This window comes from Ruegeria sp. D4 (genome assembly GCF_056534475.1).
Genome location: NZ_JBQFPJ010000001.1, coordinates 55,966 through 281,712 on the forward strand (window position 1 = coordinate 55,966; position 225,747 = coordinate 281,712).

Sequence of the window (225,747 nt, forward strand, 5' to 3'; positions counted from 1 at the left end):
CGACAGGGGCCGCAACGATGGCTGTTGCCGTGTTGTTCAGAACATCCGAAAGGGTCATTGTGACGATCATCAGCACGGTCAGAATGGCCCAGGCCGGCAAGCCGTTTGTCAGTTGTATAAGCGCGTTTGCGATCAATTCGGTGCCGCCTGAAGATTCCAACGCACTGCCCAACGGGATCATGGAACCCAGCAGGACAACGACCGGCCATTCAATATGGTTGTAGATATCGGCAATCGGCATGATTTTGGTCAATACATAGGCGACGACGACCAGTCCCAGGGCAATCGGCAGGTAGATCAGACCGACGCTGGCAGCCAGTACGGCGGCGGCGAAAAGTCCGATGGCAAGCCACGCTTTGTCGTTTGCCGTGACATTCAGCCCGCGCGTGGCCAGCGGAAGACAGCCGAGCCATTCAGTAACGTCCGCCCCCCGATCCCGTGGGCAAAGCAGAAGCAGGATGTCACCCGCTTCAACCTGGGTCTTCCGGACCTGTTCGGTGATCTTGCGGCCTTGACGCGAAATGCCCATCAGTACGGTACTCTGCCGCCAGGCAAGGCCCAGCCCTTGCGCTGTACGGCCCGTGATGCGGGCGCTTTCGGGGGCGACGACTTCGATCACTTCCAACCCGTCGCCTTCGGCGGTCAGCAACTCCTGTCGCCGCGTGTCCGAGAAATCCAGGTTGAGCGCCGTGCGGAACTCATCCAACGCCTCAGGTCGCGCCTCAAGTACCAGCGCGTCGCCCTCGTGCAGCGTGGCATGGGTGGATCGGCCATAACGGCGTTTGCCATCCCGGATCAGCCCGATGATGGCGACGTCCGATTTTTCCGCCACCTCGTAAAGCTCACTGACCCGTTTGCCGATTTGAGGGGACTCGGGCGGAACAGTGAGTTCGGCGATGTACTCGGCCAACGCTTCGGAGGTATCCGTCTGCGGCCCCCGGTCCGGGATCAGTCGCCATCCGATCAGCGCAACAAAGGCCAGCCCGGCAATCGCGGCCAACCCGCCAACGGGGGCGAAATCGAACATGTGGAACGGCTCGCCAAGTGTTTCAGCCCGGATCGATGCAATGATGATGTTGGGCGGGGTGCCGATCAGCGTGGCCATGCCGCCCAGAATCGTGGCAAAACTTAGCGGCATCAGGCTTAGCCCGACCGATCGGCCCGCCTTGCGGGCGGTCTGAATATCCACCGGCATCAGCAGCGCCAGCGCCGCGACGTTGTTCATAAAGGCAGACAGCACGGCCCCGATCCCGCCCATCAGCGCGATATGGGCGCCAAGTCCGCGCGAAGCATCGACCAGGGTGCGGGTGATCAGGAACACCGCGCCAGACCGCACCAACCCGGCTGAGACCACAAGGACCAGCGCAACGATGATCGTGGCCGGATGGCCGAAGCCTGAAAAGGCATTGTCAACGGGCACAACGCCCAGCACAACACCGATCAGAAGCGCCGAGAACGCGACCAGATCGTATCGGAACCTGCCCCACAGAAGCAGTGCAAATACGGTTATGAAAAGTGCGAATAGAATGATCTGGTCAGTCGTCATGAGGCCACCATACCCACGCTTACGGGTTGGACAAGCCGCTCTCTTGATCCTAGGCCCTGCAACCGTCTATATGAGCGCCGAATACGCAATCACTATCACGAGGACGCAACATGGCAGGCCATTCCAAATGGGCCAACATCCAGCACCGCAAGGGGCGTCAGGACGCCGCGCGGTCCAAACTGTTTTCCAAGCTGTCGAAAGAAATCACCGTTGCCGCCAAGATGGGCGATCCCGACCCTGACAAGAACCCGCGCCTGCGTCTGGCGGTGAAAGAGGCCAAGTCGAACTCGGTTCCCAAGGATGTGATCGACCGCGCCATCAAGAAATCGCAGGCGGGCGAGGGCGACGATTACGAAGAAATCCGGTATGAAGGTTATGGCCCCAACGGCGTGGCCGTCATCGTTGAAACGATGACCGACAACCGCAACCGGACCGCATCGACCGTCCGCTCGACCTTTTCGAAGAACGGTGGAAACCTGGGCGAGACCGGGTCGGTCGGCTTCATGTTCGACCGCAAGGGCGAAGTGGTCTACCCGGCCTCGGCAGGTGACGCGGACACCATCTTTGAAGCGGCCATCGAGGCGGGTGCCGAAGACGTCGAAAGCTCGGACGACGGGCACATCATCTGGTGCGCGGATACCGATCTGAACGACGTGTCCAACGCGCTTGAGGCCGCGCTGGGCGAGACCGAGTCGACCAAGCTGGTCTGGAAGCCCACAACAACGACCGAGTTGGGCCTTGAGGACATGCAAAAGCTGATGAAACTGGTTGATGCGCTGGAAGATGACGATGACGTGCAACGCGTCACCACCAATTTCGAGGCCTCGGACGAGGTCATGGCGCAGCTGTAAGGCGTCGTATGACTGATTGAAAAACCCGGCCCGTCAGGCCGGGTTTTTTTGTGCCCTCGGTCTGACGGGTTGTCAGAAGAATGACGAGATGTCTTCCAGCGGTTTCTTTAGTTTTGCAACGGACGGGACGGTCGCGTCTGCAGCGGGATGGCCCACTGCGATGATCATTGTCGGTTTTTCGGAAGCAGGTCGGTTCAGTGCATCATTGAGAAAACGCATGGGGTTAGGGGTGTGTGTTAAAGTGCTGAGCCCGGCGTGGTGCAGCGCCGCCAGCAGAAACCCGGTGGCGATGTTGACGCTTTCTGGGACGTAGTAATTCTTGTACCGGGTACCGTCATCGAACTGCCCCCAACGCTGGGCGAAGACGACAATCAGCCAGGGGGCGACGGTGAGGTGTTCCTTGACATCGTTTGTCCCGATCGGCTCCAGCGCCTTGATCCACTCATCACCAGCACCGCCTGCATAGAACCGGCGTTCCTCCTCCTCGGCCTCCTCCCGGATGCGCTGTTTGAGCCCCGGGTCAGATACGGCCACGAAATGCCATGGCTGATGGTTGGCGCCGGACGGGGCCGTTCCCGCAGTGCGGATGCAACTTTCAATCACCGCGCGCGGAACCGTTCGATCGCAATAGTCGCGGACCGTGTGGCGCTTGCGCATGACGTCATAAAAGCTTTCGGCTGCCGTTGCCATTTCAGCGTCTGTCATATCGCTGCGGTCCGGCAGCGGTAGTGGGGTGTAGTTGAGTCTATCACGTGAAAACATAGTATTCCTCGGGGTATTTAATCTTTGTTTGACGTGGTTATTCCGGGATCAACCACTGGGCGGCGGCTTGTCTGACCGCTTTGGTTAAGGGTTTCAAGGCTGGCGCCAGTACACGGCCCACCTGCCAGCTGAGCGGGATGTCCAAAGGCGTGTCTGGAATGACTTCCTGCAACCGCCCTGCGGCAATCGCCGGACGGACCAGCGTCTCAGGGTTCATGCCCCAACCCAACCCGGCCAAGGCTGCATCGACAAACCCGTGCGAGGACGGCAGATAGTGCGACGGCGGTGAAATCCGACCGCTGAATTGGCGGGCAATCCAAATCTTCTGCAAATTGTCCTTTCTGTTGAACGTCAGACACGTGGCCCGCGCCAGTGACGTCGCGTCGACACCATTCGGAAACCACTTCGCCATGAAAGCGGGACTGGCTGTCGGCAGATAGCGCAAGACGCCTAGCGGTGTGGTATCGCATCCGGTCACGGGCTGTCCGCCCACGGTGATCGCCGCACTGACCTCGCCGCGCCTGAGCCATTCTGCCGAATGGTCCTGATCATCCACGACCAGATCAAACAAAATACCCCGCGTCTGCGCCATCGCATCAATGAACCATGTCGCAAGAGTGTCCGCCGGAATGGCGATGCGTACTCTTGCTGGTTCCGGACCCTGCTTAAGGGTCAGTTCGCGGGACAACTGCGCCTCAAGAAGGCTGATGTCCTCAGCGTGCCGGGCGATGCGAATACCTGCAGGCGTACCCGAGCAGGGCGTGCCGCGGTTGATCAAAGCGGCACCGACGCGGTCTTCCAGCGCTTTGATCCGTTGTGAAATGGCCGAGGGCGTAACGGCCAGCTCGGAAGCAGCCGCTTCGAAACTGCCGTGACGCAGAATTGCCGACAGGGCGGACAGGTGGTTGGGGTCCAGCAGCATTAGCTGCGCTTAATCTGGATCAACATCTTTAATTTGATAGATCGCCTTGTTGGTTTTAGTCAACGGTCGGAACGCAGGAGGTTTCATGTCCACATCTCTGATCGCCGGTTTTGCCTTGGGCTTTAGCCTGATCCTGGCCATTGGCGCCCAAAACGCCTTTGTCCTGCGGCAGGGTTTGCGTCGCGAACATGTCTTCACCCTTTGTCTGACCTGCGCCGTCTCGGACGCCGTACTGATCGCCGCCGGTGTCGCCGGGTTTGGCTCGCTGGCGCAGGCCGCGCCCTGGTTCGAGCCGGTAATGCGGTATGGTGGAGCCACCTTCCTGACATGGTACGGCCTGCGCAGCCTGCTGTCGGCCTGGCGTGGCGGCGCAGTGATGGAGGTGGGAAATGGGCACCGTACCAGCCTGCGGGCGGCTTTGCTGGCCGTTCTGGCCTTCACATGGCTCAACCCGCATGTATATCTGGATACGGTTGTTCTGATCGGGTCGATATCGGCGCAGTATGACGACCGACTGGGATTTGCGGTCGGAGCCATGCTTTCCAGCTTTGTTTTCTTCTTTTCACTGGGATATGGCGCGCGGATCTTGTCGCCCATTTTCACCCGCCCCCGGGCATGGCAAATTCTTGATGTGGTGATCGGGATCATCATGTTGGCCATTGCACTGAAACTTGTTGCGATGTGAAGGGTTGTCCCGCCGCCGGTTTCGGTGTTCAACCACTGACATGACAACAGCAGCAGTATCCATCCGCCCGATCGCAGGTATGTTCTGGATGTTCTCCGCCGGGCTGTCCTTTGTCATGATGACGGCCCTGGTGAAGACCCTTGGCTCGTCCATGGATCCGATACAGGCGGCCTTTCTGAGGTATGCGCTTGGTTTGGTGTTTCTGCTGCCTGCCTTGCGAACGATCATGGCAACGCATCTGACCAAAAGAGACCTGACTTTGTTCGGGCTGCGGGGGATTATCCACGCCGTGGCGGTCATGCTTTGGTTCTTTGCCATGACCCAGATCCCTTTAGCCGAAGTGACGGCGATGAACTACATGACACCGATTTACGTCACGCTGGGCGCCGCGCTGTTTCTGGGGGAAAAGCTGGCCTTTCGCAGGATTGCCGCAATTTTGGTTGCCCTGATGGGGGTTCTGATCATTCTGCGCCCCGGGTTTCGAGAGGTTTCGCCAGGCCATGTCGCTATGTTGGGAACGGCGCTGACTCTTGGCGGGTCTTACCTGTTGGCCAAGCTTCTGGTCCGGGATATCCCGCCTTCGGTCGTGGTCGCGCACTTGTCAATCTGGGTTACAATCGCCCTGATCCCGTTTGCCTATGCCGTCTGGACCCCGCCCAGCCTGCACGATTTGGGTGTATTGTTTCTGATCGCCTGTTTTGCGACAGCCGGTCATTACTTCATGACGCTGGCCCTGCAGGCGGCACCTGTTGCGGTAACCCAGCCGGTCACGTTCCTGCAACTGATCTGGGCAACTTTGATGGGCGCACTGGTATTTCATGAACGGGTTGATGTTTGGGTGGTTGCTGGCGGAACGCTGATCCTCGCTGCCGTCAGTTTCATCTCATGGCGCGAAGCGGTCCTGAACCGCAGTGCCGTAACGCCACCGGGTGTCGGCCCGAAATACTGACGCCGCTCGCTCGGCCTGAACGTTATTGATTGACGAGTCAATAAAACCCCCTTAGCGTTTGGTAAACCCAGCTGCTGAGAGGTAGGCATGCCAAAACTCGGAATGGAACCGATCCGTCGGGATGCAATCGTCCGCGCGACGATTGCCGAGCTTGGTCTGAAAAAGTCCCTCGACGTGACCGTCAGCCAGATCGCCAAACGGGCGGGCATGTCCAGCGCGTTGGCGCATCACTATTTCGGCGGCAAGGATCAGATATTTCTGGCCGCCATGCGCCGCATTCTATCCGATTTCGGTGCCGAAGCCCGCGAGCAACTGAAAGGCGCGGAAGCAGGGGAAAGACCGCAGGCCATTATCCGGGCATGCTTTGCACCCTCGTGTTTCACACCTGATGTGATCGCTGCCTGGATGACCTTTTATGTTCTGGCGCAAACCAATGACGATGCGTTGCGTCTCTGGCAAATCTACCAGTCGCGGATCAGATCCAATCTGATCGACAGCCTGCGACCGCTGATGAGTGACCCGGTTGAAGCTGCCGAGAACATGATTGCCCTGATCGACGGGCTGTATATCCGCGCGGCGCTGAGCGCACCGGAAGAGCCGCAACTGGCCGTTAACCACGCAATGCGTGTCCTCAACACTTTGCTCGAGGCTGAAAAATGACAAAGCCGAACATTCTGATCCTGATGGTGGATCAGCTGAACGGAACCCTCTTTCCCGATGGTCCCGCGGACTGGCTGCATGCGCCCAACCTCAAGAAACTGGCCGCGCGTTCGACCCGTTTTGCAAATGCCTATACCGCGTCGCCCCTTTGTGCGCCCGGTCGGGCCAGTTTCATGTCCGGCCAGTTGCCTTCGCGCACCGGTGTTTACGATAACGCGGCCGAGTTCCGTAGCGATATTCCCACCTACGCGCATCACCTTCGTCGCGCAGGTTACTACACCTGCCTGTCCGGCAAGATGCACTTCGTCGGTCCCGACCAAATGCATGGGTTTGAGGATCGCCTGACCACTGACATCTACCCGGCCGATTTCGGCTGGACACCGGACTATCGCAAACCCGGCGAGCGAATAGACTGGTGGTATCACAACATGGGTTCGGTGACTGGCGCAGGCGTGGCCGAAATATCGAACCAGATGGAGTATGATGACGAGGTTGCCTACAACGCCAAAGCCAAGCTTTACGATCTGGCGCGCGGCAAAGACGACCGCCCCTGGTGCGTGACCGTCAGCTTCACCCACCCGCACGACCCCTATGTTGCCCGGCGCAAGTACTGGGATCTCTACGAGGATTGCGAGCATCTTCTGCCAGAGATCGCCGATATCGGCTACGACAATCAGGATCCGCACGCAAAACGGATCTTCGATGCCAATGACTGGCGCAGTTTCGACATTACCGAAGAAGACATCCGCAAATCCCGACGCGCCTATTTCGCCAACATCACCTATCTTGACGACAAGATCGGCGAGATCATCGAGGTGCTGGAAACGACGCGGCAAGAGGCGATCATCATGTTCGTCTCAGACCACGGCGACATGCTGGGCGAGCGGGGCCTGTGGTTCAAAATGAACTTCTACGAAGGCTCGGCACGGGTGCCGCTGATGATCTCGGCCCCTGATCTTCCAACAGGGCGTATCGACGCCCCGGTATCGACCATCGACGTGACACCGACGCTGGGCGCTCTGGCTGGCGTCGACATGGATGAGATCGCGCCCTGGACCGACGGCGAGAACCTTGTTCCCTTGGCTCAGGGCGGCGAGCGCACCGCGCCCGTGGCCATGGAATACGCGGCCGAAGCATCATATGCGCCGCTTGTCTCATTGCGCTACGGCAAGTGGAAATACAACCGCTGCACACTAGACCCGGATCAACTGTTCGACCTTGAGGCCGATCCGCACGAACTGACCAACCTTGCCTTGAACCCCGAACACGCTGGCACACTGCAAACCCTGCGCGCGAAATCCGAGGCGCGCTGGGATCTGGATCGTTTCGACGCAGACGTGCGAGCCAGTCAGGCGCGCCGCTGGGTCGTGTACGAGGCGTTGCGGCAGGGGGGATATTATCCGTGGGATTACCAGCCGCTGCAAAAAGCATCGGAGCGTTACATGCGCAATCACATGGATCTGAATATCGTCGAGGAAAACGCCCGCTTCCCGCGCGGCGAATAACCTCTTCATCTTTTTGAAAATACTCCCGCCGGAGGCAATTGGGTTTTTCAACGAAAAACCTTGGCCCGGCGGGAACAGGAGACCTGAAAATGGAAACAGATTTTGTCATTGTGGGTGCAGGATCCGCAGGGTGCGCGATGGCCTATCGCCTCAGCGAGGCCGGGGCTTCGGTCCTGGTGATCGAGCATGGTGGCACCGATGCGGGACCGTTCATCCAGATGCCCGCCGCACTCAGCTATCCGATGAACATGTCGCGCTATGACTGGGGCTACAGTTCCGAACCCGAGCCGCATCTGAACAACCGCCGGCTGGCCTGTCCGCGCGGCAAGGTGATTGGCGGATCGTCGTCGATCAACGGTATGGTCTATGTACGCGGTCATGCCCATGACTACGACACCTGGTCGGAAATGGGCGCTGATGGGTGGTCCTATGCGGATGTCCTGCCGTATTTCAAACGAATGGAATCCTGGCACGATGGCGGGCATGGGGGCGATCCGACGTGGCGCGGCACTGACGGGCCGCTGCACGTGTCGCGTGGCCCGCGCGAAAATCCACTGTTCCAGGCCTTTGTCGATGCCGGGCAACAGGCGGGATACCAGGTTACCGGCGACTATAACGGTGAAAAACAGGAAGGGTTCGGCCCGATGGAGCAGACCGTCTGGAAAGGACGGCGCTGGTCTGCTGCGAATGCCTATCTGAAGCCAGCTCTCAAACGGGATAACTGCGACATCCTGCGTGGCCTTGCGACACGTGTCGTAATGGAAAACGGCCGCGCCATGGGCGTCGAATTGGTCCGACGCGGCAAAAAGGAGATCATTCGTGCCCGGCGTGAGGTGGTTCTGGCCGCATCTTCGATAAACTCGCCCAAGCTGCTGATGTTGTCCGGTATCGGACCCGCGGCACATCTGGCTGAACATGGGATCGGCGTAGTCGCGGATCGCCCCGGGGTTGGGGCTAACCTGCAGGATCATCTGGAACTGTATATCCAGCAGGCATCGCTGCAGCCGATCACGCTGTACAAGCACTGGAACCTGTTCAGCAAAGGGCTGATCGGTGCCCAGTGGCTGTTTACTAAAACGGGTCTGGGTGCCTCGAACCAGTTTGAAAGTGCTGCGTTCATTCGCTCGAAACCCGGTGTGCGGTATCCGGATATCCAGTATCATTTCCTGCCGATCGCCGTGCGCTACGACGGGCAGACCGCGGCCGAGGGGCATGGTTTCCAAGCGCATGTCGGTCCCATGCGCTCACCTTCGCGCGGGGCGATAACGCTGCGCTCGGCCCGTGCCGAGGACGCGCCGGTCATTCGCTTCAATTACATGAGCCACGAAGAGGATTGGGCGGACTTCCGCACCTGCATCCGCCTGACCCGCGAGATCTTCGGTCAGGACGCTTTCAAACCCTATGCGGGCAAAGAGATCCAGCCCGGAGCCAGCGTTCAGTCCGACGAGGAATTGAACGAATTCATCGCCGAACATGCCGAAAGTGCGTATCACCCTTGCGGGACATGCCGTATGGGGCGGGCAGACGACAAGAACGCTGTCGTCGACCCGCAGGGGCGTGTGATTGGTGTAGATGGTCTGCGGGTCGCGGACAGTTCGATTTTCCCGCAAATCACCAACGGAAACCTGAATGCGCCATCGATCATGGTGGGCGAGAAAATGTCGGATCACCTGCTGGGCAAGGATGCGTTGCCTAGTTCGAATGACCGGCCATGGGTCCATCCCGAGTGGGAGACCGCTCAGCGTTAACGTTTCTTAACATACCCCGTTGAATGCGTCGCTGGTCAGGGGCATATCGGGGGTATGTTAAGACTTTGTTTGTGTTTTGTTCTGATGCTGCCGCAGATGGTTCTGGCCGCTGACCGGCCAACCGGGACTGTGCGGGTCGTGGACGCGGATACGTGGGATGTCGGTGGGGTCAGGATTCGTCTGTCTGGAATTGACGCCCCCGAATTGGATCAGACATGTCGTGACGCGCAAGGTGTCGAATGGCGCTGTGGCGCGTGGGCAACGCAGGTTGCACGACAAAGGTTCGATGGGCGACCGGCCTTCTGTGAACCGGTGGATCGGGACAGGTATGGCCGTGTGGTTGCTCGTTGTTATGTAGCGGGGAGCGATGCAGCGCTTACGCTGGTCGAGGATGGGCTGGCCTTTGCGTATCGCAAATACTCCCGCGAATATGTGCCGATTGAACAGAGGGCCGCGAAGGAAAAGAAGGGTCTGCACGCAACAGTGATTCCGGTGCCCTGGGTGCACCGCGCCGGGACCGCAGGTTTGCCCCGGCAGGAAACGTGCCAGATCAAGGGAAATATCTCGCCTAGTGGAGAAAAGATTTACCACGTGTCCGGGCAGGCTTTCTATACGGCGACAAAGATCAACAAGGCAAAGGGCGAGCGTTGGTTCTGTGACGCCAGGGCGGCGCGTTTGGCGAGTTGGCGACCTGCAAAGCGGTGAATCCAGCCTTTTGATGTCGCCAATTTGATCCGGGTCAAAGCGGTATCGCCGGAACATGTTTATCCGTGGGGACAACAACATTTCGAGGAGCTTACACGAATGTCTCACACACCACATGAACTGGCCGAAGAGTTTCCGGAAAAGGTCGAAGTGATGAGCCAACTCAAGCAGTCCGACGCGCATTTTGCCCGGCTGTCGGACGAATATCATGAGATCAACCGGACCGTGCATCGGGCCGAGACCAATGTCGAGCCGATGGAGGAACTGGCTGAAGTTGAGTTGCGCAAGAAGCGCGCGGCCTTGAAGGATGAAATCTGGGCGATCCTTTCGAAAAACTGACCCAATCGGGGGCTCTGCCCCCGTCGCGGCAGGCCGCGACTCCCCCGGGATATTTTTTGCCAGATGAAGATCCCGGGGAAAGTTTCAGGTGACTTCGTAGGGCAGCGTTCCTCGGGTATGGGCGTCGATTGTCAGCCTGCGTTCCAGCGGGGGAACGGACCTTTGGTGACAGGTTTGACGTTCGCAAATCCGGCAGGAAATCCCGATCGGTTCATAGGCGCTGGCATTGCTGATATCCAGGTTGTCGGCATAGACCAGAGCCTGCGCGTGACGCACTTCGCACCCCAGTGCAATGGCGTAGCGGCGCACCGGGGCCCCGAATGAACCGCCGGATTTCGATACGTCGCGTGCCAGGGAGATATAACGCACTCCGTCCGGCGTTTCGGCAAGTTGAAGAAGGAAATGACCTGGCGTTTCGAATGCGCGGTGGACATTCCACAGCGGGCAGGCGCCGCCGAAGCGCGCAAATTGCAGTCGTGTGGCTGAATGGCGTTTGGTGATCGTTCCGGCCTGATCCACGCGAACAAAAAAGAAGGGGATGCCTTTGGCTCCGGGCCGTTGCAAAGTGGACAGGCGGTGGGCAACCTGTTCGATCGATGCGCCGAATCTGATGCTGAGCAATTCCAGATCGTGGCGATCCTCTTGCGCGGCGGCCAAGAAGGCACCGTAGGGCATCAGGGAAGCCCCGGCAAAGTAGTTCGCAAGCCCGATTTTGGCGATGGCGCGGGCTTCGTCACTTTGGAAGCGGGCGAAATCCAGGGTTGCTTCAAGTAGTTTGTCCTGAGAAATCAGCGCAACCTGCAGCAGCAACTGAAAGACCTGCGTTTGCGGCGCGGCGCGTGAAGACAGAGAAAGCGTTTTGCTTGCTATGTCATATTTGCGCGTTTCCGAGATGTCCGTGAACTCGACACGGATGCCCCGCTCGGACAGGCTGTTGAGGGCTGCGGCGCGTATGCCTCCGGCTTCTTCCGCGCGTGTTGAAAACCGTTCGGCGGCCCGGTCAACAGCGTCGATATAGTTGTCGCAATAGTGGAAGAAATCGCGCACCTCTTCCCAGGGGCTGGCCTGAATTCGGGAATCCTCGCGCCCCAGGGCCTCGTCCAGCGAGGCCAGCCGTTCGTGCGTCTGGCGATACGTGCGGTGCAATGCAATGAAGGCACGTGCCAGCGCCGGCGCGTTCGATGCAGTCAGTCGCAAGTCGGCAAGAGGGGGCATTGCGTCGTCGAAGACCGGGTCGGCGAGCGCTTCGCGCATATCCGACACCAGCCGTTCGCTGTCACCGGTGCTGAGCTCGGTGACATCCATCCCGAATTCTTGCGCCAGAGCCAGAACAACCGTTGTCGAGATCGGTCGGTTGTTGTTCTCCATCTGGTTTAGATAGGGCAGGGAAACGCCAAGCTTGGTTGCGAATTCCTTTTGCGTCAGGGTCAGGCGCGTGCGCATTTCGCGCAGCTTTGCGCCGGCATAGAGCTTTTGAGTGGCCATGGCGTGTCTTTGCAACTTTTCTTTCAGCGCAGGCTAACTTTGCAAACCGCTGCGTGCAAGAAAGTTCAAAGACCCAGCTGTCGTTCCCGCCAAATGACAAGGCTGATGGCTGCGATGGCCAGAACCGCGGTTGTGAGCATTAGCCAAAGCAACGGCATTGCGCCGGTTTCCTGTGTCAGAAGCGCGCCCGCAAGTGCGCTCAGCGCTGCGCCGCCGCCAAGCATGATCGCTCCGCTCAGACCGGATGCTGTTGCGGCCAGATGGGGGCGAACGGACAGCGAGCCGGATGTTGCATTGGGGATCGCCATGCCGTTGCCGACGCCAACAAATGTCATAAACCCGAAGAAACTGATGGCGGTTCCCAAGCCGGCCAGGAACAGTAGAGCAGACAGGAATACACCAAGCGCGTTCAGCCAGCTTCCCCACAAAACCATCTTGTTGATGCCAAAGCGAACCGAGTAGCGCCCGCTCAGGAAGTTGCCGAAGAAATAGCCAAGTGCTGGCGCGCCGAAATAGATGCCGATTTCTGCCGCGGTCATGCCAAAGACCTCGGTTCCGATGAAGGGGGCGCCGCCGAGATAAGCAAAGAACGCGCCAGACGAAAACGCGGAGGACAGAGAGTATCCCCAGAACCGCGGAGACGTGAGAAGTTCCGGGTATTCCCGAAACTGCTGCAACAGTGTCTTGCCGCTTTTGATGCTGGTTTCACCGAAATCCGAATAGGTCAGCCAGATCGCAAGAGCGCCCACCAGAAAAGGAAACCAGAAGTTGGCTTTCCAGCCAAAGACCTCTTCCAGGATGCCGCCAATTGCTGGACCGATCATCGGAACGACCGCCATGCCCATGGTGACATATCCAATCATCGAGGCGGCTTTGTCCTGTTCGTAAAGGTCGCGAACGGCGGCTCGGCTGAGGACCATCCCGACCACGACAACGGCCTGAGACATTCGAAACGCCAGGAAAACCTCGACATTCGGGGCATAGATGCAGCCTAAAGTCGCCAGCAAAAAAAGCCCGAGCCCCCACAGCATAACGGGCCTGCGCCCGGCCTTGTCCGCTATTGGGCCAATCAGTATCTGCAGCACCGCATTTATCAGCAGATACAGGGCAATCGACAACTGCATCACCCGGTATTCCGTCTCAAAATACTCTGCCATGTTGGGCAGGCTGGGCAGAAACAGATTCATGCTCAGGGCCGAAAGCCCCGATAGGATGACCAGTGTTGTGATTGAAGGCGGCGATCTGCGCACCGAGGTCGAGCTGAATTGCATGATGTGCATGTATAGGGGGCGCAGATGAGATTACCATCGGCCTCGCAGCGCCAATCGAAAAATTAGCAAATTTACACTATTCAATGACTTGATTGCCAATAGTTTGCAAATTTGCCGAAAGTTGCTTTGGTCCTTGCATGACTCCGTATAAGGTCCGGCCAAATTTTACAGGGGTTATCGTCATGAAAGACATCCTTTCCGAGCTTGAAGATCGCCGTAACGATGCGCGGCTGGGCGGTGGGCAAAAGCGGATCGATGCGCAGCATGCGCGGGGCAAACTGACGGCACGCGAGCGGATCGAGTTGCTACTGGACGAAGACAGCTTTGAAGAATTCGATATGTTCGTCAGCCATCGTTGCACTGATTTCGGGATGGAAAATCAGAAACCTGCGGGTGACGGTGTTGTGACCGGATGGGGCACGATCAACGGTCGCATGGTCTATGTGTTCAGTCAGGACTTCACGGTTTTTGGCGGCTCGCTGTCTGAAACCCACGCACAGAAGATCTGCAAGATCATGGATATGGCAGTGCAGAACGGAGCCCCGGTGATCGGTATCAACGACTCGGGTGGAGCGCGTATTCAAGAAGGTGTTGCGTCACTGGCGGGTTACGCCGAAGTGTTCCAGCGTAACATTATGGCCTCAGGTGTCGTGCCGCAGATCAGCGTAATCATGGGGCCCTGTGCGGGCGGCGCGGTCTATAGCCCGGCGATGACCGACTTTATCTTCATGGTCAAAGACACTTCCTACATGTTCGTAACCGGTCCCGACGTAGTAAAAACCGTAACGAACGAGGTCGTGACGGCGGAAGAGTTGGGTGGTGCGTCTACTCATACAAAGAAGTCTTCGGTTGCCGACGGTGCATTTGAAAACGATGTCGAGGCGCTGGCCGAAGTGCGCCGTCTGGTTGATTTCCTGCCGCTCAACAACCGCGAAAAGCCGCCCGTGCGTCCGTTCTTTGACGAACCCGATCGCATTGAATCTTCGCTGGATACGTTGGTTCCGGACAACCCGAACACGCCCTACGACATGAAGGAACTGATCGCGAAGGTCGCGGATGAGGGTGATTTCTACGAAATCCAGGAGGATTTCGCGAAGAATATCATCACCGGTTTCATCCGGCTTGAGGGGCAGACCGTTGGCGTCGTGGCCAACCAGCCGATGGTTCTGGCCGGATGTCTGGACATTGACAGCTCGCGCAAGGCCGCACGGTTCGTGCGCTTCTGTGATTGTTTTGAAATTCCGATCCTGACACTTGTCGACGTTCCCGGTTTCCTGCCCGGCACCAGCCAGGAATATGGCGGCGTGATCAAACACGGCGCAAAGCTTCTGTTCGCCTATGGCGAGGCAACGGTTCCGAAAGTAACCGTCATCACGCGCAAGGCTTACGGCGGAGCCTATGACGTGATGGCGTCGAAGCACTTGCGTGGCGATTTCAATTACGCCTGGCCGACAGCCGAGATCGCAGTGATGGGCGCCAAGGGCGCGACCGAAATCATTCACCGCGCTGATCTGGGCGACGCGGACAAGATCGCGCAGCATACGCAGGATTACGAGGATCGCTTTGCCAATCCGTTCGTCGCGGCCGAGCGCGGATTTATTGACGAAGTGATCATGCCACACTCTACGCGTCGCCGTGTCTCGCGGGCATTTGCGAGTTTGCGGAACAAGAAGCTGAAGAACCCGTGGAAAAAGCACGACAATATCCCGCTTTGATGGCCGGGGTGGGGCGGCCCACCTCGAATTGGCGCCGGTCTGCCGAATTTGATGGCGGAACGATTGCGAAGCTGAAAATCCGACTTTGAGGCCGAAACAGGTTTATGGAACAACCAGCCAAAAACAGATTAGCGCGGCGTGTCAACGCTGCGCCCGCGACCCCGGAGAGAGGAGCCTGCCACTGGCAGGGCTGGGGTCGCGCATTTGTTTTAGCTGGCGCATTGCTTGCATCCCCTGCGGAAGTTTTGGCCCAAAGCCTTCTGCCTGTCCCGTCAGGTCAGCCGGTCGAGCTGAGCGATGTTCTGCTGGACAATAACCCAGGTGAATTGTGGCTGAGGTTTCGCTTCATCGCGCCCAAGATCGGTTCGACAGTTGGGCGGATCGGTTATGATGTGGCGTCGGCCGATATGGCGCATCTTTGTGAAATCCTTGCGGTTCCCTATGTGGCGAAGCATGAACTTGAGCCGGCCCTCGTCGTGATTTCCTTTTCCGACCGCGCCACCGAATTCGGTAATGCCGCGCCCGACGCAACGCAGTTTTTCGAGGCCTACCGGTTGGAGGATTCCCGGTGTATCTGGGAAGGGCTCTGATCGTGATCGGTGATTTTCATGACATCAGTGCGTTTCAGAAAAAACCGGCGACCGTGGAGGTGCGCGCAATGAAACCAGCTCTGGTTGGATGTAAGTCCTGTGTCTTTTTCAACATGTTGATGGCCGAGGTTCAGGTATGCTGAAACATCGTGGTTTCCCCGGCCGTCTGTCCGGCACCGATTTCCAGTTCGTCATCCGGCGCGCCAACCCCAAAGGTGTAACGCCTCTGACCCGGCGCGAGCGTTTCCGGGATCGCAAACCAGCGGACCGGCGCGCGGACGCGGCGTTCATGGAAGCGTTGTGGGAACATTTCGGTGACCAGCCGTTTGAGCGTGGCAATTTGGACGCAGGGCGGCTGAGCTGGCTGTTCGGGCGCGAAGTAATTGCGGCAGAAGACCCGTTCGACCCTGCCAGCTACGACGCGTTGCTGGTGATTGATCTGGACGTCGCGCGCCATTCCTTTCCTGAAATCTTCGACGGGGTGCGCTGATCGTGTTTGCCGCCATGTCCCATATCCGCCAAGGGAAAACCCTGCCCGAAGCCGGGCAGGGCCGGTATGGGATGTCAGAAGTTCAACTGCGCCGCCAGTTGGACCCGGTCGCCGTCAAACGTCCGGCCAGTGGGGGCATCGTTCCGTTCGCCAAAGAAGTATTCGGCGCTGAATGTCAGGTTGTCGGTTGCCTGGTAAAAGGCGTTCACATGGATCGTCTCAAGCTCGGTGAAGGACAACGTGCCGGTCGAGGTGGGCAGATCGTAATCTTCGCGACCGTAGGCGATACCGACATTCCATTTCGTACCAATGTCCTGGCGGAACTCGATGGTATAGCCGTCGACGTCATTTGCCCGGCCGTTGACGATGGCATCACCCAGGCCGATCAGGTAGGGGCCAAGCGCCTCACCGTCTACGTAGTTGACCTGAAACAGCCCCCCCTGCCACGGCCGGACCGAGCCCGAGAGGGTAAAGCCTGTCTGATCGACTTCGACCGTGCCGGATTCGGCCTTGCCATAGAGGGCGGATGCGCGGGCAATATATGTGCCGTCGTCGTACTCGATGGCACCGGTGAAAACAGGATTTCTCGAATTGGACGCGCTGACGTTCTCTTCTATCGAAGCCGAGAATGTGGTGTTGGACCCAAGGGTACTGGAGTAGCGCACCTGTGGCACACGAGCGAATGGGATACCGACAGGACCGTTGAATTCAACCGAGGTCGGATAGGTGTCCAGCGGCTGGAAATTGGTCCAGTACTGACCGATCAGCCAGCTATCTCCGATCGTGATATTGGCATGGCGCAGGCGCAGTTCAGCCGCTCCGCCCGAGGCGAACAGATCCAGTTCCAGCTGACCTCCGATTTCGCCGATACCGGAAGGCGTGCTGGTACGCAGCCCGATTCGGGACTGACGAACAGTCGCGCCGAATGTGCCACTGGTCTCGTTTGCAGGCTCACCGATGTTGTTTACGAAGGCGGTGTCACCCTGGTCGTAGTCGAAGTCGTAGAAGAAATCGGCCTTGATATATCCGTAGACGTCCAGAGTGGTGTTGCCGATCCTCAGATCGCCGGTCCCGGCACCGGATTTGGCGGCCTCCAGCGCTTCGACACGGGCGCGCAGGGCATCCAGTTCGGCCTGGGTCTGAGCATCCTGGGCGTTGGCCTTCAATCCGCTGAGTCCGAGCGCCGAGACGGCGAGCAGAAGGGCCGTTTTTCTCTTTATTATCATTTGGGTATTTCCTTGTATGCGAGTGTGCACAAGCACAGTTCCACGTCCCAAAATCCGATGGAAATCACGACAACGGGACAAAATGGGCCCGATTTCTCAAGCAATCGTGCGGGAAATCCCAAGCACCTTCACGTGTGGGTGAAAGAGGGTCGTAACGCACGGAAATCGAGAGAAAATTTGGCTTTCGAATTCCAAGGCGTTCGTGATTTGCCTTTTGCCCAAATCGCACTTGGAAGCCAGGTCTGTCACAGGAATGTGACACCTTCTGGTGTGCTGGAATATGGATACGGCAAAGGTCTTGTCGGCGCGAAATTGCGCGGCATTACGCAGGATGGGCAAAATCCAGCCGGTATTCGGGGTGGAAACAATACTTTGTTTGCCGCCGGGATTGTGCCGTGCATGGTGGAAGGGCCGTGCGGCTCTACTTTGCCTGCGTCGCACAAGCACCTACTATTCCGTACCCCTTCCTATCGCGGGCAGGCTTGTGTTCCCCACAATATCCTGCCCGCGTTTTTCTTTTCTCAGACAGTAGGCAACAAGCGGCAAAAAACTCCGCAAAAAGTTTGGTTGCCGCCGTTGTTATTGCATAACAATGCGGGCTTCCGGCATCTGGCCGCAAGGAAACCAAGAAATCTGAAGGGGCAGAAACCATGCAAACCTCACGCATCTTCCTTGTGGTCGCGGCCTGCGCAGGCCTTGCGGCCTGTGGCGAAACCACCGGCGAACAAGCGGTCATCGGCGGCGGAGCGGGCGCCCTGGGCGCGGTCGTTCTGGACGCAAACCCGGTCGTCGGCGCTGCGGTCGGTGCCGCGGGCAACGTACTGTATTGCAAGTCGCAGGGTACCTGCGACTAACTCAAAGCTTTTCGGGGCGCGTTCCGCCCCGTCCGCCATCATGCAGAACGCCGTCGCGGGGGGAGTCCCCTGCGGCGGCGTTTTGCATTTTCAGAACACCAAGCCAAAGGACGTCTCATGTTCAACAAGATCCTGATCGCCAACCGGGGCGAGATCGCCTGCCGGGTCATCAAGACCGCTCGCAAGATGGGTATCGGTACGGTCGCCATTTATTCTGACGCCGACAAGAACGCGTTGCACGTTTCGATGGCTGATGAGGCGGTGCATATCGGACCGCCACCGGCGAACCAGTCCTACATCGTGATCGACAAGGTGATGGATGCCATCCGTCAAAGCGGTGCACAGGCGGTCCATCCCGGCTATGGCTTCTTGTCCGAGAACTCGAAATTCGCCGAAGCGCTTGAGGCCGAAGGCGTCGCTTTTGTCGGCCCCCCGGTGGGTGCCATCGAAAGCATGGGTGACAAGATCACCTCGAAGAAGATCGCGCAGGACGCCGGTGTTTCGACGGTTCCCGGTTACATGGGGCTGATCGAAGATGCCGACGAGGCGGTCAAGATCTCGAACGACATCGGCTATCCCGTCATGATCAAAGCCAGTGCCGGTGGTGGCGGCAAAGGGATGCGGATTGCATGGAATGACGAAGAAGCGCGCGAGGGTTTCCAGTCGTCCAAGAACGAAGCGGCCAATTCCTTCGGCGACGACCGAATTTTCATCGAGAAATTCGTGACCCAGCCGCGGCACATCGAAATTCAGGTTCTTTGCGACAGCCATGGTAACGGCATCTATCTGGGCGAACGCGAATGTTCGATCCAGCGCCGGAACCAGAAAGTGGTGGAAGAGGCACCGTCGCCGTTCCTTGATCCCGAAACACGCAAGGCGATGGGGGAACAGGCGGTCGCGCTGGCAAAGGCCGTGAACTACGCCAGTGCGGGCACTGTGGAATTCATCGTCGATGGGGAAAAGAATTTCTACTTCCTCGAAATGAACACCCGTTTGCAGGTGGAACACCCGGTGACGGAACTGATTACCGGCGTCGATCTGGTGGAACAGATGATCCGCGTGGCCGCAGGTGAGACGCTATCGATTACGCAGGATGACGTGACCCTGACAGGCTGGGCGATCGAAAACCGTCTTTATGCCGAGGATCCGTATCGCAACTTCCTGCCGTCGATTGGCCGTCTGACTCGCTATCGTCCGCCGCAGGAAGTCGCAGCCGGTCCGTTGCTGGTCAATGACAAATGGCAGGGTGAGGCCCCCTCGGGCGAGGCTGCAGTGCGCAATGATACCGGCGTCTATGAGGGCGGCGAGATCAGCATGTATTACGACCCGATGATCGCAAAGCTCTGCACCTGGGCACCAACCCGTGAGCAGGCGATTGAGGCGATGCGCGTGGCGCTGGACAGTTTCGAGGTTGAAGGCATCGGCCACAACCTGCCGTTCCTGTCTGCTGTCATGGATCACCCGAAATTCGTCAGCGGCGACATGACCACAGCGTTTATTGCTGAAGAATATCCAGACGGCTTCGATGGGGTTCAACTGCCCGAGGTCGAGTTGCGGCGGATCGCGGCCTCGTGTTCTGCCATGCACCGGGTTGCCGAAATTCGCCGTACCCGCGTATCGGGCCGGATGGACAACCACGAACGCAAGGTTGGCACCGAATGGACGGTGACGTTGCAGGGGCAGGAGTTTGACACAACGATTGCCGCCGACCCCGGAGGTTCAACGGTGAGCTTCGCGGATGGCACCGTGCACCGTGTGTCCTCAGACTGGACGCCAGGTGATCAACTGGCAGTACTGGATGTGGATGGCAATCCATTGGTGCTGAAGGTGGGCAAGGTTTCGGGCGGGTTCCGCATCCGAAACCGGGGCGCGGATATCAAGGTGCACGTGCGCACGCCGCGTCAGGCCAAACTGGCCAGGCTGATGCCGGAAAAACTGCCGCCGGATACTTCGAAAATGCTGCTGTGCCCGATGCCCGGCCTGATCGTGAAGATCGACGTCGAAGTGGGGCAGGAAGTTCAGGAAGGTCAGGCGCTGTGCACCGTCGAGGCGATGAAGATGGAGAACATCCTTCGCGCCGAGAAAAAAGGCGTGGTCTCGAAGATCAACGCAGGTCCCGGCGACAGTCTCGCCGTGGACGACGTGATCATGGAATTCGAGTGACCATGGCTGCGCTTTTGTCATATCTCCAAGGGCCACCGGCGATCATCGCCGGGGCCAATGGGCTTGGCGAAAGTTCTCAGCCGCCCTCGCGCCGCTCGCGAATCTCGCGTTCGCGCAAGGGGGTCTTGTCGATGGACCGGCCAATCTCGCGCACGCTCCACGGGCTGGGTTTGCGCAGTTTCACGACCCCATCCTTGTCGACAAACACCATCTGGAATCCACGCGGGCGCAGTTGTGACCGAATGGGCGACCGCGCCTTGGGATCGGTATCCGTCAGCACGATAACGTCGCGGTCGCGCATGGCGTCTTCACCTTCCAGCAGCATGTCGATCTGTTGCTGGAACCGTGGATCGGCAGGTGTATCGGCAAAGACAACGATGGGTCGGCTGACCCATAGGAATTCGTCCAGTTCGCTGTCGCCAGCGGGTCGGACAAAACTGTCATCTGCTGGTGCTGTGCCATCGGCGGCCAGCGCGGCCAGCGGGAATAGTGCCGAGAAAACAAGGGCAAGCGTGCGTGTCATATGGCCTCCTGTTCCAATGAATATAGCCACTGTGCAGGCGATTGCGACCAGCGATTTGCACTCAACGCTCAATTTTCCGCGCCCGGGCCGGATTGAAGGGCGGGATTGAACATACGCGTGCTGTCGCAAACCGGCCGCGCACCGAATTGATAAGAGGAAATCGAAATGACCGACACGAAGGACTGGAAAGCGCTTGCCGAGAAAGAGCTGCGCGGTCGTCCGTTGGATGATCTGACCAAAGAAACGCTGGAAGGCATCGACGTCAAACCGCTGTATACGCCTGCGGACACGGCGGAACTGCCGCATATGGGGTCTTTGCCGGGTTTCGGGCCGTTTACACGCGGTGTGAAGGCGACGATGTACGCAGGCCGTCCGTGGACCATCCGCCAATATGCGGGCTTTTCCACCGCCGAGGAATCGAACGCTTTCTATCGTCGCAACCTGGCGGCCGGTCAGCAGGGCGTGTCGGTGGCCTTCGATCTGGCGACACACCGGGGCTATGACAGTGACCACCCGCGCGTTGTCGGAGACGTGGGTAAAGCCGGTGTGGCCATTGATAGCGTTGAGGACATGAAGATTCTGTTCGACGGCATCCCGCTGGACAAGGTCTCGGTCTCGATGACGATGAACGGCGCGGTGATTCCGATTCTGGCGAGCTTCATCGTTGCGGGCGAAGAACAGGGCCACGACAAGTCCGTCCTGTCCGGCACCATTCAGAACGACATTCTGAAAGAGTTCATGGTGCGCAACACCTATATTTATCCGCCTGAACCGTCGATGAAGATCATCTCGGACATTATCGATTACACGTCGAACGAGATGCCCAAGTTCAACTCGATCTCAATTTCGGGCTATCACATGCAAGAGGCCGGAGCGAACCTGGTGCAGGAACTGGCCTATACGCTGGCTGACGGGCGCGAATATGTTCGTGCCGCGACGCAAGCCGGGATGGACGTGGACAAGTTCGCAGGTCGCCTGTCGTTCTTCTTTGCGATCGGCATGAATTTCTTTATGGAGGCTGCCAAACTGCGTGCCGCGCGGACCCTGTGGCACCGCGTGATGACCGAGTTCGGGGCAAAGTCCGAACGGTCCAAGATGTTGCGCACCCATTGCCAGACTTCCGGCGTGTCGCTGCAGGAACAGGACCCCTATAACAATGTGATCCGTACCGCCTATGAGGCGATGAGCGCGGTTTTGGGCGGCACCCAGTCGCTGCACACAAATGCTTTGGACGAAGCGATTGCGTTGCCGACCGATTTCTCGGCCCGTATCGCGCGGAACACGCAATTGATCCTGCAGGAGGAAACCGGCGTGACGGATGTGGTCGATCCGCTGGCGGGTTCCTACTACGTCGAAAGCCTGACCAACGAGCTGATCGACAAAGCCTGGGCCCTGATGGAAGAGGTCGAGGAGATGGGCGGCATGACCAAGGCCGTGGCCAGCGGCATGCCCAAGCTTCGGATCGAAGAAAGTGCCGCGCGTCGTCAGGCCATGATCGACCGGGGTGACGAGGTGATCGTCGGCGTCAACAAGTACCGCAAGGAACAGGAAGACCCGATCGACATTCTCGACGTCGACAACGTCGCCGTGCGCGAGGCTCAGGTCGCGCGGCTGGAACGTATCCGCGCAACGCGGGACGAGGCAGCCTGCCAGCAGGCGCTGGACGCATTGACCACCACAGCCCGCGAGGGTGGAAACCTGCTGGCCGCTGCCGTTGAGGCCGCCCGTGCCCGCGCATCCGTAGGAGAGATCAGCATGGCAATGGAGAAGGAATTCGGCCGCCACCGCGCCGAAGTGAAAACGCTGGCCGGTGTCTATGGAGCGGCCTATGAGGGTGACGAAGGTTTTGCCGCGATCCAGAAATCCATCGAAGATTTCGCCGAGGCTGAAGGCCGCCGCCCCCGCTTGCTGGTCGTCAAGATGGGGCAGGATGGCCATGACCGGGGTGCCAAGGTGATTGCGACGGCCTTTGCGGATATCGGGTTTGACGTCGACGTTGGCCCTCTGTTCCAGACACCGGCCGAGGCGGCTCAGGATGCCGTCGACAATGACGTCCACGTGGTCGGCATTTCTTCACAGGCGGCAGGCCACAAGACACTGGCCCCGCAACTGGTCGAGGAACTCAAGAAAGCCGGTGCCGAGGATATCATCGTGATCTGCGGCGGGGTGATCCCACAGCAGGATTATCAGTTTCTCTATGATCACGGCGTTAAGGCGATCTTTGGTCCGGGCACCAATATCCCCGAAGCGGCACAGGATATTCTGCGCCTGATCGGCGAAGCCAAGGGGTAAGGCCCAGACAAGATTTTTCAACGAAGAATCTTGTGGCGCAGATGTCCGAGGACAGCTTTATTGGGAAAGGTAGCGCGTTTTCTGCGCTGCCTTTTTTGATGGGGTGGAAATGGAACTGGATCATCTGGCCGTCGCAGGGGAAACGCTGGAGGCTGCTGCCGCGCATGTCGAGGACGCCTTGGGGGTCAGGCTTGAGACAGGCGGCAAGCATGAGAAATTCGGTACTTATAACAAGCTGCTCGGACTTGAAGATGGCTTGTATCTGGAAGCGATTGCAGTTGACCCGAATGCGGCGCAACCCGAGCGCACCCGGTGGTTCGATCTGGACCGGTTCCAGGGTGCACCGCGCCTGACCAACTGGATCTGCCGTGTGAAGGATATCGAGGCGGCCATCATGCCAGGTGGCCCGTTCGACCCGACAGATCTGGAGCGCGGCGCACTGTGCTGGCGTATGATCGTGCCGTCGTCCGGGCGCCTGCCTTATGACAACCTCTATCCCGCACTCATACAGTGGCAGGGCGATCTGCACCCCGCCGGAATGTTGCAGGCCAGTGGTTGCCGGTTGCTGAGATTGCTGGTGTCCCATCCCGAAGCCGCGAAACTTGCCCAAAGCACCGGGCCGGTTGAGGGTGTTGAGTTTCACCAGGGCCCGCCGGGTCTGCGCGCTGAATTCGAGACACCAAACGGACGTCGCGTTCTGGAATGAGGGTTCGGCAGGCACAGATTGCGGATGCACCAGCGATTGCGAATATTGCCAACGCGATCATCAGGGATACCCTGGTTACGTTCACATCCGAGGAGCGGTCTGCCGCGGGAATTGCAGCCGACATAGAAGCCCGCGGTGCGGGGTTTTTGGTGGCTGAACTGGATAGCGAGGTTGTCGGTTTCGCTTCGTATACTCGGTTCCGATCCGGGCCGGGGTATGCCGAATGCCGCGAGCACTCGATTCAACTCGCTCCATCAGCACGTGGCAAGGGGATCGGCCGCGCGTTGATGAGCCGGTTGGAAGAGGTGGCCCGGTCCGACAGCGTCCACGTGCTTGTGGCGGGAATATCTTCTGAAAATCCGGCGGCCATCGCCTTTCACGGTCGCATCGGTTTCACCGAAGTCGGACGAATGCCCCAAGTGGGCTGCAAATGGGGCCGCAGGTTGGATCTGGTACTGATGCAGAAAATTATTGGTCAGGACTGATCTGTCGCACCTGACACGCGCGATTTGTGGCGCTAGGGTGCGGCCATGTCGATCTGGACCCGTATATCCGATGCGCTGAGCGCACTGGCACAAGGTGAAAGCCTGACGGCCGTTTTTGAAAAACTGCGCTCACCGCCTGAAAGGTCGGTGGCCTTTACAATCGCTGTGATCGCGCTGGGCGCCAAGATGGCCAAGGCAGACGGGCAGGTGACGCGGGACGAGGTTACGGCCTTTCGCGATGTGTTCCAGATTGCCCGCGAAGACGAAGAAGGCGCGGCGCGGGTGTTCAACATGGCCCGAACCGACGTGGCCGGCTATCAGGACTATGCCCGCAAGATCGCCAGGATGTTCGACGAAGACAGCACGACGTTGTGCGACCTGATGGAAGGCCTGTTTCACATCGCAATGGCCGACGGGTTTTATCACCCGAACGAAAACGAGTTTCTGGAAGAAGTCAGCCGGATATTCGGGCAAACCGACGCTCAGTTTCTGGCGCTGCGCGCCCGGTTCGTGCCGGATGCCCCAAACGATCCGTATACCGTTCTGGGCGTGACAAGGGACATGCCGTTGACCGAAATTCGCAACATCTGGCGCAAGCTAGTGCGCGAAACCCATCCTGACGCCATGATGGCGCGCGGCGTGCCCGAGGAGGCAATCCGGCTGGCCGAGAAAAAGATGATCGACATCAACCGCGCCTGGGACGAAATAAACGGTGCAAAGGTCTGAACGGATGCGTTTGGCGACCTACAATATCGAATGGTTCGCCAACTTGTTTGATCGCCAGGATCGTCTGATCGTCGATGACGGCTGGTCCGGCCGCTATGATGTCACCCGGGCCCAGCAGGTCGAGGCGATTGCCAAGGTTCTGACGGCCATCGACGCAGATGCCATTCTGATCGTTGAGGCCCCAAACACCGGCAAAACCCAGAACACCGTCCGCGCGTTGCAGGGTTTTGCGGAAGCCTTCGATTTGCGCACCACTCATGCGGTCATGGGCTTTGCCAATGAAACCCATCAGGAACTGGCACTTTTGTTTGATCCTCAGTTGATGATGGTGCGCCATGATCCAAAGACGCGGTCTGCGCAGCCATTCGACCATCAGACAGCACCCCGGTTTGACACCGAATTTCGGATTGATCTGGATATCGACGCAACCGAGGATGTTGTGCTTTTTTCAAAGCCACCGATGGAATTGGCGGTGGAAACAAAGTCGGGTGCGAAATTTCGCCTGATTGGGGCACATCTGAAATCCAAAGCGCCGCACGGCGCGGAAAGCCGGGACGAGGCGATCCGGATTTCAATTTCCAACCGGCGCAAACAACTGGCTCAGGCGATCTGGCTGGCCCGGCGCGTCGAACAGCACATTGCCGAGGACGAACCGGTGATTTTGCTGGGTGATCTGAATGACGGCCCGGGCCTGGACGAGTTCGAGAACCTGTTCGGGCGCTCATCCGTCGAGATTTTGTTGCAGTCCGGTTTGTTTGATCCCAATGCCGCAACCGCCTACGGCTCTGTCGGCGGGGAAACACCTTCGACGGCCCGGTTTGTGCGCCGGGACAAGGGAGATTTTCTTGAGGCATTGCTGGATTACATCATGATCAGCGATCCGCTGCGCCAGCGAAATCCGGTCTGGCGAATCTGGCATCCGTTGCGGGACGACGCGATCCGTTCGAACGCGGAATTGCGGGACGCACTGCTGACGGCCTCGGACCATTTTCCCGTAACTCTGGATATTGACCTGTGATCTTTCAACGCCTTCCCGCAGTGCTTATGTTTGGCCGCATGAAACGAGTTCTTTTGATAAGTCTGATCGTGACGTCCACTGCGTTCCCAGCCAGCGCGCAGGAAGATACCGGCAAGTCCCTGATGGAGCGCGGCGCCGAGCTTTTCTTCGAAGGCCTGCGCAAGGAGATGGAACCCACGCTGGATGATTTACGCGACCTGGCTGAACAGTTTGGTCCTGCCATGCTGTCCTTTTTTGAGGAAATGGGACCGGCACTGGCAGAAATGACCAAGGAGATACAGGACTGGAGCGTTTATGAGGCACCGGAGATCCTGCCCAATGGCGATATCATCATCCGCCGGAAACCGCAGGACGACACCCCGCAAACTCTTGAGGAAAAACCAGAACCGGACGAAGGTGTAACGGATATCTGAGCGTTTACAGGGGATTACCCCTTGATGATAACCTTGGTCTCGGACTTCAACGCCTGAGCCAGAGAGCCGAAACGTGCTTCGGCGGTTTCGTTGAACAGCGGTTCGGCGGCTTTCGGCAAAATCAGATCCAACTGGCGTTTCTTTGGGAAATAACGAAGTTTGCCCATCGTGGCGTCATTCTTCATCCACAGCATTGCGCCAAAACGCATTGCCTTGCCCAGAATCTCGGCCTGCTTCTGACCCTCTTCATCCAGCAGTTCATATTGTGGCGCGAACCGGTTGCCTTCGCGTTTGTTGCGGTAGCGGTGCTGCAACGCCAGACCAATGAACACCCGTTCCGAATGCTTCAGCCCACCCAGGTTGGCGCGGGTCACGTAGTCGAAACAGACCTCTGCCCGATAATCGGGATGAGCGCGCCAACTGACATCGTGCAGAAGGCAAGCGGCCTTGACCAGCCGGACGCGGGTTGACGGGGCCGATTTGAACAGCGGCATGACGAAATCGAACAGATGTTTTCCAAAACCGGGCAGACGGGCGTCCTTGGCTTCCGAAAAGCGGCTGGCCTCGATCAGCGGGTCGCAATCGCGCAGGCTTTGCGGCATCTGTTCGTACAGAAGCCCTTCGCGGATTCCATAGCTTGAAATGGCGATGTCCTTGGGTTTGAAAGTGCGGATCAGTCGGGACAGCACATCCATCGCATAAGGGATAAGCGCCATGCGCGAGCTGGACACACCAGCCCGGCTGCGCAGTTTCTCGGGGTCGCCCTTTTCGATGAACCGGATGGTTTCGTGCACCTGCTTGTGGGTCATCCTGTATTCATGCAGAACGTTCAGCGGATAACCCCGCCGCAGCATGTCCAGCCGTGCAAAGGCGCGCCAGCTGCCGCCCACCAGGAACAGGCGATCCCGCTGGGGGCCCAACTGATCGCGCAGTTCTTCCATGGTGGATTTGATGTGCGCCTTGCGGGCACGACGCCCGCCTTTAATGTCCCGCAATTTCAACGGACCCAGCGCGGATGTCACGCGGCGACCGGTCTGGCCTTCGCCGATCTCGGCCAGTTCCATGGATGAACCGCCAATATCGCAGATCAGACCGTATGCACCCGGCCATCCCAGAAGCACGCCTTGAGCGGAGAAACGGGCCTCTTCCAGACCATCAATGATCGAAACGTGTAGGCCGGTTTCGGCTTTGACCTCGTCGCAAAACTCCTGCCCGTCCTTGGCTTCGCGTACTGCGGCGGTTGCGACAACGTGCAGACCGGGCAGATCAAGGTTGTCGGCCAGATGCTGGAACCGGCGCAGGGCATCCAAGGCGCGAACACGCCCTCTGGGGTTCAGGTGCCCGGTCTCCGACAGACCCGCGCCCAGTTCGCACATCACCTTTTCGTTGTAGAAATACGCGGGTGAGCGGGCCGCCCCGTCAAATATGACCATACGCACCGAGTTCGACCCGACATCGACAACACCGACCCGGGACAAGTCCCTGACGCGGGGATCAGAAAATAGCGGTCTTCCGAAAGGTCCCCAGTCGGGGATGGTGGTATCGATAGTCTGATCCATGTCTTTCCCAGATATTCCTGTCTCAGGATGCGAAATCACCGGATTCGGGTCAATCTCTTCAATGGCCGTCGCCGGCATGGTGTTTCAGAACCCGGATCGCCAGCGCCCGAGTGATGTCGCGTCTTTCCGACAGTGCGAGCTTGTCCAGTTGGGCCACGACCTCTGCCGCCGTTTCGAAACGCCGGTCCATGTGCTTGACCAGATAGGAAATCACCTCGGGTCCGGGGTTGAGCTGCCGGTCCACGAACAGCTTGGCCAGCACGGCCCCCAGAAGGGCGTCATCGGGCGGGTCCAGGGCGACCTGATGGGCGCCTTCGATACGGCTTTGCAAATCGGCCAGAGGCAGCTGCCATAGCTTCGGCGCCAGCCGTCCGGTCATCAACAGCGCGTGGCCTTCGGCCAGAACAAGATTGTGCAGATGAAACAGCGTTTTCTGTTTTTCAGCGTCGGCTGCGATCATGGGTACATCTTCGACCGCGACCGAAGTCTGGGCCAACTCGGGCACCTCGCCGTGCTTCAGATCGGTGGCCGAAATGATCCGTCCGCCGGTTTCCGCCGCCCATACATGCGACAGATGTGTTTTCCCCGAACCTGCCGGTCCGCTGAGCACCAGTTTGTTGCCTGGCCAGGACGAGGCGGAAATCATTGCCACCGCCAGAGCGTTGGCGGGGGAAACAAAAAAATCCTCGCGTCCCAGCGCGGTTTTCGCCGGAAGGTCAAAGCTGAGCTGGCGTGCCATTCACTTGTCTTCCTGATCCAGCCCTTCCAGCCCGGTATACAGGCGGCTTTCCAGATATTTCGAAGTGGCAAACCGGGCCAGTACGCCGAGTGCTGCGGCGACCGGAACAGCCACCAACATGCCCACAAAACCGAACAGTGCCCCAAACACGGACAGCGCCAGCAGCAGCCAGACCGGATGCAGGCCGACCGAATTGCCGACAAGTTTGGGTGTCAGGAAATTGCCTTCGGTCACTTGCCCAAGTGCGAATACACCAGCGACCAGCCCGATATGGGCCCAGTCACCCCAGAACTGAAACAGCGCCAGCCCGATCGCCAGCGTGCCGCCGATCAGCGCCCCCAGATACGGGATGAAGGTGACGAGTCCGGCAATGAACCCGACAATCAGCCCGAACTGCAGGCCGACAAGCATCAGCGCGATGGCATAGTACGTGCCCAGGATCAGACAGACCGTTCCCATGCCCCGTACGAACGAGGCCAGGACATCATCGATTTCCCCGGCCAGTTTCTTGATTGTCGGCGCATGGTCACGCGGCAAAAGCTCGGCTATTCGAGCAATCATGCGGTCCCAGTCCAGCAGCAGGTAAACGGTAACCACCGGCACGATGACCAGCAAAACGACCACGTTTATTGCCGACCCCAACGAGGCGACGACCGTTTGCAGGACATCGCCGGTCTTCGACTTCAGGGTCTCGCCAAGAGAAACCAGAAACTGATGCGAGTTGGACTGACGGTCCAGCAGGGACGGGAATTGTCGTTCGATAAACCCGCGCAGTTCCTTGAACAGGCTGGGCATGATCTCGACCAGATCGATCAGCTGAGTGATCAATGCGGGAACTACCATCAGGATGGCCAGGACGAAACCCAGCACACCAACGACGGTTATGATGCCCGTCGCCGCCATGCGCGAGAGACCCAAATTTTCAAGCCGATCCGCGACCGGATCCAGAAAATATGCAATCGCACCACCGATGACGAAGGGCAGAAGCACGTCTCCAAGAGCCCACAAAAGAAGGGCAATCACCACTGCGGCGATGCCCCAGTATCTGAGCTGATCCTTAACGGGCAAGGCCATATCGGTCCCCTGAGTTTGGCTCTTGCACGTGTTCTTGGCCCATGCGCGCCCGCGATGCAAGTGGTTCATGCCCGCTGAGATTTTGGGGTGTCAGCTGTGCAATGTTCCCAGTTCGGGGGTTTCCTCATCCGCCGTTTCATCTGACCAGTTTGTGCGCCATATCTCTGCCGACCAGTGCCCGCAATGGACTGCGGGCCGGTCAAAGCCGGGTAGGGGTGGCAATTGGGGTTGGATGACAACATCATGACGCGGCACGGCGAAATACGGAAAGGAATACCGTTCCCGCCCCGAGCGGTTGACGACCCGGTGCGGAGTTGATTTCAACCGTCCCCCCGACCAAAGCTCCAGCATGTCGCCGATATTGACGACAAAGCCTCCGGGCGGGCAATCCGGAGTAATCCAGTCTCCGGCCCGCGTCTGAACCTCAAGCCCGCCGACGGGATCGGGCGCGATGATGGTCAGTGCGTCGGTATCTTTGTGCGGATGAATGCCATAGCCCGCTTCCTCGGCGGCCTGAGGTGGGTAATGCAGCAAAGTCATATTGGTCATCGGATCGCGGAAAGCGTCGCGCAGACTATCCGGCTCAAGCTTCAACCCGACTTCCAGCGCCCCAAGCAAATGGTCTGTTACGCGATCCAGTTCAGCCCAGTAATTCAGGATGACGTCCCGAGCGCCCGAGACTTCGCGTGGCCAGAGATTTGGCCCATAAAGCGCGCAGTCCTGACGGATAGGCGCATCCGATGAGGTTTCGAAGTGCAACTTGTAGCCTTCGTATTTGTCGGCGGTCCCCGATCCGTCGTTCGGGGTAAAAAATCCCATGGGAATATAGCCGCGATAATTGTCACGGGTGATGGCCTGATCCCATTTGCTGCTGTCATCGACGCCGAAGATCTCACGAACGCAGTCCCGAACCTGCTCGACCATATCCGGGGGAACGCCGGTGCCTGTAATCGATAGGAAGCCGATGCTGGTGCAAGCGTTCAGGATTTGCTGAACGGTGGTGTCAAAGCCCGGATGAGCCTTGTCGTTCAGGGGGGCAATGTCGATTGTAGGTATATGGTCCATCAGTTGATCCTCACCCCTTGGCGTTCAAGTTCGGCGTGAACCGGGCTCAGGTTCAATTCGTGCACGTCCTGATTGCTTTTGAGGGACAACGCCGCTGCAATTCCGGCGCCCTGACCCATGACAGCACAACAGGCCATGTTTCGGGTCGCGGCATGGGCGACGCGGTCTGCGCCGTGCGAACGCCCCGCCACCAGCAGGCCCTGCACACCTTTTGGCAGCATGGATCGGTAAGGGACCTGCATGTATCGGCCTGTGGTCGGCAAGATCAGGATGCCATAGCCGTCGATGAACTCGGGGTAGATGCCGATCGTGTCTTCGAACCGACCCTGATGGCGGGCGTCATCCTCGGTCATGTTATAGATCGCGTCGATCTTACGGGTGTCGCGGATGCCGATAGTCATTCCAAAGTTCCGCAGACGGGCGTTTTCACAACCGGGCATGAACCTGCGCAGCGCCTCGATGGCCAGCATCGACTGACGTCGGCCTTCGATCTCGCCCCGCGTCAGGCTGTCGGGGTCGGTGCCGTCTATCTCGGCCAGATGGATGAGGTTCATGTAGGTCAGCTCACCCGTGTCATGCATTGCACCCCATGTACCGGCGATGGTGTTCAGATGCGGCGGGATCAGCCCCTCATCAATGGCTTGTTGGAACGGTTTGTGCACGAAGGGTGAGAACATGTCGTCTTCTTTGCCGCTCGTCTCGATATTCCACTCACCGCCGCCGCCCCAGTCCTTATAGGTTTGCGGGTCGGACTTGACACCTTCCATGAATGCGCGTTTGTCGACGCCGGCCAGATGGAACATGACCGAGGCCGCCATCATGTCTTCGCGTGGGGTCTTGTGGGTCGGTGCGCCTGCACGGTGAGCCACATCAGCGTCCCCGGTGGCATCAATCACCACCTTGGCCAGTATCGCCTCGCGCCCTGCCTTGGATTCGGTTATGATCCCGGTGATCCTGTTGCCTTCCATGATCGGCGCAACAAACTGACGGTGCAGCATCGGATGCACGCCAGCTTCTTCGACCAGCTTGTCTGCCACCAGTTTGAAGCCCTCGCTGTCGAGCTCATAGCTAAGCGACTGGCTTTCCGGCACCGCAGCGCCCATCTCCTTGGCACGGGTTTCGAACTCCATGCCGATGCCGCCAGCTTCGACCGTCTGTTCGTGGCGATACCAGGCGAAACCTTCGACCCCGACAGCGGTGATGTTCCCCCCCATGCAACCGAAGCGGTCGACCAAGGACACTTCCGCCCCCGCCCGTGCCGCTGCCAGTGCGGCGGCAAGGCCGGCGGGGCCGGAACCTACAACTAGAACGTCGGTCTGATGAACTACGGGGATCTGGCGGGCGGGTTCCTGAATGGTTTGCACGGGGACCTCCTGAGAAAATGTTCCCGCTACCATCTTGAATGCTGACTGGCGGGTCAATCAAAAAACCGACTGCTCCGAGGTCGCAAAATCGCCAATGGCCGATTGCCCCCGGCGGGGCTTTGCAATAAGCAGCTTTGAAGTCGAATTCTCACCTTTGAAGGTCATACAATGCGCCTCAGCCGTTACTTTCTGCCCGTTCTCAAGGAAACCCCCTCGGAGGCCCAGATCGTCAGCCACCGGCTGATGCTGCGCGCCGGGATGATCAAACAGGCCGCGGCCGGGATTTATTCGTGGCTGCCGTTGGGTTTCAAAGTTCTGCGCAAGTTGGAAAACATCGTGCACGAGGAACAGGCGCGGGCGGGTCACATCGCCATCCAGATGCCTATTTTGCAATCCGCGGACCTGTGGCGCGAATCCGGACGTTACGACGATTACGGTCAGGAAATGCTGCGAATGCAGGACCGTCACGGGCGCGACATGTTGTATACGCCGACGGCTGAGGAACTGGTGACCGACATCTTCCGTGGCCATGTCAGCAGCTACAAGGATCTGCCGCTGACCCTCTATCAGATTCAGTGGAAATTCCGCGATGAAATCCGCCCCCGTTTCGGCGTGATGCGTGGTCGTGAATTCTACATGAAGGACGGCTACAATTTCGACCTGAACAAGGAAGACGCGCTGCACGCATATAACCGCCATCTGGTCAGCTACCTGCGCACTTACGAGCGTATGGGGCTGCAAGCCATCCCAATGCGTGCCGATTCCGGCCCCATCGGTGGTGACGACACGCATGAGTTCCTTGTTCTGGCCGATACCGGCGAATCCGAGGTCTTCTATGACAGCGCCGTCACCGATCTGACCTTTGGCGACCGCGTGATCGATTATGACAACCGCGAGCAGTGTCAGGCGATCCTCGAGGAGTTCACCTCGAAATACGCGCGCACCGACGAAACCCATGACGAGGCGCTGTTCAACCAGATCCCGGAAGAGCGCCGCCGCGTCGCGCGCGGAATCGAGGTCGGCCAGATCTTCTATTTCGGCACCAAGTATTCCGAACCGCTGGGTGCAACCGTGCAAGGCCCCGACGGCAAGCCGGTTCCGGTCCACATGGGCAGCCACGGCATCGGTGTCAGCCGCCTGATCGGCGCGATCATCGAAGCCAGCCATGACGACAAGGGCATCATCTGGCCGGAGGGCGTGACCCCGTTCCATTGCGGTATCGTCAACCTGAAACAGGGTGATGAAGAAGCGGATACGGCTTGCGAAAGGATCTACAAGGCACTGACCGCGCTGGGGCTTGAGCCGCTTTATGATGACCGCAACGAGCGGGCAGGGGGCAAATTCGCAACCATGGACCTGATCGGCCTGCCGTGGCGCATCACTGTCGGTCCGCGCGGCCTGAAGAACGGTGTGGTCGAACTGACCAGCCGTCGCACCGGCGAAAGTGAGGAACTGAGCCCCGAGGCCGCGGTCACCAAGATCGCCGGGATTTATGAGCAGATCGCCTGAGCAGACCGACACGCCGCTGATCTCGGTGATCACGGCGACTTACAACCTGCTGTCCCAAGGGCGGCAGGACAGTTTTCTGGGCGTCATCGAATGCATGGCGCGGCAGAACTGCGTTCGGGCCGAGCACGTCATTCAGGATGGCGCTTCGTCGGATGGAACCACTGCGTTTTTGAATGAGGCGACGGCAGACGCCCTGCGTACACGCGTGATCAGTGCACCGGATGCCGGTCTGTACGATGCGATGAACAAGGGGGCACAGGCCGCGCGCGGAACGTATCTGCTGTTCCTGAACTCGGACGACGCCCTGGCGTCAGATGATGTGCTTAACATGGCGGCGGATCGGCTTGAGGCAACCGCGCCCGATTTCCTGTTCGGGTCGACACTGCGCAAACACGCGGACGGATCGGAAAGCCGGGAGAAACGGATGTCACTTACGGCGGTCCTGCAGCGGATGCCGTTCTGCCATAACTCGGTTTTCATAAAACGGGATGTCTTTCTTGCACTGGGCGGACATGACACGCAGTTTCGCGTTGCCGCCGATTACGACCTGATGCTGCGCCTGGTCGGTGGCGGCTATCAGGGTGAGCGGATGGATGATCCGGTCTCGTTGTTCTGGGAAAGAGGTGTGACCAGCGACGATGAGGCAACAGGGCAGGACTATACCCGTGTCTGGATGCAATACTACGCGGATTTCAAGACGGCCCATGGGCTGACGCAGCAGGATTTCTTTGGATACTATCGGCGCGGACACATGCCGGCCAACCTGATGCTTGAAGTTCTGCGTCGACCTGATACGCCCGAGGCGATCAAACTGGCCGCGCGCCATTGCCTGTTTAAGACCCTGCGCCGTTCGGTGCAGTTTTGGCGAAAGTTCTAGTTTCTTAATTCAAGTGCCGTTCCGGGATGGGCGTGCCGCAAGAACTTCTCCATCTGCCTGCCCGCCATGGGCGACGACAATCGGACGCCCAAGCTTACGCACCAGATCCTTGAATTCGAACCCAAGAAAACGCAGTCCACAGACCCGCTCGCCGGATGTTCTGTCGGTGATGCACAGGCGGCCCTTTCGGAATGCCAGCCTGTATCCCTTGTCTTTCAGGATGTCAGCCAGGCTACCCCAGCTTGCCGCGCTGGCGAATAACGGGCGGATTGCTGCGCGCAGCAGAGCCGCTGTTTCGCAATCGAGTTCTGTGGATGCCGTTCGGGCCACAATAGAACCCGACACCTCAGTCTTCCGCTTAATTAACATGAGCGACCCCCGCTCTGAAATGTGTTCCCCCATTACAGGGTGTCAAAATTTCTCAGAATAATCAAAATTTGAAATAAAATTACTCTGAAAATGTTGCATTTTGAGTTCAATAATTCACGCAATGCCCGCATTGATATCATAGGTGAAACAATTCAGCGCTGTCTGTGAAGGATGTCACAACTATTGGTATAGCCCGCTTGTTACTCTGTCGCCTTAAGCCCGAGCCCTTCCAGACGGACCGACCGCGTTTGATTCGTTCCGGCATTGCAATTGCCGGGCTGGACACAAGATATCAGAGTGGTAAATCAGTCTGGTTCAGACGGGGGATACGGACGTGCTGAGTTTTGCAACGGTTGTGTATTCCAAGGACTATCCCTTGCTGGAATTGCAGGCGCTGTCATTTGCCCGGTTCGTTGACCCCCGAAGTGTCGCATCGATCCATGTTATCATGAACGACATTGACGAGGCGTCGCTCAGACAGAAGATCGATCCAATCCTGCCGTCTTATGGTCCGTTGCTGCCCAAGGTTAAGGTGCTAAGCGGCGACGACGTATTGCTGGGCACCGGGCATTGTTCAGAACGGCCCTGGCGTGACCGGGTCCTGATCGAGAACCGTTTCCGGATTCCGTTCGCCCGAAAAGGCGGGTGGCGGGGCAACAACGGGTATCGCGCTCAGCAGGTGCTGAAACTGGGTGCCGCACGCGTGGTAGATGCCGAGAATATCGTTATCCTGGATACCAAGAACCTGTTTTTGCGCGCTTTCGAGCAATCTGAGTTCTTTTCACAGGATGGCGCCGCCCAAATCCCGTTCATTCCGGTTCAAAGCGATTTTCACCGCAATTGGTTGTCTGAGAGTTTGGAGGCGCTTGGGGTTAACAAACCCGGTACTACCGATCTTGAAACAACGAACTTTGCGACACCGTTCCCGGTCCGAAGATCGCTTGTTTTGGCGCTGCTGGACGAAATCAATGCGCGTTACGGTTCGGTGCAGGCTCTCTTTGCGTCGCGGCGGCGGCCTTCCGAGTTCATGCTACTTAACGCGTTTTGTATGGGCTCACCTGAAGGTTACGTACCTTGGTTTCAGCCGATTGAAAACAACAGCGTCGGTATGTGGCCCACCTATTCGCAGGACGTTCTGAGCGCGCAGGTGTCACGACTGGACTATCCGCAGTCACTCAGCCTTGGATTGCACAATCGGGCGGTTTCGAAACTGCCCGAAGATCTGCGCGAACGGGTATTCAAGGCATTGGAAAGCCGCGGCATCAGCGACCCGGCCAGAACAAAGGCTGTATTGGATCAAACTTCGGCCCTTTCCGGCTAGCAAAGACACTGGCGGTGACAAGTCGCTTGACCATCCGGGCAAATGCCGAAAGGGTCGCCGCAAACAGAAAAACCGGAGCAGGCATGGCCACCACACCCCCGCCCTTTGCCCCTTTTGAATGGAAAATCGCCTGGCGTTATCTGCGCGCTCGTCGCGCCGAAGGCGGCGTCAGCGTGATGACCTGGATTTCCCTGATCGGGATCACCCTGGCCGTGTTTGCCCTGATCGCGACCCTGGCGGTGCGGTCCGGGTTCCGGTCCGAGTTTGTCGGTACCATTTTGGGAGCCAACGCGCATGTCACCGTCTATTCGGCTGGCCAGGTGGGTCAGCAGGGCAGCGTGGACAGGACGATTGCGGACTTTGACCGCATGGCCGCGCGTATCGCGCAGGTTGACGGGGTCGAGCGGGCCGCGCCGTTGGTCAAGGGACAAGTGCTGATCACCAACCGCGACCGCAGCAGCGGGGTCGAGGTCTTTGGCATTCGCCCCGACGACCTGCGGGATTTGCCGGGTATTGCTGAAAGTGAACAAGCCATTGGTGATCTGTCCGGGTTTCAGGACGGTGAAGAAGTAGTTGCCCTGGGTTCGGGTGTTGCCCGCAGCATCGGGGCGACAGTCGGCGATACGATCAAGCTGACCTCGCCCAACGGGGTCAAAACCGCCTTTGGCACGTCGCCGCGGGTGAATGCTTACCGCGTGGTCTATGTCTTTTCGGCCGGCCGCTACGATATTGACCGGACCAGGGTCTACATGCCGTTTGACAGGGCGCAGAGCTTTTTCAACCGCGAAGGTGTCGCGGACGAGATCGAGGTAATGGTAACGCAGCCCGAGACTCTCAACCCGATCCTGATACCGATACTCGAAGCCGCAGGCGAACGCAGCCAGATCTGGACATGGCAGGACGCTTCGGGCGGGTTCTTGCGCGCGCTCGAGGTAGAGGACAACGTGATGTTCATCATCCTGTCGATCCTGGTGCTGATCGCGGCGATGAATATCGTCTCCGGCCTGATCATGCTGGTCAAGAACAAGGGGCGGGACATCGGCATCCTGCGCACCATCGGTCTGAGTGAAGGGTCCGTTCTGCGGGTGTTTTTCATTTGCGGCGCATTTACCGGCATCATCGGAACGGTGATGGGCGTGGTCCTTGGGTGCCTGTTCGCCATCTATATCGATCCGATCTTTTCCTTCGTGAACTACGTCATGGGAGGCGGTGTCTGGGATCCGTCCATTCGCGGCATCTACGCTTTGCCCGCCGAATTGCACCTGACCGATGTGCTCAAGGCAGTCGCGCTTTCGTTGGGTCTGTCCTTTCTTGTCACCTATTTCCCTGCTCGTCGTGCGGCGCGGCTGAACCCGGTTGAGGCGCTGCGCTATGAATGATGTGACGATGCGGCTGAACGGTCTGACCAAGACCTATCTGAGGGGCACTCCGGGCGAGGTTCAGGTTCTGCGCGGTGCAGATCTGGAACTTCGCGCGGGTGAGGCTGTGGCGCTGGTGGCACCGTCGGGTGCCGGAAAGTCGACGCTTCTGCACATTGCCGGGCTTCTTGATGCCCCCGATGCCGGATCGGTTGAAATTGCGGGTCAGGATGCCTCGGGCAAAGGCGACCGTACCCGCACAGCATTGCGGCGGCGCGATGTGGGATTTGTCTATCAGTTCCACCATCTGCTGCCGGAATTCACGGCGCTTGAGAATATAACCCTTCCGCAACTGGCCAATGGCGTATCCGAAAAAGCTGCCCGTGAACGGGCTATGTCACTGCTGGGGCGGGTTGGGGTTGCGTCCCGCGCCGATCATCGCCCGGCGGCCCTGTCAGGAGGAGAGCAACAGCGCGTTGCATTCTGCCGGGCGCTGGCCAATGCGCCGCGCGTTTTGCTGGCGGATGAACCGACCGGCAATCTGGACCCTGAGACCTCGGATCAGGTTTTCGATGCGCTGATGTCACTTGTGCGGGGTGAGGGGCTTTCGGCGTTGATCGCCACTCACAACCCGGATCTGGCCGCGCGGATGGACCGGATCGTGCGGTTGGACGGCGGTGTTCTCAAGCCAGTTGAGTGATGGCGACGCCAACTGCCATAACAGCAATCCCGCCCGCCCGCATCCAGGTTAGGGGTGTGATCTGGGCGCCAAACAGACCAAAATGGTCAATGGCGGCTGCACTGATCAACTGGCCCAGCAGGACAAAGAACACTGCGTTACCGACGCCAAAATGCGGGGCCACGTGGGTGATGGACAACACATAAAAGGCGACCAGAACGCCGCCGAGGAACAGGTGTTTCGGGGCTTCTGAAATTTTTGAAAGCGCGTCGAAGCCGGGAAACACCAACATGACCAGCGCCGAAGCGGTCAGGGCAACGGCGAACAGAACCACTGCCGCCGTGGTCGGCGACCCGATCAGTTTACCCAAGGCCGCATTCAGACCCGCCAGCAGAGGCACGCCGACTCCGGCTGCCAGCATGATGGCTGCGTATTGTGTCATTGCCCGATCCTTTGCCCTTGTTGCGTTGATCTGGATCATTGCCCCTAGCCGCAGAACGGGCAAGCCTGCAATTGCCAATCCTGACAGGAGATTACGATGAAAATGTCCGCCGCCCGGGTCACATTTCTGACAGCCGTCTTTCTGGCATCACAAGCGCCAGCACAGGATGCCGAAAATGGTGGCCATTTGTACCTGCGCCACTGCGCCACCTGTCACGGGATCGAAGCAACGGGTCAGGGTCCGATGGCCGGTGTCTTGGTTATTCAGCCCACTGACCTGACCAAATTGGCGGATGCAAATGGGGTGTTTCCACGGGCAAGAGTTGTGGCACGGATCGACGGACGCGATCCTCTGGTCTCGCACGGCAGCCCGATGCCTGTGTATGGGCCGTTCTTCGAAGGGCAGGACACGGCGATCAAAACGCATGATGGCCAGCCGATTCTGACGAGCCAGCCAATTGTCGATCTGGTCGCCTATCTGGAAACGCTGCAAAAGTGATGGTGATCAGCTGCAAATGCCGTTGATTTCCGCGCCCCGCCACGGCAGGGCGACGTCGCGCTCGCGCCCCTTCTCGGGCAGCGGTGACAGGTCGAAGTGCACACCCAGCATGTCGTGCAGACGCTGCGTGCGGGCCGCCTGGGGATCCAGCGCCCGGCAGCACACATATTCCTCGACGATCGCGCCCTGTTGTTCGAACCCGTAAGAAAGGAAGTCAGGCGAAGTTTCGAGGTCGAACAAATAGGGATCCTTGCGTCCGCCATGTTCTGCCGCTGCGCGTAATGGATGATACCCGGTGGTTTCGCGGTTCTGCCACTGCCAGACATGGGTCAGTTCATGCGCCAGCAGCATTGCGGCTATCAGGTTCATTTCGTCCGGAAATCCGGACATGTAATTCTCAAGATACCAGTCACGCGAGAAATAGACCCGGTTGAACAGGGCCACTGCGGCAGGGGTGCTGGTGACAAGCCCCTCTTCGGCTGGTGGCAGAATGCGATCCCGGCAGGCCAGACGCGGTCGCGCCTCGCGGTAGTATGTAATGGGCAGCACGGGCGCGCCATCGACAAGTCTGACGCGATCAATGTTCAGGCTTTTGCCCTGAATGGTGTCGGTGAACGCGCGTTCGGTCTCTGTCAGCGGGCGGCTGCAGGACGCAAGCAGAAACAGGGCGACTAGCATAACGCGAGTGATCATGCCTTGCAGCCTAGTACGACGCATTCCGCCTGCAAGGTGATTTTAGAGGCTCATCGCCAGAACACGGCTGATTTCTGTCAACGATCGGCCGGATTGCTCCATCCATGTGTTGAAAGCCTGCTGTACTGCGGCCATTGCCTTTTTCGACGTAGCGGGCCTATCAATGATGCCCTCGGCGATCAGCCGCGCGGTGACGTCCTGTGACAATATAAAACTGTCACGCCCGGCAAACCGCATTGCATATTGAGCCGAAGCCCCTCCAAGGCGCGCCCCGCGTTTGGCCAGCATGGCCAGCAGGCCAATGTAGTCGTGCGAAGGCCAGCCGCCCAGAACCTGACCCGCTCCGCCTTCTTCACGCAGTCCCAGCAGAAACGCGGCGTTGTCCCGAACGGCGGCGATCTTTGTTCCGTTGCGCACGATACGCGTGTCCTGCAGCAGGCTGTCGAACTTTTCGTCGTCCATGAAGGCGCACCGCCCGACATCAAATCCGTCAAATGCCGTTTCGAACCCATCCCACTTGGATTCGATGACTTTCCAGCTGAATCCCGCCTGAAAAATGGTTTTTGTTATTGTCGACAACCAGCGGTCGTCCGGCATGGCGGCCAGCTCAGCGGTGCTTTTGGGTTTGCTCAGCTTTTCCTCCAGCCTGTCAGGGCCGCCATGCCGGCCGGCGGCAATGCTGTAGATTTCGTCAAAATGGCGCATCATTCGGTTCCTCCGGCGCTAGTGTTTCCTTTTTGTTCCTTTCTGGCAAGGGGGCAAGTTGCGCCCGGTTGGCCGGATTCAATAGATCGCGACTATTGCGAAATGCAGAAATTTAGACGGTTTTGCAAAGAAATGCTCGACAAAACAGGGGATTCGGGTTTGTGATTGACTCGTCAATCAATGTCCGGTGCCCTGGCAAACCTCAGCAACAAGCCAGGACGGTGCAGTTGCGTTGCAAAGCGGGTGGGGGAAATCGCGCCAAAAAAGTGAAATTAGCTTAGCTCTGGTGTCAGTGTTCACTTTCCTTTTCCGGCTAAATTTGTGCATGTTGCGACATGGTATTGTCACCAGACAAGTCAGCCGGCGTAAAAACGCGTCGGGTGGGCAAAACAAAGAAGACAGGGAGAAAAATCATGAAAAAACTGAGTGTAAGCCTTTTGGCCCTTGCGGTCGCGGGATCGGCAAAGGCGGCGGATATGGGCGCCGTGGACGAGCCGATCAAGCTGGCAATCAACGAATGGACCGGTCAGCACGTTACAACGCATGTCGCGGGCGAGATGCTGAAGGCCGCAGGATATAACGTTGAATACGTCACAGCGGGCATGATGAACCAGTTCCAGGCGCTGGCCGATGGCGACATCGACGCAACGCTGGAAATCTGGTCGTCTAACGTGTCGGACGAATATGCCAAGAAAATCGACGAAGGCACCGTGGTCGAAATCGGCGATCTTGGGCTGGATGCCAAAGAAGGTATCGCATACCCGGCCCATGTGGCCGATCTGTGCCCCGGCCTGCCTGCTTGGGAAGCGCTGAAAGACTGCGCGCAGGTCTTTGCCACGGCCGAGACACTGCCCGGCGGGCGTCTGGTCGACTATCCTGCAGACTGGGGTACACCCGGCGCCGATCGTATGACGGGTCTTGAGCTGCCTTTCAAAGCGGTTCCTGCGGGCTCGGAAGGTGCTCTGATCGCGGAACTGCGCGCTTCGACTGAACGCAAGTCGCCGCTGCTGATCACATTTTGGCAGCCGCACTGGGCGATGTCGGCCTATGACGTGCAATTCGTTGACCTGCCTGCGGGAGAAGAGGCTTGCTTCAACGATCCGGCCTGGGGTCCGAACCCGAACGCGGTGAATGACTGCGACTTCTCGCCTTCGCGCATCTTCAAAGCCGGTTGGAGCGGCATGGAGGAGAAATGGCCGGCCGCATACGAGATCCTGACCAACTACCAACTGGCGGTCGAAGACCAGCAGCCGATGATGGGTGCAATCGACGTTGATGGCGGCTCGGTCGAAGAAGTTGTCGCTGCTTGGATGGCCGAGAACGAAGGCAAATGGCGTCCGGTCGTCGACGCGGCAACCAAGTGAGCCGCATAAGTGACTGACGCAAACACGCCAGCCATCGCCTGCCGGAATCTCTGGCAGGTCTTTGGCCCTGGTGCTGAAAAAGCCCTGACCGACGCGCTGTCTCGGTCAGGGAACGACTCTGAAAAAGCCGCCGCCGATCTGCGCGAAAACGGGTTAATTCCGGCCGTTCAGGACGCGAATTTCGAAGTCCAGGAGGGCGAGCTTTTCGTTATCATGGGGCTCTCGGGGTCGGGCAAGTCCACGTTGATCCGGTGTATCTCGCAGTTGCTGCCCGGAACGGGCGGAGAAATCCATGTGGACGGCGAAAATGTCATTGGCGCATCAAAGAAGACGCTGACCGAGTTGCGCCGCAAGAAGCTGGGCATGGTGTTCCAGCATTTTGGTCTGTTCCCGCACATGACTGTTGCCGAAAATGTGGCCTACCCGCTGCGTGTTCAGGGCGTTGGCAAAAAGGAACGTCTGGCCCGCGCGCAGGAAGTAATATCGCTGGTCGGATTGGAAGGCCGCGAAGACAGTTTCCCACGCCAGCTTTCGGGCGGTCAGCGCCAGCGTGTTGGCATCGCACGGTCATTGGCCGTGAATCCCGATATCTGGTTTCTGGACGAGCCGTTTTCGGCCCTCGACCCCCTTATCCGCCGCCAGTTGCAGGATGAGTTCCTGCGCATTCAGGCGACGCTGAAGAAATCCATCGTCTTCATCACGCACGACATTCAAGAGGCGCTGAAGCTGGCCGACCGGATAGCGATCATGCGCGATGGCAAGATCGTTCAGATCGGAACGCCCACGGATATCGTGCTGCGCCCGGTCGACGACTACGTGCGCGAATTCTCGAAAGATGTGGCCAAGGGCCAGCACGCCAAGGTCGCCTCGGTCATGCGCGGAGGCGAAAGTGAGTGTGGGCCGGATGATCCGGGACTGACCACGGCGATGACGCTGGACGCCGCCCTTGCACATTGCATGGAACTGTACGAACCGGTGCCTGTGCGTGACGAGGCAGGCAACATCGTCGGTAGTGTCCACCCGTCGGATCTGGCTGCCGCGCTTCAGGTGGATGACACATGACTGCAGCTACGGATATTTCTGCGCATCGGGCGCGGCTGACTGCAGGCGCGCAGGCGGCCCTGATCACCGTGATCGTCGGTGCCGTGTGTCTTGCACTGGAAGGCGTCGCCCCGTGGCTGGTGAAATGGCCCACCGCGTGGGAACTGCCTGCGACCCAATGGGTGGGCGCGTTCCTGGACTGGTTCCTGAACGGTATCAAACCCGCCATGCGGTTGTTTTCCGATCTGATGACCTATCCTATGAATGCGGCCAACTATGTGCTTGCCAATACCCCGTGGCCGATCCTCATCGGTCTTGTCACGGCATTGGGCTGGTATCTCGGCGGCTTGCCGATGGCGGCGTTGGGGTTCTTCGGCCTCACCTTCGTGCTGGCCTCAGGCTACTGGGCCGAGAGCATGAACACCCTGGCGCTGGTCGCTGTCTCGGTGCCGGTCGCGCTGATCGTTGGCGGAGCGATCGGTATCCTCGCGAATGAGGTGCCAAAGGTAAAATCCTTTGTGCAGGCGGTGCTGGACGTGATGCAGACTGTGCCGACTTTTGCCTATCTGACGCCGCTGCTGCTGCTCTTTGGTTTCGGCCCCGTTGTTGGTCTGATCGCCTCGGCAATCTACGCCGCGCCGCCGATGGCGCGAAACGTGATGCTGGGCCTCGAAAGGGTCGAGCCCGAAATCAAAGAGGCTGCCATCATGTCCGGCGGCACCCGGTCTCAGCAACTGTTTCAGGTGGAAATCCCCGCCGCCGCGACGCAGATCATGGTTGGTGTCAACCAATGTCTGATGGCGGCGCTGTCGATGGTGATCATCGCCGCAGTCATCGGCGGATTCAACGATATCGGCTGGGAGGTTCTGCTGACCATGCGCAAGGCGCAGTTCGGTGAATCCCTGCTGGCCGGTCTGGTGATTGTGGTTTTCGCCGTGGTGATCGACCGGATGAGCGGCACTCTGGCGACCGAGCGCAAGCGTTATGACCAACGCGTCGTTTGGGCTGTCCTGGGCTTTACCGTGCTGTTCACGGCCGCCTTTTGGGCATGGCTGCCGAACCCGTCCGAACTGACGCTTCTGGACCCCATGGCCGAAGCGGTCGACAGTGGTCTGACGGCGTTCACGCAGGCGAACGGACCGTGGCTGGATGCGCTCAAGAACAACTCGCTGTTCTATGTTCTGTTGCCGTTGCGGATCGGTCTTGATCAGGCGGTTCTGCCGTTTACCTGGGGGTTCCAGTGGACACCCGGGATGAGTTACGGCCTGTTCGCCGCCGGTGCTGGTATCACCCTGCTGATGGCGTGGCGCGGGCACCTGACCGGTGGACTGGTCGTGTTGATCCTGATTGGCATGCTGGAAACCGGAATTGCCAACCTGCCTTGGCCGTTTGTCCTGACCGGAACCGCCGCCCTTGGCTGGGTTGCGGGCGGCTGGCGTCTGGCAGCGCTGTCGGTGGGGCTGCTCTGCACCATCCTCGTCTCGGGCCTGTGGGAAAGGGCGCTGCTGTCGCTCTACCTCAGCGGTGCTGCGGTGTTTTCCTGCGCCGTAGTTGGCGGGCTGATCGGTCTGGCCAGCGCGGTATGGGAGCCGGTGTGGAAAATCGTCCGCCCGATCTGTGACATGCTGCAGACGATTCCGCTGTTCGTGTTCCTGATCCCGGTGCTGATGGTGTTTCAGATTGGCGAGTTCTCTGCCTTTCTGGCGATCTGCGCCTATGCCATCGTCCCGATGATCCGTTACACGCGGCACGGACTGGTCAATACACCGGAAGAGATGATGGAGGCCGCCATTTCAAGCGGCGCGACCGAGTGGCAGATCATGCGTGACGTGCGTGCGCCTTACGCGGCGCCGACCATCCTGCTGGGGTTGAACCAGACCATCCTTTATGCATTTGCCATGCTGGTGATTGCGGCGCTGATCGGGACAACCGGTCTGGGCCAGTCGATCTATCTGGCGCTGGGGCAGGCCGATGTGGGGCTTGGTATCTCGGCTGGTGCCGCGATGGCCATCCTGGCGCTGATTGCCGACCGCATGGTGCAGGGCTTTGCCGAAGAACGGCGCAAGGCACTGGGCTTGTGAACAAGGGCAGGGGCAGCGTATCTGCCCCTGCGCCCGACTTGATTTCGGACAAGGACCACCCCCGCGCCGCAGCCTAAAACCGGGCGCAATATGTTCGGAGTTTATCATGACCGGTTGGGCCCTCTTCCTTGCAGCGCTGATCACCTTCCTTCTGACTCACGTTGTCCCGGCTCGTCCCGCCGTGCGTGGCAGGTTGATCGAAACGATGGGGCGCAGGCGGTATTTCGCGACCTATTCCGCCTTGTCCCTGCTGGTGCTGGGCTGGCTTGTCGTCGCGGCCGCGCGGGCGCCGTATGTTGAAGTCATACCGCCTTTTGCGCTTTTTCGCTGGATACCTTTGCTGATCATGCCGATAGCCTGCTGGCTGGCCATAGTGGGGCTGTCGATCCAGAACCCGTTTTCGTTCGGAGGGATGGGACACCGCGCCTTTGACCCCGAGAACCCGGGCATCCTGCGCACAACGCGCCATCCGGTTTTGGCAGCGTTGATGTTGTGGGCCGGCGCGCACCTACTGGCCAATGGCAGCCTGTCCCATGTCATCCTTTTCGGGCTATTCGCGGGTTTCGCTGTAATGGGTATGGCGCTGATCGACCGCCGCAAGGCGCGGGCGATGGGTATCGAATGGACGCGTCTGTCGCGCAATACCGCGCGCTTCTCGCTACGCGCACCGCGCCCATGGCCGGGCAAATGGTCCGGTCTTGTCGCGCTTGCCGTATTTGCGGTTCTGCTTCACCTGCACACACCTGTGATTGGCCTTTCCCCTCTGCCTTGACGCGAGGTGTGGCCGAGCACAGACATGCGTGCTATCTGGAATGTCATGTATTTGTACGAAGAGGGTCTCTGAATGTACCTGGCCTATGTCACCACCACCGATCGCGGCGCAACCGACCGCCTGCTGAGCGCTGTGGCCGAGCATCTTCTGAACGCTGACGCGCGGCTGGCTGGTGTGGTTCAGACCAACACCGAATGCGCGGACAGCAGCAAATGCGACATGGACGTCCGGGTGTTGCCCGAGGGTGAGACCATTCGGATTTCCCAGTCTCTGGGCACCCAGGCGCGCGGTTGCCGTCTTGACCCGGCCGCGCTGGAGCAGGCCGTCGGATATGTAACTGCTTCTTTGGACGACAATCCGCAGCTTCTGATTATCAATAAGTTCGGCAAACACGAGGCGGACGGCCGCGGCTTCCGCCCTGTCATCGCTGAAGCCCTGGCGCGGGATATTCCCGTTCTGGTCGGTGTCAACGGCCTGAACAACGAGAAATTTCAGGAGTTCACAGGAGGCGCCGCTGAGGAAATCACACCTGACCTGCAAGAGATCGTCAGCTGGTTCAATCGGGTAACGGCGCAACGCGCGACGGCGGCCTGAGCCAGCCATTCTCGCTGCAACGGCATTGAACCTTCGTGACAACGCGCTCAGTCAGAATTATCGGTTGTTGGCAGGGAGATATGGAGGCGAGTACCGGAATCGAACCGGTGTACACGGATTTGCAATCCGCTGCGTCACCACTCCGCCAACTCGCCTTTTTAAGTAAAATCAATTACTTGCTGTGGTGTGAGAGGCGTTTTAACAGCTTTCGTCTGGGGCGTCCAGAGGATTGATTGCAATTTTGGCATCAGGCTTTGGAAATGCAGTCCCGCATTGTGTGCAAACCGGGCATCATCGGCAAGATTCAGTGCATGAGCCGTTGCTGGCTGGCAAGGGATGTGGCACAAGCCAAACAATCAAGAGAGCAAGTGAGCGATCCAATGACAGACTTCGCAAAACGTCGCCAAACGATGGTCGATACTCAGGTCCGGCCTTCCGATGTCACCAAGTTCCCCATCATCGATGCGATGCTCAGCGTCAAACGCGAGAATTTTGTGCCGCACGCACAGCGCGAAGCCGCATATGTCGAAGATCTGATCGATCTGGGCGACGGGCGGTACATGACCGAACCGCGGACGCTGGCCAAGATGCTGGATGTGCTCAACATTTCCAACAACGAGGTGGTGATGGACATCGCTCCGGCGCTTGGGTACTCGACTGCGGTTGCCGCGCGCATGGCGCAACTGGTCGTCGCTGTCGAGGAAGAGGAAAGCCTGGCCGGCGAAGCGCAGACGCTTTTGATGGAAGCTGACGCCGACAATGCCATCGTGCATGTCGGCCCTCTGGAACAGGGGGCTGTTGAACATGGGCCGTATGACGTGATCATGGTGCAGGGTGGTGTCGAACAGGTTCCGCAGGACTTGCTGGCGCAACTCAAGGATCACGGTCGGATTGCCTGCCTGTTCATGGAGGGTGAACTGGGGGCGGTGCGCATCGGTTATAAATCCGGCGGACGTGTCACCTGGCGCCATGCGTTCAATGCCAGCGCGCCGGTTCTGAAGGCATTTTCGGCCGAAAGTGCATTTTCGCTATAGTCCGAAAGCAGATTATTTCGCTGCCTTGATTAGTTGAAAACAAAGGCGCAAACTGCCCAACGAGCAGTGTTATTTTGATTTGAGAGGACTTGGTTATGCGTGGTACGCCAACTGGTAGACTGGTCAGGGCAGCGGCCTTGACCACCGCCATTGCCTTGAGCGCAATACCCGGCCGCGCGGTCTGGGCCGATAATCTGACCGATGCGTTCATCGGCGCGTACAATACAAGCGGTTTGCTTGAGCAGAACAGGGCGTTGTTGCGTGCGGCGGACGAAGATGTCGCCATTGCGCTGTCAGCGCTGCGGCCGATCATCAACTGGGCCGTCCAGGTAAGCCAGGACTACACCCGTGCACGGACCAATAATGTGGTCACGACCAACGAACCTTCTCGGTTTTTCACGGGGCTGACGCTTAACCAACTCGTGTATGATGGCGGTGCATCGATCTTAGGGAAACAATCGGCTCAAGAAACTGTGCTGGCGACCCGACAGAGCCTGATTGATATCGAGCAGGGGGTTCTGAGCCGGGCGGCAAGTGCCTATCTGGATGTGTTGCTGCAGGAAGAAACTGTGGCCATTCGCCAGAACAACGTCGAGGTTTCGGCAGAGGAACTTCGCGCATCAAATGATCGCTTCGAGGTTGGTGAAGTCACCCGGACTGACGTGGCACTGTCCGAGGCTCAATTGGCTGGCTCACAGGCCGATCTGGCCGTTGCACGTGGCGATCTGGATATCGCGCAAGCTGAATATGTAAATGCGGTCGGTAATGCTCCCGGACGAACAGCCGGTCAGCCAAGTTTGCCCAGTCTGCCTCGCTCCGAAGCGGAAGCGATCAGCCTGGCGCAACGTAACCATCCAGCGATTCTGTCGGCGCAGCATCAGGTGCGAGCGCTGGATCTCATCGTGCAGCAACAACGGGCAAACTTGGGCCCAAACGTTTCCCTAGATGCTGACGCCGGTGTTACAGAACGCTATGACAACAGCGATTACATCAACGATGCCAGTGTCTCGCTAACTTTCAGGCAGCCGATCTATGCCGGTGGCCGACTGGCAGCTAACGTCCGTCGGGCCATGGCGCAACGCGATGGGTCGCGCGCCAATCTGCTGAATGTTCAAAAGAACATTACGCAAGGCGTAACGAACCAGTACGCGGCTTTTCAGGCGGCCAGCGCAAGCTTGAGAGCATCAACCGAACGGGTTCGTGCGTCGCAGGTTGCTTTCGATGGTATCCGTGAGGAAGCGACCTTGGGGGCCCGGACAACGTTGGATGTTCTGAACGCTCAGCAGGATCTACTGGATGCGCAACTCGCCGAAGTCAGATCGCGCACAGAGCGAACCCGCGCAGCCTATGATTTGTTGCAGGCCCAGGGCCTTCTGACCGCAGAACGCCTTGGTCTGGCCGTGCAGATTTATGATCCGACGCTGTACTATAACCTCGTCAAAAAGGCTCCGGCACGGGTCAGCAAGCAAAGCCGTGACCTGGATCGCGTCCTCAAAGCGTTGCGTCGTGACTGACGGGCAATACTATCGGTTGTGAGGTTCGAATTGTTTGGCTACACTTATCCGTAAGGATAGAGCGGTAGAGAACAATGACGGATAATGTCGTAAAAGCAGGGATCGAGGACGTCCTGTCCTCGGTCAAACGTCTGGTCAGCGAAGAAAGCCGCAAGGTTCCCGATCTGGCGTCCAAACGCAAGCCAAGCCGGCTGGTTCTGACCGATTCCCTACGGGTCGATGATCCCGTCAGGGTTGAAAGAAAGCAGGAAGCGCCGGAAGGTGTTCCCGGGTGCGAAGCAGAACGCACCGCAAAACCTCTGGTGCTGAGCGCCAGCGACATCATCAAAAACGGTGAGCGTGAGCCTGCCAATACATCAGTGTTGGAAGGCGGGCCCAAAGCAGAGGCCGCGGACGATCTGGCGGGCAGTCTGAGCGCAAAGATCGAGGCGCTTGAGGCCGCCATAGCCCGGACCGAGGACCAGTGGGAGCCTGACGGGAACAGCGATGACGCTTATTCGGGGACGCAGGTCAACCCACTGAGCTGGGATGGGGCAGGCGGGTTCGTGGCTGGATCCGAGCAACTTGACGACCAGATTGGCGAAACTGAAGACGAAAGCTTCTCGGCGACATTTGTACGATCTTCGCAGGCGTCATATTCTGAACGGGCAGAGCCTGAAGCCGATGATCTAGACGATTTGGATGTTCCCACATTGGACGAGGATGCATTGCGGGAACTGGTGGCCGATGTGGTCCGGCAGGAATTGCAGGGTGTTCTTGGGGAACGTATCACGCGAAATCTGCGCAAACTGGTGCGGCGGGAGATCCACCGCGCATTGTCTGCTCAGAACCTCGAATAAACTGTTACTGGCGGGTCGGCGGTGCGGCCAGTGACAGCAACAGGTCCAAATCCATGTGCTGTTCCAGATGATCCGCCAGATCATCCAGCGTCTGTTCCACACCGTCATCGTAGCTGAGGTCTGAAGCCACACCGAACTGCGCCAGATAACTGGCGCGGAAAGTGTCTGACGAAAAGATGCCGTGCAGATAGCTGCCACGGATACGGCCATTTCGACTGGCAGCGCCTTCCGGGCGGCCGTCAATCTCCAGCCAGGCATGGTCACAATCGGCTCCGTCGGTGCGTCCCATATGTATCTCATAGCCGGTGACGGTTTCTCCGCCTGTCAGTGCCTTTGCAGTGCGCAGTCTGACGTGCTTGTCCCCGGCCATGACAGTTTCGACGTCCAGCAGGCCCAACCCGTCGACTTTGCCCGGACGTCCATCGACGCCGTCCGGGTCAGAAATGGTTTTGCCCAGCATCTGATAGCCGCCGCACAGGCCCAGAACGTGGCCGCCGCGGCGGACATGCGCCATAAGGTCCACATCCCAACCCTGTGCCCGGAAATAAGCCAGGTCGCCGATGGTGGACTTGCTGCCGGGCAGCAACACAAGATCGGCATCACCGGGCAGGGCCCGCCCGGCGGGTACGATCTCGACCGTCACGCCGGGTTCGGCCGACAAAGGATCCAGATCGTCAAAATTCGCCATGCGCTCCAGCTGCGGGACAACTACCTTGCACGCCCCGCCACCATGAGAGCGGATGTCCATCATGTCTTCAGCAGGCAGTTTCCAGGCGTCGTGAAACCACGGAACCACGCCCAGACAGGGCCAGCCGGTCCGGGCGGCAATGTCATCGCGCCCTTCATCGAACAGTGAAACATCGCCCTTGAACCGGTTGACGGCGAACCCTTTGATCATTGCAAGATCGCGATCTTCCAGAACGGCCTGCGTTCCGACGATCTGCGCGATCACGCCACCGCGATGGATGTCGCCGACCAGCACCACCGGCACCCCCGTTGCGCAGGCAAACCCCATGTTGGCAATTTCGCCCTTTCTCAGATTGGTTTCGGCCGGGCTGCCCGCACCTTCGATAAGCACCAGATCGGCGTCGCTGCATAACCGGTCAAAGCTTTGCAGCGCGGCGCCCAGTAGTTTGGATTTATCCTTGCGATAGTCGCCAGCCTTCATCGTTCCCGCGCGTTTGCCCTGCACGATAATTTGCGCCCCGGTATCCGTTTCCGGCTTCAGCAGGATCGGGTTCATATCCGTATGCGTCGGTCGTTTCGCAGCCATGGCCTGCAACGCTTGAGCGCGCCCGATCTCGCCACCGTTCTCGGTCACGGCCGCATTGTTTGACATGTTCTGCGGCTTGAACGGAGCAACCTTCAGCCCGCGCTTTGTGAAGGCCCGCGCCAGACCGGCGACCAGAACCGACTTGCCAACATTGCTGCCGGTTCCCTGAATCATGATGGCGCGAACCATGGGCGTCTCCTATACGTTGAGGCGCAGATGACCTGATTTGAGGCCAAAGGGAAAGCCCGGATGAACACGCCCGCGCATCTTTTGATCGGTGTGGCCGCATTTGCGCGACCAGCCCGGGGCCGAACCTTGTCGGCGGCGTTGCTGGGGTCTCTGCTGCCGGATTTGTCGCTCTATCTTATGGCTGGCGTGTCGCTGTTAGTTCTGGGCATTCCTGAACAGGTGGTTTTCGGCCAGCTCTACTATTCGAAATCATGGCAAACGGTCTTTGCCATCGACAATTCCTTCTTTCTGTGGGGGGCGATGTTGCTGATCGGTATCTGGCGCGGCTGGCCCTTACTGATCGTCGCCACCCTGGCCGCGCTATTGCATGTGACAATGGATTTCCTGCTGCACGCAGGGGATGGTCGCCCGCACCTCTGGCCCCTGACGGACTGGGTGTTTGATAGCCCGGTCAGCTATTGGGACAGCACACATCACGCCCTATGGGTCGCGCCTGTGTCCGTCGCGGTCTGTGCAGGTTCATACCTGCTGTTGTGGCAAAGAGGGTTGTCGGTTTCAGCCAAGCTGTTCTTTGCGGCAATGCTGGCAGCCGAGATCTGGGTCGCGCGCCAGTGGCTTTTGTTCTTCTGAAGCGTTCAAAAGAAAAACGCGCCCGTAGTTGGGGGCGCGTTTTTTCACCGGAAGACGCCGTTGATCAGGCGGCTTCAGCTTGCTGTGCGGCGTTGCGACGCTCGCTTTCTTCACGCGACAGCGCGACCGAAGTGCGCACGCCACGGCCAACGAACTCCATCAGTCCGCTGACGACCCGCTCGTTGGGGTCGATACCCGCGCAGGACAGCACCTCGCGACCATCGCGCGAACGGGCCCAGCGGGCGATTTGTTCCGGGCCGTTGCCGTATTTCTTGTCATCGGCAATGGCATCGTCCAAAGCAGCCAAAACAACGGCTGCAAAAAGTTTGCGAGCACGATTGCCTTGCTCGTTGTTAAAGGCAGTGCCGTCAACGAAATCTCTCATCTCGTCAATCCTTGTTGTTCTTGCTCTTGCATTTTCGGCGTGGCGGCTCTTATGACCTATTAGGTGCGATTCGGATACACTTAAAATGCATAGTTGCGTTGCGTCATGTGCATGGCTTGCTGCAAGTGCAGCACTAGGTGTCGTTGTCTTGTCAGGTGTGGTCACGCCAGATATAGGGACGGGAACTGACGCATCAACCGTTTGTGAAGGATTTATGTAATGCCCAAGATAAATGGGAACGAAATTCGCCCCGGCAATGTGCTTGAGCATAACGACGGGCTTTGGGCCGCGGTCAAAGTTGACCACGTAAAGCCCGGTAAAGGTGGTGCTTTTGCCCAAGTCGAACTGCGTAACCTGCGCAACGGCTCGAAGTTGAACGAGCGATTCCGCTCGGCGGACAAGGTCGAACGCGTCCGCCTTGAGCAGAAAGATCAGCAGTTCCTGTACGAATCCGATGGCATGCTGGTGTTCATGGATTCCGAAACCTATGAGCAGATCGAACTGCCTGCCGATCTGCTGGGCGAGCGCCGCCCGTTTCTGCAGGACGGCATGACAATTGTTGTCGAATTTTATGAAAGCGAAGCATTGAACGCCACGCTGCCGCAAAAAGTGACCTGCAAAATTGTCGAGACCGAGCCGGTCGTCAAAGGCCAGACCGCCGCGAATTCGTTCAAGCCGGCCATTCTGGACAACGGTGTCAAGGTCATGGTGCCGCCCTTCATCGGGCAGGACGAAATGATCGTCGTGAACACCGAAACCATGGAATATTCCGAGCGCGCATAACGCGCCCCTTGTTTGAAAAGTGAAAAACCGCGCGGTTCCGTGCCGCGCGGTTTTTCTTACCTACTTCTTTCGATCTGCCGATAGCGCTCGGGGTGGGGGCCGAAAAGCTCGAGCATGAGTTCGTATTTGATGCGGTTTGCGCTGACCTGCCGGTAGAACGCGATCAGGAACGCGGTGGGGCCCTGAATTCGGCCAAGCCCGCTCGTGGCTGCGACGACCGTCCCGACATCCGTTTTGCCGTTCAGCACCAGATAGCCGCCCAGCATCAGCACGCCGACAGTTCCGGCCCCATTGATTACGCTAAGCAGAAACTTGGCGGACAGCTTCCAGAGGAACATTTTTCGCCGGGTCTCATAAATATCATCGAACAAGGCGTCGACCTCTTTCGAGACTGCGTCGATCTCCTCGATGGTCAGCTTGTCGGTTGCGCCCCGCAGGATATGAACACGCTCGGCGACAAAGACGTTCACCTTACGCTGCGAGATCAGCACGATGACGATTTGCGGGACGATCATCGAAAAGGCGATCATGCCCAGACCCGGTTGGGTCGAAGAGATATAGCCGATCACGCTGATCAGAGTTCCGATCTGAACCACGGGGTCTGAAAATGCGCCGCCCGCAAACTTACCCAATTCTTCGGCTTCGGCCGAAATGGCGGTGGTCATGGTTCCCTTGCGAACAGCCTCGCCTGACGCCTTTACATCCGAGGCCCGCACCAGCAATCGCTGGCGGATCATGCGGATCATGTCCTCGCCCAGTGTTCCGGCGCGAAACCCCAAAAGCCATTTCAGCGCGAGGCTGAGCAGAATGACGGACATCATTCCCGTGCCCAGATAAATCAGCTTTTCCGTCGTGACATCGTCCGAGGTGAGGTGGTTGATGATATCGCGCTGAAATTCCAGCGGAACGGCCGCCAGACCTGCGATTGCAATGGACAAAACGATTAGGAAGATCTGCCGCCCGGCGCTGGCACGCCAGATCGCTCTGTATAGCTGAAACATTGAAGCATCCGGTTTGCTGAACTCAAACCAGTGTGACAGCGCGGGTGGCCATGTTCAAAGGGCAGGGCAGAGTTCCTGGGCGCAGTCGTGCCGCTTTGGCAACATGTTAAGGGGCCAATGTAACCTTCGCGTCTTCGGCTGTCATGTCGTCCCCGACGCGGTCCAGGCGCAGGTAGGCGATCCCTAGGCCATTGGACTGGGTGAAAAGGGTCCCGGCAGGTTTTCCGCCTGAGGTAATCGGGGTTCCGACCGCCGCAATGCCATCAACGCTCACCCCGCGCAGACCCTTGCGCAGTTCGGTCTTGTGCTTCATGCGGGCCGTGACTTCCTGCCCAACATAGCAGCCTTTCTTGAAATCCACGCCGTTCAGCGCTTCGAACCCGGCTTCAAGGATAAAGGTGTCGGGTGTCAGTTCGACCCCGGTTTCCGGAATGCAGCGCCGTACCCTTATCGCGTCCCAGTCGGTGCCATCATCGCCGTCCGCCGCCGATGTATAGGCACGCCAGCCCAGTTCGGGATGGCGCGGGTCGGGCAGGGCGCCTTCGGGTGCAGGCCCGGTTCCGCGTTGTACGTTCAAATCACTGTTTTCGATGGTCACATCGGCGCGCAGTTTGTACATGCCCAGCCGTTTGGCCACCCCGTCCGCCAATTCTTCGGCAACGTCCAGCAAAATGGCATCACCGTCCCGTTTCAGAAAGAAATCGGCCAGATATTTGCCCTGCGGCGTCAGCAATGCAGCGTAGACGAGGCCATGGGCCAGCTTGTTGACGTCATTCGTGACCAGCCCCTGCAAAAAGCTGTCAGTGTCCTTACCGGAAAGGCGCAAAATGCGGCGATTGGGCATGGGGTGGTCCTCGTCATTTCCTTGGGCTCCGTGATATAGGAGTTTCCGTGACCATGACCAGAGGTTAACGGACGTGCCCGCGCCAATCAGCATCGTGATCCCGACCCTGAACGCTGCTGGCTCGCTGCCCGGAACCTTGCAGTCGCTGATGGAGGGGGTGCAGGCGGGTCTTATCCGCGAGTTAGTGATTACCGATGGAGGGTCAACGGATGAGACGTTGGCCATGGCGGACGAGGCCGGAGCCAGGATCGTTGAAGGCGCGCCTTCGCGCGGTGGACAATTGCGGCGCGGATGCCAAACGGCTTCGGCTGAGTGGTTGATGATTTTGCACGCGGATACGGTCCTGCAAAATGGGTGGAGCGACGCGGTGGCCTCACATCTGGAAACCGGTGCACCGGCTGCGTTTCTGTTGCAGTTTCAGGCCCGGGGATTTGCGCCCCGATGGGTCGCCGGCTGGGCCAATCTGCGCAGCCGCCTGTTTGGCTTACCCTATGGCGATCAGGGGTTGCTGGTGCCGCGCAAAACCTATCTTGCTGCTGGCGGCTATAAGGAGCAGCCTTTGATGGAGGATGTCGCGTTGGTCCGGGCGCTGCCGCGCGTGCGCATCCTGCCCGTGCGTGCCGTTACGAGCGCGGAGCGCTATGAGCGTTTGGGCTGGCTGCGTCGGGGAGGGCGGAACCTGTGGCTGGTGTTTCGCTATTTTCTGGGGGCCGATCCGGAACAACTGGCACAGCAGTATCGGCGTTGAATGCGGTGCGCAGTTCGACCAGCGATTTGCCCAGCCGGAACGGAGCGGCGAAACTGACCAGGCACAAAGCGACGATCTGCAGACCCAGAATATGCGCGTTGGCCTGCAGGTATTCCCATTCATCCTTCAGCTTGCCGACCTGTTCGATCAGGTCATCATAGCTTTGCGCCAGAATTAGATAGTCCCCGGCGATTGCAGGCACTTTGCGACGCATGTTGTCGATTGCGGTCTGGGTTTTTTCATCCAACGAGGTGAAGACAAGAAACTGGTCGATGTTGAAAGCGTCGGCCGTGGCGGCCATGTCGCGCATTTCGTCCATGTCGTCCTTGGCCCCGGTTCCGAACAGAAAATGCAGACCTTGTAGCGGCGCTACCTCGTTCGTGACGGCAATGAACAGGGGTAGATCGGCATTGCTGGCGGTTGAGGCCGACAGGAACTCGACCTTGTCGCACAAAACTGCTGTATCCGGGTCATAGGCCGGGTCGCAGAACCGCAGCCGGAACCGCGCGGCGTCGCGGTCAAAGGCCAGCGTTGCTGCATAGGCCACGTCGATCTGCCGGTCCAGCCGCGAACTGTCCGAGGTATAAAGGCCCGCCAGCACCGCCACCAGCGCGCCGATGCCGCCCAGCACGACCCAGACCAAGTCGGCAAGTTTCCAGGCTCGGTGCCCGGCCGGCTTGCGAAACAAGAATGCCGTTCCGACCGAACCCACGAGAAAGAACAGGATCAGCAGTGGCAGCTGGTTTTCCGTAATGAACGTCATGGGTTCAAAGTGTACGGACTGCCGTCCGGCTGGCAACAGTGTTCACGGGCAGTTGTACCGATTGGGATGGGTCGCCATTCGGCAGATGTTAAGACCCTGAACTCTGCCCGAATTTCCGAAAGAGTTTCGTGCGGTCGAAGGCCTGTTCCAGCTCGTCGGTCCGCGCTTTCACCGAATCCCACAGACGTTCCTGTACTTCGGCAATGGCGCACTCCATCAAAACCAGAATGGCGGCCATCGAGTCCCACGCTGACGGTACCGAGATGCGTGCGCTGAACGTGTGCTTGGCCAGCCTGTGAATAGGTGAGCGCCATTGGTCAGTGAACAGCACAATTTCCGCCTCACGCTCATGGCAGAGCTGCCCGATCAGCAAGGTCGAGTTTTCATACCGCCGGACATCCAGCGCGATCAGGACATCCCCTTTTCGCACGTCCAGCAAGTCATGTGTCCACGAGGCGGCTACAGGCAACAATCTGACATCCGGCCGGATCATTTGCAGGTGCAGGTAGAGATACTGCGCCAGAGTGCCGGTTATTCTTCCTCCGGTTAGGAAAATGCGCCGGTCCGGGTCGCACAGCAACCGGCAGAAACTGTCAAATTCCGCCGGATCCACTTCATCGATCGTGCGTTTCTGGTTTTCCAGCGTTCGCCCGGAGTAGCGATTCAGGATGTGTTCCTCGGGCAGATCGTTCTGCCAGAGATCGCGCTTGGCCTCGGGCCCCGAGATCATCTCTTTAACCTCGTGGCGCAGCGCTGCCTGAAACTGCGGGTAACCGTCAAACCCGGTTTTCTGCAACATGCGCGCGACTGTCGTGGTGGAAACCCCCGCTGTGCTGGCCAGTTCTGTTATGCTGCCCAAACCGGCCATCGGATAGTCATCCAGCAACACGCTGACCAGTTGCCTTTCAGATGGGGTCAGCTTGTCCCGGTGTGTCAGCAGCCTGTCCGTTACCCGCACGGTTGGACCCTCCTGTTTGATGACGTCGACTGTGATGTGAATATTTTTTCACTGCAATCAAGGTTGGGGAAATTTGTACAGGAAAAATATTGACAGGTGAATGTCCGATGTGGAATTTTTTCCACACGCCCAATCTGGGGCGCTTTCTGGAATCACGGGATTGCACATTGGACTACGGACCGGTCGTTCATATCGAAGCGAAAAACGATGCTCCCGCCGTGGTTGTGGTGTGCGAGCATGCGTCGAACCGTGTTCCCGAAGCGCTTGGCGATCTGGGGTTGCCCGCTGCGGCGCTGGAAAGCCACATCGCGTGGGATCCTGGTGCGTTGGCGGTAGCCCGGCTGATCGCGGCGGACATGTCTGCGGTATTGGTTCATGGCGGAGTGTCTCGGCTTGTCTATGATTGCAACCGCCCACCCGAAGCGATCGGGGCAATGGTGGTGAAAAGCGAAGATATCCGAATCCCTGCTAACGCCGATCTGACCCCGCAGCAGCGGCAGGACAGAATAGACAGTGTTTACAGGCCCTTTTGCGCCGGCTTATCCAATCAGATTCAATCGCATCGCAAGACATTGCGGCTGATGGTGACAGTCCACAGTTTCACGCCGGTCTATCACGGCAAGCCCCGATCGGTAGAGCTGGGGTTACTGCATGGCGAAGATGATCGGTTTGCGCAGGCCATGATGGCGTCTGCACCTGTTGATCTGAAGTTTGAAACCCGCCTGAACGAGCCGTACTCGGCCGCGGACGGCGTAGCGCATACGCTGGATGCGCAGGCGAAGCCCAATGGGCTTTTGAATGTGATGATCGAGATCCGGAATGATCTGATCCGAACGGAGGATCAGCAAAAGGCGATGGCGGCGTGTCTTGTGCCATGGATCAGCCGCACGTTGAACGATTTCGGGGAAAGGACAGAAATGTGATCCGGGCGATGGAGATATATGTGCGGGTCATCGACGCGGTCAATCACAAGGTTGGCCGCGTGATGATGTGGGGGCTGTTCGCCATGATGGCGATCCTGCTGTGGTCTTCAATCTCGAAAACCTTTTTTGTTCCGTCGCTCTGGACCCTGGAAATGGCGCAGTTCGCGATGGTTGCCTACTACATGCTTGGCGGGCCGTACTCGATCCAGATGGGGTCGAATGTGCGGATGGATCTGCTGTACGGAGAATGGTCCCATCGGCGTAAAGCGTGGACTGACGCATTTACCGTCATGTTCCTTATTGTCTATCTGATCATCCTGTTGTGGGGCGGCTGGGACAGCCTGATGTACTCGTTCCAATACGGAGGAGAGCGCAGCGCAACCATCTGGCGGCCGTATCTGTGGCCGGTCAAACTGATCATGGTTGTCGGCATCTTCCTGATGCTTTTGCAGGCCATTTCCGAGTTCTTCAAAGACATCCTGCGCCTTTGCGGCCACGACATCCCCCGAGAGGTAATCTGATGTCCTACGAGATGATTGCCTTGCTGATGTTCGCATCAATGATGTTGATGCTGCTGACAGGTCAGCGGGTGTTTGGTGCGATCGGCTTTGTCGCGGTGGTGTCGGCCTTGTTCCTGTGGGGGGATCGCGGCGGCTATGATCTTGGATTCGCGGCTGCGATCAAGGTTATGAAGTGGTATCCGCTGCTGACACTGCCGATGTTCATTTTTATGGGATACATCCTGTCCGAAAGCCGGATCGCGGATGATCTGTACAAGATGTTCCATGTCTGGATGGGCGGACTGTCGGGCGGGCTGGCGGTCGGAACCATCGGGCTGATGGTGCTGATTTCGGCGATGAACGGGCTGTCCGTAGCGGGCATGGCCATCGGGGCCACGATTGCTCTGCCGGAACTGCTGCGGCGGAACTACGACAAACGCATGGTCACCGGGGTGATCCAGGCAGGGTCATCATTAGGAATTCTGGTGCCGCCATCTGTGGTTCTGGTTCTCTATGCCATGATCGCCCGTCAGCCGGTTGGTCAGCTTTGGCTGGCCGGGGTTCTTCCCGGCCTGATGATGGCCGCCATGTTCATCATCTATATCATCATCCGGTGCCGGATCACCCCGTCGCTGGGCCCGGTTCTGCCAGCCGAAGAACGCGATATTCCGCTGAGAGAGAAGCTGCGCCTTCTGCAGGCCGGATTACTGCCGGTCGGGATTTTCATGGTGATGATGGTCCCCTTCGTGAACGGCTGGACTTCGCTGGTTGAATCTTCGGCCATTGGTGCGATCACGGCGCTGCTGGCGGCAGCGCTGAAAGGGCGCCTGACCCGCGAAGTGTTTGAAAACTCGATGCGGCATACGCTGGGAATATCCTGCATGTTCATGTGGATCATTCTGGCGGCATTGGCATTTGGTGCCGTGTTCGACGGGCTGGGCGCGGTCAAGGCCATCGAAAGCCTGTTCACTGAAAAGCTGGGGCTTTCCCCTTGGATGATCCTTGTCCTGATGCAGCTCAGCTTTATCCTGATGGGCACGTTCCTGGACGACACCGCGATGCTGGTGATTGTGGCCCCGCTATATGTGCCGCTGGTCGGAGAACTGGGCTTTGATCTGATCTGGTACGGCGTTCTCTACACCATCACCACGCAGATCGCCTATATGACGCCGCCGTTTGGCTATAACCTATTCCTGATGCGGGCGATGGCCCCGCCGGAAATTACGCTGCGCGACATCTATGGCTCGATCATTCCTTTTGTTCTGGTGATGGCCTGCGCTTTGGCCACGATCATCATCTTCCCCGAAATCGCGCTTTGGCTGCCGAATTATGTCTATGGAAAATAAGTCAGAAGACCCCGCAAAGGGGCGAAACTCAGTTCGACTAAACAGAGGAGAAGGATAATGACAACAAGACGCAGATTTCTAAGGTCGGCGGGGCTGGCCGGGGCGGCCACTCTGGCAAGCCCTGCAATCGTCAAAGCACAGTCGGCCATCAAGTGGCGGTTCCAGACCTACGCCGGCAGCGCATTGGGCGAGCACGTGACCAAGCCTGCCATCGACTACATCAACGCCAACGCAAACGGCGAACTTGAGATCGAGCTGTATTTTGCCGATCAGATCGTTCCCACCGGCGAACTGTTCCAGGCGCTGCAGCGCGGTACCATCGACGGGGTGCATTCAGACGACGACTCGATGGCGTCGCCGACGCCGCTGCGCCAGTTCGGCGGCTACTTCCCCTTTGCGACCAAACATATCCTTGATGTGCCCGTGCTGTTCAATCAGTACGGTCTGGCCGATATCTGGCGGTCAGAATACGAAAAGGTCGGTGTGGCGTGGTTGTCTGCTGCGGGTCAGGACCCGTGCAACTTCAACACCAAGAAGGAAATCAAGACGCTCGGCGATCTGGACGGGCTGAAGCTGTACACCTTCCCGACGGCGGGTCGCTTCCTGGCCAAGTTTGGCGTCGTGCCGGTGAACATTCCTTACGAGGATGCCGAAGTGGCGGTTCAGACCGGAGAGCTGGACGGTATGGCATGGTCGGGCATCACCGAAGATTACACCGTGGGCTGGGCCGATGTGACCGACTACTTCCTGACCAACAACATCTCGGGTGCCTGGATCGGTTCGTGGTTCGCAAATCAGGAACGCTGGGCCGAACTGCCCGATCACCTGAAATCGGTTGTCATGGCCGGGATCGAGGCGGGCCACACCTATCGCAACCAGTGGTACTGGGGTGGCGAAGCGGCGTTGCGTGCCAACGGCGACAAGCTGGAACTGCGGCAAGTTCCGGCCTCGGAATGGAAAGAGGTTGAAAACGCAGCTATCGAATTCTGGGATGAGGTCGCGCAGGAAGGCGAGATTCACCAGAAGATTGTTGGCATCTTCCGCGAGTACAACTCGGTCATCAACCAGGCCGGTGCTCCCTATACCTTCGATTGATACCAAACTCGGGGGCACCGCGTTTGGTGCCCCCGTCAGCAGCTAGAGGTTTGTTTCATGACCGCAACTTTGACATTCGAAACCCTGAAATCCCAGGTCGCATCCGGTGACATTGATACAGTCTTGGTTTGTTTTGTTGACATGCAGGGCCGTTTGATGGGGAAGCGGTTTCATGGGGGTCATTTTGTTGCGGGTGCGTGGGAAGAGACGCATTGCTGCAACTATCTGCTGGCGACGGACCTCGAGATGGGGACGCCGGATGGGTATGCCTCGACCAGCTGGGAGCGGGGGTATGGCGACTATGTGATGAAGCCGGATCTGGGCACGTTGCGCCCGGTGCCGTGGCTGGAGGGCACGGTGATGGTGATGTGCGATGTGCTGGATCATCACACGCATGAAGAGGTGCCGCATGCGCCGCGTTCGATCCTGAAGAAGCAGGTGAACCGCCTGAAGGCGATGGGCTATGAGGCGATGTGCGCCACCGAGCTGGAGTTTTTCCTGTTCGAAAAGAGCTTTGATGCGATCCGCAAGGAGGGGTTCCGCGATCTGCAACCGATCTCGGGCTATAACGAGGATTATCACATCCTGCAGACCACCAAGGAAGAGCATGTGATGCGACCGATCCGCAACCATCTGTGGAATGCGGGCATTCCGGTCGAAAACTCGAAGGGTGAGGCCGAGACCGGGCAGGAAGAGCTGAACATCAAATACGCTCCGGCGATGGATACGGCGGAATATCACTCGATTGCCAAAAACGCGGTGAAAGAGATCGCCTGGCAGCATGGCCATGCGGCGACGTTCCTGCCGAAATGGCATCACGACAAGGTGGGCAGTTCGTCCCACGTGCACCAGTCGCTTTGGGCCGATGGCAAGCCCGCGTTTTATGACGCGGAAGATGAGCTGGGCATGTCGGCGCTGATGAAAAGCTACATGGCGGGCCTGCTGAAATACGCCGCCGATTACACGTACTTCATGGCGCCTTACATCAACAGCTACAAGCGGTTCATGAAGGGCACCTTTGCGCCGACGCGGATCATCTGGTCGGTTGACAACCGCACCGCCGGGTTCCGCCTGTGCGGGGATGGCACCAAGGCGGTTCGGGTGGAGTGCCGGATCCCTGGGTCGGACATGAACCCCTATCTGGCGATGGCCGGAATGTTGGCGGCCGGGATTGCGGGTATCGAAGAGGGGCTGGAGCTGCAACCGCCTGCAAGGGGCGATGTCTATCAGGGCGACACGGGCATGATCCCCGGCACTTTGAAGGATGCGCGCAACGCGCTGCATGGCTCGGCGATGTTGCGCGGGGCTATGGGGGATGATGTGGTGGATCACTATACCCGCGCGGCCGAGGTCGAGATTGAGGAATTCGAGCGCGTGGTGACGGATTGGGAAGTGGCCCGGGGCTTCGAGCGGGCGTAGGCTAGGGGAGAGCGGGCGCTGCGCGCCCGGGTGCCTTCGGCGAGAGTATTTGGAAAAAGATGAAGCAGGGCGCGCCCTGCGAACAGTCAAGAGGTTGGGATGGCCCAGACACTGAAGTGTATCTCTCCGGTCGATGGATCGGTTTTTGCCGAGCGGGAAGTGCTGTCGCGCGAAGCTGCGTTTGAGCTGGCCGCAAAGGCCCGCGCGGCGCAGGCGGGCTGGGCGGCGCGGCCGTTGCAGGAGCGGATTGATCTTGTAATGGCGGGCGTAGCCGCCGTTGGCGCGATGAATGACGAGATCGTGCCGGAATTGGCTCATATGATGGGTCGCCCGGTGCGCTATGGCGGTGAGTTCGGCGGCTTCAATGAGCGCGCCAGTTACATGGCCGAGATTGCCGCAACCTCTCTGGCCGATATCGCGGTGGGCGAGGATGAGACGTTCAGGCGCTATATCAAGCGCATCCCGCACGGGGTCGTGTTTGTGGTGGCGCCGTGGAACTACCCCTACATGACCGCAATCAACACGGTGGCACCGGCGCTGATCGCGGGCAACACTGTGATCCTGAAACATGCCACGCAGACCCTGCTGGTGGGGGAGCGTATGGCGCAGGCCTTCTATTCGGCAGGTGTGCCCGAGGATGTGTTCCAGAATGTTTTTCTGAGCCATGACGTGACCAATGATCTGATCGCTGGCAATGCGTTCGACTTCGTGAACTTCACCGGCTCGGTCGGGGGCGGTCGGGCGATGGAACGCGCGGCGGCAGGGACATTCACCGGTGTCGGCACGGAACTGGGCGGCAAGGATCCGGGCTATGTCATGGAGGATGCCGATCTGGACGCGGCAGTTGATACGCTGATCGACGGGGCGATGTTCAATTCGGGCCAGTGCTGCTGCGGGATTGAGCGGATTTACGTCCATGATAGCCTGTATGATGACTTCGTTGCCAAGGCGGTTGAGGCTGTGAAAGGTTATAAGCTGGGCAACCCGCTGGATACCGGGACGACAATTGGTCCGATGGCGAATGTGCGCTTTGCCGACGAGGTGCGGGCGCAGATTGCCGAGGCGGTTGCGGCTGGCGCGGTGGCGCATATCGACACTTTCCCCGAGGATGATGGCGGCGCCTATCTGACACCCCAGATTCTTACAGGCGTCACCCATGACATGCGGGTGATGCGGGACGAGAGCTTTGGCCCCGTCGTTGGCATCATGAAAGTGTCCTCGGACGAAGAAGCCATCGCGCTGATGAATGACAGCGAATTTGGCCTGACCGCCAGCCTCTGGACCCGCGATGTGGACCGTGCGGCGCGGGTTGGCGACCAGATCGAGACCGGGACGGTCTTCATGAACCGGGCCGATTATCTGGATCCGGGCCTGTGCTGGACCGGCTGCAAGAATACCGGGCGGGGCGGGGGGTTGTCCGTCATCGGCTATCACAACCTGACCCGTCCGAAATCCTACCACCTGAAAAAGGTGACCGGCTGAAAATGACTTGCCTGCCCCGATTATTCCCTCTCCGGGGTGGGCCCCTGCTTTGAAGGAAACTCTGAAATGAGTCTTGTTGGAAACTGGTCCTATCCGACCGCAATCAAGTTTGGCGCCGGCCGCATCAGGGAACTACCCGATGCCTGTGTGGCGGCGGGGATGAAACGCCCGCTGCTGGTCACCGACAAGGGGTTGGCCGATCTGCCGATCACCAAGGCAACGCTGGATATCATGGAGGCCGCCGGTCTGGGGCGCGGCCTGTTCAGCGACGTGGACCCGAACCCGAATGAGAAGAACCTTGAGGCCGGTGTCGCGGCTTACAACGCGGGTGGCCATGACGGGGTGATAGCGTTTGGCGGCGGCTCGGGTCTGGATCTGGGCAAGATGGTGGCCTTCATGGCAGGTCAGACGCGGCCAGTCTGGGATTTTGAAGACATTGGCGACTGGTGGACCCGCGCCGATGCCGATGCCATCGCCCCGATCATCGCGGTGCCAACAACGGCAGGCACCGGGTCGGAGGTAGGTCGCGCCAGCGTCATCACCAATTCCGAGACGCACGCCAAGAAGATCATCTTCCACCCGAAAGTGCTGCCCACGGTGGTGATCTGCGATCCGGAACTGACCGTGGGCATGCCCAGGTTCATCACCGCAGGTACCGGGCTGGATGCCTTTGCCCATTGTGTCGAGGCCTATTCCAGCCCGCACTACCATCCGATGAGCCAGGGCATCGCTTTGGAAGGGATGCGCCTGGTCAAGGATTACCTGCCGCGCGCCTATGCCGACGGCACCGATATCGAGGCCCGCGCCCAGATGATGAGCGCCGCCGCCATGGGCGCCACCGCCTTCCAGAAGGGCCTGGGCGCGATCCACGCCATGAGCCACCCGGTCGGCGCGCACTTCAACACCCATCACGGCACCACCAACGCGGTCTGTATGCCCGCCGTGCTGGACTTCAACGCCCCCGCCATCGCCGACCGGTTCGCGCAGGCCGCGGCCTATCTGGGCATCGATGGCGGATTTGACGGCTTCCGCGCCTTTGTGCAGGACTTCAACGACAGCCTCTGCATCCCGCGCAAGCTCTCCGAACTGGGCGTCACCGAATCCGCAATCCCGGACCTCGTCCAGGGCGCACTCATCGACCCCTCCTGTGGCGGAAACCCGGTCGAACTTACCCAAGAGAACCTCACAAACCTCTTTAACACCGCGTTGTGATCCACCTCTCTTTGTGACAATAGGACACCGGCCCGTTTTGCGGGCCGGTTTTGTTTCACGAAAGGTTCGGACGTGACCCCGTTTGTCATCGCCATCACTTTGGCGGCTGCAATGCTGCATGCAGTTTGGAACGCAATAGTCAAATCTGCGGCCGACCGAACCACGACGATGGGCTTGGTGGCTCTTGGGCAGGCTATTCCCGGTGCGATCATGGTTGTCATGCTGCCCATGCCCAGCGCCGAGAGCTTCCCCTACATCCTGATCTCGACCTTCGTGCATTTTGGGTACTATTTCATGCTGGGCAAGGCGTATCAGCACGGTGACCTGAGCGTCGTCTATCCCATCGCCCGCGGGATCGTACCGGCGCTGGTGTCCCTCTGGGCGATGCTGTTGGTGGGCGAAATGCTGCCCCTGCAGGCTTGGGCCGGGATTGCTCTGATCGCGGTTGGTATCCAGCTCAGCAACTGGAGGGCATTGCGTTCGGGGCTCGGGCGCTCGACGCTGTTGTTCGCGATAGGCACAGGGGTGTGTATCTCGATCTATTCGGTGTTCGACGGGATCGGGGTGCGCTTGTCGGGAAACACGCTCAGCTACTGGGCCTGGGGGGCTTTTCTGCACCTGTTTATTGCCGGATTCGTCGGCATCCGCAGGCGAAAGAAACTGGCGGATTATCCTATTAACGTGTGGGTTGTTGGCCTGTTGGGCGGCCTGGTGTCGATGGCGGCCTATGGGTTGGTGCTTTACGCCAAGAACTTTGCCCCACTGGGCGCGGTTTCGGCGCTGCGCGAAACCTCGGTCATCTTCGCGGCGCTGATCGGGTTCATTTTCCTGAAAGAAGGCAACTGGATGCGGCGGCTGGGGGCCGCGGTTCTGATGGCCGTTGGCGTGGCGCTGATCGGGCTGGCCGTTTAATCCCCCCAAGACCATCTTGCTGAGTGCGCCCCCGATCTCTCATATTGAGTCGGAGTGATGAGGGAGCGTTTTCATGACCAAAGAGATTGTTCTGATCCACGGGGCCTTTGCCGGGCCTTGGTGCATGCAGGATTACGCGGGTTTCTTCCGCGACAGGGGTTGGACCGTGCACACCCCCGCATTGCGACATCATGGCGGAGATCCGAAGGCCGAGCCTGATCCGGGCCTGACCGATACCAGTGTGACGGATTATGCGGACGACATCGCGGAACTTGTGAAGGGACTGGACAGAAAGCCGGTTCTCCTTGGCCATGCGATTGCGGGCGTGGTGGCCCAGCAGGTGGCGGCGCGCGGGTTGGCCAGCGCCATCGTGCTGATCAACCCGAATGCAGCGTGGGGCACCTTGCCCGAAACCGACGACGAACGGGCCATCCCCCGCGCGCTGATGGAGGGCGGGGCGTTCTGGAAGCAACCCATGCGAGTCGAGTTCGACCTGATGGCGCCCTTTGCGCTGAACAAGATGCCCGAGGCGCAACAACACGCGGTGTTTGACCAGTTGGGCGCCGAAAGCGGCCGGGTGATGTTCGAGATGTTCTTCTGGATGTTCGACGACCACCACGCAATGAAGGTCGACATCGACAAGGTCGACTGCCCCGTGCTGATCGTTTCAGGCACCGAGGATCGGGCGGTGAACCCTGACACCTGCCGCGCTTTGGCGGAATTGTACGGAGACCGCGCGACCTTTATGCCCGTAAAGGATCACGCGCATTTTCTGTTCATGGAACCCGGCTGGGAAAAACCCGCCGGGCAGATTGCCGATTGGTTGGATGGAAAGGTGGGCTAGCAGGCCCGCCATTGCATCACCGGCTGGTCTGAAAGCTGCTTTGTGGCCGCCAGCTCATCGTGCCATCATCCCGTTTGACACAGCGGAGCAGATGTTCCTCTCGCGATGTTGAGGTAGTGGTGACGGTGTTGTCGCCCGAGATCACTACGAAGGAATCCAGTGAATAGGCCATGCCCTGATAGTAGCAGAACCGTAACTCTGCCCCGACCGGAATTGGTGACGCGGTGAGCAGAGCCTGCTGCGCGTTTGCCTGGCTGGCCAGCACGGCAAAGGCCAGCCCGAGGGTTAATGATTTCATGTCGTCCTCCCGTTCGAAATCTCGTGTTCGTTGAAATTGGGTCTTGGACGCTCGGAACCTCAAATGTCGTTCTTCTATGACGGATTGTGCGCAAGTGTGAACGGGGTCAACGGGTTAGGCAAGGGGGTTGCGGTGTGCCGGGCTGAAGTCCGGCCTACCGGCGCGTTGAGGTGTTGCACATTCGCGCTCGCGTCTTGCACGAGAACTGTGGTGAATTAGGATGGGTGTTTCATCCATCTAGATGTGGAAAAATTGATGGGTTAGAAACCCATCCTACGCTTGCTAATCATCTCCGATCGCTGGAAACCCATTCTTCTCAAGCAAGTCGCGTATGTCTAGGTCAGGATGCTCTTCCTGTACCAGACCAGCAACTCTTGAACCAACATTTGGAAGAGTTGAAGTATCGATTTTTTCGAAAAATTTCTTCGGGTCTGAAAAAATCATTGGAATTCGAACAATCTGAATCGGATTGAATTTGTTATTGCTATTAATAAAGCTAAGATAGTTTCTTTGTGGAATGGAATTCATGAGCTCATCGAGGTCAGCGAGAGTTTCGATTCCAAATTTCTCTAACTCAACAATGGCGGTTTCACTCCAGTTCTTATATTTGGGGTTATCATCAATGTTTGGAATACTGTTTTTTTCCACGTAGCTCTTAACAAACGCTTCAATTCCAACGCTCGTTAAAGGGTCTGAACCGTGGCCAGTAGCGCCGCTGGCTACTAGCTCAAAATATTCGTTTGCTTCTTTCGTTACAGTTGCGAGGGTCGCGTCTACGGTTTCTAATACGGCAGAAGCGCCAAACAACTTACGCTCTAAAGCAGCAGGAAGAGCGGCTTTGGATTTGTAATTGAAAGCGTGCTCAATCTCAGCCCAGGTGTCTTGTAGGGCTGTACGAATTTGAACTTCAAACTCTAATGCGTGCAAGTCGGAGTACTCAGGTAAACTACTTCTCGCATCCCCAAGCTTACAAATTAGGTGTAAGGATCTGTAGCCAAATTCGCGAGTGCTTTCTGGTCTTCTCTTGTCTATCGAATCTTTTTCGTTAACGCTAAAGAGATCGCAAACTATAGACTCTATCTTTTCGATATCGCTTTCAAGATAGGAAATAACTCGAATTCCAAGGATGTCTGTGCATTCATCTAGGCGTTGTTCATATTCCTTTTTCTGGCATTTTTCGAGAAAGCTATCAATGCATTTTACGCGGCTTTTAACTCCTGAGTACTTCAGTTTATTCTCGTCTAACTTGTGGAGTATTAGGTCTTCGACAATGTCGTTAAGGCGATGATAACGATCTATGACACGCTCATAGGCGACTTCGAGGTCGTTTCTATTATTTGACTTCAAACATCCAACTCCTCCACAAACCGTGCGTTCTCTTGAATGTATTGGAACCGCAGTTCGGGTTTTTTGCCCATCAGGCGCTCGACCAGGTCGCCGGTCTCGCCGGGTTCGTCCTCATCAATCGTGACGCGGATCAGTTTGCGGGATGCCGGGTCCATCGTGGTCTCTTTCAGATCCTTGGCGTCCATCTCACCCAGACCCTTGAAGCGGGACACGTCGATCTTGCCTTTGCCGCCCAGACCTTTCTCAAGCCACTCGTCGCGCTCAGCCTCGTCCAGGCAATAGACGCGCTTGGCGCCCTGGGTCAGGCGATAAAGGGGCGGGCAGGCCAGATACAGGTGGCCCGCGTCGATCATCGGGCGCATCTGGGTGAAGAAGAACGTCATCAGCAGCGATGCGATATGCGCCCCGTCCACATCCGCGTCGGTCATGATGATGACCTTGTCATAGCGCAGGTCGTCGACGTTGAACCTGGTGCCAAGGCCGACACCCAGCGCCTGCGTCAGATCGTTGATTTCGGCATTGGTACCCAGTTTCGAACTGGCGGCGCCCAGCACGTTCAGGATCTTGCCGCGCAGGGGCAGCAGGGCCTGTGTTTTGCGGTCGCGGCCCATTTTGGCGGACCCGCCCGCCGAGTCGCCCTCGACGATGAATAATTCCGTACCGTCGCGTGTTGAACTGGAACAGTCCACCAACTTGCCGGGAAGACGAAGTTTCTTAGTGGCGGACTTGCGTTGTGTTTCCTTCTCGGCCCGTCGGCGCAGGCGTTCTTCGGCCCTCAGGATGAGGAAGTCGAGGATCGCCCCGGCGGATTTCGTGTCTGCGGCCAGCCAGTTATCGAAATGGTCGCGGACCGAGTTTTCGACCAACCGTTGTGCCTCGACCGTGGCCAGACGGTCCTTGGTCTGGCCGACGAATTCCGGCTCACTGATGAAACACGACACCAGGGCGCAGCCGCCTGTGATCAGGTCGTCGCGGGTGATCTGACCGGCCTTTTTGTTGTTGATCAGTTCCCCGTAGGCCTTGATCCCTTTGAGAACTGCGGCCCAGAACCCGGCCACATGAGTGCCGCCTTCGGGCGTGGGAACGGTGTTACAGTAGGATTGGATGAAACCGTCGCGCGAGGGCGTCCAGTTGATCGCCCATTCGACCTTGCCGGGGGCGCCGAATTTCTCGTTAAAGTCAACGGTGCCGGCAAAGGGCTGCTCGGCATAGGTGGACGAGCCGTTCATGGTCTCTTTCAGATAGTCCGACAGACCGCCGGGAAAGTGAAAACTCGCCTCGGTCGGGGTTTCACCATCATCGATGGCGGATTTCCAGCGGATTTCGACGCCCGAGAAAAGGTAGGCTTTGGATCGGATCGACTTGAACAGGCGGGCGGGCTTGAACCGGTGATGGCCGAATATTTCCTCATCCGCGTGGAAGGTGACGGTGGTGCCGCGCCGGTTGGGGGCCGCACCGATTTTCTCAACTGGGCCCAGCGGGATACCGCGCGAGAACCGCTGTTCGAACAGTTGTTTGTCGCGCGCCACCTGCACGACCATCGAATCCGACAAAGCGTTGACAACGGACGCACCCACGCCGTGCAAACCGCCCGAGGTCTGGTAGGCCTTGCCCGAGAATTTACCGCCCGCGTGCAGGGTGCAAAGAATGACCTCCAGCGCCGATTTGTCCGGGAACTTTGGGTGCGGATCGATCGGTATACCGCGCCCATTGTCGCGCACCGTCAAAGCGTAATCCGAGTGCAGTTCGACCTCGATCCGGTTCGCATGTCCGGCCACGGCCTCGTCCATCGAGTTGTCGAGGATTTCGGCAACCATGTGGTGCAAAGCGCGTTCGTCCGTGCCGCCGATATACATGCCGGGGCGTTTGCGGACCGGTTCCAGCCCTTCAAGCACCTCAATCGAGGAGGCGTCATAGGCGGCGGTGGCGCTGGGCGTCAACAGATCGTCGGGCATGGGTGCTGCTCTTGTTTTTGGGTTTACTCCATTATGGCAGGTGATGTGTGCGGGGGGAAGAGGGGCGCGAGGTGTTGTGGATAGATGTGCTGGCGGCTGAGTTTTCGCCTGATCGACGGTAATTTGCTAGTCTGGGTTCGAGCAACGGCCTTATTGCAAAGGAGTGGGTTGATGAACACGAGCGCGTCCGGTTTTGTTGGAGAGATTCCTGAGCATTACGACAAGGGGCTAGGGCCCAATATTTTTGTCGACTATGCAGACCGGCTTGTCGACGAATGCTGTGCAGAGGCCGTGGCAAATGTAATCGAACTGGCGGCTGGCACCGGAATTGTCAGTGGCAAGCTGCGCGACAGATTACCGAAGGACGCCAGTTTGCTGGTGACGGATCTGAACGGGCCGATGCTGGAGGTGGCAAAAAAGAAACTCGAAGAGGGCGATAATCTCCGGTTCTCAGTCGCGGATGCAATGGATCTACCATTTGAGGAAGCCCGTTTCGATCTTATGGTTTGCCAGTTTGGAGTGATGTTCTTTCCCGACAAAGTTGCCTCATTCCGCGAGGCAGCCCGAGTTATCAAGCCCGGCGGCCGTTACGTTTTCAACGTGTGGAGCGCAATGTCCGAGAACCCGTTTTCGCAGATGGCTCACGAAGTGGCCCGACAGTTTTTTCCGGATGATCCGCCCGGGTTTTATAAGGTTCCCTTTCACTACGGTGATCCACAGTTGGTCAAGGCGGACCTTGCCGAGGCAGGATGGGGTGACATCAAGTACGAGACCATTCGACTGAACAAACGCATTGAGGCACCCGAGACATTTGCGAAAGCTCTGGTTTTCGGGAATCCATTGATTGATGAAATCAGATCCCGAGGCGGAGTTTCTTCGGATGACGTTGCCAGGGAAATGGCGTCTGCTCTGCACCGCACTTTTGGCCCAAGCGAAATGACGATGCCGTTGTCGGCTACGACTTTTGTTTGCCGCAAGACCCAAGCGTGACAGATCCGGGCTTTTCTTAGTCTGCTGTTTTCAGGACTTTTGTTCCGCCTATTCCTTTGGCATCAATATCCCGACAGAGCGCTGAGGGTTCACGGCCAAGGGCGTTTGGCCCATAGAGAGGATTGCGAATGAGCTGGATCAAAACCATTCCGTTTGACGAGGCGAAAGGTAAGTTGCGAAAGCTGTATGAGCGAGTGACCGGCCCGGACAACAACGTGGACAATATCATGATGGCGCACAGCCTGCGCCCGCATTCGATGGAAGGCCACATGGCGATCTACAAGAACGTGCTGCACCATTCAGGCAACCAGATTCCCAAATGGTTTCTCGAAGTCCTGGGTGTCTGGGTCAGCTCGCTGAATCGGTGCGGCTATTGTGTGGAACATCACTTCAACGGGTTGCAGCGGTTGCTGGGTGACACTGAGCGAGGTGATGCCATACGCGCAGCGATTGAGGCGCGACAGCCGGAAACGGCGCCACTGGATGCGGCACAGGTGGCAGCGATGGGATATGCCCGCAAGCTGACCGAAGCGCCGGCCGAACTGACCGAGGCCGATGTGATCGCTTTGCGAGATGCGGGGTGGGACGACGGAGAGATCCTCGAGATCAATCAGGTCTGTTCCTATTTTTCCTATGCCAACCGGACAGTTTTGGGATTGGGGTGTTCGACCAAGGGGGATGTTTTGGGATTGTCGCCAAACAACTCCGACAATCCCGACGATTGGGGCCATCGGTAAGGGCGCAAGCGAGCGTGGGCAGGCTGTTGCGCCTGTCAGAGTTTGATGCCGATCAAAGCGAATTTTATGAGTTTCTGCTAGGCGTTCCGGGAAACATTGAAACCCAGGAGCATATGCATGGCGGCAATCGTCCAGACCGACTTGAAACCCACTCAGATCAATACTGTACAGGCTGAAGTTCAGGATGCCGCGCAGCCATGCGCCGAGAAAATCCGGCACGCTTTCGAGAGCGGCAAGTACCCTTACGGCCACAAGATGGCGCGCAAAACCTACGAGGCGGAAAAGGCGAAGCTTCAGGCTGAATTGCTCAAGGTGCAGCTTTGGGCGCAGGAGACGGGCCAGCGGTTTGTTCTGCTGTTTGAAGGGCGCGACGCGGCCGGCAAAGGCGGCACGATCAAGCGGTTCATGGAGCATCTGAACCCCCGTCAGGCCCGCGTGGTGGCCTTGAACAAGCCGACGTGGGAAGAGAAGGGGCAGTGGTACTATCAGCGCTATGTGCAGGAGCTGCCGACGGTCGGTGAAATGGTGTTCTACGACCGGTCCTGGTACAACAGGGCAGGTGTCGAACGCGTGATGGGGTTCTGTTCGCCAAACGAATACCTTGAGTTCATGCGGCAGACGCCCGAACTGGAACGGATGCTGGTGCGATCAGGTATCCAGTTATACAAGTACTGGTTCTCGGTTACGCAGCCCGAACAGCAGCGGCGGTTCAAGAGCCGCGAAACCGATCCGCTGAAGCAGTGGAAGCTGTCGCCGATCGACAAGGCCAGTCTGGACAAATGGGATGATTATACCGAGGCGAAGGAGGCGATGTTCTTTTACACCGACACTGCCGATGCGCCCTGGACCATCGTCAAATCGAATGACAAGAAACGCGCGCGGCTGAACTGTATGCGGCATTTCTTGTCGACGCTGGATTACCCGGACAAGGATCACGAATTGGTTGACGAGCCTGATCCCCTGATCGTCGGGCAGGCGCATCACGTCATACATCGTTCGGATCACGTGCTGGGTACGTCGCTACATCCCGAAGCGCGTTCATGAACAATCTGGCCTTTGGGGAATTCGGAGTCTCAGTTTGAAAATTCGCTGATCGGCTCTTGTCCCTGACGATGGCCGGGCCTATGGCTGTTGCGATGAGCAAAGTCATGTCATATCCCGGCCATTTTCGCGCGATTGCCGTTCTGGGCCTGCCCCTGATCGGCGGGCATCTTGCGCAGTATGCGATCGGCCTGACCGATACCATCATGCTGGGATGGTACGGGGTCGAAGCGCTGGCGGCGGTGACGTTGGCCAGCAGCTACTACTTTGTTCTGTTCCTGTTCGGCGCAGGGTTCGGCTTGGCGGTCATGCCCATGGTCGCAACGGCCGCGGCGGAGGAGAACGAAACCAGCATCCGAAGATCAACCCGCATGGGGTTGTGGCTGTCGCTGATTTACTCGGCCCTGATCATGCCGCTGCTTTGGTGGTCCTATCCCATACTGATCGCCCTGAAGCAGGAGCCGGAGGTTGCTCAAACAGCCTCGGAGTACTTGCGTGTCGCAGGGTGGGGGATCATCCCGGCGCTATTGGTCATGGTGCTGAAGTCTTATCTGGCTGCGTTGGAGCGTACACAGATCGTCTTGTGGATTACCGTTGCCGCTGCCCTGGTGAACGCGGTGACGAACTACGCGCTGATCTTTGGCAATTGGGGGGCTCCGGAACTTGGTGTCATGGGGGCCGCCATCGCATCGGTTGTGACGCAGATCGTTTCGTTGATTTGCGTCATCTACTATGCGGTACGCGTTTTGCCTGAACACAGCCTGTTTCAGCGTTTCTGGCGGCCGGATTGGGAAATGTTCCACAGTGTTCTGCGGTTGGGCGTTCCTATCGGCCTGACCATGCTGGCCGAGGTTTCCCTGTTTGCCACTTCGGCCCTGATGATGGGATGGATCGGGCAGGTTCCGCTGGCCGCGCACGGTATTGCGCTGAACCTCGCCTCGGCAACGTTCATGGTTCATTTGGGCCTTTCAAACGCCGCCACCATAAGGGCAGGCAACGCGCTGGGCCGGAAGGATCGAGCGCACCTGGAAAAAGGCGCGATTGCCGTAACCGGGATGTCGCTGGTTGTGTCAGTGCTGACGATCATCCTGTTTCTGACCTGCGCCGAACCGTTGATTTCGCTGTTCATGGAAGCGGACAACCCCGAGCGTCCGCAGATTCTGGCGATCGGCACCGGGCTTCTGGCCATGGCGGCCCTGTTCCAGCTGGTTGATGGCGCTCAGGTCATCGCGCTGGGCCTGTTGCGCGGTGTGCAGGACGCCAAGATCCCCATGGTGATGGCCGCGCTCAGCTATTGGGTGATCGGCATTCCAGCCTCTTACTACTTTGGCTTCATGCGGGGTATGGAGGGTATCGGAGTTTGGCTTGGCCTTGTCATTGGGCTGGCCTGCGCTGCGGTGATGCTGATGGCCCGTTTCTGGCTCAGGTCCGTGCGTGAGGTCGGGTTGCCTGTCGAAAGACCGGCGGCCTGATCAGTTTTTGTTCAGGCGATCGGCCTTCTTCCTTACAAGCACAGTCCGCAGGTCGTGCATCGCCATCAGCAACCGATCGCTGACATCTTCAAGCTGTTCTTCCGTGGCCTTGGACTGGGCCCACTGTGTCGTCAAGTTCAGGTAGTCGACCGCGCGGTGAATGTCGTCAATGTCACGTTCCGCCAACAGGGCTTTACGTTCTGTCATCCAGCGTTGGATTTCGGCCTTGTCAGCATCGGAAAGCGTGTGCTGTCCATGCGGTCTGACGTCGTCATTGCGGATGTTGATAACGGCGATCTGATCCATTTCGATCCGGCGATGTCGATTTGCCGTATCAATTTTGAACACAACCGCTCCGTTTTCGCGGACGCGGAAATAGTATTCCGGCAGGTCTGTCGACAAGATTTTTCTCCGATCAGGTCAGTGCGGCGCAAAACCGTTGAATGCGGGTACACGCCTCTTTCAGGGCCGCGTCCGAAGTCGCGTAGCTGATCCGGAAATTCGGCGAAAGCCCAAAGGCCGCACCAAAGACAACAGCGACGTCCGCTTCCTCCAGCAATGCGGTGGCAAAGGTTTCGTCACTGTCAATCAGGGTACCTGCAGGGCTGGTCTTTCCGATCAGACCTGCGATGGACGGGTACACATAGAACGCGCCTTCGGGCGTGGGGCAGGAAATGCCGTCGATTTCATTCAGCATCTCGACGACCAGATCGCGGCGTCGTTTGAAGGTCTCATTGTTGGGGGCCAGAAACGCCTGGGTGCCGTTCAGTGCCTCAACCGCGGCCCATTGGCTGACCGAACACGGGTTCGAGGTGGATTGCGACTGGATTTTGCGCATGGCCGCAATGATCTCGACCGGGCCCGCGGCGTAACCGATCCGCCAGCCGGTCATGGCATAGGCTTTGGATACGCCGTTGCAGGTGAGCGTACGGTCATACAGTCCCGGCTCAACCTCAGCAGGGGTGCAGAACTCGAACCCGTCATAAGCCAGGTGCTCATACATATCGTCCGACATGATCCAGACATGCGGGTGGCGCATCAGCACATCGGTCAACGCCTTCAGTTCTTCCCGGCTATATCCGGCCCCAGTTGGGTTCGATGGAGAGTTGAAGATGAACCACTTTGTCTTCGGCGTGATCGCGGCCTCAAGCTGTTCGGCGGTCAGCTTGAAATTGTTTTCGAGTTTGGCTTCGACCACAACCGGCGTGCCCCCGGCCAAAAGCACCATGTCCGGGTAGCTGACCCAGTACGGCGCGGGGATGACAACTTCGTCGCCCGGATTCATCGTCGCCATCAGCGCGTTGTACAGCGTCTGCTTGCCGCCCGTTCCGACCGAGATCTGCGCCGGTGTGTAATCAAGCCCGTGATCGCGCTTCATCTTGGCGCAGGCCGCCTGCTTGAGTTCGGGGATACCGTCGGGCGCGGTATACTTGGTCTTGCCGGCGGCAATGGCAGCGACCGCCGCGTCCTTGATGTTCTGCGGGGTGTCGAAATCCGGTTCGCCCGCGCTGAGGCCAATGACGTCGCGTCCGGCGGCCTTCATTTCAGCCGCCTTTGCCGTCATCGCGATTGTGGGCGAAGGTTTTACGCGTGACAGTGTCGCAGACAGGAAACTCATGAGTGGCCTCGGTTTGTATGTTTTGTCTGTCTGTCATAGGGTGCGCCCGAATGACGATCAAGCGCTATGAAGAATAGATTTGGAGCCCCAGATGACTGAAGAATACGACTGGTTCGGACCGGATGCAGCAACGTTTGGGGATCGTCTGGCAGGCGCGCGCGAAGCGGCCGGGATGTCACAGTCTGAGATGGCCCGCAGGCTGGGTGTCAAAAAGGCGACCATTGTTGCGTGGGAGAACGATCTGTCCGAACCGCGCGCGAACCGTCTGTCGATTATGGCGGGCATGGTGAATGTCTCGATCATGTGGTTGCTGACCGGAGAAGGTGAGGGGATGGGCGCCCCCTTGGAGGAGGATGCCGAAAGTCTGGAGTTGGCAGGCGTCGCCGCCGAGTTGCGCGCAATTCGCGGCGAAATGCGCGCCAGCGCCGAACGCGCGGCGCGTCTTGAGAAAAAGATCCGCCTGATGTTGGAGCCTCAACAGTGACGGAAACACGCGATGTTCGGATCAAGCGTATGAAAATGCGCTCGATGCGGCGGGGGATCAAAGAGATGGATCTGATCCTGTCGGCCTATGCCGACCGCAACCTTGCGGGCATGGATACGGTCGGTCTGGATGCCTACGATGCGCTGCTGCACGAAAACGATCAGGACCTTTATCAATGGGTGACTGGGCAGGCCAGGCCTCCTGACAACTTTGCAGACCTGATCGCGGATATCGCGCAGACCTTTCAAAAGTAACGGAAAATCCCGCTTAACCGATTTTTCGGGAATTCGGTTCATCGTGTCAGAAACTGCGCGACTGAATCGGAGGGTCGGATGAGTATGGAATTGCAGGTTTCCGCGCCGGGAACCAAAGGGTTCATGACCAGCTATCTTGAGGCGCTGGCCCTTGTCGAACGGCTGCATCGGTTGCTGCTGGATGTCATCAAGGATGAATTCGAACGTGTCGGTGTGCTGGAAATCAATGCGGTGCAGGCGCTTCTTCTGTTCAATATCGGCGATCACGAGGTGACGGCGGGCGAACTAAAAAGCCGGGGTTATTATCAGGGCAGCAATGTCAGCTACAACCTCACGAAACTGGTCGAAATGGGTTACATGCATCACCAGAGATGCGAGATTGACCGGCGGTCCGTCCGGGTGCGCCTGACCCCACGCGGCCGAGAGGTTCGCGACATCGTGGCCGAGCTGTTCTCGCGCCATGCCGAAGGCTTGCAGAGCCGTGGTGTTCTGGAATTTGACGGGATCGAACATATCACCACCTCACTGCGCCGGGTCGAGCGATACTGGACCGATCAGATCCGCTATATTTACTAAGCTTTCGGACACGTCGCTCGGCAAAAGGTGAACGCCAGGTATCGGAGTGCAATCCAAGCTCTAAGGGTGCTGACCGGAACGTCGTATTCGCGGCAAATAGCGACTGAAGGTCGAGGGCCGGACAACTTCGAGCCCTCTCAACAAAAAGCCCAGTACGCTAACTGGGCATCTTCCTTCCGTGGTTTGATCGCCGGCCTTCGGGCAAATTTGAGTAAAACCTTGAGCGTGATGGGTACCGGATCACATCGCGTTCAAGTCGCTGTTCGCTCTCACCGAATATGCTACACCGTGGCACGCTCGAATCAGAAACCCCAGTGCTCCGGAACCGGCAAGACAGGCTGGCCAAATCTCGGGGCGCTTTGCTTGCACGAACACGGAGCCAGCGCATTGACGAAAAACGCACAGAAAGCAGCGCGTCTGAGCGTGGCCCCCATGATGGACTGGACAGACCGGCATTGTCGGTTTTTTCATCGGTTGCTCAGTCGTCAAACCCTGCTTTATACGGAAATGGTGACCGCCCCGGCATTGGTCCGGGGTGGGGCACTTCATTTGCTGGACTACAGCCCGCAGGAGCACCCAGTTGCCCTGCAACTGGGCGGGTCGGGTCCTGAAGAATTGGCACAAGCAGCGCGCTTGGGCGCGGAAGCCGGGTATGATGAGGTTAACCTGAATTGCGGCTGCCCTTCCGATCGGGTTCAGTCGGGCACGTTTGGGGCGGTGTTGATGAAGGACCCCTCTCGCGTCGCCGAATGCGTGGCGGCGATGATTGATGCTGTCGATATCGAAGTTACCGTCAAATGCCGCCTTGGTGTCGATGATCAGGAAGCCGAAGAAGTGCTGCCTGCGTTTCTGGAGGCAATCCGCGCGGCAGGCTGCGGTCGTGTTACGATCCACGCGCGCAAGGCCTGGCTTCAAGGGCTCAGCCCAAAGGAAAACCGCGATATTCCGCCGCTGGACTGCGGTCTGGTGCATCGGATGAAAGCGGCTTTTCCTGATCTGCATGTCTCGATCAACGGCGGTATCACCTCGCTGAAACAAGCGAGGGAGCATCTGGACGCCGGGCTGGATGGTGTGATGATCGGACGTTCGGCCTATCATCAGCCCGCCGACATTCTTTGCGATGCTGACCCGCTGATCTTTCAAACAGGACTTGCCACTGACCCGTTTGAAGTTGTCCATGAAATGGTGCCTTATGTCGAAAAACACCTTGCCGACGGTGGGCGACTGCACCAGATCACGCGTCACATGCTGGGCCTATTCGCCGGACGACCCGGTGCGCGGGCATGGCGACGCGCACTGTCCGAGGGGGCAGTACATTCCGGGGCCGGGCCCGAGGTGATGCTGCAGGCGCTGGAACAGGTTGCGCCACTGGCTGAGGTTTAAACGAAATCCGGTTTGACACCGGTTTGGGGGGACAATGCCCGAGACGATGTTGCTGGCCCAAATGCTGGGCCTTTTGCTTGTGATCGGGGCCCTGGCCGGAGTGCTGGCCGGGTTGCTGGGAGTCGGGGGCGGAATTGTTCTGGTACCTGCGTTTTTCTATGCGTTTCAGACGCTTGGATATGGCGGGCCGCAACTGATGCAGCTGTGTCTGGCGACGTCTCTGGCCACGATCATCGTCACGTCTGTCCGGTCCGTGCTTGCGCACAACAAGAAAGGCGCGGTGGACTGGGATATCCTGCGCGGATGGGGCGTTGGTATTGCTATTGGTGCCGTTCTGGGTGTGCTGGTGGCTTCGGCCTTGCGAACAGAGGCGCTGCAGGCCCTGTTTGGGATACTCGGCATGGTCATCGGGGCTTATCTGGGGCTGGGCCGGTCAGAATGGCGGCTGGGTGACGCCATGCCGATAGGGATGCGCCGTGCGGTTCTTTCGCCATCGGTCGGCTTTTTGTCCGTGCTGATGGGGATTGGCGGTGGCAGTTTCGGTGTGCCTTTGATGAGCCTTTTCAACACCCCCATTCACCGCGCCGTGGCCACTGCCGCCGGGTTCGGCGTGATTATCGCCGTGCCATCGGTCCTGGGCTTTCTGTTTGTGGAAATCCCGGTCGAGCATCGTCCGCCTCTGACAATCGGGGCGGTTAATCTGGTTGCATTTGGCGTGGTGGTCGCAATGACGATGATAACGGCGCCCTGGGGGGTGAAACTGGCCCACGCGATGGATCCCAAACCCCTAAAACGGGTTTTTGCCGTGTTTCTGACACTGGTCGCCCTCAACATGCTTCGCAAGGCGGTGGGATGGTAGACCATTTTCAAGATAAGGGCTGGATCTCGTTTCCTTATGATCCGGTTCTGGCCGAATGGGTTGAAGAGGCTTTGCCTGCTGCCCGAAGCTCGGTCTCGGACCCGGCGCACGCTCCGTGGCTCGATTGCGAGGGGACGTGGTTCATCGGCGTCGATGCTCTGACCAATGATCGCCAGGGCAGGGTGGGGCGTTCATTGCCGCTGGCCGGGCATGCGATGGACTTCATCACTGGGCAGTACGGTGTTCTGCCGCTGCACAAAGGGCAGGTCTCGGTCATCTACCCCGGCTACCCGCGCCCCCGACGTGGCGAAAGCGAGGCGGCCGCACGGTACAGGCGAAACAAGGATGCCGCCCATGTGGACGGACTGCGCCCCTCTGGCACTGGCCGACGCCGCCATGTGGATGAGCCGCACGCATGGATTCTAGGAATACCGCTGAACAAAGCCAGCGCCGATGCTTCGCCGATGGTTCTGTGGGAGGGGAGCCACAAGATCATGGGGGCGGCCTTTCGGAACGCCATGGCCGGACACCCGGATGAGGCACTGCATCAGATCGACGTGACGGAAATCTACCAGACGGCACGACGAGAAGTCTTCGACACATGTCCGCGAATCGAACTGCCGGCGGCACCGGGCGAGGCTTATCTTTTGCATCGACACTGTCTGCATGGGGTCGCCCCGTGGGCTGAAACCGCAAGTTGTGGACCCGACGGACGGATGATCGCCTATTTCCGCCCTGAATGTGCCGGGGGTGTAGCCGAGTGGCTCGAAACTCCGTAACGTCCTGCCATTGTTTAGCTTTGGAGGATTTTCGGTATGATGACCGTCCACACGAATTCTGATGGCGTACAGATTGAAGTTGAACTGTCTGGCCAGATCACTGCCGACGACTATGCTTCGACCCTTGTTCCGGCCATCGAAGCTGCTTTGACCGAGCATGACGCGGTTCGCCTTCTGGCGATCGTGCATCCGGAGTTCAAAGGTTACGACCTTGGAGCCGCGTGGTCTGACACCAAACTTGGTCTGAGCCATTGGCGCGGCTTCGACCGGATCGCAGTGGTGGCGGATCAGGGCTGGGTTCAGACAAGCATCCGGCTGGCAGCTCCGATCCTGCCGTGCCCGGTGCAGGTGTTCGAGATGACCGAGTTGGAAGCCGCGCGGCGCTGGATGCGCGAATCCCTCGGGGCCATTCATGTCACAGATCTGGGCGGCCCGTGTATTCAGATTTCCTTGATGGGCAAGTTGGACCCCGATGAATACAAGCAGGCCGAGACCGATCTGGACAGCCTGCTTCGCGAGCGTGACGGGTTCAGGTTACTGATCGATCTGCGGGAATTTGATGGCTGGCAAGGGCTGACGGCACTGGCTGCACATTTCCGTCTGGCGCAGGGGCATATCGGGATGCTTGATCGCGCAGCAATTGTTGGCGACAAGGGCTGGCAGAGGATTGCGCAAAAAGTGGCAAGCCACGTGTTGGGAGCGCGAACGCAGTATTTCCCATCGGACGAAATCGAAAACGCAAAATCCTGGCTTACGGCTGGCTGATCCCTTCGCGGAGAGACAACTGAACTGATCGCGCCGCTGTGCTGGCCACTCACTCACGATCCGCGAACTCAACCCCCTCGGAGTTCACCCGGCCCGAAGCGGCGCAGCTTTAGATCGGTCTATTCTGGAATTGAAGTGTCAGCCTTTGTTCAGACGGGCAGCGCGGCCACCACGCCGTTTCGCGAGACGCGGTTTACGAGCCGGCAGGTCTGTCATGATTTCCGCCCGCTCGCTGCTTTCCATCTTGGACCAGCGCGAAATCTCGTCAAGGGTGCGGTAGCATCCTGTGCAGATACGTTCCGTCGGGTGCACAACACAGATCTGGACGCAGGGGCTTTCCACCTCATTCCTTTTCCAAACCATGTTTGTCATCGCGCCAACCAGCCTTTTTAAAGAAAGCGCAACCTGTCGAGCGCTCCTTGCAAAATATAACCAGCAGCGACGTGATCAATAACCTGTCCGCGACGTTTTCGTGTCGTATCCGCCTCAAGCAGTGCCTTTTCTGCCGCAACTGTGCTTAATCTCTCGTCCCAAAAACCGATGGGAAGGTCCGTCAGGCGCGACAGATTCCGGGCAAAAGCGCGGGTTGACTGGCATCGGGGGCCTTCAGTTCCGTCCATGTTTTTGGGCAGGCCCAGAAGTATTCCTCCGATTTCGCGGTCAGCAACAATTTCCAGAAGCCGCGCGGAATCGAGCGTGAATTTCTTGCGCCGGACCGTTTCGAGCGGGCTGGCCACGCCGCGCATCCGGTCCGAAACCGCCACGCCGATCGTCTTCTCGCCAAGGTCCAACCCCATGAGCGCCGTCATCGGGGCCAGCGCGGCGGCGAAATCTTCGAACTGATCGTGGATCATGGTTCCAGACCTGCCCTTCGGGCGGCCGTGGCCAGCATGTCCAGCGCATCGGCATTGCCGGCGAAAACAGATTGCGCTTCGTCGTATATTCCGCTTGCCCGTTCCGCTTCGCCAAGAACGCCCAGTGCTGCAATCAGGCGGGCCCATTCTTCGGGCGATCCGCCTTCGGTTGCCAGCCGGTCCGACAACTGGTTGACCATTCCGCGGATCATGTCCTGACGTTCTTCCGGCGTCAGTTCCGCTGCTGCGTCGACAGCGGCCTGATCAGGGCCTGGCGCGGTGGAAGGTGCCGGGATTTCCGGAGCATTGAAAACGCCCGCCCTGAAGGCCAGTTCGTCAATTTGGGCGCGGATCGCATCTGCCCAGGGTGCGCCGGCGGGCGCTTGGGCCAGTGCATCGGCCCAAAGCCGGTAGGCCAGGTCGGGTCGTCCGGTCTGCACAAGCATCTGCCCCCAATAGTACCGAGCAGGTCCATGAAGCGGGTCGCGATCCAGCGCCTGTTTCAGCGCGTCCTCAGCCTCGGGCGAAACATATCCGCCTGCGGCCAGAATCATCATCTCGGCCAGGTGGGAATAGGCATCCGCTGGCGCTGCATCACCCGACAGTTCGATCACGCGTTGCTGCGCCTTGTAAGCAGCCTGAAAATTGCCTGCGTTGGCCTCATGTTGGGCCAGCAGTATGTGACCCTGCAAGTCGTCGGGCCGGCTAGCAACGGTTTCGCGCAACTGGCCCAGCAGTTCGACATAGCTTTCTTCCAGCTGAGGCGCCGGCGCGTGTGGTGTCGACGCTTCAAATTCGGCCTGAGCCGGACGATCGGCGCGCAGGCTCTTGGCCATTTCCAGTCGCATTTCCAGTGGTTGATCCGGCAACCCGTTGGCACCGAGTTGACGATAAAGCCCCATTGCACCACCCACCAGAACAAGCGCCACGACAACAAGTGATCCGACCGTAACGGCACGCGACGGGCCGTTGCCCGCTGCAGACTGCTGCATCTGCGCATCCGCAGCCAGAATGCGACGAGAGATTTCGGTGCGTACCCTGTCGGCATCCGCTGCTGGGATTACACCCCGGGCCAGGTCCCGGTCCACGCCCGCCAACTGTTCACGGTAGACGCGCAGGTCGTAGGCCGCGGCAGGTTCGCGGTTTTTCCTGTTGCGCAGCATGGAATATCCCAAAAACACGGCAATCAGCAGTGCAGTCAGTAAGATCAGGACCCAGAACGTCATAGTATCTCCGAAACGCTTGCCCTGACTTAGACCCGCTGGCCGCCCGACAAAAGGGACAAATGGCCGCGAATGGCGTACATGTCGCAATAGTGCGATATTGCGGCGTTGTGCGGCAGGGGTAAACTGTCGCCACAGGTCATATCTGCGCCCAATCACCGAACCGGATGGATTCGCTTATGAAACACTATTCAGCCTTTGCCGTTGCGCGCGAAGCGCTTCGTTACCACACAGGATGGGAACGCGCCTGGCGGTCGCCCGAACCCAAGAAACGCTACGACGTAATCATCGTTGGTGCGGGGGGACATGGCCTGGCCACTGCATACTACCTGGGTAAGAATTACGGCATCCAGAACGTGGCCGTGATTGAAAAAGGCTGGCTGGGCGGTGGTAACACCGGCCGGAACACGACGATCATCCGCTCGAACTATCTGCAGGACCCGTCGGCGGCGATCTACGAAAAGGCGCGCAGCCTCTATGAGGATTTGAGCCAGGACCTTAACTATAACATCATGTTCAGCCCGCGCGGCGTGATGATGCTGGCGCAGACACAGCACGAGATCCGCGGCTATCAGCGCACAGCACACGCCAACGCCTTGCAGGGCGTCAAGACCGAGTGGATTACGCCTGAACGTGTCAAGGAATTGGTGCCGATCATCAATCTGGACGGCCCGCGCTATCCGGTTCTGGGCGCGCTTTGGCAGGAACGCGGCGGTACCGCACGCCATGACGCGGTGGCGTGGGGCTATGCCCGCGCCTGTTCCGCGATGGGCATGGACATCATTCAGCAGTGCGAAGTCACGGGCGTCCGTTCGGACAATGGCCGCGTGGTTGGTGTCGATACCACCAAGGGCGCCATTGACTGTGACAAGCTGGGCATCGTTGTTGCCGGGCACTCGGGGCAACTGGCCGAGATGGCAGGCTTCCGCCTGCCGCTGGAAGCCATCGCGCTGCAGGCGCTGGTGTCAGAGCCGATCAAACCCTGCATGGACGTTGTCGTAATGGCCAACACCGTGCACGGCTACATGTCTCAGTCCGACAAGGGCGAGATGGTGATCGGCGGCGGAACCGACGGGTTCAACAACTTCACCCAGCGTGGATCGTTCCACCATATCGAGGAAACGGTGCGCGCGCTGGTCGAGACCTTCCCGATGATCTCGCGTCTCAAGATGCTGCGCCAATGGGGCGGGATCGTGGATATGACCGGCGACCGCTCGCCCATTCTGTCGAAAACACCGCTGCAGGGCTGCTTTATCAACGGCGGCTGGGGCACGGGCGGCTTCAAGGCGATCCCGGGTTCGGGCTGGGGCATGGCACAGCTGATGGCCACCGGTCATTCGCCGCTGACCGAAGCCTTCTCGCTGGACCGCTTCAAAGAGGGCCGCTTCATCGACGAAAGCGTCGCCGCCGGGGTGGCGCATTGATGGAGATTTTTCGCCGAAAAATCGTCTCTGCCCCTGACTACGAATTGCGCGGACGTCAAACGACGGCTTGCTGCTGAAAGGATGACAAAATGCTGATCCTGAATTGCCCCTATTGCGGCGTTGACGCCGAAGAAACCGAACTGGCCGCTGGTGGCGAGGCTCATCTGAAGCGCTTTGGCCCCGGCTCGTCGGATGACGAGTTCCACGACTATCTGTTCATGCGTGAAAACCCCAAAGGCGTGCATTTCGAACGCTGGCGGCACGCCAATGGCTGCGGCAAGTGGTTCCACGCCGCGCGTTGTACGCAAACGCTCGAAGTGTTCGGCACCTACACCGCTCAGACCTCCGAGCCGCCGCAAGACATCAAGGACGCCATCACCGCAAAACGGCCCGGCTGGACGTGGAGAGAGTTCTCCTGATGCTTCGCCTTTTTAAAAATACTCCCGCCGGAGGCTCCGAAACCTCCACCTGCGAAAGGTCCGCAAAATGAGCACCCGTCTCGCAAAACTAGGCCGACTGATTAACCGGTCGAAACAGGTCACCTTTACTTTCAACGGCACCGCGATGCAGGGCTACGAAGGCGATACGCTTGCCTCGGCCCTTCTGGCTAATGATCAGATGATGATGGGCCGGTCGTTCAAATATCACCGTCCGCGTGGCGTCGTCGCCAGCGGGGCCGAGGAACCGAACGCTCTGGTCGGTCTCGGGCAGGGCGGCCGCTTCGAGCCGAACCAGCGTGCCACCACGACCGAGCTGTTCAACGGCCTGACCGCGATCTCGCAAAACCACTGGCCGAACCTGGAATTCGACATCGGTGCCGTCAACACTCACCTGTCGCGGTTCCTGCCGGCCGGCTTCTACTACAAGATGTTCATCCATCCCAAGCCGTTCTGGAAGCATGTCTACGAACCGTTCATCCGCCAGTCCGCCGGTCTGGGCAAAGCGCCGGACAAGGAAACCAAGGACGCGGACACCTATGAACACTTCCACGCCTTCAACGATGTTCTGGTGATCGGCGGCGGCGTGGCCGGTCTTCAGGCGGCCAAAGCAGCGGCGCAATCCGGTGCCAAGGTTCTGCTGATCGAGCAGACTGCACATTGGGGCGGTCGCGCTCCGGTTGACGGCGGAACCGTCAATGGTGAGCCTGTGGATAAGTTCGTGGAACAATTGGTTTCCGAACTCGAAACAATGAGCAACGTTACCATGCGGTCCCGTTGCATGGGCGCAGGGGTTTATGACCATGGTTACGCATTGGGTTACGAGCGTCTGAACGATCACAAACCGGGCACGCAAGGCCCGCGCCATCGCTTGTGGCGGATCCGGGCCAAACAGATCGTGACTGCAACAGGCGCGATCGAGCGTCCGCTGTCCTTTGCCGGTAATGACGTGCCGGGTGTGATGTTGGCTTCGGCCATGCGCGACTATGTGATCAATTGGGGTGTGACCCCCGGCGAGCGTGTCATCGTCGCCACCAACAATGACGATGCTTATCGCACGGCGATCCTGATGAAACAGGCGGGTGTCGACGTCCTGCGCGTTGTCGATGCACGTACATCTGCCGGGCCGTTGGCCGAAGAGGCGCGTCAGCTTGGCATCCGTGTCGATCCGGGCAAGGCCATCGCCAAAGTCAAAGGCGGCAAACGTGTCAAGAAAGTTGCGATCTGCAATCAGGAAGGCATCGGCGGCGCTCGCGAAGAAGTTGAGTGCGATGCGGTTGCCATGTCGGGGGGCTGGTCTCCGGTGGTTCACATGTGGTCGCATTGTGGGGGCAAGCTGATCTGGGATGAGGCGCAAGCCCATTTCCGTCCCGATCCGGCGCGCCCGCCTCTGGGTGCAAACGGTGAAGGTTTCGTTCTTGCCGCGGGTTCCTCGAACGGTCCTCTGGCGCTGGGCGAGGTGCTGTCCGATGCCCATGCCGCTGGCAAAGCGGCGGCCAAGGCGGCCGGGTTCAAACCGAAGAACACCAAGGCCCCTGCTGGGGAAGCTACCGGCGAAGCGGCGATGGAAGCTGTCTGGCTGATGCCTGCCAATGCCGAAATCCAGCTGCGTATGAAATCCTGGCTCGACTTCCAGAATGACGTCAAAGTTTCCGACGTCCAGCTGGCTGCGCGTGAAGGGTACGAAAGCGTTGAACACACCAAGCGTTACACCACGCTGGGCATGGCGACCGATCAAGGAAAGCTGAGCAATATCAACGGTTTGGCAATCCTGGCTGATGCGCTGGAATCCGAAATTCCGAAGGTCGGCACCACAACCTTCCGCCCGCCCTATACCCCCATTTCGATGGGCGCGATCGGCGGCGAAGCGCGTGGTGAAGTGTTCCAGCCGATCCGCCAAACACCGATGCACAACTGGCATGACAAGAACGGCGCCGACTGGGAGCCGGTCGGCCACTGGCGCCGGACCTACGCCTACGTGCGTCCCGGAGAGTCCGTGCATGACGCGGTCAATCGCGAGGTCAAGAACACCCGCGAAAACCTTGGCCTGCTTGATGCATCGACGCTGGGCAAACTGATTGTCAAAGGCCCGGATGCCGGCAAGTTCCTCGACATGATGTACACCAACATGATGTCCACGCTGAAGGTCGGCAAATGCCGCTATGGCCTGATGTGCTCGGAAAACGGTTTCCTGATCGACGACGGCGTTGTTGCCCGCGTCGACGAGGACACATGGCTGTGCCACACCACCACCGGCGGGGCCGAGCGTATCCATGGGCACATGGAAGAGTGGCTGCAGACCGAATGGTGGGACTGGAAAGTCTTCGTGGCCAACGTGACCGAGCAATACGCGCAGGTCGCCGTGGTCGGCCCCAACGCCCGCAAGGTGCTTGAGAAGCTGGGCGGCATGGACGTCAGCAAAGAAGCGCTGCCGTTCATGGAATGGCGTGATGGCAAGATCGGTGACTTCAACTGCCGCGCCTACCGCATTTCGTTCTCGGGTGAGCTGTCCTATGAAATCGCGGTACGGGCCTCTCAGGGGCAGGCTTTCTGGGACGCGCTGATGGAGGCAGGTAAAGAGTTCGGCGTGATGCCTTACGGCACCGAATGTCTGCACATCCTGCGGGCCGAGAAAGGCTTTATCATGATCGGCGACGAGACCGACGGCACCGTGATCCCGCAGGATCTGGGGCTGCACTGGGCGCTGTCGAAAAAGAAAGAGGACTATCTGGGCAAACGCGCCCATTCGCGAAGCCACATGGCCGATCCTGAACGTTGGAAACTGGTCGGGCTTGAGACTGTGGATGGATCGGTTCTGCCGGATGGTGCCTACGCAGTGGGTGAGGGCGTCAACGCCAACGGTCAGCGCAATATGATCGGACGCGTGACCTCGACCTATTACTCGGCCAACCTGGACAAGGGCATCGCCATGGGTCTGATCAAACACGGGCCTGACCGGATGGGTGAGATTGTCGAGTTCCCGGGAACGGATGACAAAGTCTACAAAGCCAAGATCGTGGATCCGATCTTCTACGACAAGGACGGGGAGAAGCAGAATGTCTGAACCCATCAGCGCACTGAATCACGCAAGCTTCGACGGCATTGCCAAGGTCGAGGAATGCGGTCTGCAGGGTATGATCACTCTGCGCGGCGACCTGTCCGACAAGGTGCTTGCCAAGGCGGTCAAAGACGCCACGGGCCAAAAGGTTCCTGGCCAGCGCGAGGCTTTGGTGAACGGCGATACCGGCGTTTGCTGGATGTCGACCGACGAATTGCTGGTGCTGGTGCCCTACGCCGAGGTCGAAGCCAAGCTGGCCGCGATGACCAATGCCCTGAGCGGCACACACGCCCTGGCCGTCAACGTCTCGGATGCCCGCGCAGTGTTCCGCATCTCGGGCGGCAGCGCTCGCGAGGTACTGGGCAAGCTGGCTCCGGTCGAGTTCTCGGAAGAGGCATTCCAGCCCGGCCAAATTCGGCGCTCGCGTCTGGCACAGGTGGCAGGTGCGTTCTGGATGGATGACACCGAAACCTTCCGGGTGGTTTGTTTCCGGTCCGCCGCAGATTATGTGTTCAAACTGCTGAAAGTCGCGGCGCAGCCGGGCAGTGAAGTTGGGGTTTACTGACCTCTGCCTAAGTGCAGTTGAAATAGAAGCCCCGGGTCATCCGGGGCTTTTTTATTTGACCAACGCGCAGTTTCCGGTCCCGTAAGGTTTGTTTGATGCACTTACGTTGCCAAAGCTGCCGCGGACTTTGATCTTGTTTTTGGCTTGATCGAGGTTTGCCTGATACCGCATGCGCACCGCCTGACCGTCCGAACTCGGCAATGTGACCTTCCAGCTCATCTGGTAAATGTCGTTTCTGCGGGTATTCAGGTTTGCGTCCATCCAGTCGTGGTAGTTACTGACGACCTTCGCTTTGTTGGCTTCTTGATCAATGCGAAAGTAGTATTCCGGTGCGATCCAGCCTTCCCGACCCTTGACCTTGCAATGATATGTCAAATCTTCAGCCGCTGCCGTCTGAGCGGCAAAAGCCGCAACGATAAATCCAAATAGTCGTTTCATTTCTTATCTTATTCATCAATAAGTTAATGGCGGAAGGAAACGGGTTTGGCTCGGGGAAACGAGCAGAACCGCACGTAAAATGAGAAGGTGGATTGTCGCATTCTACCCGTGCAGAACAATCGCGCGATAGCGTGTCAATTCTTCGGGTTTGAGCATTGTCTGAACGTCTGCCGGTTGCCCGCTTTCGTCACAAGCATTGGAGTAAAAGGAAAGGCTTTCCAGCAGCTCGGATGTGCGGGTCAGGCGATCTTCGTCGGCCAACAGGGGGGAGTGGAGAGAGAGATACAGTGCAGGCCGCACCTTTTCCAACCATGACAACAGGGTTGGCAGTACGAAGAACTCGGCCCCTTCGATATCCATTTTGACCAGTGACACGCCAGACAGATCATTAACCGCCTCGAACTGATCCCAGGCAATGGTCAGCGCATCGCTGCCATGTGCGCCGTCATGAAGCAATGAACTGGTGGAATCGCCGGGCTCTCCGCGCAGGGATGCCATGCGGGCCACACCGAACTGGTCTGACAGCGCCACACCAAAGGCCGACACGTTGTGGATGTCGTTCAGGTCCAGATTCCACGCCAGATGTCGGTAGGCCGTCGGGTCCGGCTCGAAACACCAGACATGCCGCGCCTTGCGTGCGCCATAAAGGACGGTGGGGCCAATCCACGCACCGATGTCAAGGTAATCGCTGCCCGGCGTCAGGTACTCATCAAGGACGGCGAAGGTCTCGGGTTCCCAGTCACCCGCAGACGCCTCGCGCCAGAATTTCGAATGATAGGGGTCCAGACGGAACGGCTCGCCGTTCAGGTTGCCCGCATAGTATCCGCGGGCGCGGTAGAACATCTTGCGGGCCTGTGTCAGCATCGTCTGCCTCCGGGTTTTCTTGTCTCGGCTCTTGACCTGCGGCGGCTGCCAAAGCATTTAACCTTGGGAACCGCAACTTACATTTTAAACAGGGGGCCGATATGGCTTTTGAACTTCCTGATCTTCCTTATGCACATGACGCGCTGGCAGCCAAGGGTATGTCCGCGGAAACACTGGAATATCACCACGACCTGCACCACAAGGCCTATGTCGACAACGGCAACAAGCTGATCGCCGGGACAGAGTGGGACGGAAAGTCGCTGGAAGAGATCATCGTTGGCACCTACGACGCAAACGCAGTCGCACAGAACGGTATCTTCAATAACATCAGCCAACTGTGGAACCACAACCAGTTCTGGGAAATGATGGGCCCCGGCGGCAACGCTATGCCCGGTGAACTGGAGAAGGCGCTGACCGAAAGCTTCGGCTCGGTTGACGAATTCAAGTCGCAGTTCAGCGCCGCTGGAGCAGGTCAGTTCGGCTCGGGCTGGGCGTGGCTGGTCAAGAACGCGGACGGTTCGCTGGCCGTGACCAAGACCGAAAACGGCGTGAACCCGCTGTGCTTTAACCAAACCGCACTGCTGGGTTGCGATGTGTGGGAGCACTCCTACTACATCGACTTCCGCAACAAGCGTCCGGCTTACCTTTCGAACTTCCTCGACAATCTGGTGAACTGGGAAAACGTTGCATCGCGGATGTAATCATTGACCCGACGAGGGTTCATACGGGGTCTGCTGGCGGTTACGCTGGCAGGCCTTTTTACTGCGGCTTATGGCTTTTTCATCGAGCCGGCCTTGCGGCTGCGCGTACGTAAATGGCGCCTAAAACGAACCGACTGGACTGCGCCCCCGGTTCGTATTGCGGTTCTGGCTGATCTGCATGTCGGAGAGCCGATGATCGGGCTTGACCGCATTCGCCAGATCGTGCGGCGCACCAACGCATTGGCGCCGGATCTCATATTGCTGCTTGGGGATTACTCGGCAGACCTGAAAACCTTCATGCAGCCGGTCAGGCCGGACGATCTGGCCGACGTTCTTTCTGATCTTGATGCGCCGCACGGGGTGTTTTCGGTGTTGGGCAACCACGACTGGTGGGATGACCGGCAGGCTCAGTTAAGGGGTGGTGGGCCGAATATCTACGCCGAGGCGCTGGGACGCAAAGGCATCACGGTTCTGTCGAACACTGCGATCAAGCTTGAGGCGTTAGGATTCTGGCTGGCCGGGCTTGAGGATCAGTGGGCTATCCGGCGCAAAGGCGGCGGGTATCAGGGGCTGGATGATCTGCCGGGCACCTTGAGTCAGGTAACGGACGATGCGCCGGTCGTGATGATGGCGCACGAACCGGATATTTTTCCAAAAGTACCAAAGGAAGTTGCGCTTACCCTGTCCGGGCATACTCATGGCGGACAGGTGCGCCTGTTTGGCTGGTCGCCCGTGGTACCATCCCGCTATGGCAATCGGTACGCCTATGGGCACGTGCAGGAAAACGGGCGGGATCTGGTGGTTTCAGGCGGTATTGGCTGTTCAATCCTGCCCGTGCGGCTGGGGGTCACGCCTGAGATTACAGTGATCGAAATGTCGGCCTGATCCTTTTCTTAGCGCTGGTGAAAACCTGCCGATACGTCGACTTTTGCCTTCGCCGGGATTGTATCGCGCCCCGCAGACCCTACGTAAAGTAGGCGGCAGGAGAGAGCTGCAAATCAAATAGACAAGCGACAGTAAGCGCGCCAATCCACTGTTGGCACGCTACAAAAGACTTGTGCCCAAAGGGCGGGGGGCGACCTCAACGGCCGATACAGGAGATCACTATGGTCGCAATTGAACAGGGAACATGGGTTATCATCGCAGACGGGGAAAAGGCGCTGGTGATGGAAAACATCACAGACGCCGAAGATCCCAATCTTGTCGTCGTCTCGGTTGAAGAGCAGGACACAGCGGACAACAAACCCAAGGACAGGGCAGGACGCCGGTTCGATTCCGGGCCGAACCAGAAGTCGGCCATGGAAGAGACGAACTGGAAAGCCCACGCCAAATCCTTGTTCGTTCAGGATGTGGCGGATTTGCTGAATCGAAAGGGGTTGAAAGGTGCGTTCAAGCGGCTTGTTCTTGTCGCCAGCCCTCATGTTCTGGGCCTGTTGCGCCGCCGCCTGCACAGCGAAGTGCTGGCCAAAGTGGTCGCCGAGGTCGACAAGACCCTGACAAACCACCCGTTGCACAAGGTCGAACAGGTTTTGCGTCAGCGATTGGCAAAGCCTGCGGTTTCCTGACTATTTTTTTCCCCGGGAGGCCAAACGGTCCCCCGGGGTTCCGAACATCCTAAGTTAAGTCAGAAGCGAACGCAGGCCCTCAATGGCCCCTGTTGGGGAGTCCACCCAGGTCAGGAACTCGCCTAGCGATGGATCGGCAAATTCCTGATCCATGACCTGCGCGACCAGTTCGCGCAGCTTGTCCCAGTATCCATCAACATTCAGGATCAGGATGGGTTTGTCGTGCAGGCCTAGCTGCCGCCATGTCAGGGCTTCGAACAGTTCGTCCAGCGACCCGGGGCCACCCGGCAGAACGACAACCGCGTCTGCATTCATGATCATGACCTTCTTGCGCTCGTGCATGGTCTCGGTGATCACGAAATGGGTCAGGTCGGTCTTGCCGACCTCGCGCCGGACCAGATGCACCGGGATGACACCGAAAGTTTCCCCTCCGGCGGACTGCGCCGCGCGCGCGACCTCGCCCATCAGCCCGACATCTCCGGCACCATAAACCAGACGCCAGCCTTCATTTGCCAGCAATGTGCCGAACGCTTCGGCGGCTGCGGCATAGGTGGGATTTGTGCCATTGCGTGACCCGCAATACACACAGACTGATTTCTGAGACATCAGATGGGTTCTCCGGGCTTGTGTCTGAGGTTTTGACCCCTGATAGCGGGATTGATAGGTTGCCTCAACCGTCAGGCAGAATGTGTGAAAGTCAAAGCATTTGCGCTGCGGAGTGAAAGGAAAAGAATGGACGCCAAGTCGGGAAGCGGAAGCTCTGGAAACTTCCTCTGGGGATTGATCGCTGGAATTGCAGCTCTGATCGGAGCGGGAGGTTTGTATCTGTCCGGCATTTTTGGCGATGAACAGGACACTCCGGTGCCTCAGCAGACCGAACTCGCTGCCGAAGCGCCACAGGAAGATGTCACCACCGAAGCAGAAGAAACCGCTGAAAAGTCTGTGCAGCCTGCGGAAACGGCGGAGCCTGAGCAGTCTGTAGATCAGGCCGGGCAAGGCGATAGCCAACCGGAACCAGCGGGCGAGGAAAAGGCTGAGACCGGGGAGGCAGTTGAACCTGCGCCCACGCCGGTCATCGCGCCTGCTCTGGATCAGGTTTTCATAGAAACGGACGGGAACGCCCTGTTGTCCGGCACCGCCGAACCGGGTTCCGAAATCCGCGTGTTGCTGGATGGAGAGCCTGTGCACAGCTTCACGGTCGATGCCAGCGGGCAATTTGCCGAGTTTCTGGTGATCCCGTTCTCCGATATCGCAAGGGGCTTGGTGCTTGAGACATCCGACGGAGCCACGGCGTCGCGTTCGGATGATTACCTGATAGCGGCGCTGCCCGCGCCCGAGCCGCAACAGACCGAGGTGGCTTCGGCCGAGCCGTCAGAGGAAGCCGGAGCGCAAACGGTTGAGCCCGGTGCATCCGAAGTGGAAGTCACGGAACCCGAACCGACCGAGACCGCAGCAGCGGAAGACACGGGAACAGACCAACAGCCTGTGATTTCGCAAGAGGAGCAGACGGCTGAGGCATCTTCTGAGGATCAGCCCCAGCCCGAATCCGAAACGGCAGATACTGAAACCGCCGAAACCGACACCGCAGAAACTGAACAGGCAGAAACTAAACCTATCGTATCTGAACCGGCAGCCGAGGCTTCTCAGGATCAGCAGGTCGCCGTATTGCGGTCTGGTGAAGAAGGTGTCGAACTGGTGCAGCCTCCGGCGACGCAAACTCAGCAGCCGGATCAGATTGCTTTGGATACAATCGGCTATTCGGAAACCGGCGAAGTCGAGCTGACGGGGCGTGCGCAGGGCGGATCGGCTGTGCGCCTTTATCTGGACAACCGCCTTGTCGGCGATCTTCCGTCTGCGGAAGACGGAAAATGGCGGGGCGAGATCGAGGGTATCGACCCAGGTATCTATACATTGCGGGTGGATGAGGTAGCCCCCGACGGAACTGTCGTCAGTCGACTGGAAACCCCATTCAAGCGAGAGCCAATCGAGACGCTGCAAGCCGCTGATCAGTTGGATGAAGCGGATGCCGAGAGCCAAACCGCCGCAATCCGGTCGGTCACGGTTCAGAAAGGCGACACACTCTGGGCGATTTCGCGGGAACGTTTTGGTGACGGTATTCTCTACGTCAAACTTTTCGAGGCCAACCGCGACTCGATCCGTGATCCGGACCTGATTTATCCGGGTCAGATCTTTACCATTCCCGAATGACCACCCGGCTCTGGCCCTTTTGGGGGCGGGGGACTATTTCTGATCTCAGGACAGACACGTGAAGCGACGGACAGCCCAAATGCAATCTGATAACGGGTCAGAACCTGACGAACGGCGCTCTGGCTGGCGCACGATCCGAAAGGTTTCACCTTACCTGTGGCCCGATGACGAGCCGTGGGTAAAGCGCCGCGTTGTTCTGGCGCTGACGATGCTGGTCGTGGCCAAGCTGATCGCGGTATATACGCCGATTCTGTACAAGGGCGCGGTCGATGCGTTGGCGGGCGAAGGTGTGCCGCCCATAGCGCTTGGTGCTGTCGGGCTGACGGTGGCCTATGGCGTCGCGCGGATGATGACCGTTGGGTTCCAGCAATTGCGCGATGCGGCTTTTGCACCGGTTGGACAGCGTGCTTTGCGTGCGCTTGCGCTGGAAACCTTCCAGCATATCCACCAATTGTCCATGCGCTATCACGTGACACGCCGAACAGGCGGCCTGAGCCGGATTATCGAGCGGGGCGTCAAAGGGGTAGAGTTCCTGCTGCGGTTCCTGTTGTTTTCGATTGGGCCGCTGATCCTGGAACTGCTGCTGGTTGCGATCATCCTGATGTGGCTGTTCGACGTGTGGTACCTGGTTGTCGTCGCCGTCACCATCACACTTTACATTTGGTTCACGTTCGCGGTGACGGAATGGCGGGTCAAGCTGCGCCGCGAGATGAATGATCAGGACACCGAAGCCAATCAGCGCGCTATCGACAGCCTGCTGAACTTCGAAACCGTCAAGTATTTCAATGCGGAGATGCGCGAATCCGAACGGTATGACGTTTCGATGAAGGCTTATGCAAAGGCCGCGCTCAAGACCGCTTATTCGCTGGCCTTTCTGAATTTTGGACAGTCCTTCCTGATCACCTGCGGGCTGATCGGTGTCATGGTTCTTGCGGCCATCGGCGTGCAGAACGGAGGCCTGACGGTGGGCGATTTCGTGATGGTGAACGCCTACATGATCCAGATCACCGTGCCGCTGAATTTCCTGGGCACGGTCTATCGCGAAATCCGCCAGTCTCTGGTGGATATGGGGCAGATGTTCGATCTGCTCGAACAGCCCGCCGAGGTAACCGACAAGCCTTGTGCACCCAATTTGAAGGTGAATGGCGGCGAGGTGACGTTGGAAGATGTGCGGTTCGGGTATGAGGCCGACCGGGAAATCCTCAAAGGGGTATCCCTGACCGTACCGGCAGGGCAAACCGTTGCAATCGTCGGGGCGACTGGGTCCGGCAAGTCGACCATCGGGCGGCTTTTGTTCCGGTTCTACGATGTCACCGGTGGCGCGCTGAAAATCGACGGACAGGATGTCCGCGATGTCAGTCAGACCAGTCTGCACGCGGCCATCGGTGTCGTGCCGCAAGACACCGTGCTGTTCAATGACACGATCCGCTACAATATTGCTTATGGCCGCGAAGGGGCCAGCCAGTCCGACGTGGAAGAGGCCGCGAAAGCTGCTCAGATACACGACTTCATCGCCAGCCTGCCTGACGGCTATGACACAAAGGTTGGCGAGCGGGGGCTGAAACTGTCAGGCGGTGAGAAGCAGCGCGTTGGTATAGCGCGCACCTTGCTGAAGAATCCGCCGATTTTGTTGTTGGATGAGGCGACCTCGGCGCTGGATACCGACACCGAACAGGACATCAAGGACGCCCTAGCGCGGGCGGGAGAGGGGCGGACTGTGCTGACCATCGCTCACCGCCTGAGCACGATTGCCGAAGCGGATCGCATCGTTGTGCTGGAACGGGGCGAGATCCTGGAACAGGGCACGCATGACGAGTTGCTCTCTCGAGCCGGGCGCTATGCGCAGCTATGGAACCGGCAGCAATCGGACACGCAGGCTGCCTGACGCGCGTTGTGTCCGGCAGGATGATTTTGTGATAAAATAAGCCTGTTCTTACAGGAGATTTCCGATGCGTCGATTTGTTCGAAAAGGCACAATTGCGGGCATACTTGCCGTGGCAATCAACCTTCCCACACTGGCCGCAGCTGATCCGATCGAAGGCGTCTGGAAGACCGAGCCGGATCGAAAGGACTTGATCTCGCACATCAAGATTACGGCGTGTGGCGGCAAGTTTTGCGGTCAGATTTTGTCGGCCTATGACAAATCCGGAAAAGAGGTGCAGACGCCCAATATCGGGAAGAAACTGTTCTGGGATGTGTCCAGCGAAGGTTCGGGCACATATGGCGGCGGAGAGTTCTGGGTGCCACTACTGGATGTCGAGGCGGTGCCTCAGATGACGTTGCAGGGCGACACGCTCAAGGTCAAAGGATGTGAACATCACCTTTGTGGCCATCAGACCTGGACACGATTGCAGAATTGAAAAGGGCCGGTGTTGGCCGGCCCATGATCTTTATTCTGCTGCTTTCAGAGGCGGATTGGGTGGTTGATCCGACGCCTGGTCCGGTTTGGCCACGGACAGAGCGTCTGTGACCTCATCGTCCTCCCAGATAACCTCGGTCGCCTGCGCTTTTCGCGCCGCCCGTCCAATGGCCATATCCTGTGCCAGCCGGCTGGCGCGGCCTGCCGAGGCGCGGGCCAGTGCCTTGCCCAGCCAGATTGTGTAGGTCGCCACCCAGACTCGCAGCGCCAACAGCGATGGTGTCACGATCAGTGTCAGTACGGTCGCGATACCCAGGCCAAAGACAACCGCAGTGGCAAGCTGTTTCCACCACAGGGCGGTGGGGCTATCGATGGAATAACCGCCGTTGATGAAGTCCAGCGACAGACCGAACATCATCGGTGTCAGACCCGCCATCGTGGTCAAAGTGGTCAGCAGAACCGGACGAATGCGCGCCTCGGCCGTTCGGACGATGGCCTCGATCCGGGGCATGTAGCGGCTGTATTCCTGATAAGTGTCGATCAGAACGATGTTGTTGTTCACCACGATCCCGGCCAGCGCCACGATGCCCGTCCCGGTCATGATGATCGAGAACGGCTGTTGCATGATCATCATTCCGATCAGCACCCCGGTTGTGGATAGAACAACCGCCAGCAGCACCAGCACCGAGTTGTAGAACGAATTGAACTGCGCCAGCAGGATCACGAACATCAATCCCAGCGCACCCATGAATGCATTCACAAGGAAGGCGCCGGATTCTTCCTGTTCCTCCTGGTCGCCGGTCCATTCCCAGCTGACCGCTTTCGAGAAAGGTCCAGTATCCAACCACTCCGTCAGGACGGCAATCCGTTCATTGGGGTTGATCAGTGAGAGCTGCGCGTCGCCATCCTCGATCGCCGACCGGATATCCTCGGCGCTCTGGCTGCCGGTCAGCTCGACAATCTCATACGCCTCACCATCGGGGCTGGTCAGGGTCGCGCCCTTAGGCTCCGCGCCTTCCGCAACCGCTCGGACAACGGCCAGCCTTTGTTCTGTGCCGTCCGCGTCGGTGATAACGACTTTGCTCAGCCCCGGTTCTACGTCCGCTTTGATGTCGTAATACCGCTCCTGATTGATGCGGTTGATCTCGGCCAGTTTTTCAACCGGCTTGCGGGTTACGAAATTCGATAGTGGCACCAGACCATCCGAAGTGCGGACCTTCAGCGAATCCAGCGTGGAAAGAACGCGGTCTTCTTCGGGCAAGCGCACACGAATCTCGACCTCTTCATCGGTATTGTCCGGGCGCATCTCACCCAGCAGGATACCGCGTGTCACCAGTTGCACCATCGCTCCCACAGTCGCCACATCGGCCCCGAAGCGGCCCGCCTTGGCCACGTCTACGTCGATCTGCCAGTCAATGCCGGGCAGGGGCAGGGTGTCTTCGATCCTGACCAGACCGGGGGTGGTGTCGAACGCCTCGCGCGCGGACAGGGTTGCTGAGGTCAACTCCTCCCAATTGTTGCCCTTGATGCGCAGATGCACCGGTTTGGCCGAGGCCGGACCCTGATCCAGCGGCTGAAGCTCGACGATGATGCCGGGCAGTTTGGCCAGATTTGCGGTCAGTTCCTCAAGCACCCTATCGCCGTCGTATTTGGGGTCGATGAAATGACGGTCAAACAGCCCGCCAAGGATCGGCTCTGACACGTTCGGGCGGTCTTCCCACGGGATGATTTCGAATTGCACACGGCCAACGGTGTCGCCGGGGGCCTGCGCGCCACCGGTGTTCTGGTTCAGCCCACCTTCACCGGCAAAGGCGAAGACGTTGATAACAGCCGGGTGCGCGCTGATGGTCTGTTCAGCGGCCAGAACAATTGCGTCTTTTTCCGCCAGAGACAGGTTGCCACGGGCGCGGACATAGGCGGTGGCCTGTTCGGGCTCAGTCTCAACAAAAAACTCGACGCCGCGGTTGTTGTTCGAAAAGGCCGTCATCACAGATACAACGGCAAAGCCGATCACCGCGATCGAGACGATCGGCATGATCGGATTTCCAACGAGGAATTTCACCATATAGCCAAAGACCGTGTGTTCCTTGGCCGTGTGCACATGGTCGTCTTCGCGGCGTTCGATCTTTGCCGCGCTCAGCGTGACCGACCCTGCAAAGGCGCCCGTCAGAAACAGAAACGCGCCGAACAAACTGCCTGCTGTACCACCGATTGGAAACAGATAGGTCGGGTTCAGAACCTGCATCGCACCCAGGAAAATCAGGTAAAGCGATGGCGGAACCAATAGGGCGCGTACCCACCAGCGGGTTCGCGCGCGCAGCCAGTTCGACGTGCGGTCAAAAGTCCGGCTCAAACGGCCCGAAACACCGCCCATCACGGGCAGATAGATCAGCGCTACAATCAGCGAGGATGACAGAACGAAGATCAGCGTGATCGGCAGCATCTTCATGAACTCGCCCGGAACGCCAGGCCAGAACAGCATGGGCAGAAACGCACAAAGCGTGGTCGCCGTCGATGATACGATGGGCCAGAACATCCGCTGTGCCGCCTCGACATAGGCGTGCATCGGGCCGACGCCTTCCTTGATGCGCTTGTCAGCGTATTCGACCACCACGATGGCCCCGTCGACCAGCATCCCGACCGCAAGGATCAGGCCGAACATCACCATGTTCGAAATGCTGACGCCCATCATGGCCAGGAAGGCAAAGCACAACAGGAACGAGGTCGGAATCGCAAAACCCACCAACAGCGCGGCACGTGTACCCAGCGACGCCAGCACAACGATCATCACCAGCGCAACGGCCGTCAGGACGGAACCTTCAAGCTGGCTTACCATCGAGCCGACGATACGGCTCTGGTCATTCGACGTGCCGACATCGACTGCTGCCGCCAGTTCCGGTGGCCAGATCTTCTGAGCCTCGGCAACGACCTTTTTGACCTCGTTGACCGTGTCGATGACGTTAAAGCCTTTGCGCTTTACCACTTGCAGGGCAACGGTGGCCTCACCATCGAACCGGGCAGTGCCTTCACGGTCTTCAAAGGTGTAATTGATCTGCGCCAGTTCGCCCAACGTGACAACGCGGTCGCCATTGACCTTGACCGGCAGCCCGTAAACATCCTGCGCCGTCTTGAAGGACGAAGGGATTTTGACCGAGAATGTGCCTTGCGCCGTCTCGACCTCACCAGCAGCGATCAGCTGGTTGTTGTTCTGCACAACGTTGATCAGTTCTGCGGCGGTGACGTTGTATGCCTCAAGCCGCAATGGGTCGATCACCACTTCAAGCAGTTCGTCCCGATTGCCGGCAATCCCGGCTTCCAGAACGGAATCCAGTGCTTCAAGATCGTCCTGCAGGTCTTTGGCAACACGGGCCATTGTGCGTTCGGGAACCGCGCCGGTCAGGTTGACGATGACGATTGGAAATTCGGAGAAGTTGATCTCGTTCAGCGAATACTGCTCGGCACCTTCAGGGAAATCTGCCTGCGCGCTGTTCATCGCGTCGCGGACATCGGCAGTGATCGCGGTCTTGTCCCAGCCGAAGTCGAATTCAAGTGCAATCCCGGCATAGCCTTCTGCGGCGGTGGCGGTCATTTCCTTCAGACCGTCCAGATCCGCCAGTTCGGTTTCCATGGGCTTGATCAGCAGGTTTTCGGAATCTTCGGCCGAAATGCCGGGAAACGAAACCGAGACGAACAGGGCCGGGATTTCGATATCCGGCTCGCCTTCTTTTGGCAGGCTGACATAAGCAAACCCGCCAACCATCAACGAGATCGCGATGAAGGCCAGGACCATTCGGGCCCTGTCGGCGGCCCAACTGACAATACCCGTCATTGCGACAATTCCCGGTAGGTCGGCGCAACACTGACGCCTTGGGTCACGAATTCCTGCCCGACGACAATGATATCCACCGTTTCAGGCAATCCGTCGATCCAGACACCGCTTGAGGTGTCACGCAGCAGATGAACAGGCATGAAGTCGACTACATTGCCCGCTGCAATTGTGCGAACCCCCAATTGGCCTTCATTGTTCAGCGTCAATGCGGATTGCGGCAGCAGGTGCGCCTTGGCGCCTTCGGCTGCGATGCGAATGTCAGCGGTCTGGCCGTCGCGGATGGCCAGTTCCGAGTTCGGAACGGTGATCTCAACCTCGAAGGTCCGGGTGGTTTCATCGGCGGAACGGCTGAGGAACGTCACACGGCCCGTAACCTCAAGACCGGTCACCAGTTTGGCCGAAGCCTCGGACCCCACAATGATCCGGTTCACTTCGGTCTCGGGAACAAAACCCACCAGCTTGATCGGATCCAGCTGAATGACGGTTGCACAAAGCGATCCTGGCTGCATCAGGCTGCCCAATTCCGCCGTGTCGCTTTCCAGCACGCCACGGAACGGCGCTTCGATGGTGAGGCGGTCAATCTCGCGCTGGGCCGCTTTCACCTCGGCCGCGGCAGCTTCGATACCGGCGCGAGTGGCCTCCAGACCCGCTTCGGCCGATTTCACACCTGCTTCAGCGGTGCTCATGGCGGCCTCGCTGGAGATCCGACGTGTTTCCGACCCAAAACCCGTTTCAGACAGCTTACGCGCCGCTTTCAGGTTGATCTCGGCCTCGGCCACGCGCGCATGTGCTTCGGCAAGCCGGGCCTCGGCTTCAGGGATACGGCTTTCGGCCTCAAGCTTGCCCGCCATCGCTTCGGCCAGGCTGGCCGGGCGGGTGCCAGGGTCGAGTTCGCACAAAAGATCTCCGGCCTCGACAAAAGTGCCCTTGCGCTTGGGTTCCGACACTACGGTCGATATCGTTTCGGCCAGCACTTCGACCTGACGGTTCGCCTTGGTCTGGCCACGCAACAACACTGCGCTGTCGATCTCGCGCGCCGATGACCGCAAGGCGACGACCTTGATTGCATCCGGATTTTGGGCAGCTTCCGCGCCCTCACCACCTTCAGCGGCTTGTGCTTCCGTTACGTCATCTTTTCCAGCAAAGGCGAACAGGGCGTCCCTTTCGAACACCAAAAAGTATAATGCAACAATTACCAAAAGTGCGTTTGCGAATGAAATCAATCGCATGCAGAAATTCTCCTAGGATTCATTGCCAGATTTTCACTGGCGCTTATGCCTCAAAATGGGGTCCGGCATAGGCCATTTCCATACTGAACTGAATAGTTCGGTTTAGTTTTTTTCGCAAGGGCGCACTAAGCTGGTGAAAATGTGCGAAATCGGACCCTTGGCTTGGACGTGGTGCCGGGGTATGACATGGCGCTAATATGACAGGACACTAAGCCTGGGGGCAGGGATGAGCGACGTCGACAGTTTCATTGATGAGGTGACAGAAGAGGTGCGCCGCGACCGGCTGTATCTGCTTTTGCGCCGCTGGGGCTGGGTGGGCATTGCGGCGGTTGTACTTATTGTAGGCGGGGCCGCTTTCAACGAATATCGTAAAGCCAGCATCACAAGTCAGGCTCAGGCGCTGGGCGATGAAATTCTTGCGGCGCTGTCGCAAGATGATTCCGCCGAACGTGCCGCCGGTCTAAGCGGGATACAAACGCAATCTCCGGGTGGGGACGCAGTTCTGAAAATGCTGCTGTCCGCATCGCAGAACGAGGCCGGTTCGGCGCAGGATGCCGTGACCAGCCTGAACGCGGTTGCGACGCAAGCTGATCTGCCCGAAATCTATCGCGCCATCGCGAGCTTCAAGGCGTTGTTGTTGCAAAGCGAGACCCTTTCGGCGGACGAGCGTCGCCTGCAATTCGAGGCACTGGCCACGCCCGGTGCGCCGCTGCGCCTGTTGGCAGAAGAACAGCTTGCGCTGATTGATGTCGCCGAGGGCAACACCGCCGCCGCGATCGATCGTCTGCAAGCGCTGCGGCAGGATGCCGAAGTTGGTGTCGATCTGCAACAGCGTGCGACCCAGCTGATCGTGGCACTTGGGGGCGAACCGGAACAACTGGTCGCCCAGCAAGGCTGATTGAGACAGCGAAACAAGAATGACGACAGGCGAGTTCGGAACATCATGGTAACGAGACTATTCCCCCGCATTGGACTGCCATTGGCGGCGATTGCCCTGACGACGCTTGCGGCCTGTCAGGAACCCGAAGTCATTCTGCCCGGTGAGCGCGAAGACATCCGTCCTGCGTCCGATACCGAAACTGTTGAAACCCGTGGGTCCAAACCAATCAGCCTGCCGGGGCAGACATCGAACGCCAATTGGGCGCAAAGTCCGGGCACAGCCGCTTTCCGAACCACAAACGCTGCGCTCAGCTCAGCACCGCAGCGCATCTGGTCCACTTCGATTGGCGAAGGCGATTCCCGTAAGAAACGGATTACAGCGGAACCGGTTGTTGCAGGCGGGCTGATTTATACCCTTGATTCCGGAGCCACAGTATCGGCCGTTACACCTCAGGGGCAGGTCGCCTGGAGCACCAACCTTATCCCTCCAAGCGACGGCGATTCCGACGCGACAGGTGGCGGAATGGCCTATGCCGACGGGGTTTTGTACGTCTCATCCGGGTTTGGTCGCCTCACGGCGCTGGATGCCAAGACCGGCGCGCAACGCTGGCAAAAACGGCTGAACGCAACCGGCAGCGGTGCGCCGCTGGTGAAAGACGGGTTGCTTTACGTCGTCGCCGGGGATGAGACCGGCTGGGCTGTGAATACCAAGGATGGTCGTATTGCTTGGCAGGTCGAAGGAACACCCAGCGTTGGGAACGTGCTTGGGGCGCCGTCGCCCGCGCTGACTTCGGACCTCGCGGTTTTTGCCTTCGGGTCCGGCGATATTGCCGCGACGTTCCGCAGGGGCGGCATCCGCCGCTGGAACGCTTCCGTCGCGGGCGGACGTCGTGGTCGCGCGGCGGCCAGGATCGTTGATGTCACCGGGGGGCCAATGGTAACCGGGGACACGATCTACATTGGCAACCACTCGGGCCGGACCGTGGCACTGGAAGGTGGGTCCGGAGAACGTAAATGGACCGCCAACGAAGGTGCGGTTGATACGGTCTGGCCGGTCGGAAACAGCGTCTTCCTGATCAGCGACCGCAGCCAGTTGGTGCGACTGAACGCAACAGACGGATCGGTGATCTGGGCGCAGGACCTGCCCGGCTTTGTCAAGGACAAGCCCGGACGGCGCGGGGCGATCTTTGCGCACTATGGTCCGATCCTTGCAGGCGGGCGCATCGTTGTGGCCTCAAATGACGGGTATGTGCGCTTTTACAGCCCGGTTGACGGAACCCTGGTTCACCGGATCGAAGTCCCCGGCGGGGCGACCGCGTCGCCCGTTGTTGCGGGGCGCACGTTGTATATCGTGTCCACCAAAGGTGCACTGCACGCTTTCCGTTGACGGCAAGATGCGCTAAAGGGCGCATCTTGAGTCTTGAAAGTTGAGTATCATGTCGCTGACCCTCGCTATCGTGGGGCGCCCGAATGTGGGCAAATCCACACTGTTCAACCGCCTTGTGGGCAAGCGCCTGGCCCTGGTCGACGATCAGCCCGGCGTGACACGTGACCTGCGCGAAGGCGAAGGGCGGCTTGGCGATCTGCGATTCACCGTGATCGATACGGCGGGTCTTGAGGATGCAACGGATGACAGTCTGCAGGGGCGGATGCGCCGCTTGACCGAGCGCGCGGTGGACATGGCCGATGTCTGCCTGTTCATGATCGATGCGCGTGTGGGGCTGACCCCCACGGACGAGATGTTCGCGGAAATCCTGCGCAAACGATCCAAACATGTGATCCTTGCGGCCAACAAGGCCGAAGGGAACGCGGCGGATGCCGGCGTGCTTGAGGCTTATAATCTGGGTTTGGGAGAGCCCGTGCGCCTGTCGGGCGAGCATGGCGAAGGAATGACCGACCTTTACGCCCACCTCATGCCTCTGGCGGACGCGATGGCAGAACAACAGGCCGATGAGACGCCTGTGACAGATGTGGAACTGGACGAAGAGGGCGAAGGCGAAGCGCGCCTGATCACCGATGCGAAACCGCTTCAGGTCGCTGTTGTCGGTCGTCCAAACGCCGGAAAATCCACCCTGATCAACAAGATTATGGGCGAAGATCGTCTGTTGACAGGTCCCGAAGCCGGGATTACCCGCGATGCCATCAGCTTGCGGATCGACTGGGCCGATCCCGATGGCAACAGCACGCCGATGCGGATTTTCGACACCGCCGGCATGCGCAAGAAGGCCAAGGTGCAGGAGAAGCTGGAAAAGCTGTCCGTTTCGGACGGGCTGCGCGCGGTCAAGTTTGCCGAGGTCGTGGTGGTTCTGCTGGACGCGGCCATACCGTTTGAACAACAAGACCTGCGCATCGCCGATCTGGCCGAACGCGAAGGCCGTGCCGTGGTCGTCGCGGTCAATAAATGGGACATCGAAGAGGAAAAGCAAGAAAAACTGCGCGATCTGAAAGAATCCTTTGAACGGCTGTTACCCCAGTTGCGCGGTGCCCCGCTGATCACCGTTTCAGCGAAAACGGGCAGGGGGCTTGAGCGTCTTCGTGCCGCCATCCTGCGCGCTCATGACGTCTGGAATCGCCGTGTGCCGACCGCAGCCCTGAACCGCTGGCTGGCAGCCATGCTGGAACAGCACCCGCCGCCGGCACCGCAGGGACGTCGGATCAAGCTGCGCTATATGACCCAGGCCAAGACCCGCCCGCCTGGGTTCGTGGTCATGTGCTCGCACCCGGACAAGATGCCGGACAGTTATTCGCGGTATCTGGTGAACGGGTTGCGTGAGGATTTCGACATGCCCGGCACACCGATCCGGCTGACCCTGCGAGGGCAAGGGGACAAGAACCCGTACAAGGGGCGGCGCAAGAAAAACGCCGGGGCCCTGGCAAAGCACCTGAAGGGGCGGGGCTGATCTTTGGGTCAGGTCCGGCTGACGCAGCCGGACCCGATCATGGATTTTGATATGTGCTCGATTCCAAAGACTCGGTACGCTTCGGCCGGTTCATGAAAATTGCGAAGCACGCGGCCCCGATTTTCGGTCAATCGCGAACATGAGTCAAAAAAGATAAGAATATCGCGATATTTGTACGTACTGGCGCCGTCAGTTTTGATCTTGAGAATGCGAGACAAAGGTGCCGTGGGGTCAATCTCGGCGCCGGTGACGGAACAGCTTGGCAAAGACTTGAGCGGATTTCCCCGATCACTTGGACAATGTCTGAAAGAAAATGCTATCTATGCCATTGTTGGAGCATAACAATTACCCGCGCCGGTCTTGCTTTGAGACTATTCGTGTATAATCTGACGATGAACGTTCACACCGGCCAACAGAGGAAAGTGGGGCGGTTATGGATCTCAGGGAATATACCCGCCGATATGCGGTTCAGGACAATCGGCTTGCCAGCCTGAGCTATTTTGGGACTTTTGCGGTGTATTTCACATCGCTGGCTTTGGCGATCATCTTCGTGGACCGGTGGTATGTCATGGTCCCGGCCGGCATTGTTTTCGCATTTTCGGCAGTGCGCCTTTACGTGTTGCAGCACGATTGCGGCCATCATTCCCTGTTTGAGACGCGTCAACAGAACGAATGGGCGGGGCATGGCTTGTCACCCTTCACCTTTGCACCTTTCGAGGTGATGAAGCAGAACCACAATCTGCACCACGCCGGTATCGGCAATCTGGAACATCGTGAGACCGGTGAAATTCACACCATGACGCTGCGCGAATGGCAGCGCGCAGACTGGAAATCCCGTCTGTTCTACAGGCTTTATCGCAATCCGTTCATCCTCGTGCCGGTTGGTGCGCTGTTCACCTACTTCATTCGCTATCGCTGGCCCAAGAACACCGTGCGATTTGGGGCAGGTGGGGTGCTGTTGCACAATCTGTCGATCATCGTGTTTCTGGGTTTGCTTTATTATGTGGCCGGGACAACGGGGATTCTGGTCTGGTTGGTTTTTTCGTTGTTGGGCGGAATGCTGGGGGTGTTTCTTGTGTATCTTCAGCATAACTTTGAAGACACATACTGGGATCGCCGCCCGGATCTGGACCCACAGGTTGCCGCTTTGCAGGGTTCTTCAGCGCTGGACTTCGGCTGGTGGTTCGACAATGCGGTCGCCTGCATCACGCTGCATGATATCCACCATTTCAACGCGCGCATCCCGTCCTATCGACTGCGCGCCTGCCACTATAACCTGCCGCCTGAATTCACCCCGCGGCGGATCAAGTTTCGCGAGGCGGTGGCAGCACTGAACCTGAAGCTCTGGGATGAGGATGCTAAACGCCTTGTTCCGTTCCCCAGGAAGTCCACGACAGGCGATCTGGCTCATAGCGGCTAACATCATGCGGTGAGCCAAGCTATCAGGGGGTTGGGGGGATGTACATCCGACGTATATATGTATTCGAGCGACGAATTGGAAAGGACCAGTAATGACCGCAGTGACCAACATAAAAGGTGCGGGCCAAGCGCTTGCAAAATCGTTGAGCGACAATGGATTCAAAACTGCGGAAGCCATCGCCAAGGCAAACGCCGCTGATCTGGTCAAAATCCCGCGCATTGGTGCATCACGTGCGCAAACACTGATCGCAGCCGCCAAGGAAGCTGTTGCCAAGCCAACTGGGACCAAGCCGACGTCCCGGCGCGCACCGGCCCGAAAACCTGCGGCCCGCAAAACCGTAGCTGCGGCTGCCGCTGAAAAGCGGGCAAAAGAAGAGGCGCGCAAGGCGGCCGAAGAAAAAGCTGCGAAGGAACAGGCAGCAGCCAAAGCCCAGAAAAAGGCCAAAGCCAAGGCCAAAGCCGAAAAAGCCGCCAAGAAGCGGCGCGAGATGGAGGCGGCCTTTTCCGAGGCGAAAGATAAAGTGAAGGCCAAGTCCAAAAAGGCCAAACAGAAGGCCAAGTCCAAAAAGGACAAGGCGAAGAAAGACGTTGCCAAGAAGTCAGGCAAAGACGCCGCCAAGAAGTCCGGCAAAAAAGAGGGAAAAAAGAAGAAGGACAAAAAAAAGGCGAAGAAGTAGTCCCTCTCCGCCTCGACTTGTTTCGAAAACCGGCACCGTTTCAGACGGTTGCCGGTTCTTTGTTTCAGGCCAGCGTGCCGTCCGTCTGCAAAGTCAGCTTGCCGCCCAGATAGGGGGCCAGGACATCCGGAATGGTGACGGTTCCGTCTTCATTCTGACCGTTTTCCAGGACGGCAATCAGGCAGCGCCCAACCGCAAGACCCGAGCCGTTCAGGGTGTGAACATATTCCGGCTTGCCGCCGCCTTCGGGGCGGAAACGCGCGTTCATGCGGCGGGCCTGAAAGGCCCCTGTTGTCGAAACCGAACTGATCTCGCGGTATGCATCCTGCCCGGGCAGCCATGCCTCGATGTCGTAGGTCCGGCGCGCGCCGAAGCCCATGTCACCCGTGCACAGAACCACAGTGCGATAGGGGATGCCCAATTGCTCCAGCAAATCCTCGGCGCAGCGCAGCATGCGCTTTTGCTCGTCATCCGAGTTGTCGGGATGGGTGATCGAGACCATCTCGACTTTTTCGAACTGGTGCTGCCGCAGCATGCCTGCCGTGTCCTTTCCCGCGCTTCCGGCTTCGGACCGGAAACAGGCGGTGTGCGCGGTCATGCGGATGGGCAGGGCGCTTTCTTCCAGAATGTCACCGGCGACGGAATAGGTCAGCGTAACCTCGGATGTCGGAATAAGCCACCAGCCATTGGTGGTCTGATAGCTGTCCTCGCCGAACTTGGGCAGCTTGTCGGTGCCATACATCGCCTCGTCCCGCACCAGAACCGGCGTCTGCATTTCCGTCAGGCCATTCTTGTCGATATGCGTGTCCAGCATGAACTGCGCCAGTGCGCGATGAATGCGGGCGACGCCTTTCGACAGGTTCACGAACCGGCTGCCGCTGGTTTTGGCGGCGGTTTCAAAGTCCATCGCCGCGGCAACGGAAGGGATTTCGTAGTGCTCTTTGGGTTCGAATGCGAAATTACGCGGAGCACCCCAGCGATTGACCTCGACATTTTCGTTTTCATCCGCGCCTTGCGGCACGTCGTCGGCAGGGACGTTGGCAATGCGCGCCAACTGGTCGGTCAGCATGGCGTCCAGATCCTTGGCTTCGGTCTGCATCCGGGCGATCTCGGCTTTTTTCTCGGCCACCAGTGCGCGCAGACGCTCGAACTCGGTTTCGTCGCCGCGCGCCTTGGCGGCGCCGACTTCTTTGCTGGCCTTGTTCTGCTCGGCCTGAGCGGTCTCGGCGGCAAGTATCTTGGCGCGGCGGCTTTCATCCAGCCTGAGCAGGTCCGACGACACCGGCGCGTCCCCACGGCGCGCAAGGGCGGCGTCGAAGGCGGCTGGGTTTTCGCGAATGGCGCGGATGTCGTGCATTGTTCAGATCCTTGAATACGTGAATCACTGGAACCGCTTATGCACTATCTCGCGGGGAGGGTGTAGCCGGGACAAGACGCCCGGACTATTTCTCTTCCTCTTCGGTGACTTCATGCGCCAGATGGCCGTCCCAAGCCTCGGCAGGGATCTTGGGTTCGGGTGGATCGGCCATATAAGAGGGCGTCATGATCTGAACACTGTTTTCGTTGAAAACGGCCACGATATTGCGATGCAGATCCGAGCGGATTTTCGGGATTATGCTGCCGCGTGTGGTGTACCCGTTGATCTGGTAGTTGATCGCGTAATCGGCCAGCGCGGTCCACAGTACAAAGGGGACGGGCTTGGACTTGATCCCTTTGGTACGGTTGGCCGCCTCGATCAGCATCGCCTCGACCTTTTCGGGCGGCTCTTCATAGCCGATGCCGACAGTGGTGTGCAACAACAGGCCGGTGCCATCTGTTTGCTTGGAAAAGTTCACCACATCCGAGTTCATCAACTGCGCGTTCGGGATCGAGATCAGCTCATTCTTGATGGATTTCAGATGCGTCTCCATCAACTTGATCTGCACCACGTCACCGATATGGTCACCAATCTGAATGCGATCCCCGATCGAAGTTGAACGGCGATAAATCACAAACAGGCCAGCAAGCATGTTCGACACGACCGAGTTCGCACCCAGCGACAGCATGGCGCCGACCAGAATGGTCAGCCCCTGAAACGCGGCCGAATCCGAGCCCGGAATGTAGGGCACTGCAAAGACCAGCGCGATCAGGATCACGATGACACGGGCAATGTTGAATGTCGGATTCACCCAGTGCTTTTCGAAATCGCCCATTTCGAAGGACCCGGCCTCGACCGCATCAAAGAACACCCTCATGCCGCGGATGATGTAGACGGTGATCCAGGCGATCAGGCCCAGCATGATCAGATTCGGGATATAGCTGAGGATGCCCTTGAAGATCAGCAGGACGGGTTCCGTCAGATAGGTCAGAAGCAGTTGCGCGAAATACCGGGTTTCGGCAAAGGCCAGAAGGACAAAGGACAGGTAGTAGTAAAAGCCCAGAAAGAAGATGACCAGCAGGATGAAATTCAGGCCGTATCGGATCAGGGCGGCAATCGCTTCGGCCTGAACGCTTTTGGCGGTCGCTGTTTCGACGTCCTTGAGATAGCGCTTGACCAGCTTCAGGGTGCGTCGCCGGATGCGCCGGTGAAGCCACATGATAATGATGACAAACAATGCAAAGCCGACAGTCCAGGCTAATGCCTCGATCGCGCCTGACACGCGCGCCTGGTCCGTCCGGTTCGCACGGTAGTCGACAATCGCCTCTTCTATCGCGTCGCCATGCAGAAGGCTGAGAACGTCCAGTTCCATCTGGTCCAGTTCCGCATCGGCGACGGTAACGATCGAAACTCTGACGCCATCAGCGAAAATGCGTGTACCGAGATCGGTTTTTTCGAAAGTAATGTCGACTTCGGGGTCTTCCGAAGATTCGGCGACTTCGACAATAATCTTCTGAACCTGCTCGGCCCGTTCCGATGCCGGCAATGCGCTTGAGCCGCGCAGAAAGAACAGTGTTTCGCCGTCGACAACCACCGGGGCCTTGAAAACATCCGTGTCATCGGTCTCGGGGGCCAGAATTTCAGGGGGTGCTTCCTGTGTCTGTCCGGCAGTGCACATGGCAAAAGCCAGCAGGGCTGCGATCAGCAAAACTTTTAATGCTTGCAGGTATTTATATAGCTGATTCATTGCGACCCTCACGGCCTGACTATACCCCGCCTGACCGTCGTTCCTAGGGTATATCTGCAACGCTTGGAAACATCTTTCGACACGGTGACACAATCAGGACGGGTTACACCGCCGCCTTTGCTTGCAAACGGACACCTCAAAGCATAGGTTCCCGCCAAATTTGCGGAGCTTGTCCGCGATCCAAAGTAAAAGGAATGTCCCATGGAAGGTGGCGCAATCGCCCAGTTTCTCCCGCTGATCCTGATTTTCGCGATCATGTATTTCCTGCTGATCCGTCCGCAGCAGAAGAAGATGAAGGAACATCAGGCGATGGTCGACGCCGTGCGCCGGGGCGATCAGGTCGTCACCCAGGGCGGGATGATCGGCAAAGTGTCCAAGGTCAAGGAAGGCGAAAACGAGATCGAGGTTGAAATCGCTGAAGGCGTCAAGGTGCGTGTGGTCAAATCGACCATTGCACAGGTTCTGAACAAGACCGAGCCTGCGAAATAACTTCGCGCGACAATCCCTTGAAAAGGCAGGGTAATGCTGCACATTGATACCTGGAAGCGGGTTCTGATCTGGTCGGTCTGTGTGATCGGTCTGCTCATGGCCCTGCCGAATGCGTTCTATACGCGTGTCGAGCAATCGAACGACGCCAAAACCGCCATTGAACTTGGCATTGATACTCCGGAAATGCAGGCCGAGGCCGCCCAGTGGCCAAACTGGCTGCCGTCTTCTCTGGTCAACCTGGGCCTCGATTTGCGCGGTGGCGCGCATCTCTTGGCCGAAGTCCAGACCAGCGATGTCTACGAAGCCCGAATGGAGGCGATGTGGCCGGAAATTCGCGACGCCCTGCGCGATGAACGCGGGACGGTAGGCACCATCCGCAAGCAGCCATCTGCACCGGATGAGATTCGCGTAAGGATCAGCCAGCCCGAGGGCATGTCGCGCGGGCTGGAAGTTGTGCGTGGTCTTGCGCGTCAGGTGCAGACGCTGACCGGTGTTGGGGCGACCGACATCGAAGCGCGCGCCGACGGTGACATGATCGTCGTGCAATTGTCCGAAGCCGAGAAACTGGCATCGGATGACCGGACCGTGCGTCAGGCGCTGGAAATCATCCGTCGCCGTATCGATGAGGTCGGAACACGCGAACCCACCATTCAGCGTCAGGGTGCGGACCGTATTCTGATTCAGGTCCCGGGCGTCGGCAGCGCAGGTGAGTTGAAAGAGATCATCGGAACGACCGCGCAACTGACCTTTAATCCGGTTGTGGGCCGTGGGACCGACCCGGATGCCGTACCGGGTATCGGTGAAAAAGTCGTGCCCTCGCTGGACGAAAGCGAAGTATTCTACACCATCGAATCCGCTCCGGTCGTGACCGGCGAAGAACTGGTGGATGCGCAACCGTCCTTCGACCAGAACGGTCGCCCCGCAGTCAGCTTCCGGTTCAACACCTCGGGTGCGCGCAAGTTCGGCGACTATACCCTCGATAACATCGGCGCACCGTTCGCGATTGTGCTGGATGATGAGGTGATTTCGGCCCCAGTGATCCAATCCCACATTCCGGGCGGGTCCGGTATCATCACCGGCAATTTCACAGTGGAAGAAAGCACCAACCTGGCTGTGCTGCTGCGCGCCGGTGCCCTGCCTGCCGGGCTGGAGTTCCTCGAAGAACGTACCATCGGCCCCGAACTGGGGCAGGACAGCATCGATGCGGGGAAGGTGGCCACCACCGTGGCCTTTGCCGCGGTGCTGGTCTTCATGGCGCTCAGCTATGGCCTTTTCGGAGTGTTCGCTAATATCGCGCTGATCATCAACGTTGGTCTGCTGTTCGGCCTTCTTTCGGTGATCGGTGCAACGCTGACCCTGCCGGGTATTGCGGGCATCGTTCTGACGGTTGGTATGGCAGTCGACGCCAACGTGCTGATTTTTGAGCGCATACGCGAGGAACTGAAATCCGCCAGAGGGCCCTCACGTGCCATTGAACTGGGCTACGAAAAGGCGCTGTCGGCCATTCTGGACGCCAACGTCACTACATTTATCACTGCGACGATCCTGTTCGCCATGGGCAGCGGTCCGGTGCGCGGCTTTGCCATCACTCTGGGTCTGGGCATTCTGACCTCGGTCTTCACCGCGATCTTCGTGACGCGCCTGATGATCGTCATGTGGTTCGAACGCCGCCGCCCCAAAACGATCGAGGTTTGATATGCGACTGAGACTTGTTTCCAAGGAAACCTCGTTCGATTTCTTCAACCGCTGGAAAGTCTGGCTGGGCATTTCGGCTTTGCTGATGATCGTGGGCTTCGCCTCGTTCCTGATCCAGGGCCTGAACTTTGGCATCGACTTTCGCGGCGGCACCACGATCCGGACGCAAAGCGCGCAGGAAATTGATGTGGGCACCTATCGCGATGCCATCGCGCCGCTCGAACTGGGTGACGTGACCATCACCGAGATTTTCGATCCGACTTTCGGCGAAGACGAAAACGTCGCAATGATCCGCATTCAGGCGCAAGCCGATGCCGAAGCCGTTTCCGCTGCAACCGTGACAGCAGTGGAAGGGGCGTTGCAAGCTGCGGTGCCGGATATTCAGTTCGTCTCGGTCGAATCCGTTGGTCCAAAAGTGTCCGGCGAGCTGATCCAGACTGCGGTTATCGCTGTGGCTTTGGCCATCGCTGCGGTGCTTGTCTACATCTGGCTGCGGTTCGAATGGCAGTTTGCCCTAGGCGCAGTGGCCGCGCTGGTACATGACGTGATCCTGACCATCGGTATCTTTTCAGAGCTGCAGATCCGCTTCGACCTGGCCATCATCGCGGCGCTGCTGACCATTGTCGGCTACTCTCTGAACGACACAGTGGTTGTGTTCGACCGGGTGCGCGAGAACCTGCGCAAGTACAAGAAAAAGGACCTCAAAGAGGTTCTGAACCTTTCGATCAACGAAACACTCAGCCGGACGGTGATGACCTCGGTCACCACTCTGCTGGCGCTGATCTCGTTGTATGTACTGGGCGGGGACGTGATCCGCGGCTTTGTCTTTGCGATGATCTGGGGCGTGATCGTGGGCACCTATTCCTCGGTCTTCGTGGCATCGACCATCTTGCTGTGGCTGGGGGTCAAGCGCGACTGGTCCAAGCCGTCAAACACGGCGGGAAACCAGTTCGCGAACATCGATGCCTGAGCTTTCGGGCCAGTCCCCGGCGGGGCTGGCCATTGTTTTGTTCGCGGCTTTTCTGGGCGGTGTCGTACGCGGCTTTTCCGGGTTTGGCACCGCTTTGATCTTTTTGCCCCTGTCTGCGCCATTTCTGGGCCCGTTCGGTGCGCTGATTGCCTTGACAGTCATGGATATTTTCGGTCCGGTCCCGAATCTGCGCCGGGCCTGGGCCTCCGTCGATCGGTCGGATCTTCTGCGGCTGGTCCTTGGTTGTGCGGTGACCTTGCCGATCGGGTTGTGGCTGCTGACGCAGGTGGAACCCGTGGTGTTCCGGTACGCGGTCAGTCTGATCTCACTGTTCATGCTCGCCGTACTTGCCTCTGGCCTGCGCTATCGGGGGCGCGTGCGCCGCGCCATGGTTGCGGGGATCGGAGCCGCCGCTGGTTTCCTTGGTGGTGTCGCAGGGTTGCCGGGTCCTGCTGTCATTCTGTTCTACATGTCGCGCCCGCTGCCGATTGAAGTTGTTCGGGCCACCATTCTGTTGTTCCTCTTTGCCTTTGATTTCCTGTTGCTTGGGATATTGACAGGAATGGGCCGGGTCACCCTGGCGTCGATCGGGCTGGGTCTGGCGCTGGCCGTTCCGAATCTGGCTGGAAACTGGCTGGGAGGTTGGCTTTTCCGGCCCGAGCGCGAGAGGATCTACCGGGCAAGCGCCTATCTGGCGATTGCCGTTGCGGCCTTGTCGGGCTTGCCGCTTTGGGGATAAACACGGGCGATGCGCTTGAACGAGATAACATATAACAGCTCTGCGCCGGTTGACGGCTACGGTCCTGGCTTCTTCCGCATCGGAGGGCAGGTCTACGAAGGGGCTGTTCTAACCGGTCCGACCGGCACCGCCGGTTGGGGCGGCTACGATGATCAGGAGGCTTTGCTGGAGTTGTCCGACGATGTCGATGTGGTCTTCATCGGCACCGGCGCTGAACTGTCTCACATCCCGGCTGGCTTGCGTGTCGCATTGGAGGACGCAGGCCTTGGGGTCGAGATCATGAACTCCCCGGCTGCCTGCCGTACCTATAACGTGCTGCTGTCCGAAGGCCGGCGCGTGGCGCTGGCCCTGATCCCCGTTTGACCGGATCCGCTCTTCATTTGGCCAAAAGTATTCCGGGGAGCGCGAGGGGCTGGCCCCTCGCTCCGCTTCCTTCCTTAAACGCAAAGGCTGTTCTCCTGCGGCAAATCCCGCCTTTTGCGTCTGGCAGCAATAAGATAAGCGGAACTCATGACACTGACCGTTAGCGATCTTGCCGTCACCCGGGGCGGTATCCCTGTTCTCGAAGGACTGAGCTTTGTGCTGGAACCCGGCCGCGCACTGATCCTGCGCGGCCCCAACGGGATTGGAAAAACAACCCTGCTGCGAACGCTGGCCGGGTTGCAACCGCCCTTGGCTGGCCGGATCGAAGGGGCTGAAGACCGGATCGCCTATGCCGCGCATTCGGATGGGTTGAAACCCACCCTGTCAGTGACAGAAAACCTGACTTTCTGGGCTTCGGTTTTTGGCACACCGGACATTCAGCCCGCGCTGGACGCCTTTGACCTGAATGATCTGGCAGACCGCCACGCAGGCAACCTGTCCGCAGGTCAGAAACGTCGTCTGGGTCTGGCCCGAATGCTGGTCACCGGACGCCCGATCTGGATGTTGGACGAACCCACCGTGTCTCTGGATCGCAATGCCGTGCAGATGTTCGCCGATGCGGTGCGGGCACATCTGGGGCAGGGTGGTTCGGCCCTGATCGCCACCCATATCGACCTAGGGCTTGACGGAGAGGTTCTGGATGTCGGTCCCAACAAGGCCAAACCAAAACCCATCGACGATTTTGACGGAGGTTTCCTGTGATCGCCCTTCTTTTGCGCGACTTGAAGCTGGCCTTCCGTGCGGGCGGGGGCTTTGGTCTGGGTTTGGCCTTTTTTCTGATCGTGACCGTTCTGGTACCGTTTTCCGTGGGCCCGCAATCCTCGCTGCTTTCGACGATCGCGCCAGGCGTCCTGTGGCTGGGGGCGCTGTTGGCGTGCCTCTTGTCGCTGGATCGTCTTCTGGCACTGGATTGGGAGGACGGATCACTGGACCTTCTGGCCACCGCGCCACTGCCGCTCGAGGCTGTCGTGACGATCAAGGCGCTGGCCCATTGGCTGACCACCGGCTTGCCGTTGGTCCTGGCCGCGCCGTTTCTGGGCGTGTTGCTGAACCTGCCTGCGCCGGGGTTTTTCTGGTTGGTCATCTCGCTTCTGATCGGCACCCCGGCGATGAGCGTCATCGGCACGTTTGGCGCGGCGCTGACCGTGGGGCTCAAACGTGGCGGACTGCTGCTGTCACTGCTGGTTCTTCCGCTTTATGTGCCGACGCTGATTTTCGGTGCCGAAGTCGCCCGACGCGGCGCGACGGGGATGGAAACACAAACGCCCCTGTTGATGCTGGCCGGGATCACGGCGGCAACCATAGCCCTGCTGCCCTTTGCCAGTGCTGCCGTGCTGCGGATCAATCTGCGGTGAACCGCCACAACTTTGACTGATGTCAATTGAGAACAGACCCGAGTCGGACTAGATAGAGCCCATGTCGATTGCAGCCAAAGCCAACGCCCTCTGGGAATATGCCAACCCGCGCAAGTTTCTTGCCACCAGTGAACGTGTGCTGCCGTTCTTCTGGTTCACCTCGACGGTTTGCATTGTCGTCGGCCTGATCTGGGGGTTTTTCTTTACCCCTGACGACTACAAACAGGGCTCGACCGTCAAGATCATCTATCTGCATGTGCCCGCCGCTTTGATGGCGATCAATTGCTGGCTGATGATGCTGGCGACATCGCTGGTCTGGCTGGTGCGGCGCCATCATGTCAGCGCGCTGGCTGCGCGGGCTGCGGCACCGGTCGGAATAGTCATGACACTGATCGCACTGGCAACCGGCGCGATCTGGGGGCAGCCGATGTGGGGAACATGGTGGGCCTGGGATCCGCGCCTGACCTCGTTCCTGATCCTGTTCCTGTTCTATCTGGGCTATGTCGCGCTGTGGGAGGCGATTGAGGACCCTGATACAGCGGCCGACCTGACATCGGTGTTGTGTCTGGTGGGGTCGGTCTTTGCGATCCTCAGCCGCTATGCGGTGAATTTCTGGAATCAGGGTCTGCATCAGGGTGCATCGGTGATGCGCGCTGCAGCTGTGACCGGGGCGGATACCGAAGAGAAGGTCAGCAACATCTATTTCTACCCGCTGCTTTTGTGCATCGTTGGCTTTGTCCTTCTGTTCATCGCGCTGGTGCTGTATCGCGCCGGCACGGAAATCCGGGCGCGCCGGATCAAGGCGCTGCTGGCACGGGAAAGGGTGGGCGGATGATCCCCGATCTTGGTAAATATGCGGATACGGTTTTGTCGGCCTATGCGGCCTCGATTGTCCTTTTGGTTGCGCTGGTCGTGTTCAGCGTGCTGCGCGGACGCAAGGTGCGCGCCGAAATGGAAAAAATCGAACAGAGGATGACGCGCAATGGCTAAGATCTCGCCACTTATGATCGCGCCGCCGCTGATCTTTGGCGCGTTTGCCGTTTTGGCGGGAATCGGGATGTTCCGCGACGACCCCAATGCATTGCCCTCGGCCCGGGAAGGCCAGACCGCGCCGCCCGTCGTCATGACCGAGTTCCCCGGCAAATCCGGCTTCGACGATGCAACCCTGCGCGACGGAGAGGTCAAGCTGGTCAACTACTGGGCCAGCTGGTGCGCCCCGTGCCGGGCCGAACACCCGAATCTGGAGGCTCTGGCGCAGGAAGGCATTCCGATCTACGGCATCAATTACAAAGACCCGTTGGGTAATGCCGAAGCTTTTCTGACCGAACTGGGCGATCCCTACGCTGGGATCGGACGGGATGAGCAGGGGCGTATGGGGTTGGACTGGGGCGTCTACGGCGTACCTGAGACCTATGTGATTGACGGCGAGGGCACCATCATTCTGCGCCATGCCGGGCCAATCACCCAGCGTGTCATCGCAAGCACGATCCGCCCTGCACTGGAGAAGGCGGCAGTGCAATAGGCTGGTAAGCTTGGGCCGACTGCATTCAAAGGCGATACCCGCCTGAGACCGTCAGAACCTCTCCGGTTATGAAGGATGCCGCGTCGGAACACAGAAATCGCACGGCCCCGGCAATATCGCTTGGGGTTCCGGCGCGTCCCAGCGCGGTGTCCTTGACGAATAACTCGGTCAGGTCATCCGGACGTGGTGCCTCGGGGATGTTGATCGCACCCGGCGCGACCGCATTGACGCGAACTCCGGCCGGCCCAAGCTCTTTCGCCATGGCGCGGGTCCAGAGGTTCAGCGCCGCTTTGCTGGCCCCATAGGTGACCGCGTCACGTGGTGGTAGTACCGAATTGACCGAAGATATGCTGACGAGGGCCGCCCCCGGATGAAGGTGCGGCAGGGCCGCTGCCAGCAATGCGGCCGGAACCAGAAGGTTCAGATCCAGGATCGCCCGATGGTCTTCCGCTTCAAAATGCTCTTTCGGAGTTGAGGCAACCAGACCGGCGTTGTTCACGACCACATCCAACTGGCCAAAATGATCCAGAACTTGTGCTATGACAGCTTCTGGCTGCTCCTTTTGCGTCAGGTCAGACCGTATTGACAGCAGGTTGTGGTTCGCTTTCAACTGCGTCGGCTCAGTGGAGCGCCATGTGAATGCGACCCGGTGATCTTTTTCCAGTTCCTCGACAATCGCCCGCCCAATTCCCCGTGCGCCGCCCGTAACCAATGCCACTTTTTTCATCTGCTTCTCCTGCCCACACCAGAACGGGGTTAGGGGCAAAAGGCAACTTCTTCTGTTTGAAAATACCCTGTAGAGCGAGGCAATGCCGCGCAAGAAAAAGGCGCCCGAAAGGGCGCCCCTCAAAAAGCTATATCTGGTCCGGCTCAGCCAGCTTTGGCTAGGTTCCGCAACACATAGTGCAGCACGCCGCCGTTCTCGATGTATTCGATCTCGGGCGCGGTATCGATGCGGCACTTGAGGGTGATGGTCTTCTCGGATCCGTCACCATAGACGATGGTACAGGGAACCTCTTGCAGCGGCTGGATGGTATCCAGACCGTGGATCGAAACCGTTTCATCCCCCTTCAGACCCAGCGATCTACGAGTATCGCCACCGGTAAACTCGAACGGGATAACGCCCATGCCAACCAGGTTCGAACGGTGAATACGCTCGAAGCTTTCAGCGATCACGGCCTTGACGCCCAGCAGGGCCGTGCCTTTGGCCGCCCAGTCACGCGAAGACCCCGCGCCGTACTGCTCGCCGCCAAAGACGACAAGCGGAACGCCCTGTTCCTGATAAGCCATCGACGCCTCGTAGACCGAGGTCTGTTCGCCATCAGGGCCTTTGGTATAGCCGCCTTCGACGCCGTCCAGCATCTCGTTTTTGACGCGGATGTTGGCAAAAGTGCCGCGCATCATGACCTCGTGGTTGCCGCGGCGCGACCCGTACGAGTTGAACTCGCGCGGCTGAACCTGACGGTCCGTCAGATACTTGCCGGCCGGAGTTGTCGTCGCAAAGGAACCTGCAGGCGAGATGTGGTCGGTGGTGATCATGTCACCCAGGATCAGTAGAACCTTGGCGCCATCGATATTCGAGATCGTGCCAGGCTCGGACCCCATGCCCTGGAAGTAGGGCGGGTTCTGAATGTAGGTCGAGGTCGGAGGCCAGTCATAGGTCTCCGCATCGGTGGTCTCGACCGACTGCCATTTCTCGTCGCCCTTGAAGACGTCGGCGTATTTCGACTGGAACGCCTCGCGGGTCACGGTCTGTTCGACCAGTTCCGCAACTTCCTGCTGGGTCGGCCAGATGTCTTTCATGAAGACGTCATTGCCGTCCTTGTCCTGACCAATCGGCTCGGACGTCAGGTCGATATCCATCGTGCCGGCCAGCGCGTAAACGACAACCAGCGGCGGTGAGGCCAGATAGTTGGCACGTACGTCAGGCGAGATACGGCCTTCGAAGTTCCGGTTGCCCGACAGGACCGACGTGGCAACCAGATCGCCCTCGGCAATCGCATCGGACAGCTCTTTCTGTATGGGACCCGAGTTGCCGATACAGGTGGTGCAGCCGTAACCGACAAGGTTGAAGCCGATCTGGTCCAGATCTTCCTGCAAGCCGGCGGCCTCAAGATAGGCCGACACAACCTGCGAACCCGGTGCCAGCGAGGTTTTGACCCACGGCTTGCGGTCCAGACCCAGCGCAGCGGCTTTGCGTGCCACCAGACCCGCGCCAATCATCACGTATGGGTTCGAGGTGTTGGTGCACGAGGTGATCGAGGCGATTACGACCTTACCCGATTCCATGGTGTAGTCTTCGCCTTTGACGGCGACTTCCTTGCCCATGGGGCGCTTGAACGTCTCGGCCATTTCCTTGGTGAAAGCGGCCTTGGCGTTGGTCAGTGCGACATAGTCCTGCGGGCGTTTCGGGCCCGAGATCGCGGGAACGATGGTGCCCATGTCCAGCGACAGGGTGTCGGTGTAGATCGGCGCATAGTTCTCATCGCGCCAGAAACCGTTTTCTTTGGCGTAGGCTTCAACCAGTGCGATGCGATCTTCGTCACGGCCGGTGTTGCGCAGGTAGCGCAGCGTTTCACCGTCGATCGGGAAGAAACCACAGGTCGCGCCGTATTCCGGCGCCATGTTGGCGATGGTCGCACGGTCGGCCAGCGGCAGACGGTCCAGACCCTCGCCGTAGAACTCGACGAATTTGCCCACGACGCCTTTTTCACGCAGCATTTCCACGACCTTCAGAACAAGGTCGGTCCCGGTGGTGCCTTCGACCAGATCGCCGGTCAGTTCAAAGCCGATGACTTCGGGGATCAGCATCGAGATCGGCTGACCCAGCATTGCGGCCTCGGCCTCGATCCCGCCTACGCCCCAACCCAGAACGGCCATGCCGTTGACCATTGTGGTGTGGCTGTCAGTTCCGACAAGCGTGTCGGGGTAGGCGACTTCATCCCCATTCTGGTCGGTGTCGGTCCAGACGGTCTGCGCCAGATACTCCAGGTTCACCTGGTGGCAGATACCGGTTCCGGGGGGCACAACGCGGAAGTTGTTGAAGGCCGACTGTCCCCACTTCAAGAACTGATACCGTTCCATGTTCCGCTCATATTCGCGGTCGACATTCATCTGGAACGCGCGCGGGTTGCCGAATTCGTCAATCATCACCGAGTGGTCGATGACCAGATCAACCGGGTTCAGCGGATTGATCTTCTGAGCATCGCCGCCCAGTCCCTTGATGCCGTCGCGCATCGCGGCAAGGTCGACCACGGCAGGAACGCCGGTGAAGTCCTGCATCAGGACGCGGGCCGGACGATAGGCGATCTCGCGCGGGTTCTTGCCGCCCTTGGCGCCCCATTCGGCAAAAGCCTTGATGTCGTCGACCGAGACCGAAAAGCCGGCATCTTCGAACCGCAACATGTTTTCCAGCACAACTTTCAGCGCGGCGGGAAGCTTGGAAAAATCGCCCAGACCGGCCTCTTGCGCGGCGGGGATCGAGTAATAGGAAATGGACTTGCCATTCACGCTCAGGCTGCGGCGTGTTTTGGCGGTATCCTGTCCGACTTTGATGGGCATCTAATGGCCTCCCTCTCAAAATGACGTGGATTATGGGATTCGCTGAGGGGTATCTGCATCACGTTTAGCCTTGGTTCAAGGTCCAACACGACAAGTGCGGCAATTTTTGTATACCATTGCACACATTTTTTATAATTTGGGTGTCACAGGTCTCAAGAAACCTTGATTGGCGGTTGATCTTTGAACGGTCTAAACCTGTCTGGCAACCGACCAAACCGAGGCCGCCATGTTCAGAATGACTATCTTTTCAACGCTTACGTCATTGCTACTGGCGGCACCGGTTCTGGCTGAAAACGATCCCGTCGTTGTAGAACTTTTCACCTCTCAAGGCTGTTCATCCTGCCCGCCTGCGGATCGAATCCTGCATGATCTGGTCAAGCGCGACGACGTCATCGGGCTGGCGCTACACGTCGACTACTGGGACTACATCGGCTGGAAGGACGAATTCGCCGATCCCGATCATACCACGCGCCAACGTGCCTATGCCCGTCAGGGCGGGCGGTCGATGATCTATACGCCGCAGATGGTGATAAACGGCCAACAGGACATTGTTGGCGCGCAATTGCGGGAACTTAACCGTTTGATTGATGCGCATCTCAAAGCCGCCCCTAAGGCTTCGGTCAATACCAGCCGGTCTGGAAACGACGTCGTTGTGGATGTGACACCCGTCGATTTACCGGTGGGCGAAACGTATGACGTGCGTGTCGTTCAGTATTCTCCGATGCGACACGCTTCAATCCGCAGGGGCGAGTTGGCGGGACACGAACTGGACTACGCCAATGTTGTCGAATCCTGGCAGAGCGCCGGGCAGTGGGACGGGGTCGCGCCACAGCGGTTTTCGACGGTGTTGACCTCGGATCTTCCTGCGGTTGTGCTGGTGCAGAAAACGGGGCACGGGCCCATCGTTGCTGCAGCTAAGGCAGAATGAATTAGGGCATATCTTCCGGCTGAACCCCCAACCCGTTCCATGTTTTCCAGCGGCGGTGAATCCAGAACCACTGACCCATGTGTTTGCGAACCACGGCTTCCAGATCATCATTGGTGAACTGGGTCATGGTTTTGGCGTCAGTATGCGGAACAGGATCATGCAGAATGATCTCGAAATCGATCCCGTTCGGCTGGCGCACTGCATAGCACGGGATCAGCACGGCGCCATATTTGATCGCCAGTTCCGCATTCAAAACCGAGGTGACGGCCGGTTTGCCGAAAAAAGTCAGTTCTTCTCCGCCATGGGCGTGCAGGTCGGACACGATGGCGATGATCCCGCCTTTTTTGAGCGAACGAACCATTTCGACCATGCCCCGACGACCCTGTTCGAACATGGGCTCACCGGTTTTGTAGAAAGCTTCAACGTATATGTCATTGAAATACGGGTTGGCCATTCGGCGATACAGGCACCCGATGGGTTTGCCGCTGCGGTTCTGCAGCGCAATCCGGGCCGCGAGGTAGTGTCCGAAATGCGCGGTAATCATCATGACCGGTTTGCCTTCGGCCACGGCGGCATCAAAAGCAGCGATGCCGGTACCCGAAATTTTGGCATCCTTCTGCCGCTCGGAAAAGCCTTCGGGTGAAAAATGCTCCATGATCGCCCGGCCCGCATTGTCGGGAACGGCGCTGCAAATGCGGCGAACCTCGGCATCGGGCAGATCGGGGCATGTGAGTTTGAGATTGCGGCGCACGCGGTTTGTGAAGCCAACAATCGGCGACAGGCCGCGCACAATGGCACCCATTGCCGCAATGCGCCGCTCGTACGGCAATAGCCGCATCGTACCGATTACAGCTTTGAGGAAAAGGCTGGTGATGTAGTATTTACCAAGCTCAAAGCGGCTCAGTTCCGACTTTTCGACGGGCATGTAGGTGTCTCACCGGATATTCGATTTGCGGGCTCAGACATACAGGTCAGAAACCGCAACCACAAGCGTTCAGCAATTCCAGAAGGATCACCATTGCGTTCCGGCGTGTAGCATTATTGTCCATCGCCTTCTTCTTCGATCAAGGTGATGGCTCCTTCATCCACCAGTGCGCGAATGACACCGACAATCTGCGCCATCGCGTCGTCCGCATCCTTTTGCCTGACCTTGCCCCGTTCACCCATTTCCTCGCGCAGATTTTCCGCCATGCGCGTAGAAATGTTGGAAAGCAGGAATTCGACCGAAGCCCTGTCTTCATCCGCGATTGCGCCCGCCAAAGCGGTCACTAGCACGGGTTGATCGATACCGCGCAGTGATGCGGGTTGATATGTGAGCAAAGGTAAAGATGGACTGGCGTACCACACTGGCAAAGTCGGAATCCTCTTCATCCAGCGCGGTCAGCAACCCGTCCCGGGTTGTTGCGGCTGACTGGTTCAGGATTGCACCGACGCGGGCGCCGGGGTGGTCCGCAAAGGCCGGTGCAGGGCGCTGATCCAGTTGGGCGGCCAGCGACCATCCAATCCGCTCAACCGCTTCGGGCGTGATGTTGGCCGTTTTGGATACGGCATAGGTTATGCGGCGGGCCACGGGGCCTGGAAGGTGACCAAGCAGTTCTGCGGCCTTGGGCTTATCAAGCTTGGACAACATCACGGCGGCAATTTCGGTGCTTTCCGCCTGTGCCATACTGGCCAGATCTTCGATAGGTATTTCACGAAGGCGCAGCCACGGGTCGCCGATCTGACGCGCGCCGGCAACCTTTCGCAATCGCGCTGCCGTTGCCGGTGTAATTTTGCCGTTGACGGCATCCAGAGCGCCTGCCAGCCCGTGCGGGAAGGCCAAGCCGACGCCTTCAAGCGCGCGCGTGAATTCCCGAGCGACCGCATCAAGCGTGACGCGGTCCACCAGACCCATCTGTCCCAGCTGATGGGTCAGTTTCTCCTGCAAGGCGTCCGGGAGTTCTTCTAAGGGAATGTCGGCGCCCTCGTTCAGAAGAAGCCGAACGATAACGGCGGCTTTTTGCCGGTTGCTGAGCTGTCGGGGCACAACACGCGCCGCGTCTTCTTCTTCCCCTTCGATCACCGGCGTCGAAGCAGCCGGAGATATATGTACCAGAGCTTTGGCGTCTTGCATCTGCCCGCGGTCCCAAATTGCGATTTCACGAGCAGATTACGAAGCAACAGGTAAATTTACCCTGAACCTCAGTAGCTGTAGGTCAGCCCGGTGCGGATTGCATCGCGCAGAGAGGTCTCGGCCCATGTGCCTTCGCCGCCCCGTGCCTTGATCTCGCGCCACTGTGCTATGGCTAGATCGGTTTTCCCTTCTGCAACAAAACCCTGCGCCATATAGCTACGGGCAAGGATGTTGTCCGGGTTGGCGGAGATAGCGTTTTGATAAAAAACGTTGGCCAGTTCCAGTTCGCCCATCTTGCGGTAGGTAAAGCCCCAATAGGTCATGACGCGGTCGTCATTCTGATCCATCACGCGCAATATCGCCTGGGCGTTTTCATACTGGCCATCGTAAGCCAGTTCCCGAACTGCATCATAAAGCTGATCTTCGGTGAAATTGGTTTTGTTCGGTTTGACACAGCGACCGGCCGTCTCGTCATACACGCGCCCGAACAGGCATTTCTTCGTCGTGTTCGTCGGCTTTGGGGGGCTGCTGTCGCCACCACCTGCTGCAAACGCGGCGGGAGCGAGCACAAAAGCCTGAAGGGCAAGTGCTGAAGCTAGTACGAGGCGCATATTCCTACTCCGTTTTCAAAGGAACTTGTCAAAAGCATAGCGTGATCTTCAGAAAAGCTAACAATTGACTGATCGCTTTTATTCACAAGCAGGAAAGATTTTTCAGCTATTGACGATTTTGGTGCAGCTTTGTGTCTCGGTGTCCCAGATTGTGCCGGGTGCGCAGGACTGGGTCTGATTGGTATGATTGCTGCAGGCGAGTGCGACCGATGCAACGCAGGAAAATGTCAACGCGCAGAGAATGGTTCGAAACATTGGACTCTCCCATCCGGAAAATGCACCTGCAGGATAACCCAATTCCGTCAATCTGGCAAAAAACAAGACCCGGATCGGGGAAGCGACCCGGGTCCTGAAAGAAATCAAACGTCTGCGCTATTCACCAAAGACGCGGGCGAAAATCGTGTCCACGTGTTTGGTGTGATAGCCAAGGTCGAATTTCTCTTCGATTTCCTCGACGCTCAATGCGGCGGTGACGTCGGCGTCTGCCAGCAGCTCTTCTTTGAAATCGGTGCGGTGTTCCCAGACTTTCAGTGCGTTGCGCTGAACCATGGCATAGGCGTCCTCGCGGCTGACGCCAGCTTGTGTCAGCGCCAGCAGCACCCGCTGGCTCATCACAAGGCCGGGGAACTTGTTCATGTTTTCGATCATGTTCTCGGGGAAGATCAGCATCTTGTCGATCACGCCTGTCAGTCGTGCCAGCGCAAAGTCCAGCGTGATTGTCGCATCCGGTCCGATCATGCGTTCGACCGAAGAATGCGAGATATCCCGCTCGTGCCAGAGCGCCACGTTTTCCATAGCCGGGATCACGGCCGCGCGCACCATGCGCGCCAGCCCGGTCAGGTTCTCGGTCAGGACCGGGTTCTTCTTGTGCGGCATGGCCGAGGAGCCTTTTTGACCCATCGAGAAGAACTCAGCCCCCTCCAACACCTCGGTCCGCTGCATGTGGCGGATTTCGATGGCGATATTTTCGATGCTGCTGGCGATGACGCCCAGGGTGGCAAAGAACGCCGCGTGACGGTCGCGGGGGATGACTTGGGTGCTGATTGGCTCGGGGACCAGACCCAGTTGATCGCAGACATGCTCCTCGACGCGCGGGTCGATATTGGCGAAGGTGCCGACCGCGCCGCTGATCGCGCCCGTGGCAATCTCGGCGCGCGCATCGCGCATCCGGGACAGGTTGCGGTCCATCTCGGCGTAGAAACGCGCGAATGTCAGGCCCATGGTTGTCGGCTCGGCGTGGATGCCGTGGCTGCGACCGATGCGGACAGTGTCCCTGTGTTCGATTGCGCGACGTTTTAGGGCGGCCAGCAGACCTTCGAGGTCGGCGACCAGAATATCTGCGGCGCGAGTCAGTTGCACGTTGAAACACGTGTCCAGCACGTCCGAGCTGGTCATGCCCTGATGGACAAAGCGGGCCTCATCGCTGCCGACATGTTCTGCCAGATGGGTCAGAAAGGCGATGACGTCATGTTTTGTGACGGCTTCGATCTCGTCGATGCGGGCCACGTCGAATTCCACGTCCTTGGCTTTCCAGACGGCTTCGGCGTTTTCGCGCGGGACCACCCCCAGATCGGCCATGGCGTCACAGGCATGCGCCTCAATCTCGTACCAGATGCGGAACTTGGTCTCGGGCGACCAGATGGCAACCATGTCAGGGCGGGAATAACGGGGAATCATTGGCGGCTGCACCTTTTTGTGTTTGGGATGAGGCGTTGCGCGGGGTTTAGCCGTGCATGCATTAGGGAACAAGGTGCGAGTGCCGAGATGAGACGGTTTGCCCTGATTTTGATGCTGTGGCCCGGATTTCTGGCCGCAGAGGAGTTCCGCCAGTTGTCGGGCAACGAGATACTTGTCGCCTTGACCGGCAAGAAGCTCGATTATGGAGAAGGAGCCTGGCAGAGTTTCGACGCCAATATGCTGACCCAGTATTTTTCGGGCAGGCCCAGTTCGGGCCGCTGGAATGTGCGTGACGACAGGTACTGTTCGCTTTGGCCGCCTTCGGATTTGTGGGCGTGTTACGACGTTCAGGTAAGCGGGCAGAGGGTGCGTTTTGTCGATGACAATGGCGGCGTGACGGATGGGACTTGCGTTGATTGAAGATATGGGTTGGTCAAGTAACTGAGCGCTGCATATTGAAGACCGTTGCCGCCCGGTTTCCCGAACCATGCGCGCCCTGATGCTGGACAAGTACCGTTTTGGTGGGCCAAGCTGCGTGAAGTGAAACCAACAGGTTATTGAGATATGCGTATTATTTTGAATTCCGCACTGGCTACCTGTGCGGGGATGTGGTTGGCATGCATCCCACCCGCATCGGCGGACACACCGGTCACCTATACCGACGACGGGCGCGCGCTGTTCCGATTTGACGTTCCCGATTTCTGGACACTTCGCACTGGCGGAATTCGGGAAATCGAAGATACGCAACTTGGCGATCCGCGTGCTGTGGCCCGGGTCATGGGGATGCGTCCAGTCACTGACGATAATGTCTGGATGGGTTTTGTGTCGCCGAACGGTGTCAAAAGCATCGCTGACGGGCTGCGTTATCTGGAAGATATCGACAAGTTTCTGGTCAAGGAGCCGACGGTCACAAGTACCAGTGACAGGCGCATCGGCGGTTTGCCCGCACGTGTGATCCGCGGGACAGGCAACAGGGATGGCAGGGGGGTGAACTTTACCGCCACTGTGATCGATCTGCCGCGTGACCGGGTTGCGATCGTCGTCGCAATCCTGCGCAACGGAGCGGATCCGGCCTATGCCGATACACTGAATGCCGTTTTCGCGTCATTCCAGCCTGCGCGGTAAGGAGGTTCAGATGACAAGAAGATTTATCAAACCCTCGGTTCTGGCGCTGGGGCTTGGGGCATCCAGCCTTCTGCTGACGGCATGCGACGGTGTCTCGGTTGGTGTCGGGGTCGGATATGGATATGACCCGTTTTACGACTCGATGCTGTGGAACGACTACTACCACGACGTGGATGTCGATATTGACGTGAACAGGCCAGTCAGACCTGATCGACCGAACCGACCCGGCGGGCAACCACCGACACGTCCAAGGCCACCCGTGGCGAAGCCGCCGGTGACCCGGCCTCCGGCCGCCCGGCCGCCGATTCACCGGCCGGCTCCCCGCCGACGGTAATCAACGGGGCGTTCAGGTCGGAAGCAATTCGGTTGTTATGTGGACGGACGCTTCCAAAGTTCTGTGCACGGGGCATTTGTCGGCGATTTCCATAAGCCGGGTGCGTTGGTCCTGCGTCAGCGGGCCTTCCAGCCGGATTTTTCTGCGGAACAGGTCAACCTTGCCTTCCGTGACAAGCCCGGCATCCTGCGCATGAACCTTGTCGTGGCAGACATCGACGCTGACATGGGTCAGCGGCCAGTTCTTGCGCCGCGCATACATGCGGATCGTCATGGACGTGCACGCACCCAGGCCGGATGAGACGAAACCATAGGGCGACATGCCCCGATCCGTACCCCCGTACGAGGCTGGCTCATCCGCGACCGCGTGGTGACGAGGGCCAGCCTGAATATCCTGCAAGAAGCCGGATGGGTCGGCCTCGATCACCCGCACCACACCTTCCGGCGCGCCGGGCGGCGGTGCGGGCGGACACAAGGGTACGTAACGTCCAACCCAGGCCGAGATTACATCGGCGGCGTATTCGGCATCGGAGGCCCGCGTAATTAGGTGATCGGCATCATCGAGGGTGACAAAGCTTTTGGGATGTTTGGCGGCCTGGAAAATCGCACCGGCATTGTCGATGCTCACCGTTTCGTCACGTGGGGCATGCAGGATCAGAAGTGCAGCCTTCAAATCACCGATGGCCGGGGTCAAAGCCGATTCAGATATGTCATCCACAAAGGCTTTTCCGATCCGAAACGGCCGCCCGCCCAGCAGGACCTCGGCCGAACCGTCCTGTTCGATTTCCGGCAACGCGGCTTCGAAATGGTGGGACACGTGCCCGGGATCGGCCGGTGCGCCAAGAGTGACAACAGCCTTGACCGAGGGAATGCCCGCACGTGCCCGCAGAACAGCGGCCCCGCCCAGCGAATGCCCGATCAGCAGGGCAGGAGCCATGTCACGCCCTTCCAGATAAGTCGCCGCCGCGATCAGATCTTCAACATTTGACGAAAAAGTCGTGTTTGCAAACTCGCCTCCAGAATGTCCCAGACCCGTAAAATCAAAACGCAGCACGGCAATGCCCATGACCGCCAGGCGCGCAGAAATGCGCCGCGCGGCAGGGATGTCTTTGGAACAGGTAAAGCAGTGCGCAAAAAGGGCTGTTGCCAAAACCGGCCCGTCGGGCAGGTCAAGGCGGGCTGCCAGTTGGCTGCCATCGTGCCCGGAAAATGTAATGCGTTCGGTTGGCATAAGGAACTCCTTGGTCGTTGGCTTCACAGTGGGCACAGCGACGCCTTATCTCAACCCGCCTGACATGTGCCTCACGCGGAGGTGACAGGAATTCCCTAGTTCTTCTTATGCCAAAAGCATCCGTGAAGGCACGAGAGGGAGAACCTCTCGCAGAATGCCAGGTGACGCGATCTGGTTGGAAGGTGACCTAAGCCAAACCCATCAGGGCTGGATCAAAGGGATATTTCGTCAGGTTCTCATATCCGTCCTCGGTGATCAGAACCTGATCCTCAAGCTTGATCGAAAAGTCGCCGCCGAGTTCTCCGACCGCTGCCTCGACACACAGAACCATGCCCGGTTCAAGCGGGTAGTCGTAGGCACCCGCAACCGCCTGATCCGGATAGGCAACCAGAGGCCATTCATCGCACAGGCCCACGCCATGCATCAGGCAGCCGTATTTCTGGGCCTGGAACTTGTCGTCCAGCCTATGAGCATTGGCCGTCAATTCGGGGATCGTGACGCCGGGCTTCAGCATTTCCATGTTGGTCATGATATGCTCATGCGCGTGCTGCATGGCATAGATCATGTCGGCGCGCGGCTTTTCGTCGCCGATCCACCAGGTACGGGAAATGTCGATGCAGATCCCGTAGGAACCGATCAGGTCCGTGTCAAAGGCAATAATTTCGTTCTTTCGGGTAATTCGGGGGCCACATTCCTGAAACCAGGGGTTTGTTCGCTGGCCCGAGGCAAGCAGGCGCGTTTCAATCCATTCGCCGCCGCGCCGGATGTTTTCGGCGTGCAAGACAGCCCAGACATCATCTTCCGAGGTCTTGCCGTCACCAACATTGGCGCGGGCGAACTTTTCCATCTCGCCAACAGCGGTTTCACAGGCGTGATTGGCGCAGCGCATGGCGAGGATTTCGTCGGGACCTTTGATAGCGCGGGTCTTTTCGGTGACCTCTTCGCCTTCCATGATCTCAAATCCCTGCGCCTCAAGTGCGCGCAGCCCGTGCAGCATGATCTTGTCCACTGCCAGTCGTTTGTTGCCGCCGCTGTGTTCGTCGATCAGAAGGCGCACCTCGTTTGAGAAAACATCGGCGGCCACGTCCACCTTGTCACCGCGGTCGAAATAAAACAGATCAGCGCCCGAACGCTGTTCACGCACCAGTGGATTGAACTTGGACAGAAAGGGAGAATTCTTGTAGTCCCAGATCACCATATAGCCGTCGGCGCATAAGAGAACCGCGCGAAAGGGGTTATGTGTATTCCACAGCTGCATGTTGGTGCTATCGGTGGCGTATCGGATGTTCAGCGGATCGAACATCAGCAACCCGCCGTATCCGCGATCAACGATAGATTGGGTCAGCCGTTTCCACCGATATTCCCGCATCCGGGCCAGATCGGGAAGAACCAGACCCGCTTGTTCCCATTCTGCAAACGCCAATTGGGTCGGGCCGATTTCTATGCGGTCGTTTTCGTTTGGCGTACCGTCACCCAGCGTTGCCCCCTTGGTCGGGTCGATCTTGCGGGTGTCCCGGTAATGCTGATTCATGGCTTCGCTCCCTTTTGGCCCGGCAAAGATGGTCGTACCGTCCCATGCCGTCTTAGTAGTTTGCGACCCATGTTCAGTCGCTTTTGGACCGACAATAGCAAAATACGGTGATAGCCCTAGGCCATGACTAAAATACTGCAACAAGACATTCCCTATAACCCGCTGGCTGCGAAACCGCTGCCGGGGATTCAACCCGCACGCCCTGAAGACTGGTTGACCCGCGACGAAGCGTTTGCAGCCCAGATGCGCAGGCGCGAGGATTTGTTGGCAGAGCGACGCGATGATGTTCTGGCACTGGATCCCGGTGCGGAACCGGCTGCGCAAGAATTGCTGGATATGGTGTTGCGGCAGGTTTATTCCGCAGCCTCCGATCATGTGATCCGGTCTGACGGGGCGGAAGTGCTGATTGACCGCGCAAGGCCCCTGGATACTCTGTGTCGGCTTGTTCAGGAAGATTTTTGCATTCTGCAGAAACAGGGCGGCGAACATGTTCTGACCGGTGCGATCCTGTGTTTCCCGGCCAGTTGGCGACTGTCCGAGAAATTCATGCGTCCGCTGATCGATATTCATCATACCGTCAACAGTTATGATGAAAACGTCGCCAGGCGGGTTCAGCGTCTGTTTGACGGGATTCAGCCGGATCGGCCACTCTGGCGCTTTAACGCGCTGTGGTACGATGACGCCGAGCTGTTTCAGCCCCGCAGTACCAGCGAGCCGCGGAAAATCCGGGATCCGGGAAACACGCCTTTTCTGCGCAGCGAGCGTCAGACCATTCTAAGACTGCCCCAAACGCGCACCGTTGTTTTCTCGATCCACACTTATGTTCTGGCGGCTGACAGGGTGCTGGAAATGGAAAACCCCGCCTGATGGCGGGGCCTCCTAGGAGGGTCTTCTAGAAAAGCTTTATAGACCTAGGGCACCGGCAACACCTGCAAATGCGCCACTGGAATTAAGGGTCACGATCGCGACCGTAAAAGCCAGAACCTGAGTATTGAGTCGGAAATCCTCGCCCCGGATCAGGTTCACGGCCGCCAGAGAAAGTGCGATCGGTGCCGACATGCTGGCCACGGCCCCGGTCAGGCCCCAACTTGTCAGACGCAGGATGTCGCTGGGCTTTTCATCCTCGTCGGTGGTCGGTTCAATCGGTGCGTGGGCCTGTTGATCCGTCTGATCTGTTCTGAACGCGATGCTCAGCAATTGATCGTCCGACAACTGGATCGGCCTTGCGTTCGGTTTCGGTATCGCGGCTTCCGGCTGGTAATGATCTGCGGTATTCGAGGTGCTGACGCCTGCAAACGGGCCGGTTACGGACTGAAATATCTGTTTTCTGTCCCTGGGTTTGCTTGGCATTAGCGTATCAAACGCGCTCATGAACTGTTCGATGGTCAGTACCGCGTTGGGCGAAAGCCACTCCACGCGCTGGGTCGAGCAGATGTCGACCATGCGATACAGGATCACAACCAGCATAAGCTCGGAAATTTCGCTGTCATCCAACAAAGCTGACACCGGTGAGACCGAAATGACCAGACGGTTCTTCGGTCGTGTCACCGGCGGTCTGGGTATCGTTTTTAGGCCAGCAGTGCGGTCCAGCCGGTCGAAACGGTCGTCGACCCCGTTCAATTCCGTATCCAGTGTCAGACGAACCAGATACTGGCTTGAGACGATGCTGGCCTCGGTGCCGCTGAGCAGCGACTTTCGCTCGATCAGATGACCATAGTCTTCTAGCGTTGCCGCGACGATATTGCCAAAGCGTTCAATCGCGCCCTTGGTCTCACCGTCAAATTGCAGACCGCCATGATAGCTGTGCTTCCGACTCACCGCGCATTCCTTTGTCGCTTTCTGTCTGAGACCGCAGACTAGCGGGTGATCTGGGGGAGAATTTGACGAAAATGCAAAAAAAATCAATTTTCGAGGGATTGATTACGCTTTGGAAACCAAGAGACTAGGGGGAAATTCGGGCATCTGTGGCGACAATGTGGCCAAAGTTGGGATCGCCTGTGTTGGAACCTTGTTTCGCCTATTGGTCGATTCGCTGCCCCATGATTGCTATGGATTGCTGATAGACCGAGGCGGAATTCCACTGCTGGATAACCGCAAAATTGGGCTGTCCTTTCTGATAGCCCCGGCCGGGTTTCCACCCTTTCTTGCGAAGAAAATTCGCGGTCGAAGCCAGGGCGTCGGTCATGTTGTAAAAGTCTACCCGACCGTCACCCGTCGCATCGACACCATAGGTCAGGGCATTCCCCGGCAGGAACTGTGTGTGGCCCAGCTCGCCATGTTTTGCCCCTTTTGTCGCCATCGTGACGCTGCCCTGATCCACCAGTTTCAATGCCCCGATTGCGTGCGGAATGAAGAATTCGGAACGGCGACAATCATAGGCCAGTGTCGTTATTGCGGAAACAACCTGGCTGTCGCCCATGAAGTTTCCAAACCCTGTTTCCATGCCGTGAATGGCGATCAGAACACCGGCAGGTACGCCGTATTGCCGTTCAAGCGCGGCGTAAAACTGCGGGTTGCGGGCCTTTCGCTTGCGTCCCTGCGCGACAATCGTGTCGGCGCCGCGCACCTGCATGAACTTGTCCAGCGAGTATTTGAAACTTTTCTGGTTACGATCAGCTGAAATTGTCCGCGTGGCGTATTGGGTCTGGGCCAGTGCCTGCAGCCCTTTCTTCTTTACTCCCGCGCGCCGCGCCTGTTTGGCGAAATCGGCCTTCCATACCTCAAACCCGCTGCCGGTGTTGCCGCAAGGCGCGGAGAATGCCAGGGACGGTAGGGACAAGGCACAGAATATCGCCGTTGCAAGTCGAAGCATGAAACCTATCCAATAACTTGAAACTCTGGGGCAGGGTACGCGCCATGCGGGAAATGGCAAACGAATTCCCGGGACAGGTCAGTAAAGGTCCAGTTCTCCGGCCTCTTTGAGGCTTTCAAACCACTGTTCCGGCGTGGCGTCGATTCTGGCGTGTTTGACCATCATCGCGTTCATATTGGGTAGATGAGATGAATCCGGCCATTCTTCGGGTTGCCAAAGGTGAGAGCGGACGATGCACTTTGGGCAATGGGCAAAAATCGTCTGGATATGGATCAGTAGTGCCAGCTTTGGTGCTTTGCCGTTCATGGTCATACCGCTCAGCAAATCCGGATCGGCGCAAAGCCGGGCCGTGCCGCGCAATCGCAATGTTTCCATTTTGCCGGGGACCAGAAAGATCACACTCACGCGTGGGTCCTGCAAGATGTTATGAAACGTATCCACCCGCTTGTTGCCGGGGCGATCCGGGATAGCGATCAGAGTGTCAGACAGGATTTCGACAAACCCCGCGGGATCGCCGCGGGGCGAGATATCAAGGTGACCGTCGGGATTGGCCGACGCGATCAGGCAAAACGGTGAGGTGCCGATGAAATCGCGGCACATCTGATCCAATGCCGGTATTTCCTTGGCAACAATCTGCGGCAGGGGCGCACCGGTAATCTGTTCCAGTTCGTCCGCAGACGTAATGAAATGCGAATAAGGTGAAAAAGGCGCGTCACTGGCGGGCATGAGATTTCTCCGCTGGGATCTGTGGCCCGAGTGTGAAAGATCACTCGCAATCCGTCAAATCCAGTGCGGCGACAAGAAAAGGGGCGCCCGATGGACGCCCCCTTTGCGAGAATTTTCGTCGAAAGTTCCTGATCAGCAGCTGTAGTACATGCCGTATTCAACCGGATGCGGCGTGTGCTCGTAGGTTTCGACCTCTTCCATCTTCAGCGCGATGTAGCCGTCGATTTGGTCTTTGGTGAACACGTCGCCCTGCAGCAGGAAGTCATGATCGGATGCCAGAGATTCCAGAGCTTCGCGCAGCGAGCCGCAAACGGTCGGGATGTCGGCCAGTTCTTCGGCAGGCAGATCGTACAGGTTCTTGTCCATGGCTTCGCCCGGATCGATCTTGTTCTTGATGCCGTCCAGACCGGCCATGAGCAGCGCGGCAAACGCCAGGTAGGGGTTTGCAGCCGGATCGGGGAAGCGGGCCTCGACGCGCTTGGCTTTCGGGCTTTCGGTCCATGGAATACGGATGCAACCCGAACGGTTGCGTGCCGAATAGGCGCGCAGAACAGGTGCCTCAAAGCCCGGGATCAGACGCTTGTAGCTGTTGGTCGACGGGTTGGTGAAAGCATTCAGGGTCTTGGCGTGTTTCAGAATACCGCCGATGTACCACAGGGCTTCGTCTGACAAGTCGGCGTATTTGTCGCCTGCGAACAGCGGCTTGCCTTCTTTCCAGATCGACATGTTCACGTGCATGCCGGTGCCGTTGTCGCCATAGATGGGCTTGGGCATGAAAGTTGCCGACTTGCCATAGGCATGTGCCACGTTGTGAATGACGTACTTGTACTTCTGCAGCTCGTCCGCCTGTTTGGTCAGGCTGTTGAAGATCAGACCCAGTTCGTGCTGGCACGAGGCAACTTCGTGATGGTGCTTGTCGACCTTCATGCCCAGACGCTTCATGGTCGACAGCATTTCCGAACGCAGGTCCTGCGCCTCGTCGATCGGGTTCACCGGGAAGTAACCGCCCTTGACGCCCGGACGGTGGCCCATGTTGCCCATTTCGTATTCGGTATCAGTGTTCCAGGCCGCGTCGGTTGCATCAACTTCGAACGATACCTTATTCATTGTATTGGAATAACGGACATCATCGAACAGGAAGAATTCGGCTTCGGGGCCCATATAGGCCACGTCACCAACGCCGCTGGCTTTCAGATAGGCTTCGGCCTTCTGTGCGGTGCCGCGCGGGTCGCGGCCATAAGCTTCGCCGGTGTCAGGTTCAACGATCGAGCAGTGCAGGCACAGCGTTTTTTCGGCGTAGAACGGATCGATATAGGCCGATTCAGTGTCGGCGATCAGTTTCATGTCCGAGTTTTCGATCGACTTCCAGCCAGCAATCGAGGAGCCGTCGAACATAAAGCCTTCTTCCAGGAAGTCTTCATCGACCAGATCCACATCGACGGTCACGTGCTGCAACTTGCCCCGCACGTCGGTGAAGCGGATGTCGACGTAGGCGACGTCTTCTTCGCGGAGAGTTTTGAGAACTGCTTCTGCGCTCATTCCCTTGGTCCTTCTGATAGATATGTCAGGATATTCGGTTGATTTACAGGGCGTCCGAGCCGGTCTCGCCGGTACGGATGCGGATGGCTTGTTCGACGGGTGAGACAAAGATCTTGCCGTCGCCGATCTTGTCGGTTTTGGCGGCATCCACGATGGCTTCGATGGCCGCGTCGACCTGATCGTCGTCCAACACCACCTCGACTTTTACCTTCGGCAGGAAGTCGACCACATACTCCGCGCCGCGGTAGAGTTCGGTATGGCCCTTCTGACGGCCGAACCCTTTAACCTCGATGACACTGAGGCCCTGGACGCCAACGTCCTGCAGCGCCTCTTTCACTTCGTCCAGTTTGAACGGTTTGATGATCGCTTCGATCTTCTTCATCCCGGCCTCCTAATCTGCTTGTCAGGTTGGCAGTGATCACGTCTAAGATCGCTGGGCAATCTGATTGCGAAACGGACCGGTTGCTTGTGCGTAGAATTTCAGCGAGCGGTTAAATTTTCATCGAGTTGCACAAAATGTAATCGAAATTGAATCGCGCGGGAGATGAGATGACGGATTTGCTGACGGCGGCGCAGATGCGGGCGATTGAACTGGCTGCGATTGAATCGGGCAAGGTTACCGGTCTGGAACTCATGGAACGCGCCGGGCAGGGCGTTGTTGAGGCGATTTTTGAGGAATGGCCCGAGCTGGCAAAAACGTCCGGTCGCGCATTGGTGCTGTGCGGGCCGGGAAACAATGGTGGTGACGGGTTTGTCGTTGCCCGGTTGTTGAAAGAGTGGGGCTGGGAGGTTGAGGTGTTTCTGTACGGCGACGCCGCAAAACTCCCGCCTGACGCACGAAGAAACTTTGAGCGGTGCCAAGGCAAGTCCGACGTCAGTGTCCGAAAGATCGATACGCTTGCAGATGACAATCTCAATTTCCCTTCAGACCTAGACCTGGTAATTGATGGATTGTTCGGAACCGGGCTGACGCGACCGTTTCTGGGCGGCTTCTCCTTGTTGGCAAATGAGCGGGTAAGGGACCTGTCGTCAGGACGCGGCTTGCGGGTGGTTGCAATCGATATTCCCAGCGGCTTGTGCGCCGACAGTGGGCGCGTGCTGGGAAATGTGATCCAAGCGGATCTCACCGTAACTTTTCACGACATGAAGGTTGGTCACATGATCGGCGAAGGCCCCGCCAATTGCGGTGTGGTTCGGACAAAGTCGATCGGCCTTGAGCGAAAAAAAGACAATCGAATTGTTAAGCTGGTTTCGGAAAAGAGTTTTCGGGTCTCGAAGGAACCGAAGGATCACAAATACTCTTATGGCCATGCCCTGATCCTGTCCGGCGGACCGGGCAAAACCGGCGCCGCGCGGTTGGCCGCGCGGGGCGCGTTGCGGATTGGGGCAGGGCTGGTGACAATTGGTGTGCCCCCGGCCGCGCAGTTGGAAGTTGCCGCACAGGTCACCGCTGTCATGTTGCAACTGGCTGAAGGGGCCGACGAGCTTTCTCGGGTGCTGAAGGACGGGCGACTGAATGCATTGTGCCTTGGACCGGGAATGGGGCTGGATCGCGCTCGTGACTTGGTGCCGGCGGCACTGTCGGCAGGGCGCTCAACCGTTCTGGATGCAGATGCGTTGACGGCGTTTGCAGAGGACCCCAAGGCATTGTTCGATCATCTACATGAGAACTGCGTGCTGACACCACACGGGGGCGAGTTTGCCCGGCTGTTTCCGGATATTGCACAGAAGTTGGAAGAAGTTCCCGACAAAGGCCCGGCATACTCCAAGGTGGACGCAACCCGTGCCGCTGCCGAGCGCGCAGGATGCGTGGTTCTGTTCAAGGGGCCGGATACTGTGATTGCGGCGCCGGACGGGCGGTGTTCCATAAGCTCGGCGTTTTATGACCGATCGGCGCCATGGCTGGCCACGGCAGGGGCCGGAGATGTTCTTGCAGGCTTCATCACCGGATTGATGGCGCGAGGGCTTGGGCCGATGCAGGCCGCCGAAGCTGCTGCGTGGTTGCATGTGAAATGTGCGCGGCAATTTGGCCCCGGACTGATTGCCGAGGACCTGCCCGAGCAGTTGCCAAATGTTTTGAAATAGTTGAATGTTTGATTGTCCGCGCGGTGGGTCGCCGAAAAGCTGGCTGATCGGCGTAATTTTGCCAGCGGCGTTGACGAAAATGCACAGCAAGTGTTTGCCAGTTGCATGGCTGATTGGCAGAATTTTCTTGCAGACTACCTTTGACTGCTGAAAGTCAGATTTAAGCGGTTCAAATTATTGAGTATAAATCTCTGCCTTGGGCTCTCGATGTGGCTAATATGCAATGCTTCTACTGTCTGAAATGCCGGCTATTGGAACCTCAGATTTTCGTGAACAAATGGGCGGGACGTGAAACCAGAACCCCATCATGGTGACAGATATGACTAAGATTCTCAGAAACTCATCAATAGCCGCGATTTTGGCGGCAACAGGCGCGATACCAGCTGCTGCTGAGTTGAAATATGAAAATAACAGCGGCGGATATGTGCATCTATACGGACAGTTCCACCCCGCTCTTGTTTCGGTGGACGACGGCCAGGATACCGAGACACGTGTTCTGGACAACGACCTGTCCAACAGCCGGGTCGGTCTGCGGTTGATGCAGCCTTATGGCAGCAACGAGTTCATGTTCTGGTTGGAAACCGGCCTGGGCTTGCCCAGCACAGGGACGGCCAACCAGTTCGGCACCAACAACAACGGATGGTCGCGCGAAGACATTCGCCACGTCGATTTCTCGCTTAAGGGGGGGTACGGAAAGTTCTCGGCTGGTCAGGGCAGCATGGCATCAGATGGGGCCGCAGAAGTTGATCTGTCTTATGTCGGGACCGCTTTGTATTCGTTCACCAACGATGAAAACGGAGCGTTCTTCTATCGTGATCCCACAGGCACACTGAGCACAATTACAGTGGGCGACTCGTCCAGCAACTTTGACGGGGCGCGTCGCGGGCGCATCCGCTATGACACGCCGGATTTCAACGGGTTCTCGGCGGCAATTGCCTATGGTCAGAACATCCTGTCCAGCAGCGATGACGACGACTACTATGACATCGCGGTTTCCTACAGCAATACGTTCTCCAACGGCGTCGAGTTTGCCGCCAGCATCGCCTACGCCGTGCGCGACTTTGACAACTCATCTGGTGAGCGAAAAGACACGATCGGGTCAGCCTCGGTTCTGCTGCCCAGCGGGTTCAGCTTTACCGCTGCCCTTGGTTCGCGCGATGACACCTCATCCGGTGCAAGCGATCCGGACTATTGGTACACCAAGCTGGCTTATGAAGGAGACTGGGTGTCCTGGGGCAAAACCGGCGTCGGTATCGACTATTTCGACGGGTCGGATTTTGAAAACAGCGGTTCAAGCACCAAGTCCTGGGGTATTGCCATCGTTCAACGGTTCGACAGCATCAACACCGACGCATATCTGAAGTACCGCAACCACGATTTCGACGACACGATCAGTTTCGACAAAAACGAAGCGTGGGTTCTGGGCGCGCGCTGGCGGTTCTGATCCTGCTTCTGAGACAAGCATGCGCTCCGGTTCGTTCCGGGGCGCTTTTTTGTTCAATTCAGCGGCAAAACAAAGCTGATCCGGGCTTTGCCCCCTTGCACGCGGGCGGCTGGGCAAATAGAAGGCGTCAAATTTGCCCGGCGCGCCGTTTTGCGCGCCCCGAATCCTATGGGGACTACCATAATGCAGGTTACCGAGACGCTGAACGAAGGTCTAAAACGCGGCTACAATATCGTCGTATCCGCAGCCGAGCTGGACGAAAAGGTCAATGAGAAGTTGACCGAAGCGCAGCCGGAAATCGAAATGAAAGGTTTCCGCAAAGGCAAGGTACCGATGGCGCTGCTGAAAAAGCAGTTCGGCCAGCGCCTGTTGGGCGAAGCGATGCAGGAAAGCATCGACGGTGCGATGAACAAGCACTTTGAGGACAGCGGCGACCGTCCTGCGCTGCAGCCCGAGGTCAAAATGACCAATGAGGACTGGAAAGAAGGCGACGACGTCGAGGTCGCAATGTCCTATGAGGCGCTGCCTGCGATCCCCGAAGTAGACCTGAAATCGGTCGAACTGGATAAGCTGATTGTCAAAGCAGACGACGCAGCCGTCGAAGAAGCGCTGAACAACCTGGCCGAAACTGCGCAGGACTTCAAAGCGCGCCGCAAGGGTTCCAAAGCGAAAGATGGCGATCAGGTTGTGATCGACTTTGTGGGCAAGGTTGACGGCGAAGAGTTCGAAGGTGGTTCCGCCGAAGACTATCCGCTGGTTCTGGGTTCCAACAGCTTCATCCCCGGCTTCGAAGAGCAGCTGGTTGGTGTGAAGGCCGAGGAAGAAAAAGACGTCAACGTGACTTTCCCTGCGGAATACGGTGCCGAGCATCTGGCCGGTAAAGACGCTGTATTCACCTGCACCGTGAAAGAGGTGAAAGAGCCCGTCGCTGCCGAGATCAATGACGAGCTGGCCACCAAATTCGGTGCCGAAGACCTGGCCGCATTGAAGGGCCAGATCGCTGAGCGTCTGGAAGCCGAATACGCCGGTGCGTCGCGCGCTGTCATGAAGCGTGCTCTGCTTGATGTGCTGGACGAGAAAGTCTCGTTCGACCTGCCGCCGTCGCTGGTTGAGGCTGAAGCCAAGCAGATCGCACACCAGCTGTGGCACGAAGAGAACCCGGAAGTGGAAGGCCATGACCACGGTGAGATTGAGCCCACTGACGAGCACAACAAACTGGCGGAACGCCGCGTGCGCCTGGGCCTGCTGCTGGCCGAACTGGGCCAGAAGGCCGAGGTTGAAGTCACCGACGCAGAAATGACGCAAGCTATCATGAACCAGGCCCGCCAATACCCGGGTCAGGAGCGGCAGTTCTTTGAGTTCGTGCAGCAGAACGCTCAGATGCAGCAGCAGCTACGCGCGCCGATCTTCGAAGACAAGGTCATCGATTACATCGTTGAACTGGCGCAGGTTGCCGACAAAGAAGTCAGCAAGGACGATCTGCAAAAAGCCGTTGAGGCACTGGAAGAGGAGTAATCCTCTTCCACCCCCCCCCGGGCAACGTGGGGCACAAAAAAGCGGAGCCGTCTGAAATTAGACGGCTCCGCATGGGTGGCTTTGTACTTATGAGGTGAGGGGGTCAGGCCTCATGAGCAAAAGCACGGGGGGTTCGTAGCAGAGCGGTCTTTTGCTCTGGCGTAAATCGGTCCGAAAGCTCTTCGATCAGTTTCAGAACATCTTCGACTTCGGCCTTGCTCGTGGCCGCGTTCATCTGTTCGACAAAGTACCGTTCCAGTTGCGAAAGCGGCTGATGGTCGAAGTTAGCGACCGGCTGCTGTGGCGCTGCTTCGGTCTTGCCATGGGCATAAAGATCCAGAGCCGCTTCCTCGGTCAGGAAGACATCATGCTCAATCCCGGCATAGTTGCGAATTCCTGCAATCCGTTCATCCGAGCAATCCATGAGTGCGGCCATGGCGACGACCTTGCCCATGGGCTTGGCTGTGCCGACATAGTCATAGGGCGCGTTGCCTGAACGTTGCAGGACCCGGTTCATCACTGGATCGATCACTGCGATCGAGTCCAGAACTCCGGCTGTCTGTGCGTATTCGAACGAGCCGATCATGACTTCGCTGGTGACGTAGGATACAGAGTTCTTTCCGCGTCCGCGTCCAAGTTTCTTGGTGTCGACGCAGAAGCGCGTCGCTTCCCAGACCTGGGCACTGCGTATGGGTGCCTCGCCATCCAGGATAGAGCTGAAGACGTCGGCCAGCATGTGTGGCCCGGTCGTCTGCAACAGTCGCATACACCCAACGACGTCCCCTTCGTCGTTGATGCTGACAACATGTGCAGGATGCAGGTCGTCAAAGTGATCGCGCTCGCGGCCATCCTTGATGTTGACATCCCAGCCAAGGCGATCCCCGAAAACCCGTGCCCGCAGCTTGAACATGTCGTCCAATACATCTTTGAATTTGTGCTGGTTCATACCATCAATTACGATGATCATTTCCATCCCCCTACAGTCTGGTTACCGTGTCTTAGAATTTAACCAAGATTCGGTTTAAGGCTATTGGGGGTTTCCCGTAATTTTGTCTTTTTTTTGATTAACCTGGGGCAATTAGGCCCATTCCGATGGCCCGTCCGATGGCCTGCGGAGTGGTGAGCGCGCCGAGTTTCTCGCGGCCCGAACGCATGTGCACTTCTACCGTGCGGTGTGAAATGGACAGAATATCGCCAATGTCCTGCTGAGATTTACCCTCGGCGACCCATTGCAGGATCTCTTTTTCCCGGGTCGAAAGGGTCGGCAGGTACAACGCTTTCGCCAAAAGACCGGATTGCATAACGGTGTCATGCGCGTGAACCGCGGCCATCTGAAGATCGCCCATCACATGCTTCTTCAGCTTTTCCCATTCCGCGTCCGAGCAATCCCTTGTGACACTGAGCATTCCGCATTCGCCGTACGGCCCCCGGATCGGAACAGTCAGCCCGCGCGATGTAATCCCGAAATCATTCGCATCGCGGAAGACAGCATGGAATTTCTCGTCATGGTTAAACCGCCCCCAGTCAACGGGCGCGATGCTAAGCACTGACTGATAAATCGTGGGGTCGAAATGGTGATAGCCGTGGCTGCCATAGTGAATCTTCCACTCGTCAGGGTAGTTCGCATAACCCTGCACATCACCTTTGATGGGGTTCATGGTTGCATAGGAAGCGTAGTCAAAGCCGAGCTCATCGCAGACGGCATTGATGATGTCTGAGGCCGACTTTTCCTCATGGTCGATTGCGGCCAAGTCTATCAGTTTCACCGGTCCAACCCTTACAGTGACACTCCTAGCCCCAAAGAAATGCCGTCTTCGTCCTTCACGGTGTATACGTTGCGTCAACCTTGGGGTGTTGTGCAAGCCATTTGTGCAAGCCGCGTATGCTTATTGCGTACTTAAAGCAACAGAACGGGGAAAAACATACCTTTTCGGCACTTAATATCCCGGATTACCTCCGGTTGACGCGAAGTTCGGGGCGTTTTGAGGGGGTTTATTCCGATCGCAGGCCCGTTTCGACCAGCATTTTTCGCGCTTTCGCTTCGGGATAGAAGCCCTTTGCGTACAGAAAAATCGCCCGTTGCTGATCCCCATCGGACAACAACCATGCCCCCCTTAGGTACTTTCCGGCGAATTCCAGATTGGTGTCTGCATCCAGCAAGCCTTGCGCTTTCCCGTCATACCCCATCGAGCGTGCCGTTGCGGGAAGGATTTGCAGCAACCCGTAATACGGCCGGTTGACCGCCCATGGCCGATGTGTGCTTTCCCGGATCGCCAGCTTGTGTACCAGTTCGCGCGGCAGTTCGTAGTGATCGGCCCACTTGTTGATCGATTCGCGCAGTTCGGCGGTCTCGTTCGGATAAAGCGGTGGATCAAATGCTTCGTCTGAGGGCCGGTTGGAGCCGCTACAGGCGGCGATGGGCGTTGCAATCAGAATAGCCAGCACACTGCGGCGAAGGAACAAAGTCATAAGATAGCTCCGACAATGGAGGGGCCGATGATATGAAACGAAATTCTGACTGCAAGGTTGGGTTTTTTGGAGCAGCAAAAACTTGCTGAAACAAAAAAGAGGCCGCGCATGGCACGCAGCCTCTTTCTCGTCATTTCCTGTCGGATCAGGCTTTGGCTTCGTCTTCTTCAGCCGAAGCTTCCGGTGCCAGATCTTCGTCTTCCGAAGCGGCAGAACCGATGTCGTCGAACAGTTCGGCAATCTCGAATTCCGCGGCAGCTTCTTCTTCAGCAGCCAGTTCCTGGATCGATTTACCGGAGGCTTGCAGTTCGGCTTCTTCTTCCGAACGTGCAACGTTCATCTTGATCTCGACTTCGACCTCGGGGTGCAGTTTGACTGCGAGCGAGTGCAGGCCCAGTTCCTTGATCGGAGCAATCAGAACGACCTGTTTCTTATCGACAGTGAAGCCTGCTTCGGTTGCGGCCTCTGCGGCGTCACGCGGAGTGACCGAGCCGTAGAGAGCGCCGGCATCCGATGCCGAGCGAATCACGATGAACTGCTGACCGTCCAGCTTTTCAGCCAGTGCTTCAGCTTCTTTCTTGGTTTCCAGGTTGCGTGCCTCAAGCTGCGCTTTCTGGGCTTCGAACGACGCGATGTTGGCACTCGATGCGCTCAGCGCCTTGCCCTGGGGCAGCAGGAAGTTGCGGGCGTAGCCGGGTTTGACGTCAACGACGTCGCCCATCTGACCCAGTTTCGCAACGCGTTCCAGAAGGATAACTTGCATGTCAGTCTCTCCTTACTTCACGGCGTAGGGCAGCAGGGCGAGGAAGCGCGCGCGCTTGATAGCACGGGCCAGTTCACGCTGCTTTTTCGCAGAAACGGCGGTGATGCGCGAAGGTACGATCTTGCCACGCTCAGAGATGTAGCGCTGCAGCAGACGGGTGTCCTTGTAGTCGATTTTCGGCGCGTTCTCACCCGAGAACGGGCAGACCTTGCGGCGGCGGAAAAATGGTTTTGCGGCCATGGTTTATGTCCTTTCGTCAGGCGTTGATCAACGGCGCTCGCGGCGGTCGCCACGCTCGTCACGCTTTTGCATCTGAACCGACGGGCCGTCTTCGTGGCCGTCGACCTTGATGGTCAGAACGCGCATGACGTCTTCGTGCAGACGCATCAGGCGTTCCATTTCCTGAACGGCGCCCGAAGGAGCGTCTGTCTTCAGGAAGGCATAGTGGCCTTTGCGGTTCTTGTTGATCTTGTAGGCCATCGTCTTGACGCCCCAGTACTCGCTATCAACCAGCTTGCCGCCGTTGTCAGCCAGAACGGTGCCGAAATGTTCGACGAGGCTTTCCGCCTGCGCGTTGGACAGGTCCTGACGCGCGATCATTACATGCTCATACAGTGGCATGTGCACTCCTGTTTATATCAAGGCGCATTTCAAAGGCGGGGCTTTCTGGTCCTTCGCGACCCTGCCACGAGAGGCTGCGCGATTCATAACTCTTGCGAAGGATGGCCCCATATACACGTTTGAGCGCGAGGGGCAAGCCCCGCCACATATGCCTTTGTGAAGTCGCCCTAATTCCTTTGGCGCGCCCAATTCCTGACGCTTTTCGGCTCAAAGTTGTTTTGTATGCCGGGGACTAGCCGGAACGAGCAAATTCAGTACGGCAACCTGAGACGGGGTAAAGAAAATGACCGCTACGAACACAAACGCAATTCACAAGACGGCCACTGGTTCGCGATTTGAACATTCTGTGCCTGTCATGGTGGCCTTCGCACCGAACTGGAAAGCGAGAATGATCTTGGCGCGGGCCTTGGGCCTGATTTTGATCGTAGCCGCATTTTCCATGTGGCTTATGACCGGATCCGTTGCAGGACCCGAAGTGTGGCCTATCAAACTTGCGGCTTCGATGATGTTCCTGCTGGTCGGGGTCAGTTTGCTGACGATCGAGATTATGGATGCCCGGCCGGACGCATATTTTGATCCGATCCGCCGCGAAGTGCGCGTGCTGCAGAAAAACGAAAATGGTCGCCCGCAAACGGTTCTGCGTCGCAGCTATGAAACCCTGGGGGGTGCACGTTTTGCGGATGATCAGGTCGAGTTGTTCGACATGGATGGCAGCCTTCTGATGAAGCTGCCGCTGCAATCAGCGGATGTAAGCCGGGCGCTCAAGGGGCAACTTAGCGTAAACGTTACGATCTTCGCCTAAATCCCGTTCTGTTCAAAAAAGAACAGAATTTGTGAGAGAATAGAGGTTGAGTGCCGCCCTTGGGCGGCACATTTACGTTAGTGAGCAACCATTCTGGGTTGCACCACCAATTCTGCGGAGTTTGTTATGAAACCTATCCTCCTGGCCGCCGCACTGGCCGTATCAGCAACATCGGCTTTTGCTGCTGCCGAGAAATATGTTCTGGACTCAAGCCACAGCCAGGTCGTCTTTACTTACAATCACCTCGGATTTTCGACCACAACCGGGATGTTCTCGGGTTTTGAAGGCGAGATCATGTTCAATCAAGCAGACCCTGCCGCGTCGAGCGTGACCGTCTCGATGCCGGTGGTCGAAATGATCACGGGCTGGAAGCCGCGCGAAGATCATTTTATGTCCGAGGATTTCTTTGCTGCGGCCGAGGGTGACTTGGCCACCTTTACCTCGACCGGTATTGAAGTGACAGGCGAGAATACCGCCAAGATCACCGGCGATCTGACCCTGAACGATATCACCAAGCCCGTGGTGCTGGACGCAACGCTCAATCAGGTTGGCGAGCATCCGATGGCTGGAAAGCAGTGGGCCGGGTTCGATGCGACCACAACTCTGCTGCGCAGCGACTTCGACCTGGGTCAATTCGCACCGTTCGTCAGTGACGAGGTGGAAATTTCTATCTCGATCGAAGCGCAAAAGGCTGAATAAGACAGATTTCAGCTATTGAATCGAAAACCGCCGGTGCTGAAACACCGGCGGTTTTTTTGTCGGTCAATGTTACTTGGCCCGCGACGCGGTCAACTCTACTGCAACGGTCACGGCAAACGCCAGCGAGTCTTCAGCGGGCATTTTTTTGCCAATGTCGAAACTCAGCCGGTCCAGCGTTATTTCCCCGGTCATTGTTGCGACATTATCCTGAATACTCAGAGCGAAGGGCAAAGCGATGTCCAGCGTCTTGTCTCGGATTGTCAGGGGGCCACGCGCCTCGTATCCGGATTCGGTTTTGAACAGGTCGGCATCGAAGCTGGCGGTCGGGAACTGGCCGCTGTCGAAGAAATCCGCGCCCATGGCTTGATCCGTTACGGTTCCGAGGCTCAGCGAGCCGATGGCTATGGTCACGTCCACCGACCCTGCGAGGCCGGGTTCTGCCGGTTGGTCGAAAGTGATCGCGGCGGTCCAGTCAGAGAAACTGCCGGTTACAGGGCTGCCAAGTTGCTTGATCGTAATCGACAGGTTTCCTTCCTGCACCTGCCAGTCCGACTGAACCTCTGCAAGTTCGGCGGTGTCAGTGGAAGCGGCAGAGTGGTTGGTGAAAACCCCAGTGGACCAGCCGCCGACCAGAACACCACACCAGACAACTAGTGCGGCGGCGGCGGGGACAAGTGAGTGTTTCTGGGCGGGCGGCTCCGGCGCATCCGTTGCGCCCGGCAACATCCGACGCAGCGTGCTGTCTTTATCCATGACATGGTGTTTCAACGCTCCTGCGATGTGCAGCACCAGCGAACCCGCCAAGACGATGATGAGCAGCCAATGCAGGCTGGCGGTCAGTTCAGCCAGAGCGGGCGACTTGGGAATGAATGGCAGGTTCTGGCCAAAGGGCCACAGGATAGGCGCGAACCCTTCAGCGGCTGCGTGGTGCAACCAGCCGGTCAAGGGAACCAGCACAAGCGAGCCATACAAAAGCCAATGCACTGTTTCGGCGGCGAATGCTTCGGGCTTGTTTTCTGCGTTCAGCAAACCGGGTTTGGTTTGTGTCATCGCCCAGAGGATACGGGCCAAGGCTACGAAAAAGACGGTGATGCCAACAGTTTTGTGCAGTGAAAACAGCCGTGCGGCCTGCGCGATATCGTCCTCGGTTGTCGGAATTGACGGGTCATAGATCGCCTGGGCCAGGTTGTTGGCAAAAAAGCCCAGTGGCAATGCCGTGAAAATCAGCAATGCCGTCAACCAGTGAAAGGTCTTGGCAATACTTCCGTAGGTAGAGAAGGTATTTTTCGAGTGCATTGATCGGATGCTCCGAAGGTGAAGGTCTGGACACAACCTATATCCGTGTGAACAGGACACAATATGACCGTGCGCACAGCGATGGTGCCGGAATGCAGAGCGCAGGCAATGCTTGTGCCGGGCCAATTGTCGGTTTACACCCCGCCGCAACCTAACGTCATCCATGAGGTTGCAATGACACTCGCGTTCGTTTTCCCGGGGCAGGGCGCCCAGACTATCGGTATGGGCAAAGCACTGGCCGAAGCCTATCCCGCCGCGCAGGCGGTATTTGACGAAGTGGACGAGGCACTGGGGGAAAAGCTGAGCAGCCTGATCTGGGATGGCGAGATCGAAACACTGACGCTGACACAGAATGCGCAACCGGCGCTGATGGCGACCTCGATGGCGGCGATGCGCGCGCTTGAGGCCGAAGGGGTTGCGATTACCACTGCGTCCTACGTCGCGGGGCATTCGCTGGGCGAATACTCGGCGCTTGCTGCTGCAGGGGCTTTGTCGGTCGCCGATACTGCCCGCCTGCTGCGCACACGCGGTCAGGCTATGCAGAGCGCCGTGCCGGTAGGTGAAGGCGCGATGGCCGCAGTGCTGGGGCTGGATCTGGAGGCCGTTCGCGCGGTTGCGGAAGAGGCCGCGCAGGGCGAGGTCTGCCAGGCGGCGAACGACAATGATCCGACACAGGTTGTGGTATCGGGCTCCAAGGCGGCTGTGGAACGTGCCGCAGTCATTGCAAAGGAAAAAGGTGCCAAGCGGGCGGTCATGCTGCCGGTCAGCGCGCCTTTCCACTGTGCTTTGATGCAGCCGGCTGCCGATGTGATGGCCGAGGCTCTGGCCGCGGTCGAAATAAAGGCGCTGGCCGTTCCCTTGGTGGCGAATGTGCGTGCCGAGGCCGTGACGGACCCGGATCTGATCCGCCAGTTGCTGGTCGAACAGGTGACGGGTTCGGTCCGGTGGCGTGAAAGTGTGCAGTACATGGCCGCGCAGGGTGTGACCGAGACATGGGAAATTGGCGCGGGAAAGGCGCTGTCGGGCATGATCCGAAAAATCGACCGGGCTATTGGCGGCAAGGCTGTCGGTACACCCGAAGACGTGCAGAATGCGGTGCAGGCCGAATCGTAATCTCCATACGCGTCGACACAGACGAACCAAGAGGGAAACCGAATGTTTGATTTGACAGGTAAGAATGCGCTGATCACTGGGGCTTCGGGCGGCATCGGGGGCGAAATTGCACGTACCCTGCATGCGGCGGGCGCGTCGGTTGGGCTTTCCGGCACACGGGTCGAGCCATTGCAGGCGCTTGCGGACGAACTGGGCGAACGGGCCCACGTTTTGCCCTGCAACCTGAGCGACGCCGAAGCGGTTGCAGCGCTGCCGAAGCAGGCGGCCGAAGCGATGGGATCCGTTGATATTCTGGTGAACAATGCGGGCATCACGCGCGACAACATCTTTATGCGCATGTCGGATGAAGAATGGCAGAGCGTGATTGACGTGAACCTGACCGCGACCGCCAAACTGTGCAAAGGCGTTCTGCGCGGCATGATGAAGGCCCGCTGGGGTCGTATCATCAATATCTCGTCGGTGGTGGGCGCAACCGGTAATCCGGGGCAGGCGAACTATGCGGCGTCCAAAGCCGGAATGGTGGGCGTGACCAAATCGCTGGCCTACGAAGTGGCAAGCCGCGGAATCACCGCGAACGCCGTCGCTCCGGGCTTTATAACCACCGCGATGACCGACAAACTGACGGACGACCAGAAGAGCGGAATTCTGGGGCAGGTTCCGGCGGGCCGTATGGGCGACCCTTCGGAGATTGCCGCCGCAGTTCTGTATCTGGCTAGCCCCGAAGCGGGATATGTTACCGGAACCACCTTGCATGTGAATGGCGGTATGGCCATGTTGTAAGCGCGGCGCAGGGCAGGCGCGAAACCGTTTGCCTTGTGCGTTGTCTGTGCTATAGGCGGCGCAGATATGTGGGGGCCGGTCATTCAGGTTGGCCTTCGCCATGCCCGGTCAGCCGGGTCTCAAACCGCCCGGAACGGGCAAACCAAAGCCAGCCTGAGCGGGCAAGGGCAGAACCGGGCAATGCGCCCTGAAACGGAATGAGGAAAAGACATGAGCGACGTCGCAGATCGCGTTAAAAAGATCGTTGTTGAGCACCTGGGTGTCGAAGAAGACAAAGTCGCGGAAAACGCGTCCTTCATCGACGATCTGGGCGCGGACAGCCTGGACACTGTTGAACTGGTTATGGCCTTCGAAGAAGAGTTCGGCATCGAAATTCCCGATGACGCAGCCGAAACCATCCAGACCTTTGGCGACGCCGTCAAATTCATCAGCGAAGCGTCCTAAGCGTTTCGTGTCGAGATAGAGCGGCGCTTCCGGGCAACGGAGGCGCCGTTTTTTTGTGCCCGGACCGATTTCCCGCTTGCACGGCGTCTTATTGCTTCGCACTGTTTCCACTGAGGCAAAATTCCAGGCGGGCAGGGCATGATAAGATCCACCCCGATGATAAACACGGCGCGACTGACGCTGTGTGCGATGCGACCGGAAGATTTCAACCGCTTTGCGGAAATCTGGCGAAATCCGTGTGTTGTGCGCCATATTGGCGGCAAACCGAAATCACGGGGCGAGGCGTGGGATGCGTTCCTGCGTAATGCCGGACACTGGCAGATGGCCGGATTCGGACAATGGGCGGTAATCCAGCAATCGAATCGGCAGATGATCGGTCAGGCAGGGTTTTTCTATGGCGATCGGGGTCTGGGTGAGGATTTTGGCCGTTTCCCCGAGGCAGGCTGGGTACTGGCCCCCGAAGCGCAGGGAAAAGGACTGGGATACGAGGCTGCACAAGCGGCGCACGACTGGTTCGACAGGGTCATTCCCGGGCCGTTGGTCGCCATGGTGGATGCCACAAATGAAGCGTCGCAAAGTCTGGCGCAGAAGCTGGGCTACGTTCTGATGCGTGAATGCGAATACATGGATACACCTGTCCATCTGTTACGGCGAAATGGCCCACCGGCACGCGTCTGAAACACAGTAATTGTAGCAATGCCGCAAACAGAGCGTGGTTTGCCGAAACTGTTTGAAACAACCGTTTCGGCGCTGTCTATGCTATGCTGGATTTTACAGCGATTGGGCGAAGGAGCATGCTCATGAGGATTTATCCCACGATGGAATTGCAGAACGGACGGTGTGTCTCGCTGGACAAAGGCCGTCTCGATGAAGCCATGGTCTGGCATGTCGATCCGGTTGCAACCGCGCGCAGCTGGTCCGCGGCCGGGGCCGAATGGATGCAGCTGACGGATTTCGACGCAATCGAAGGGCGCAATACCAACGCCGAACTGATTGAAGAAATAATTCGAAGCGCGGAAATGCCTGTGCAGCTTGCCGGTGGTATGCGAAGCCGCGAGCACGTCGAACACTGGATCGACAAAGGTGCCGGCCGGGTTGTGATCGGAACCCTGGCCGCGCGTGATCCCCACGTGGTCAAGGAACTTGCCAAACTGCACCCCGACCAGATCGTTCTGGCCGTGGATGTCTGGCAAGGTCAGGTTATGACCGAAGGCTGGCGCAGCCAAAGTGCCTTTACGCCAGAAGCGTTCATCGACGCTTTTGCCGACACGCCTTTTGCTGCCATTCTGGTCACTGATATCGACAGCGACATGGATGACGTCGAAGCCCAGCTGGGATTGATTTCGGGGCTGGCCAAGCACTCGCGGACCCCGGTCATCGCCAGCGGCGTCGTTCGCACGGCAGACGATATTTCGCGGCTGGCCTACATCTCTAACATCTCGGGCGCGATTGTGGGCCGTGCGCTGTTCCGCAAGACACTGAGCCTGTCCGAAGCGCTTAAGGTTGCGGCCGCTGCCCATGAACCGGTGGCGCAGTTCCAATAGGACCGGCCCGATATATCTAGCCCGCCCTTTTCCGTTTCAGGGAAGGGGCGGTTTTTTTGTGCAGAGCGGTGGTGCATTCCTGCTGAACCACAATATATGACCGGAATTGGCGAAATGACGCTAACAAGGAATGCGCCCTTGCTCTTGCCCCCGCACCCCGGTGCGGGGTATGGACGGTTCTCATACAGGAAGCAGGCAAGAGGCATTTCATGCGCAGAGTCGTTGTAACCGGTCTGGGATTGGTCACTCCTTTGGCCAGTGGGGTCGAGGAAACCTGGTCGCGGCTGCTGGATGGGGAATCCGGCGCGGGCCCGATTACCCATTTCGATGCTGAGGCAAGTGGTGTCACCACGACATATGCCTGCGAAGTGCCGCGTGGAGACGGCACGAACGGGACTTTCAACCCTGACGACTGGCTGCCGCCGAAAGAGCAGCGCAAGATCGAAGATTTCATTCTGTATTCGATTGCTGCTGCGGACATGGCCTGTCAGGATTCCGGCTGGTTGCCTGAAGATGAGGAAAGCCGCCTGCGGACTGGTGTTCTGATCGGCTCGGGCATCGGTGGGCTGGGGTCCATCGCGGAAACTGCCAATCTGATCCGCGACAAGGGCCCGCGGCGGGTTTCGCCTTTCTTTATTCCTGGCGCGCTGATCAACCTGGCGTCGGGTCAGGTGTCGATCCGGCATGGGTTCAAGGGTCCGAACCATTCGGTCGTGACCGCCTGTTCCACCGGGGCGCATGCGATCGGCGACGCCAGCCGCATCATCCGCGCCGGCGACGCTGACGTGATGGTGGCCGGTGGCGGTGAAGGCTGCATCTGTGAGATCGGTATTGCCGGTTTCAACGCGTGTAAGGCACTGTCGACCAAATACGCGGATGATCCTAAAAAGGCGAGCCGACCCTACGACATCGATCGTGACGGGTTCGTCATGGGTGAAGGTGCGGGTATCGTGGTTCTTGAAGAATACGAACACGCAAAGGCGCGCGGTGCGAAAATTTACGCCGAGGTTCTGGGTTATGGCATGTCGGGTGACGCTTATCACATCACCGCGCCATCCGAGGACGGTGATGGCGCGGAACGTTCGATGAAAGCCGCGTTGCGCAGCGCCGGGCTGGAGCCGAAGGATCTGGACTATATCAATGCGCATGGTACCTCGACCATGGCGGATACGATCGAGTTGGGTGCGGTGGAACGTTTGCTGGGCGATCATGCCAGCAAGGCAACCATGACTTCGACCAAGTCGGCCACAGGCCACCTTTTGGGTGCGGCAGGCGCGATTGAGGCGATTTTCTCGATACTGGCAATCCGGGATCAGGTTGCCCCACCGACAATCAACCTGGACAATCCGGCGGTTGAAACACCCATCGATCTGGCACCGAACGCAAAGCGTGAGCGTGAGATCAACGTCGCACTCTCCAATTCGTTCGGCTTTGGCGGCACAAACGCAAGCGTGATCTTCGGAAAGGTCAGTTAAATGTGGCGGGCCCTAGCGTCCAACGCGCTGACCTTGCTGGTGGTCGGCCTGTTTCTGATGGGCGGTCTGATCATTTGGGGGCAATCGCAATACAAGGCTGAAGGTCCGCTGCAATCCGCGATCTGCCTGCGGGTGGAAAGCGGTTCGAACATGACACGTGTTAGTCGCGATTTGGAGGATCAGGGTGCGATCAGCAATGCCATGATCTTTCGCATGGGCGCCGACTACACGGATCAGGCGCAGAAATTGAAGGCGGGCAGCTTTCTGGTGCGCGAAGGCGCCTCGATGCAGCAGATCATCGACGAGATCACCAGCAGTGGTGTAAGCACCTGTGGTTCGGAGATCGAGTACCGTATCGGTGTAACCCGCACGCAGACCCGTGTACGCGAACTGGATCCTGCGACTTTGGACTTTGTCGAGGTTGCCTCATTTGGATCAGATGAGGAAACTCCGGCGGAATACGCAGAAAAACGTGGCGAGGCTGACACGCGCTATCGGGTGTCAGTGGCCGAGGGCGTGACCGCGTGGCAGGTTGTCGACGCGCTGAAGTCATTTGATGCGCTGAGTGGTGACGTAACCCAAATTCCGGCCGAGGGTGAGTTGGCGCCTGACAGCTATGACATCAAGCCAGGCGACGACAGGAATGCTGTCTTACAGAAAATGCAGGAAAAGCAGCGGCTTCGGATCAATGCAGTCTGGGAGAGCCGTCAGGACGGGTTGCCACTGGAAAGCCCGGAAGAAATGCTGATCCTCGCGTCCATCATCGAAAAGGAAACGGGCGTGCCGGAAGAGCGCGGACAGGTTGCCAGCGTATTCGTGAACCGCTTGAAGCAGGGTATGAAGCTGCAGACAGACCCGACCGTGATCTACGGTATCACCAAGGGTCAGGGTGTCCTTGGACGCGGATTGCGGCGGAGTGAGCTACGGCGCGCAACCCCTTGGAATACTTACCTGATCGATGGGCTTCCGCCGACACCGATTGCCAATCCGGGACTGGCAAGTCTGGAGGCCGCAGTTGCACCAGAAGAAACCGACTATGTCTTCTTTGTTGCTGACGGAACCGGCGGTCATGCTTTTGCGGAAACCTTGCAGGAGCATAACCGCAATGTTGCCAAATGGCGTGAAATCGAAGCCGAGCGCAACTCGGGCAACTAATCCGCAAGAGACATGAATAAGTGGCCGGGGGCGCATCGCCGCCGGCCATTGTTGTTGTGCGATCAGGCCGCCGGGCGTCGGCGCTGTCTGCGCCGTTTGGAAGGGGCGGAATTCGAGTTTCCGGAACCCGCATGCGGTTTGGAACCTCTGCGACGATTGCCCTGACGGCGCGCAGGTTTCTGAGGCTCGGCGGCTTCAGGCAACGCGCCGCTGGCGACGGGAATTTCAATCTTCATCAGCTTTTGAATTTGCCGCAGCAGATCGACTTCTTCCGGTGCGCAAAACGCAATGGCTTCACCTTCGCGCCCGGCACGGGCCGTCCGCCCAATGCGGTGGACATAATTGTCGGGCACCTCGGGCAGGTCATAGTTGATCACATAGGCAACGCCGGGGATGTCGATCCCGCGTGCGGCCACGTCTGTCGCCACAAGAATCTTGATCTCGCCCGTGCGAAACGCCTTGATGGCGCGGTCGCGTTGTCCCTGGCTTTTGTTGCCATGGATCGATGCCGCGTTGAATCCGTCTGTGACCAGCCCCTTCATCAGCTTTTCTGCGCCATGTTTGGTTCGGGAAAACACAAGTGTCAGCGCCTCGGGGTCGGTGGACAGAATTTCACGCAGTTTGCCGGGCTTTCCGGGCTTGTCGACGAAGTGGATGGATTGAGTGATCTTGTCCGCAGCTTTACCCGGTGGCGAAACCTGCACCCTTTGCGGGTTGGTCAGATAGGCGCGGCTGAGTTCCTCCATCTGCTTGGGCATCGTGGCCGAGAACAGCATGGTCTGGCGCGGGCTGCCCAGATGCGGCGCAATGCGGCGCAGGGCGTGGATGAAGCCCATGTCCAGCATCTGATCGGCTTCGTCCAGCACAAGATGCCGGACGGCGCCCAGATCGACGGCGCCGCGATCCATCAGGTCGATCAGGCGTCCGGGCGTTGCCACGAGTATGTCGGTGCCGCGCGACAGGAACGAGATCTGCTTGTTGATGGACTGGCCACCAACAACGGTCGCTACGCGCAGTTTGGTTTTTCTGGTCAGATTACGCAGGCTTTCGGCGATCTGATTGACCAGTTCGCGGGTAGGGGCCAGGATCAGTGCCTTTGCCGTTTTGGGGGCCGGTTTGCCTGGCTGGGCCAGAAGGTGGTCAATCAGCGGCAGGCCGAAGGCCAGCGTTTTACCTGTGCCGGTCTGGGCCAGGCCCAAAATATCGTGTCCCTGAAGCGCAAGCGGAATGGCCTGGTTCTGGATGGGGGTGGGTTGGGTAAGTTGCGCGTTTTTCAGGGCGTCATTCAGAGCGGGTGCAAGACCCAGCATGTCGAAGTCGAACAAATCGTATTCCTTTTTGGTCCGCAAAGCCGGGTTGGCCGCGAACATGAGATTCTGGCCACGCAACTTGCGCGACCGGCAGGGTTTAGCGAGACCTCAGGACGGGCAGGCGGGTCCTGCGCCATCCGGCCATCGCATCAAGAACCCTGCGTGAAGGGGAACTGGAGGGTAGGAGCGCTTTGGGCAGGCTACGAGCCTGCCGATGCTCACGCGTCAGCGCTGTGTTGAGCGGCACATGAGGGTTACGAGCGCAATTGTCAAGCGCTGCTGAATGCAAACGCTTGTATGGGTGTTTATCGTGTTACGCCGTCAGCGCGTCCAATTTTGCTGCCCAGATGAAATCATTGTCACTGAGGCCGCCGATCTCATGCGTGGTGAGCCGGACCACTACGTAACCATAGCCGAAACTGATATCGGGGTGATGCCCCTGCTGATCGGCGAGCCATGCGCAAAGATTGGCCAGATAGGTCGCCTTGGCAAATCCCTTGAACTTAAAGCGTCGCGTCAGTGTTTTGGTTTCGGAATCAAGCTGCCAGTCCGGGCTGAGGGCCTTGAGATGTGACTTGGCGTCTTGCGCGGTCAGCGGCGGGATGCCGCCGGAACAAGGGACGCATGTTTGATCTGCTAGTTTCTGTGTCATGGTGGATCACTCGGCAGCGGTTGTTTTTTCAGGGAACTTGTTCGGCAGCAGACCCAGAGACTGGGCGCGGTGGACGTCGGCCAGAAGGTTGCGCTCGGCCGCTTCGAACAGGTCCTCTGGATCGTTTAGCACAAAATACCCCATCTGGTGCATATCGATCCGATAAGGAGTGCGCAGGATCGTCAGGACATCAAACGGGTCCCGATCTGGTATGTCGCTGTTCACGGCGTATACAAGTTCGGTGGGGGAGGAAGCCAGTCCTGATCCCAGGGCCTTGATACCACCTTCCTGTCGACGCAGCCCAAATTCGATTGTGAACCAGTATAGCCGGATCAGCCAGGCGTAGTCGTTCGGTCCCGCCTGTTGCCCGGCTTTACCGATGGCATGGCTGAACGCCGCAAAACGCGGATCACTCAGCAACGGAGTATGGCCGAAGATTTCATGAAAAATGTCGGGCTCTTCAATATAGTCAAAATCTTCACGTGAGCGAATGAAGGATGCCGCAGGGAAAGTTCGATCCGCGAGCATGCCGAAGAACGTCTTGAACCCGATGAGGGCCGGAACCGGCTGTACCCGCCAGCCGGTCAGATCCAGCAGACGCTCGGAGATGTCCGCGCAAGACGGTACGGTCGTTTTGGGAAGATCGAGGCGTGCCAGCCCGTCCAGGTATTCGCGCGCCATGTAGCGCTGAACATTTCGCGCTTGAGCGGCATAGAGATCGGCCCAAACCGCGTTCTCTTCATCCGTGTAGACTATGTGGCCGCGGCTGTCGGGTATTTTCGCGACGTAGCTGGTTGATTTGGGCATGATGTATCCTCCTGAAACAATTGTAGCCCTTCAGGTTGAAATAAATGTCTGGAAAGAGGCAATTGGATTGCTATTTTGAAATGTATGGACGCCCAGAAAGGAAATTGTGAAACATATGCTTCATGATGCGGATATTGCGGTTTTGCGGGAATTGCAGCTGAACGGCCGGTTGTCGATGCAGGATCTGGCAGAGCGAACCGGGTTGTCGGCCTCGCAATGCTGGCGGCGGGTGCGTGATCTGGAAGCGTCGGGCGTTATTGCCGGCTATGGGGCGCAGCTCAGGGCCAAGGAAATCGGGTTGAATGCGATCGCTTATGTCCATGTTGCGCTGCGAGATCATCACGAGGACAGCATCAAGTCATTCCTGCGTTTGGTGGAGACTGAACCGCAGATAGTGGAATGCGCGTCCATCACCGGGGACCATGATTTTATTCTGAAAGTGTATGCACGAACACCGGAGGACCTTGAGGGCTTTATCATGCAGCGTCTTCTGAAGTCCGGGCTGGTTCGCGATACCCGGAGCAATTTCGTGCTGCGTCAAAACAAAACACGGGCGCCTTTGCCTTTGCGTTGATTGTTCGACAAAGGCTTGAAGGTTGCCCGGTAGGCGAAAGAAATCATTAATAATTTTGTCACGATGCCTGTTGCGCCGACGTTGCGCGAAGCCTTGACTGTGCGGCCTTTGTCGCGTATAAGTTGTGTCATGCTAGAAGAAGTGGGCAACGGCCCCGGGGCAACCCGGTGGCCGTTTTTCGTTTCTCTCGTGCGGAAAAACTCTCGCATGAGGTCACAGGCAAACATGACTTTGATTACCCCGGAAGAGCGGATGTCCCAAACGGCTGAACTTTTGCAGTCGCTCGAGACGTCCATTCGCGGTTTGCGCCAGGCAGCGGAAGAACTGCGCAGGCAAATCGGAGCCGGGGAGGATGCAGATCTTGCTGGTACAGCAAAACAACTCGGGCAGTTAGAGGGGCTGATCCGAAGTTGCCAAAAAGTGGAGACAAGCTTTGTCGAACAACATCAGAGACAAGCCGGGATTGCCCAAGGAGGATACTCTTGCATCCGTCGTGACAGAGATCTGTTATGGAGCCGGTGTTCGCGAGATCGATGTGTCCGAGCTATATGGCGTCGCGCGCGGTTACGCGGTCGAAGATGTTTCCGATGCGCGTTCCGCGTTGCAGCCCCTGATGTTACGCTACGGTTTCGACGCAATCGAGCGTGACGGCATGCTTGTTTTCCGGATGCGTGACGGTCGGCGGCCTGTTGATCTGTCATCTGATCAATTGGCGCAGAGTGAAGAGGTTAGCGGAGACATCGAACATCGCCGCGAAGCCGAGGCTGAAATGACCGGCCGTGTCCGATTGCGATTTGTGCAATCCGATGCCGATCACGATGTTGTCGCCGAGGAGGCGATCCTGCCCGATGACAGCACCCATTCCGTGTCGGTCAACGAGATGCCCCTGTCAATGACGCGGGCCGAGGGACGCCAGACCGCCGAACGATGGCTGAGCGAAGCGCGCGTGTCGCGTGAGACAGCCCGCTTTGCGCTACCGCCTTCGATGATGCATCTGGGGGCGGGCGATGTCGTCCGGTTGCCCTCGAACGGACAGGGCGCGCTGTACCGGATCGACCGGCTGGAACAGGCAGAGCTTCAGATTGTGGATGCGGTAAGGGTCGAACCGGGCGTCTACACGCCGTCTGATTTGCCTGATGATAAGGTAACTGAAAAACCCCATGTCGCTCCGGTACCGGTTCTGCCGGTGTTTATGGATCTGCCATTGCTTACAGGATCCGAGGTGCCACACGCGCCATATCTGGCCGTATCTGCGAAACCGTGGCCAGGAAATGTAGCGGTCTATTCGGCGTCGGATGATGAAGGTTACGCATTGAGCGGTCTGATCCCGGGGCAGGCGATTATCGGAGTGACCGAGGGCCCTTTGATGCGGGCCACCCCGGGTATCTGGGACGAGGGTGCGCCGCTGCGGGTGAAGTTGATCGACGGGGTGTTGGAATCGCGGCCGCGTCAGGCATTGCTCAACGGTGCAAATTTGGCAGCAATTGGTGACGGCACACCGGGGAACTGAGAGGTTTTTCAGTTCGCGACGGCAGAAATGCAGGAGGTCGACACATATGCGCTTTCAGGACGGTTGCGTGGGCAGGTGGGAACCGACGCCCTAATGCCGGACGCCTGGCCGGAAGGATCTTTGTTCGTGATGCTGAACGATCATATTTATCAGACCAGCCAGTCACGATCAGAGCGCCGGGTCGCCAGGCATTATCGCATCGGGCCCGCAACACGGGGGCATGACGACGCGTCTTTTGTGCATCAGATTCAGGCTTTCGACGGAAACGGCTTGCGGCCATATGCACCGGCGCATCTCAAAGCAGCCCAATCCCAAGGCGGTGACATGATCTCGTGGGTGCGGCGCACACGTATTGATGGCGATGATTGGTCAGGGCTGGATGTGCCGCTGGGTGAGGAAAGCGAATCCTATCTGGTTCGGGTTCGGTCCGGCGCTGCGGTCTTGCGGGAAGACCTGACCGACACTCCGCAGTGGCACTATTCCGCGGCGATGAAATCAACCGACGGCGTCAGCAGCCCATATAGTGTCGAGGTGGCGCAAGCCTCGGCCGTTTTCGGCGCGGGCTTGTTTGCCAGGCTTCTGTTTGGATAGGTAAATCCGTGCGTCCTGTTCTTCATGGAGATGTCAGTGCTGCGGCGCGGGCCTTGTTGGCCGCGCCGCAGTGGGAGCGTCAGAAACTATGCGCCCTGTTGATTGCTGAGGCTGAGCTGGCCGATCAACATGTCAGGCGAACCGGCGATCTGCATCCGATATTCGGCAACGGATCGTTGATGGCCGCTGCGCGCAGCCGTCGGCTGGCGGATGAATCGGACTTTGGAGATATTCAATATTGCCAGTGCTTTGAGATGGTTCTGAGCCAACTGATCCGTTTTCTGGTTAGCCGGACGCACAGCTGACACATTTTCCAGCCGCCGGATCAAGGTCCAGTCGCCCGCGCGGGATTTCATCGCCGCAATCCTCGCAATATCCGAACTCACCATCGCCGATCCGTGTCAGGGCCGCTTGCAATCGGCGCGCCTCAAGATCCCGGTTTGCTTGCTGCGCCTTGGCCATGGCCTGATTTTGCAGCGCATCCATTCGGCTGAGGCGCCCCACGGCCTGTTGATCCAACTGAACAATCGCCTGGGCGTCTTTGCCCGCCTCTGATTGCGCGGCCAGTTCGCGCAATCGGTCGCGAATTTGTGTTTCGAAATCGGCCAGTTCGGACTCATTCATTTTCGTTACACTGCGGATCAAGGGTTTGCGTTTGGTGTTTTTACAACTAAATGGCATTCTAGGCGCAGCAAGGGATCAATAGCTATGTTTGAAACGCGCACCAAAGTGAGAAACATGGATCCGGTCTGGGATCGGATCACGGCCGAGGCGCACGCGGCTGTTGAAAAAGAGCCACTGATGGGCGGGTTGGTGCACGCGTGTATCCTCCATCACCGCAGCCTTGAACGTGCGCTGTCGTATCGGGTGGCGGCCAAGCTGTGTTCGAACGAGATGTCGATGATGGTTCTGCGCGAGATCGTGGACGAGGCCTATGCCGACGACCACGGATTGATAGAAGCAGCGCGGGCAGACCTGATGGCCGTCTACGAACGCGACCCGGCCTGCCACCGCTTGTTGCAGCCCATTTTGTATTTCAAAGGCTATCAGGCGATGCAGGCGTATCGTGTCGCGCATTGGCTGTGGCGCAAGGGCCGTCATGACTTGGCTTATTTCTTCCAGATGCGTTCGTCCGAGATCTTTGGGATCGACATTCACCCGGCAGCGCAGATCGGAAAAGGCATCATGATCGATCACGCACACTCCATCGTGATCGGGGAAACCGCCGTTGTCGGTGATAACGTCTCGATGCTGCATTCTGTGACGCTTGGCGGAACCGGCAAGGAAGAAGAACAGCGCCATCCGAAGATCGGAAACGGTGTTCTGATTGGGGCCGGGGCCAAAGTGCTTGGCAATATCAAGGTCGGTAACTGCAGTCGCATAGCCGCCGGATCGGTGGTGCTGCAGGAGGTTCCGCCTTGCAAGACCGTGGCGGGCATTCCTGCCAAGATCGTGGGTGAGGCGGGCTGTGATCAGCCGTCGATCTCGATGGACCACATGCTGGGCAAAGACCAGTAAGGCAAATCAGTTCGAGCGGTTGTTCATTTTCTCCGACCGCTCGCACCTTCTTTCTCCCCATCGCTTCTTGCGCTCTTTGATCAAACTATCGCGCCGTTTTCTGTCTTGCGAATACAGCAGGATCAGATGAACTGAAACGGGAATTTTCGCGCGGGTAGCTGTTGGGCTTGGCCCTTAATGGCGCTGGAAGTGCTGTCGCCAGCAAAAATGAGCATCAGCAAAATTCTGACTGATTTCGCAGAGGTCATTGCACTCCGACAGGTAAAGGAGCCATGCGCAATGAGATGCGAGACGCCGATCTTTCTGAACAAAGCCGATGGTGATCTCGCCTTCTCACATCCTGAACAAGGGGCAAAGCCTCGCCGGATCAAGGATGCGGCGAGGCTGTTGTCTTGTTTCAGGCCAGCATGACCATCGGGTTTTCAAGATTGTCCACGATGGCTTGCAGCAACTGTGCGCCAAGCGCGCCGTCAATGACCCGGTGATCAACCGACATTGTGACCGACATGACCGTGGCGACCGTCAGTTCGCCATCTTCACCCACGACCGGCTTCTTCAACCCTGTACCAACGGCCAGAATACCTGCATGGGGCGGGTTCACGATGGCGTCGAAATTGTCGATACCAAACATGCCGAGGTTCGAAACCGCGAATGTACCGCCCTGATATTCATGCGGTGCCAGCTTGCGTTCACGGGCACGACCGGCGAGGTCCTTCATCTCGGTTGACAGCGCAGAAAGCGATTTGGTGTCGGCGTCCTGTAGAACTGGGGTGAACAGGCCGCCTTCGATTGCAACCGCAACGGCGACATCCGACGGCTTCAGTTGCAGCACCCGATCGCCCGCCCAGACAGCGTTGCATTCCGGGACCTGTTGCAACGCGTTGGCGACGGCCTTGATGATGAAGTCGTTGACGCTCAGCTTTACGCCACGGCCCTCCAGTTGTTTGTTCAACTGGCTGCGGAACTTGAGCAGCGCATCCAGCTTGATGTCGCGGCGCAGATAGAAATGAGGGATGGTCTGTTTAGCTTCACCCAGACGCGCGGCAATGGTCTTGCGCATCCCGTCGAGTTTGATCTCTTCGTATTCACGACCCTCGTACATGCGGGCAACCATATCGGCGGATGGGCCAGTTGGAGCCGCCGCCGCAGCAGGTGCTGACGCGGCTGCGGCGGGTGCCGCAGCAGGTGCGGTTGCTGTTGCGCCTTCCACATCTGCCTTGACGATACGGCCATGGGGACCTGATCCGGACAATTGCGCAAGATCCAGGCCTTTCTGCGCCGCGATGCGTCTGGCCAGAGGTGATGCAAAGATGCGTCCGCCATCGGCTTTGGCCGGAGCAGCCGGGGCAGGGGCCGGCGCCTCGGGTGCCGCGGGCGCGGCAGCCTCGTTGCCCGCGGCGGCTGCAGGCGCAGCCGCTGGAGCAGCGGCAGGCGCGACCGCGATATCATCGGCGCTTTCGCCATCGTCCAGAAGAACCGCAATAGCGGTGTTGACCTTGACCCCTTCGGTGCCTTCCGGGATCAGGATCTTACCAACAACACCTTCGTCGACGGCCTCGAACTCCATCGTGGCCTTGTCGGTTTCGATTTCGGCCAGCAGGTCACCCGAGGCGACGGTGTCGCCTTCCTTGACCAGCCATTTGGCAAGTGTTCCTTCCTCCATGGTGGGTGAAAGGGCGGGCATCAGAATTTCGGTGGGCATGTCTTCATGTCCTCTTACTTCGAGAATGAGTAGATCAGCGTTGCGATGTCGATAAGCAGAATAGCGGCACAAAAGGTGACGAACACACCAATCACCATGGAACGCGCGCGCGACACATGCGGGTGGTTTGTCTTCAGCCACTCAGTGAAGTTTCCCAGTGCCGCCGCGTCGCTGTGATCCAAAACCGCCAGGTAATCCATGCCAAGCTGCAAGCGCTGCTGCTCGAGCACGATGTAGATGACGGAAGCATACGAAACGATACAGGCAACGCTCAGCATTGCCCGGATAGGCCAGGCGTCGGTCAGACTTCCAACGATAAAGGAAAACTGAAACTCGATCCCGTTCAGGCCTTCCAGATTCAAAGCTATGCTGATGAAGGAAACGGCAAGGAACGCTGCGCAAACATAAAGCAGATTGCGGTTGTTGTCCTTTCGTGCGGCATCGAGGCTTTCAAAAAGCCAGTCCGCTCCCGAAGGATAATCTGCGTTCCTTGCAATCATCGCCTAGCGGTACGTCACTTGTTTGACGGCTGCGATCACCTCATCGGTGGTCACGAGCGCCAGTTTTTCCAGGTTTGCAGCGTAGGGCATCGGAACATCCTTGCCGGTGCAGTTGATGACCGGCGCGTCGAGGTAATCGAACGCCTCCTGCATCACCACGGATGAGATATAGCTGCCAACCGAACCTTGCGGCCAACCTTCCTCGACAGTCACCAGGCGATTGGTCTTCATCACGGAATTGATGATTGCGCCTGTATCCATCGGGCGGATTGTGCGCAGGTCGATTACTTCGGCGTTGATACCTTCTCCGGCCAGCGTGTCCGCGGCTTCCAGCGCGAACTGCATGCCGATACCGAAGCTGACGATGGTGACGTCGGAACCTTCGCGCCAGATACGGGCCTTGCCCAGAGGGACGGTCAGGTCGTCGACCTGAGGCATGTCAAAGCTGCGACCATACAGGATTTCGTTTTCCAGGAAAACGACCGGGTTGGGATCGCGGATGGCAGACTTCAGCAGACCTTTTGCGTCAGCGGCAGAGTAAGGCATGACAACCTTGAGGCCGGGCACCTGCATGTACCACGCCGCATAGTCCTGGCTGTGTTGGGCTGCAACGCGTGCCGCTGCGCCGTTCGGGCCACGGAACACGATCGGACAACCCATCTGACCGCCGGACATGTAAAGTGTCTTGGCGGCCGAGTTGATGATCTGGTCAATTGCCTGCATGGCGAAGTTGAAGGTCATGAACTCGACAATCGGTTTCAACCCACCAAAGGCCGAACCCACCGCGATGCCGGCAAACCCATGCTCGGTGATCGGAGTGTCGATCACACGCTTGCTGCCGAATTCGTCCAGCAGGCCCTGCGAGATTTTGTAGGCGCCCTGATATTCGGCGACTTCTTCGCCCATCAGGTAAACGTCCTCATCGCCACGCATTTCTTCGGCCATGGCGTCGCGCAAGGCTTCGCGAACGGTTTGGGGTTTCATTTCGGCATCTGCCGGCCAGTCGGGGGACAGATCCACCACCGGTGCCGCCGGCGCAGCAGCCGGAGCCGCAGAAGCGACCGTCGCCGGGGCAGCCTCGGGCGCCACTTCGGCAGCGGGCGCGGCCGACGGCAGGGCCGAGGCGTCTTCACCTTCCTCAACCAGAATGGCGATTGGAGTGTTCACCTTGACCCCTTCGGTGCCTTCCTCGATCAGGATCTTGCCAACGATGCCTTCGTCGACGGCTTCGAACTCCATTGTGGCCTTGTCGGTTTCGATCTCGGCCATGATGTCGCCGGATGAAACGGTGTCGCCTTCCTTGACCAGCCATTTGGCCAGCGTGCCCTCTTCCATCGTGGGCGAAAGGGCGGGCATGAGAATTTCGGTTGCCATGTCTTATTCGTCCTCTCAGGCGTAGATGTCGGTCCAGAGCTCGTCCAGCGACGGCTCGGGGCTTTCTTTCGAGAATTCGGCGGCCTTGTTGACGACCTCTTTGATCTCTTTGTCGATTGCTTTCAGATCATCTTCTGTCGCGTGTTTGCCGGACAACAGCAGCTCGCGCACATGTTCGATCGGGTCGCTTTGCTCGCGGACCTTCTGAACTTCTTCCCGTGTGCGATACTTGGCCGGGTCGGACATCGAGTGGCCGCGGTAGCGATAAGTCTTGACCTCAAGGATATACGGACCCTTGCCCGCGCGGCAGTGGGCGACGGCCTTTTCGCCGGCCTCCTTGACGGCCAGAACATCCATGCCGTTGACGATCTCGCCGGGAATGCCAAAGGCTTCTCCGCGAACGTAAATGTCCTGGGTCGAGGTGGAGCGGGCTTGCGCAGTGCCCATGGCGTACTGGTTGTTCTCGATCACGAAGACAACGGGAAGATCCCACAGGGCAGCCATGTTGAAGGTTTCATACACCTGACCCTGGTTCGCCGCTCCGTCGCCGAAATAGGTGAATGTCACCCTTCCGTTGCCCTTGTACTTGTCGGCAAAGGCCAGACCCGCGCCCAATGGCACCTGCGCGCCCACGATGCCGTGGCCGCCGTAGAAATGTTTCTCTTTCGAGAACATGTGCATCGAGCCGCCCTTGCCCTTAGACAGGCCGCCCTCGCGCCCGGTCAGTTCGGCCATCACGCCGCCAGGATCCATGCCGCAGGCCAGCATATGGCCATGATCACGATAGGAAGTGATGCGCTTGTCGCCTTCTTCGGCAGCAGCTTCGAGACCGACCACAACGGCCTCCTGACCGATGTACAAATGGCAAAATCCGCCGATCAGACCCATACCGTATAGTTGTCCCGCCTTCTCCTCGAATCGGCGGATCAGCAACATTTCGCGATAATAGAGTTTGAGTTCGTCCGCAGAAACGTTTGGTTTCTTTGTGGTTTTTCGCGCAGCCATTGTGGCAATCTCCCCCTTTCGGCAAGATAGTTTAGCGTTAAACTATCTCATAGAACATTTGACCGCATCTGGCGAGTGTAAAAGTAACGCAGGGGCAGGATGCGCGATCCTTGGCCTTGCGGTCGTCGTTAAGAGACTGCGGGCAAAGGTTTTTCGATGGAAGTCTGAAATCTCAGGGATCAGTGAATGACGATTTCATCCGTGCGGACCATGCCCAGAACCGAACGGGCCTGCTGGTCCAGCAAATCAAGATCCAGGTAGGTGTCCGACAGACGGCGGGTCAGGTTTTCCATTTGCGAGGTCTCAGCCTCAAGCCGGGCCAGATCGCGCGACAGAGCGTCCCGTTCCGCAGCAATCTCGACCCGTCTGAACAGGCCAAAATCGCCCTGCACGGCGGCGAAGGTGAAATAGACACCCAGCATGAAAGCCACCATGAAGAACAAAACTGAGCCCAAACCGGGCCGATGGGAACGGGACACTCTGTTAACCGCCGTATGAAGTCTGCCTCAAAAACGTGCCCTTTGCGGACATCTGATCGCACTATGTCACAGGCGATTCGCGTTGTGAATCCCTTGATTCGCACTTTTTTGCGAATTGCCGAATTAGGTTTCTCAGCGCCATGCCGCCAGCGCCTGATTGCGGGTCAGAGTTTGCTGCTCCATGCAGGCCCAATAGAACATGGGCGCCGCGCTGCCATCGCTTGCCAGCTCCGGATCGCAAGTCGCGTCACGCGCTTTCAGCCAGGCGCGCTGTTCGTTCAACAGGGATTGACCGTTCCCACGCGCATCGGCAAGCGGTTTGACTTCGGCCCAGATACGGTTCAACTCGCGATCCGCGATTTCCCATTTTTCCTTGGCACAGAAATTGGCGTCGAGTTGGGTTTGTCCGCCACAACTGGATTGTGCGGCGGAATAGGCGGGGATCAATGCAACGATCAGGCAGGCAAGGTACCTCATGACAAAATCTCCAAATCAATAAGGAGAGTTTATCATGAGGCGCGAAATGCAGCCAATTTGTCTTTACGACTAGCCTTCCAATGCCGCGACGCCGGGCAGGGTTTTGCCTTCCATCCACTCAAGAAACGCGCCGCCGGCGGTTGAGATGTAGGTGAAATCGCTGGCTGCCCCCGACGCATTAAGGGCGGCAACCGTGTCACCCCCACCAGCAACCGAGATCAGCTTGCCCGACCGGGTCAGCGCAGCCGCTTTAAGCGCTGCGGCGTTTGTGGCAGCGTCGAAGGGTTCCAGCTCGAAAGCACCCAGCGGGCCGTTCCAGATCAGGGTCTGGCTTTGCGCAAAGATTTCGGTGATGGCCGCGACACTTTCGGGGCCGGCATCCAGGATCATACCCTCCGGGGGGCATCCATCAGATGGCAGAACCTGATGCGGAGCATGGGCTTCGAACTTTTCGGCGACCACGATGTCGCGGGGCAGGACAATCGTGCAGCCCGACGTCTCCGCCTTTGCCAGAATTTCCGCAGCCGTGTCCTTCATCGCGGTTTCGGCCAGCGATTTCCCGACATCAATGCCCTTGGCGACAAGAAATGTGTTCGCCATACCTCCGCCAATGACCAGATAGTCGACCTTGTCGATCAGATTGCCCAGCAACTCCAGCTTGGTCGATACCTTGGCCCCACCGACAACGGCAGTGACGGGGCGTTTCGGTGAACCCAAGGCGCCTTCCAGCGCCTCAAGTTCGGCCTGCATCAGACGACCGGCGCAAGCGGGAAGCAAACGGGCAAGCGCCTCGGTCGAGCTGTGGGCGCGGTGCGCGGCGGAAAACGCGTCGTTGCAATACAGATCACCCAGGCGTGCCATACCTGCGGCCAGGTCCACATCGTTCTTGGTCTCTGCCGCATGGAAACGGGTGTTTTCCAACAGCAGCACCTGACCGGGCTTCAGTTCCTGCGCGGCCAGTTCGGCTTCGGCGCCGACGCAATCGGCGGCAAACAGAACCTCGGCTCCAAAAGCAGCCTCCAGGGTCGGTACCAGCTGTTTCAGAGACAGGCTCTCGCGGCGTTCACCGCCGGGGCGTCCGAAATGGGCCAGCAGGATAGGTTTACCGCCTGCGTTCAGGATATCGCGCACGGTCGGAACGATCCGCTGAATACGGGTTGCATCGGTCACGACGCCGTCCACGACCGGAACGTTGATGTCCACGCGCACCAGCACCCGTTTGTCGCCCATGTCCATATCGTCCAGCGTTTTCCAGCTCATCGCCCAATCCTCGTCATTTTTGAACCGATCTAGGCGGTTCTTTTCCTGCATTTTGCATTCAGGTCAATGCGTCACTTGGCATTCATGCGCCCGCATCATAGGTATTTGCGCAAGATAAACGACAGGAGGGCCAAATGGCCGAGATCAAGGATCCCGAAAACACCATCATCATCGAACTGAAGGATGGCAATGTCGTCATCGAGCTTCTACCGGACGTGGCGCCCCAACACAGTGAGCGGATGAAGGAACTGGCGCGTGCGGGCGAATACGACAACGTGGCCTTTCACCGTGTGATCGACGGTTTCATGGCGCAAACCGGCGACGTACAGCATGGCGACATGGAAGACGGGTTCAACCTGCGCATGGCAGGTACTGGCGGTTCGTCCCTGCCGAACGTTCCGGCGGAATTCTCGAAACTGCCCCACGACCGGGGAACACTGGGTGCCGCCCGGTCACAGAACCCGAACTCGGCGAATTCGCAGTTCTTCATCAACTTCAAGGACAATCATTTCCTGAACGGCCAGTACACCGTTTACGGCCGCGTTATCGAAGGCATGGAGCATGTCGACGCCATCACCCGCGGCGAGCCGCCTGCAAGCCCCGACCGGATGGTCAGCGTAAAGGTGGCGGCCGATGCATAAGCTGGCGGCAGTTTTTGCTCTGATTGCCGGCCCGGCGCTGGCAACCGGGCTTGAGATCGAAGTCGAAGGTCAAGGGGCCAATGGCACCATCACCATCGACCTGTTCGACGACGTAGCCCCCAAACATGTTGAACAGATCGCGGCGCTGGCCAGCGAAGGTCAGTATGACGGTGTGATCTTCCACCGTGTGATTGACGGGTTCATGGCACAGACGGGTGACGTGCATTTCGGCGATCAGAACTCTGATGAGTTCAACGCGGGTTTGGCCGGGCGCGGCGGTTCCAAACGTCCGGACCTGCCTGCCGAGTTTTCGGACGTGACGTTCGATCGTGGCGTTGTAGGCATGGCGCGGGGTAAAAACCCCAACAGTGCCAACTCGCAATTCTTCATCATGTTCGAGCCCGGTCCGTTTTTGGATGGCCAGTACACGGTCGTCGGAAAAGTCACGGACGGTATGGATGTTGTTGATGCGATCAAACGCGGTGAAGGGCAGAACGGTGCCGTCATCGGGCAGCCTGACGTGATGAAAAAAGTCACCGTGACCGAGTAATACCTCAAACCCGGCGCTGTTTCGCGCCGGGTTTTCCCATTCCGCTACCCATCGATGAAATCGTGGATCGCACGGTATGAGCTTCCGGCGCCTGAAACGAAGCGAAGTGGCTTACATCTTTCAATGTCAACATTGCAGCAGCAGGGATCGCATCGGCGATTGCCTGTGAAAAATCCGTCAGGATAGCCTCCTTGAATGGTGCGCCGGTTCTGACGGCCCATGATTTTGGCTGATGATGTCGACAGAATTGGGTGCCAGCGGCAGCTTCTTTGCCCCGATCCGGTGCATTCAATTTTGCGTGTATCGGTCTGGTCCAAGGGGGAAAGCTGCGTCAGCATGTCAGAACGTCAAGAGGTGGGCTGATGCGCGTTCTCTTTACATGTGCGTTGATGATTTGGGCCACGGCCACAGGAGCCGGCCCTGATGAATGGCGTGCGGAATGGCCGGAGACCGATTTCAGAAAATCCGCAGTAACGAACTGGTCGGAAATCCGGTCCGGTGGCCCACCGAAAGATGGGATTCCGGCATTGGACGATCCCGGCTTTGTCCGCGTTTCCAGCGGCTCGCTTGCAGATGTCGAACCTGTGATAACTGTGGAACTGGCGGGAGCCGCGCCACGCGCCTATCCAATCCGCTATCTGATGTGGCATGAGATCGTGAACGACCGTATCGGCAGCACCCCCATCGCCGTTACATTTTGCCCGCTTTGCAACTCGGCCATCGTGTTTGATCGGCGATTGTCCAATCGTGTGTTGAGTTTTGGCGTCACCGGCAAACTGCGTCATTCCGATATGGTGATGTATGACCGCGAAACCCAAAGCTGGTGGCAGCAGGCGACGGGTCAGGCCATTGTCGGACGCATGACAGGTCGCGAACTCAGGACTTTGCCGGTTTGGATGGAAAGCTGGGCCGATTTCAGCGCCCGCAATCCCGACGGGCTGGTGATGGCAGAACCCGCCTACAACCGCGACTATGGGCGGAACCCCTATCGGGGCTATGACACGTCGCGTCGACCGTTTCTGTACTCCGGACAAGACCCGCCGCACGGTATCCCACCGCTTGAACGGGTCGTTCGGGTGGGGGACAAGGCGTGGCCCCTAACGCGCCTGAGCGAAGAACATGAAGTGCAGGAAGCGGGGCTGACGATACGGTGGTCACCGGGTCAGGCCTCGGCGCTGGACACGGGACGGATAGCAAAAGGGCGTGATATCGGATCGATCCGCGTGCGGGATGACAAGGGCAGGGACGTTGTCCATGATGTCATGTTTGCCTTTGCCTTTCATGCCTTCTGGCCGAACGGGCAATGGATGGTCGGAGGCCGCCCTTAACGGTCTCCGACAGAATTCGCCCTAGTCTTCTGGGGACATTACTTTCCAGATTACCGCTCCGATCGCGGCCCCGATCAGCGGCGCGACCCAGAACAGCCACAGCTGCGCCAGCGCCGGACCATCCGCAAACAGCGCCACACCGGTCGACCGCGCCGGGTTGACCGACGTATTCGTGACCGGGATCGAGATCAGGTGGATAAGAGTCAGGCCCAGACCGATTGCAATCGGGGCAAAACCCGCAGGCGCGCCGGCAGATGTCGCACCCAGAATGATCAGAATGAAGAACGCCGTCAGAACGATCTCGATGATTAGTGCAGACATCATCGAATACCCTTCGGGCGATGCATCACCGTACCCGTTCGATGCAAACCCGCCCACGCCTTCAAAACCGGGTGCGCCGCTGACGATCATATACAGAACAATCGCCGCAACAATCGCGCCAACCACTTGCGCGACCCAGTAGGGCAACAGATCCTTGGCCGGAAACCGGCCGCCAATCATAAGCCCCAGGCTGACGGCAGGGTTGAAATGTCCGCCTGAAATATGCCCGACCGTATAGGCCATTGTCAGCACGGTCAGGCCGAACGCAAAGGAAACGCCCAGCCAGCCAATACCAACATCAGCTACACCTGCAGCAAGTACCGCACTGCCGCACCCGCCCAGCACCAACCAGAAGGTGCCGAAAAACTCTGCCATTAGTTTTGATGACATCAAAAGTCCTCCAGAAAACAATGATTTTCAGGTTAGTTCAAAAAACACGTTTTGTGAAACTAGTGAAATCGGAGAGCTTTTTTGCGAAACCGGACCGTACTTAACAGACTGTCGAGGACGCCCTGGCTTCGCTGCTCATTCGCCTGAGCATAGAGGGCGCGAAACCCGCGTCGTGTTAGTATCCTGAGCTGATGTTCTATTGACCGCCAGTTGCCGACTGCAGCACGCACATCACATCCGAGGCCCGAGATATTGTGTAAATTCCTGATGAGTGTTTCTGTGACGGGACCTCGGCAGTAAGTCTTATTCAGTCGTTTGCGATCAAGGTCAAATCTTGGATGGGTCAAAAACAGAAAATGCCAACTAGTGCAAAACTTCCCAGAGACCATCCGTTCGCCGGTGTCATCGAAGATGCATATCGCGTTTTTTCCTACCCCAAGCCAACACGAACCGGCGTCTGCGAAGGGTGCTGCATGGAGGCGTCCATCGAAGCGGATTTCTTCAATCCGGATATTGAAGACCTGCCTCTGCACTATATTCGGGATTGGTTCTTTGCGGCATGTGATCCGAAAGGCGTCGATAAGACAATTTGGGCCTATCTCCTGCCAAGTATACTGGAAGTTCTGGCATGTGATGAAGACGTCAGCTCGAACGGGCTTGAAGTCAGCCTGAGCCGGTTTGAAACCGGCAACCCGGATAACTGGTCAGCCGAGGAATGGAATGTGCTCGATCGGTTTCAGCGCCTCTTCCTGATGCGCGAGATCGACCGGCAAGGGCATGATTACCTGGATGATACGATCTGTATGTTCAACCTGGGTGGGTGGCCATTGGAAACCCTGCTGGCGCAGGTTGCGGATGTTGCCGATGACAAGCTGGTCTGCCGTTTCTGGAACGACTGGTGCGCCGGTCGCGTACCTGGTCGCGAGGCGATTTGGATCACCGCCTTTTGGCCAAGCCCGAACAACTCCAGAATATTCGACTTCTACACATCAAAAGAGATGCATCAGAGGTTTGAGAAGTTGGCTTTTGCAGACGACACCAAGGCAGAACTTGCCGAAAAGGCAATTGCAGTTGCGGGAATCATAGAAACCAATGCCACGTGGAACCAGCGTGAGACCTAGAAGGCCCAGATGCAGTCAAAGAAAAACGCCGCAGTGTTGCTGCGGCGTTTTCCAGACATTTTCTGTTTCAGCAGAGGTTACTGGCTGACTTCCGCTGCCGGGTTAGCACCCGACTTGCCGCTGCGGCCAGGGTTCAGCGGGTCGTCCTGACGCTGCACCGAACCTTCGAAATGCGCACCGCTTTCGATGGCGATGGTCTTGTGAATGATGTCGCCTTCAACCCGTGCGGTCGAAGTCAGGCGGACCTTCAGGCCGCGGACCCGGCCGACAATGCGGCCATTGATCACCACGTCATCGGCGGTCACTTCACCCTTGATGGTGGCCGTCTCGCCAATGGTCAGCAAATGGGCGCGAATATCGCCTTCGACGGTGCCTTCCACCTGGATGTCGCCGGACGTCTTGATGTTGCCTGTGATGTGCAGGTCCGACGACAGAACCGAAGCCGGTGGCTTCGGCTTGGGCGGAGTGCTGGCCTTGGTCTCCGTTGAGGTGGGTGCTGCCGGTGTTGCCGGGGCGGCCGGCTTGGCCGCTTCAGGTGCCTTGGAACCGGGCTCGTTGATTTTGCTCTTAGAAAACATTTCTCGCAGCCTTGATGTAAGTCATTGGGTTCACAGGTCTCCCGTTCGACCGCACCTCATAGTGCAGATGCGTGCCGGTTGACCGTCCGGTGCTACCCATATCAGCAATATGATCCCCGCGCGAGACCCTTTGACCGACCTTCACGCGGATCTTTGTGTTATGAGCGTAAAGTGTCTCAAGTCCGAACGCGTGCTTGATCTTAACCAGCCGCCCAAAGCCTGATTGCCAGCCCGCATGGGTGACAACGCCATCGGCCGTGGCAAAGATATCCGTGCCGTGCGGTCCGGCAAAATCTGCACCATTGTGCATGCGGCGCCCACCGGTTTTGGGGTCACGACGGGTGCCATACCCACTGGTGTATCGCACCGCGGCACGCACCGGGCTCGCAAAGGGCGCTTTTTCCGCCGCAATACGGTAGAGGTTCAACTGGTCCATCTGCTGCAGCAGACGGTTCGCGCGGATTTCTTCCGGAGATAACTCCTCACCGCGCGTGCTGAAGGATAAAGGGGTCAGCGGACCGCCCATACCGCTATATCCGCGCCGGACCTCTTCGATGATACGGTCTGTGGGCATACCTGCCTGCTGGAACATCTTATCCAGTGGCTCGACAGAAATGACCATCGCTTCTTCCAGTTGCCGGAAAATCTCGTCGCTGCGCTCCTGCATCAGGCGAATTTCCAGTTCAAGCTCGTCACGCTGATCCAACGCATCGCGGGCATTGGCGGCGATCTGATCGCGTTCCTGCGCCGTCCGCGCCAGCGCTTCGGTCATGAAATCCATTTGCGCGGGGTTCGCGGCAGCGGCCATGTAGACGTCGCCCCCATCGGTGCCCTGTTGCACTTGGGCCAACTCGGTTCGCGCCTCTTCGCGCTGCTTCATCGTCGCGCGCAACGTGGTCTGGATCACGTCGATCCCGGTTTCCAATTCGCGGCGGCGGTTTTCCGATGCCAGAAGCTCTGATTGCATTACGGAAATCTGCTCAAGCGCGGCGTTGAACCGGTCCTGCGCGGCCAATGCCTCCTGCGCGCGCGCGTCGCGTTCTTCCGAGATGATATTCAGCCGTTCCTGATATGTCGCCTGATCGCGCCTTGCCTGATCGCGGAAATTGCCCGACCCGATACTGTCCATCAGCAGGATCGCCGTGGCAACGGCGGTCCAGCCGACCATGATGGCCACACCGGCAACCGCCGCAATCTGGGTTTCGGAACTCAGCCGTATGAACCGGGTGTCCTGGTCGGATTTCAGAAAAACTCTGCGCTCGGGAAAGTGCCGCTCGAGCAGTGAGTGAATTTTGATTGCCAGACGTGTTCGCACGCGTCTTCCCTCTCTCGTCCCCATTTCCGGGATCGGTCGTGAGTGATAGCCGTCCCTTGGGCGAAGTGCATAGAGGGCCGGTTCGATTTGGGCAAGTTTGTTGACCGGAGAGACAACTTAACAGCCAGTAACGGGCCAATTGTCGGCGGGATTTTGCCTAAACAGCCGCATTGGCCCCCAGATCATGTGCTTCCCGGCAATGGCATCTCTTCAGTGAGGGGCCAGTAAAAATCCGGAGGCAGTCCCGCTTCGGCGCGTTTCTCTTCGTTGAAAGGTGGTTTCAGGGCGCCATGAAAGTAGCGCCGGACAAGCTGGTGGAACACGTCTTTTGGGTCGGCGTTTTCGCGTCCACACAGAAAATGAAACCATTTCGAGCCGTACGCCACGTGGCCGACCTCTTCGGCATAGATCACCTCAAGCGCGGCGATGGCTTCATCTGCACCAGCCTTGCGGAAGATTTCGATCATGCCCGGCGTGACGTCCAGACCACGTGCCTCCAGCACCATTGGCACCACGGCCAGCCGCCCCATCAAATCGTCGGCCGTATCTTCAGCCGCGCGCCACATTCCGGCATGGGCGGGCAGGGCGCCATAGAAACTGCCCATCTGTTCAAGGCAATCACAGACCATTTCGAAATGGCGCGACTCCTCTTCGGCGCATTTGACCCAATCGTCATAAAACCCGATCGGCATGGAGATGTGACCGAACCGGGCGATGATATCCCAGTGGAGGTCCACTGCATTCAGCTCGATATGGGCCACTGCGTGTAACAGCGCGATGCGACCGGCCTCGGAGCCGGGGCGGCGTTTGGGTACGTCGCGCGGCGACCGAAGTTCGGGCTTTTCAGGCCGTGCCGGGTTCAGAGGTGGCGTGGCGGTGCCGATTTCAATCCGCGGCGCTTCACCCTTGCGGGCAGCAAACCATGCGGCGGCATGGCGCTTGGAAAGCGCGGTCTTGGCCCGCCCATCTGCCGTGTTCAGAACTTCGGTCGCCATCGTCGTCAGCGTGTCGGACACGTGTATCCTCCGCAGTAGCCTGGTGTCGCGCGGTTGATAGACCGTATGGTCGCCTGGGTCGAGGGGGCCGAACCTAAAGTGCGCGTACAGCCTCCAGCACCTCGTCGACGTGACCGGGCACCTTGACCTTGCGCCAGACCCGGGCGATCCGACCATCAGCGTCGATCAGAAAGGTTGATCTTTCGATCCCCATGGATTTGCGCCCATACATGTTCTTTTCCACCCAGACCCCGTAGTCCTCGCAAGTGGTCGATCCCTCGTCTGACAACAGCGGTGTGGTCAGTCCATGCTTGGCGACGAATTTGTCGTGCTTGGCCACACTGTCCCTCGAGATGCCGAAAACTTGAGCGCCAGCTTCCGCAAAGCTCTGAAGTTGTTCCGAGAAACCGATGGATTCCTTGGTGCAGCCCGGCGTATCATCACGGGGGTAAAAGAATAAGACGACGGCTTGGCCGCGCAGGTCCGACAAGGTAATTTCACCGCCTCCGTCCCGTGGCAGGGCGAAATCGGGGGCTATGTCTGAAACATCGGGCATTGGAAACTCCGTTGAATTGGTCAAGTTCGGTTTAGCGGACTATAGGGCGGCACGAGCAGGTTGAAAGGTGTAGTGAACGCTTTGACGGAAAACGAAGAACAGCAGACCGGAGAGGCCAGCCAGCCTCCACGCCGGCGGTCACGTCGCCGCGCCGCCAGCCTTTGGGCGATGCGGGGTGTCGCGCTGTTGGTTCTGTTGGGTCTTTTCACCGGATTCATGGTTCTGGGCCAGACGATGCATGCGCCCGCCTGGCTGCGCGACCGGGTCGAAGAACGTCTGGAGAGGACGCTGGGCGGGCTGCAGATCCGCTTTGGGGATGTCACTTTCGTTATCCACGAAGGGTGGCGACCCAGATTGCGGCTGAGCGACGTAAGTATCAGCGATGCGGCAGGTCAGCAAATCGCACAGGTTTCTGACTTGCAGGCCAGCCTGGCGATGCGCCCCCTGTTGCGCGGTAACGTGCGGCCCAAGCGTATCATGCTCAGCGGTGCCCAGATCGACCTGACCCGGGGGCTGGACGGTGCGCTGACACTGACCGTCGGCTCCGGCAGCGCGCCGGTTCAAGAGGCGCCCGATCTGGCACAACTGATCGAGGAAGCCGACGAGATATTCCTGTCGCCGCTCCTGTCCGCTCTGACGTCGGTGGAACTGGATGCGATCACTCTGGGCTATCAGGATTTGCGCCTGGGCCGGTCCTGGGTTCTGGACGGGGGCCACATTCAGGCCATTCGCAGCGCGGAAGAGATGCGGCTTGCCACCGGGTTTTCGGTACTGACCGGGCGCGATTACGCCAGCACGATCGAGGCAAATTACACAAGTACACTGGGTTCGCCGCAGGCCAGTTTCGGCATTTCCATTACTGATCTGCCCTCCGAGGATATTGCCGGGCAAAGTCTGGCACTGTCGTGGTTGCAGGTGCTCAAGACCCCGATCTCTGGCGCGTTGCGCGGCAGTTTCGATACCGAAGGTGCTTTGGGTCCGGTGTTTGCAACGCTGAACCTCGGGGCGGGTGCTGTGCAGCCTACAGCAGATATCAAACCGATCCCGTTTGAAGCCGCGCGCACGTATTTCACCTACGATCCCAAAGGCCAGACGCTGGATTTCAACGAGGTGTCCATCGAGTCGGCATGGGGGTCCGTACATGCCGACGGCAAGGCGTTTTTGCACGGTCTGGAAAATAATGTGCTTGAAAGCCTGTCATCGCAGCTGAGGCTGAGCGCCATCCGGATCAACCCGGCCAATCTGTTTCCCAAGACGCTCGAACTGTCGCGTGCCGAGCTTGATTTCCAGATGAAGCTTGCCCCATTTCGCCTGCGACTTGGCCAAATGGTGATTGAGGATGGCAGCCACCGTTTGCTTGCGTCGGGTCGGCTGGAAGGTCTGACCGAAGGCTGGGCCGGAGGGCTGGATGCTCATCTGGATAAAATGCCGTCCGACGATCTGTTGAACTATTGGCCCGAGCATCTGGCCCCAAAACCCAGGAAATGGGTTTCCGAGAACGTCTACCAAGGCAATCTTTCGAACGTGGATTTTGCTTTGCGGCTGCAACCGGGAGCTAAGCCCGATATCTATCTGGACTTCGGGTTCAGTGAAACGACTGTCCGATTTGCAAAAACGTTGCCTCCGGTCCAGGACGCACAGGGGCAGGCAAGCCTGCTGAGCGACCGGTTCACCGTGACCGCGCAAAGTGGGGTCGTGATCCCTGACGTAGGTGGGCCCGTGGACGCATCGGGCACGTCCTTCATTATTCCTGATACAGGTATCAAGAAGTCCTCTCCGGCCATCGCACGTATTCAGGCAAGCGGCAGCACAACGGCGGCCCTGTCACTGCTGGAGCGCCCACCATTGCAACTGATGAGCAAGGCAAATCTGCCGGTTGAACTGGCGGATGGCGACCTGAAGGTTGAAGGCACGCTGGCCTTGCCAATGCACAAGGGGCTGGATTTTGACGATACCGAGTTTCATTTCATCGGTGAGCTGGGAAACCTGTTCAGCGACCGGCTGGTGCCTGGTTTCACCGTCAGCGCGGATCGTCTGACGCTGACCGGTGATCAGAACGGCATTGCCATTGAAGGTTACGGTTTGTTCGGTGCTGTGCCGGTACAGGCGCGCTGGAACCAGCCGATTGTCACCGGCGGTGCGCAGCGCAGCACCTTGAGCGGCCAGATTGAACTCTCACCCCGCCTTATGGATGAACTCAAGGCCGGCCTGCCAAACGGGATGCTGACCGGGCAGGGGACGGCCGATTTCGATTTGGGCATCGGTGGAGGAGAGCCGCCAAGGCTGACGGCGACGTCTGATCTTGTCGGCGTTGGTCTGGCGGTACCGGAACTTGGCTGGCGTAAAGCTGACGGAAGCGCGGGCACGATGGATGTCGAAGCGACGCTCGGCGATCAGTTGAAGGTGGATCAGTTGCAGATCGACGCAGCAGGGCTGCGCAGCAAGGCGTCGATTTCGTTCCGCGAAGGGGGGGCGTTCGACCGGGTCAGCTTCAGCTCGTTCGATTTGGGTGATTGGCTGGCCGTGCCTGCCGAACTGATCGCGCGCGGGGCCGGGGCCCCGGACATTCGGGTGCTGGGCGGTGTCATGAACATGGCAAAGGCAACCTTTGGCCAAAGCAGTGGCGGTGGTGGTGCAGGGGCAGGGCCAAGACTGAACGTCGCGCTGGATCGACTGCAGATCACGGAAGCCGTTGCATTGACCGGTTTCAAAGGCGCGTTTGCGACAACCGGGGGCGTCAATGGCGGTTTCACTGCACAGGTCAATGGCGGGGCGACCGTACAGGGTCAGGTCACGCCGCGCGCGGGGCGCAGCGCCGTTACCCTGAAATCACAGGACGCGGGGGCGGTTTTGCGCTCGGCCGGGGTGATAACGCAGGCGCGGGGCGGAGGATTTGACCTGCAACTTGAGCCGGTTGCAGGTCCCGGAAATTACGACGTTATCCTAAAGATCGTAGATACGCGGATCAAGGATGCGCCAGCCATGGCGGCGCTTCTGAATGCAATAAGCCTGGTGGGGCTGGTGGATGAAATGGCAGGGCAGGGCATTTTCTTTTCGGCAATCGACAGCCGGATGCGGATCACGCCGACAGAGATCAAGGTGCTCAGCGGCAGCGCGGTTGGGCCGTCGATGGGCCTGTCTTTTGACGGAAGCATTGATACTGTAGCCCAGCGACTGAATTTGCGCGGGGCGATCTCACCCATCTACCTGGTGAATGCCATCGGTAGCGTTTTGACCCGAAAGGGCGAAGGTGTTTTTGGCTTCAACTACACACTGAAGGGGCCGCTGAGGAATCCCAAGGTTTCGGTGAATCCTTTGTCGGGTCTGGCGCCCCTGTTTCTGCGGGACCTGATGCGTGCCCCTGCACCCACCGTGTCGGATGGCCCGAATGCCCAGGCACCCAAGCCGGATGAGCCCAAACGCACCTACGGTTCTCCCCCAAAAGATCATTGAACGCAACTGTGGCCGAATCTATCGCGGCCTTGTATGGCGCGGCCATGAAACTCAGCGATTTTGATTTCCATCTGCCCGAAGACCTGATTGCCACGCGGCCCGCCAGCCCGCGTTCCTCGGCCCGTTTGCTGGTGGCGCAGGGGGATTCAATTTCTGACGGGCATGTGTTCGATCTGCCCGATTGGTTGCAGCCCGGCGACAGGCTGGTACTGAACGATACGCGCGTGATCCCCGCACGCCTGAACGGACACCGCCATCGCGACAGCGCGCAGGGGCCGGTATCGGCCGCGATCCAGGCGACTTTGCTGGATCCGCAGTCCGATGGCACATGGTCCGCTTTGGTCAAACCGTTGAAGAAGGTGAAGCCGGGTGAGGAAATCCGCTTCTCGGACCAACTGAGCGCGACGCTGGAGACCGTCGCAGACGGACAGGCCTTTTTACGCTTCAACCTGACGGGCCAGGATTTCGATGCGGCGCTTGAACAGGCCGGTGCGATGCCTTTGCCCCCTTACATTGCAGCGAAACGTCCGGCGGACGATCAAGACAAGACCGATTATCAGACGATCTGGGCCAGAAATTCGGGCGCGGTGGCCGCGCCGACCGCGTCGTTGCATTTCGATGAACCCTTGATGCAGGCGCTGGCGGACCGGGGTGTTTCGATCACTCATGTCACTCTGCATGTCGGGGCCGGAACCTTCCTGCCAGTCAAGGTCGAGGATGTCAAAACCCACAAGATGCATGCAGAATGGGGCAGGGTCAGTGCCGAAGCCGCCGCCGATATCCGGGCGACCAAAGCCGCGGGCGGGCGGGTCATTCCTGTGGGAACCACTGCATTGCGTCTGATCGAAAGCGCGGCCCGAAATGGCGAGATCGAAGCCTGGGAAGGGGATACGGATATCTTCATTTATCCCGGCTTTCGTTTTAACGTCACAGATGCGCTGATGACCAACTTCCACTTGCCGAAATCCACTTTGTTGATGCTGGTTTCGGCCCTGATGGGACAGGATCGGATGCGCAAGGTCTACGCGAACGCAATCGCCCGGAAGTATCGCTTCTTTTCGTACGGAGACGCGTCGCTTTTAATCCCGTGAATGGCGCGTTCGCTGGATCAGGCGCTGGCAATATCATAGACAAGCACGATCAGAGTGTTTTTTGATCTGACTGCGGTGCGGACAGATAGATTGGCAATTTTCGGAGGCCCCGATGCTTCAGGTTCTTTCCAGCGCATGGGCGCTTCTTCTCGGTATGGGGTTGCTGATGATCGGCAACGGCCTGCAGGGTACAATCCTGGGTGTCCGCGGCGAAATCGAAGGGTTCTCGACCCTCGAGATGTCCTTTGTTATGTCGGCATACTTCCTTGGATTTCTGGGTGGGTCCCGTCTGGCGCCAGAAATGATCCGGCGAGTTGGCCATGTACGTGTTTTTGCGGCGCTGGCCTCGTTCATCTCGGCTGTGATGATCATGTACCCGATGCTGACCGATCCGATCGCCTGGATTCTCGGGCGCGTCGTAATCGGTTTCTGCTTTTCCGGTGTTTATGTGACCGCTGAAAGCTGGCTGAACAACGCGGCCAGCAATGAAAACCGCGGGCAGGCGCTGTCGCTGTATATGATTGTGCAGATGGCGGGGATCATCAGTGCTCAGGCCCTTATGCTGGTCGGCGACCCGGCAGGCTATGAGACATTCGTGATCGCATCGATCCTTGTTTCGGTCTCCTTTGCGCCCATCTTGCTGTCGATTTCACCAACCCCGGCATTTGACACCGCCAAACCCATGACGTTGCTTCAGCTAATGGGGATATCACCCCTGGGCTGCGTGGGCATGTTCCTGCTGGGTGGCGTCTTTTCAGCTCAGTTCGGCATGGCCGCCGTTTACGGCGCGCGGGCAGGGCTTTCGCTGGTCGAAATCTCGACCTTTGTCGCCTCGTTTTATATCGGCGCGATGGTACTGCAATACCCGTTGGGTTGGTTTTCCGACCGTATGGACCGGCGTGTGCTGATCCTTGTCGTCGCAACGCTGGGTGGCTGCGGGTCAACAGTGGCCATGCTTTTCGGCGTATCGTTTCCAATCCTTCTGGGCGCGGCCTTCCTGATCGGCGGAATGTCCAACCCGCTTTATTCCCTGCTGATTGCCCACACGAACGACTTCTTGGACCACGATGACATGCCCGCCGCATCCGGCGGTCTGGTGTTTATCAACGGGCTTGGAGCAATTGCAGGCCCGCTGATCACCGGTTGGCTGATGGGCGATGCGATCTTCGGGCCACCGGGCTTTTTTCTGTTTATTGCCGCACTGTTATTCGTGATGGCCTTCTATTCGCTATACCGTATGACACAGCGCGCTTCTGTACCGGTCGACGAAACTGGCACCATGTCGACCCTTTACCCGACGGCTTCGCCTGTGGCGTTTGAATTGGCGCAGGAGGTTGCCATCGAAGCCGCCGAAGCCGAGCAGGCTGAGCGGGTTGATGCCTAGGACACAGATTTATGTCGCAAGTGTTGCAATATGTTACTGTAACACTTCTGTAAAACGGCCTTAAATGACGTTACGTCCTTGGGGAGGACAATGCACGGAGTGACGGCAATGGTTACGCCTGAAGAAGTATTGAGTTTTTGGTTAGATGAAGTTGGCCCCGAAGGATGGTATATTCAGGATGACGCGCTGGACGCGAAAATCCGGGACAAGTTCTTAAAAACCTGGGAAGCCGCGAAAGAGGGCAAGTTTTCTCTTTGGCTCACCTATCCCAGCGGTGCTTTGGCCTACATCATTTTGACGGACCAGTTCCCGCGAAACATGTTCCGGGGCTCTGGCAAGGCATTCTCGACGGATCGTGCAGCGCTGGCGGCTGCGAAATGTTCGGTCGACAAAGGCTGGGATCTGAAGATTGATGAACCCGCCCGGCAGTTCTTTTATCTTCCGATGATGCATTCGGAAAATCTGTGTGATCAGGAACGGTGTGTACGCCTGATTTGTCAGAACCTCAGCGAATGCAACCCGGGCAACCTGTTGCACGCGCGCGCGCATCGCGAAGTTATCCGCAAGTTTGGTCGCTTTCCCTATCGCAACGAAGCGTTGTCGCGGCAGATGACGGAACATGAGGCCGCTTATGTAAGCAAAGGTGGCTACGGGTCCACCGTTCGCGAATTGCAGGCCGCAAGCTAGGACGCAGGTTTACACTCACGGATCGCGATGACTCTGTCGGCGATAGCGTCGGCAGATGTATGAATTGCATTGTTGATCAAATCGTCCGGGGACTCTGACAGATCAGTGAAGCGCTCCTGAACCAATTGCAGACGATCCTGTGTTTCTTGCAACCGATCCAGTGCGGTTGTCACGCGAAGTTTTACTGCGCTATCCAGAACGTCACCATTTACATGGATCAGTGTCAGTTCATCCCGCAACCCCTTGATCTCATCCCTGATACCTTGTGCCTGTTCCTGCAGGGGCGCCACGACCTGCAGCTTTTCAGCAAACCCGGTTGTTATCCCTTCGAGGGTTGAAGCCAGTTTCCATCCCAAAAACAGGCACAGCGCCAGCAGAAGCAAAGTCGCGTTCAGCAGGGCAAGTACAAGATCTTTAAGCGTTTTGGCCATGAGGCATCTTTCTATAGAAGCTTGATCAGGAAAGGCCGGAGAACTCCGCCGCTTTTGTTCTAACGCCCGTTCTTCCGTCGGTATAGGCAGAAATCCGCGCCTTTCGATTTGGGTGACCGTGCGTCGCTTTTGTCGCGGAGACGGTATATTGATGCATTGCGGAGAATAGTTTAATGGTAAACTAATTTTCAATCGACCTGCGCCGAGAGGAACACATGGCAGCACAATCTTTTGATCTGATCGTAATCGGTGCCGGTCCCGGCGGATATGTCGCTGCCATTCGCGGCGCACAGCTGGGTCTGAAAACCGCTGTTGTCGAACGTGAACATTTGGGGGGAATCTGCCTGAACTGGGGATGTATCCCGACAAAGGCGCTGCTGCGGTCTTCCGAAGTTTTCCACCTGATGGAACGCGCGAAGGATTTCGGCCTGAGCGCAGATAAGGTCGGCTATGACCTCGACGCGGTTGTCAAACGCTCGCGCGGAGTTGCAGCCCAACTGTCGGGCGGAATTGGACATCTTCTGAAGAAAAACAAAGTCACCGTCGTGATGGGTGAGGCAACAATCCCTGCCAAAGGGAAAGTCAGCGTCAAAACCGACAAGGGGACCGAGGAACTGACCGCCAAGAATATCGTCCTGGCCACCGGTGCCCGTGCGCGCGAACTGCCGGGCCTCGAGGCCGACGGCGATCTGGTCTGGACATACAAGCATGCGCTGCAACCACCGCGGATGCCGAAAAAGTTGCTGGTCATTGGTTCCGGCGCAATTGGCATCGAATTTGCCAGCTTCTACAACACGTTGGGTGCCGACACGACCGTAGTTGAAGTCATGGATCGGGTTCTGCCGGTTGAAGACGCGGAAATCAGCGGTCTGGCGAAGAAGGCATTTACCAAGCAGGGCATGAAGATCATGGAAAAAGCCATGGTCAAGCAACTGGATCGCGCGAAGGGTAAAGTCACGGCCCATATCGAGGTCAAGGGCAAGGTCGAAAAGCACGATTTTGATACCGTGATTTCTGCCGTGGGCATTGTCGGAAATGTTGAAGGCCTGGGGCTCGAGGCGCTGGGCGTCAAAATTGACCGAACCCATGTTGTGACGGATGAATATTGCCGCACCGGAGTCGATGGTCTTTATGCGATTGGTGATATCGCCGGTGCGCCCTGGCTGGCGCACAAGGCCAGTCACGAAGGTGTCATGGTCGCAGACTTGATCGCAGGTCAGCACGCACACCCGGTGAAACCTGAGAGCATTGCGGGATGCACCTATTGCCAGCCGCAGGTTGCATCTGTCGGCTATTCTGAAGCCAAGGCAAAGGAACTTGGGTATGACGTAAAAGTCGGCCGCTTCCCCTTCATCGGCAACGGCAAAGCCATCGCTTTGGGTGAACCGGAAGGTCTGATCAAGACCGTATTCGATGCCAAAACGGGTGAGTTGCTGGGGGCCCATATGATCGGCGCGGAAGTTACCGAACTGATCCAGGGCTATGTTGTGGGGCGTCAGTTGGAGACCACGGAAGAAGATTTGATGAACACGGTCTTCCCGCATCCGACCCTGTCAGAAATGATGCATGAGAGCGTTCTCGATGCCTATGGGCGTGTAATCCACATGTAGCGCATCAGGGGGCGCTGCCCCCGCCGCCCTATAGGCGACTCCCCCGGGATATTTTGAGCCAGATGAATGAAGGATCCCCTGTTCATCTGGCCCCAAATATCCCGGAGCGCGAGGCAGAGCCTCGCCTAAAACCGGTTCAGCGGGTCAGGGCGTCAAGAATACGGGCCCATGAGCGGATGCCTTTGTGAAAGCTTTTCACATCGTATTTTTCATTCGGTGAGTGAATAGCATCATCGTCATTGGCATACCCGACCAGCATCGAATCCAATCCCAGAACCGTATCGAAATAGCCAACCACAGGGATCGATCCGCCCATGCCGGTGAAGACCGCTTCGCGATCCCATTCATCCGAAAGCGCGCCGCGCGCCGCTTCGAATTCAGGGCGGTCAAGGTTCATGACCGAAGCAGGGGATCCTTCCAGATCGTTGTCCCAGATAACTTTGGCATCGGGTGACAGGCGGTCTTCGACATGTTTGCGGATTTTGTTGCGCAACGCGTCAGGGTCCATGTCGCCCACCAGACGGCAGGTGATTTTGCAATGCGCCTCGGACGGGATAACGGTTTTCGATCCCGCGCCGTTGTAGCCCCCCCACAACCCGTTCACCTCAAGCGTTGGGCGCGCCCATTGCTGTTCCAGCGTGGAATAACCCTTTTCACCATGCGGCTGTGTGTACCCGACCGAGTTCAGGTATTCGGCTTCGTCAAATCCGCAGCCCTCCCACTGGCGCAACTGTTCGGCGGGAACTTCGTGGACGCCCTCATAGAAGCCATCAACCGCAATGCGTCCAGTTTCATCGTCATAGAAAGAGGCGACGATTTTCGACAGCTCCCGCAAAGGATTCAGGCCCGGGCCGCCATAGTGGCCCGAGTGCAGATCGATGCGGGGGCCGACGATGGTGAATTCGTCTTTCAGCATTCCGCGCAGCTGCGATGCAATCGAAGGCACACCGCGCGATACCATGGATGTGTCGCAAACCAGGGCCAGGTCAGCCTGCAATTCCTTTTTGTTGGCCTCAAGGAACGGCACCAGCGATGGCGATCCAGACTCCTCTTCACCCTCGAAAAAGAATGTTATGCGGCAGGGCAGTTTCCCGTGAACCGCTTTCCAGGCGCGGCAAGCTTCGACAAAGGTCATCAACTGGCCCTTGTCGTCCGAAGAGCCGCGCCCGCGAATGACCTGACCATGTTCGGTGTCTTCCAGCGCCGGGTCGAAGGGATCGCGGTTCCAGAGGTTCAGCGGGTCGACCGGCTGCACATCATAGTGACCATAGAAAAGAACATGCGGGGCGTCATTGTCGTCACCAACATGACCGACAACCATGGGGTGACCAGGTGTCACGCGTTTTTCGGCGTCGATACCGATACTTTGCAGGTCGGATACCAGCCAGTCTGCCGCCTGATCGACCTTTTCCTTGAAGGCCGGGTCTGTCGAGATCGAGGGGATGCGAAGAAACTCCATCAGACGGTCGATAGAAGTGGTCAGATCGTCGTCGATCCTGCTCAGAACAGCGTCAAGCGGCATTGCTTTCTCCTGAATGGTTGTGAATTTGCGCGGAGCCTACCAGTGCTGGCCGCGCCGTCCAGTGTGTATCGACGGGAATTTGGTCTATACTGATGAAATCGAAGTGCCAAACACGGCGGCCTGCGTCGTTTCCTCGCGTCTGATGGCCGTAACTTTACTTGTCTGCCGTTGTGATAGGGGATAGTTGATGCAAATCAAAGTGGCCCGCCCCGCAACACGGATAGGCAGACGGGGTAGGAACCTGGCCGCTATGGCCTGAAAAGGTGCCAGTTGATAAAGTAAGTTACCCGGTTGTGGACGACCAGATCGGGGTGCAAGGAGAGACCGGTGGATTATACAGCTCAGCTCGATTCAGCGATTGCCAGGCTACATGAAGAAGGGCGCTACCGGACCTTTATCGACATCGAGCGTCGCAAGGGCCATTTTCCCCATGCTGTACGCAATTGCCCGGATGGCTCGCAGCAAAACATCACTGTTTGGTGCGGCAACGATTATCTGGGGATGGGCCAGCACCCGGTCGTTCTGGACGCCATGCACGAGGCGGTGGATGCAGCCGGAGCAGGCTCGGGCGGAACGCGCAACATTTCAGGCACGACGGTCTACCACAAACGGCTGGAAGCTGAACTGGCTGACCTGCACGGCAAGGAAGCTGCGCTGCTGTTTACCAGTGCTTATATCGCCAACGATGCGACGCTCAGCACGCTGCCGAAACTGTTCCCCGGTCTGATCATCTATTCCGATGCGCTGAACCATGCCTCGATGATCGAAGGCGTGCGCCGCAACGGCGGGGCCAAGCGGATCTTCCGTCACAACGACGTCGCACATCTGCGTGAGCTGCTGGAGGCTGACGACCCGGCCGCGCCCAAGCTGATTGCATTCGAATCCGTATATTCAATGGACGGCGATTTTGGCCCCATCGAAGAAATCTGCGATCTGGCCGATGAATTCGGCGCGCTGACCTATATCGACGAAGTGCATGCGGTTGGCATGTACGGCCCGCGCGGCGGTGGCGTGACCGAGCGTGATCGCCTGGCGCATCGCATCGACATTATCAATGGAACGCTCGCCAAGGCTTATGGTGTGATGGGTGGGTATATCGCCGCCAGCGCAAAAATGTGCGATGCCGTGCGTTCTTATGCGCCGGGCTTCATCTTCACCACCTCTCTGCCGCCTGCGGTTGCAGCCGGGGCGGCGGCTTCGGTCGCTTATCTCAAGCGGGCGCCCGAACTGCGCGAACAGCATCAGACGCAGGCAAGCATCCTCAAGCTGCGGCTTAAGGGGCTTGGTCTGCCATTGATCGATCACGGCAGTCACATTGTTCCGGTGATTGTCGGAAATCCGGTACACACGAAAAAGCTGAGCGATATGCTGTTGGACGATTACGGCATTTATGTGCAGCCAATCAATTTCCCAACTGTCCCCCGTGGAACCGAGCGTCTTCGGTTTACCCCTTCTCCAGTGCATGGTCCGAACGAAATGGACCGCCTTGTACACGCTATGGACGAACTTTGGTCACATTGTGCGCTAAATCGCGCCGAACTTGCAGGTTAATCTAACACCAAAGTGTGCAACGTGTTTGACGCGTGTTAAGCTAACGGCAACAAAAGCATCGGACGAATCGTTTTGGGGATGATTCGCCGTTAGCGTGAAACACACGCGAAGGCAGAATGGGGCAGCAGGAATGATTGGGCGCAGATCTCAGCGCGATTCCGAACAGGATACCGACGTCAGACCGAAGGGTTTTGACGACTACGAGGTTCGGCTGGGTGATGTGATGCGTGGCGAACGCGCCACAATGGGCAAGTCGCTTCTGGATGTTCAGCGCGAGTTGCGGATCAAAGCCAACTACATCGCTGCGATAGAAAACGCCGACCCTGACGCCTTCGACACGCCCGGCTTTATCGCCGGGTATGTGCGTTCTTACGCGCGTTATCTGGGTATGAACCCGGATGATACCTTCGCCGCGTTCTGCCAGGAAAGCGGGTTCGAGGTTGCGCACGGCATGTCGGCCGAAGCTTCGGTCATCCGCAAGGGTACAGGCAATCTGCCATCCCGGGGACCGATGGGCCGTGACCCGTTTATTTCTCCGAACACACCGTATCTGCCCGGCAGGGAATCGTTCGTAAGTCAGATCGAGCCGCGCGCCATAGGATCTTCACTGGTTCTTGTGGCTGTCATCTGCGGCATTGGATATGGCGGCTGGTCGGTTCTGAACCGGATTCAGCAGGTTCAGGTCAGCCCGGTCGAACAGGCACCGGTGGTTCTGTCCGACCTTGATCCCTTGGATGCTGCGCGTTCGAAAGAAGATGTTCAGGAAGTGGCGGCACTGGAGACACCCAGCGCCGAGGCACTGGACCGCCTTTATCGCCCGCAGGCTTTGGACGTTCCAGTTCTGGTCGCGCGTGACGCACCGATTTCGACCCTTGATCCGCGGGAAGTGGGCGCGTTCCGCCCGCCGGAGCTGCCCGAAATTCAACTGGCCGAGGTTCACACTGTCGAACGCCCCGCGCTGCCGCAGGTGGTCGAACAGATCGACACCACCCTCAAGATCGTAGCTGTGAACCCATCGTGGATGCGGATCACGGCGGCGGATGGCAGCATTCTGTTCGAAGGGACGCTGGGCACGGTCGAAAAAGGCAGTACATTCGAAGTGCCGCTGACCGAAGAACCGCCTCAATTGCGGGCAGGGGCATCGGGCGCGGTTTACTTCTCGATGAACGGTGAACACTTCGGTCCTGTTGGGGCACCCGGTACAGTCACCAAGGGTGTCGTGCTGTCGAAAGACGCGGTGGCAGAGCGGTTCCAGGTTGCCGACCTTGAGGCAGAACAGAACAGTGCGCTCAAGCAACTGGTCGCCGAGTTGCAGACGCAGGCGGCGGAAACCCCGTCCGAGTGATCTTGCCATTGCGATAGCCCCGTTGCCGGACTATCTAAAGTCGCAACTCTGGCTGTTCTGGACCCGTCCTCATGTCGCTCAATCACGTTCGTCCGTGGCGTAACATATACCGCCGCAAATCCCGTCAGATCATGGTCGGAGATGTCGCCATAGGTGGTGATGCACCGATCGCGGTTCAGACGATGACGAACACCCTGACAACGGATGTGGCGGCCACTGTGGCACAGGTGCAAGCCGCAGCCGAGGCCGGCGCGGACATCGTGCGGGTGTCGGTCCCGGATGAGGCGTCATCGAAAGCGCTGAAAGAGATCGTGCGCGAAAGCCCGGTACCGATTGTGGCAGATATCCACTTTCATTACCGCCGCGGCATCGAAGCCGCCGAAGCCGGCGCTGCCTGCCTGCGGATCAACCCCGGCAATATCGGCGACGAGAAGCGGGTGAAAGAGGTTATCAAGGCAGCCCGCGACCACAATTGTTCGATCCGGATCGGCGTGAACGCAGGTAGCCTGGAAAAGCACCTGCTTGAGAAATATGGCGAACCATGCCCCGAGGCGATGGTGGAAAGCGGGTTGGAGCATATCCGCATCCTGCAGGACAATGATTTCCACAACTTCAAGATCAGCGTAAAGGCCAGCGACGTGTTCCTGTCCGCAGCGGCCTATCAGGGCATTGCCGAAGCAACGGACGCCCCGATTCATCTGGGGATCACCGAAGCTGGCGGACTTGTCTCGGGTACAATCAAATCCGCAATCGGTCTGGGCAACCTGTTGTGGATGGGCATTGGTGACACGATCCGTGTCAGCCTGTCGGCTGACCCGGTCGAAGAGGTGAAGGTAGGATACGAAATCCTGAAATCGCTGGGCCTGCGCCATCGTGGGGTGAACATCATCTCGTGCCCCTCCTGCGCGCGCCAGGGGTTCGACGTGATCAAGACAGTCGAAGCGCTGGAACAGCGTCTTGAACACATCAAGACCCCGATGAGTCTTTCCATCATCGGCTGTGTCGTGAACGGCCCCGGAGAGGCGCTGATGACCGATGTCGGCTTTACCGGCGGCGGGGCAGGCTCGGGCATGGTCTATCTGGCCGGCAAGGCCAGCCACAAGATGTCGAACGATCAGATGATCGACCATATTGTTGAACAGGTCGAGAAGAAGGCGGCTGAGTTGGATGCCGCACAGGAGGCCGCCGAGTAAACCAGAGGTCAGCGATGTATGAAAAGGCAATTGAACAAGGCGGTGTCGCCGTTGTCACAGGGGCGGCCAGCGGTGTAGGGCGGGTTGCGGCCCTTAGGTTTGCGCAAAGCGGGCTTAGTGTCATTCTGGCGGATTTGCCGGGGGACAAGCTGAACGAGGCCGTGGCCGAGGTCAGTGCCAACGCTGCTGAAGGTGCGCAGGTCATTGGTGTTGCCACCGATGTCTCCAAACAGGAAGACATCGACGCACTGGCCGAAAAGGCCTTTGCAACCGGTCCGGTTGCAGTTCTCATGAACAATGCCGGGGTCGGTCTGTCGACCAAAGCGTGGTCGGAGATGGCGAACTGGCTGAAACTGCTGGAAATCAACTTTCTGGGCGTATTGCGCGGCGTTCAGGCCTTTCTGCCCCGCATGATCGAGGCGGACCGGCCGGCAGTCGTGATCAATACCGGATCAAAGCAGGGCATCACGACTCCGCCCGGCAATCCCGGCTACAATGTGAGCAAGGCCGCCGTGAAAGTGCTGAGCGAGCAATTGGCGTATGAGTTGCGCGAGGCGCGCGCGCCGATATCGGTGCATCTTTTCGTTCCGGGCTTTACCTACACCGGGATGATCGCCGCCTTTCTGCCGGAAAAGCCTGCCGGGGCCTGGACAAGCGAGCAAACGGTAGATCATTTCATCCATCGTATGGCGGACGGGGATTTCTACATCCTTTGCCCGGACAATGACGTGGACCGAACCCGCGACGAGCGCCGGATCGCGTGGAATGTCGAGGATATCACCCAGAACCGTCCGCCCTTGTCCCGATGGCACTCCGACTTCGCCGAAGGCTTTGCAAACTTCGAAAACACCGGGAAAAAGTAAAAAAGGCCGCGCGAAGCGGCCTATTCTTCAATGAACATCAAAGGGTAATCCCGGAATCGTTACCCTTGTTCGGCCCGAACACCGTCCGCAATCTGTTGCATCTGGTCGGCAGGCAGGTAGCCGCGCAGAAGTTCAGTACCCAGCACGAACGACGGGGTGCCGGAAATCCGCATGCGTTGCGCCAGTTCTCGGGTTTGGGCGATCTCTTTGGAAACCGCGTCGCTGTCCATGGCGGCGATGATGTCGTCGGTTTCAAGACCCAGACCATCCGAGATACGACGCAGCGTGACTTCGTTGGGTTCGCCTGTGAATTCCAGCAGCGCATCGTGCACCTGCTTGTAGGCATCTGCACCTGCGACATGTTTGGTCGCCACGGCAAAGCGGGACGATATCATCGAAGCTTCGCCAAGGATTGGGAACTCCTTGATGATCAGCCGGATGTTCCCGTCTTCCGCCAGCAGAGCATCCACTTCGGGAACCGCACGGCGGCAATATCCGCAGCGATAGTCCATGAACTCGACCAGAGTGATGTCGCCATCGGGGTTTCCGCCCACCCAGCTATAGCCGTCATTGAACAGGTCCTCGGCATTGGCGGCGACCAGTTCCTGGTCTGCCACGGCCTCGGCGGCAGCGTTGCGCTGCTCCAGAATGTTGATCGCCTCGAGGATCACCTCGGGGTTTTGCAGCAGGTATTCGCGAACCTGTGTACCGAACTCGGCCTTTTCGGCGTCGCTCATGTCGTTCAGGTCCAGCGCCCGCACCGGTCCGGTGATCAGGGAAAGCCCGACAAGGGCCATGGCTGCATGTCTGAGGATCATCTGCGTTTCCTTTTCTTTTCTACCTGTTCCGAGGCTATCAGCACATCCTGCGCCCTTTGCCACCCCGGAGACCCTTCGGGCAATTGCCTTATGGCCCGTTTTGCGTGGATGCCTGCATCGGCCATGCGACCTTGCAGGGCATATCGTTCCGCTGTCACAACCGCGGCCATTCCGTTGTTGCCGACCTGAGAATAGGCAACCCCCAGATCCTGCATCAGCCGACCGTTTCGATAATCGCGCGCGCGGGCTTTTTCAAGCGCTTGCAGGGCGTTCTCGGTTTGCCCTTGCGCCAGCAGCGCACGCCCGTACCCGGCGAGGATAAGCGAGTCGTTCGGGGCCATTTCAACAGCACGGCCGTAGGCGGCAACAGCCTGATCCATCTGCCTGTTTTCCAGCAATATCTGCCCCTTGAGTTCGTAGTAGTACGGATCGTCCGGGCGAATGGCCAGTGCCCCGTCAATCGCCGCGCGGGCGGCCGCAAGATCTCGGTTCTGGTGGTGCGCTGCTGCCTGGCGCATCAGGCGAATATCCTCCGCGCTTTCCTCGCGCGCGCGTCGCATTGTCCAGGCAGGCGTTCGCAGAAACGCAGACAGCTTGCCCTTGACCCGGGCAAACCAGTAGTCGGCATTGGCGTTGTGGGTCGAGTTGTCTCCGAACTCGTCAAGAAACGCCTCGGCCGCGCGCAGGCGTTCCCGGCTGGTGGGGTGCGACCGTGTATAGGGATCCTGATTTGCCTCGCTCAGCAGTTCCTGGCCTGCAAACTTGCGATGCAGGGCCACCATGCCTTTTGGTGAAATGCCCGCCCATCGCAGATAACCTGCCGCACTGCGATCTGCCGATGCCTCTTCGGCGCGTGTATGCCCCAGAAAGCTGCGCAGGGCTGATCCGGATGTCCCGGCAGCGATGCCGCCGGCTGCTTCGCCACCGCCCGCCGCGGCGACAATCAGCGCCAAAGCGGTTCCCAGAGAAGCATTGCGCTTTGCGGCGCGCAGGTTTTCCACACGTCTGGCCAGATGGCCATTTGCGATATGTGCGGCCTCATGTGCGATGACAGCCTGCAGCATCTCGGGGCTGTCGACGGTCAGGATCAGCCCGTAGTTCACGTAGATAGCGTTGTAGTCGATGACGAAGGCGTTGAACGTCTTGTCGTGGACCACCAGAATCCGCACCCTGTTCGTGTTCAGTCCAGCCGCCCGCAGCACCGGAAACGCCAGTTCCCGCAATCCGTGTTCGATGTCAGGATCGCGGATCAGGCCCTGCGACTTGGCAGGAACAGCGCCCGTTAACCATGTCACCGCGATCAGTAACATGGCCGGGATTGACGCCAGCCTGGATACGCGTTCAAAAGCCATGGCCGCAACATGGGAGATGGCCATGAGAAACTCAACCCGATCCGGGGTCGATCCCTTCATCGTGATGGATGTGATGGAAGCCGCGCGCCGCGCCGAAGAAGCAGGACGCCATATCATCCACATGGAAGTCGGGCAGCCTGGGACCGGTGCCCCCAAAGGCGCAGTCGAGGCTTTGGCGTCGGCCATGGGTCAGTCGCCGCTGGGCTATACCGTTTCGCTGGGCCTGCCGGCGCTGCGGCAACGGATCGCACAAATGTATGGCGAGTGGTACAATGTCGATCTGAACCCGGACCGGGTGGTGATTACGCCCGGATCCTCCGGTGGGTTTCTGCTGGCGTTCACCGCGCTTTTCGACAGCGGCGATCGTGTCGGTATCGGCGCGCCAGGCTATCCTTCTTACCGACAGATCCTCAGGGCGCTTGGGCTGGTTCCGGTCGATCTGCCGACCGCGCCGGAAAACCGCCTGCAACCCGTCCCGGCGGATTTCGCGGGGCTTGATCTGCAAGGTTTGATGGTGGCGTCCCCGGCAAACCCGACCGGCACCATGCTGGATCGACCGGCTATGGCTGCGCTGATCGATGCGGCCCACGGACAGAACGCGTCATTCATCAGCGACGAAATCTACCACGGCCTGGAATACGAGGCCAAAGCCGTCACCGCGCTGGAACTGACGGATGAATGCTACGTCATCAACTCGTTCTCCAAGTATTTCTCGATGACCGGCTGGCGGGTCGGCTGGATGGTGGTGCCCGAGGACCAAGTGCGCGTGGTCGAGCGGATCGCTCAGAACATGTTCATCTGCGCCCCACACGCCAGCCAGGTCGCGGCGCTGGCCGCGATGGATTGCGAGGACGAACTGCAGGCCAATCTGGACGTCTACCGGCAAAACCGAGCCCTCATGCTGGATGGGCTGCCCAAAGCCGGATTTACCAATATCGCACCGCCGGACGGCGCTTTCTACGTTTATGCCGATGTATCGGACCTGACGCAGGACAGCCGCGCCTTTGCGGCTGAGATTTTGGAACAGGCCGGTGTGGCGGTGACGCCAGGGCTGGATTTCGATCCCGAACGCGGCCACAAGACCCTTCGATTTTCCTATGCCCGCTCGACGGCGGACATACAGGAAGGGTTGCAGCGGCTGCGCAGCTTCATGGCTGCACGAGGGGCCATCCCGCAGGCAGTGTAACCCGTTCACAAACCGGCGCTGGTACAGTAGGGTCTGCGCAACACGATCTCGGGAAAACTTGAGGCCATGAGCAGACTTTTCTATGCCTTCGCGCTGATCTGGGCGCTGACGGGCGCTGTCGCAGCGCAGGATTTCAGCGCCCTTGCGCGCGTGCAGCCGGACAAAAGCCGTATCACGGATGTCGGCCGAACCGGCGTGAAGGTGGATATCGGGCTGAGCCAGGGCGTGCCTTACCGCGTTTTCACTTTGCGGGATCCGTATCGCATGGTGCTTGACTTCCGCGAGGTCGACTGGACGGGTCTGATCAGCAGTGAATTCCTGCAATCCGAACGGATCAGTGAGGTGCAGTTCGGTACTTACGTCCCCGGCTGGTCCCGTCTGGTCCTGGAACTTGGTGCGCCGATGGGTGTCGATACGGCGCAGTTGAAGCTGGATCAGATAACAGGCACCGCGGTGTTGTCCCTTATGCTCAAGGGGGTCGAGTTCGACTTGTTCAATGCCAGCGCCGGTGCTCCTCAGGTTCCCGGTTGGGATTTGCCGGAAGCGACCGCCCCACTTCCGGCAGTGCCGCGTGATCCCGACGGACCCATTCGCGTCATGCTGGACCCTGGACATGGCGGCATCGACCCGGGGGCCGAGGTTGGCGGCACCGATGAAAAAACCCTGATGCTTACCTTTGCGCGCGAACTGAAAGAGCTATTGCTGCGTTCAGGCGGGTATGAAGTGGTTCTGACCCGCGTCGAAGACCAGTTTGTTTCGCTGGAGCGGCGAATTGCGCTGGCGCATCGGGCCGGTGCCGATGTGTTCATCTCGCTGCACGCGGATTCCCTGTCGGACGGGCAGGCGCATGGTGCGGCCGTGTATACCCTGTCAACTGACGCATCGGATGTTGCCAGCCAGAAACTTGCGGAACGTCACGACCGGGGCGACCTGCTCTCGGGGGTGGATCTGAACGGGGCCGACGATCAGGTTGCGGATGTTTTGCTGGACATGGCCCGTCAGGAAACCAGACCGCGCACCAACGCATTGGCGCGGGCTTTGGCCAATGGCATGGCGCAGCAAGGTGGTCCGATGAACCGGCGGCCCGTCCGTACGGCCTCTTTCTCGGTTCTCAAGGCGGCGGACATTCCGTCGGTGCTGGTCGAACTGGGTTTTCTTTCCAGCCCCAGAGACCTGAAAAACCTGCAAAATTCCGAATGGCGCGCGCAAATGGCGCGTGGGATTTACAACGGTCTGGAAAACTGGCGACAGCAGGATGTAATCAGACGCTCATTGATTGGCCAGTGACCCCGCGTCGCAAACAGGCTAGAATACGCCATGGTGTTTTGACCTGGCGTGGGGCCGACACTATATAGGCCGCACCGCGAGTAAAAGGCAGTACAGTGATCCGGTTCATTCTTTCGTTTTTCGGGGCGATCTTCAGCCTCGTGACCCTGGGTATCTTCATGGCGGCACTGGTCATCGGTGCGGTCTTCTGGATGTATGGGCGCGACCTGCCCAGTCATGAATCACTGGCGCAGTACAAGCCGCCCACGATCAGCAGGATATATTCCGGTAAAGGGCAACTGATCGACGAATTCGCCCAGGAACGCCGCCTGTTCACACCGTCCGAGGAAATCCCGGATCTGGTGAAGCAGGCCTTTATTTCGGCGGAAGATAAGAATTTCTACACCCATCAGGGCTATGACCCGCGCGGGATAATTGCTGCGGGTGTCGAAGCGGTGAAATCCAAAGGTGAAAACGTGCGCGGCGCGTCGACCATCACGCAGCAGGTCATGAAGAACTTTCTGTTGTCCGGCGACCGGCAGGCCGAACGCAAGATCAAGGAAATCATCCTTGCGACCCGGCTGGAAGACACTCTGGACAAGGAACAGATCCTCGAACTTTACATGAACGAGATCTTTCTGGGCCAGAACTCTTACGGTGTGACGGCAGCAGCTCAGACGTATTTCAACAAGACGCTGCAGGAACTGGCCCCGCATGAGGCCGCCATGTTGGCGGCCATGCCGAAGGCGCCGTCAAACTACCATCCGGTTTTGCAAAAGGAACGCTTGCTGGCGCGTCGCGACTACGTGCTGCGGGAAATGAACCAGAACGGCTACATTGATCGGGCCACCTATGAGGCCGAGGTCAACATGCCTTTGCGCTCGGTACAGAACGGCGACTTTGAAAGCTTCCGCACCGCATTGCCGCCCCGTGACTATTTCACCGACGAAATCCGCCGCCAGCTAAGCGAAGATTTCGGCGAGGGTGAATTCTTTACCGGAGGTTTCACTGTGCGTGCGTCGGTGGACGAGGAAATGCAGGTCGAAGCTGCCAAGGCCCTGCGCACGGCCCTGCAGAAATACGACCGCTCGCGCGGGAAATGGCGCGGTACGGGTGAGGTGATCCCGGAAGAAAAACTGGCGGAGGAAGCCCAGTGGCGCGAGGCGCTGGCCATCATGGAAATTCCGCGCGATGTCGAATTGCCGACCCAATGGTATCCGGCTGTTGTGATGAATGTGGCCGATCAGTCGCTGACCGTGGGTATCGAAAACGGTCCGGCAGACGGAACCATTCCACGCGAAGACATCAAATGGATGCAGGGCAGTTTCAAGGACAATTTCAAGCGCGGCGATGTCATTCTGGTGATGGCCGGGGAAGAAGGGCAGTGGTCTGCCCGCCAAGTGCCTGAGGTGCAGGGCGGTTTCGTCGCGATGGATGTGAACTCGGGCCGTGTTCTGGCGATGCAAGGCGGGTTCTCGTATCAGGATTCGGTGTTTAACCGTGCCACGCAGGCTCAGCGTCAGCCGGGGTCCAGCTTTAAGCCTTTCGTCTATGCCGCCGCGCTGGACAGTGGTTACAGTCCCGCCACGATCGTTGTGGACGCCCCGATCGAGGTGAACACGCCGCAGGGTCTCTGGCGGCCCAAGAACTCGTCGAACAAATTCTACGGGCCAACACCGCTGCGCACCGGGATTGAACAGTCGCGGAACCTCATGACCATCCGTCTGGCCCAGGAGGTGACGATGCCGGTGGTTGCGGGATATGCCGAACGGTTTGGTGTTTATGATCGAATGGGCGCGTTCCTTGCCAACTCGCTGGGATCGGAAGAAACGACGCTGTACAAGATGGTCGCCGCCTATGCGATGTTCGCCAACGGCGGCGAGCGGGTCGAACCCACTCTGGTTGACCGTATCCAGGACCGGTTCGGAAAGACGATCTACCGGCATGATGATCGCCAGTGTCTGGACTGCAACTCGACCTGGCTGGAACCGGATGAGTCGCCGCAGATCGTGACCGACCGCGAACAGGTTATGGATGCCATCACCGCCTATCAATTGACGTCGATGATGAAAGGCGTGGTTGATCGCGGCACTGCGTCACGTGTTGTCAACCTGCCGGTGCCGACTGCCGGCAAGACCGGCACCACCAACGAATCCAAGGACGCCTGGTTTATCGGCTTCACCTCGAACATCGTGGCCGGCTGCTATATCGGCTACGACCGGCCTCGTCCGATGGGCAGTGGCGCCTATGGCGGTACGATGTGCGGGCCAGTATTCCAAAGTTTCATGGAAAAGGCGGTCGAGAAATATGGCGGCGGTCCGTTCGAAGTTCCGCCAGGCGGGCACTTCATCAAGATTGACCGTTTCAGCGGGGCGCGCTTGCCGGAGGACGCGGTCGGGGAATATGTGGTTGCCGAGTATTTCCGCGACGGTGTCGATGGCTTCATAGACCGGATTTTCGATGGCGGCTTTGCCATGGGATCCGATTTGCCACTGTTCGAAGAAGTAAGCGGATCGGGTCGGCAGGTGACAACTTCCACCGGAAGTACAGTTACGGTCGGACCCAACGCAAGCCAGGGTGATCTGCAGGGGGGCGGACTGTACTAGTCCGCAACTTGTAGGAATAGGTTCAACAGGTCAGTTCGCTGTCATCGGTAATCTGTTCACAAGACCGCCAGCAGATCGATAGCGCACATTTGGCAGCAGCTCATTTGGCAAACCGTTTGGCCGGCACGTCCAGTGCGTCCGAATAGAACGACAGGCAGCGGCTAACTTGCGAAGGCTCGCGTACAAGTTCCGGCATGCCTTTTGGATGTCGCAGAGCGTTTGCCAGTTCGAAAGCGGCATCCCCCAGATATCCCTTGGCATCTATAACCCGAGGACCGGCATCCGATAGTAGTACGTTGTCGGTATGCAGATCGCCATGAAGCGGGTCGTGCGTGTGCTGACTGCTTAACAGATCTAGGGCCAGCCCCGTGTCCGCAAGCAACGCGATGCGTGTCAGGCCCCAACTGTCACAAACTCGCCCGACGCATCCTTCATTCGCATCTCACTTGTCTTGTGGTGGCTCTCGCCTCTTGCTATCACGCAGGCCTGATTGAGCAAGTTGGGACAAAACCATGCGCGCCGAAACCCAGAATATTGTGGCGGAAATAGAAAAGTCGCTGGAGCTGCTGGCGAAGCGCATGGATTACGAAACGGCGCCGCACCGGCTTGAGGAATTCAACGCACGCGTCGAAGACCCAAACCTGTGGGACAACCCGGAGAACGCTCAGAAGCTGATGCGCGAGCGCCAGATGCTGGTCGATGCCATCGAAACCTACGAGTCGATCAAGACCGACCTGAGTGACAATGTCGAACTGATCGAACTGGGCGAGATGGAAGAGGACGAAGAAGTCGTTGCCGACGCCGAGGACGCAATCAGGAAACTGAAGGCCAAGGCCGCCAAGAAAGAGCTTGAGGCCCTGCTGGATGGCGAGGCAGACGGCAATGACACGTTCCTTGAGATCAACTCGGGCGCGGGGGGCACCGAAAGTTGCGACTGGGCCTCGATGCTGGCGCGGATGTATGTGCGCTGGGCCGAGAAAAAGGGCTATACGGTCGAATTGCAGTCCGAGACCGCGGGTGAAGAGGCGGGGATAAAGTCTGCCGCCTACAAGATTTCAGGCCACAACGCCTATGGCTGGCTAAAGTCGGAAAGCGGGGTGCACCGGCTTGTGCGCATCTCGCCCTATGACTCGGCGGCCAAGCGGCACACGTCGTTCAGCTCGGTCTGGGTCTATCCGGTGGTAGACGACAATATCGAGATCGAGGTGAACCCGTCGGACATCCGCATCGATACTTACCGCTCTTCGGGTGCCGGTGGTCAGCACGTGAACACCACGGACTCGGCGGTTCGGATCACGCACATCCCCACGGGCATCGTTGTGACATCGTCCGAGAAGTCGCAGCATCAGAACCGTGACATCGCCATGAAGGCGCTGAAATCGCGCCTGTACCAGCAGGAACTGGACCGTCGCAACGCCGATATCAACGCGGCGCACGAAGCCAAGGGCGATGCCGGGTGGGGCAATCAGATCCGGTCTTACGTGTTGCAGCCTTATCAGATGGTCAAGGACCTGCGGACCAATCACGAAACCTCGGATACCAAAGGGGTTCTGGACGGTGATCTGGATGGGTTTATGGCAGCCACGCTGGCCCAGAACGTTGCCGGCAAAAGCCGGTCCGAAGCGCAGGGCGACGGCTGATACCAAGGGGGCTCTGCCCCCGTCCCGGCGGGCCGCGACTCCCCCGGGATATTTTTGGCCAGATGAAGCGGATCCGTCGGGGTGCCTGGGGGTCCCGAAAAGATACATGTAAACAGTGGGTTTAATTGGCAGGTTGCCCCGGCTAGGCTGGTGGCGACCACGTTGTATCTGAGCTGATGAACTCCCATGGATCTGAGCCAAAATTCCGCCGTTGCATTGCTGTCTGCGCTGTCCTCGGGGCAATTGACGGCTGCTGAGTTGATGCGCGAAACCTTGCATCGGATTGCCAGCGTTAATGGAGAGGTCAACGCCATCGTCGCCCTGCGCGATGAGGATGAGTTGATGTCCGAGGCTGAGGCGCTGGATGCCGGTCCCCGGCGCGGCCCGCTGCATGGACTGCCCATGGCGGTCAAGGATCTGGTCAATGTGGCCGGGATTGTGTCGTCTCATGGATCGCCGATTTACCGAAACAACGTGCCCGAGCGGGACGATCTGATCGCAGAAAGATTGCGGGCTGCCGGCGCCATTCTGATCGGCAAAACCAATACACCCGAGTTCGGGCTGGGATCGCATACGTTCAATCCGGTGTATGGCGCCACGCGCAACCCGTACGACCCCGCCCGAACCTGCGGTGGTTCGTCCGGCGGCGCGGCGGTGGCGTTGGCCACGGGTATGGTGGCCTTGGCGGATGGCTCGGACATGATGGGCAGCCTTCGCAACCCGGCGGCTTGGAACAATGTATACGGGTTCCGGCCAAGCTGGGGCCGGGTTCCGAGTGAACCGATCGGAGACGGTTTTCTGCATCAGCTTTCGACATTGGGCCCCATGGCCCGCAGCCCGCAAGATTTGGGTATTTTGCTGGACGTCATGGCAGGTCCGGATGCAGGTCAGCCATTGTCAGTTGATGGCGGCGCTGTATCACCTGTGCAGCCGGTTGATCTCACCGGTTTGCGTGTTGGCTGGCTGGGTGACTGGGGCGGTGCCTTTCCGTTCGAAACCGGGATCGCCGATCTGTGCCGGTCCGCGCTGACCGTGTTTTCGGATTTGGGGGCCGAGGTCGAAGAAACAAAACCGCCTTTTGACGCAAGCCAGATCTGGGACAGCTGGATTACACTGCGATCCTGGAGCGTTGCGGCTGGGCTTTTGGAACTGTCCGAGCATCGGGACGTGCTGAAGGATACCGCACAATGGGAGCTGGATCGGGGACTGGCGCTAAGTGCGATGGACGTGCATCACGCCAGCGTTCTGCGATCCGAGTGGTATCGATGTGCCGCCCGTTTGTTTGAGACGTATGATGCGCTGGTGCTGCCAACGGCTCAAGTGTGGCCTTTTGCCGTCGAAACTGCGTATCCGACCGAAATATACGGGCAGGCGATGGACACCTATCACCGCTGGATGCAGGTCGTCACACCGGTCAGCCTGATCGGGTTGCCCTGCCTGTCGGTTCCTGTGGGTTTTGGAGAGAACGGTCTGCCAATGGGAATGCAGATTTTCGGGCCGCGCGGCGCTGATGCAAAGCTTTTGTCCATCGGGGCAAGCTATCACGATGCAACCGGCTGGCCCCAAAAACGACCGGCCCTGCAATAGGGTCGCTGGGGAGGAGAGACAGACATGGAAAAACCCTTTGGCGTTCCGACAATGCAGCAGGCCGATACGGCGATGCTGCGGCAGGCTATTCGTCAGGCATGGGCCGATTATCGTCAGGCGCCGGTATTCGGGTTTCTGTTCGCGGGATTCTACGTGTTGGCCGGGTGGGCAATGGCATGGGTCACTTTGAAAACAGGAACCACCTACTGGCTTGTTCTTGCCGCGATCGGTTTCCCGCTGCTTGGGCCATTTGCGGCGGTTGGACTTTACGAAGTATCCCATCGGCTTGAGCAGGGAGAACCGCTGGATTTCGGGTCGATTTTTGGCGTGGTGCTGCAGCAGGGCCGCCGCCAGTTGCCCTCAATCTGTGCGATCATCGTAGTGATGTTTCTGTTCTGGTTCTTTCTGGGGCACATGATTTTCGCTTTGTTCATGGGGCTTTCCACCATGACGAATGTCTCTTCCTCGATTGAGGTGTTTTTGACTGCGAACGGATTGGCGATGCTGGCCATCGGCTCGGTCGTTGGCGCAATATTCGCGACCGTGCTGTATATGATCACAGTGCTTTCGATTCCGATGCTGCTGGATCGCGAACTGGATTTCGTAACCGCCATGATCGCCAGCTTCAGCTATGTTCGTGACAATTTCCCGGTCATGGTCGGATGGGGCATGTTTATTGCGGTTCTGACCTTTGTGGCGATGTTGCCTTGGTTTCTTGGGTTGTTTCTTGTGTTGCCGTTACTGGGGCACGCCAGTTGGCATCTGTACCGGCTGATCACGCAGGAACAGAATGCTGTTTCCGAGTAAGGCAGGGGGCTTGTTCCAAGTACAGGATCATAGCCAGGCGCGTGCGGCCCTTGCCGCGCCGAAGACTGCGGACCGGTCCGATCCCAGATGCCGCAACATGATCCGCCGTGTCCCGCTGGGGTCCGTGGATGTGTCCGACAATCTGATTGCCACGCCCCGCAGTTGACCGGCCTGATCTCCGGAATGATGAGAGATCAGGAACATCCGGCTGTTTTGCGCGTCGCGCTGTGACATCAGGATATAGATCTGACGACCAGCGCAGGCGGCAATGCCCTGAACCTCACGTTCTTTGGGCGGCGCCTCGGGCATGGTGGGACGAGGCTCGTAGCTGCGCACAAGCGTACATTGCGGCAGTCTGCGGGCGTAGAACAACCGATGCCGCAGCGCGTTGTTGCTGTCCAGCGCCGATTCCGTCGCATAGTAGAATCCGGCAGGAAACAGGGTCTCGGGCAAGGCATTCGGGCCAGACCCCAGGAACTCGGTCAGGGCCGAGGCTGCGGGGTGGCGGAAAGGCTGGGCGATCTCGTCCAGTGGTTTCAGCAGGATACGGGCGTCGACTTTGAAAAAGCGGCAAATGCGGTCCAGTACGTCGGGCCTGGGAAAGCTCTCGCCGCTAAGATATCTGTTGTACTGCGTCCGGTTGATACCAAGCTGGCGGCAAAGCTCTGAGACAGAGGGGTACTGGTGAGACAGCAATCTCAGATTTGCGCCGAACATTCTGCGCAATTCAGCAGGGCTGCGGAAGTCATTCGTCATTCTCGTCCCGGAACTCACGTATTCTTTTTGGAACCAAGGACACGTGCGGCTCATAGGGCGCGCTGCGTCTGAAATCGTGACTAAACACCTGACGGACGTGTGGTCACGTCTCGTTGCGTGTAGAGGCTAACGCCCAAAGGAATAAACGCAATAGGCTAAATCGCCATTTGAGTGGTCTTATTTTCGATTTCTGAGGCGTATGGCAGTTGAACCGCAGCCACACCGACGTGCGCGTTGCAGTCAATTGGGGCGCTAACCAGGGCGGGCTGGCCCGCCCTGGTCGCAATGATCTTGTGTCCGGAGCGGAGTTTTCAGCTCAGTCGCCGCGCAGCAGTGCGGCAACGCCAGTACGGGCGATCTCCAAAAGGCCCAGAGGACGCATCAGATCGGCGAAGGCGTCGATCTTGTCCGGGGCGCCGGTGATCTCGAAGATGAAGGAATTCAGCGTGCTGTCGACCACGTTGGCACGGAAGATGTCCGCCAGACGCAGCGCTTCGACCCGCTTGTCGCCTTCGCCCACAACCTTGATGATCGCCAGTTCACGCTCGACCGAGGGACCTTCGACGGTCAGGTCATGCACGTCATGGACGGTAACGATCCGACCCAGCTGCGCCTTGATCTGCTCGATCACCTGCGGCGTGCCGGTGGTGACGATGGTGATACGGCTGAGATGGCCGGTATGATCCACCTCGGCCACTGTCAGGCTTTCGATGTTGTAACCGCGGCCCGAGAACAGTCCGATCACGCGGGCCAGAACACCCGGTTCGTTCTCGACCAAAACGGCGATCGTATGCTGTTCCTGCACGTCCGAGAAAGTCGGGCGTAGGTTATAGGCCGAATGGCGGTTCGCGCCTTTTTTGATATGTAGGGCAGACATTTATGTCCCTTTCGTCATCACATAGTGCCGGGCACAAGAGGCGCCCGACAAAATTTGTCGATTTTTGTCAGACCAGAACCGAGCCTTTGGAGTCGATGACGCCCTGCGTTTCGGCCTCGCCCAGCAGCATCTCATTGTGCGCCTTGCCCGACGGAATCATGGGGAAGCAGTTCTCGTGCTTTTCAACCAGACAGTCGAAGATCACCGGGCCGTCATAGTTGATCATCTCCATGATCGCATCATCCAGATCGGCCGGGTCAGTGCACAGGATGCCCTTGGCTCCGAAAGCTTCGGCGAGTTTGACGAAATCGGGCAGCGCTTCGGACCACGAATGGGAATAGCGTTCGCCATGCAGCAATTCCTGCCACTGACGCACCATGCCAAGACGTTCGTTGTTCAGGATGAACTGTTTCACCGGCAGACGATACTGCGCTGCGGTGCCCATTTCCTGCATGTTCATCAACCACGAGGCCTCTCCGGCAACGTTGATGACCAACGCGTCAGGATGTGCCATCTGTACGCCGATCGAGGCCGGGAAACCGTAGCCCATCGTACCCAGACCGCCAGACGTCATCCAGCGGTTGGGGTCTTCGAACCCAAGATACTGCGCGGCCCACATCTGATGCTGGCCCACTTCGGTTGTGATGTAACGGTCGTGGTCCTTCGTCAGTTCTTCCAGCCGTTGCAGCGCGTATTGCGGCTTGATGGTCTTTTCGCTGTTGGTATAGGCGAGGCAGTTGACCTTGCGCCACTCATCGACCTGAGCCTGCCATTTCTTGACGGCAGCGGCATTGGTTTTGCGCCCGCGGGCTTTCCAGACTTTCAGAATGTCCTCAAGAACATGGGCGACGTCGCCAACAATCGGGATGTCCACACGGATCACCTTGTTGATCGACGAAGGATCAATGTCGATATGGGCTTTTTTCGACTTGGGCGAGAACGCATCGATCCGACCGGTAATCCGGTCGTCGAACCGCGCGCCGATATTGATCATCAGATCGCAATCGTGCATCGCTAGATTGGCTTCATAAAGACCATGCATGCCCAGCATACCCAGCCAGTTCTTACCCGACGCCGGATAGGCACCCAAACCCATCAGGGTTGAAGTGATCGGAAAGCCCGTCGCATCCACCAGTTCGCGCAGCAATTGGCTGGCGGCAGGGCCCGAGTTAATCACGCCGCCGCCGGTATAGAACACGGGCTTTTTCGCGGTTTCCATTGCCGCGACAAGTTCGGTGATCTCTTCCAGATCACCTTTCAGCACCGGTTGGTAATGCGAAGTCGAGGGCTTGGGCGGGCTGTATTCGCCCGAGGCGAACTGCACGTCCTTCGGGATGTCGATCAGCACCGGACCGGGGCGGCCCGACTTGGCGACGTGAAAGGCCTCGTGCATGGTCGCGGCCAGCGAATCCGTATCCTTGACCAGCCAGTTATGCTTGGTGCAGGGGCGGGTGATGCCAACGGTGTCGGCCTCCTGAAAGGCGTCCGAGCCGATCATGAATGTGGGAACCTGACCGGTCAGGACAACGATCGGGATCGAGTCCAGCAATGCATCCGTCAGACCCGTTACCGCGTTTGTGGCACCGGGGCCGGACGTCACCAGCGCAACGCCGGGCTTCCCGGTCGAGCGGGCATAGCCTTCGGCGGCATGAACCGCGCCCTGTTCGTGACGTACCAGGATGTGGCGAATGTCGTTTTGCAGAAAGATCTCATCATAGATCGGTAGCACGGCGCCGCCGGGGTATCCGAATACTGTGTCCACGCCCTGATCCTTGAGGGCCTGAACCACCATCTTTGCGCCGGTCATCTCACGTGTCATCTGCTTTGCTCCGTTCGCGACATGTGTCTTGCGTTTGACAAAAAAAAGCCCCCGAGAGTGTCGGAGGCGCATGGGTTCGATTATGGTTTACCGTTACCGGCCCATGCGCGTGGTTCCTACGATTACGACTAGCGTTTTCATCGCCAGAGGCTCCTTCTTTGCGTGGGGGGACATTATGAGCGGGGGGAAGGGGCGTCAACAGGCAAATGTGCCAATTTTCTATCTCAGGGCGCGGTTTTTGCGACATTTTGTTGCGCAGATTGCCGCATGCCCGGAATTTCCGTGAAATTGGGCCGGTTGGGGTCAATCCTTGCCATGTCAGCAGTGGTCTAATTGCGTCAGCCCCATGTCTGAAATTGACATGAGAGGTGCAATTGTCTGGGTCACGCTGAACCCAGGTCAACAGTTTCAGGAGGCGAACCATGCTACAGGATTTGGTGGATCTGGGACGGTATCCGATCGACCGGCCGGACTCGCGCGCCTATGATCAGATGATCGCCGATCTGCGGCGGGATCTGGACAGGGACGGATGCGCGGTTTTGCCCGGGTTTGTGCATCAGGCGGGGCTGGACCTGCTGGTGCGCGAAGCCGATGCGGTCGCCCCCCAGGCACATCGCTCGTTCAACCGGACAAACGCCTATTTCACCAAGGACGATCCCCGGTTCGGGATCGGCCATCCGATACGACGTTTCTATGACCGATCAAACGCGTTTGTTCCGGCGGACAATTTCCCGGATTCCGGCCCCTTGCGCCGGATTTACGAATATGAAGGCTTCATGCCGTTCGTGCGGGATGCGCTTGACGAGTCCGAGGACCGGTTCTTCCGCTACGACGATCCCCTGGCGGACGTGATTATCAACGTGGTCGAGGAGGGGCAGGGCTTTCCGTGGCACTTCGATACCAACAATTTCACCGTTACGCTTGCCATCCAGAACGGCGAAACCGGCGGAACATTTGAATATGTGCCCAATTTGCGCACGGCAGAAGACGAGAATTTCAGCCAGGTGGCCTCGATACTGGATGGCAACCGGGCGCAGGTACGTGAACTGGAACTTCAGCCGGGGGATCTGCAGATATTCAAGGGGCGGTATGCGCTGCATCGGGTTGCTCCGGTCAAGGGCCCGCGCAACCGCTACGTCGGGATATTCTCGTTTGTCGAGACGGCAGGAATGTGCGGCGGGGTCGAAAGGACCCGGCAACTTTACGGTCGCGTATTACCACATCACTATGAACGAGAAGGGAATCGGCGAGATCAGTTGCTGGATTGACCCCACATCGGGATTTGGGAACCCGTGATCTATCGGCCGAAAGGAGCCTCATGCCGCGAATTTTGCAACTGACACCATTCGTTTTGTGTTCTTCGTTAGATGCCCAGATCCGCTTCTACACCGAACGACTTGGGTTTACCTGCAATTTCAGGCAGGACAATTATGCATTCCTGAGGCACGGAGCCGTCGCGATCCGCCTTTTGCAATGCCCGCAACGCGATGATGGCCGCCCTTTGGGCGATGATCAGTCCTTTTACATCGATGTCGAGGGCATCGACGATCTGTTCGAAAGCCTGCGTGCGGGATTGGCCGACCTGCCAGCGGGCCGCGTGCGCCCACCGTTTGACCAGCCCTATGAGCAGCGCGAATTCCACGTGATAGATGAAGACGGGACACTGGTTTTCTTTGGTGAGGACATCAGAGAGAGACCGCAGGGATAAACCCTCCCGCCCATCGTCAATACGCCTTTGGCGCATCTCCTCTCGTTGGGGCGGGCAGCGCTGCGCGCGTATCAAAAGCCGGGGCTTGTCCCCTGCAACATGCCATGTTCCAGCGCATAACGGGTCAGACCGGCAGTCGATGAGATGCCGAGTTTGCGCTTGATGTTCTTGCGGTGCGTTTCGACGGTGCGCACGGAAATATCCAGCGCATGCGCGACGTCCTTGTTCGATTTACCTTGCGCAAGTTCCAGCAGGATCGTCTGTTCCCGCCCGGTCAGCGCTTCGCGTGCGTTGTCGCCTTTTGGTTTCAGCGACCCGCTGGCCCCGGTGCACAGATATTGTTCGCCCTTCATCACCGCGTCGATGGCATGTTTTATCTCATCGGTCGGGACGTCTTTTAGGATGTATCCTTTCGCGCCATGACTCAGGGCGGTCGAAATGTACTCGGGGCTGTCATGCATGGACAGGATCAGGATACGAATGTCGGGCAGGCGTTCCAGAATGATTTCAGTGGCGCTGAGCCCGCCCATGCCCGGCATGTTGAGATCCATCAGAACAACGTCCGGGTTCAACCGCGCAGCCTGATCCACTGCGTCCTGCCCGCTGCCGAGGGTTCCGACGACTTCGATCCCGTCATAGCTTTCGAGGATGGACTGGATGCCTTCGGCGACCATGGGATGGTCATCAACGATAAGGACTCGGATTGTTTGCTCGGTCATGTCCCGGACTTTCGGTTCGGTGTCGCGTCGTCCTGAGGGGACAAGAGGTGGCTGAGGGGCAGGTCGACGTCTATTACGGTTCCGCTTTGCGCGCCGCGTGATGACAGAATGCGCAGCGATCCGTCAAGCTGTTCGATACGCTCCTGCATATTACGCAATCCAATCCCGGCACTGGACTGGTCCGGCCCGGTGCGAAGGCCGCAGCCATTGTCGGTGATGCGCATGGTCGCACCCTTCTTGTGCCCGCGCAGGTCGATTGTAACACGGGTCGCCCCGGAGTGACGTTCGATGTTGGTCAGTGCCTCCTGTGCGATACGGTAGAGCGCGATCTTGCTGTCCTGATCCAGTCGATTTCGGAAAACGACTGTGGTGAATTCGGTTTCAATCCCGGTGCGCTCGGCAAAATCGTCGGTCAGCGCCTTGAGGGCAGGGCCAAGGCCCAGATCGTCCAGTACTCCGGGACGCAGGTCCCGGCTGATGCGGCGGACTTCGGTGATGGCAGAGCCCAGGTTGTCGATCCCCTTGTCGAGCGGGTCCCGGGCACCGTCATCATCACCGCGAAGCAGACGTCGGCGCGCATTGTCCAGCGCGTATCGAACACCGACCAGAATCTGGCTGATCCCGTCATGCAACTCGCGCGCCACGCGGCCCCGTTCTTCCTCTTGCGCGTCAAACACGCGTTGGGTCAGCTCTTTCAGCTTGGCGTCCGCCAGCCGCCGCTCGCGGAAATTTAGCAACATGCCCGATGCGAACACGATCAGTACCGCCGCCAGAACAATGCCGCCGATATACATGAATGTTCGTCGCACCCTCGCTTCGACCTCGGCCCTTGCGTTGGCGACCGTGGCGACGATGTCATCGATAAAAACGCCGGTGCCGACAACCCAGCGCCAGTCCTGCAGTCCGACCACATAGGCTATCATTTGCGCTTCTTCCCCGGTCGAGGGCTTTTGCCACATGAAACTGTGCCAGCCTGCGCCCTGGCGGGCCATGCGGATGAACTCATCCACGACAGGGGTGCCGTCACTGTCGGTCAGGCCGACCCAGTTGCGGTTGATGAACTCGGTCTGGCGCGGACTGACCAGGTTGTTGCCGTCATAGTCATAAACAAAGAAGAACCCGTCCTTGCCATAGATCATCGCTGCCAGGATTTGCGTCACAAGACTTTTAGCCGTGTCATCATCAGGCTCGGCGCGACCATAGATGTAGGCAAATCCGTTGCGGGCCTGTGTGACGTAGTTGCGCAGTTCTTCCTTTTTGGCCTCGATCAGGCGCCGCTCAAGCGCCTGTATCTCGCTTTCGGCAGTTGCGCGCGATTCATAAGCGACGACCAAAGCAATCGCGGCCACTGCCAAAACCAGAGGAATTGCCGCAACAAGCGACAGCTTTTGCGCATAGGTGAGTGAGACCAGATGTCGAAGCCCTGCCATGTTCGAATCGATACGCAAGCCCGGCCGGAAAAGCAAAAGGATTGCGGGGACGGAAAATCAGATTTGGCGGAAATTCAGCGGAACGGGCCTGATAAGCACGGTATTTGCATCTGGCGAGATGAAAAAAACTGATCGTCTACGTAGTACTTGGTATTCACATTCCCGCGACGACATTTAGGCTGACGCGCACCGAAAACGACTGACCCGGCTGTCGCCGGGTTTTTGAATATGTAGGGGAGGAACACTCATATGGATCGTCGTTCATTTCTGAAAACATCTGCACTGGGCGGCTCGGCAGCTGCAGCCACCACGCTGGCGGCACCGGCTTACGCGCAGGGCAAGCGCACGCTGACCATGGTGACTTCGTGGGGTCGTGGTCTGGCTGGTGTTTTCGACAGCGCCCAGCGTTGCGCCGACAGCATCACGGCCATGTCGGATGGCAATCTGACCGTTGACATCAAAGCTGCAGGCGAACTGGTTGGCGCGTTCGAGGTGTTTGACGCGGTATCGTCAGGTCAGGCCGACATGTACCACGCCGCTGACTACTATTTCGTTGGTCAGCACCCGGGCTATGCCTTCTTTACCGCTGTTCCGTTCGGCATGACCGCGCAGGAAATGGTGAACTGGTACTACCAGGATGGCGGCATGGAGCTGCATGACGAACTGGGTCAGATCTTTGGTCTGAAGTCGTTCCTGGCCGGTAACACCGGTGCACAGGCGGGCGGCTGGTTCTCGAAAGAGATCAACAGCCCCGAAGATTTCAACGGTCTGAAGTTCCGCATGCCCGGTCTGGGCGGTAAAGCACTGGGTAAACTGGGCGCTTCGGTTCAGAACATTCCGGGTTCGGAAGTGTATCAGGCGCTGTCCTCGGGCGCGATTGACGGAACCGAGTGGATCGGTCCGTGGGCCGACGAAAAGGCCGGTTTCCAGGAAATCACCAAGGTTTACTACACCGCCGGCTTCCATGAACCGAATGCGGGCCTGTCGCTGGCAACCAACCGCGACGTGTTCGAAAGCCTGACACCCGCCCAGCAGAAGATCATCGAGATCGCTGCAGGCGAATGTCACCAGTGGAACCTGTCGCAGTTCCTGGCCAACAACGGTGCAGCACTGCAGCGTCTGCAGTCGGGTGGCGTCAAGGTCATGGAATTCCCTGACAGCGTCTGGGATGCATTTGGCCAAGCCAGCCAGGAAGTGCTGGACGAGAACATGAGCGACGAGCTGTTCAAGAAGATCCACGACAGCGCGGTTGCTTCGTCGACCGCGTCTTCGGCATGGCTCAACCTGTCGTCGGGCGTCTACACCTCGCAGCGCGACCGCGTCCGCGGCTAACATCCGGCTCACACTCACATGGTTCCCCCGCACACGCGGGGGAACCTTTCCTGTTGCACATGCACGGTGATTTCAAACCGGCTATAATAACAAGTGCAACTGACGCGACCTGGGGACAACATGCAGGACGAAAACGGTATCTCGTTCTTCGGCGCCCTGTGGAATGGACTGGTGTGGTTCATTCAGAACATTGCCGAAGCCTTCTATAATTTCGGATACGCCATCACGCATCCGCAGCTCTGGCTGAACTGGTCGGACAAAGAGGCGATCATGCGCTTTGTCTACTACGGCGGGTCGGTCGAGTTCTTCTTTGTGGTTTTCACCATCTTTCTGGTTCTGACGGCCGTTGGGCTGTATTTCAGGAACTTTATGTGGGGGATGGTGCGCGGTCTCGAAGGGTTCGCCAACACCACTGGCCGGTTCTTTGCCTGGGCCGGTCTGCTGATGGTCATCCAGCAGATCGTCATCGTTTTCATGCAGCGCGTGTTCGCGCGTCCCGACATGGCATTTGGTTTCGGCATTCCGATCCAGATGGACATCAGTTGGTATGCTGAAGAGCTTAAACTTTATAACGCCATGGTCGTATGCCTGTGCTGCACCTACACATTTGTGCAGGGCGGTCATGTGCGCGTTGACCTGATTTATGCCGGGATCAGTTACCGGGCCAAGCGTGTGGTCGATATGCTGGGGTCGGTCCTGTTCATGATGCCGATGGCGGTACTGACCTGGATGTACGGCTGGTACTTCATGTGGCGGCACCTGATCGTGCCGAAACCATCGGCCAGCGACACGCTGGACAGGCTGGTCATGAAATCCCGCGCGATGCGTTGGAACGTCGAAACCATCGGTTTCAGCCCCAATGGTTTCAATGGCTACTTCCTGTTCAAAATTCTGCTGATTGCCTTTGCAGCAATGGTGTTTCTGCACGCGATTGCATTCCTGTACCGGTCTTACCTGGAATTTGTGGAAGGGCCGGAAAGCGAAGGAAAATACCTCGACAAGGACAGCCTTGGTGAGGGTGAAGAAGCCTACGAAGGCGCACATTAAGGACGGAGACCAAGACAATGCTATTCGGACTTGATGGCGTCGAGATAGGCCTCATTATCGTATTCTTCTGCCTTTTCGGAGGCATTCTGAGCGGCTTTCCGGTGGCCTTCGCCATCGGTGGGGCCGGGGTGATCTCGTTCGGGATCATCGCGGCTCTGGACAGCGCCGGGTTGCTGATCCATCAGGCAATCGACACCGGGTCACAAGCCTATCGGGACGTCGTGAATTCGGGTGTCAAACCTGATGTGATCTCGGTGTTTCGATATCCGGACTTGCCCACGATTGCGGAACCGGTCTTTACCGCAGGCTGGGAAACAGCGCTGGACCGGAACGTATCCTTCATCGTGAACCGGATGAATGAGCGTGTTCTGGCGGGGCAGTCGATTGAAACCCTTCTGGCCGTTTTGATGTTCGTGCTGATGGGCATCACCCTGGAACGCTCGAAGATCGCGAACGACCTGCTGACCACCATGGCCCGTGTCTTTGGTCCGCTGCCCGGTGGTCTGGCCGTTTCGATCGTGGTCGTGGGTGCGTTTCTGGCTGCCTCGACCGGTATCGTGGGCGCGACCGTTGTGACCATGGGTCTGCTGGCGTTGCCCACAATGCTGCGCAACAACTACTCGCCGGAACTGGCGACCGGTGTGATCGCCGCCTCGGGAACGCTGGGGCAGATCATTCCGCCCTCCATCGTGATCGTTCTGCTGGGCACGCTGGCGGGTGATCTGTATTCCACCGCACAGGAAACCCGGGCGGTTGAGGCTGGATGTACCGACGCGCTGACCTATCTGGGTGAGCCTGCTGTAGTTTCGGTGGGTACGCTGTTTCAGGCGGCATTGCTGCCGGGGATCATGCTCGCGTTGCTCTACGCGCTTTATGCCTTTGGCTACGCTCTGCTCAACCCGGAAAAGGCGCCCGCGGTCGAGATGTCCGGCGGTGGCGGTGAACCAATCACGCGCGCCGAGGGTCTGACATGGCTGTTGGGTGCTCCGGTGGCATTGATCGCCGGTGCCTTTCTGCTGAGCAGTGTTGGCGTTATCGGAAGCCAGAATATCACTGTCTCCGGGTTTTCGGATATCGGGCAGGGTGCTTCACTGCGGACCAGCGTGTCGGCCGAATGCCAGGCTTCGATGATCGAGTTGCATGGTCAGGAAGCATGGGATCAGGCCGTCGCCGAGCAAGAGGCGATTGACGCTGCCGGTGGTGTATCCGAGGCGCAGCGGCTGAGCGAGGAAGAACTGGCCGCCGCGCAGGAAGCCAAGATCGCTGCCGCAGCGCCGATCGGAACCGGCGTTGCAATTGTCGTGGTACTGTTGGGCCTGACGCTGGTGCTGGGCCGCGGCATCGCGCCGTCCCGTCCCGTGCAGCCCTTGATCGTGGGTGGGATTGGCTTGTTGCTGATGCTGCTGGTCGATGTGCTGCTGGTTGCGCCAACGACCACGTCAGGGGCCACGTTCGTGCTGTTGGCGTTGCCATTTGCGCTGGCCATCTATGGCTGCAAGGAGGCCGCCGCGCGCTGCGCGACCAATGATCTGATCCGCGTGGTGTTCCCGCCGCTGGTTCTGATCATCGCCGTTCTCGGCTCGATCCTTGGTGGTGTGACCAACCCGACACCGGCAGCCGCGCTGGGGGCTGGTGGTGCGATCATGCTGGCTGCATACCGCAAGCTGAAGGATCAGGAACGGTCGGGCAATATCATCATCTGGTCGACCTTTGCCGTGATCATCTGCTTGCTGCTTGGGGTGAATTTCGACCTTAGGATCAATCAGGGCGGTGTCACCGCTGAGACCTGGGTCGCCTTCTTCCTGGCCTACGGCACCTATCTTTTCGCTTTGTTCGGGTTGCTGTTCGGATGCTGGGTGTTGTTCTCCAGCGGCGTTCTGACACCTGTGGTGCGGGAAACCGCAAAAGTGACCTCGATGGTGTTCACGATCCTGATCGGCTCGCAATTGCTGAACCTGGTGGTGATCTCGTTCGGGGGCGAGCACTATATCCAGCAATTCCTCAAGAGTTTCGACAACGAGTTCACGGTCTTCCTGATCGTGATGCTGGTGCTGTTCATCCTTGGGTTCGTGCTGGATTTCCTGGAAATCATCTACATCGTGATCCCGATCGTGGGCCCAGTGATCTATGGCGGGTCGTTCGATCCGAAATGGGTGACGATCATGGTGGCGGTGAACCTGCAGACCTCGTTCCTGACACCGCCATTTGGGTTTGCGCTGTTCTACCTGAGGGGCGTCGCGCCCAAAGAGGTGACAACAGGTCATATCTATCGTGGGATCGTTCCGTTTGTCCTAATTCAGGTCGTGGGCATCGGAATCCTGTGGTTCTTCCCATCGATTGTAACCATTGTGCCGGATCTGATCCCGAATTGATCAAAGACTGACAAAATGAAAAGGGGGCCTTCGGGCCCCCTTTGCTTTGAACTTGGTAGGAAGGGGCCAGCCCCTTCCTGGCCTTTGGCCGGTTCATCCCCGGGATATTTTCAGCCAGATGAAGATACGGATCAGGTGAACTGGATCAGGTCCCAGCGATTGCCGAACGGATCGCACCAGACGGCGACGGTGCCATAGGGTTCGTGGCGGGGGTCCTCTTCGAAATGGACACCGTTTTCACGCATTGCGGTGTGGTCGCGTTGGAAGTTGTCAGTTTCCAGAAAAAAGCCGACACGGCCGCCTGTTTGATTGCCGATGGCGGCCTTTTGGTCGGGACCGTCAGCCTGTGCGAGCAAAAGCGATGCGCCTCCGGAACCCGGTGGCGCAACACGAACCCATCGCTTGCCTTCGCCAAGCGCAATATCCTGCAACAGCGCAAAATTCAGTGTTTCGGTATAGAATGCAATCGCCTCGTCATAATCCGGAACCACCAGCGTGACGGCGTGCAGGTTTTGGTGCATGGATGCTTTTCAGCCTTTGGTCGGGTGGCGGTCAGGCAGCTGGATATTGGCGACTTGTTCCGCAATCGGAGCTGTAGACAATGGATGATGCTGTGCGTCAGGCAGGCCATCAGGATCCCGGATAGGTTTCCATTCGTTTTGAATATACGCTTCCAGACCCGAGAACCGGGCCTTGTATCCCATTTTGGGACTGCCCGGAACCCAGTAGCCCAGGTATACGTAAGGCAGGCCAGCCTCGCGCGCGATATCGATATGATCGAGGATCATGTAGGTGCCAAGCGAGTTGGACGGTTGGGCGGGGTCGTAAAAGGAATAAACCATGCTCAGCCCGTCATCGAGCACATCTGTCAGGCTGACAGCGATCAGATCGCCGGTTTTGGGGTCAGCATATTCAACCACGCGACTGCGGATCGGCGTTTCCTCGATCATCGCGGCGAACTCGAAAACGTCCATGTCCGCCATACCGCCATCGGCGTGGCGGGTATCGAGATAGCGGCGAAACAGCTCGTACTGTTCGTCCGTCGCCCAGGGGGAATTGGCGCGGCGCTCCAGACCCTCATTGCGTTTTGCGGCGCGTCTCTGGCTTTTGTTGGGTTGAAAGGCCGACACGTCGATCCGGGCGGACAGGCAGGCGGCGCAGTCCGTGCATGATGGGCGATAGAGTACATTCTGAGAGCGGCGAAAACCCTGTTGGGACAACGAGTTATTCAACTGATCGGCGCCATCACCCTGAAGGGCGGTGAACAATTTACGCTCCATCCTGCCCTCAAGATAAGGACAGGGCTGTGGTGCCGTCACATAGAATTGTGGCGCTATTGGCAGCGTGTGTCGCATGAAAGTCCCGTGTTTCCCGCAACGCGATGATAGCAACGCTTCCGCGAGCCGCCAAGTGATTCAAGGCGTCGGTTCTTTTACGCCCGCTGGTTGATCATGACGGTTCCAAGGAACGCGTCGGTCAGCCCCTGGCAGCGGGAACTGGTCAGCATCATGATGACAGAGATGATCTGGATCACGAAGAATGCCATGCTGACGAAATAGCCGGCGGTATGGGCCAGTGCTTTGCCGGTATCCATCCGGGCACCGAAGGCATCGCGCAATTCAATGTTCATGAAGCGCATTCCCAGCGTCGCGGATCCGTTAGAGATGGTGACAACCCGGTACACAAAGCTGATGACCCCGTAGATCAGGGGCAGGAAGAAAACGCCCATTCCAAATGTCAGGAAGACCGGGACGATGCAAAGAAGCGAGATGAAGGCGATGTCGAAAAGCCATGCGACAAAACGTTTGGTCGCCACGGACTGATAGAATTCAGGCTGGCGGTCGGGATCGGGCAGGTGGGTCATTAAAGGAATTCCGGGAGGTTATGCAGGTGTACCCTGTCCCGAATGACGGGACAGGGCAAGGCTGGATCAGGCGCGCTCGCCGTTTTCCGGCTCATCATGGTTTTCGCGGGCGCGTTCATCCATGAACTGGTCGAATTCGGCCTTGTCCTTAGCTTCGCGCAGGCGATGCAGAAATGCTTCGAAATCTGCCTGTTCACGCTCCAGTCGGGCCAGCGTGTCGGCCTTGTAGGCGTCAAATGCGCTGTTGCCCGAAGGTTTCATGGCGCTCATGTGGCTGTGCCAGGTTTTGCGGCGGCTGCAGGATTTGCTGAACATACGTTTGCTCCAGATCATGTAGGCCAGAAGGGCCAGGCCAATCGGCCAGAAAATGATGAAACCAAGCACCATGACGGCGATCCAGGCGCCTTTGCCTTTGTCGTCAAGCCAGGCCTCGGAACGGTGCAGCCATCCCGGGTTTTGGGGAGTGGCGTGGTCGGACAATGCGGTCATTTCAGGTCTCCGGGGTTGATGTAAATCGTCTTCACATCACCAAGATGGGAGCGGTAAAACCGGGTTGCAAGGGGTAATGTGAAAAAGATTTACATTTTGGCAATTTCCTCAACTGCGGTTGACGCAGGGGCGTCACGCGCGCAGGTTCCGGCTATGGATGACCGCGAATACAAATCCGCCCCGACATTGGAAGAAATCCTTTCGCTTGAACGCCAGGTCTGGACGGCGCTGGTCGAGGGGGACGCGACGGCTGACCGGGCCTTGTTGAGCCCGGATTTCTTAGGCGTATACCCAACGGGCTTTGCGAACCGTGACGCTCATGTCGGGCAGTTCGCGGATGCGCCGACGATGGCCAGTTTTGAACTCGGCGATGCGAGGCTCCGGGTTTTGACGGAGGACATCGTATTGCTGAGTTATCGCGCTGACTACACGCGCCCGAATTCGAAGATGAAAGAGGCGATGTTGATTTCATCTCTTTGGGAAAGGCGGCACGGCGTTTGGGTGAACAGTTTCAGTCAGGACACGCCTTTGACCGGAGAGTGACCGGATTGTCTCATTGACGTTGCTCAACGGTGATGCGCAACCTGCGCGCATGACAGATGCACTTGCCATTATTCGCGCACCGCTTGCCTATGATCCCGTTTTGGGGGCCGAGACGCGGGCGTTGGTGCCCGATCTGACCAGCGAACAAGGTGATCTGATCGCCGGAACAGCCGGTTCCAGTCCTTATCTGAAAAGCCTTGTTGAACGAGAGGCCGAATGGCTGTCGGGCGCATTGCACCACCCTGATCAGGCGCTGGCAGATGTGATGGATACCGCCCGTGCTTTGCCGCCGGATCAGTTGAAACCGGGGCTGCGGCAGGCCAAGCGGCGCGTGGCCTTGCTGACCGCGCTTGCTGATCTGTCCGGGGCCTGGCCTCTGGAAAAAGTGACCGCAGCGCTGACCGATTTTGGTGCGCTGGCAGCGGATGTCGCCGCCAAGGCGGAAATCGCGGCTCTGATCAGACGCGGTAAACTGCCGGGAATGACCGAGGAAGATGTTGTAAACGCTGCGGGAATGGTCATCCTGGCTATGGGCAAGATGGGTGCGCACGAACTGAATTACAGTTCGGACATCGATCTGATCGTCTTGTTCGACGAGACACGTTTCGAACCGGATGATTTCTATGACGCGCGGCAAAGCATGGTGCGCGCGACCCGCAATTTCTGCGCCACGCTGAGCGAGAAAACCGCTGATGGCTATGTCTTCCGCACCGATCTGCGCCTGCGTCCCGACCCGGCCGTAACACCGGTCTGCTTGGCGATGGAAGCGGCTGAACGGTACTATGAAAGCCTGGGTCGCACATGGGAACGCGCCGCCTATATCAAGGCGCGCCCCTGCGCGGGCGATATTGCCGCCGGAGACAGGTTTCTTGACGCGCTGCGCCCATTTGTCTGGCGCCGCCATCTGGACTTTGCAGCGATTCAGGACGCCCACGACATGCGCTTGCGCATTCGGGAAAACAAGGGGACCGGCGGCACGCTGACCATTCCCGGCCATGACATGAAACTGGGGCAGGGTGGCATTCGGGAAATCGAGTTCTTCACCCAGACACGCCAGTTGATTGCGGGTGGCCGCGACCCGGATCTGCGGCTGCGCGCAACGGTTCCGGGGTTGGCGGCGCTGGCGAACAAGGGGTGGGTGCCGCAGGACGTTTCAGAAAAGCTCAGCGATCATTACCGTGCTCATCGCGAGGTTGAGCACCGCATCCAGATGATTCACGACGCCCAGACCCACAAGGTTCCGAAATCCGAAGACGGAATTGAACGCGTCGCCTGCCTGATGGGGATCAGCAGCGTCGCGTTGCAATCGGACCTGACCCGCAGGCTGACCGAAGTACATGAACTGACCGAAGGGTTTTTCGCCCCGGGGCATGGCCAACGGCCGACCTCGGTAGAAAGCGTAGAATTTGACAAGAACGTTTTAGCCCGCTGGCCGACTTACCCCGCTTTGCGCTCGCAGCGCGGCGCACGGATATTCGAACGCCTGAAGCCCGAATTGCTCTCGCGTCTGGCCAAGACAGCCCAGCCCGACGAGGCGTTGCAGGCGCTTGATGGGTTTCTGGCCGGATTGCCCGCCGGGGTTCAGTTGTTTTCCCTGTTCGAAGCCAACCCGCAACTGATCGACCTGCTGATCGATATTGTCGGTACTTCGCACGCACTGGCCACGCATCTGTCGCGCAACGCTTCGGTTTTTGATGCCGTTATTGGCGGCAGTTTCTTTGCCGATTGGCCCGGGCAGGCCGCGCTTGAGGCTGAGTTGACGCAGGCGTTGTCTGGTGAGGACGATTATGAATCCCGGCTGGATCTGGCACGGCGCTGGTGCAAGGAATGGCATTTCCGCATCGGTGTACACCACCTGCGCGGATTGATTGACGGTGTAGAGGCCGGGCGGCAATACGCCGAACTGGCTCATGCCGTGATCGCCGCAATCCTGCCCTGCGTGGCCGAACAGTTTGCCCGCAAACATGGTCCGGCGCCGGGGCGCGGGGCCGTGGTTCTGGGCATGGGCTCGCTAGGGGCGGGGCAGATCAACTCGCAATCCGATCTGGACATGATTGTCATCTATGATCCGCTGGATCAGGATATGTCGGACGGGCCGCGTCCGTTGGGCACGCGTCCGTATTTTGCCCGATTTACACAGGCCCTGATCACCGCCTTGTCTGCACCGATGTCGCAAGGACGGCTTTACGAGGTCGACATGCGCCTGCGCCCCTCCGGCAATCAGGGTCCGGTGGCTACAAGCTGGGCCAGTTTTACCAATTACCAGAAAAATGAGGCCTGGGTGTGGGAACATCTGGCGCTGACCCGTGCCCGCGTCGTGGGCGGTGACGCGGACCTTGGCGATGCGATCGAAACCTTCCGCGCAGATTTCATGGCGCAGCCGCGCGATCGGGACAAGATCTTGCGGGAGGTCGCCGAAATGCGGGAACGGCTTGCCGCCGCAAAATCGCCGGCTGGTATCTGGGATGCCAAGAACGGCCCGGGGCGGATGATGGATATCGAACTGATGGCCGAAACCGGAGCGTTGCTGGCCGGCATTCCCCAACGCGACGTGCATTCCGGGCTGGATGGCGCGGTCGCTGCCGGGTTGCTGGATGTCGCGCAGGCACAATCCCTGAAGGACTGTTACGACCTATGCTGGTCGGTACAATGCGCTGCGCGACTGCTGTCGGGCAAAGTGATCGAGGCAGATCAGATCGGCGAAGGCGGCACCGCCTTCCTTTGCCGGGCCACCGGATTTGACCAGGTCAGCCAGTTGCAGAACGCGCTGCAGGAAAGCTACGATACGGCCGCCCGGCTGATCGGGATGGTGATGCAAGGGGAAGACGATGGGCCGAAACTCTGATCCAAACGATCACAAGGGTCTGATACTCGAAGCCTATCGCATAGACGGCATCACTTTGCCCGAATGCCGCAGTATCTTTCTGGACTGGGCGCTCAGCTTGCCTGCGGATCGTGATCAGACGCAGGCCCTGACCGAGTTGCACGCGGCTTATGCAACTGAAAATGCTGAACATCCTATGACGAAGGTACTGCGTGAGGGGCTTCAAACCGCTCAGGCTCCGAAGCGGCGCGGCGGCTGGCGCGGGCGCGACAGGTAAACAAGGGGTTTCGCAGGCCCGCGTTCGCCACTAAGAGGGCGTCATGACCCAGCCTGCTGAAACAGATCGCCCTTCCATCCGTCTGAAACCCAAGGCCAATGCGCGCGGTCTGCGCCATGGTTTTCCCTGGGTTTATGCCAATGACATCGTCACCGACCGCCGCACGCGAAAAATCCCGGCTGGTTCGCTTGCCGTTCTGGAAGATGACAAACGGGCGCCGATAGCGCTAGTGGCGGTCAACCCGGATTCAAAAATCATGTGCCGCGTTCTCGATCGCGATCTGAACGCACGGCTTGATGCAGCGTGGTTCGAAACTCGCCTGACACGGGCGCTGGAGATGCGCGAGCGTTTGTACGACGCACCCTATTACCGCCTCGTGCATGCCGAGGCTGACGGATTCCCCGGTGTCATCATCGATCGTTTTGGTGACGCCTGCGTGATCCAGCCCAACGCCGCTTGGGCCGAAGCTCATCTGGACAGGCTGACCGATGCGCTGGTCAAGGTGACCGGGGTTTCCACGGTGCTCAAGAATGCCTCTGGTCGTACGCGCGGGCTGGAAGGGCTGGATGATGTGAACATGACCCTGCGCGGTACGGCCCCGGATGCTCCGTTGCCCGTTCCGATGAATGGCGCGACCTACATGGCCGATCTGACGGGCGGCCAGAAAACCGGTCTGTTCTACGATCAGCGCCCAAATCACGCCTTTGCCGCCAGACTGGTGCACCCCGGTGCTCAGGTACTGGACGTGTTCAGCCATGTGGGCGGCTTCGGTCTGGCGATGTTGGCGGGCGGCGCTGCTGGTGCGCTATCCGTGGATGGATCTGCGGCAGCGCTGGATCTGGCGACCAAGGGGGCTGCGGCCTCGGGCTTTTCCGACCGCTTCAGCACGCGGCAGGGTGATGCGTTCGATGTTTTGACCCAGTTGGGCGATGAAGGAGCCCGCTTTGACGTTGTGGTCTGCGACCCCCCGGCATTTGTACCTTCGAAACAAGCGCTTGATGCCGGTTTGCGGGCCTATGAACGTATTGCGCGTCTGGCCGCCCCGCTGGTCAAACCCGACGGGTATCTGGGCTTGTGCTCCTGTTCTCACGCGGCGGATCTGGGCCGCTTCAGGGACGCATCCGCCCGCGGGATCGGGCGGGCCGGGCGGCGGGCGCAACTGATCCACACAGGTTTCGCCGGTTCCGACCACCCGCAGCTGCCGCAACTGGCCGAAAGCGGCTACCTCAAAGCGGTGTTCTTCCGGTTGTGAAGGCGGTTCTGGACACCTGCGTCATCTACCCCACGGTGATGCGAGAGATGCTGCTGGGCGCGGCCCGTCTGGGCCATTTCGCACCTGTCTGGTCGGACCGTATCCTCGAGGAATGGGCCCGTGCCGCGCGCAAGCTGGGCCCCGACGGTGAAATGCAGGCCCGCGCCGAAATCGCTTTGACACAGACGCAATGGCCGGGCGCAGCAAAGTCAGCGGCTCCGGGTATCGAAAACCGTCTGTGGTTGCCTGATGCTGCGGACATCCACGTGCTGGCAACAGCAATCGCCAGTTCCGCTGATGTGATTGTCACGGTAAACGCCAAGGATTTTCCAGGGAACCTTCTGGCCGAAGAGGGACTTGACCGCGTCGACCCCGATACATTTCTGTATGGTTTCTGGACTACCGACCCCAACGGAATGGCCCAAAACGCCGCGCGCGTTCTGGCCGAAGCCAACCGTCTGTCCGGCGATCAATGGACCTTGCGCGCGCTCATGAAAAAAGCCCGCCTGCCGCGTCTGGGCAAAGCGCTGCATACGACTTCTGTTTGAAAGTCCCTCGGAGAGCGAAAGGGGCGGCGCCCCCAAGTTCCGACCCTATGCGTTTGATCCCCAACGCTGTTCAAGGACTTCCAGCGCCGCAATCCGCTCATCTGTCTTCGGATGGCTCATCAACCAGGCCGGAACGACACCGGCGCGCTGCTGGGTCAGGCCTTCCAGCTTGTGAAACAGTGATTTCTGCGGGCCAATTCCGATCCCTGCCTTGGTCAGAAGCGCAGCGGCATACTCATCCGCCTCATACTCATCGCCACGCGACAGTCGCGATGCCAGCAGATGCGTCAGCATATTGGCAATCCAGGCACCGATGAAGGGAATGAACCGGTTCAGCAGCATCATCAGCGCTGCGCGCAAAGCGTTCTGCCCGGAAAAGTCGATCATCCGCCGCCGTGCATGTCCAAGCGCAACATGGCCCAGCTCATGAGCGATGACACTGGCCATTTCTTCGGCGGAAACCTCTCCGTTTGCGAATTTCCGGTAAAAGCCGCGTGTGATGAAGATGCGGCCATCCGGCGAGGCCAGCCCGTTAACCGGATCAATCTCGTAAATATAGACCGGCACCCGATCCACATTCAAAGCGGCAGCCAGCCGGTCGGTCATCCGCTTCAGTGCCGGGTCTGCCAGCTCGGTCGATTTGGCATCCAGTTCCCGATGCGTGCGCCAGACCGAGATGCGATACATCACGACGGCATAGGCTATGGCCAGCAGGATCGGGGTCAGACGAAGCATAGTTCAGATATGGGCGTGCAGGCCGGTCAGGGCAACCTGAATTCTCGGATTGAACGCTTGTTTTGATCTGGGCATTTGAACTCAGGTTTCGACCAGATTGTAGTGCTTTATCAATCTGCTTTCGACCAGTTCAGCCTCGGCGGCGTCGATATGCGGGCTGGCGTAATCTTCCCCGACAAAGGCTTTCAGGGCGTCCAAACTCTTCCTCTTTGCCAGGGCGTGCTACAACCTGAAAGATGCGAATGATCATTTTCGTGTACCTCTCCGACATGGTGAGAATGGTACATCATAACATGGTGCGCCTTGCGCCCGGCTCCCCTGACGTTACCGCGTCAGTTCGCGCATCCCTTGCTCCAGTCCAGCCAGTGTCATCGGCACCATGCGATCCTCGAAAATCTCCCGGATCATTCCGATCGAGTGAGTGTATTCCCAGTATTTCTCGGGGACCGGATTGATCCACAGGTTCGATGTCCACTGCTCGCGCGCGCGTTGCAGCCAGACCTGACCGGCCTCTTTGTTCCAATGCTCGTTCGCGCCACCGGGATAGGCGATCTCGTAAGGGCTCATCGAAGCGTCGCCGACAAAGATACACTTGTAGTCCGGACCATAGGTGCGCAGCACTTCGTGGGTCGGTGTCTGTTGATCCCAACGGCGGCGATTGTCGCGCCAGACGCCTTCATAGAGGCAGTTGTGGAAATAGTAGTATTCAAGATGCTTGAACTCGGTCCGGGCGGCCGAGAACAGCTCCTCGACCACCTTGATATGCGGGTCCATCGAACCGCCCACGTCCAGAAACAGCAGCACTTTTACGGCGTTGTGACGTTCAGGCCGAGTTTTGACATCCAGATAGCCGTGTTCTGCCGTGGCCCGGATGGTTCCGTCCAGATCCAGTTCTTCGGCAGCCCCTTCACGGGCCCAGCGACGCAGGCGTTTCAGTGCCACTTTGATGTTGCGCGTGCCCAGTTCAACTGTGTCGTCTAAGTTTTTGAATTCACGCTTATCCCAGACCTTGACCGCGCGCTGATGGCGGCTTTCCTTCTGACCGATCCGTACGCCTTCGGGGTTGTAGCCATAGGCGCCGAACGGCGAGGTTCCGGCGGTGCCGATCCACTTGTTGCCGCCTTGGTGGCGGCCTTGCTGCTCCTTCAGACGCTCGCGCAGCGTCTCCATCAGCTTTTCAAACCCGCCCAGAGCCTCGATTTCGGCCTTTTCCTCGTCACTAAGGTGCTTTTCAGCCATCTTGGCAAGCCATTCGGCGGGGATATCGACCGCCTCCAGCACCTGATCGAAACTGATTTCGTTCAGTCCTTCGAAGCTGGCGGCAAAGGCCCGGTCGAATTTGTCGATGTTGCGTTCGTCCTTCACCATCGACACGCGGGCGAGGTAATAGAAGGCCTCGACATCATAGGTGGCAAGCCCTTTTTTCATCCCTTCCAGAAACGTCAGATACTCGCGCAGAGACACCGGAATGCCTGCTTTGCGAAGGTTTTCGAAGAAGGGCAGAAACATCGGATCAGGCTACCAGACGAACCAGGATCAGGGACATCACCAAACCTGCCAATGCGAACGCGATGCCGTATCCGGCGGCGTATTGTGCAATGTCCGCCCCGGACCCATTGCGTTTTCGCGCGGTCAGCGCCCCCAGAATTGCGCCCAGAACCGCCATGCCCAGAACCACTACCATTCGCCTGTCATCCGTTGTTTTCAGTGTTGGCGTTCGTCGCGGCGACTTCCTGAGTCACAGAACGCATTACCAGATCCGAGCCGAAGCCGTATCTTGCCCACCCAAGACTGTCCAGCCTGACGGCGCGTGCCTGTTCCGGGCGACCGGTCTGATTGAGAGCCTCGGATTTCAACAGCAGCAGCGTGGCTAGGATCGAGGCGTTTTCGGCCTTTGTCATGACAT

The 225,747-nt window shown here is 58.4% G+C and carries 222 protein-coding genes, 1 tRNA gene and 2 pseudogenes (2 of these 225 cut by a window edge); 132 read left to right on the forward strand and 93 right to left on the reverse strand.

Going from position 1 to position 225,747, the window contains the following annotated elements:
* A protein-coding gene (locus ACR0MI_RS00285) for an SLC13 family permease (RefSeq protein WP_480853329.1) crosses the window boundary here: on the reverse strand, positions 1-1,546 show its 5' portion. 227 nt of this gene lie to the left of the window's left edge; 1,546 of the gene's 1,773 nt are visible here — the first part of the coding sequence; it begins with the start codon at positions 1,544-1,546; the stop codon falls past the left edge of the window.
* Between the two features lie 110 nt (positions 1,547-1,656).
* Between ACR0MI_RS00285 and ACR0MI_RS00290 the strand changes: the two genes are divergently transcribed.
* A complete protein-coding gene (locus ACR0MI_RS00290) occupies positions 1,657-2,397 on the forward strand; it encodes a YebC/PmpR family DNA-binding transcriptional regulator (protein ID WP_170609910.1) in 741 nt (246 codons plus the stop codon).
* A gap of 72 nt (positions 2,398-2,469) precedes the next feature.
* Here the strand turns inward: ACR0MI_RS00290 and ACR0MI_RS00295 are convergent, their stop codons facing one another.
* Positions 2,470-3,159 carry a nitroreductase family protein gene (locus ACR0MI_RS00295; protein ID WP_170816659.1) on the reverse strand — a complete coding sequence of 230 codons (690 nt, stop codon included), beginning with the start codon at positions 3,157-3,159 and terminating at the stop codon, positions 2,470-2,472.
* Positions 3,160-3,196: 37 nt separating this feature from the next.
* Entirely contained in the window at positions 3,197-4,081 is an 885-nt protein-coding gene (locus tag ACR0MI_RS00300) for a LysR family transcriptional regulator ArgP (protein WP_170609913.1), read from the reverse strand.
* 85 nt (positions 4,082-4,166) lie between these two features.
* On the opposite strand from ACR0MI_RS00300, the gene ACR0MI_RS00305 reads away from it, so the two are divergent.
* From ACR0MI_RS00305 to ACR0MI_RS00335, 7 genes are all read left to right on the forward strand, one after another.
* On the forward strand, positions 4,167-4,766 hold the full coding sequence (locus ACR0MI_RS00305) for a LysE/ArgO family amino acid transporter (protein ID WP_170816658.1): 600 nt from the start codon (positions 4,167-4,169) through the stop codon (positions 4,764-4,766).
* Positions 4,767-4,806: 40 nt separating this feature from the next.
* Positions 4,807-5,715, forward strand: coding sequence for a DMT family transporter (locus ACR0MI_RS00310; RefSeq protein ID WP_170609917.1), 909 nt, complete (start codon positions 4,807-4,809; stop codon positions 5,713-5,715).
* Positions 5,716-5,802: 87 nt separating this feature from the next.
* Entirely contained in the window at positions 5,803-6,375 is a 573-nt protein-coding gene (gene betI, locus ACR0MI_RS00315) for a choline-binding transcriptional repressor BetI (RefSeq protein ID WP_170609919.1), read from the forward strand.
* Complete coding sequence (gene betC / locus ACR0MI_RS00320) at positions 6,372-7,880, forward strand: choline-sulfatase (protein WP_170609921.1); 1,509 nt, start codon at positions 6,372-6,374, stop codon at positions 7,878-7,880. The genes betI and betC overlap by 4 nt, the downstream gene beginning before the upstream one ends.
* An 89-nt stretch (positions 7,881-7,969) precedes the next feature.
* Positions 7,970-9,628, forward strand: a complete 1,659-nt coding sequence (gene betA, locus ACR0MI_RS00325; protein WP_170816657.1) for a choline dehydrogenase — start codon at positions 7,970-7,972, stop codon at positions 9,626-9,628.
* Positions 9,629-9,682: 54 nt separating this feature from the next.
* The gene (locus ACR0MI_RS00330) at positions 9,683-10,333 is read left to right on the forward strand and encodes a thermonuclease family protein (protein ID WP_170609925.1); all 651 of its coding nucleotides are present in this window, start codon (positions 9,683-9,685) and stop codon (positions 10,331-10,333) included.
* Positions 10,334-10,432: 99 nt separating this feature from the next.
* Positions 10,433-10,672 (forward strand): DUF465 domain-containing protein, encoded by a 240-nt coding sequence (locus tag ACR0MI_RS00335; RefSeq protein ID WP_170609927.1) that lies wholly within the window; start codon positions 10,433-10,435, stop codon positions 10,670-10,672.
* An 84-nt stretch (positions 10,673-10,756) separates the two neighbouring features.
* Here ACR0MI_RS00335 and ACR0MI_RS00340 read toward each other — a convergent pair whose 3' ends face one another.
* Together ACR0MI_RS00340 and ACR0MI_RS00345 are read right to left on the reverse strand one after the other, a co-directional pair.
* Positions 10,757-12,157 carry a helix-turn-helix domain-containing protein gene (locus tag ACR0MI_RS00340; RefSeq protein ID WP_170609929.1) on the reverse strand — a complete coding sequence of 467 codons (1,401 nt, stop codon included), beginning with the start codon at positions 12,155-12,157 and terminating at the stop codon, positions 10,757-10,759.
* Between the two features lie 65 nt (positions 12,158-12,222).
* Positions 12,223-13,428, reverse strand: coding sequence for a multidrug effflux MFS transporter (locus ACR0MI_RS00345; RefSeq protein WP_170816656.1), 1,206 nt, complete (start codon positions 13,426-13,428; stop codon positions 12,223-12,225).
* Between the two features lie 182 nt (positions 13,429-13,610).
* Here ACR0MI_RS00345 and ACR0MI_RS00350 point away from each other — a divergent pair, with 182 nt between their 5' ends.
* From ACR0MI_RS00350 to ACR0MI_RS00360, 3 genes are all read left to right on the forward strand, one after another.
* On the forward strand, positions 13,611-15,143 hold the full coding sequence (locus tag ACR0MI_RS00350; RefSeq protein WP_170609933.1) for an acyl-CoA carboxylase subunit beta: 1,533 nt from the start codon (positions 13,611-13,613) through the stop codon (positions 15,141-15,143).
* A gap of 245 nt (positions 15,144-15,388) precedes the next feature.
* Positions 15,389-15,733, forward strand: a complete 345-nt coding sequence (locus ACR0MI_RS00355) for a DUF6497 family protein (protein WP_170610904.1) — start codon at positions 15,389-15,391, stop codon at positions 15,731-15,733.
* Between the two features lie 136 nt (positions 15,734-15,869).
* Positions 15,870-16,223, forward strand: coding sequence for a hypothetical protein (locus ACR0MI_RS00360; RefSeq protein WP_170609935.1), 354 nt, complete (start codon positions 15,870-15,872; stop codon positions 16,221-16,223).
* A 74-nt stretch (positions 16,224-16,297) separates the two neighbouring features.
* Here ACR0MI_RS00360 and ACR0MI_RS00365 read toward each other — a convergent pair whose 3' ends face one another.
* Positions 16,298-17,449 carry a DcaP family trimeric outer membrane transporter gene (locus tag ACR0MI_RS00365; protein ID WP_480853336.1) on the reverse strand — a complete coding sequence of 384 codons (1,152 nt, stop codon included), beginning with the start codon at positions 17,447-17,449 and terminating at the stop codon, positions 16,298-16,300.
* Between the two features lie 650 nt (positions 17,450-18,099).
* Between ACR0MI_RS00365 and ACR0MI_RS00370 the strand changes: the two genes are divergently transcribed.
* Complete coding sequence (locus tag ACR0MI_RS00370) at positions 18,100-18,303, forward strand: hypothetical protein (protein ID WP_170609939.1); 204 nt, start codon at positions 18,100-18,102, stop codon at positions 18,301-18,303.
* 117 nt (positions 18,304-18,420) lie between these two features.
* On the forward strand, positions 18,421-20,466 hold the full coding sequence (locus ACR0MI_RS00375) for an acetyl-CoA carboxylase biotin carboxylase subunit (protein WP_170609941.1): 2,046 nt from the start codon (positions 18,421-18,423) through the stop codon (positions 20,464-20,466).
* A gap of 76 nt (positions 20,467-20,542) precedes the next feature.
* Here the strand turns inward: ACR0MI_RS00375 and ACR0MI_RS00380 are convergent, their stop codons facing one another.
* Complete coding sequence (locus ACR0MI_RS00380) at positions 20,543-20,989, reverse strand: DUF4174 domain-containing protein (protein WP_170609943.1); 447 nt, start codon at positions 20,987-20,989, stop codon at positions 20,543-20,545.
* A 165-nt stretch (positions 20,990-21,154) separates the two neighbouring features.
* Between ACR0MI_RS00380 and scpA the strand changes: the two genes are divergently transcribed.
* The 6 genes from scpA to ACR0MI_RS00410 all read left to right on the forward strand — a co-directional run bounded on the left by scpA (position 21,155) and on the right by ACR0MI_RS00410 (position 26,629).
* Complete coding sequence (gene scpA / locus ACR0MI_RS00385) at positions 21,155-23,281, forward strand: methylmalonyl-CoA mutase (RefSeq protein ID WP_170816654.1); 2,127 nt, start codon at positions 21,155-21,157, stop codon at positions 23,279-23,281.
* 109 nt (positions 23,282-23,390) lie between these two features.
* Entirely contained in the window at positions 23,391-23,987 is a 597-nt protein-coding gene (locus ACR0MI_RS00390) for a VOC family protein (RefSeq protein ID WP_170816653.1), read from the forward strand.
* Entirely contained in the window at positions 23,984-24,472 is a 489-nt protein-coding gene (locus ACR0MI_RS00395; RefSeq protein ID WP_170816652.1) for a GNAT family N-acetyltransferase, read from the forward strand. The genes ACR0MI_RS00390 and ACR0MI_RS00395 overlap by 4 nt, the downstream gene beginning before the upstream one ends.
* A gap of 45 nt (positions 24,473-24,517) precedes the next feature.
* The gene (locus ACR0MI_RS00400) at positions 24,518-25,198 is read left to right on the forward strand and encodes a molecular chaperone DjiA (RefSeq protein ID WP_170609951.1); all 681 of its coding nucleotides are present in this window, start codon (positions 24,518-24,520) and stop codon (positions 25,196-25,198) included.
* Between the two features lie 4 nt (positions 25,199-25,202).
* Entirely contained in the window at positions 25,203-26,216 is a 1,014-nt protein-coding gene (locus ACR0MI_RS00405; protein ID WP_170681990.1) for an endonuclease/exonuclease/phosphatase family protein, read from the forward strand.
* A gap of 38 nt (positions 26,217-26,254) precedes the next feature.
* A complete protein-coding gene (locus tag ACR0MI_RS00410) occupies positions 26,255-26,629 on the forward strand; it encodes a hypothetical protein (protein WP_170609955.1) in 375 nt (124 codons plus the stop codon).
* 14 nt (positions 26,630-26,643) lie between these two features.
* On the opposite strand, the gene ACR0MI_RS00415 is transcribed toward ACR0MI_RS00410, so the two are convergent.
* The 5 genes from ACR0MI_RS00415 to ACR0MI_RS00435 all read right to left on the reverse strand — a co-directional run bounded on the left by ACR0MI_RS00415 (position 26,644) and on the right by ACR0MI_RS00435 (position 32,430).
* Complete coding sequence (locus ACR0MI_RS00415) at positions 26,644-28,188, reverse strand: Ppx/GppA family phosphatase (protein ID WP_170609957.1); 1,545 nt, start codon at positions 28,186-28,188, stop codon at positions 26,644-26,646.
* 58 nt (positions 28,189-28,246) lie between these two features.
* Positions 28,247-28,927 carry a GTPase domain-containing protein gene (locus ACR0MI_RS00420; RefSeq protein WP_170609959.1) on the reverse strand — a complete coding sequence of 227 codons (681 nt, stop codon included), beginning with the start codon at positions 28,925-28,927 and terminating at the stop codon, positions 28,247-28,249.
* Positions 28,928-30,001: an AI-2E family transporter gene (locus ACR0MI_RS00425; RefSeq protein ID WP_170609960.1), complete on the reverse strand. Its 1,074-nt coding sequence runs from the start codon at positions 29,999-30,001 to the stop codon at positions 28,928-28,930.
* Positions 30,002-30,091: 90 nt separating this feature from the next.
* Positions 30,092-31,066, reverse strand: coding sequence for an isopenicillin N synthase family oxygenase (locus ACR0MI_RS00430; protein WP_170816650.1), 975 nt, complete (start codon positions 31,064-31,066; stop codon positions 30,092-30,094).
* Positions 31,066-32,430: an FAD-dependent oxidoreductase gene (locus tag ACR0MI_RS00435; RefSeq protein WP_480440466.1), complete on the reverse strand. Its 1,365-nt coding sequence runs from the start codon at positions 32,428-32,430 to the stop codon at positions 31,066-31,068. The genes ACR0MI_RS00430 and ACR0MI_RS00435 overlap by 1 nt, the downstream gene beginning before the upstream one ends.
* 168 nt (positions 32,431-32,598) lie before the next feature.
* Between ACR0MI_RS00435 and proS the strand changes: the two genes are divergently transcribed.
* Both proS and ACR0MI_RS00445 read left to right on the forward strand, forming a co-directional pair.
* A complete protein-coding gene (gene proS, locus ACR0MI_RS00440) occupies positions 32,599-33,939 on the forward strand; it encodes a proline--tRNA ligase (protein ID WP_170816649.1) in 1,341 nt (446 codons plus the stop codon).
* Positions 33,923-34,816 carry a glycosyltransferase family 2 protein gene (locus tag ACR0MI_RS00445; RefSeq protein WP_170816648.1) on the forward strand — a complete coding sequence of 298 codons (894 nt, stop codon included), beginning with the start codon at positions 33,923-33,925 and terminating at the stop codon, positions 34,814-34,816. The genes proS and ACR0MI_RS00445 overlap by 17 nt, the downstream gene beginning before the upstream one ends.
* Before the next feature lie 9 nt (positions 34,817-34,825).
* Here the strand turns inward: ACR0MI_RS00445 and ACR0MI_RS00450 are convergent, their stop codons facing one another.
* Positions 34,826-35,161, reverse strand: coding sequence for a hypothetical protein (locus ACR0MI_RS00450; RefSeq protein WP_321252154.1), 336 nt, complete (start codon positions 35,159-35,161; stop codon positions 34,826-34,828).
* A gap of 358 nt (positions 35,162-35,519) precedes the next feature.
* On the opposite strand from ACR0MI_RS00450, the gene ACR0MI_RS00455 reads away from it, so the two are divergent.
* The 3 genes from ACR0MI_RS00455 (at position 35,520) to ACR0MI_RS00465 (ending at position 38,564) form a co-directional block, all read left to right on the forward strand.
* Positions 35,520-36,506: a DUF6492 family protein gene (locus ACR0MI_RS00455; protein ID WP_170609969.1), complete on the forward strand. Its 987-nt coding sequence runs from the start codon at positions 35,520-35,522 to the stop codon at positions 36,504-36,506.
* 83 nt (positions 36,507-36,589) lie between these two features.
* On the forward strand, positions 36,590-37,885 hold the full coding sequence (locus ACR0MI_RS00460; protein ID WP_170609971.1) for a lipoprotein-releasing ABC transporter permease subunit: 1,296 nt from the start codon (positions 36,590-36,592) through the stop codon (positions 37,883-37,885).
* Complete coding sequence (locus ACR0MI_RS00465) at positions 37,878-38,564, forward strand: ABC transporter ATP-binding protein (protein ID WP_170609973.1); 687 nt, start codon at positions 37,878-37,880, stop codon at positions 38,562-38,564. Before ACR0MI_RS00460 ends, ACR0MI_RS00465 begins: the two co-directional genes overlap by 8 nt.
* Here the strand turns inward: ACR0MI_RS00465 and ACR0MI_RS00470 are convergent.
* On the reverse strand, positions 38,548-38,985 hold the full coding sequence (locus tag ACR0MI_RS00470) for a DMT family transporter (protein ID WP_170609975.1): 438 nt from the start codon (positions 38,983-38,985) through the stop codon (positions 38,548-38,550). The two genes, ACR0MI_RS00465 and ACR0MI_RS00470, sit on opposite strands and share 17 nt — an antisense overlap.
* 96 nt (positions 38,986-39,081) lie before the next feature.
* Between ACR0MI_RS00470 and ACR0MI_RS00475 the strand changes: the two genes are divergently transcribed.
* Entirely contained in the window at positions 39,082-39,483 is a 402-nt protein-coding gene (locus ACR0MI_RS00475) for a c-type cytochrome (RefSeq protein WP_170609977.1), read from the forward strand.
* Positions 39,484-39,489: 6 nt separating this feature from the next.
* Here ACR0MI_RS00475 and ACR0MI_RS00480 read toward each other — a convergent pair whose 3' ends face one another.
* Positions 39,490-40,176 (reverse strand): hypothetical protein, encoded by a 687-nt coding sequence (locus ACR0MI_RS00480; RefSeq protein ID WP_170609979.1) that lies wholly within the window; start codon positions 40,174-40,176, stop codon positions 39,490-39,492.
* Positions 40,177-40,218: 42 nt separating this feature from the next.
* Positions 40,219-40,881 (reverse strand): DNA-3-methyladenine glycosylase I, encoded by a 663-nt coding sequence (locus ACR0MI_RS00485; RefSeq protein WP_170610910.1) that lies wholly within the window; start codon positions 40,879-40,881, stop codon positions 40,219-40,221.
* A 413-nt stretch (positions 40,882-41,294) separates the two neighbouring features.
* Between ACR0MI_RS00485 and ACR0MI_RS00490 the strand changes: the two genes are divergently transcribed.
* The 5 genes from ACR0MI_RS00490 to ACR0MI_RS00510 all read left to right on the forward strand — a co-directional run bounded on the left by ACR0MI_RS00490 (position 41,295) and on the right by ACR0MI_RS00510 (position 46,733).
* Positions 41,295-42,245 carry an ABC transporter substrate-binding protein gene (locus ACR0MI_RS00490; protein WP_170816647.1) on the forward strand — a complete coding sequence of 317 codons (951 nt, stop codon included), beginning with the start codon at positions 41,295-41,297 and terminating at the stop codon, positions 42,243-42,245.
* A gap of 9 nt (positions 42,246-42,254) precedes the next feature.
* On the forward strand, positions 42,255-43,307 hold the full coding sequence (locus tag ACR0MI_RS00495) for a betaine/proline/choline family ABC transporter ATP-binding protein (RefSeq protein ID WP_170609983.1): 1,053 nt from the start codon (positions 42,255-42,257) through the stop codon (positions 43,305-43,307).
* Complete coding sequence (locus tag ACR0MI_RS00500; RefSeq protein WP_170609985.1) at positions 43,304-45,367, forward strand: ABC transporter permease subunit; 2,064 nt, start codon at positions 43,304-43,306, stop codon at positions 45,365-45,367. Before ACR0MI_RS00495 ends, ACR0MI_RS00500 begins: the two co-directional genes overlap by 4 nt.
* Positions 45,368-45,473: 106 nt before the next feature.
* Entirely contained in the window at positions 45,474-46,139 is a 666-nt protein-coding gene (locus ACR0MI_RS00505; protein WP_170609987.1) for an NnrU family protein, read from the forward strand.
* 72 nt (positions 46,140-46,211) lie between these two features.
* The gene (locus tag ACR0MI_RS00510; protein ID WP_170816646.1) at positions 46,212-46,733 is read left to right on the forward strand and encodes a DUF2478 domain-containing protein; all 522 of its coding nucleotides are present in this window, start codon (positions 46,212-46,214) and stop codon (positions 46,731-46,733) included.
* 81 nt (positions 46,734-46,814) lie between these two features.
* On the opposite strand, the gene ACR0MI_RS00515 is transcribed toward ACR0MI_RS00510, so the two are convergent.
* Positions 46,815-46,888, reverse strand: a tRNA-Cys gene (locus tag ACR0MI_RS00515).
* Positions 46,889-47,113: 225 nt separating this feature from the next.
* On the opposite strand from ACR0MI_RS00515, the gene ACR0MI_RS00520 reads away from it, so the two are divergent.
* The 3 genes from ACR0MI_RS00520 (at position 47,114) to ACR0MI_RS00530 (ending at position 50,120) form a co-directional block, all read left to right on the forward strand.
* On the forward strand, positions 47,114-47,767 hold the full coding sequence (locus ACR0MI_RS00520; RefSeq protein ID WP_170816623.1) for a protein-L-isoaspartate O-methyltransferase family protein: 654 nt from the start codon (positions 47,114-47,116) through the stop codon (positions 47,765-47,767).
* A gap of 95 nt (positions 47,768-47,862) precedes the next feature.
* On the forward strand, positions 47,863-49,281 hold the full coding sequence (locus tag ACR0MI_RS00525; RefSeq protein ID WP_170816622.1) for a TolC family outer membrane protein: 1,419 nt from the start codon (positions 47,863-47,865) through the stop codon (positions 49,279-49,281).
* Positions 49,282-49,355: 74 nt separating this feature from the next.
* Positions 49,356-50,120, forward strand: a complete 765-nt coding sequence (locus ACR0MI_RS00530) for a hypothetical protein (RefSeq protein WP_170816621.1) — start codon at positions 49,356-49,358, stop codon at positions 50,118-50,120.
* Between the two features lie 4 nt (positions 50,121-50,124).
* Here ACR0MI_RS00530 and ACR0MI_RS00535 read toward each other — a convergent pair whose 3' ends face one another.
* Positions 50,125-51,582, reverse strand: coding sequence for a cobyric acid synthase (locus ACR0MI_RS00535; protein ID WP_170619116.1), 1,458 nt, complete (start codon positions 51,580-51,582; stop codon positions 50,125-50,127).
* A 60-nt stretch (positions 51,583-51,642) separates the two neighbouring features.
* Between ACR0MI_RS00535 and ACR0MI_RS00540 the strand changes: the two genes are divergently transcribed.
* Positions 51,643-52,212, forward strand: coding sequence for a cobalamin biosynthesis protein CobQ (locus ACR0MI_RS00540; protein ID WP_170816620.1), 570 nt, complete (start codon positions 51,643-51,645; stop codon positions 52,210-52,212).
* Positions 52,213-52,276: 64 nt separating this feature from the next.
* On the opposite strand, the gene ACR0MI_RS00545 is transcribed toward ACR0MI_RS00540, so the two are convergent.
* The gene (locus ACR0MI_RS00545; RefSeq protein WP_037310273.1) at positions 52,277-52,597 is read right to left on the reverse strand and encodes a DUF6280 family protein; all 321 of its coding nucleotides are present in this window, start codon (positions 52,595-52,597) and stop codon (positions 52,277-52,279) included.
* Positions 52,598-52,816: 219 nt separating this feature from the next.
* On the opposite strand from ACR0MI_RS00545, the gene efp reads away from it, so the two are divergent.
* The gene (efp, locus tag ACR0MI_RS00550) at positions 52,817-53,380 is read left to right on the forward strand and encodes an elongation factor P (protein ID WP_170610085.1); all 564 of its coding nucleotides are present in this window, start codon (positions 52,817-52,819) and stop codon (positions 53,378-53,380) included.
* 56 nt (positions 53,381-53,436) lie between these two features.
* On the opposite strand, the gene ACR0MI_RS00555 is transcribed toward efp, so the two are convergent.
* Positions 53,437-54,381 carry an ABC transporter transmembrane domain-containing protein gene (locus tag ACR0MI_RS00555; protein WP_170816619.1) on the reverse strand — a complete coding sequence of 315 codons (945 nt, stop codon included), beginning with the start codon at positions 54,379-54,381 and terminating at the stop codon, positions 53,437-53,439.
* A 106-nt stretch (positions 54,382-54,487) separates the two neighbouring features.
* Positions 54,488-55,225 (reverse strand): CAF17-like 4Fe-4S cluster assembly/insertion protein YgfZ, encoded by a 738-nt coding sequence (ygfZ, locus tag ACR0MI_RS00560; RefSeq protein ID WP_170816618.1) that lies wholly within the window; start codon positions 55,223-55,225, stop codon positions 54,488-54,490.
* A 73-nt stretch (positions 55,226-55,298) separates the two neighbouring features.
* Here ygfZ and ACR0MI_RS00565 point away from each other — a divergent pair, with 73 nt between their 5' ends.
* A complete protein-coding gene (locus tag ACR0MI_RS00565) occupies positions 55,299-55,973 on the forward strand; it encodes a TIGR04283 family arsenosugar biosynthesis glycosyltransferase (protein ID WP_170816617.1) in 675 nt (224 codons plus the stop codon).
* 851 nt (positions 55,974-56,824) lie between these two features.
* Here the strand turns inward: ACR0MI_RS00565 and ACR0MI_RS00570 are convergent.
* Positions 56,825-57,694 carry a MurR/RpiR family transcriptional regulator gene (locus ACR0MI_RS00570; protein ID WP_170816616.1) on the reverse strand — a complete coding sequence of 290 codons (870 nt, stop codon included), beginning with the start codon at positions 57,692-57,694 and terminating at the stop codon, positions 56,825-56,827.
* A gap of 107 nt (positions 57,695-57,801) precedes the next feature.
* On the opposite strand from ACR0MI_RS00570, the gene ACR0MI_RS00575 reads away from it, so the two are divergent.
* The 9 genes from ACR0MI_RS00575 to ACR0MI_RS00615 all read left to right on the forward strand — a co-directional run bounded on the left by ACR0MI_RS00575 (position 57,802) and on the right by ACR0MI_RS00615 (position 67,427).
* A complete protein-coding gene (locus ACR0MI_RS00575) occupies positions 57,802-58,617 on the forward strand; it encodes an N-formylglutamate amidohydrolase (protein ID WP_170816615.1) in 816 nt (271 codons plus the stop codon).
* The gene (locus tag ACR0MI_RS00580; protein ID WP_480440450.1) at positions 58,614-59,138 is read left to right on the forward strand and encodes a TRAP transporter small permease subunit; all 525 of its coding nucleotides are present in this window, start codon (positions 58,614-58,616) and stop codon (positions 59,136-59,138) included. Before ACR0MI_RS00575 ends, ACR0MI_RS00580 begins: the two co-directional genes overlap by 4 nt.
* Positions 59,138-60,463, forward strand: a complete 1,326-nt coding sequence (locus ACR0MI_RS00585; RefSeq protein ID WP_170610096.1) for a TRAP transporter large permease — start codon at positions 59,138-59,140, stop codon at positions 60,461-60,463. Before ACR0MI_RS00580 ends, ACR0MI_RS00585 begins: the two co-directional genes overlap by 1 nt.
* Positions 60,464-60,520: 57 nt before the next feature.
* Positions 60,521-61,558, forward strand: coding sequence for a TRAP transporter substrate-binding protein (locus ACR0MI_RS00590; RefSeq protein ID WP_170610097.1), 1,038 nt, complete (start codon positions 60,521-60,523; stop codon positions 61,556-61,558).
* A gap of 57 nt (positions 61,559-61,615) precedes the next feature.
* The gene (locus ACR0MI_RS00595) at positions 61,616-62,977 is read left to right on the forward strand and encodes a glutamine synthetase family protein (RefSeq protein WP_170816614.1); all 1,362 of its coding nucleotides are present in this window, start codon (positions 61,616-61,618) and stop codon (positions 62,975-62,977) included.
* Positions 62,978-63,076: 99 nt separating this feature from the next.
* On the forward strand, positions 63,077-64,459 hold the full coding sequence (locus ACR0MI_RS00600; protein ID WP_170610101.1) for an aldehyde dehydrogenase family protein: 1,383 nt from the start codon (positions 63,077-63,079) through the stop codon (positions 64,457-64,459).
* Positions 64,460-64,525: 66 nt separating this feature from the next.
* Positions 64,526-65,671: an iron-containing alcohol dehydrogenase gene (locus ACR0MI_RS00605; protein WP_170610103.1), complete on the forward strand. Its 1,146-nt coding sequence runs from the start codon at positions 64,526-64,528 to the stop codon at positions 65,669-65,671.
* A gap of 72 nt (positions 65,672-65,743) precedes the next feature.
* Positions 65,744-66,583, forward strand: coding sequence for a DMT family transporter (locus tag ACR0MI_RS00610; protein WP_170816613.1), 840 nt, complete (start codon positions 65,744-65,746; stop codon positions 66,581-66,583).
* Between the two features lie 73 nt (positions 66,584-66,656).
* Positions 66,657-67,427: an alpha/beta fold hydrolase gene (locus ACR0MI_RS00615; RefSeq protein WP_170610107.1), complete on the forward strand. Its 771-nt coding sequence runs from the start codon at positions 66,657-66,659 to the stop codon at positions 67,425-67,427.
* Positions 67,428-67,443: 16 nt separating this feature from the next.
* On the opposite strand, the gene ACR0MI_RS00620 is transcribed toward ACR0MI_RS00615, so the two are convergent.
* The 3 genes from ACR0MI_RS00620 to parE form a co-directional block, all read right to left on the reverse strand.
* Entirely contained in the window at positions 67,444-67,725 is a 282-nt protein-coding gene (locus ACR0MI_RS00620) for a hypothetical protein (RefSeq protein ID WP_170610108.1), read from the reverse strand.
* 282 nt (positions 67,726-68,007) lie between these two features.
* Positions 68,008-69,072, reverse strand: a complete 1,065-nt coding sequence (locus tag ACR0MI_RS00625; protein WP_480853361.1) for a GTP pyrophosphokinase — start codon at positions 69,070-69,072, stop codon at positions 68,008-68,010.
* Complete coding sequence (gene parE / locus ACR0MI_RS00630) at positions 69,069-71,027, reverse strand: DNA topoisomerase IV subunit B (protein ID WP_170610112.1); 1,959 nt, start codon at positions 71,025-71,027, stop codon at positions 69,069-69,071. The genes ACR0MI_RS00625 and parE overlap by 4 nt, the downstream gene beginning before the upstream one ends.
* Positions 71,028-71,198: 171 nt before the next feature.
* Between parE and ACR0MI_RS00635 the strand changes: the two genes are divergently transcribed.
* The 4 genes from ACR0MI_RS00635 to ACR0MI_RS00650 all read left to right on the forward strand — a co-directional run bounded on the left by ACR0MI_RS00635 (position 71,199) and on the right by ACR0MI_RS00650 (position 75,267).
* Complete coding sequence (locus ACR0MI_RS00635) at positions 71,199-72,017, forward strand: class I SAM-dependent methyltransferase (protein ID WP_170610114.1); 819 nt, start codon at positions 71,199-71,201, stop codon at positions 72,015-72,017.
* A 128-nt stretch (positions 72,018-72,145) separates the two neighbouring features.
* The gene (locus ACR0MI_RS00640) at positions 72,146-72,754 is read left to right on the forward strand and encodes a peroxidase-related enzyme (protein ID WP_170610115.1); all 609 of its coding nucleotides are present in this window, start codon (positions 72,146-72,148) and stop codon (positions 72,752-72,754) included.
* 117 nt (positions 72,755-72,871) lie between these two features.
* Entirely contained in the window at positions 72,872-73,798 is a 927-nt protein-coding gene (gene ppk2 / locus ACR0MI_RS00645; RefSeq protein WP_480853364.1) for a polyphosphate kinase 2, read from the forward strand.
* A 92-nt stretch (positions 73,799-73,890) separates the two neighbouring features.
* Positions 73,891-75,267, forward strand: a complete 1,377-nt coding sequence (locus tag ACR0MI_RS00650; RefSeq protein WP_170619122.1) for an MATE family efflux transporter — start codon at positions 73,891-73,893, stop codon at positions 75,265-75,267.
* Here the strand turns inward: ACR0MI_RS00650 and ACR0MI_RS00655 are convergent, their stop codons facing one another.
* Both ACR0MI_RS00655 and ACR0MI_RS00660 read right to left on the reverse strand, forming a co-directional pair.
* Positions 75,268-75,669 carry a hypothetical protein gene (locus ACR0MI_RS00655; protein ID WP_170610121.1) on the reverse strand — a complete coding sequence of 134 codons (402 nt, stop codon included), beginning with the start codon at positions 75,667-75,669 and terminating at the stop codon, positions 75,268-75,270.
* Positions 75,670-75,682: 13 nt separating this feature from the next.
* Positions 75,683-76,885 carry a pyridoxal phosphate-dependent aminotransferase gene (locus tag ACR0MI_RS00660; protein WP_170610123.1) on the reverse strand — a complete coding sequence of 401 codons (1,203 nt, stop codon included), beginning with the start codon at positions 76,883-76,885 and terminating at the stop codon, positions 75,683-75,685.
* A 91-nt stretch (positions 76,886-76,976) separates the two neighbouring features.
* On the opposite strand from ACR0MI_RS00660, the gene ACR0MI_RS00665 reads away from it, so the two are divergent.
* The 7 genes from ACR0MI_RS00665 to ACR0MI_RS00695 all read left to right on the forward strand — a co-directional run bounded on the left by ACR0MI_RS00665 (position 76,977) and on the right by ACR0MI_RS00695 (position 81,985).
* The gene (locus ACR0MI_RS00665) at positions 76,977-77,369 is read left to right on the forward strand and encodes a helix-turn-helix domain-containing protein (protein ID WP_170610125.1); all 393 of its coding nucleotides are present in this window, start codon (positions 76,977-76,979) and stop codon (positions 77,367-77,369) included.
* The gene (locus ACR0MI_RS00670) at positions 77,366-77,623 is read left to right on the forward strand and encodes a succinate dehydrogenase assembly factor 2 (protein ID WP_170610127.1); all 258 of its coding nucleotides are present in this window, start codon (positions 77,366-77,368) and stop codon (positions 77,621-77,623) included. The genes ACR0MI_RS00665 and ACR0MI_RS00670 overlap by 4 nt, the downstream gene beginning before the upstream one ends.
* 78 nt (positions 77,624-77,701) lie before the next feature.
* Positions 77,702-78,199: a winged helix DNA-binding protein gene (locus ACR0MI_RS00675; RefSeq protein ID WP_170610129.1), complete on the forward strand. Its 498-nt coding sequence runs from the start codon at positions 77,702-77,704 to the stop codon at positions 78,197-78,199.
* 387 nt (positions 78,200-78,586) lie between these two features.
* Positions 78,587-79,582 (forward strand): tRNA dihydrouridine(20/20a) synthase DusA, encoded by a 996-nt coding sequence (gene dusA / locus ACR0MI_RS00680; RefSeq protein WP_480853369.1) that lies wholly within the window; start codon positions 78,587-78,589, stop codon positions 79,580-79,582.
* Positions 79,583-79,616: 34 nt separating this feature from the next.
* Positions 79,617-80,441 (forward strand): sulfite exporter TauE/SafE family protein, encoded by an 825-nt coding sequence (locus ACR0MI_RS00685; RefSeq protein ID WP_170610131.1) that lies wholly within the window; start codon positions 79,617-79,619, stop codon positions 80,439-80,441.
* Complete coding sequence (locus ACR0MI_RS00690; RefSeq protein WP_170610133.1) at positions 80,435-81,220, forward strand: hypothetical protein; 786 nt, start codon at positions 80,435-80,437, stop codon at positions 81,218-81,220. The genes ACR0MI_RS00685 and ACR0MI_RS00690 overlap by 7 nt, the downstream gene beginning before the upstream one ends.
* A gap of 36 nt (positions 81,221-81,256) precedes the next feature.
* A complete protein-coding gene (locus ACR0MI_RS00695) occupies positions 81,257-81,985 on the forward strand; it encodes a SpoIIAA family protein (protein WP_170610135.1) in 729 nt (242 codons plus the stop codon).
* Between the two features lie 138 nt (positions 81,986-82,123).
* On the opposite strand, the gene ACR0MI_RS00700 is transcribed toward ACR0MI_RS00695, so the two are convergent.
* Genes ACR0MI_RS00700 through ccmI form a run of 3 tightly spaced genes read right to left on the reverse strand, consistent with a single transcriptional unit; the run spans position 82,124 to position 84,065 of the window.
* Complete coding sequence (locus tag ACR0MI_RS00700; protein WP_170610137.1) at positions 82,124-82,357, reverse strand: DUF1289 domain-containing protein; 234 nt, start codon at positions 82,355-82,357, stop codon at positions 82,124-82,126.
* A 17-nt stretch (positions 82,358-82,374) separates the two neighbouring features.
* On the reverse strand, positions 82,375-82,839 hold the full coding sequence (gene ruvX / locus ACR0MI_RS00705) for a Holliday junction resolvase RuvX (RefSeq protein ID WP_170610139.1): 465 nt from the start codon (positions 82,837-82,839) through the stop codon (positions 82,375-82,377).
* Positions 82,836-84,065: a c-type cytochrome biogenesis protein CcmI gene (gene ccmI / locus ACR0MI_RS00710; RefSeq protein WP_170816610.1), complete on the reverse strand. Its 1,230-nt coding sequence runs from the start codon at positions 84,063-84,065 to the stop codon at positions 82,836-82,838. The genes ruvX and ccmI overlap by 4 nt, the downstream gene beginning before the upstream one ends.
* Positions 84,066-84,241: 176 nt before the next feature.
* Between ccmI and ACR0MI_RS00715 the strand changes: the two genes are divergently transcribed.
* The 4 genes from ACR0MI_RS00715 to ACR0MI_RS00730 all read left to right on the forward strand — a co-directional run bounded on the left by ACR0MI_RS00715 (position 84,242) and on the right by ACR0MI_RS00730 (position 89,546).
* The gene (locus ACR0MI_RS00715; protein ID WP_170610143.1) at positions 84,242-85,486 is read left to right on the forward strand and encodes a sarcosine oxidase subunit beta family protein; all 1,245 of its coding nucleotides are present in this window, start codon (positions 84,242-84,244) and stop codon (positions 85,484-85,486) included.
* A gap of 89 nt (positions 85,487-85,575) precedes the next feature.
* Positions 85,576-85,905, forward strand: a complete 330-nt coding sequence (locus ACR0MI_RS00720) for a sarcosine oxidase subunit delta (protein ID WP_170610145.1) — start codon at positions 85,576-85,578, stop codon at positions 85,903-85,905.
* Between the two features lie 67 nt (positions 85,906-85,972).
* Positions 85,973-88,987, forward strand: a complete 3,015-nt coding sequence (locus ACR0MI_RS00725) for a sarcosine oxidase subunit alpha family protein (protein WP_480853376.1) — start codon at positions 85,973-85,975, stop codon at positions 88,985-88,987.
* Positions 88,980-89,546, forward strand: a complete 567-nt coding sequence (locus ACR0MI_RS00730) for a sarcosine oxidase subunit gamma (protein WP_170610149.1) — start codon at positions 88,980-88,982, stop codon at positions 89,544-89,546. Before ACR0MI_RS00725 ends, ACR0MI_RS00730 begins: the two co-directional genes overlap by 8 nt.
* Before the next feature lie 51 nt (positions 89,547-89,597).
* Here the strand turns inward: ACR0MI_RS00730 and ACR0MI_RS00735 are convergent, their stop codons facing one another.
* The gene (locus tag ACR0MI_RS00735; protein WP_170816608.1) at positions 89,598-89,984 is read right to left on the reverse strand and encodes a hypothetical protein; all 387 of its coding nucleotides are present in this window, start codon (positions 89,982-89,984) and stop codon (positions 89,598-89,600) included.
* A gap of 102 nt (positions 89,985-90,086) precedes the next feature.
* Positions 90,087-90,848, reverse strand: coding sequence for an FkbM family methyltransferase (locus ACR0MI_RS00740; RefSeq protein ID WP_480853379.1), 762 nt, complete (start codon positions 90,846-90,848; stop codon positions 90,087-90,089).
* Positions 90,849-90,949: 101 nt separating this feature from the next.
* Between ACR0MI_RS00740 and ACR0MI_RS00745 the strand changes: the two genes are divergently transcribed.
* The 3 genes from ACR0MI_RS00745 to ACR0MI_RS00755 all read left to right on the forward strand — a co-directional run bounded on the left by ACR0MI_RS00745 (position 90,950) and on the right by ACR0MI_RS00755 (position 93,114).
* A complete protein-coding gene (locus tag ACR0MI_RS00745; protein ID WP_170325347.1) occupies positions 90,950-91,549 on the forward strand; it encodes a superoxide dismutase in 600 nt (199 codons plus the stop codon).
* 3 nt (positions 91,550-91,552) lie between these two features.
* Positions 91,553-92,434: a metallophosphoesterase gene (locus ACR0MI_RS00750; protein WP_170610154.1), complete on the forward strand. Its 882-nt coding sequence runs from the start codon at positions 91,553-91,555 to the stop codon at positions 92,432-92,434.
* A gap of 221 nt (positions 92,435-92,655) precedes the next feature.
* Positions 92,656-93,114 carry a host attachment family protein gene (locus ACR0MI_RS00755; RefSeq protein WP_170610156.1) on the forward strand — a complete coding sequence of 153 codons (459 nt, stop codon included), beginning with the start codon at positions 92,656-92,658 and terminating at the stop codon, positions 93,112-93,114.
* Positions 93,115-93,168: 54 nt separating this feature from the next.
* Here ACR0MI_RS00755 and ACR0MI_RS00760 read toward each other — a convergent pair whose 3' ends face one another.
* Positions 93,169-93,720 (reverse strand): TIGR00730 family Rossman fold protein, encoded by a 552-nt coding sequence (locus ACR0MI_RS00760; protein WP_170610158.1) that lies wholly within the window; start codon positions 93,718-93,720, stop codon positions 93,169-93,171.
* Between the two features lie 126 nt (positions 93,721-93,846).
* Here ACR0MI_RS00760 and ACR0MI_RS00765 point away from each other — a divergent pair, with 126 nt between their 5' ends.
* From ACR0MI_RS00765 to ACR0MI_RS00775, 3 genes are all read left to right on the forward strand, one after another.
* On the forward strand, positions 93,847-95,322 hold the full coding sequence (locus ACR0MI_RS00765) for a LysM peptidoglycan-binding domain-containing protein (protein WP_170816607.1): 1,476 nt from the start codon (positions 93,847-93,849) through the stop codon (positions 95,320-95,322).
* A 79-nt stretch (positions 95,323-95,401) separates the two neighbouring features.
* A complete protein-coding gene (locus ACR0MI_RS00770) occupies positions 95,402-97,207 on the forward strand; it encodes an ABCB family ABC transporter ATP-binding protein/permease (RefSeq protein WP_170610162.1) in 1,806 nt (601 codons plus the stop codon).
* 64 nt (positions 97,208-97,271) lie between these two features.
* A complete protein-coding gene (locus ACR0MI_RS00775) occupies positions 97,272-97,682 on the forward strand; it encodes a DUF2147 domain-containing protein (RefSeq protein ID WP_170610164.1) in 411 nt (136 codons plus the stop codon).
* Between the two features lie 30 nt (positions 97,683-97,712).
* Here ACR0MI_RS00775 and ACR0MI_RS00780 read toward each other — a convergent pair whose 3' ends face one another.
* Positions 97,713-101,510: an efflux RND transporter permease subunit gene (locus ACR0MI_RS00780; protein ID WP_170816606.1), complete on the reverse strand. Its 3,798-nt coding sequence runs from the start codon at positions 101,508-101,510 to the stop codon at positions 97,713-97,715.
* The gene (locus ACR0MI_RS00785; RefSeq protein WP_480853388.1) at positions 101,507-102,739 is read right to left on the reverse strand and encodes an efflux RND transporter periplasmic adaptor subunit; all 1,233 of its coding nucleotides are present in this window, start codon (positions 102,737-102,739) and stop codon (positions 101,507-101,509) included. The genes ACR0MI_RS00780 and ACR0MI_RS00785 overlap by 4 nt, the downstream gene beginning before the upstream one ends.
* Before the next feature lie 226 nt (positions 102,740-102,965).
* Here ACR0MI_RS00785 and ACR0MI_RS00790 point away from each other — a divergent pair, with 226 nt between their 5' ends.
* From ACR0MI_RS00790 to ACR0MI_RS00810, 5 genes are all read left to right on the forward strand, one after another.
* Positions 102,966-103,637, forward strand: a complete 672-nt coding sequence (locus ACR0MI_RS00790) for a hypothetical protein (protein WP_170610170.1) — start codon at positions 102,966-102,968, stop codon at positions 103,635-103,637.
* Positions 103,638-103,682: 45 nt separating this feature from the next.
* Positions 103,683-105,005 carry a PQQ-like beta-propeller repeat protein gene (locus ACR0MI_RS00795; protein ID WP_170610172.1) on the forward strand — a complete coding sequence of 441 codons (1,323 nt, stop codon included), beginning with the start codon at positions 103,683-103,685 and terminating at the stop codon, positions 105,003-105,005.
* A gap of 49 nt (positions 105,006-105,054) precedes the next feature.
* On the forward strand, positions 105,055-106,518 hold the full coding sequence (gene der / locus ACR0MI_RS00800; protein ID WP_170610174.1) for a ribosome biogenesis GTPase Der: 1,464 nt from the start codon (positions 105,055-105,057) through the stop codon (positions 106,516-106,518).
* 433 nt (positions 106,519-106,951) lie between these two features.
* Positions 106,952-107,938, forward strand: a complete 987-nt coding sequence (locus tag ACR0MI_RS00805) for a fatty acid desaturase (protein WP_170816605.1) — start codon at positions 106,952-106,954, stop codon at positions 107,936-107,938.
* 91 nt (positions 107,939-108,029) lie between these two features.
* Complete coding sequence (locus tag ACR0MI_RS00810; protein WP_170610178.1) at positions 108,030-108,614, forward strand: helix-hairpin-helix domain-containing protein; 585 nt, start codon at positions 108,030-108,032, stop codon at positions 108,612-108,614.
* Positions 108,615-108,678: 64 nt separating this feature from the next.
* Here ACR0MI_RS00810 and serS read toward each other — a convergent pair whose 3' ends face one another.
* On the reverse strand, positions 108,679-109,971 hold the full coding sequence (gene serS / locus ACR0MI_RS00815; protein WP_170816604.1) for a serine--tRNA ligase: 1,293 nt from the start codon (positions 109,969-109,971) through the stop codon (positions 108,679-108,681).
* An 85-nt stretch (positions 109,972-110,056) separates the two neighbouring features.
* Positions 110,057-111,718: a mechanosensitive ion channel domain-containing protein gene (locus ACR0MI_RS00820; RefSeq protein ID WP_170610182.1), complete on the reverse strand. Its 1,662-nt coding sequence runs from the start codon at positions 111,716-111,718 to the stop codon at positions 110,057-110,059.
* Between the two features lie 201 nt (positions 111,719-111,919).
* Between ACR0MI_RS00820 and yajC the strand changes: the two genes are divergently transcribed.
* The 10 genes from yajC (at position 111,920) to ACR0MI_RS00870 (ending at position 118,911) form a co-directional block, all read left to right on the forward strand.
* Positions 111,920-112,207, forward strand: a complete 288-nt coding sequence (yajC, locus tag ACR0MI_RS00825) for a preprotein translocase subunit YajC (RefSeq protein ID WP_170610183.1) — start codon at positions 111,920-111,922, stop codon at positions 112,205-112,207.
* 33 nt (positions 112,208-112,240) lie between these two features.
* The gene (gene secD, locus ACR0MI_RS00830) at positions 112,241-113,902 is read left to right on the forward strand and encodes a protein translocase subunit SecD (RefSeq protein WP_170619143.1); all 1,662 of its coding nucleotides are present in this window, start codon (positions 112,241-112,243) and stop codon (positions 113,900-113,902) included.
* Position 113,903: 1 nt separating this feature from the next.
* Positions 113,904-114,872: a protein translocase subunit SecF gene (secF, locus tag ACR0MI_RS00835; RefSeq protein ID WP_170816603.1), complete on the forward strand. Its 969-nt coding sequence runs from the start codon at positions 113,904-113,906 to the stop codon at positions 114,870-114,872.
* Positions 114,865-115,611, forward strand: a complete 747-nt coding sequence (locus ACR0MI_RS00840; protein WP_170610189.1) for a sulfite exporter TauE/SafE family protein — start codon at positions 114,865-114,867, stop codon at positions 115,609-115,611. The genes secF and ACR0MI_RS00840 overlap by 8 nt, the downstream gene beginning before the upstream one ends.
* A 9-nt stretch (positions 115,612-115,620) precedes the next feature.
* Entirely contained in the window at positions 115,621-115,974 is a 354-nt protein-coding gene (locus tag ACR0MI_RS00845) for an Mth938-like domain-containing protein (RefSeq protein WP_170610191.1), read from the forward strand.
* A gap of 147 nt (positions 115,975-116,121) precedes the next feature.
* Complete coding sequence (gene ccmA, locus ACR0MI_RS00850) at positions 116,122-116,736, forward strand: heme ABC exporter ATP-binding protein CcmA (RefSeq protein WP_170610193.1); 615 nt, start codon at positions 116,122-116,124, stop codon at positions 116,734-116,736.
* Positions 116,733-117,389: a heme exporter protein CcmB gene (gene ccmB, locus ACR0MI_RS00855; RefSeq protein ID WP_170610195.1), complete on the forward strand. Its 657-nt coding sequence runs from the start codon at positions 116,733-116,735 to the stop codon at positions 117,387-117,389. The genes ccmA and ccmB overlap by 4 nt, the downstream gene beginning before the upstream one ends.
* Before the next feature lie 61 nt (positions 117,390-117,450).
* Positions 117,451-118,224 (forward strand): heme ABC transporter permease, encoded by a 774-nt coding sequence (locus ACR0MI_RS00860; protein ID WP_170610197.1) that lies wholly within the window; start codon positions 117,451-117,453, stop codon positions 118,222-118,224.
* Entirely contained in the window at positions 118,221-118,379 is a 159-nt protein-coding gene (ccmD, locus tag ACR0MI_RS00865) for a heme exporter protein CcmD (RefSeq protein ID WP_170610199.1), read from the forward strand. Before ACR0MI_RS00860 ends, ccmD begins: the two co-directional genes overlap by 4 nt.
* Complete coding sequence (locus tag ACR0MI_RS00870) at positions 118,372-118,911, forward strand: DsbE family thiol:disulfide interchange protein (RefSeq protein ID WP_170610201.1); 540 nt, start codon at positions 118,372-118,374, stop codon at positions 118,909-118,911. Before ccmD ends, ACR0MI_RS00870 begins: the two co-directional genes overlap by 8 nt.
* A gap of 25 nt (positions 118,912-118,936) precedes the next feature.
* Here the strand turns inward: ACR0MI_RS00870 and ACR0MI_RS00875 are convergent, their stop codons facing one another.
* Complete coding sequence (locus tag ACR0MI_RS00875) at positions 118,937-119,638, reverse strand: SDR family oxidoreductase (RefSeq protein WP_170610203.1); 702 nt, start codon at positions 119,636-119,638, stop codon at positions 118,937-118,939.
* 143 nt (positions 119,639-119,781) lie between these two features.
* Positions 119,782-122,472, reverse strand: coding sequence for an aconitate hydratase AcnA (gene acnA / locus ACR0MI_RS00880; protein WP_170610205.1), 2,691 nt, complete (start codon positions 122,470-122,472; stop codon positions 119,782-119,784).
* A 235-nt stretch (positions 122,473-122,707) separates the two neighbouring features.
* Between acnA and ACR0MI_RS00885 the strand changes: the two genes are divergently transcribed.
* Positions 122,708-123,400, forward strand: coding sequence for a DUF1223 domain-containing protein (locus tag ACR0MI_RS00885; RefSeq protein WP_480440431.1), 693 nt, complete (start codon positions 122,708-122,710; stop codon positions 123,398-123,400).
* A gap of 1 nt (position 123,401) precedes the next feature.
* Here the strand turns inward: ACR0MI_RS00885 and ACR0MI_RS00890 are convergent, their stop codons facing one another.
* The 5 genes and pseudogenes from ACR0MI_RS00890 to purB all read right to left on the reverse strand — a co-directional run bounded on the left by ACR0MI_RS00890 (position 123,402) and on the right by purB (position 127,801).
* Entirely contained in the window at positions 123,402-124,325 is a 924-nt protein-coding gene (locus ACR0MI_RS00890) for a lysophospholipid acyltransferase family protein (RefSeq protein WP_170610208.1), read from the reverse strand.
* Between the two features lie 113 nt (positions 124,326-124,438).
* Positions 124,439-125,513, reverse strand: a pseudogene (locus ACR0MI_RS00895) (flagellar motor switch protein FliG).
* Positions 125,514-125,581: 68 nt separating this feature from the next.
* Positions 125,582-126,124 (reverse strand): hypothetical protein, encoded by a 543-nt coding sequence (locus ACR0MI_RS00900; protein ID WP_170610210.1) that lies wholly within the window; start codon positions 126,122-126,124, stop codon positions 125,582-125,584.
* A 102-nt stretch (positions 126,125-126,226) separates the two neighbouring features.
* On the reverse strand, positions 126,227-126,379 hold the full coding sequence (locus ACR0MI_RS00905; protein WP_170610212.1) for a chitin-binding domain-containing protein: 153 nt from the start codon (positions 126,377-126,379) through the stop codon (positions 126,227-126,229).
* Between the two features lie 117 nt (positions 126,380-126,496).
* Positions 126,497-127,801, reverse strand: a complete 1,305-nt coding sequence (gene purB, locus ACR0MI_RS00910) for an adenylosuccinate lyase (RefSeq protein ID WP_170610213.1) — start codon at positions 127,799-127,801, stop codon at positions 126,497-126,499.
* 87 nt (positions 127,802-127,888) lie between these two features.
* Here purB and ACR0MI_RS00915 point away from each other — a divergent pair, with 87 nt between their 5' ends.
* From ACR0MI_RS00915 to ACR0MI_RS00925, 3 genes are all read left to right on the forward strand, one after another.
* On the forward strand, positions 127,889-128,221 hold the full coding sequence (locus ACR0MI_RS00915; RefSeq protein WP_480853400.1) for a hypothetical protein: 333 nt from the start codon (positions 127,889-127,891) through the stop codon (positions 128,219-128,221).
* A gap of 144 nt (positions 128,222-128,365) precedes the next feature.
* Entirely contained in the window at positions 128,366-128,926 is a 561-nt protein-coding gene (locus ACR0MI_RS00920) for a hypothetical protein (RefSeq protein ID WP_170610217.1), read from the forward strand.
* Between the two features lie 10 nt (positions 128,927-128,936).
* Positions 128,937-129,260, forward strand: a complete 324-nt coding sequence (locus ACR0MI_RS00925) for a hypothetical protein (protein WP_170610219.1) — start codon at positions 128,937-128,939, stop codon at positions 129,258-129,260.
* A gap of 12 nt (positions 129,261-129,272) precedes the next feature.
* Here the strand turns inward: ACR0MI_RS00925 and ACR0MI_RS00930 are convergent, their stop codons facing one another.
* Both ACR0MI_RS00930 and dddP read right to left on the reverse strand, forming a co-directional pair.
* A complete protein-coding gene (locus ACR0MI_RS00930; protein ID WP_170610221.1) occupies positions 129,273-130,490 on the reverse strand; it encodes a bifunctional alpha/beta hydrolase/OsmC family protein in 1,218 nt (405 codons plus the stop codon).
* Between the two features lie 187 nt (positions 130,491-130,677).
* Positions 130,678-132,021, reverse strand: a complete 1,344-nt coding sequence (gene dddP / locus ACR0MI_RS00935) for a dimethylsulfonioproprionate lyase DddP (RefSeq protein ID WP_480853403.1) — start codon at positions 132,019-132,021, stop codon at positions 130,678-130,680.
* A 123-nt stretch (positions 132,022-132,144) separates the two neighbouring features.
* Between dddP and ACR0MI_RS00940 the strand changes: the two genes are divergently transcribed.
* Complete coding sequence (locus tag ACR0MI_RS00940) at positions 132,145-132,888, forward strand: heme-dependent oxidative N-demethylase family protein (protein WP_170610225.1); 744 nt, start codon at positions 132,145-132,147, stop codon at positions 132,886-132,888.
* Between the two features lie 36 nt (positions 132,889-132,924).
* Here the strand turns inward: ACR0MI_RS00940 and ACR0MI_RS00945 are convergent, their stop codons facing one another.
* From ACR0MI_RS00945 to ACR0MI_RS00965, 5 genes are all read right to left on the reverse strand, one after another.
* Positions 132,925-133,839 carry a hypothetical protein gene (locus tag ACR0MI_RS00945; protein WP_170610227.1) on the reverse strand — a complete coding sequence of 305 codons (915 nt, stop codon included), beginning with the start codon at positions 133,837-133,839 and terminating at the stop codon, positions 132,925-132,927.
* Positions 133,840-134,038: 199 nt separating this feature from the next.
* Positions 134,039-134,833: a lytic murein transglycosylase gene (locus ACR0MI_RS00950; protein WP_170610229.1), complete on the reverse strand. Its 795-nt coding sequence runs from the start codon at positions 134,831-134,833 to the stop codon at positions 134,039-134,041.
* A gap of 78 nt (positions 134,834-134,911) precedes the next feature.
* Positions 134,912-135,559: an MSMEG_1061 family FMN-dependent PPOX-type flavoprotein gene (locus ACR0MI_RS00955; protein WP_170610231.1), complete on the reverse strand. Its 648-nt coding sequence runs from the start codon at positions 135,557-135,559 to the stop codon at positions 134,912-134,914.
* A 132-nt stretch (positions 135,560-135,691) separates the two neighbouring features.
* Positions 135,692-137,098, reverse strand: coding sequence for a type I glutamate--ammonia ligase (glnA, locus tag ACR0MI_RS00960; RefSeq protein ID WP_170610233.1), 1,407 nt, complete (start codon positions 137,096-137,098; stop codon positions 135,692-135,694).
* Positions 137,099-137,141: 43 nt separating this feature from the next.
* Positions 137,142-137,480, reverse strand: coding sequence for a P-II family nitrogen regulator (locus ACR0MI_RS00965; RefSeq protein ID WP_108800222.1), 339 nt, complete (start codon positions 137,478-137,480; stop codon positions 137,142-137,144).
* 167 nt (positions 137,481-137,647) lie between these two features.
* Here ACR0MI_RS00965 and ACR0MI_RS00970 point away from each other — a divergent pair, with 167 nt between their 5' ends.
* The 3 genes from ACR0MI_RS00970 to tig all read left to right on the forward strand — a co-directional run bounded on the left by ACR0MI_RS00970 (position 137,648) and on the right by tig (position 142,142).
* On the forward strand, positions 137,648-139,183 hold the full coding sequence (locus ACR0MI_RS00970) for an NAD(P)H-hydrate dehydratase (protein WP_170610235.1): 1,536 nt from the start codon (positions 137,648-137,650) through the stop codon (positions 139,181-139,183).
* A 319-nt stretch (positions 139,184-139,502) separates the two neighbouring features.
* Entirely contained in the window at positions 139,503-140,627 is a 1,125-nt protein-coding gene (locus tag ACR0MI_RS00975; RefSeq protein WP_170610237.1) for a porin, read from the forward strand.
* Positions 140,628-140,810: 183 nt separating this feature from the next.
* Positions 140,811-142,142, forward strand: a complete 1,332-nt coding sequence (tig, locus tag ACR0MI_RS00980; protein ID WP_170610238.1) for a trigger factor — start codon at positions 140,811-140,813, stop codon at positions 142,140-142,142.
* 103 nt (positions 142,143-142,245) lie between these two features.
* On the opposite strand, the gene ACR0MI_RS00985 is transcribed toward tig, so the two are convergent.
* From ACR0MI_RS00985 to rpsF, 6 genes are all read right to left on the reverse strand, one after another.
* A complete protein-coding gene (locus ACR0MI_RS00985; protein WP_170619144.1) occupies positions 142,246-143,109 on the reverse strand; it encodes an acyl-homoserine-lactone synthase in 864 nt (287 codons plus the stop codon).
* Positions 143,110-143,206: 97 nt separating this feature from the next.
* Positions 143,207-143,908 carry a helix-turn-helix transcriptional regulator gene (locus ACR0MI_RS00990; RefSeq protein WP_170610242.1) on the reverse strand — a complete coding sequence of 234 codons (702 nt, stop codon included), beginning with the start codon at positions 143,906-143,908 and terminating at the stop codon, positions 143,207-143,209.
* 226 nt (positions 143,909-144,134) lie between these two features.
* Positions 144,135-144,611 (reverse strand): lytic transglycosylase domain-containing protein, encoded by a 477-nt coding sequence (locus tag ACR0MI_RS00995; RefSeq protein WP_170610244.1) that lies wholly within the window; start codon positions 144,609-144,611, stop codon positions 144,135-144,137.
* Between the two features lie 145 nt (positions 144,612-144,756).
* Positions 144,757-145,374, reverse strand: a complete 618-nt coding sequence (gene rplI / locus ACR0MI_RS01000) for a 50S ribosomal protein L9 (RefSeq protein ID WP_170610246.1) — start codon at positions 145,372-145,374, stop codon at positions 144,757-144,759.
* Positions 145,375-145,386: 12 nt separating this feature from the next.
* Positions 145,387-145,614: a 30S ribosomal protein S18 gene (rpsR, locus tag ACR0MI_RS01005; protein ID WP_005608650.1), complete on the reverse strand. Its 228-nt coding sequence runs from the start codon at positions 145,612-145,614 to the stop codon at positions 145,387-145,389.
* A gap of 27 nt (positions 145,615-145,641) precedes the next feature.
* Positions 145,642-145,995 carry a 30S ribosomal protein S6 gene (gene rpsF / locus ACR0MI_RS01010; RefSeq protein WP_170610248.1) on the reverse strand — a complete coding sequence of 118 codons (354 nt, stop codon included), beginning with the start codon at positions 145,993-145,995 and terminating at the stop codon, positions 145,642-145,644.
* 283 nt (positions 145,996-146,278) lie between these two features.
* On the opposite strand from rpsF, the gene ACR0MI_RS01015 reads away from it, so the two are divergent.
* On the forward strand, positions 146,279-146,797 hold the full coding sequence (locus ACR0MI_RS01015) for a hypothetical protein (protein ID WP_170610250.1): 519 nt from the start codon (positions 146,279-146,281) through the stop codon (positions 146,795-146,797).
* A 126-nt stretch (positions 146,798-146,923) separates the two neighbouring features.
* Positions 146,924-147,496, forward strand: coding sequence for a YceI family protein (locus tag ACR0MI_RS01020; RefSeq protein ID WP_170610251.1), 573 nt, complete (start codon positions 146,924-146,926; stop codon positions 147,494-147,496).
* A 69-nt stretch (positions 147,497-147,565) separates the two neighbouring features.
* Here the strand turns inward: ACR0MI_RS01020 and ACR0MI_RS01025 are convergent, their stop codons facing one another.
* Positions 147,566-148,792, reverse strand: coding sequence for a cytochrome b/b6 domain-containing protein (locus ACR0MI_RS01025; protein WP_170610253.1), 1,227 nt, complete (start codon positions 148,790-148,792; stop codon positions 147,566-147,568).
* Positions 148,793-148,966: 174 nt separating this feature from the next.
* Between ACR0MI_RS01025 and fabD the strand changes: the two genes are divergently transcribed.
* The 7 genes from fabD to mltG all read left to right on the forward strand — a co-directional run bounded on the left by fabD (position 148,967) and on the right by mltG (position 155,303).
* Positions 148,967-149,905 (forward strand): ACP S-malonyltransferase, encoded by a 939-nt coding sequence (gene fabD / locus ACR0MI_RS01030; protein ID WP_170610925.1) that lies wholly within the window; start codon positions 148,967-148,969, stop codon positions 149,903-149,905.
* Between the two features lie 42 nt (positions 149,906-149,947).
* A complete protein-coding gene (gene fabG / locus ACR0MI_RS01035) occupies positions 149,948-150,685 on the forward strand; it encodes a 3-oxoacyl-[acyl-carrier-protein] reductase (RefSeq protein ID WP_170610255.1) in 738 nt (245 codons plus the stop codon).
* Between the two features lie 210 nt (positions 150,686-150,895).
* Positions 150,896-151,129 (forward strand): acyl carrier protein, encoded by a 234-nt coding sequence (locus ACR0MI_RS01040; protein ID WP_008756330.1) that lies wholly within the window; start codon positions 150,896-150,898, stop codon positions 151,127-151,129.
* A 138-nt stretch (positions 151,130-151,267) separates the two neighbouring features.
* Positions 151,268-151,807 carry a GNAT family N-acetyltransferase gene (locus ACR0MI_RS01045; RefSeq protein ID WP_170610257.1) on the forward strand — a complete coding sequence of 180 codons (540 nt, stop codon included), beginning with the start codon at positions 151,268-151,270 and terminating at the stop codon, positions 151,805-151,807.
* Between the two features lie 122 nt (positions 151,808-151,929).
* The gene (locus tag ACR0MI_RS01050) at positions 151,930-152,673 is read left to right on the forward strand and encodes a 1-(5-phosphoribosyl)-5-[(5-phosphoribosylamino)methylideneamino] imidazole-4-carboxamide isomerase (protein ID WP_170610259.1); all 744 of its coding nucleotides are present in this window, start codon (positions 151,930-151,932) and stop codon (positions 152,671-152,673) included.
* Positions 152,674-152,882: 209 nt separating this feature from the next.
* On the forward strand, positions 152,883-154,148 hold the full coding sequence (gene fabF / locus ACR0MI_RS01055) for a beta-ketoacyl-ACP synthase II (protein WP_170610261.1): 1,266 nt from the start codon (positions 152,883-152,885) through the stop codon (positions 154,146-154,148).
* A complete protein-coding gene (gene mltG / locus ACR0MI_RS01060; RefSeq protein WP_170610263.1) occupies positions 154,149-155,303 on the forward strand; it encodes an endolytic transglycosylase MltG in 1,155 nt (384 codons plus the stop codon).
* A gap of 62 nt (positions 155,304-155,365) precedes the next feature.
* On the opposite strand, the gene ACR0MI_RS01065 is transcribed toward mltG, so the two are convergent.
* The 3 genes from ACR0MI_RS01065 to phhA all read right to left on the reverse strand — a co-directional run bounded on the left by ACR0MI_RS01065 (position 155,366) and on the right by phhA (position 158,072).
* Positions 155,366-156,628, reverse strand: coding sequence for a DEAD/DEAH box helicase (locus tag ACR0MI_RS01065; protein WP_170816672.1), 1,263 nt, complete (start codon positions 156,626-156,628; stop codon positions 155,366-155,368).
* A 298-nt stretch (positions 156,629-156,926) separates the two neighbouring features.
* Complete coding sequence (locus ACR0MI_RS01070; RefSeq protein ID WP_170610266.1) at positions 156,927-157,265, reverse strand: 4a-hydroxytetrahydrobiopterin dehydratase; 339 nt, start codon at positions 157,263-157,265, stop codon at positions 156,927-156,929.
* Between the two features lie 6 nt (positions 157,266-157,271).
* The gene (gene phhA, locus ACR0MI_RS01075) at positions 157,272-158,072 is read right to left on the reverse strand and encodes a phenylalanine 4-monooxygenase (protein WP_170816586.1); all 801 of its coding nucleotides are present in this window, start codon (positions 158,070-158,072) and stop codon (positions 157,272-157,274) included.
* Positions 158,073-158,187: 115 nt separating this feature from the next.
* On the opposite strand from phhA, the gene ACR0MI_RS01080 reads away from it, so the two are divergent.
* On the forward strand, positions 158,188-158,646 hold the full coding sequence (locus ACR0MI_RS01080; RefSeq protein WP_170610932.1) for an Lrp/AsnC family transcriptional regulator: 459 nt from the start codon (positions 158,188-158,190) through the stop codon (positions 158,644-158,646).
* On the opposite strand, the gene ACR0MI_RS01085 is transcribed toward ACR0MI_RS01080, so the two are convergent.
* A complete protein-coding gene (locus ACR0MI_RS01085) occupies positions 158,610-158,942 on the reverse strand; it encodes a hypothetical protein (protein WP_170610272.1) in 333 nt (110 codons plus the stop codon). The two genes, ACR0MI_RS01080 and ACR0MI_RS01085, sit on opposite strands and share 37 nt — an antisense overlap.
* A gap of 239 nt (positions 158,943-159,181) precedes the next feature.
* Here ACR0MI_RS01085 and ACR0MI_RS01090 point away from each other — a divergent pair.
* A pseudogene (locus tag ACR0MI_RS01090) lies at positions 159,182-160,747 on the forward strand (phage tail protein).
* 8 nt (positions 160,748-160,755) lie between these two features.
* Complete coding sequence (locus ACR0MI_RS01095; RefSeq protein WP_170619145.1) at positions 160,756-161,052, forward strand: DUF7742 family protein; 297 nt, start codon at positions 160,756-160,758, stop codon at positions 161,050-161,052.
* Here ACR0MI_RS01095 and ACR0MI_RS01100 read toward each other — a convergent pair.
* On the reverse strand, positions 161,033-161,371 hold the full coding sequence (locus ACR0MI_RS01100; protein WP_170619146.1) for a TraR/DksA C4-type zinc finger protein: 339 nt from the start codon (positions 161,369-161,371) through the stop codon (positions 161,033-161,035). The two genes, ACR0MI_RS01095 and ACR0MI_RS01100, sit on opposite strands and share 20 nt — an antisense overlap.
* 84 nt (positions 161,372-161,455) lie before the next feature.
* On the opposite strand from ACR0MI_RS01100, the gene cysE reads away from it, so the two are divergent.
* Both cysE and ACR0MI_RS01110 read left to right on the forward strand, forming a co-directional pair.
* The gene (gene cysE / locus ACR0MI_RS01105; protein WP_170610280.1) at positions 161,456-162,265 is read left to right on the forward strand and encodes a serine O-acetyltransferase; all 810 of its coding nucleotides are present in this window, start codon (positions 161,456-161,458) and stop codon (positions 162,263-162,265) included.
* Positions 162,266-162,442: 177 nt separating this feature from the next.
* A complete protein-coding gene (locus ACR0MI_RS01110; protein ID WP_170816585.1) occupies positions 162,443-162,676 on the forward strand; it encodes a hypothetical protein in 234 nt (77 codons plus the stop codon).
* Here the strand turns inward: ACR0MI_RS01110 and ACR0MI_RS01115 are convergent.
* The 7 genes from ACR0MI_RS01115 to ACR0MI_RS01145 form a co-directional block, all read right to left on the reverse strand.
* Positions 162,663-163,967, reverse strand: a complete 1,305-nt coding sequence (locus ACR0MI_RS01115; RefSeq protein WP_170610283.1) for a pyruvate dehydrogenase complex dihydrolipoamide acetyltransferase — start codon at positions 163,965-163,967, stop codon at positions 162,663-162,665. The genes ACR0MI_RS01110 and ACR0MI_RS01115 overlap by 14 nt on opposite strands.
* A gap of 14 nt (positions 163,968-163,981) precedes the next feature.
* Positions 163,982-164,467: a hypothetical protein gene (locus tag ACR0MI_RS01120; RefSeq protein ID WP_170610286.1), complete on the reverse strand. Its 486-nt coding sequence runs from the start codon at positions 164,465-164,467 to the stop codon at positions 163,982-163,984.
* Positions 164,468-164,470: 3 nt separating this feature from the next.
* Positions 164,471-165,841 (reverse strand): pyruvate dehydrogenase complex E1 component subunit beta, encoded by a 1,371-nt coding sequence (locus ACR0MI_RS01125; protein ID WP_170610288.1) that lies wholly within the window; start codon positions 165,839-165,841, stop codon positions 164,471-164,473.
* A 15-nt stretch (positions 165,842-165,856) separates the two neighbouring features.
* Positions 165,857-166,846: a pyruvate dehydrogenase (acetyl-transferring) E1 component subunit alpha gene (gene pdhA, locus ACR0MI_RS01130; RefSeq protein WP_170610291.1), complete on the reverse strand. Its 990-nt coding sequence runs from the start codon at positions 166,844-166,846 to the stop codon at positions 165,857-165,859.
* A gap of 179 nt (positions 166,847-167,025) precedes the next feature.
* Positions 167,026-167,325, reverse strand: coding sequence for a septum formation initiator family protein (locus ACR0MI_RS01135; RefSeq protein ID WP_170610294.1), 300 nt, complete (start codon positions 167,323-167,325; stop codon positions 167,026-167,028).
* A gap of 132 nt (positions 167,326-167,457) precedes the next feature.
* On the reverse strand, positions 167,458-167,802 hold the full coding sequence (locus ACR0MI_RS01140) for a lysozyme inhibitor LprI family protein (protein ID WP_170610298.1): 345 nt from the start codon (positions 167,800-167,802) through the stop codon (positions 167,458-167,460).
* A gap of 69 nt (positions 167,803-167,871) precedes the next feature.
* Positions 167,872-169,062 (reverse strand): phosphoglycerate kinase, encoded by a 1,191-nt coding sequence (locus tag ACR0MI_RS01145; protein WP_170610301.1) that lies wholly within the window; start codon positions 169,060-169,062, stop codon positions 167,872-167,874.
* Positions 169,063-169,196: 134 nt separating this feature from the next.
* On the opposite strand from ACR0MI_RS01145, the gene ACR0MI_RS01150 reads away from it, so the two are divergent.
* The 3 genes from ACR0MI_RS01150 to ACR0MI_RS01160 all read left to right on the forward strand — a co-directional run bounded on the left by ACR0MI_RS01150 (position 169,197) and on the right by ACR0MI_RS01160 (position 171,581).
* Positions 169,197-169,703 (forward strand): peptidylprolyl isomerase, encoded by a 507-nt coding sequence (locus tag ACR0MI_RS01150; RefSeq protein ID WP_170610303.1) that lies wholly within the window; start codon positions 169,197-169,199, stop codon positions 169,701-169,703.
* The gene (locus tag ACR0MI_RS01155; protein WP_170610306.1) at positions 169,696-170,253 is read left to right on the forward strand and encodes a peptidylprolyl isomerase; all 558 of its coding nucleotides are present in this window, start codon (positions 169,696-169,698) and stop codon (positions 170,251-170,253) included. The genes ACR0MI_RS01150 and ACR0MI_RS01155 overlap by 8 nt, the downstream gene beginning before the upstream one ends.
* Before the next feature lie 362 nt (positions 170,254-170,615).
* Positions 170,616-171,581: a DUF3179 domain-containing protein gene (locus tag ACR0MI_RS01160; protein ID WP_170610309.1), complete on the forward strand. Its 966-nt coding sequence runs from the start codon at positions 170,616-170,618 to the stop codon at positions 171,579-171,581.
* Positions 171,582-171,602: 21 nt separating this feature from the next.
* Here ACR0MI_RS01160 and aqpZ read toward each other — a convergent pair whose 3' ends face one another.
* Positions 171,603-172,292, reverse strand: coding sequence for an aquaporin Z (gene aqpZ / locus ACR0MI_RS01165; protein ID WP_170610312.1), 690 nt, complete (start codon positions 172,290-172,292; stop codon positions 171,603-171,605).
* A 356-nt stretch (positions 172,293-172,648) separates the two neighbouring features.
* On the opposite strand from aqpZ, the gene ACR0MI_RS01170 reads away from it, so the two are divergent.
* Positions 172,649-173,413, forward strand: a complete 765-nt coding sequence (locus tag ACR0MI_RS01170) for a hypothetical protein (RefSeq protein WP_170816584.1) — start codon at positions 172,649-172,651, stop codon at positions 173,411-173,413.
* A gap of 77 nt (positions 173,414-173,490) precedes the next feature.
* Here the strand turns inward: ACR0MI_RS01170 and ACR0MI_RS01175 are convergent, their stop codons facing one another.
* The 4 genes from ACR0MI_RS01175 to ACR0MI_RS01190 all read right to left on the reverse strand — a co-directional run bounded on the left by ACR0MI_RS01175 (position 173,491) and on the right by ACR0MI_RS01190 (position 176,857).
* Positions 173,491-173,991 carry a bactofilin family protein gene (locus ACR0MI_RS01175; RefSeq protein WP_170610317.1) on the reverse strand — a complete coding sequence of 167 codons (501 nt, stop codon included), beginning with the start codon at positions 173,989-173,991 and terminating at the stop codon, positions 173,491-173,493.
* Entirely contained in the window at positions 173,981-175,306 is a 1,326-nt protein-coding gene (locus ACR0MI_RS01180; RefSeq protein WP_170610319.1) for a DUF5930 domain-containing protein, read from the reverse strand. Before ACR0MI_RS01180 ends, ACR0MI_RS01175 begins: the two co-directional genes overlap by 11 nt.
* Before the next feature lie 182 nt (positions 175,307-175,488).
* On the reverse strand, positions 175,489-176,301 hold the full coding sequence (locus ACR0MI_RS01185; RefSeq protein WP_170610934.1) for a ferritin-like domain-containing protein: 813 nt from the start codon (positions 176,299-176,301) through the stop codon (positions 175,489-175,491).
* Between the two features lie 94 nt (positions 176,302-176,395).
* Complete coding sequence (locus tag ACR0MI_RS01190) at positions 176,396-176,857, reverse strand: peroxiredoxin (RefSeq protein ID WP_170610321.1); 462 nt, start codon at positions 176,855-176,857, stop codon at positions 176,396-176,398.
* A 72-nt stretch (positions 176,858-176,929) separates the two neighbouring features.
* On the opposite strand from ACR0MI_RS01190, the gene ACR0MI_RS01195 reads away from it, so the two are divergent.
* From ACR0MI_RS01195 to ACR0MI_RS01210, 4 genes are all read left to right on the forward strand, one after another.
* Positions 176,930-180,310 (forward strand): YhdP family protein, encoded by a 3,381-nt coding sequence (locus ACR0MI_RS01195; RefSeq protein ID WP_480853423.1) that lies wholly within the window; start codon positions 176,930-176,932, stop codon positions 180,308-180,310.
* Positions 180,311-180,354: 44 nt separating this feature from the next.
* Entirely contained in the window at positions 180,355-181,401 is a 1,047-nt protein-coding gene (queA, locus tag ACR0MI_RS01200) for a tRNA preQ1(34) S-adenosylmethionine ribosyltransferase-isomerase QueA (RefSeq protein WP_170610938.1), read from the forward strand.
* Between the two features lie 112 nt (positions 181,402-181,513).
* Positions 181,514-182,785, forward strand: a complete 1,272-nt coding sequence (locus tag ACR0MI_RS01205) for an MFS transporter (protein ID WP_170610327.1) — start codon at positions 181,514-181,516, stop codon at positions 182,783-182,785.
* A gap of 108 nt (positions 182,786-182,893) precedes the next feature.
* Positions 182,894-183,472 carry a DUF924 family protein gene (locus tag ACR0MI_RS01210; RefSeq protein WP_170610329.1) on the forward strand — a complete coding sequence of 193 codons (579 nt, stop codon included), beginning with the start codon at positions 182,894-182,896 and terminating at the stop codon, positions 183,470-183,472.
* On the opposite strand, the gene ACR0MI_RS01215 is transcribed toward ACR0MI_RS01210, so the two are convergent.
* The gene (locus ACR0MI_RS01215) at positions 183,469-183,903 is read right to left on the reverse strand and encodes a hypothetical protein (RefSeq protein WP_170610332.1); all 435 of its coding nucleotides are present in this window, start codon (positions 183,901-183,903) and stop codon (positions 183,469-183,471) included. The genes ACR0MI_RS01210 and ACR0MI_RS01215 overlap by 4 nt on opposite strands.
* Before the next feature lie 215 nt (positions 183,904-184,118).
* On the opposite strand from ACR0MI_RS01215, the gene lpdA reads away from it, so the two are divergent.
* Positions 184,119-185,513, forward strand: coding sequence for a dihydrolipoyl dehydrogenase (gene lpdA / locus ACR0MI_RS01220; RefSeq protein ID WP_170610335.1), 1,395 nt, complete (start codon positions 184,119-184,121; stop codon positions 185,511-185,513).
* A 136-nt stretch (positions 185,514-185,649) separates the two neighbouring features.
* Here lpdA and ACR0MI_RS01225 read toward each other — a convergent pair whose 3' ends face one another.
* Positions 185,650-187,035, reverse strand: a complete 1,386-nt coding sequence (locus ACR0MI_RS01225; RefSeq protein ID WP_170610338.1) for a dipeptidase — start codon at positions 187,033-187,035, stop codon at positions 185,650-185,652.
* Between the two features lie 327 nt (positions 187,036-187,362).
* Here ACR0MI_RS01225 and hemA point away from each other — a divergent pair, with 327 nt between their 5' ends.
* The 4 genes from hemA (at position 187,363) to ACR0MI_RS01245 (ending at position 191,987) form a co-directional block, all read left to right on the forward strand.
* A complete protein-coding gene (hemA, locus tag ACR0MI_RS01230) occupies positions 187,363-188,586 on the forward strand; it encodes a 5-aminolevulinate synthase (protein ID WP_170816582.1) in 1,224 nt (407 codons plus the stop codon).
* A gap of 130 nt (positions 188,587-188,716) precedes the next feature.
* Complete coding sequence (locus tag ACR0MI_RS01235; protein ID WP_170610344.1) at positions 188,717-189,931, forward strand: helix-turn-helix domain-containing protein; 1,215 nt, start codon at positions 188,717-188,719, stop codon at positions 189,929-189,931.
* Positions 189,932-190,002: 71 nt separating this feature from the next.
* Positions 190,003-191,124, forward strand: a complete 1,122-nt coding sequence (ispG, locus tag ACR0MI_RS01240; RefSeq protein ID WP_170610347.1) for a flavodoxin-dependent (E)-4-hydroxy-3-methylbut-2-enyl-diphosphate synthase — start codon at positions 190,003-190,005, stop codon at positions 191,122-191,124.
* A 14-nt stretch (positions 191,125-191,138) separates the two neighbouring features.
* Positions 191,139-191,987 carry an SDR family NAD(P)-dependent oxidoreductase gene (locus ACR0MI_RS01245; RefSeq protein ID WP_480853430.1) on the forward strand — a complete coding sequence of 283 codons (849 nt, stop codon included), beginning with the start codon at positions 191,139-191,141 and terminating at the stop codon, positions 191,985-191,987.
* A 59-nt stretch (positions 191,988-192,046) separates the two neighbouring features.
* On the opposite strand, the gene ACR0MI_RS01250 is transcribed toward ACR0MI_RS01245, so the two are convergent.
* Positions 192,047-192,805, reverse strand: coding sequence for a DsbA family protein (locus ACR0MI_RS01250; RefSeq protein ID WP_170816581.1), 759 nt, complete (start codon positions 192,803-192,805; stop codon positions 192,047-192,049).
* A complete protein-coding gene (locus tag ACR0MI_RS01255; RefSeq protein WP_170610357.1) occupies positions 192,802-194,181 on the reverse strand; it encodes a M48 family metalloprotease in 1,380 nt (459 codons plus the stop codon). The genes ACR0MI_RS01250 and ACR0MI_RS01255 overlap by 4 nt, the downstream gene beginning before the upstream one ends.
* Here ACR0MI_RS01255 and ACR0MI_RS01260 point away from each other — a divergent pair.
* The 3 genes from ACR0MI_RS01260 (at position 194,180) to ACR0MI_RS01270 (ending at position 199,215) form a co-directional block, all read left to right on the forward strand.
* On the forward strand, positions 194,180-195,343 hold the full coding sequence (locus ACR0MI_RS01260) for an aminotransferase class I/II-fold pyridoxal phosphate-dependent enzyme (RefSeq protein WP_170610360.1): 1,164 nt from the start codon (positions 194,180-194,182) through the stop codon (positions 195,341-195,343). The genes ACR0MI_RS01255 and ACR0MI_RS01260 overlap by 2 nt on opposite strands.
* A gap of 66 nt (positions 195,344-195,409) precedes the next feature.
* Positions 195,410-196,630, forward strand: coding sequence for an N-acetylmuramoyl-L-alanine amidase (locus tag ACR0MI_RS01265; RefSeq protein WP_170816580.1), 1,221 nt, complete (start codon positions 195,410-195,412; stop codon positions 196,628-196,630).
* A gap of 95 nt (positions 196,631-196,725) precedes the next feature.
* Positions 196,726-199,215 (forward strand): PBP1A family penicillin-binding protein, encoded by a 2,490-nt coding sequence (locus tag ACR0MI_RS01270; RefSeq protein ID WP_170610366.1) that lies wholly within the window; start codon positions 196,726-196,728, stop codon positions 199,213-199,215.
* A 100-nt stretch (positions 199,216-199,315) separates the two neighbouring features.
* On the opposite strand, the gene ACR0MI_RS01275 is transcribed toward ACR0MI_RS01270, so the two are convergent.
* A complete protein-coding gene (locus tag ACR0MI_RS01275) occupies positions 199,316-199,597 on the reverse strand; it encodes an aminoglycoside phosphotransferase family protein (protein ID WP_480440402.1) in 282 nt (93 codons plus the stop codon).
* A 130-nt stretch (positions 199,598-199,727) separates the two neighbouring features.
* Here ACR0MI_RS01275 and prfB point away from each other — a divergent pair, with 130 nt between their 5' ends.
* From prfB to ACR0MI_RS01290, 3 genes are all read left to right on the forward strand, one after another.
* The gene (gene prfB / locus ACR0MI_RS01280) at positions 199,728-200,855 is read left to right on the forward strand and encodes a peptide chain release factor 2 (protein WP_170610394.1); all 1,128 of its coding nucleotides are present in this window, start codon (positions 199,728-199,730) and stop codon (positions 200,853-200,855) included.
* A gap of 186 nt (positions 200,856-201,041) precedes the next feature.
* On the forward strand, positions 201,042-202,442 hold the full coding sequence (locus ACR0MI_RS01285; RefSeq protein WP_170610397.1) for an amidase: 1,401 nt from the start codon (positions 201,042-201,044) through the stop codon (positions 202,440-202,442).
* 24 nt (positions 202,443-202,466) lie between these two features.
* Positions 202,467-203,249, forward strand: a complete 783-nt coding sequence (locus tag ACR0MI_RS01290; protein WP_170610400.1) for a DUF2189 domain-containing protein — start codon at positions 202,467-202,469, stop codon at positions 203,247-203,249.
* Between the two features lie 27 nt (positions 203,250-203,276).
* Here ACR0MI_RS01290 and ACR0MI_RS01295 read toward each other — a convergent pair whose 3' ends face one another.
* The 3 genes from ACR0MI_RS01295 to ACR0MI_RS01305 form a co-directional block, all read right to left on the reverse strand.
* Entirely contained in the window at positions 203,277-203,966 is a 690-nt protein-coding gene (locus ACR0MI_RS01295) for a helix-turn-helix domain-containing protein (protein ID WP_170610944.1), read from the reverse strand.
* A 355-nt stretch (positions 203,967-204,321) separates the two neighbouring features.
* Positions 204,322-204,882 (reverse strand): acetolactate synthase small subunit, encoded by a 561-nt coding sequence (ilvN, locus tag ACR0MI_RS01300; RefSeq protein ID WP_170610415.1) that lies wholly within the window; start codon positions 204,880-204,882, stop codon positions 204,322-204,324.
* A gap of 67 nt (positions 204,883-204,949) precedes the next feature.
* Positions 204,950-206,701 carry an acetolactate synthase 3 large subunit gene (locus ACR0MI_RS01305; protein WP_170610417.1) on the reverse strand — a complete coding sequence of 584 codons (1,752 nt, stop codon included), beginning with the start codon at positions 206,699-206,701 and terminating at the stop codon, positions 204,950-204,952.
* A gap of 422 nt (positions 206,702-207,123) precedes the next feature.
* On the opposite strand from ACR0MI_RS01305, the gene ACR0MI_RS01310 reads away from it, so the two are divergent.
* Entirely contained in the window at positions 207,124-207,969 is an 846-nt protein-coding gene (locus tag ACR0MI_RS01310) for a HalD/BesD family halogenase (protein ID WP_170610419.1), read from the forward strand.
* A gap of 50 nt (positions 207,970-208,019) precedes the next feature.
* On the forward strand, positions 208,020-208,409 hold the full coding sequence (locus ACR0MI_RS01315; RefSeq protein ID WP_170815606.1) for a bleomycin resistance protein: 390 nt from the start codon (positions 208,020-208,022) through the stop codon (positions 208,407-208,409).
* Between the two features lie 71 nt (positions 208,410-208,480).
* Here the strand turns inward: ACR0MI_RS01315 and ACR0MI_RS01320 are convergent, their stop codons facing one another.
* Together ACR0MI_RS01320 and ACR0MI_RS01325 are read right to left on the reverse strand one after the other, a co-directional pair.
* Complete coding sequence (locus tag ACR0MI_RS01320) at positions 208,481-209,128, reverse strand: response regulator transcription factor (protein ID WP_170610423.1); 648 nt, start codon at positions 209,126-209,128, stop codon at positions 208,481-208,483.
* Positions 209,125-210,558: a cache domain-containing protein gene (locus ACR0MI_RS01325; protein WP_480853438.1), complete on the reverse strand. Its 1,434-nt coding sequence runs from the start codon at positions 210,556-210,558 to the stop codon at positions 209,125-209,127. The genes ACR0MI_RS01320 and ACR0MI_RS01325 overlap by 4 nt, the downstream gene beginning before the upstream one ends.
* A 249-nt stretch (positions 210,559-210,807) precedes the next feature.
* Between ACR0MI_RS01325 and ACR0MI_RS01330 the strand changes: the two genes are divergently transcribed.
* The 3 genes from ACR0MI_RS01330 (at position 210,808) to ACR0MI_RS01340 (ending at position 215,309) form a co-directional block, all read left to right on the forward strand.
* Positions 210,808-211,890, forward strand: a complete 1,083-nt coding sequence (locus ACR0MI_RS01330) for a TRAP transporter substrate-binding protein (protein WP_170610429.1) — start codon at positions 210,808-210,810, stop codon at positions 211,888-211,890.
* A 120-nt stretch (positions 211,891-212,010) separates the two neighbouring features.
* On the forward strand, positions 212,011-212,937 hold the full coding sequence (locus ACR0MI_RS01335) for a TRAP transporter small permease subunit (protein ID WP_170610432.1): 927 nt from the start codon (positions 212,011-212,013) through the stop codon (positions 212,935-212,937).
* 17 nt (positions 212,938-212,954) lie between these two features.
* Positions 212,955-215,309, forward strand: a complete 2,355-nt coding sequence (locus ACR0MI_RS01340; protein WP_170610435.1) for a TRAP transporter large permease subunit — start codon at positions 212,955-212,957, stop codon at positions 215,307-215,309.
* Positions 215,310-215,440: 131 nt separating this feature from the next.
* On the opposite strand, the gene ACR0MI_RS01345 is transcribed toward ACR0MI_RS01340, so the two are convergent.
* The 4 genes from ACR0MI_RS01345 to ACR0MI_RS01360 all read right to left on the reverse strand — a co-directional run bounded on the left by ACR0MI_RS01345 (position 215,441) and on the right by ACR0MI_RS01360 (position 217,662).
* Positions 215,441-215,830, reverse strand: a complete 390-nt coding sequence (locus ACR0MI_RS01345; protein WP_170610438.1) for a VOC family protein — start codon at positions 215,828-215,830, stop codon at positions 215,441-215,443.
* Positions 215,831-215,839: 9 nt separating this feature from the next.
* On the reverse strand, positions 215,840-216,664 hold the full coding sequence (locus tag ACR0MI_RS01350) for an arginyltransferase (RefSeq protein WP_170610441.1): 825 nt from the start codon (positions 216,662-216,664) through the stop codon (positions 215,840-215,842).
* Between the two features lie 77 nt (positions 216,665-216,741).
* The gene (locus ACR0MI_RS01355; RefSeq protein WP_170610445.1) at positions 216,742-217,173 is read right to left on the reverse strand and encodes an RDD family protein; all 432 of its coding nucleotides are present in this window, start codon (positions 217,171-217,173) and stop codon (positions 216,742-216,744) included.
* Positions 217,174-217,239: 66 nt separating this feature from the next.
* Entirely contained in the window at positions 217,240-217,662 is a 423-nt protein-coding gene (locus ACR0MI_RS01360; RefSeq protein WP_170619150.1) for a DUF2852 domain-containing protein, read from the reverse strand.
* 78 nt (positions 217,663-217,740) lie between these two features.
* On the opposite strand from ACR0MI_RS01360, the gene ACR0MI_RS01365 reads away from it, so the two are divergent.
* The 5 genes from ACR0MI_RS01365 to ACR0MI_RS01385 are packed head-to-tail and all read left to right on the forward strand — an operon-like array spanning position 217,741 to position 223,106.
* Positions 217,741-218,205 (forward strand): DUF4440 domain-containing protein, encoded by a 465-nt coding sequence (locus tag ACR0MI_RS01365; RefSeq protein ID WP_480440397.1) that lies wholly within the window; start codon positions 217,741-217,743, stop codon positions 218,203-218,205.
* 49 nt (positions 218,206-218,254) lie between these two features.
* Entirely contained in the window at positions 218,255-221,050 is a 2,796-nt protein-coding gene (locus ACR0MI_RS01370) for a [protein-PII] uridylyltransferase family protein (protein ID WP_170816579.1), read from the forward strand.
* Complete coding sequence (locus ACR0MI_RS01375) at positions 221,034-221,306, forward strand: hypothetical protein (protein ID WP_170610450.1); 273 nt, start codon at positions 221,034-221,036, stop codon at positions 221,304-221,306. The genes ACR0MI_RS01370 and ACR0MI_RS01375 overlap by 17 nt, the downstream gene beginning before the upstream one ends.
* A 43-nt stretch (positions 221,307-221,349) precedes the next feature.
* Positions 221,350-222,558 (forward strand): RSP_2647 family RNA methyltransferase, encoded by a 1,209-nt coding sequence (locus ACR0MI_RS01380; RefSeq protein ID WP_170610452.1) that lies wholly within the window; start codon positions 221,350-221,352, stop codon positions 222,556-222,558.
* Positions 222,555-223,106, forward strand: coding sequence for an RSP_2648 family PIN domain-containing protein (locus tag ACR0MI_RS01385; RefSeq protein WP_170610454.1), 552 nt, complete (start codon positions 222,555-222,557; stop codon positions 223,104-223,106). The genes ACR0MI_RS01380 and ACR0MI_RS01385 overlap by 4 nt, the downstream gene beginning before the upstream one ends.
* Before the next feature lie 45 nt (positions 223,107-223,151).
* Here ACR0MI_RS01385 and ACR0MI_RS01390 read toward each other — a convergent pair whose 3' ends face one another.
* The 4 genes from ACR0MI_RS01390 to ACR0MI_RS01405 all read right to left on the reverse strand — a co-directional run.
* Positions 223,152-223,841: a M48 family metallopeptidase gene (locus ACR0MI_RS01390; RefSeq protein WP_170610457.1), complete on the reverse strand. Its 690-nt coding sequence runs from the start codon at positions 223,839-223,841 to the stop codon at positions 223,152-223,154.
* Positions 223,842-224,165: 324 nt separating this feature from the next.
* On the reverse strand, positions 224,166-225,350 hold the full coding sequence (locus tag ACR0MI_RS01395; RefSeq protein WP_170610459.1) for a vWA domain-containing protein: 1,185 nt from the start codon (positions 225,348-225,350) through the stop codon (positions 224,166-224,168).
* Between the two features lie 4 nt (positions 225,351-225,354).
* Positions 225,355-225,525, reverse strand: coding sequence for a hypothetical protein (locus ACR0MI_RS01400; RefSeq protein WP_170610462.1), 171 nt, complete (start codon positions 225,523-225,525; stop codon positions 225,355-225,357).
* A 7-nt stretch (positions 225,526-225,532) separates the two neighbouring features.
* A protein-coding gene (locus tag ACR0MI_RS01405) for a DUF2927 domain-containing protein (RefSeq protein WP_480853447.1) crosses the window boundary here: on the reverse strand, positions 225,533-225,747 show its 3' end. 1,153 nt of this gene lie beyond the right edge of the window; only the last 215 of its 1,368 coding nucleotides appear in the window; its start codon lies off the right edge, out of view; its stop codon occupies positions 225,533-225,535.

Bases quoted from the DNA above. Each gene is read 5' to 3' on its own strand.
- ACR0MI_RS00290 (WP_170609910.1), top strand. From the start codon at position 1,657: ATGGCAGGCCATTCCAAATGGGCCAACATCCAGCACCGCAAGGGGCGT.
- ACR0MI_RS00295 (WP_170816659.1), bottom strand. From the start codon at position 3,159: ATGTTTTCACGTGATAGACTCAACTACACCCCACTACCGCTGCCGGAC.
- ACR0MI_RS00300 (WP_170609913.1), bottom strand. From the start codon at position 4,081: ATGCTGCTGGACCCCAACCACCTGTCCGCCCTGTCGGCAATTCTGCGT.
- ACR0MI_RS00305 (WP_170816658.1), top strand. From the start codon at position 4,167: ATGTCCACATCTCTGATCGCCGGTTTTGCCTTGGGCTTTAGCCTGATC.
- ACR0MI_RS00310 (WP_170609917.1), top strand. From the start codon at position 4,807: ATGACAACAGCAGCAGTATCCATCCGCCCGATCGCAGGTATGTTCTGG.
- betI (WP_170609919.1), top strand. From the start codon at position 5,803: ATGCCAAAACTCGGAATGGAACCGATCCGTCGGGATGCAATCGTCCGC.
- betC (WP_170609921.1), top strand. From the start codon at position 6,372: ATGACAAAGCCGAACATTCTGATCCTGATGGTGGATCAGCTGAACGGA.
- betA (WP_170816657.1), top strand. From the start codon at position 7,970: ATGGAAACAGATTTTGTCATTGTGGGTGCAGGATCCGCAGGGTGCGCG.
- ACR0MI_RS00330 (WP_170609925.1), top strand. From the start codon at position 9,683: ATGTTAAGACTTTGTTTGTGTTTTGTTCTGATGCTGCCGCAGATGGTT.
- ACR0MI_RS00335 (WP_170609927.1), top strand. From the start codon at position 10,433: ATGTCTCACACACCACATGAACTGGCCGAAGAGTTTCCGGAAAAGGTC.
- ACR0MI_RS00340 (WP_170609929.1), bottom strand. From the start codon at position 12,157: ATGGCCACTCAAAAGCTCTATGCCGGCGCAAAGCTGCGCGAAATGCGC.
- ACR0MI_RS00345 (WP_170816656.1), bottom strand. From the start codon at position 13,428: ATGCAATTCAGCTCGACCTCGGTGCGCAGATCGCCGCCTTCAATCACA.
- ACR0MI_RS00350 (WP_170609933.1), top strand. From the start codon at position 13,611: ATGAAAGACATCCTTTCCGAGCTTGAAGATCGCCGTAACGATGCGCGG.
- ACR0MI_RS00360 (WP_170609935.1), top strand. From the start codon at position 15,870: ATGCTGAAACATCGTGGTTTCCCCGGCCGTCTGTCCGGCACCGATTTC.
- ACR0MI_RS00365 (WP_480853336.1), bottom strand. From the start codon at position 17,449: ATGATAATAAAGAGAAAAACGGCCCTTCTGCTCGCCGTCTCGGCGCTC.
- ACR0MI_RS00370 (WP_170609939.1), top strand. From the start codon at position 18,100: ATGCAAACCTCACGCATCTTCCTTGTGGTCGCGGCCTGCGCAGGCCTT.
- ACR0MI_RS00375 (WP_170609941.1), top strand. From the start codon at position 18,421: ATGTTCAACAAGATCCTGATCGCCAACCGGGGCGAGATCGCCTGCCGG.
- ACR0MI_RS00380 (WP_170609943.1), bottom strand. From the start codon at position 20,989: ATGACACGCACGCTTGCCCTTGTTTTCTCGGCACTATTCCCGCTGGCC.
- scpA (WP_170816654.1), top strand. From the start codon at position 21,155: ATGACCGACACGAAGGACTGGAAAGCGCTTGCCGAGAAAGAGCTGCGC.
- ACR0MI_RS00390 (WP_170816653.1), top strand. From the start codon at position 23,391: ATGGAACTGGATCATCTGGCCGTCGCAGGGGAAACGCTGGAGGCTGCT.
- ACR0MI_RS00395 (WP_170816652.1), top strand. From the start codon at position 23,984: ATGAGGGTTCGGCAGGCACAGATTGCGGATGCACCAGCGATTGCGAAT.
- ACR0MI_RS00400 (WP_170609951.1), top strand. From the start codon at position 24,518: ATGTCGATCTGGACCCGTATATCCGATGCGCTGAGCGCACTGGCACAA.
- ACR0MI_RS00405 (WP_170681990.1), top strand. From the start codon at position 25,203: ATGCGTTTGGCGACCTACAATATCGAATGGTTCGCCAACTTGTTTGAT.
- ACR0MI_RS00410 (WP_170609955.1), top strand. From the start codon at position 26,255: ATGAAACGAGTTCTTTTGATAAGTCTGATCGTGACGTCCACTGCGTTC.
- ACR0MI_RS00415 (WP_170609957.1), bottom strand. From the start codon at position 28,188: ATGGATCAGACTATCGATACCACCATCCCCGACTGGGGACCTTTCGGA.
- ACR0MI_RS00420 (WP_170609959.1), bottom strand. From the start codon at position 28,927: ATGGCACGCCAGCTCAGCTTTGACCTTCCGGCGAAAACCGCGCTGGGA.
- ACR0MI_RS00425 (WP_170609960.1), bottom strand. From the start codon at position 30,001: ATGGCCTTGCCCGTTAAGGATCAGCTCAGATACTGGGGCATCGCCGCA.
- ACR0MI_RS00430 (WP_170816650.1), bottom strand. From the start codon at position 31,066: ATGGACCATATACCTACAATCGACATTGCCCCCCTGAACGACAAGGCT.
- proS (WP_170816649.1), top strand. From the start codon at position 32,599: ATGCGCCTCAGCCGTTACTTTCTGCCCGTTCTCAAGGAAACCCCCTCG.
- ACR0MI_RS00445 (WP_170816648.1), top strand. From the start codon at position 33,923: ATGAGCAGATCGCCTGAGCAGACCGACACGCCGCTGATCTCGGTGATC.
- ACR0MI_RS00460 (WP_170609971.1), top strand. From the start codon at position 36,590: ATGGCCACCACACCCCCGCCCTTTGCCCCTTTTGAATGGAAAATCGCC.
- ACR0MI_RS00465 (WP_170609973.1), top strand. From the start codon at position 37,878: ATGAATGATGTGACGATGCGGCTGAACGGTCTGACCAAGACCTATCTG.
- ACR0MI_RS00470 (WP_170609975.1), bottom strand. From the start codon at position 38,985: ATGACACAATACGCAGCCATCATGCTGGCAGCCGGAGTCGGCGTGCCT.
- ACR0MI_RS00475 (WP_170609977.1), top strand. From the start codon at position 39,082: ATGAAAATGTCCGCCGCCCGGGTCACATTTCTGACAGCCGTCTTTCTG.
- ACR0MI_RS00480 (WP_170609979.1), bottom strand. From the start codon at position 40,176: ATGATCACTCGCGTTATGCTAGTCGCCCTGTTTCTGCTTGCGTCCTGC.
- ACR0MI_RS00485 (WP_170610910.1), bottom strand. From the start codon at position 40,881: ATGCGCCATTTTGACGAAATCTACAGCATTGCCGCCGGCCGGCATGGC.
- ACR0MI_RS00490 (WP_170816647.1), top strand. From the start codon at position 41,295: ATGAAAAAACTGAGTGTAAGCCTTTTGGCCCTTGCGGTCGCGGGATCG.
- ACR0MI_RS00500 (WP_170609985.1), top strand. From the start codon at position 43,304: ATGACTGCAGCTACGGATATTTCTGCGCATCGGGCGCGGCTGACTGCA.
- ACR0MI_RS00505 (WP_170609987.1), top strand. From the start codon at position 45,474: ATGACCGGTTGGGCCCTCTTCCTTGCAGCGCTGATCACCTTCCTTCTG.
- ACR0MI_RS00510 (WP_170816646.1), top strand. From the start codon at position 46,212: ATGTACCTGGCCTATGTCACCACCACCGATCGCGGCGCAACCGACCGC.
- ACR0MI_RS00520 (WP_170816623.1), top strand. From the start codon at position 47,114: ATGACAGACTTCGCAAAACGTCGCCAAACGATGGTCGATACTCAGGTC.
- ACR0MI_RS00525 (WP_170816622.1), top strand. From the start codon at position 47,863: ATGCGTGGTACGCCAACTGGTAGACTGGTCAGGGCAGCGGCCTTGACC.
- ACR0MI_RS00530 (WP_170816621.1), top strand. From the start codon at position 49,356: ATGACGGATAATGTCGTAAAAGCAGGGATCGAGGACGTCCTGTCCTCG.
- ACR0MI_RS00535 (WP_170619116.1), bottom strand. From the start codon at position 51,582: ATGGTTCGCGCCATCATGATTCAGGGAACCGGCAGCAATGTTGGCAAG.
- ACR0MI_RS00540 (WP_170816620.1), top strand. From the start codon at position 51,643: ATGAACACGCCCGCGCATCTTTTGATCGGTGTGGCCGCATTTGCGCGA.
- ACR0MI_RS00545 (WP_037310273.1), bottom strand. From the start codon at position 52,597: ATGAGAGATTTCGTTGACGGCACTGCCTTTAACAACGAGCAAGGCAAT.
- efp (WP_170610085.1), top strand. From the start codon at position 52,817: ATGCCCAAGATAAATGGGAACGAAATTCGCCCCGGCAATGTGCTTGAG.
- ACR0MI_RS00555 (WP_170816619.1), bottom strand. From the start codon at position 54,381: ATGTTTCAGCTATACAGAGCGATCTGGCGTGCCAGCGCCGGGCGGCAG.
- ygfZ (WP_170816618.1), bottom strand. From the start codon at position 55,225: ATGCCCAATCGCCGCATTTTGCGCCTTTCCGGTAAGGACACTGACAGC.
- ACR0MI_RS00575 (WP_170816615.1), top strand. From the start codon at position 57,802: ATGTGGAATTTTTTCCACACGCCCAATCTGGGGCGCTTTCTGGAATCA.
- ACR0MI_RS00585 (WP_170610096.1), top strand. From the start codon at position 59,138: ATGTCCTACGAGATGATTGCCTTGCTGATGTTCGCATCAATGATGTTG.
- ACR0MI_RS00590 (WP_170610097.1), top strand. From the start codon at position 60,521: ATGACAACAAGACGCAGATTTCTAAGGTCGGCGGGGCTGGCCGGGGCG.
- ACR0MI_RS00595 (WP_170816614.1), top strand. From the start codon at position 61,616: ATGACCGCAACTTTGACATTCGAAACCCTGAAATCCCAGGTCGCATCC.
- ACR0MI_RS00600 (WP_170610101.1), top strand. From the start codon at position 63,077: ATGGCCCAGACACTGAAGTGTATCTCTCCGGTCGATGGATCGGTTTTT.
- ACR0MI_RS00605 (WP_170610103.1), top strand. From the start codon at position 64,526: ATGAGTCTTGTTGGAAACTGGTCCTATCCGACCGCAATCAAGTTTGGC.
- ACR0MI_RS00615 (WP_170610107.1), top strand. From the start codon at position 66,657: ATGACCAAAGAGATTGTTCTGATCCACGGGGCCTTTGCCGGGCCTTGG.
- ACR0MI_RS00620 (WP_170610108.1), bottom strand. From the start codon at position 67,725: ATGAAATCATTAACCCTCGGGCTGGCCTTTGCCGTGCTGGCCAGCCAG.
- parE (WP_170610112.1), bottom strand. From the start codon at position 71,027: ATGCCCGACGATCTGTTGACGCCCAGCGCCACCGCCGCCTATGACGCC.
- ACR0MI_RS00635 (WP_170610114.1), top strand. From the start codon at position 71,199: ATGAACACGAGCGCGTCCGGTTTTGTTGGAGAGATTCCTGAGCATTAC.
- ACR0MI_RS00640 (WP_170610115.1), top strand. From the start codon at position 72,146: ATGAGCTGGATCAAAACCATTCCGTTTGACGAGGCGAAAGGTAAGTTG.
- ppk2 (WP_480853364.1), top strand. From the start codon at position 72,872: ATGGCGGCAATCGTCCAGACCGACTTGAAACCCACTCAGATCAATACT.
- ACR0MI_RS00650 (WP_170619122.1), top strand. From the start codon at position 73,891: ATGAGCAAAGTCATGTCATATCCCGGCCATTTTCGCGCGATTGCCGTT.
- ACR0MI_RS00660 (WP_170610123.1), bottom strand. From the start codon at position 76,885: ATGAGTTTCCTGTCTGCGACACTGTCACGCGTAAAACCTTCGCCCACA.
- ACR0MI_RS00665 (WP_170610125.1), top strand. From the start codon at position 76,977: ATGACTGAAGAATACGACTGGTTCGGACCGGATGCAGCAACGTTTGGG.
- ACR0MI_RS00675 (WP_170610129.1), top strand. From the start codon at position 77,702: ATGAGTATGGAATTGCAGGTTTCCGCGCCGGGAACCAAAGGGTTCATG.
- ACR0MI_RS00685 (WP_170610131.1), top strand. From the start codon at position 79,617: ATGCCCGAGACGATGTTGCTGGCCCAAATGCTGGGCCTTTTGCTTGTG.
- ACR0MI_RS00690 (WP_170610133.1), top strand. From the start codon at position 80,435: ATGGTAGACCATTTTCAAGATAAGGGCTGGATCTCGTTTCCTTATGAT.
- ACR0MI_RS00695 (WP_170610135.1), top strand. From the start codon at position 81,257: ATGATGACCGTCCACACGAATTCTGATGGCGTACAGATTGAAGTTGAA.
- ACR0MI_RS00700 (WP_170610137.1), bottom strand. From the start codon at position 82,357: ATGACAAACATGGTTTGGAAAAGGAATGAGGTGGAAAGCCCCTGCGTC.
- ruvX (WP_170610139.1), bottom strand. From the start codon at position 82,839: ATGATCCACGATCAGTTCGAAGATTTCGCCGCCGCGCTGGCCCCGATG.
- ccmI (WP_170816610.1), bottom strand. From the start codon at position 84,065: ATGACGTTCTGGGTCCTGATCTTACTGACTGCACTGCTGATTGCCGTG.
- ACR0MI_RS00715 (WP_170610143.1), top strand. From the start codon at position 84,242: ATGAAACACTATTCAGCCTTTGCCGTTGCGCGCGAAGCGCTTCGTTAC.
- ACR0MI_RS00720 (WP_170610145.1), top strand. From the start codon at position 85,576: ATGCTGATCCTGAATTGCCCCTATTGCGGCGTTGACGCCGAAGAAACC.
- ACR0MI_RS00725 (WP_480853376.1), top strand. From the start codon at position 85,973: ATGAGCACCCGTCTCGCAAAACTAGGCCGACTGATTAACCGGTCGAAA.
- ACR0MI_RS00730 (WP_170610149.1), top strand. From the start codon at position 88,980: ATGTCTGAACCCATCAGCGCACTGAATCACGCAAGCTTCGACGGCATT.
- ACR0MI_RS00735 (WP_170816608.1), bottom strand. From the start codon at position 89,984: ATGAAACGACTATTTGGATTTATCGTTGCGGCTTTTGCCGCTCAGACG.
- ACR0MI_RS00740 (WP_480853379.1), bottom strand. From the start codon at position 90,848: ATGCTGACACAGGCCCGCAAGATGTTCTACCGCGCCCGCGGATACTAT.
- ACR0MI_RS00745 (WP_170325347.1), top strand. From the start codon at position 90,950: ATGGCTTTTGAACTTCCTGATCTTCCTTATGCACATGACGCGCTGGCA.
- ACR0MI_RS00755 (WP_170610156.1), top strand. From the start codon at position 92,656: ATGGTCGCAATTGAACAGGGAACATGGGTTATCATCGCAGACGGGGAA.
- ACR0MI_RS00760 (WP_170610158.1), bottom strand. From the start codon at position 93,720: ATGTCTCAGAAATCAGTCTGTGTGTATTGCGGGTCACGCAATGGCACA.
- ACR0MI_RS00765 (WP_170816607.1), top strand. From the start codon at position 93,847: ATGGACGCCAAGTCGGGAAGCGGAAGCTCTGGAAACTTCCTCTGGGGA.
- ACR0MI_RS00770 (WP_170610162.1), top strand. From the start codon at position 95,402: ATGCAATCTGATAACGGGTCAGAACCTGACGAACGGCGCTCTGGCTGG.
- ACR0MI_RS00775 (WP_170610164.1), top strand. From the start codon at position 97,272: ATGCGTCGATTTGTTCGAAAAGGCACAATTGCGGGCATACTTGCCGTG.
- ACR0MI_RS00780 (WP_170816606.1), bottom strand. From the start codon at position 101,510: ATGACGGGTATTGTCAGTTGGGCCGCCGACAGGGCCCGAATGGTCCTG.
- ACR0MI_RS00785 (WP_480853388.1), bottom strand. From the start codon at position 102,739: ATGCGATTGATTTCATTCGCAAACGCACTTTTGGTAATTGTTGCATTA.
- ACR0MI_RS00790 (WP_170610170.1), top strand. From the start codon at position 102,966: ATGAGCGACGTCGACAGTTTCATTGATGAGGTGACAGAAGAGGTGCGC.
- ACR0MI_RS00795 (WP_170610172.1), top strand. From the start codon at position 103,683: ATGGTAACGAGACTATTCCCCCGCATTGGACTGCCATTGGCGGCGATT.
- der (WP_170610174.1), top strand. From the start codon at position 105,055: ATGTCGCTGACCCTCGCTATCGTGGGGCGCCCGAATGTGGGCAAATCC.
- ACR0MI_RS00805 (WP_170816605.1), top strand. From the start codon at position 106,952: ATGGATCTCAGGGAATATACCCGCCGATATGCGGTTCAGGACAATCGG.
- ACR0MI_RS00810 (WP_170610178.1), top strand. From the start codon at position 108,030: ATGACCGCAGTGACCAACATAAAAGGTGCGGGCCAAGCGCTTGCAAAA.
- serS (WP_170816604.1), bottom strand. From the start codon at position 109,971: ATGCACGACATCCGCGCCATTCGCGAAAACCCAGCCGCCTTCGACGCC.
- ACR0MI_RS00820 (WP_170610182.1), bottom strand. From the start codon at position 111,718: ATGAATCAGCTATATAAATACCTGCAAGCATTAAAAGTTTTGCTGATC.
- yajC (WP_170610183.1), top strand. From the start codon at position 111,920: ATGGAAGGTGGCGCAATCGCCCAGTTTCTCCCGCTGATCCTGATTTTC.
- secD (WP_170619143.1), top strand. From the start codon at position 112,241: ATGCTGCACATTGATACCTGGAAGCGGGTTCTGATCTGGTCGGTCTGT.
- secF (WP_170816603.1), top strand. From the start codon at position 113,904: ATGCGACTGAGACTTGTTTCCAAGGAAACCTCGTTCGATTTCTTCAAC.
- ACR0MI_RS00840 (WP_170610189.1), top strand. From the start codon at position 114,865: ATGCCTGAGCTTTCGGGCCAGTCCCCGGCGGGGCTGGCCATTGTTTTG.
- ACR0MI_RS00845 (WP_170610191.1), top strand. From the start codon at position 115,621: ATGCGCTTGAACGAGATAACATATAACAGCTCTGCGCCGGTTGACGGC.
- ccmA (WP_170610193.1), top strand. From the start codon at position 116,122: ATGACACTGACCGTTAGCGATCTTGCCGTCACCCGGGGCGGTATCCCT.
- ACR0MI_RS00860 (WP_170610197.1), top strand. From the start codon at position 117,451: ATGTCGATTGCAGCCAAAGCCAACGCCCTCTGGGAATATGCCAACCCG.
- ccmD (WP_170610199.1), top strand. From the start codon at position 118,221: ATGATCCCCGATCTTGGTAAATATGCGGATACGGTTTTGTCGGCCTAT.
- ACR0MI_RS00870 (WP_170610201.1), top strand. From the start codon at position 118,372: ATGGCTAAGATCTCGCCACTTATGATCGCGCCGCCGCTGATCTTTGGC.
- ACR0MI_RS00875 (WP_170610203.1), bottom strand. From the start codon at position 119,638: ATGAAAAAAGTGGCATTGGTTACGGGCGGCGCACGGGGAATTGGGCGG.
- acnA (WP_170610205.1), bottom strand. From the start codon at position 122,472: ATGCCCATCAAAGTCGGACAGGATACCGCCAAAACACGCCGCAGCCTG.
- ACR0MI_RS00885 (WP_480440431.1), top strand. From the start codon at position 122,708: ATGACTATCTTTTCAACGCTTACGTCATTGCTACTGGCGGCACCGGTT.
- ACR0MI_RS00890 (WP_170610208.1), bottom strand. From the start codon at position 124,325: ATGCCCGTCGAAAAGTCGGAACTGAGCCGCTTTGAGCTTGGTAAATAC.
- ACR0MI_RS00900 (WP_170610210.1), bottom strand. From the start codon at position 126,124: ATGCGCCTCGTACTAGCTTCAGCACTTGCCCTTCAGGCTTTTGTGCTC.
- ACR0MI_RS00905 (WP_170610212.1), bottom strand. From the start codon at position 126,379: ATGTTTCGAACCATTCTCTGCGCGTTGACATTTTCCTGCGTTGCATCG.
- purB (WP_170610213.1), bottom strand. From the start codon at position 127,801: ATGATTCCCCGTTATTCCCGCCCTGACATGGTTGCCATCTGGTCGCCC.
- ACR0MI_RS00915 (WP_480853400.1), top strand. From the start codon at position 127,889: ATGAGACGGTTTGCCCTGATTTTGATGCTGTGGCCCGGATTTCTGGCC.
- ACR0MI_RS00920 (WP_170610217.1), top strand. From the start codon at position 128,366: ATGCGTATTATTTTGAATTCCGCACTGGCTACCTGTGCGGGGATGTGG.
- ACR0MI_RS00925 (WP_170610219.1), top strand. From the start codon at position 128,937: ATGACAAGAAGATTTATCAAACCCTCGGTTCTGGCGCTGGGGCTTGGG.
- ACR0MI_RS00930 (WP_170610221.1), bottom strand. From the start codon at position 130,490: ATGCCAACCGAACGCATTACATTTTCCGGGCACGATGGCAGCCAACTG.
- dddP (WP_480853403.1), bottom strand. From the start codon at position 132,021: ATGAATCAGCATTACCGGGACACCCGCAAGATCGACCCGACCAAGGGG.
- ACR0MI_RS00940 (WP_170610225.1), top strand. From the start codon at position 132,145: ATGACTAAAATACTGCAACAAGACATTCCCTATAACCCGCTGGCTGCG.
- ACR0MI_RS00950 (WP_170610229.1), bottom strand. From the start codon at position 134,833: ATGCTTCGACTTGCAACGGCGATATTCTGTGCCTTGTCCCTACCGTCC.
- ACR0MI_RS00955 (WP_170610231.1), bottom strand. From the start codon at position 135,559: ATGCCCGCCAGTGACGCGCCTTTTTCACCTTATTCGCATTTCATTACG.
- glnA (WP_170610233.1), bottom strand. From the start codon at position 137,098: ATGAGCGCAGAAGCAGTTCTCAAAACTCTCCGCGAAGAAGACGTCGCC.
- ACR0MI_RS00965 (WP_108800222.1), bottom strand. From the start codon at position 137,480: ATGAAGAAGATCGAAGCGATCATCAAACCGTTCAAACTGGACGAAGTG.
- ACR0MI_RS00970 (WP_170610235.1), top strand. From the start codon at position 137,648: ATGACGGATTTGCTGACGGCGGCGCAGATGCGGGCGATTGAACTGGCT.
- ACR0MI_RS00975 (WP_170610237.1), top strand. From the start codon at position 139,503: ATGACTAAGATTCTCAGAAACTCATCAATAGCCGCGATTTTGGCGGCA.
- tig (WP_170610238.1), top strand. From the start codon at position 140,811: ATGCAGGTTACCGAGACGCTGAACGAAGGTCTAAAACGCGGCTACAAT.
- ACR0MI_RS00985 (WP_170619144.1), bottom strand. From the start codon at position 143,109: ATGATCATCGTAATTGATGGTATGAACCAGCACAAATTCAAAGATGTA.
- ACR0MI_RS00995 (WP_170610244.1), bottom strand. From the start codon at position 144,611: ATGACTTTGTTCCTTCGCCGCAGTGTGCTGGCTATTCTGATTGCAACG.
- rplI (WP_170610246.1), bottom strand. From the start codon at position 145,374: ATGCAAGTTATCCTTCTGGAACGCGTTGCGAAACTGGGTCAGATGGGC.
- rpsR (WP_005608650.1), bottom strand. From the start codon at position 145,614: ATGGCCGCAAAACCATTTTTCCGCCGCCGCAAGGTCTGCCCGTTCTCG.
- rpsF (WP_170610248.1), bottom strand. From the start codon at position 145,995: ATGCCACTGTATGAGCATGTAATGATCGCGCGTCAGGACCTGTCCAAC.
- ACR0MI_RS01015 (WP_170610250.1), top strand. From the start codon at position 146,279: ATGACCGCTACGAACACAAACGCAATTCACAAGACGGCCACTGGTTCG.
- ACR0MI_RS01020 (WP_170610251.1), top strand. From the start codon at position 146,924: ATGAAACCTATCCTCCTGGCCGCCGCACTGGCCGTATCAGCAACATCG.
- ACR0MI_RS01025 (WP_170610253.1), bottom strand. From the start codon at position 148,792: ATGCACTCGAAAAATACCTTCTCTACCTACGGAAGTATTGCCAAGACC.
- fabD (WP_170610925.1), top strand. From the start codon at position 148,967: ATGACACTCGCGTTCGTTTTCCCGGGGCAGGGCGCCCAGACTATCGGT.
- fabG (WP_170610255.1), top strand. From the start codon at position 149,948: ATGTTTGATTTGACAGGTAAGAATGCGCTGATCACTGGGGCTTCGGGC.
- ACR0MI_RS01040 (WP_008756330.1), top strand. From the start codon at position 150,896: ATGAGCGACGTCGCAGATCGCGTTAAAAAGATCGTTGTTGAGCACCTG.
- ACR0MI_RS01045 (WP_170610257.1), top strand. From the start codon at position 151,268: ATGATAAGATCCACCCCGATGATAAACACGGCGCGACTGACGCTGTGT.
- ACR0MI_RS01050 (WP_170610259.1), top strand. From the start codon at position 151,930: ATGAGGATTTATCCCACGATGGAATTGCAGAACGGACGGTGTGTCTCG.
- fabF (WP_170610261.1), top strand. From the start codon at position 152,883: ATGCGCAGAGTCGTTGTAACCGGTCTGGGATTGGTCACTCCTTTGGCC.
- mltG (WP_170610263.1), top strand. From the start codon at position 154,149: ATGTGGCGGGCCCTAGCGTCCAACGCGCTGACCTTGCTGGTGGTCGGC.
- ACR0MI_RS01070 (WP_170610266.1), bottom strand. From the start codon at position 157,265: ATGACACAGAAACTAGCAGATCAAACATGCGTCCCTTGTTCCGGCGGC.
- phhA (WP_170816586.1), bottom strand. From the start codon at position 158,072: ATGCCCAAATCAACCAGCTACGTCGCGAAAATACCCGACAGCCGCGGC.
- ACR0MI_RS01080 (WP_170610932.1), top strand. From the start codon at position 158,188: ATGCTTCATGATGCGGATATTGCGGTTTTGCGGGAATTGCAGCTGAAC.
- ACR0MI_RS01085 (WP_170610272.1), bottom strand. From the start codon at position 158,942: ATGGACGTCTCGAGCGACTGCAAAAGTTCAGCCGTTTGGGACATCCGC.
- ACR0MI_RS01100 (WP_170619146.1), bottom strand. From the start codon at position 161,371: ATGAATGAGTCCGAACTGGCCGATTTCGAAACACAAATTCGCGACCGA.
- cysE (WP_170610280.1), top strand. From the start codon at position 161,456: ATGTTTGAAACGCGCACCAAAGTGAGAAACATGGATCCGGTCTGGGAT.
- ACR0MI_RS01110 (WP_170816585.1), top strand. From the start codon at position 162,443: ATGGCGCTGGAAGTGCTGTCGCCAGCAAAAATGAGCATCAGCAAAATT.
- ACR0MI_RS01115 (WP_170610283.1), bottom strand. From the start codon at position 163,967: ATGCCCACCGAAATTCTGATGCCCGCCCTTTCACCCACCATGGAGGAA.
- ACR0MI_RS01120 (WP_170610286.1), bottom strand. From the start codon at position 164,467: ATGATTGCAAGGAACGCAGATTATCCTTCGGGAGCGGACTGGCTTTTT.
- ACR0MI_RS01125 (WP_170610288.1), bottom strand. From the start codon at position 165,841: ATGGCAACCGAAATTCTCATGCCCGCCCTTTCGCCCACGATGGAAGAG.
- pdhA (WP_170610291.1), bottom strand. From the start codon at position 166,846: ATGGCTGCGCGAAAAACCACAAAGAAACCAAACGTTTCTGCGGACGAA.
- ACR0MI_RS01140 (WP_170610298.1), bottom strand. From the start codon at position 167,802: ATGAGGTACCTTGCCTGCCTGATCGTTGCATTGATCCCCGCCTATTCC.
- ACR0MI_RS01145 (WP_170610301.1), bottom strand. From the start codon at position 169,062: ATGAGCTGGAAAACGCTGGACGATATGGACATGGGCGACAAACGGGTG.
- ACR0MI_RS01150 (WP_170610303.1), top strand. From the start codon at position 169,197: ATGGCCGAGATCAAGGATCCCGAAAACACCATCATCATCGAACTGAAG.
- ACR0MI_RS01155 (WP_170610306.1), top strand. From the start codon at position 169,696: ATGCATAAGCTGGCGGCAGTTTTTGCTCTGATTGCCGGCCCGGCGCTG.
- ACR0MI_RS01160 (WP_170610309.1), top strand. From the start codon at position 170,616: ATGCGCGTTCTCTTTACATGTGCGTTGATGATTTGGGCCACGGCCACA.
- aqpZ (WP_170610312.1), bottom strand. From the start codon at position 172,292: ATGTCATCAAAACTAATGGCAGAGTTTTTCGGCACCTTCTGGTTGGTG.
- ACR0MI_RS01170 (WP_170816584.1), top strand. From the start codon at position 172,649: ATGCCAACTAGTGCAAAACTTCCCAGAGACCATCCGTTCGCCGGTGTC.
- ACR0MI_RS01175 (WP_170610317.1), bottom strand. From the start codon at position 173,991: ATGTTTTCTAAGAGCAAAATCAACGAGCCCGGTTCCAAGGCACCTGAA.
- ACR0MI_RS01185 (WP_170610934.1), bottom strand. From the start codon at position 176,301: ATGGCGACCGAAGTTCTGAACACGGCAGATGGGCGGGCCAAGACCGCG.
- ACR0MI_RS01190 (WP_170610321.1), bottom strand. From the start codon at position 176,857: ATGCCCGATGTTTCAGACATAGCCCCCGATTTCGCCCTGCCACGGGAC.
- queA (WP_170610938.1), top strand. From the start codon at position 180,355: ATGAAACTCAGCGATTTTGATTTCCATCTGCCCGAAGACCTGATTGCC.
- ACR0MI_RS01205 (WP_170610327.1), top strand. From the start codon at position 181,514: ATGCTTCAGGTTCTTTCCAGCGCATGGGCGCTTCTTCTCGGTATGGGG.
- ACR0MI_RS01210 (WP_170610329.1), top strand. From the start codon at position 182,894: ATGGTTACGCCTGAAGAAGTATTGAGTTTTTGGTTAGATGAAGTTGGC.
- ACR0MI_RS01215 (WP_170610332.1), bottom strand. From the start codon at position 183,903: ATGGCCAAAACGCTTAAAGATCTTGTACTTGCCCTGCTGAACGCGACT.
- lpdA (WP_170610335.1), top strand. From the start codon at position 184,119: ATGGCAGCACAATCTTTTGATCTGATCGTAATCGGTGCCGGTCCCGGC.
- ACR0MI_RS01225 (WP_170610338.1), bottom strand. From the start codon at position 187,035: ATGCCGCTTGACGCTGTTCTGAGCAGGATCGACGACGATCTGACCACT.
- ACR0MI_RS01235 (WP_170610344.1), top strand. From the start codon at position 188,717: ATGATTGGGCGCAGATCTCAGCGCGATTCCGAACAGGATACCGACGTC.
- ispG (WP_170610347.1), top strand. From the start codon at position 190,003: ATGTCGCTCAATCACGTTCGTCCGTGGCGTAACATATACCGCCGCAAA.
- ACR0MI_RS01245 (WP_480853430.1), top strand. From the start codon at position 191,139: ATGTATGAAAAGGCAATTGAACAAGGCGGTGTCGCCGTTGTCACAGGG.
- ACR0MI_RS01250 (WP_170816581.1), bottom strand. From the start codon at position 192,805: ATGATCCTCAGACATGCAGCCATGGCCCTTGTCGGGCTTTCCCTGATC.
- ACR0MI_RS01260 (WP_170610360.1), top strand. From the start codon at position 194,180: ATGAGAAACTCAACCCGATCCGGGGTCGATCCCTTCATCGTGATGGAT.
- ACR0MI_RS01255 (WP_170610357.1), bottom strand. From the start codon at position 194,181: ATGGCCATCTCCCATGTTGCGGCCATGGCTTTTGAACGCGTATCCAGG.
- ACR0MI_RS01265 (WP_170816580.1), top strand. From the start codon at position 195,410: ATGAGCAGACTTTTCTATGCCTTCGCGCTGATCTGGGCGCTGACGGGC.
- prfB (WP_170610394.1), top strand. From the start codon at position 199,728: ATGCGCGCCGAAACCCAGAATATTGTGGCGGAAATAGAAAAGTCGCTG.
- ACR0MI_RS01285 (WP_170610397.1), top strand. From the start codon at position 201,042: ATGGATCTGAGCCAAAATTCCGCCGTTGCATTGCTGTCTGCGCTGTCC.
- ACR0MI_RS01290 (WP_170610400.1), top strand. From the start codon at position 202,467: ATGGAAAAACCCTTTGGCGTTCCGACAATGCAGCAGGCCGATACGGCG.
- ACR0MI_RS01295 (WP_170610944.1), bottom strand. From the start codon at position 203,966: ATGTTCGGCGCAAATCTGAGATTGCTGTCTCACCAGTACCCCTCTGTC.
- ilvN (WP_170610415.1), bottom strand. From the start codon at position 204,882: ATGTCTGCCCTACATATCAAAAAAGGCGCGAACCGCCATTCGGCCTAT.
- ACR0MI_RS01305 (WP_170610417.1), bottom strand. From the start codon at position 206,701: ATGACACGTGAGATGACCGGCGCAAAGATGGTGGTTCAGGCCCTCAAG.
- ACR0MI_RS01310 (WP_170610419.1), top strand. From the start codon at position 207,124: ATGCTACAGGATTTGGTGGATCTGGGACGGTATCCGATCGACCGGCCG.
- ACR0MI_RS01315 (WP_170815606.1), top strand. From the start codon at position 208,020: ATGCCGCGAATTTTGCAACTGACACCATTCGTTTTGTGTTCTTCGTTA.
- ACR0MI_RS01320 (WP_170610423.1), bottom strand. From the start codon at position 209,128: ATGACCGAGCAAACAATCCGAGTCCTTATCGTTGATGACCATCCCATG.
- ACR0MI_RS01325 (WP_480853438.1), bottom strand. From the start codon at position 210,558: ATGGCAGGGCTTCGACATCTGGTCTCACTCACCTATGCGCAAAAGCTG.
- ACR0MI_RS01330 (WP_170610429.1), top strand. From the start codon at position 210,808: ATGGATCGTCGTTCATTTCTGAAAACATCTGCACTGGGCGGCTCGGCA.
- ACR0MI_RS01335 (WP_170610432.1), top strand. From the start codon at position 212,011: ATGCAGGACGAAAACGGTATCTCGTTCTTCGGCGCCCTGTGGAATGGA.
- ACR0MI_RS01340 (WP_170610435.1), top strand. From the start codon at position 212,955: ATGCTATTCGGACTTGATGGCGTCGAGATAGGCCTCATTATCGTATTC.
- ACR0MI_RS01345 (WP_170610438.1), bottom strand. From the start codon at position 215,830: ATGCACCAAAACCTGCACGCCGTCACGCTGGTGGTTCCGGATTATGAC.
- ACR0MI_RS01350 (WP_170610441.1), bottom strand. From the start codon at position 216,664: ATGCGACACACGCTGCCAATAGCGCCACAATTCTATGTGACGGCACCA.
- ACR0MI_RS01355 (WP_170610445.1), bottom strand. From the start codon at position 217,173: ATGACCCACCTGCCCGATCCCGACCGCCAGCCTGAATTCTATCAGTCC.
- ACR0MI_RS01360 (WP_170619150.1), bottom strand. From the start codon at position 217,662: ATGACCGCATTGTCCGACCACGCCACTCCCCAAAACCCGGGATGGCTG.
- ACR0MI_RS01370 (WP_170816579.1), top strand. From the start codon at position 218,255: ATGACAGATGCACTTGCCATTATTCGCGCACCGCTTGCCTATGATCCC.
- ACR0MI_RS01375 (WP_170610450.1), top strand. From the start codon at position 221,034: ATGGGCCGAAACTCTGATCCAAACGATCACAAGGGTCTGATACTCGAA.
- ACR0MI_RS01380 (WP_170610452.1), top strand. From the start codon at position 221,350: ATGACCCAGCCTGCTGAAACAGATCGCCCTTCCATCCGTCTGAAACCC.
- ACR0MI_RS01390 (WP_170610457.1), bottom strand. From the start codon at position 223,841: ATGCTTCGTCTGACCCCGATCCTGCTGGCCATAGCCTATGCCGTCGTG.
- ACR0MI_RS01395 (WP_170610459.1), bottom strand. From the start codon at position 225,350: ATGTTTCTGCCCTTCTTCGAAAACCTTCGCAAAGCAGGCATTCCGGTG.
- ACR0MI_RS01400 (WP_170610462.1), bottom strand. From the start codon at position 225,525: ATGGTAGTGGTTCTGGGCATGGCGGTTCTGGGCGCAATTCTGGGGGCG.